The sequence below is a fragment of the Streptomyces sp. NPDC104313 genome (genome assembly GCF_055583985.1).
Genome location: NZ_JBVJMW010000006.1, coordinates 284,355 through 465,763 on the forward strand (window position 1 = coordinate 284,355; position 181,409 = coordinate 465,763).

Annotated in this window: 165 protein-coding genes, 2 tRNA genes, 5 pseudogenes and 1 riboswitch (1 of these 173 only partly in view); of the genes and pseudogenes, 99 read left to right on the forward strand and 73 right to left on the reverse strand. The window is 70.9% G+C overall.

Going from position 1 to position 181,409, the window contains the following annotated elements:
• Both ACZ60Q_RS16960 and ACZ60Q_RS16965 read right to left on the reverse strand, forming a co-directional pair.
• Positions 1-150, reverse strand: the 5' end (the start) of a protein-coding gene (locus ACZ60Q_RS16960) for a hypothetical protein (protein WP_469634532.1). It extends 384 nt beyond the left edge of the window; the window shows 150 of its 534 coding nt (coding positions 1-150); the start codon lies at positions 148-150; the stop codon falls past the left edge of the window.
• 34 nt (positions 151-184) lie between these two features.
• Positions 185-1,312 carry a magnesium and cobalt transport protein CorA gene (locus tag ACZ60Q_RS16965; RefSeq protein ID WP_469634535.1) on the reverse strand — a complete coding sequence of 376 codons (1,128 nt, stop codon included), beginning with the start codon at positions 1,310-1,312 and terminating at the stop codon, positions 185-187.
• A 445-nt stretch (positions 1,313-1,757) separates the two neighbouring features.
• Between ACZ60Q_RS16965 and ACZ60Q_RS16970 the strand changes: the two genes are divergently transcribed.
• The 4 genes from ACZ60Q_RS16970 (at position 1,758) to ACZ60Q_RS16985 (ending at position 5,051) form a co-directional block, all read left to right on the forward strand.
• On the forward strand, positions 1,758-2,342 hold the full coding sequence (locus tag ACZ60Q_RS16970; RefSeq protein ID WP_469634537.1) for a suppressor of fused domain protein: 585 nt from the start codon (positions 1,758-1,760) through the stop codon (positions 2,340-2,342).
• Positions 2,343-2,529: 187 nt separating this feature from the next.
• Entirely contained in the window at positions 2,530-3,207 is a 678-nt protein-coding gene (locus ACZ60Q_RS16975) for a DUF6758 family protein (protein ID WP_469634540.1), read from the forward strand.
• A gap of 195 nt (positions 3,208-3,402) precedes the next feature.
• Positions 3,403-4,269 carry a PHP domain-containing protein gene (locus ACZ60Q_RS16980; RefSeq protein ID WP_469634543.1) on the forward strand — a complete coding sequence of 289 codons (867 nt, stop codon included), beginning with the start codon at positions 3,403-3,405 and terminating at the stop codon, positions 4,267-4,269.
• Positions 4,270-4,445: 176 nt separating this feature from the next.
• Positions 4,446-5,051, forward strand: coding sequence for a MarC family protein (locus ACZ60Q_RS16985; RefSeq protein WP_073802481.1), 606 nt, complete (start codon positions 4,446-4,448; stop codon positions 5,049-5,051).
• A 132-nt stretch (positions 5,052-5,183) separates the two neighbouring features.
• Here ACZ60Q_RS16985 and ACZ60Q_RS16990 read toward each other — a convergent pair whose 3' ends face one another.
• Entirely contained in the window at positions 5,184-5,336 is a 153-nt protein-coding gene (locus tag ACZ60Q_RS16990; RefSeq protein ID WP_469634545.1) for a hypothetical protein, read from the reverse strand.
• A 207-nt stretch (positions 5,337-5,543) separates the two neighbouring features.
• Here ACZ60Q_RS16990 and ACZ60Q_RS16995 point away from each other — a divergent pair, with 207 nt between their 5' ends.
• Entirely contained in the window at positions 5,544-6,455 is a 912-nt protein-coding gene (locus tag ACZ60Q_RS16995; RefSeq protein WP_469634549.1) for an NYN domain-containing protein, read from the forward strand.
• Positions 6,456-6,522: 67 nt separating this feature from the next.
• On the opposite strand, the gene ACZ60Q_RS17000 is transcribed toward ACZ60Q_RS16995, so the two are convergent.
• Positions 6,523-7,380: an alpha/beta fold hydrolase gene (locus ACZ60Q_RS17000; RefSeq protein WP_469634551.1), complete on the reverse strand. Its 858-nt coding sequence runs from the start codon at positions 7,378-7,380 to the stop codon at positions 6,523-6,525.
• 301 nt (positions 7,381-7,681) lie between these two features.
• Here ACZ60Q_RS17000 and ACZ60Q_RS17005 point away from each other — a divergent pair, with 301 nt between their 5' ends.
• Both ACZ60Q_RS17005 and ACZ60Q_RS17010 read left to right on the forward strand, forming a co-directional pair.
• Positions 7,682-8,071 carry a DUF2752 domain-containing protein gene (locus ACZ60Q_RS17005; RefSeq protein ID WP_469634988.1) on the forward strand — a complete coding sequence of 130 codons (390 nt, stop codon included), beginning with the start codon at positions 7,682-7,684 and terminating at the stop codon, positions 8,069-8,071.
• A 235-nt stretch (positions 8,072-8,306) separates the two neighbouring features.
• On the forward strand, positions 8,307-8,570 hold the full coding sequence (locus ACZ60Q_RS17010; RefSeq protein WP_469634553.1) for a TM2 domain-containing protein: 264 nt from the start codon (positions 8,307-8,309) through the stop codon (positions 8,568-8,570).
• 151 nt (positions 8,571-8,721) lie between these two features.
• Here ACZ60Q_RS17010 and ACZ60Q_RS17015 read toward each other — a convergent pair whose 3' ends face one another.
• Positions 8,722-10,896: a DEAD/DEAH box helicase gene (locus ACZ60Q_RS17015; RefSeq protein ID WP_469634556.1), complete on the reverse strand. Its 2,175-nt coding sequence runs from the start codon at positions 10,894-10,896 to the stop codon at positions 8,722-8,724.
• Positions 10,897-11,370: 474 nt separating this feature from the next.
• Here ACZ60Q_RS17015 and ACZ60Q_RS17020 point away from each other — a divergent pair, with 474 nt between their 5' ends.
• Positions 11,371-12,117: a ferritin-like fold-containing protein gene (locus ACZ60Q_RS17020; RefSeq protein ID WP_469634559.1), complete on the forward strand. Its 747-nt coding sequence runs from the start codon at positions 11,371-11,373 to the stop codon at positions 12,115-12,117.
• A 7-nt stretch (positions 12,118-12,124) separates the two neighbouring features.
• On the opposite strand, the gene ACZ60Q_RS17025 is transcribed toward ACZ60Q_RS17020, so the two are convergent.
• The 4 genes from ACZ60Q_RS17025 to ACZ60Q_RS17040 form a co-directional block, all read right to left on the reverse strand.
• Positions 12,125-12,397, reverse strand: a complete 273-nt coding sequence (locus ACZ60Q_RS17025; protein WP_469634561.1) for a hypothetical protein — start codon at positions 12,395-12,397, stop codon at positions 12,125-12,127.
• 202 nt (positions 12,398-12,599) lie between these two features.
• A complete protein-coding gene (locus tag ACZ60Q_RS17030) occupies positions 12,600-12,827 on the reverse strand; it encodes a DUF3107 domain-containing protein (RefSeq protein WP_003966467.1) in 228 nt (75 codons plus the stop codon).
• 140 nt (positions 12,828-12,967) lie between these two features.
• Positions 12,968-13,609 carry a TetR/AcrR family transcriptional regulator gene (locus tag ACZ60Q_RS17035; RefSeq protein ID WP_469634564.1) on the reverse strand — a complete coding sequence of 214 codons (642 nt, stop codon included), beginning with the start codon at positions 13,607-13,609 and terminating at the stop codon, positions 12,968-12,970.
• A 167-nt stretch (positions 13,610-13,776) separates the two neighbouring features.
• Positions 13,777-13,992, reverse strand: a complete 216-nt coding sequence (locus ACZ60Q_RS17040; RefSeq protein WP_469634567.1) for a hypothetical protein — start codon at positions 13,990-13,992, stop codon at positions 13,777-13,779.
• Between the two features lie 110 nt (positions 13,993-14,102).
• Here ACZ60Q_RS17040 and ACZ60Q_RS17045 point away from each other — a divergent pair, with 110 nt between their 5' ends.
• The 6 genes from ACZ60Q_RS17045 (at position 14,103) to moeZ (ending at position 22,321) form a co-directional block, all read left to right on the forward strand.
• Complete coding sequence (locus ACZ60Q_RS17045; RefSeq protein ID WP_469634570.1) at positions 14,103-15,068, forward strand: alpha/beta fold hydrolase; 966 nt, start codon at positions 14,103-14,105, stop codon at positions 15,066-15,068.
• A gap of 8 nt (positions 15,069-15,076) precedes the next feature.
• Positions 15,077-16,525 carry a DUF3152 domain-containing protein gene (locus ACZ60Q_RS17050; protein ID WP_469634573.1) on the forward strand — a complete coding sequence of 483 codons (1,449 nt, stop codon included), beginning with the start codon at positions 15,077-15,079 and terminating at the stop codon, positions 16,523-16,525.
• 299 nt (positions 16,526-16,824) lie between these two features.
• Positions 16,825-18,912, forward strand: a complete 2,088-nt coding sequence (locus ACZ60Q_RS17055) for a DUF3492 domain-containing protein (protein WP_469634576.1) — start codon at positions 16,825-16,827, stop codon at positions 18,910-18,912.
• 353 nt (positions 18,913-19,265) lie between these two features.
• A complete protein-coding gene (locus tag ACZ60Q_RS17060) occupies positions 19,266-20,231 on the forward strand; it encodes an NAD-dependent epimerase/dehydratase family protein (RefSeq protein WP_469634579.1) in 966 nt (321 codons plus the stop codon).
• Positions 20,219-21,043, forward strand: coding sequence for a spherulation-specific family 4 protein (locus ACZ60Q_RS17065; RefSeq protein ID WP_469634582.1), 825 nt, complete (start codon positions 20,219-20,221; stop codon positions 21,041-21,043). The genes ACZ60Q_RS17060 and ACZ60Q_RS17065 overlap by 13 nt, the downstream gene beginning before the upstream one ends.
• 99 nt (positions 21,044-21,142) lie before the next feature.
• Positions 21,143-22,321 carry an adenylyltransferase/sulfurtransferase MoeZ gene (gene moeZ, locus ACZ60Q_RS17070; RefSeq protein ID WP_469634585.1) on the forward strand — a complete coding sequence of 393 codons (1,179 nt, stop codon included), beginning with the start codon at positions 21,143-21,145 and terminating at the stop codon, positions 22,319-22,321.
• A gap of 126 nt (positions 22,322-22,447) precedes the next feature.
• Here moeZ and ACZ60Q_RS17075 read toward each other — a convergent pair whose 3' ends face one another.
• The 3 genes from ACZ60Q_RS17075 to ACZ60Q_RS17085 form a co-directional block, all read right to left on the reverse strand.
• Entirely contained in the window at positions 22,448-23,743 is a 1,296-nt protein-coding gene (locus ACZ60Q_RS17075) for an alpha/beta hydrolase (protein WP_469634589.1), read from the reverse strand.
• Positions 23,744-23,852: 109 nt separating this feature from the next.
• Entirely contained in the window at positions 23,853-25,445 is a 1,593-nt protein-coding gene (locus tag ACZ60Q_RS17080) for an alpha/beta hydrolase (RefSeq protein WP_469634592.1), read from the reverse strand.
• Between the two features lie 93 nt (positions 25,446-25,538).
• On the reverse strand, positions 25,539-28,391 hold the full coding sequence (locus tag ACZ60Q_RS17085) for a lysylphosphatidylglycerol synthase domain-containing protein (RefSeq protein ID WP_469634595.1): 2,853 nt from the start codon (positions 28,389-28,391) through the stop codon (positions 25,539-25,541).
• A 206-nt stretch (positions 28,392-28,597) separates the two neighbouring features.
• Here ACZ60Q_RS17085 and ACZ60Q_RS17090 point away from each other — a divergent pair, with 206 nt between their 5' ends.
• From ACZ60Q_RS17090 to nudC, 5 genes are all read left to right on the forward strand, one after another.
• The gene (locus tag ACZ60Q_RS17090; RefSeq protein WP_469634598.1) at positions 28,598-29,134 is read left to right on the forward strand and encodes an MGMT family protein; all 537 of its coding nucleotides are present in this window, start codon (positions 28,598-28,600) and stop codon (positions 29,132-29,134) included.
• 209 nt (positions 29,135-29,343) lie between these two features.
• The gene (locus ACZ60Q_RS17095; protein ID WP_469634601.1) at positions 29,344-32,817 is read left to right on the forward strand and encodes an ATP-dependent helicase; all 3,474 of its coding nucleotides are present in this window, start codon (positions 29,344-29,346) and stop codon (positions 32,815-32,817) included.
• Between the two features lie 79 nt (positions 32,818-32,896).
• Positions 32,897-36,433, forward strand: a complete 3,537-nt coding sequence (locus ACZ60Q_RS17100; RefSeq protein ID WP_469634604.1) for a UvrD-helicase domain-containing protein — start codon at positions 32,897-32,899, stop codon at positions 36,431-36,433.
• A 10-nt stretch (positions 36,434-36,443) separates the two neighbouring features.
• Positions 36,444-37,838 carry a dipeptidase gene (locus tag ACZ60Q_RS17105; RefSeq protein ID WP_469634607.1) on the forward strand — a complete coding sequence of 465 codons (1,395 nt, stop codon included), beginning with the start codon at positions 36,444-36,446 and terminating at the stop codon, positions 37,836-37,838.
• Positions 37,839-37,958: 120 nt separating this feature from the next.
• Positions 37,959-38,915 carry an NAD(+) diphosphatase gene (nudC, locus tag ACZ60Q_RS17110; protein WP_469634610.1) on the forward strand — a complete coding sequence of 319 codons (957 nt, stop codon included), beginning with the start codon at positions 37,959-37,961 and terminating at the stop codon, positions 38,913-38,915.
• A gap of 78 nt (positions 38,916-38,993) precedes the next feature.
• Here nudC and ACZ60Q_RS17115 read toward each other — a convergent pair whose 3' ends face one another.
• Positions 38,994-39,248, reverse strand: coding sequence for a glutaredoxin domain-containing protein (locus ACZ60Q_RS17115; protein WP_006127421.1), 255 nt, complete (start codon positions 39,246-39,248; stop codon positions 38,994-38,996).
• 260 nt (positions 39,249-39,508) lie between these two features.
• On the opposite strand from ACZ60Q_RS17115, the gene ACZ60Q_RS17120 reads away from it, so the two are divergent.
• The 5 genes from ACZ60Q_RS17120 to ACZ60Q_RS17140 all read left to right on the forward strand — a co-directional run bounded on the left by ACZ60Q_RS17120 (position 39,509) and on the right by ACZ60Q_RS17140 (position 43,485).
• Positions 39,509-41,728, forward strand: a complete 2,220-nt coding sequence (locus ACZ60Q_RS17120; RefSeq protein ID WP_469634614.1) for an ATP-dependent DNA helicase UvrD2 — start codon at positions 39,509-39,511, stop codon at positions 41,726-41,728.
• A gap of 167 nt (positions 41,729-41,895) precedes the next feature.
• The gene (locus tag ACZ60Q_RS17125) at positions 41,896-42,225 is read left to right on the forward strand and encodes a hypothetical protein (RefSeq protein ID WP_469634617.1); all 330 of its coding nucleotides are present in this window, start codon (positions 41,896-41,898) and stop codon (positions 42,223-42,225) included.
• A 171-nt stretch (positions 42,226-42,396) separates the two neighbouring features.
• Positions 42,397-42,765, forward strand: a complete 369-nt coding sequence (locus tag ACZ60Q_RS17130; protein WP_469634620.1) for a WhiB family transcriptional regulator — start codon at positions 42,397-42,399, stop codon at positions 42,763-42,765.
• Entirely contained in the window at positions 42,762-43,121 is a 360-nt protein-coding gene (locus ACZ60Q_RS17135; protein WP_469634623.1) for a hypothetical protein, read from the forward strand. Before ACZ60Q_RS17130 ends, ACZ60Q_RS17135 begins: the two co-directional genes overlap by 4 nt.
• A 208-nt stretch (positions 43,122-43,329) precedes the next feature.
• On the forward strand, positions 43,330-43,485 hold the full coding sequence (locus ACZ60Q_RS17140; protein ID WP_469634626.1) for a hypothetical protein: 156 nt from the start codon (positions 43,330-43,332) through the stop codon (positions 43,483-43,485).
• 20 nt (positions 43,486-43,505) lie between these two features.
• On the opposite strand, the gene ACZ60Q_RS17145 is transcribed toward ACZ60Q_RS17140, so the two are convergent.
• Together ACZ60Q_RS17145 and ACZ60Q_RS17150 are read right to left on the reverse strand one after the other, a co-directional pair.
• Positions 43,506-44,954, reverse strand: coding sequence for an ABC1 kinase family protein (locus ACZ60Q_RS17145; protein WP_469634629.1), 1,449 nt, complete (start codon positions 44,952-44,954; stop codon positions 43,506-43,508).
• A gap of 64 nt (positions 44,955-45,018) precedes the next feature.
• On the reverse strand, positions 45,019-46,179 hold the full coding sequence (locus ACZ60Q_RS17150) for a ThiF family adenylyltransferase (RefSeq protein ID WP_469634632.1): 1,161 nt from the start codon (positions 46,177-46,179) through the stop codon (positions 45,019-45,021).
• A gap of 262 nt (positions 46,180-46,441) precedes the next feature.
• Here ACZ60Q_RS17150 and ACZ60Q_RS17155 point away from each other — a divergent pair, with 262 nt between their 5' ends.
• From ACZ60Q_RS17155 to ACZ60Q_RS17170, 4 genes are all read left to right on the forward strand, one after another.
• Positions 46,442-47,065 carry a M48 metallopeptidase family protein gene (locus ACZ60Q_RS17155; RefSeq protein WP_469634635.1) on the forward strand — a complete coding sequence of 208 codons (624 nt, stop codon included), beginning with the start codon at positions 46,442-46,444 and terminating at the stop codon, positions 47,063-47,065.
• A 120-nt stretch (positions 47,066-47,185) separates the two neighbouring features.
• On the forward strand, positions 47,186-48,793 hold the full coding sequence (locus tag ACZ60Q_RS17160) for a TerD family protein (protein WP_469634638.1): 1,608 nt from the start codon (positions 47,186-47,188) through the stop codon (positions 48,791-48,793).
• A gap of 11 nt (positions 48,794-48,804) precedes the next feature.
• Entirely contained in the window at positions 48,805-49,485 is a 681-nt protein-coding gene (locus tag ACZ60Q_RS17165) for an AIM24 family protein (protein WP_469634641.1), read from the forward strand.
• Positions 49,486-49,504: 19 nt separating this feature from the next.
• Positions 49,505-50,260 carry an AIM24 family protein gene (locus tag ACZ60Q_RS17170; protein ID WP_469634643.1) on the forward strand — a complete coding sequence of 252 codons (756 nt, stop codon included), beginning with the start codon at positions 49,505-49,507 and terminating at the stop codon, positions 50,258-50,260.
• A gap of 76 nt (positions 50,261-50,336) precedes the next feature.
• Here the strand turns inward: ACZ60Q_RS17170 and ACZ60Q_RS17175 are convergent, their stop codons facing one another.
• Complete coding sequence (locus ACZ60Q_RS17175; protein WP_469634646.1) at positions 50,337-50,876, reverse strand: NUDIX hydrolase; 540 nt, start codon at positions 50,874-50,876, stop codon at positions 50,337-50,339.
• Positions 50,873-52,348 carry a zinc-dependent metalloprotease gene (locus tag ACZ60Q_RS17180; RefSeq protein WP_469634648.1) on the reverse strand — a complete coding sequence of 492 codons (1,476 nt, stop codon included), beginning with the start codon at positions 52,346-52,348 and terminating at the stop codon, positions 50,873-50,875. The genes ACZ60Q_RS17175 and ACZ60Q_RS17180 overlap by 4 nt, the downstream gene beginning before the upstream one ends.
• A 190-nt stretch (positions 52,349-52,538) precedes the next feature.
• Between ACZ60Q_RS17180 and ACZ60Q_RS17185 the strand changes: the two genes are divergently transcribed.
• From ACZ60Q_RS17185 to ACZ60Q_RS17200, 4 genes are all read left to right on the forward strand, one after another.
• Positions 52,539-53,690 (forward strand): SDR family oxidoreductase, encoded by a 1,152-nt coding sequence (locus tag ACZ60Q_RS17185; protein WP_469634651.1) that lies wholly within the window; start codon positions 52,539-52,541, stop codon positions 53,688-53,690.
• A 268-nt stretch (positions 53,691-53,958) separates the two neighbouring features.
• A complete protein-coding gene (locus ACZ60Q_RS17190) occupies positions 53,959-54,420 on the forward strand; it encodes a molybdenum cofactor biosynthesis protein MoaE (protein ID WP_469634654.1) in 462 nt (153 codons plus the stop codon).
• Between the two features lie 126 nt (positions 54,421-54,546).
• A complete protein-coding gene (locus ACZ60Q_RS17195; RefSeq protein ID WP_015611229.1) occupies positions 54,547-54,717 on the forward strand; it encodes a hypothetical protein in 171 nt (56 codons plus the stop codon).
• 102 nt (positions 54,718-54,819) lie between these two features.
• Positions 54,820-55,935, forward strand: coding sequence for a YlbL family protein (locus ACZ60Q_RS17200; protein ID WP_469634657.1), 1,116 nt, complete (start codon positions 54,820-54,822; stop codon positions 55,933-55,935).
• A 48-nt stretch (positions 55,936-55,983) separates the two neighbouring features.
• Here ACZ60Q_RS17200 and ACZ60Q_RS17205 read toward each other — a convergent pair whose 3' ends face one another.
• Positions 55,984-56,544 carry a PPA1309 family protein gene (locus ACZ60Q_RS17205; RefSeq protein ID WP_469634660.1) on the reverse strand — a complete coding sequence of 187 codons (561 nt, stop codon included), beginning with the start codon at positions 56,542-56,544 and terminating at the stop codon, positions 55,984-55,986.
• Positions 56,545-56,679: 135 nt separating this feature from the next.
• On the opposite strand from ACZ60Q_RS17205, the gene ACZ60Q_RS17210 reads away from it, so the two are divergent.
• From ACZ60Q_RS17210 to ACZ60Q_RS17225, 4 genes are all read left to right on the forward strand, one after another.
• Complete coding sequence (locus tag ACZ60Q_RS17210) at positions 56,680-59,715, forward strand: UPF0182 family membrane protein (protein ID WP_469634991.1); 3,036 nt, start codon at positions 56,680-56,682, stop codon at positions 59,713-59,715.
• 42 nt (positions 59,716-59,757) lie between these two features.
• A tRNA-Met gene (locus ACZ60Q_RS17215) sits at positions 59,758-59,831 on the forward strand.
• Between the two features lie 226 nt (positions 59,832-60,057).
• Entirely contained in the window at positions 60,058-62,130 is a 2,073-nt protein-coding gene (locus tag ACZ60Q_RS17220) for a tetratricopeptide repeat protein (RefSeq protein WP_469634663.1), read from the forward strand.
• A 74-nt stretch (positions 62,131-62,204) separates the two neighbouring features.
• Positions 62,205-62,278: transfer RNA gene (locus tag ACZ60Q_RS17225), tRNA-Met, on the forward strand.
• A 115-nt stretch (positions 62,279-62,393) separates the two neighbouring features.
• Here the strand turns inward: ACZ60Q_RS17225 and ACZ60Q_RS17230 are convergent.
• On the reverse strand, positions 62,394-62,813 hold the full coding sequence (locus ACZ60Q_RS17230) for a Fur family transcriptional regulator (protein WP_469634666.1): 420 nt from the start codon (positions 62,811-62,813) through the stop codon (positions 62,394-62,396).
• A 171-nt stretch (positions 62,814-62,984) separates the two neighbouring features.
• Between ACZ60Q_RS17230 and ACZ60Q_RS17235 the strand changes: the two genes are divergently transcribed.
• A complete protein-coding gene (locus ACZ60Q_RS17235; RefSeq protein ID WP_469634993.1) occupies positions 62,985-64,454 on the forward strand; it encodes a catalase in 1,470 nt (489 codons plus the stop codon).
• A 77-nt stretch (positions 64,455-64,531) separates the two neighbouring features.
• On the opposite strand, the gene ACZ60Q_RS17240 is transcribed toward ACZ60Q_RS17235, so the two are convergent.
• From ACZ60Q_RS17240 to ACZ60Q_RS17250, 3 genes are all read right to left on the reverse strand, one after another.
• Positions 64,532-64,930, reverse strand: coding sequence for a CBS domain-containing protein (locus ACZ60Q_RS17240; protein WP_469634669.1), 399 nt, complete (start codon positions 64,928-64,930; stop codon positions 64,532-64,534).
• A gap of 1,933 nt (positions 64,931-66,863) precedes the next feature.
• The gene (locus tag ACZ60Q_RS17245) at positions 66,864-67,358 is read right to left on the reverse strand and encodes a GNAT family N-acetyltransferase (RefSeq protein WP_469634673.1); all 495 of its coding nucleotides are present in this window, start codon (positions 67,356-67,358) and stop codon (positions 66,864-66,866) included.
• 20 nt (positions 67,359-67,378) lie between these two features.
• Entirely contained in the window at positions 67,379-68,155 is a 777-nt protein-coding gene (locus ACZ60Q_RS17250; protein WP_097867531.1) for a GntR family transcriptional regulator, read from the reverse strand.
• Positions 68,156-68,337: 182 nt separating this feature from the next.
• Between ACZ60Q_RS17250 and ACZ60Q_RS17255 the strand changes: the two genes are divergently transcribed.
• The 6 genes from ACZ60Q_RS17255 (at position 68,338) to ACZ60Q_RS17280 (ending at position 74,201) form a co-directional block, all read left to right on the forward strand.
• Complete coding sequence (locus ACZ60Q_RS17255; RefSeq protein ID WP_469634676.1) at positions 68,338-68,697, forward strand: hypothetical protein; 360 nt, start codon at positions 68,338-68,340, stop codon at positions 68,695-68,697.
• The gene (locus tag ACZ60Q_RS17260) at positions 68,694-69,485 is read left to right on the forward strand and encodes a hypothetical protein (protein WP_469634679.1); all 792 of its coding nucleotides are present in this window, start codon (positions 68,694-68,696) and stop codon (positions 69,483-69,485) included. The genes ACZ60Q_RS17255 and ACZ60Q_RS17260 overlap by 4 nt, the downstream gene beginning before the upstream one ends.
• Before the next feature lie 2 nt (positions 69,486-69,487).
• Positions 69,488-70,180 carry an HNH endonuclease gene (locus tag ACZ60Q_RS17265; protein ID WP_469634682.1) on the forward strand — a complete coding sequence of 231 codons (693 nt, stop codon included), beginning with the start codon at positions 69,488-69,490 and terminating at the stop codon, positions 70,178-70,180.
• Positions 70,177-71,853 (forward strand): ATP-binding protein, encoded by a 1,677-nt coding sequence (locus ACZ60Q_RS17270; protein ID WP_469634685.1) that lies wholly within the window; start codon positions 70,177-70,179, stop codon positions 71,851-71,853. The genes ACZ60Q_RS17265 and ACZ60Q_RS17270 overlap by 4 nt, the downstream gene beginning before the upstream one ends.
• A 251-nt stretch (positions 71,854-72,104) precedes the next feature.
• The gene (locus ACZ60Q_RS17275) at positions 72,105-72,326 is read left to right on the forward strand and encodes a helix-turn-helix transcriptional regulator (RefSeq protein WP_469634688.1); all 222 of its coding nucleotides are present in this window, start codon (positions 72,105-72,107) and stop codon (positions 72,324-72,326) included.
• Positions 72,327-72,965: 639 nt separating this feature from the next.
• Complete coding sequence (locus ACZ60Q_RS17280; protein WP_469634691.1) at positions 72,966-74,201, forward strand: tyrosine-type recombinase/integrase; 1,236 nt, start codon at positions 72,966-72,968, stop codon at positions 74,199-74,201.
• Between the two features lie 37 nt (positions 74,202-74,238).
• Here the strand turns inward: ACZ60Q_RS17280 and hisN are convergent, their stop codons facing one another.
• Positions 74,239-75,066: a histidinol-phosphatase gene (gene hisN, locus ACZ60Q_RS17285; RefSeq protein WP_469634694.1), complete on the reverse strand. Its 828-nt coding sequence runs from the start codon at positions 75,064-75,066 to the stop codon at positions 74,239-74,241.
• Positions 75,067-75,191: 125 nt separating this feature from the next.
• On the opposite strand from hisN, the gene ACZ60Q_RS17290 reads away from it, so the two are divergent.
• Complete coding sequence (locus ACZ60Q_RS17290) at positions 75,192-75,815, forward strand: TetR family transcriptional regulator (protein WP_469634697.1); 624 nt, start codon at positions 75,192-75,194, stop codon at positions 75,813-75,815.
• Here the strand turns inward: ACZ60Q_RS17290 and ACZ60Q_RS17295 are convergent.
• The 4 genes from ACZ60Q_RS17295 to ACZ60Q_RS17310 all read right to left on the reverse strand — a co-directional run bounded on the left by ACZ60Q_RS17295 (position 75,772) and on the right by ACZ60Q_RS17310 (position 79,397).
• Positions 75,772-76,095, reverse strand: a complete 324-nt coding sequence (locus tag ACZ60Q_RS17295; RefSeq protein WP_469634700.1) for a DMT family transporter — start codon at positions 76,093-76,095, stop codon at positions 75,772-75,774. The genes ACZ60Q_RS17290 and ACZ60Q_RS17295 overlap by 44 nt on opposite strands.
• 121 nt (positions 76,096-76,216) lie before the next feature.
• Entirely contained in the window at positions 76,217-77,233 is a 1,017-nt protein-coding gene (rsgA, locus tag ACZ60Q_RS17300; RefSeq protein ID WP_469634703.1) for a ribosome small subunit-dependent GTPase A, read from the reverse strand.
• Between the two features lie 3 nt (positions 77,234-77,236).
• Positions 77,237-78,589 carry a 3-phosphoshikimate 1-carboxyvinyltransferase gene (aroA, locus tag ACZ60Q_RS17305; protein ID WP_469634706.1) on the reverse strand — a complete coding sequence of 451 codons (1,353 nt, stop codon included), beginning with the start codon at positions 78,587-78,589 and terminating at the stop codon, positions 77,237-77,239.
• Between the two features lie 94 nt (positions 78,590-78,683).
• The gene (locus tag ACZ60Q_RS17310; protein ID WP_469634709.1) at positions 78,684-79,397 is read right to left on the reverse strand and encodes a M50 family metallopeptidase; all 714 of its coding nucleotides are present in this window, start codon (positions 79,395-79,397) and stop codon (positions 78,684-78,686) included.
• Positions 79,398-79,769: 372 nt separating this feature from the next.
• On the opposite strand from ACZ60Q_RS17310, the gene ACZ60Q_RS17315 reads away from it, so the two are divergent.
• The 5 genes from ACZ60Q_RS17315 (at position 79,770) to ACZ60Q_RS17335 (ending at position 84,733) form a co-directional block, all read left to right on the forward strand.
• Positions 79,770-80,744 carry a hypothetical protein gene (locus tag ACZ60Q_RS17315; RefSeq protein WP_469634712.1) on the forward strand — a complete coding sequence of 325 codons (975 nt, stop codon included), beginning with the start codon at positions 79,770-79,772 and terminating at the stop codon, positions 80,742-80,744.
• Between the two features lie 203 nt (positions 80,745-80,947).
• On the forward strand, positions 80,948-82,027 hold the full coding sequence (locus ACZ60Q_RS17320) for an HPr family phosphocarrier protein (RefSeq protein ID WP_469634714.1): 1,080 nt from the start codon (positions 80,948-80,950) through the stop codon (positions 82,025-82,027).
• Between the two features lie 23 nt (positions 82,028-82,050).
• Positions 82,051-82,779: a hypothetical protein gene (locus tag ACZ60Q_RS17325; RefSeq protein WP_469634717.1), complete on the forward strand. Its 729-nt coding sequence runs from the start codon at positions 82,051-82,053 to the stop codon at positions 82,777-82,779.
• Between the two features lie 10 nt (positions 82,780-82,789).
• Positions 82,790-83,554, forward strand: coding sequence for a hypothetical protein (locus ACZ60Q_RS17330; protein ID WP_469634720.1), 765 nt, complete (start codon positions 82,790-82,792; stop codon positions 83,552-83,554).
• Positions 83,555-83,644: 90 nt separating this feature from the next.
• A complete protein-coding gene (locus tag ACZ60Q_RS17335; RefSeq protein ID WP_469634723.1) occupies positions 83,645-84,733 on the forward strand; it encodes a M14 family metallopeptidase in 1,089 nt (362 codons plus the stop codon).
• 99 nt (positions 84,734-84,832) lie between these two features.
• Here the strand turns inward: ACZ60Q_RS17335 and ACZ60Q_RS17340 are convergent, their stop codons facing one another.
• Both ACZ60Q_RS17340 and ACZ60Q_RS17345 read right to left on the reverse strand, forming a co-directional pair.
• Positions 84,833-86,077, reverse strand: a complete 1,245-nt coding sequence (locus tag ACZ60Q_RS17340; RefSeq protein WP_469634725.1) for an ATP-grasp domain-containing protein — start codon at positions 86,075-86,077, stop codon at positions 84,833-84,835.
• Positions 86,078-86,158: 81 nt separating this feature from the next.
• Entirely contained in the window at positions 86,159-87,472 is a 1,314-nt protein-coding gene (locus tag ACZ60Q_RS17345) for an MFS transporter (RefSeq protein WP_469634728.1), read from the reverse strand.
• A gap of 566 nt (positions 87,473-88,038) precedes the next feature.
• Between ACZ60Q_RS17345 and ACZ60Q_RS17350 the strand changes: the two genes are divergently transcribed.
• The 12 genes from ACZ60Q_RS17350 to def all read left to right on the forward strand — a co-directional run bounded on the left by ACZ60Q_RS17350 (position 88,039) and on the right by def (position 99,840).
• Entirely contained in the window at positions 88,039-89,349 is a 1,311-nt protein-coding gene (locus tag ACZ60Q_RS17350) for a hydroxyacid-oxoacid transhydrogenase (RefSeq protein WP_469634731.1), read from the forward strand.
• Between the two features lie 36 nt (positions 89,350-89,385).
• Positions 89,386-90,855 (forward strand): aldehyde dehydrogenase family protein, encoded by a 1,470-nt coding sequence (locus tag ACZ60Q_RS17355; RefSeq protein WP_469634734.1) that lies wholly within the window; start codon positions 89,386-89,388, stop codon positions 90,853-90,855.
• Between the two features lie 158 nt (positions 90,856-91,013).
• Complete coding sequence (locus ACZ60Q_RS17360; RefSeq protein WP_469634737.1) at positions 91,014-91,466, forward strand: LuxR C-terminal-related transcriptional regulator; 453 nt, start codon at positions 91,014-91,016, stop codon at positions 91,464-91,466.
• 62 nt (positions 91,467-91,528) lie between these two features.
• The gene (locus tag ACZ60Q_RS17365; protein WP_469634740.1) at positions 91,529-92,503 is read left to right on the forward strand and encodes a helix-turn-helix domain-containing protein; all 975 of its coding nucleotides are present in this window, start codon (positions 91,529-91,531) and stop codon (positions 92,501-92,503) included.
• A gap of 34 nt (positions 92,504-92,537) precedes the next feature.
• A complete protein-coding gene (locus tag ACZ60Q_RS17370) occupies positions 92,538-93,584 on the forward strand; it encodes an aspartate-semialdehyde dehydrogenase (protein ID WP_469634743.1) in 1,047 nt (348 codons plus the stop codon).
• Positions 93,584-94,789, forward strand: a complete 1,206-nt coding sequence (locus tag ACZ60Q_RS17375; protein WP_469634746.1) for an amino acid kinase family protein — start codon at positions 93,584-93,586, stop codon at positions 94,787-94,789. The genes ACZ60Q_RS17370 and ACZ60Q_RS17375 overlap by 1 nt, the downstream gene beginning before the upstream one ends.
• Before the next feature lie 153 nt (positions 94,790-94,942).
• Positions 94,943-95,758 (forward strand): SOS response-associated peptidase, encoded by an 816-nt coding sequence (locus ACZ60Q_RS17380; protein WP_469634749.1) that lies wholly within the window; start codon positions 94,943-94,945, stop codon positions 95,756-95,758.
• Between the two features lie 87 nt (positions 95,759-95,845).
• On the forward strand, positions 95,846-96,487 hold the full coding sequence (locus ACZ60Q_RS17385) for an alpha/beta hydrolase family protein (RefSeq protein ID WP_469634752.1): 642 nt from the start codon (positions 95,846-95,848) through the stop codon (positions 96,485-96,487).
• Positions 96,488-96,814: 327 nt separating this feature from the next.
• The gene (locus ACZ60Q_RS17390) at positions 96,815-97,471 is read left to right on the forward strand and encodes a sigma-70 family RNA polymerase sigma factor (RefSeq protein WP_469634995.1); all 657 of its coding nucleotides are present in this window, start codon (positions 96,815-96,817) and stop codon (positions 97,469-97,471) included.
• Complete coding sequence (gene rsrA / locus ACZ60Q_RS17395; protein ID WP_469634755.1) at positions 97,468-97,788, forward strand: mycothiol system anti-sigma-R factor; 321 nt, start codon at positions 97,468-97,470, stop codon at positions 97,786-97,788. The genes ACZ60Q_RS17390 and rsrA overlap by 4 nt, the downstream gene beginning before the upstream one ends.
• 297 nt (positions 97,789-98,085) lie before the next feature.
• The gene (locus ACZ60Q_RS17400) at positions 98,086-99,081 is read left to right on the forward strand and encodes a tetratricopeptide repeat protein (RefSeq protein ID WP_356723431.1); all 996 of its coding nucleotides are present in this window, start codon (positions 98,086-98,088) and stop codon (positions 99,079-99,081) included.
• A 120-nt stretch (positions 99,082-99,201) separates the two neighbouring features.
• Positions 99,202-99,840: a peptide deformylase gene (gene def, locus ACZ60Q_RS17405; RefSeq protein ID WP_469634758.1), complete on the forward strand. Its 639-nt coding sequence runs from the start codon at positions 99,202-99,204 to the stop codon at positions 99,838-99,840.
• On the opposite strand, the gene ACZ60Q_RS17410 is transcribed toward def, so the two are convergent.
• On the reverse strand, positions 99,816-100,841 hold the full coding sequence (locus ACZ60Q_RS17410) for a GlxA family transcriptional regulator (RefSeq protein WP_469634761.1): 1,026 nt from the start codon (positions 100,839-100,841) through the stop codon (positions 99,816-99,818). The genes def and ACZ60Q_RS17410 overlap by 25 nt on opposite strands.
• Positions 100,842-100,922: 81 nt before the next feature.
• Here ACZ60Q_RS17410 and ACZ60Q_RS17415 point away from each other — a divergent pair, with 81 nt between their 5' ends.
• A complete protein-coding gene (locus ACZ60Q_RS17415; protein ID WP_469634764.1) occupies positions 100,923-101,132 on the forward strand; it encodes a hypothetical protein in 210 nt (69 codons plus the stop codon).
• An 84-nt stretch (positions 101,133-101,216) separates the two neighbouring features.
• On the opposite strand, the gene ACZ60Q_RS17420 is transcribed toward ACZ60Q_RS17415, so the two are convergent.
• Genes ACZ60Q_RS17420 through ACZ60Q_RS17440 form a run of 5 tightly spaced genes read right to left on the reverse strand, consistent with a single transcriptional unit; the run spans position 101,217 to position 102,857 of the window.
• Positions 101,217-101,606: a hypothetical protein gene (locus ACZ60Q_RS17420; protein ID WP_469634767.1), complete on the reverse strand. Its 390-nt coding sequence runs from the start codon at positions 101,604-101,606 to the stop codon at positions 101,217-101,219.
• Positions 101,603-102,019, reverse strand: coding sequence for a hypothetical protein (locus tag ACZ60Q_RS17425; protein WP_469634770.1), 417 nt, complete (start codon positions 102,017-102,019; stop codon positions 101,603-101,605). Before ACZ60Q_RS17425 ends, ACZ60Q_RS17420 begins: the two co-directional genes overlap by 4 nt.
• Before the next feature lie 42 nt (positions 102,020-102,061).
• The gene (locus ACZ60Q_RS17430) at positions 102,062-102,427 is read right to left on the reverse strand and encodes a hypothetical protein (RefSeq protein ID WP_469634772.1); all 366 of its coding nucleotides are present in this window, start codon (positions 102,425-102,427) and stop codon (positions 102,062-102,064) included.
• Complete coding sequence (locus ACZ60Q_RS17435) at positions 102,427-102,633, reverse strand: hypothetical protein (RefSeq protein WP_469634775.1); 207 nt, start codon at positions 102,631-102,633, stop codon at positions 102,427-102,429. The genes ACZ60Q_RS17430 and ACZ60Q_RS17435 overlap by 1 nt, the downstream gene beginning before the upstream one ends.
• Positions 102,630-102,857, reverse strand: coding sequence for a hypothetical protein (locus tag ACZ60Q_RS17440; protein WP_469634778.1), 228 nt, complete (start codon positions 102,855-102,857; stop codon positions 102,630-102,632). Before ACZ60Q_RS17440 ends, ACZ60Q_RS17435 begins: the two co-directional genes overlap by 4 nt.
• A gap of 397 nt (positions 102,858-103,254) precedes the next feature.
• On the opposite strand from ACZ60Q_RS17440, the gene ACZ60Q_RS17445 reads away from it, so the two are divergent.
• A complete protein-coding gene (locus tag ACZ60Q_RS17445) occupies positions 103,255-104,619 on the forward strand; it encodes a hypothetical protein (protein WP_469634781.1) in 1,365 nt (454 codons plus the stop codon).
• 105 nt (positions 104,620-104,724) lie between these two features.
• On the opposite strand, the gene ACZ60Q_RS17450 is transcribed toward ACZ60Q_RS17445, so the two are convergent.
• The 6 genes and pseudogenes from ACZ60Q_RS17450 to ACZ60Q_RS17475 all read right to left on the reverse strand — a co-directional run bounded on the left by ACZ60Q_RS17450 (position 104,725) and on the right by ACZ60Q_RS17475 (position 112,502).
• Entirely contained in the window at positions 104,725-105,741 is a 1,017-nt protein-coding gene (locus ACZ60Q_RS17450) for a ribonucleotide-diphosphate reductase subunit beta (RefSeq protein WP_469634784.1), read from the reverse strand.
• Positions 105,741-108,173 carry a ribonucleoside-diphosphate reductase subunit alpha gene (locus ACZ60Q_RS17455; protein ID WP_469634787.1) on the reverse strand — a complete coding sequence of 811 codons (2,433 nt, stop codon included), beginning with the start codon at positions 108,171-108,173 and terminating at the stop codon, positions 105,741-105,743. Before ACZ60Q_RS17455 ends, ACZ60Q_RS17450 begins: the two co-directional genes overlap by 1 nt.
• 136 nt (positions 108,174-108,309) lie before the next feature.
• A riboswitch (cobalamin riboswitch) is annotated at positions 108,310-108,433 on the reverse strand.
• Between the two features lie 64 nt (positions 108,434-108,497).
• Positions 108,498-108,629, reverse strand: a pseudogene (locus ACZ60Q_RS17460) (GNAT family N-acetyltransferase); the annotation flags it as partial.
• Positions 108,630-108,863: 234 nt separating this feature from the next.
• Complete coding sequence (locus tag ACZ60Q_RS17465; RefSeq protein ID WP_469634791.1) at positions 108,864-109,067, reverse strand: YbdD/YjiX family protein; 204 nt, start codon at positions 109,065-109,067, stop codon at positions 108,864-108,866.
• Positions 109,064-111,289, reverse strand: coding sequence for a carbon starvation CstA family protein (locus ACZ60Q_RS17470; protein WP_469634794.1), 2,226 nt, complete (start codon positions 111,287-111,289; stop codon positions 109,064-109,066). The genes ACZ60Q_RS17465 and ACZ60Q_RS17470 overlap by 4 nt, the downstream gene beginning before the upstream one ends.
• Positions 111,290-111,509: 220 nt before the next feature.
• On the reverse strand, positions 111,510-112,502 hold the full coding sequence (locus ACZ60Q_RS17475; RefSeq protein ID WP_469634796.1) for a helix-turn-helix transcriptional regulator: 993 nt from the start codon (positions 112,500-112,502) through the stop codon (positions 111,510-111,512).
• 531 nt (positions 112,503-113,033) lie between these two features.
• Here ACZ60Q_RS17475 and ACZ60Q_RS17480 point away from each other — a divergent pair.
• The 11 genes from ACZ60Q_RS17480 (at position 113,034) to ACZ60Q_RS17530 (ending at position 124,814) form a co-directional block, all read left to right on the forward strand.
• Positions 113,034-113,429, forward strand: coding sequence for a hypothetical protein (locus ACZ60Q_RS17480; protein ID WP_469634799.1), 396 nt, complete (start codon positions 113,034-113,036; stop codon positions 113,427-113,429).
• Positions 113,426-114,427, forward strand: a complete 1,002-nt coding sequence (locus ACZ60Q_RS17485) for a glycosyltransferase family 2 protein (RefSeq protein WP_469634997.1) — start codon at positions 113,426-113,428, stop codon at positions 114,425-114,427. Before ACZ60Q_RS17480 ends, ACZ60Q_RS17485 begins: the two co-directional genes overlap by 4 nt.
• Positions 114,428-114,792: 365 nt before the next feature.
• On the forward strand, positions 114,793-115,701 hold the full coding sequence (locus tag ACZ60Q_RS17490) for a lysylphosphatidylglycerol synthase domain-containing protein (RefSeq protein WP_469634802.1): 909 nt from the start codon (positions 114,793-114,795) through the stop codon (positions 115,699-115,701).
• On the forward strand, positions 115,698-117,146 hold the full coding sequence (locus tag ACZ60Q_RS17495; protein WP_469634805.1) for an aspartate aminotransferase family protein: 1,449 nt from the start codon (positions 115,698-115,700) through the stop codon (positions 117,144-117,146). Before ACZ60Q_RS17490 ends, ACZ60Q_RS17495 begins: the two co-directional genes overlap by 4 nt.
• Entirely contained in the window at positions 117,134-118,180 is a 1,047-nt protein-coding gene (locus ACZ60Q_RS17500; protein ID WP_469634808.1) for an NAD-dependent epimerase/dehydratase family protein, read from the forward strand. Before ACZ60Q_RS17495 ends, ACZ60Q_RS17500 begins: the two co-directional genes overlap by 13 nt.
• 17 nt (positions 118,181-118,197) lie before the next feature.
• A complete protein-coding gene (locus ACZ60Q_RS17505) occupies positions 118,198-119,301 on the forward strand; it encodes a UbiA prenyltransferase family protein (RefSeq protein WP_469634811.1) in 1,104 nt (367 codons plus the stop codon).
• 25 nt (positions 119,302-119,326) lie between these two features.
• On the forward strand, positions 119,327-120,358 hold the full coding sequence (locus ACZ60Q_RS17510) for a glycosyltransferase family 2 protein (protein WP_469634814.1): 1,032 nt from the start codon (positions 119,327-119,329) through the stop codon (positions 120,356-120,358).
• Positions 120,355-121,548, forward strand: a complete 1,194-nt coding sequence (locus ACZ60Q_RS17515; RefSeq protein WP_469634817.1) for an endonuclease/exonuclease/phosphatase family protein — start codon at positions 120,355-120,357, stop codon at positions 121,546-121,548. The genes ACZ60Q_RS17510 and ACZ60Q_RS17515 overlap by 4 nt, the downstream gene beginning before the upstream one ends.
• Positions 121,545-122,702, forward strand: coding sequence for a glycosyltransferase family 4 protein (locus ACZ60Q_RS17520; RefSeq protein ID WP_469634820.1), 1,158 nt, complete (start codon positions 121,545-121,547; stop codon positions 122,700-122,702). The genes ACZ60Q_RS17515 and ACZ60Q_RS17520 overlap by 4 nt, the downstream gene beginning before the upstream one ends.
• Entirely contained in the window at positions 122,699-123,847 is a 1,149-nt protein-coding gene (locus tag ACZ60Q_RS17525; protein WP_469634823.1) for an endonuclease/exonuclease/phosphatase family protein, read from the forward strand. The genes ACZ60Q_RS17520 and ACZ60Q_RS17525 overlap by 4 nt, the downstream gene beginning before the upstream one ends.
• Complete coding sequence (locus ACZ60Q_RS17530; protein ID WP_469634826.1) at positions 123,804-124,814, forward strand: aldo/keto reductase; 1,011 nt, start codon at positions 123,804-123,806, stop codon at positions 124,812-124,814. Before ACZ60Q_RS17525 ends, ACZ60Q_RS17530 begins: the two co-directional genes overlap by 44 nt.
• A 90-nt stretch (positions 124,815-124,904) precedes the next feature.
• Here ACZ60Q_RS17530 and ACZ60Q_RS17535 read toward each other — a convergent pair whose 3' ends face one another.
• On the reverse strand, positions 124,905-125,669 hold the full coding sequence (locus ACZ60Q_RS17535) for a GntR family transcriptional regulator (protein WP_469635000.1): 765 nt from the start codon (positions 125,667-125,669) through the stop codon (positions 124,905-124,907).
• Between the two features lie 279 nt (positions 125,670-125,948).
• Here ACZ60Q_RS17535 and ACZ60Q_RS17540 point away from each other — a divergent pair, with 279 nt between their 5' ends.
• The 4 genes from ACZ60Q_RS17540 to ACZ60Q_RS17555 all read left to right on the forward strand — a co-directional run bounded on the left by ACZ60Q_RS17540 (position 125,949) and on the right by ACZ60Q_RS17555 (position 130,766).
• Positions 125,949-127,247 (forward strand): sugar ABC transporter substrate-binding protein, encoded by a 1,299-nt coding sequence (locus ACZ60Q_RS17540; protein WP_469634829.1) that lies wholly within the window; start codon positions 125,949-125,951, stop codon positions 127,245-127,247.
• Positions 127,248-127,362: 115 nt separating this feature from the next.
• Entirely contained in the window at positions 127,363-128,370 is a 1,008-nt protein-coding gene (locus tag ACZ60Q_RS17545; protein WP_469634832.1) for a carbohydrate ABC transporter permease, read from the forward strand.
• Positions 128,367-129,227: a carbohydrate ABC transporter permease gene (locus ACZ60Q_RS17550; protein WP_469634835.1), complete on the forward strand. Its 861-nt coding sequence runs from the start codon at positions 128,367-128,369 to the stop codon at positions 129,225-129,227. The genes ACZ60Q_RS17545 and ACZ60Q_RS17550 overlap by 4 nt, the downstream gene beginning before the upstream one ends.
• 9 nt (positions 129,228-129,236) lie before the next feature.
• Entirely contained in the window at positions 129,237-130,766 is a 1,530-nt protein-coding gene (locus tag ACZ60Q_RS17555) for a glycoside hydrolase family 3 protein (RefSeq protein ID WP_469634838.1), read from the forward strand.
• Between the two features lie 218 nt (positions 130,767-130,984).
• Here the strand turns inward: ACZ60Q_RS17555 and nagB are convergent, their stop codons facing one another.
• Positions 130,985-131,767 (reverse strand): glucosamine-6-phosphate deaminase, encoded by a 783-nt coding sequence (nagB, locus tag ACZ60Q_RS17560; protein WP_469634841.1) that lies wholly within the window; start codon positions 131,765-131,767, stop codon positions 130,985-130,987.
• 244 nt (positions 131,768-132,011) lie between these two features.
• Between nagB and ACZ60Q_RS17565 the strand changes: the two genes are divergently transcribed.
• Both ACZ60Q_RS17565 and ACZ60Q_RS17570 read left to right on the forward strand, forming a co-directional pair.
• Complete coding sequence (locus ACZ60Q_RS17565; RefSeq protein ID WP_469634843.1) at positions 132,012-133,094, forward strand: SIS domain-containing protein; 1,083 nt, start codon at positions 132,012-132,014, stop codon at positions 133,092-133,094.
• Positions 133,095-133,518: 424 nt separating this feature from the next.
• A complete protein-coding gene (locus ACZ60Q_RS17570) occupies positions 133,519-134,985 on the forward strand; it encodes a sensor histidine kinase (RefSeq protein ID WP_469635003.1) in 1,467 nt (488 codons plus the stop codon).
• Positions 134,986-135,175: 190 nt separating this feature from the next.
• Here ACZ60Q_RS17570 and ACZ60Q_RS17575 read toward each other — a convergent pair whose 3' ends face one another.
• Positions 135,176-135,433, reverse strand: a complete 258-nt coding sequence (locus ACZ60Q_RS17575; RefSeq protein WP_003953983.1) for a WhiB family transcriptional regulator — start codon at positions 135,431-135,433, stop codon at positions 135,176-135,178.
• Between the two features lie 320 nt (positions 135,434-135,753).
• Positions 135,754-136,722: a diacylglycerol/lipid kinase family protein gene (locus ACZ60Q_RS17580; RefSeq protein WP_469634846.1), complete on the reverse strand. Its 969-nt coding sequence runs from the start codon at positions 136,720-136,722 to the stop codon at positions 135,754-135,756.
• 165 nt (positions 136,723-136,887) lie between these two features.
• Between ACZ60Q_RS17580 and ACZ60Q_RS17585 the strand changes: the two genes are divergently transcribed.
• On the forward strand, positions 136,888-137,337 hold the full coding sequence (locus ACZ60Q_RS17585; RefSeq protein WP_469634849.1) for a hypothetical protein: 450 nt from the start codon (positions 136,888-136,890) through the stop codon (positions 137,335-137,337).
• Between the two features lie 33 nt (positions 137,338-137,370).
• Here ACZ60Q_RS17585 and ACZ60Q_RS17590 read toward each other — a convergent pair whose 3' ends face one another.
• The 3 genes from ACZ60Q_RS17590 to ACZ60Q_RS17600 all read right to left on the reverse strand — a co-directional run bounded on the left by ACZ60Q_RS17590 (position 137,371) and on the right by ACZ60Q_RS17600 (position 139,230).
• Positions 137,371-138,300, reverse strand: coding sequence for an RNA polymerase sigma factor SigF (locus tag ACZ60Q_RS17590; RefSeq protein ID WP_469634851.1), 930 nt, complete (start codon positions 138,298-138,300; stop codon positions 137,371-137,373).
• Between the two features lie 23 nt (positions 138,301-138,323).
• Complete coding sequence (locus tag ACZ60Q_RS17595; protein ID WP_003966375.1) at positions 138,324-138,737, reverse strand: ATP-binding protein; 414 nt, start codon at positions 138,735-138,737, stop codon at positions 138,324-138,326.
• A gap of 232 nt (positions 138,738-138,969) precedes the next feature.
• Positions 138,970-139,230 carry a UBP-type zinc finger domain-containing protein gene (locus ACZ60Q_RS17600; RefSeq protein ID WP_469634855.1) on the reverse strand — a complete coding sequence of 87 codons (261 nt, stop codon included), beginning with the start codon at positions 139,228-139,230 and terminating at the stop codon, positions 138,970-138,972.
• Between the two features lie 35 nt (positions 139,231-139,265).
• On the opposite strand from ACZ60Q_RS17600, the gene ACZ60Q_RS17605 reads away from it, so the two are divergent.
• Positions 139,266-140,867 (forward strand): Na+/H+ antiporter, encoded by a 1,602-nt coding sequence (locus ACZ60Q_RS17605; RefSeq protein ID WP_469634858.1) that lies wholly within the window; start codon positions 139,266-139,268, stop codon positions 140,865-140,867.
• On the opposite strand, the gene ACZ60Q_RS17610 is transcribed toward ACZ60Q_RS17605, so the two are convergent.
• From ACZ60Q_RS17610 to ACZ60Q_RS17620, 3 genes and pseudogenes are all read right to left on the reverse strand, one after another.
• Positions 140,843-141,772, reverse strand: a complete 930-nt coding sequence (locus ACZ60Q_RS17610; RefSeq protein WP_469634860.1) for a 1-aminocyclopropane-1-carboxylate deaminase/D-cysteine desulfhydrase — start codon at positions 141,770-141,772, stop codon at positions 140,843-140,845. The two genes, ACZ60Q_RS17605 and ACZ60Q_RS17610, sit on opposite strands and share 25 nt — an antisense overlap.
• Before the next feature lie 34 nt (positions 141,773-141,806).
• Positions 141,807-142,133 (reverse strand): annotated as a pseudogene (locus tag ACZ60Q_RS17615) (XRE family transcriptional regulator); the annotation flags it as partial.
• Positions 142,130-142,432 (reverse strand): annotated as a pseudogene (locus tag ACZ60Q_RS17620) (RrF2 family transcriptional regulator); the annotation flags it as partial. The pseudogenes ACZ60Q_RS17615 and ACZ60Q_RS17620, both read right to left, overlap by 4 nt.
• 176 nt (positions 142,433-142,608) lie before the next feature.
• Between ACZ60Q_RS17620 and ACZ60Q_RS17625 the strand changes: the two are divergent.
• The 4 genes from ACZ60Q_RS17625 to ACZ60Q_RS17640 all read left to right on the forward strand — a co-directional run bounded on the left by ACZ60Q_RS17625 (position 142,609) and on the right by ACZ60Q_RS17640 (position 146,558).
• Positions 142,609-144,015, forward strand: coding sequence for a family 2B encapsulin nanocompartment shell protein (locus ACZ60Q_RS17625; RefSeq protein ID WP_469634863.1), 1,407 nt, complete (start codon positions 142,609-142,611; stop codon positions 144,013-144,015).
• An 88-nt stretch (positions 144,016-144,103) separates the two neighbouring features.
• On the forward strand, positions 144,104-145,147 hold the full coding sequence (locus ACZ60Q_RS17630) for a family 2 encapsulin nanocompartment cargo protein polyprenyl transferase (protein ID WP_469634866.1): 1,044 nt from the start codon (positions 144,104-144,106) through the stop codon (positions 145,145-145,147).
• Positions 145,148-145,236: 89 nt separating this feature from the next.
• On the forward strand, positions 145,237-145,833 hold the full coding sequence (locus ACZ60Q_RS17635) for a GNAT family N-acetyltransferase (protein ID WP_469634869.1): 597 nt from the start codon (positions 145,237-145,239) through the stop codon (positions 145,831-145,833).
• A 56-nt stretch (positions 145,834-145,889) separates the two neighbouring features.
• The gene (locus tag ACZ60Q_RS17640) at positions 145,890-146,558 is read left to right on the forward strand and encodes a DUF6304 family protein (RefSeq protein ID WP_469634871.1); all 669 of its coding nucleotides are present in this window, start codon (positions 145,890-145,892) and stop codon (positions 146,556-146,558) included.
• 307 nt (positions 146,559-146,865) lie between these two features.
• Here the strand turns inward: ACZ60Q_RS17640 and ACZ60Q_RS17645 are convergent, their stop codons facing one another.
• Positions 146,866-147,984, reverse strand: coding sequence for a fatty acid desaturase family protein (locus ACZ60Q_RS17645; protein WP_469634873.1), 1,119 nt, complete (start codon positions 147,982-147,984; stop codon positions 146,866-146,868).
• Between the two features lie 7 nt (positions 147,985-147,991).
• The gene (locus ACZ60Q_RS17650; RefSeq protein ID WP_469634876.1) at positions 147,992-149,047 is read right to left on the reverse strand and encodes a ferredoxin reductase; all 1,056 of its coding nucleotides are present in this window, start codon (positions 149,045-149,047) and stop codon (positions 147,992-147,994) included.
• An 87-nt stretch (positions 149,048-149,134) separates the two neighbouring features.
• On the opposite strand from ACZ60Q_RS17650, the gene ACZ60Q_RS17655 reads away from it, so the two are divergent.
• Positions 149,135-150,274 (forward strand): PucR-like N-terminal domain-containing protein, encoded by a 1,140-nt coding sequence (locus ACZ60Q_RS17655; protein WP_469634879.1) that lies wholly within the window; start codon positions 149,135-149,137, stop codon positions 150,272-150,274.
• 203 nt (positions 150,275-150,477) lie between these two features.
• Positions 150,478-150,816, forward strand: a complete 339-nt coding sequence (locus ACZ60Q_RS17660; protein ID WP_469634882.1) for a thioredoxin family protein — start codon at positions 150,478-150,480, stop codon at positions 150,814-150,816.
• Between the two features lie 228 nt (positions 150,817-151,044).
• Here the strand turns inward: ACZ60Q_RS17660 and snpA are convergent, their stop codons facing one another.
• The gene (gene snpA / locus ACZ60Q_RS17665) at positions 151,045-151,707 is read right to left on the reverse strand and encodes a snapalysin (protein ID WP_469634885.1); all 663 of its coding nucleotides are present in this window, start codon (positions 151,705-151,707) and stop codon (positions 151,045-151,047) included.
• A gap of 257 nt (positions 151,708-151,964) precedes the next feature.
• Here snpA and ACZ60Q_RS17670 point away from each other — a divergent pair, with 257 nt between their 5' ends.
• From ACZ60Q_RS17670 to ACZ60Q_RS17685, 4 genes are all read left to right on the forward strand, one after another.
• Complete coding sequence (locus ACZ60Q_RS17670) at positions 151,965-152,918, forward strand: LysR family transcriptional regulator (protein WP_469634888.1); 954 nt, start codon at positions 151,965-151,967, stop codon at positions 152,916-152,918.
• Between the two features lie 228 nt (positions 152,919-153,146).
• On the forward strand, positions 153,147-154,778 hold the full coding sequence (locus ACZ60Q_RS17675; RefSeq protein WP_469634891.1) for a choice-of-anchor A family protein: 1,632 nt from the start codon (positions 153,147-153,149) through the stop codon (positions 154,776-154,778).
• Positions 154,779-154,811: 33 nt separating this feature from the next.
• Positions 154,812-155,162: a DUF952 domain-containing protein gene (locus tag ACZ60Q_RS17680; RefSeq protein WP_469634893.1), complete on the forward strand. Its 351-nt coding sequence runs from the start codon at positions 154,812-154,814 to the stop codon at positions 155,160-155,162.
• Positions 155,159-156,040: an SDR family oxidoreductase gene (locus ACZ60Q_RS17685; RefSeq protein WP_469634896.1), complete on the forward strand. Its 882-nt coding sequence runs from the start codon at positions 155,159-155,161 to the stop codon at positions 156,038-156,040. The genes ACZ60Q_RS17680 and ACZ60Q_RS17685 overlap by 4 nt, the downstream gene beginning before the upstream one ends.
• Positions 156,041-156,091: 51 nt before the next feature.
• Here ACZ60Q_RS17685 and ACZ60Q_RS17690 read toward each other — a convergent pair whose 3' ends face one another.
• The 7 genes from ACZ60Q_RS17690 to ACZ60Q_RS17720 all read right to left on the reverse strand — a co-directional run bounded on the left by ACZ60Q_RS17690 (position 156,092) and on the right by ACZ60Q_RS17720 (position 163,928).
• Positions 156,092-157,276 (reverse strand): DUF1266 domain-containing protein, encoded by a 1,185-nt coding sequence (locus tag ACZ60Q_RS17690; RefSeq protein ID WP_469634899.1) that lies wholly within the window; start codon positions 157,274-157,276, stop codon positions 156,092-156,094.
• Complete coding sequence (locus tag ACZ60Q_RS17695; RefSeq protein WP_469635004.1) at positions 157,273-158,394, reverse strand: DUF1266 domain-containing protein; 1,122 nt, start codon at positions 158,392-158,394, stop codon at positions 157,273-157,275. The genes ACZ60Q_RS17690 and ACZ60Q_RS17695 overlap by 4 nt, the downstream gene beginning before the upstream one ends.
• A 213-nt stretch (positions 158,395-158,607) precedes the next feature.
• Positions 158,608-159,282, reverse strand: coding sequence for a response regulator (locus ACZ60Q_RS17700; protein ID WP_469634902.1), 675 nt, complete (start codon positions 159,280-159,282; stop codon positions 158,608-158,610).
• A complete protein-coding gene (locus ACZ60Q_RS17705; protein WP_469634905.1) occupies positions 159,279-160,667 on the reverse strand; it encodes a sensor histidine kinase in 1,389 nt (462 codons plus the stop codon). The genes ACZ60Q_RS17700 and ACZ60Q_RS17705 overlap by 4 nt, the downstream gene beginning before the upstream one ends.
• Positions 160,660-161,832 (reverse strand): acyltransferase family protein, encoded by a 1,173-nt coding sequence (locus tag ACZ60Q_RS17710; protein ID WP_469635007.1) that lies wholly within the window; start codon positions 161,830-161,832, stop codon positions 160,660-160,662. Before ACZ60Q_RS17710 ends, ACZ60Q_RS17705 begins: the two co-directional genes overlap by 8 nt.
• A 4-nt stretch (positions 161,833-161,836) precedes the next feature.
• Positions 161,837-162,805: an alpha/beta hydrolase gene (locus ACZ60Q_RS17715; RefSeq protein WP_469634907.1), complete on the reverse strand. Its 969-nt coding sequence runs from the start codon at positions 162,803-162,805 to the stop codon at positions 161,837-161,839.
• 250 nt (positions 162,806-163,055) lie between these two features.
• On the reverse strand, positions 163,056-163,928 hold the full coding sequence (locus ACZ60Q_RS17720) for an alpha/beta fold hydrolase (protein WP_469634910.1): 873 nt from the start codon (positions 163,926-163,928) through the stop codon (positions 163,056-163,058).
• Positions 163,929-164,571: 643 nt separating this feature from the next.
• Between ACZ60Q_RS17720 and ACZ60Q_RS17725 the strand changes: the two genes are divergently transcribed.
• On the forward strand, positions 164,572-165,978 hold the full coding sequence (locus tag ACZ60Q_RS17725; protein WP_469634913.1) for a DUF6056 family protein: 1,407 nt from the start codon (positions 164,572-164,574) through the stop codon (positions 165,976-165,978).
• A gap of 150 nt (positions 165,979-166,128) precedes the next feature.
• A complete protein-coding gene (locus ACZ60Q_RS17730; RefSeq protein WP_469634914.1) occupies positions 166,129-167,472 on the forward strand; it encodes a ricin-type beta-trefoil lectin domain protein in 1,344 nt (447 codons plus the stop codon).
• A gap of 979 nt (positions 167,473-168,451) precedes the next feature.
• On the opposite strand, the gene ACZ60Q_RS17735 is transcribed toward ACZ60Q_RS17730, so the two are convergent.
• The 4 genes from ACZ60Q_RS17735 to ACZ60Q_RS17750 form a co-directional block, all read right to left on the reverse strand.
• Positions 168,452-169,261: an aminoglycoside phosphotransferase gene (locus ACZ60Q_RS17735; protein WP_469634917.1), complete on the reverse strand. Its 810-nt coding sequence runs from the start codon at positions 169,259-169,261 to the stop codon at positions 168,452-168,454.
• Between the two features lie 77 nt (positions 169,262-169,338).
• Entirely contained in the window at positions 169,339-169,476 is a 138-nt protein-coding gene (locus tag ACZ60Q_RS17740; RefSeq protein WP_266640844.1) for a hypothetical protein, read from the reverse strand.
• A gap of 3 nt (positions 169,477-169,479) precedes the next feature.
• Complete coding sequence (locus tag ACZ60Q_RS17745) at positions 169,480-170,592, reverse strand: radical SAM protein (protein WP_469634920.1); 1,113 nt, start codon at positions 170,590-170,592, stop codon at positions 169,480-169,482.
• A complete protein-coding gene (locus ACZ60Q_RS17750) occupies positions 170,580-171,023 on the reverse strand; it encodes an ATP-binding protein (RefSeq protein WP_469634923.1) in 444 nt (147 codons plus the stop codon). The genes ACZ60Q_RS17745 and ACZ60Q_RS17750 overlap by 13 nt, the downstream gene beginning before the upstream one ends.
• Positions 171,024-171,180: 157 nt before the next feature.
• On the opposite strand from ACZ60Q_RS17750, the gene ACZ60Q_RS17755 reads away from it, so the two are divergent.
• Positions 171,181-172,491, forward strand: coding sequence for a helix-turn-helix domain-containing protein (locus tag ACZ60Q_RS17755; RefSeq protein WP_469634926.1), 1,311 nt, complete (start codon positions 171,181-171,183; stop codon positions 172,489-172,491).
• Between the two features lie 4 nt (positions 172,492-172,495).
• On the opposite strand, the gene ACZ60Q_RS17760 is transcribed toward ACZ60Q_RS17755, so the two are convergent.
• A complete protein-coding gene (locus tag ACZ60Q_RS17760; protein ID WP_469634929.1) occupies positions 172,496-173,035 on the reverse strand; it encodes an NUDIX hydrolase in 540 nt (179 codons plus the stop codon).
• Between the two features lie 488 nt (positions 173,036-173,523).
• Between ACZ60Q_RS17760 and ACZ60Q_RS17765 the strand changes: the two genes are divergently transcribed.
• Positions 173,524-174,477, forward strand: coding sequence for a site-specific integrase (locus ACZ60Q_RS17765; RefSeq protein ID WP_469634933.1), 954 nt, complete (start codon positions 173,524-173,526; stop codon positions 174,475-174,477).
• Positions 174,478-174,484: 7 nt separating this feature from the next.
• On the opposite strand, the gene sodN is transcribed toward ACZ60Q_RS17765, so the two are convergent.
• Complete coding sequence (gene sodN, locus ACZ60Q_RS17770; RefSeq protein WP_469634936.1) at positions 174,485-174,880, reverse strand: superoxide dismutase, Ni; 396 nt, start codon at positions 174,878-174,880, stop codon at positions 174,485-174,487.
• 179 nt (positions 174,881-175,059) lie between these two features.
• On the opposite strand from sodN, the gene sodX reads away from it, so the two are divergent.
• A complete protein-coding gene (gene sodX / locus ACZ60Q_RS17775) occupies positions 175,060-175,488 on the forward strand; it encodes a nickel-type superoxide dismutase maturation protease (RefSeq protein ID WP_469634939.1) in 429 nt (142 codons plus the stop codon).
• On the opposite strand, the gene ACZ60Q_RS17780 is transcribed toward sodX, so the two are convergent.
• Entirely contained in the window at positions 175,401-176,021 is a 621-nt protein-coding gene (locus tag ACZ60Q_RS17780; protein WP_469634942.1) for a CGNR zinc finger domain-containing protein, read from the reverse strand. The genes sodX and ACZ60Q_RS17780 overlap by 88 nt on opposite strands.
• Before the next feature lie 75 nt (positions 176,022-176,096).
• On the opposite strand from ACZ60Q_RS17780, the pseudogene ACZ60Q_RS17785 reads away from it, so the two are divergent.
• Positions 176,097-176,483: pseudogene (locus tag ACZ60Q_RS17785) on the forward strand (class I SAM-dependent methyltransferase); the annotation flags it as partial.
• 162 nt (positions 176,484-176,645) lie between these two features.
• Here ACZ60Q_RS17785 and ACZ60Q_RS17790 read toward each other — a convergent pair.
• The 5 genes from ACZ60Q_RS17790 to ACZ60Q_RS17810 are packed head-to-tail and all read right to left on the reverse strand — an operon-like array spanning position 176,646 to position 180,416.
• Positions 176,646-177,188 (reverse strand): NUDIX hydrolase, encoded by a 543-nt coding sequence (locus ACZ60Q_RS17790; protein WP_469634945.1) that lies wholly within the window; start codon positions 177,186-177,188, stop codon positions 176,646-176,648.
• A 4-nt stretch (positions 177,189-177,192) separates the two neighbouring features.
• The gene (locus ACZ60Q_RS17795) at positions 177,193-178,314 is read right to left on the reverse strand and encodes an adenosylhomocysteinase (protein WP_469634948.1); all 1,122 of its coding nucleotides are present in this window, start codon (positions 178,312-178,314) and stop codon (positions 177,193-177,195) included.
• A gap of 25 nt (positions 178,315-178,339) precedes the next feature.
• The gene (locus tag ACZ60Q_RS17800) at positions 178,340-178,912 is read right to left on the reverse strand and encodes a DUF7848 domain-containing protein (RefSeq protein ID WP_469634951.1); all 573 of its coding nucleotides are present in this window, start codon (positions 178,910-178,912) and stop codon (positions 178,340-178,342) included.
• Entirely contained in the window at positions 178,822-179,667 is an 846-nt protein-coding gene (locus ACZ60Q_RS17805; protein WP_469634954.1) for a helix-turn-helix domain-containing protein, read from the reverse strand. Before ACZ60Q_RS17805 ends, ACZ60Q_RS17800 begins: the two co-directional genes overlap by 91 nt.
• Positions 179,664-180,416: a DUF6879 family protein gene (locus tag ACZ60Q_RS17810; protein ID WP_469634957.1), complete on the reverse strand. Its 753-nt coding sequence runs from the start codon at positions 180,414-180,416 to the stop codon at positions 179,664-179,666. The genes ACZ60Q_RS17805 and ACZ60Q_RS17810 overlap by 4 nt, the downstream gene beginning before the upstream one ends.
• A 423-nt stretch (positions 180,417-180,839) precedes the next feature.
• Between ACZ60Q_RS17810 and ACZ60Q_RS17815 the strand changes: the two are divergent.
• Positions 180,840-181,250: pseudogene (locus ACZ60Q_RS17815) on the forward strand (SAM-dependent methyltransferase); the annotation flags it as partial.
• Between the last annotated feature and the right edge of the window lie 159 nt (positions 181,251-181,409).

Here is a 181,409-nt window from a genome sequence, read left to right on the forward strand (position 1 = left end):
CAGGTGCGCCGCGCCGTCGTGCCAGACGTGCCAGACGGCACGGGCCGGCCCGTCGCCACGCACCCAGACGAGACCGGACTTCTTCGTGGCCTCCTCGACGAGGGCCCTCTCCAGCAGGGCGGCGGCATCGGGCGCGGCGGCGTCAGTCATGGGCGCGAGCTTACTCAGCGACCGAGGCGGGGACTCAGAGCCAGCCGTTGCGCTTGAGGATGCGGTGGATGGAGAAACAGACCACCCCGATGACGCCGAGCACCAGCGGATAGCCGTACTTCCACTGCAGCTCGGGCATGTGCTCGAAGTTCATGCCGTAGACGCCGCAGATCATCGTCGGCACGGCGATGATCGCCGCCCAGGAGGTGATCTTGCGCATGTCCTCGTTCTGCGTGACGGTCGCCTGCGCCAGATTCGCCTGGAGGATCGAGTTCAGCAGTTCGTCGAAGCCGAGGACCTCCTCCTGGACCCGGGCGAGGTGGTCGGCGACATCGCGGAAGTACTTCTGGATGTCGGGGTCGATCAGCCGCATCGGGCGCTCGCTCAGCAGCTGCATGGGCCGCAACAGCGGCGAGACGGCCCGCTTGAACTCCAGCACCTCGCGCTTGAGCTGGTAGATGCGGCCCGCGTCCGAACCGCGCGGGGTGCCCTTGGCCGGGGTGGAGAAGACATCGATCTCCACCTCGTCGATATCGTCCTGCACCGCCTCGGCCACCGCGATGTACCCGTCGACCACATGGTCGGCGATGGCGTGCAGGACGGCGGAGGGTCCTTTGGCGAGCAGTTCCGGATCGTCCTGGAGACGGTGGCGCAGCGCGCGCAGGGAGCCCTGGCCGCCGTGCCGGACGGTGACGACGAAGTCCGGGCCGGTGAAGCACATCACCTCGCCGGTCTCCACGACCTCGCTGGTCGCGGTCAGCTCGGCGTGCTCCACGTAGTGGATCGTCTTGAAGACGGTGAACAGCGTGTCGTCGTAGCGCTCCAGCTTGGGCCGCTGATGGGCGTGGACGGCGTCCTCGACGGCCAGCGGGTGCAGCCCGAACTCCCGGGCGATGCCCGCGAATTCGGCCTCGGTCGGCTCGTGCAGGCCGATCCAGGCGAAGCCGCCCTCCTCCCGCACCTGGAGCATCGCCTCGTGCGGCGTCGGGGGCGCCGGCGTCGCCAGCCGGCGGCCGTCGCGGTAGACGGCGCAGTCGACGACGGCGCTGGAGACGGAGGGGTCGCGGGTGGTGTCGTACGCGCTGTAGGGGGCGCTGTTCTTCACGAGGGACGGGCGCAGGGACGGGCGCACGGCGGCGCGCAGGTCACGGATCATCGACATGGCTGGCTCCTTCACGGAGGGCCGTCGGCGAGGGCGTGGCACAGCCCGGAACGAGGACGTGGGCTCACGTCCGCAAAGCGGGCGGCACCGCGCGGGCGCCATGACGGCGTTCGCTACAGACAGGCAAAAACGAAGGGCTCTTCCGTCGCGCGAACCGCTGTCGAGGAGTCATCCGGATACGACGGCGATGTCGGCACCGGGCGACCGACGAGGCGTCGGATCAACGGGAAACGCGAGGCGCGGAAGAGCGATTGGTACTGCACGGTCGACTTGGATCCATAGCAGTCCCCACCTCCTCCGGCCGGTCCCCCGTGGGGGACGACGTGTCGTCGGGACGAAGAAGAGCAACGCTTCTGCGTGCTGTCCCGACCGGCGGCCAGGCTATCAGCCGCCCAGGGCCCAATTCCGTACTTTGCCCATTCCCTACGCGATCTATGCTCGCGACATGGCAGAAATTCTCGCTCTGGTCGAGGCCCGGCTCCGTTCCGCACTCGGGGAACCGGACGCCCGCGCCGACGTGACGTTCCTGGGCACCGACCGCGTCGAGGTGCTGCGCTTCCTCGACGGCGACGTGGTGCGCTACGCCACGCTCGGCATGTCCGGTCAACCGATGGCCGACCCCACCTCCCCGCTCGCCGACCCGGTGAAGGGCCCCCGCGCCGAGCTGATCCTGTCGGTACGGGGCGGACTCGCCGACACCGACCAAGTGCTGCGCCCGCTCGCCGTGCTGGCCGCGTCCCCGCAGGTCGAGGGGGTGGTCGTGGCCGCCGGAGCCTCGCTGGACCTGGGCGAACCGCTGTGGACGGGGGCGCCGTTCACCTCGGTCCTGGTCGCGGAGTCCGGCGGTCTGGTGGAGGACCTGGAGCTGGACGAGCCGATGGACCCGGTGCGCTTCCTGCCGCTGCTGCCGATGACGCACAACGAGGCCGCCTGGAAGCGGGTGCGCGGCGCGCAGGAACTCCAGGAGCGGTGGCTGACGCACGGTACGGACCTGCGCGACCCGCTGCGCACGTCCGTGGTCCTGGACTGAGGGCTGTCCCGTGGTCCTGGATGTGCGAACGTCGGCCCGGCCTGGGAACGTATGCCTTTGACCGCTGCCGCGATGCTCCGGGGCGCGCAGAGGTCACGCCGTCGTGAACAGCGGCCCGGTCGGAGCCACGCTGCGGACGGGTGATCGTCCTTGACGCGAGGGACGGCGGAGAGGACGGTTGGTTCTTATGAGGGGCGAACCCAGTTGCCCGAAGTGCGGTGGCCGGGTCAGGGCGCCCGGTCTCTTCGCCGATGCCTGGCAGTGCTCCGTGCACGGCCAGGTCCATCCGATGCAGCCGGTCATCCCGCCGAGCGTCGAAGGCCTCGGCGTCGTGGTGCACCGCGCCCAGGTCCCCGTCTGGATGCCCTGGCCGCTCCCCGTGGGCTGGCTGTTCACCGGGGTCGCCAGCGCGGGCGACGACCGCAGCGGCGGACGCGCGAGCGCCGTGGCCTGCTCCGGGCCCGGCCCGCTGGGCGGGATGGGCGAGCTACTGCTGGTCGCCGAGGAGCTCGGTGTCGGGCTCGGCGCCCGGTATGCCGGAATCGATGGCCCGGACCCCGGCCTCCATCTGGACGTCGACTCCGCCCCCGACGCCAAGGTCCACGCCGCCGGCCGCCCCACCCCCCTCTGGCACGTGAGGAACGCCCCGGGGGACCGCGCGGTCTTCGCGGGCGAGGCGCGGGGGCTGTGGCTCTGGGCGATCCTGTGGCCCGAGCAGTCGGGGCTGCTGATGTACGACGAGCTGGTCCTCACCGACCTGCGGGACGCCGGGGGAGAGGTGGACTTGGTCCCCTGCGGCGCGCTCACGCCCCGTCTGCTCACCGCTCCCGAGGCGCCGCCCCGGCAGGCGACGGGCGAGCGGTAGCGCGTACGCGTCCGGTCCCGCGGCCGGCGGTGGACGCGGGTCGGGGAGCGGGACCGGGTGAACGCCGGTGCGCGGGTCCGTTCGCGCCTCCCCGTGAGACCCCCGGCGCGGGCCCGGGCGCGGCCGGACGCCCGGCGCGCGGCGGTTACCCTTGAGCGGTCCCCCGTCCGCCCATGAGCCCCGGAGTCAAGCGTCGTGCGCATCGACCTGCACACCCACTCCACCGCCTCGGACGGCACGGACACCCCCGCCGAGCTGGTCGCGAACGCCGCCGCCGCAGGCCTGGACGTCGTCGCGCTCACCGACCACGACACCGTGGGCGGCCACCAGCAGGCCATCGACGCGCTGCCCGACGGGCTCACCCTCGTCACCGGCGCCGAACTCTCCTGCCGGGTCGACGGCGTGGGCATGCACCTGCTGGCCTACCTCTTCGACCCCGCCGACGCCGAGCTGGAGCGCGCCCGGGAACTCGTCCGCGACGACCGGGTGCCGCGCGCCCAGGAGATGGTTCGCAAGCTGCGCGCCCTCGACGTCCCGATCTCCTGGGAGCAGGTCGCCCGCATCGCCGGGGACGGCTCGGTCGGCCGCCCGCACGTCGCCGCCGCCCTCGTCGAACTCGGCGTCGTACCGACCGTCTCCGACGCCTTCACCCTCGACTGGCTGGGCAACGGCGGCCGGGCGTACGCCGAGAAGCACGAGTTCGACCCCTTCGAGGCGATCCGCCTGGTGAAGGCGGCGGGCGGGGTCACCGTCTTCGCCCACCCGGCCGCCGTGAAACGCGGCGCGGTGGTCCCCGAGTCCACGATCGCCGCGCTCGCCGACGTCGGCCTCGACGGCGTCGAGGTCGACCACATGGACCACGACGCGCCCACCCGGGCCCGGCTCCGCGGCCTTGCCCGCGAACTGGGTCTGCTCACGACCGGCTCCAGCGACTACCACGGCAGCCGGAAGGCCGTCGAGCTCGGCCACTGCACCACCGACCCCGAGATCTACGGGGAGATCACCCGGCGCGCCACGGGAGCCTTCCCGGTGCCGGGCGCCGGCGGAGCCGGTCACCGCTGAGGGACCTCCGGCGGATCACGGCCGGACACCCTCTGACTCCCCACCCTCCTTCACCGCACCACCTCTCCACTCCCCGCGCGCCCCTGTGCGTACCGCCGCGTGCCCGACACGGCGACGGCCGCCGCCCGGCCCCCGCGCCCCTCCGTACCGCCCGCTCTTCTCTCGCAAGGCTCACTGTGTTCGACGTCGCTGTCTTCGGATCCCTTTTTCTCACCCTATTTGTGATCATGGACCCGCCAGGGATCACGCCGATCTTCCTCGCCCTCACCGCGGGCCGCCCCGCCAAGGTGCAGCGCAAGATGGCGCTCCAGGCGGTCATGGTCGCGTTCGGCGTGATCGCCGTCTTCGGTCTGCTCGGTCAGCAGATCCTCGACTATCTGCATGTCTCCGTTCCCGCGCTGATGATCGCGGGCGGACTCCTGCTGCTGCTCATCGCACTCGACCTGCTGACCGGCAAGACGGACGAGCCCACGCAGACCAAGGACGTCAACGTGGCGCTCGTACCGCTGGGCATGCCGCTGCTGGCCGGGCCCGGCGCGATCGTCTCGGTCATCCTGGCGGTGCAGCACGCCGACGGCGTGGGCGGCCAGCTCTCGGTGTGGTCCGCGATCGTCGCCATGCACGTGGTGCTCTGGCTGGCCATGCGCTACTCGCTGGTCATCATCCGTGTGATCAAGGACGGCGGCGTGGTGCTGGTGACCCGGCTCGCGGGCATGATGCTCTCCGCCATCGCCGTCCAGCAGATCATCAACGGCGTCACCCAGGTCATCCAGAACTCCTGACCGCTCCTGGTCACGGCTGGCCCCGCGCACCACAGCGCCCCCGCACGGACGTTCCGTACGGGGGCGCTTCGTCTTCAGCGGCGCAATGCGGTGAGGCGCGGGGCCTCGTCAGGCGTCATGAGCCCAGATGCGTTACGAAGCCGAGCTGTCGGCCGGCCGGATGTAGATGCGCCGGCCCATCGCTGCGGCCTGCTGCACGATCCGGTTGACGGAGGCGGCGTCCACGACGGTGCTGTCCACGGCGGTACCGTCGATGTCGTCGAGTCGCATGATCTCGAAGCGCACAGGGCTTCCCTTCGTCCGATCCTCCTGGTGGAGAACTACTGGTGCCGGTGGGGCATCCCACCGGCAAGGCGGGGAACGCGAGGCTTCCCTCGCGTTCCCCGTGGGTAACAACGACGTGCCCCCTGCAAACATTCCCTACGCTAAGGAAATTTTTTGGATGTCTAAGTACCCGTCGGTAGTCACGCCACCACAGACCATGAGGTTCGCATGAACGAGGCGGACCCGCGGTCCCTCGGCGGAGCCGGTCTCGGCGCCAGCCTGGACCGCACCAACGAGCTGCTCCAGCGGATGCTCATCGAGGTCTCCAAGACCCCGTCGACGCACGCGATCTTCGTGGACGCCGGCTATGTGTACGCGGCGGCCGGGCTGCTCGTCACCGGCACCGAGGACCGGCGCTCCTTCGACCTCGACGCCGAAGGGCTGATCGAGGCCTTCATCGACAAGGCTCGCACGATCTTCGCGGACAGCAGACTGCTGCGCGTCTACTGGTACGACGGGGCCCGCCGCCGCATCCACACCACCGAGCAGCAGGCCATCGCCGAACTCCCCGACGTCAAGGTGCGCCTCGGCAACCTCAACGCCAACAACCAGCAGAAGGGTGTCGACTCGCTCATCCGCACCGACCTCGAATCCCTCGCCCGGCACCGCGCCATCAGCGACGCCGCGCTCGTCGGCGGCGACGAGGACCTGGTCTCGGCGGTCGAGGCGGCCCAGGGCTACGGGGCGCGTGTGCACCTCTGGGGCATCGAGGCCGCCGAAGGGCGCAACCAGGCCGAACCGCTGCTGTGGGAGGTCGACAGCCAGCGCACCTTCGAGCTCGACTTCTGCCGCCCCTACGTCACCCGGCGGCCCGTCACCACGTACGAGGACGACAGCCCGGCCCCCTCCCGGGAGGACGTCCGCTTCGTCGGCGCACAGATCGCGGCCGCCTGGCTCGCCGCCCGGGGCCGGGAGTCCCTCGCCGACCTGCTGCCCGGCCACCCCTATCTGCCGGGCTCCGTCGACCAGGACCTGCTGGTGGAGGCGGAACGCCTGCTCCAGCACTCGCTGCGCGGCCACGCGCACCTGCGACGGGCGCTCCGCGACGGCTTCTGGCAACACCTGCAGTCGCAGTACTGACGGAAGCGGGGCCGGTGGCGGCGCGTCGGACGGCCGGTGGGACGCGCCGGGGTGCGCCGACGGCGCGTCAGGCTGCCGGCAGACCGTCCCAGAACGCGGCCAGCGCCTTCGCCGTCTCCTGCGGGCGGGCGGTGTTGGGGGAGTGCTCGGCACCGGCGATCGTGGTGCGGCGGGCGTCGAGGCGCCGCGCCATGGAGTCGAACAGCTCCACCGGCCAGACGTCGTCGCGCTCGCCGGACAGGACGTGGACGGGCAGCCCGACGGCGGCCAGCTCGTCCACCCGGTCCGGTTCGGCGGCCAGTTGGGCCCCGGTGGCGATCAACTGGGCCGGGTGGTGGGCGAGCCAGCGGTGGCGCATGGCCGCACCGTCGCCGGTGTCCGCGTCCTGCGGGGGATCCAGTGCCCGCATCGCCTGCCACACCTCGTCCATGGACAGCACGGACAGCGCGTCGCTCAGCATCTTCACCTTGTCCCGCTGGGCCGCGACGACCTCCGCCGGCCCCGAGGACATCAGCGTCAGCGAGCGGAACGGAGTGGCGTCCAGCAGGACGGCGGCGCGGGCGATCTGACCGCCGAGCGAGTGCCCGAGCAGATGCAGCTCTCCCTCCCCACCGCTGAGGGACGCCGCCTGGGCCAGCACGTCACGGGCCAACTCGCCCTGAACGTAGCTCTCCTGACGGTCCGTCCCCTTGGATTCGTACTGCCCCCGGCCGTCCACGGCGACCACCCGGTAGCCCGCCGCGCACAGTGGTTCCAGCAGGGCGATGAAGTCCTCCTTGCTGCCGGTGTATCCGGGCAGCAGCAGGGCGGTGGCCCGTGCCGGGGTACGTGGTACGGCGTCCAGGACGGCGAAGTCTCCGCGCTCGGTCCGCAGGACACGGGCGCGGGCGCAGGGCGGCGGGGCGAAGGTGGGCGGGCGGCTCATACGGCGAGGCTATCCCCGCCGCACCTCTCCCCGCCTCATCGGGCGGCCCGTTCGGCGACACCGGGCGAGCAAGTCCGGCGACACCGGGCGGTGCCATCGTGCGCCCCGGACCCGACCCGCCGCGTCGGAGGTACGGCCGCCTCCCCCCAGGGTCTGCCCCGGAGCGTTTCCCCCTGCCCGCCCCGTCCTGCAGGATGAGGGTCAGACCTGTCCCATCCCTCCCCGTCCACCGGAAGCAGGAGCCGTGACCGTGCAGCCCTCCTCGTCCCCGGAGCGCCGGCCCGGACGTGGCCGGCCGGGCATCCTGCGCGCGGGCCTGCTCCAGCCGGCGGCGGGCCCCCTGGCGGTGCTGGCCGCCGGGGTGGCGGGCGCCGTATATCTGTACGGCACCGATCCGCACGAAAGCGGACAGCTGCTGCCCCGCTGCCCGTTCCGGATGGTCACCGGGCTGCTCTGCCCCGCCTGCGGCGGCACCCGCATGGTGTACGACCTGATGCACGGTGATGTCGCCGCCGCCTGGGCCGACAACCGGGCACTTCTCCTTGTCGCGCCCTTCGCACTCGCCCTGCTGGCCCGGTGGACCGTCGAGGGCCTGCGCGGGCGCCGCTGGCGCCCCCGGACGAGTGGTCGGGTCCAGGTCCTGTTGGTGTCGGTGGCGGTGGCCTGGGCGGTGCTCCGCAACGTGGTGTGACCAGGCGCGGGACCGAATGCTCGCAGCCGCCGCGGTCGCTGGAGGCGTGCACTTCGGCGGAATTGATCACGGAGCGGGCACGATCATGCGGTGCCCCTCCCGCCGGAGCCCCATCTTTCTTTACCCTGTCATTACACAGGGGGATTCCGCATGCCGTCTTCGGGCGAGGCTTCCTCCTGGTTCGCGCCGGAATTCTCTATTCCGGTTGTTCTTCCGCTCACCCAGGAGATACCCCATGACCGTCCCCACCCCGGATGCCCCTTACGGCGTCGACCCGCAGGGTCGCCCCTACTCCGACAAGTCGAAGGTCATCGCCGGCGTCCTCCAGATACTTCTGGGAGGTCTCGGTATCGGACGCTTCTACGTCGGGTCCATCGGTGTGGGGATCGCCCAGCTCCTCACCTGCGGTGGTCTCGGAGTCTGGGCGCTGATCGACGGCATCCTCTACCTCACCAGCAGTGACCGCACCGACAAGCAGGGCCGGGTCCTGCGCAGCTGATCGGCACCGGCGTCCGCGCCCACTGCCGTACGACGACGTCGGCCGTCAGGACCACGAACTGGTCCTGACGGCCGACGTCGTCGTACGGCCCCGCACCGGCGAACTGTGTCCACGAGTGCGAGGCCGTCCATGGTGCGGTGGCGCCGGAGCGTCAGCTCTCGGTCGTCGTCGACGCCTTGCCCGCCGGGCGGGTGGCGCGACGGCGGCGCGGCTTCGTCTCGGCGGCGGCCTCGCTCACCACTGCCTCGGCCTCGGAGACCACTGCGGCCTCCTGGGTCGCGGTCGAGGTGACGCTGCGGGTGGCACGACGCCGGCGCGGCTTGGCATCCTCCTCGGTGGCGACGGCCTTCGCGGCGGCCTTCGCGGTGACCTTCTCCGAGGCCACCGCGGTCTCCGCCGTCTCCGCCTTCGCCCGGGACTTCGTCGTCCTGGTCGCCCGGGCCTTCGGCTCGGCCGACGTGGACGTGGCCTTCGGCTCCGACTTGGCCTTCGTCGTGGCGCGGGCCGGACGACGACGCGTCTTCACCTCGGGCTCCGGCTCGGCGGCCGGGGCGATCTGGAAGTCGACCTCGTCGGCCGGCTTCACGATCCGGGTGCGGCGGCGCGGCTTGACGGCCTTCGGCTCGACGACCGGCTCCGCGACGCCCGCGGCGACGGCCACGGTCTGGAACTCGGCCGGGGCCGGTGCGGCCGGAGCCGCGGCGACGGGCGAAGCCGTCTCCTCGGCCACCGGCTTCACGGCGGCGCGGCTGCGACGACGGCGCGGCTTGGTCTCCGCGACGGCCTCCGCGGCCGGCTCGGCCACAGGTGCGGCCTCGATCACGGGTGCGGCCTCGGCGACCGGAGCGGGAACCACCGGAGCCTCGGCGACCGCCACGGCCGCCTCGGTGACGGCCTCGGGGGCGCTGACGCGGGCACGGCGGCGACGGCGCGGCGTACGCGCCGCGTCGTCGGACGCCTCGTCAACGGCCGGTGCGACCGGGGCGGTCTCCTTGGCGGGTGCGGGCACCGTCGCGGCGCCCTCCTCCGCTGCGGAGCCGCCACGGGTGCGGCGACGCTGACGCGGTGTACGGGTGCGGGGCTCGCGCTCCTCACGGGCGGGTGCCGGTGCGGCGGCCTTGCGGCCTCGGCCGCCGGTCTCGCCGAGATCCTCGACCTCCTCCGCGCGCAGACCGGCACGGGTCCGCTCGGCGCGCGGCAGCACGCCCTTGGTACCCGCCGGGATACTGAGCTCCTCGAAGAGGTGCGGCGAGGTGGAGTACGTCTCGGGCGGGTCCGGGAACTTCAGGTCCAGGGCCTTGTTGATCAGCTGCCAGCGCGGGATGTCGTCCCAGTCGACCAGCGTGATCGCGATGCCCTTGGCGCCCGCGCGGCCGGTGCGGCCGATGCGGTGGAGGTAGGTCTTCTCGTCCTCCGGCGACTGGTAGTTGATGACGTGGGTCACACCCTCGACATCGATACCGCGCGCGGCGACGTCGGTGCAGACCAGCACGTCGACCTTGCCGTTGCGGAAGGCGCGCAGCGCCTGCTCGCGGGCGCCCTGGCCCAGGTCGCCGTGGACCGCGCCGGAGGCGAAGCCGCGCTTCTCCAGCTGCTCGGCGATGTCGGCGGCCGTGCGCTTCGTACGGCAGAAGATCATCGCGAGCCCGCGGCCGTCGGCCTGGAGGATGCGGGAGAGCATCTCCGGCTTGTCCATGTTGTGGGCGCGGTAGACGTGCTGGACCGTGTTCTTGACGGTTGTGCCCTCGTCGTCGGGCGACGTGGCGTTGATGTGCGTCGGCTGCGACATGTAGCGGCGCGCGAGGCTGATGACGGCGCCGGGCATGGTGGCCGAGAACAGCATCGTCTGACGCTTGGGCGGCAGCATCGTGATGATGCGCTCGACGTCGGGCAGGAAGCCCAGGTCCAGCATCTCGTCGGCCTCGTCGAGGACGAGCCCGCGGATGTGGGAGAGATCGAGCTTGCGCTGGCCCGCCAGGTCCAGGAGACGGCCCGGGGTGCCGACGATCACGTCGACGCCCTTCTTGAGGGCCTCGACCTGGGGCTCGTACGCCCGGCCGCCGTAGATCGCGAGAACGCGGACGTTACGCACCTTGCCGGCCGTGAGCAGGTCGTTGGTGACCTGCTGGCACAGCTCGCGGGTGGGAACGACGACGAGCGCCTGCGGCGCGTCGGTCAGCTGTTCGGGCTTGGCGCGGCCCGCCTCGACGTCGGCGGGGACGGTCACGCGCTCCAGGAGCGGGAGACCGAAGCCGAGCGTCTTGCCGGTGCCGGTCTTGGCCTGGCCGATGACGTCGGAGCCGGAGAGGGCTACGGGGAGCGTCATCTCCTGGATGGGGAAGGGGGACGTGATGCCGACAGCCTCGAGGGCTTCGGCCGTCTCGGAAAGAATACCGAGGTCGCGGAACGTAGTCAGGGTGCTGCCTCTTCTGTGAGACGCGGTCCGAGGCGAACGCTGGGGGTCGTACCGAGCCGGGGTTGGTCATCCGGCCGTGGATGGGCCGGGTGGCGCGGGACCACTGCCGTCGCTCGAGCGCTCGTGCCGCTGAGGGGGCCCCTCATCTGCAGTCGTACGTGTCGTACGCACCGCGTGGAGGGCTGTCGGGTCGGAGCCGATCGGGCCACCGACCGGGCATCCTCATTCAAGGGCGCGCCTCTGGCACAGCACAGTGCTCAGTAAGCGCAATACCACTGTACCCCGGATTCGCGCATGTGTGTTGGACGAATTCATCGGAACGGTATGAGGCCCCCGGCTGACCAGGCCCTTCAGCCCTGCGCGGAGAGGGCTATCGTTCCGTTCATGGAGACGCCTGACCACGCCACTGAGACCCCCGCCGAAGCTTCCGCGGCCACCGGGATCGCCGCCCAGGACTGGGCCACCGCGGCCGCCGACCCGCAGTACCGCGCCGCGGTCGTGGACCTGCTCGGCGCCCTCGCCTACGGAGAGCTGGCGGCCTTCGAGCGGTTGGCGGAGGACGCGAAGCTCGCGCCGACCCTCGGCGACAAGGCGGAGCTGGCGAAGATGGCCGCCGCCGAGTTCCACCACTTCGAGCAGCTCAACCAGCGGCTCACCGCCGTCGACGAGGACCCCACCGCCGCGATGGAGCCGTTCGCCAAGGCGCTCGACGACTTCCACCGCCAGACGGCGCCGTCCGACTGGCTGGAGGGCCTGGTCAAGGCATACGTCGGCGACTCGATCGCGAGCGACTTCTACCGCGAGGTCGCGGCCCGGCTGGACACCGACACCCGGTCCCTCGTCATGTCCGTGCTCGATGACACGGGCCACGGGAACTTCGCCGTGGCGAAGGTGCGCGCCGCGATCGAGGCCGACCCGCGGCTCGGCGGACGGCTCGCACTGTGGGCGCGCCGGCTGATGGGCGAGGCGCTGTCGCAGGCCCAGCGGGTGGTCGCCGACCGTGACGCCCTCTCGACGATGCTGGTGGGCGGCGTCGCCGACGGCTTCGACCTGGCCGAGGTGGGCCGGATGTTCTCCCGGATCACCGAGGCCCACACCAAGCGGATGGCCGCGCTGGGACTGGCCGCGTAGCACCCCGCTACTGGGCCGCCGCCGACCGGGCGAGGCGGCGGCCGCGTGGTCGGATCAGCAGCGACAGGGTCACCGCCCCGACGGACACGGCTCCGATCAGCGTCGTCAGTACATGGCCGGTACCCAGCGCGGCATACGTCAGATACGCGCCGAACAGGGCCCCCAGCGCGCCGGTGAGATAAACGGCACGGCCGGACGGCAGTCGGTCGGCCAGTGATCGGAGCGCCGCCCAGGACAGGGCGAGTCCGAGGACGGCGGCGCCGAAGGATTCCCAGATCACAGAGGATCACCTCGCGGGGGTGTGCGGGGCGGGCAAATCGGTCGTAGGCGCTACTACCCCCAGCCGACGGGGAACAATCCTCCAGCGGCCCGCTCCGACCCGTACGGGGATCCGGGGCGGCAGAGAGACCCGCACAGAACGCGGGAGCGGCCCGGCGGGATCATCCCGCCGGGCCGCTCCCGCGTTCTACGCGTCCGGTGGACTACAGCGTCCCGAACCCCACCCGCCGGGTGGTCGGCTCACCGATCTCCACATACGCGATCCGGTCGGCCGGCACCAGGACCTTGCGGCCCTTGTCGTCCGTGAGGCTGAGCAGCTCCGCCTTGCCGCCCAGTGCCGCGGCGACCGCGCTCTCGACGTCCTCGGCGGAAAGCCCGCTCTCCAGAACGATCTCGCGGGGCGTGTGCTGCACCCCGATCTTGACCTCCACGGCTATGTCCCTCCGACGGTCAGTCCCTGCGCGGCGAACCGCGCCGTACGCTGCCACATTAGCCCGGCGGGGGCGGAGCCCAGGGCCCGACCGGCAACGCCCGCAGCGAACACGGCGCCGGGCATCCCCCGTCGGAGGGTTCAGTGCTGCTCGACGCCGTGCAGCGGGAAGCCCGCGATGCCCCGCCAGGCCAGCGACGTGAGGAGCTGCACGGCTGTGTCGCGGGGGATGGTGGACCGGCTGGAGAGCCAGTAGCGCGCCACCACCTGGGAGACGCCGCCGAGGCCCACGGCCAGCAGCATGGACTCGTCCTTGGACAGACCGGTGTCCCCGGCGATCACGTCGGAGATGGCCTCGGCGCACTGGAGGGACACCCGGTCGACCCGCTCGCGCACGGCGGGCTCGTTGGTCAGGTCGGACTCGAAGACCAGCCGGAACGCGCCGCCCTCGTCCTCCACGTACGCGAAGTAGGCGTCCATCGTCGCCTCGACGCGCAGCTTGTTGTCCGTCGTCGAGGCCAGCGCCGTGCGCACGGCCTGGAGCAGCGACTCGCAGTGCTGGTCGAGGAGGGCCAGGTAGAGCTCGAGCTTTCCGGGGAAGTGCTGGTAGAGCACCGGCTTGCTGACTCCGGCCCGCTCGGCGATGTCGTCCATCGCGGCGGAGTGGTAGCCCTGCGCGACGAAGACCTCCTGTGCGGCGCCCAGCAGCTGATTGCGTCGGGCGCGGCGGGGCAGGCGGGTGCCCCGCGGGCGCGCCGCCTCTGTCTGCTCGATGGCTGTCACGCCGCCTCCCAAATATGTGTTCCAGCACAGCCGGTCCGTGCACGCTGCGCCCTACAGCCATCGTACTTTTGGGTAACCCGGGCGTGCGCGGCGCGGACGCAGAATTTCATGGACCGGACGGCTGTGGAAGCCACAGTTCTCCCTGCTCGCGAGCAAACCGGGGCGTACTACCGGTAATCGTCCTCATCCAAGGGAATCACCCTGCGCTGTTCCGCCACATCGGCCTCATTGGCGGTGTCCGGATCGGTACTCTCCGCCCGTTCGTCGCCTTCCGGCCGGATGTCCGCCCGCTGCTCGGCGGCGTCAGCTTCCGGGGCCTCGGGCCCCGCCTCTTCCGGTTCGGTGTTCTCGAAGGTGTCCGGGTCGCTCGGATCGACCGTCATGTGCGGCTCCCTTCCCTCCCTGAAACGTAGGGGGTGTCCGACCATTCCGCGATGCGACCTGTGATGGCGAACACATGAATGAGTGCGTGATCGTCTCGTAACATTGCCGCATGTCTTCGACCGAGCTGCCTGGTGTCCAGGCCGCCGCCGCCGCGGTGGCTCCCACGGTCAGTACCGTCCGGGTCGCCGACGGCGAACGGCTGCGTTCCGTGTCGCTGCCGGGGATCGGTCTGAACGTCCGCTGCCGCCCGGGCGACCGGACCGGACTGCCCCCCGCGCTGTACGTGCACGGGCTCGGGGGCTCGTCGCGGAACTGGTCCGCGCTGATGCCGCTGCTGTCCGACCTGGTCGACGGCGAGGCGGTCGACCTGCCCGGATTCGGGGACTCGCCGCCGCCGGACGACGGCAACTACTCGGTGACCGGACACGCCCGTGCGGTGATCCGGCTGCTGGACGCGGAGGAGCGGGGGCCTGTGCACCTGTTCGGCAACTCGCTGGGCGGCGCCGTCGCCACCCGGGTCGCGGCCGTCCGCCCCGACCTGGTGCGCACCCTGACCCTGATCTCGCCCGCCCTGCCGGAGTGGCGGGTGCAGCGACCCGCCGTTCCGACCGCTCTCCTGGCGGTGCCGGGAGTCGCGTCCCTGTTCGCCCGGCTCACGAGGGGCTGGACGGCGGAGCAGCGGACGCGCGGAGTCATGGCACTCTGTTACGGCGATCCGGCACGGGTCTCCGACGAAGCCTTCCGCGACGCGGTGGCGGAGATGGAGCGACGGCTGGAGCTGCCGTACTTCTGGGACGCGATGACGCGTTCGGCCCGGGGCATCGTCGACGCGTACACCCTGGGCGGCCAGCACGGACTGTGGCGCCAGGCCGAGCGGGTGCTCGCACCGACCCAGCTCGTGTACGGCGGACGGGACCAGCTCGTCTCGTACCGGATGGCCCGCAGGGCGTCCGCGGCCTTCCGCGACGCCCGGCTGCTGACGCTGCCCGACGCGGGGCACGTGGCGATGATGGAGTACCCGGAGACGATCGCCCAGGCGTTCCGGGAACTGCTGGACGATTGCGGCGGGAGCTGATCCGGGGCGTGGGACGACACAGTCGAAAGGGCTCCGGGGCGATCCGCCCGGACGCGGCGGCGACGGAGCCGGGAGGCGAGCGCGCCGCGGCGAGGCCCGCGCCCGGCGGCGGCCGGCGGGGGCGGGCCGCTCCCGCGCCGACCGGCGACGGACATGGCCCGTTCTCCGCCGACGCCCCGCACGTGCGCGGCGGCCACCCCGAACAGCGTGAGCAGGGCGGCGGCTGGGGCACCGGACCGGTACCCCGCTACGGCCAGGCGCCCGACGCCCCCGCGGCCCGCGGCACCCCCCAGCCGCATCCGCCCCGTCAGTACCCGGGCCGGCACTCCGGTCCGGACAACCGTCCCGCCGACGCCCGGCCGTATCCCGCCGGGCCCCAGGACGCCGACGCCCGCCAGCAGGCCGTGGCCCGCCAGGTGTCCGCCCAGCGCGCGGCCCAGCGCGCCGCGGACGGCCGGGCGGCGCAGCAGCCGGCGCCCCCCGGCGCACCGGTTCCGGGCCCGCGCCGGGAGTTCGTGGACGCCTTCGACGCCGACGCCCCGCCGGGCGCACCCGCCGCGCCGCCGGCCGGAACCGGGGACGGCCTGTACGACACGGACACCGAGGCCGGGGAGCCGGACGGACTCGCCGCGACCCGGGGCGGCAAGGGCAGGACGTTCACCGGCATCGTCGCCGCCGCGGTGACCACCGTGCTCGCGGTCGTGGTGGCCGGGCAGGTCGCCGAGGACTCCGGCGGCCGTACGGCCTCCGCGCGCGCCGACGATGTGGAGCGGCAGGTCCCGGGCGAGGAGGCCTCGCGCTCCGATGCCCGCCCGACCCCGAAGCAGTCCTCGGCGAAGCCCGAGGTCAAGCCCCTTTCGTACGCGGACAAGATGGCGCAGCCGTTTCCGCTCACCGCGGACCTGAAGGGGAGCGGCACGTTCGAGGCGGTGCCCGGTCTCGCGAAGGCCCCCGGCAAGGGGCAGAAGCACCGCTACCGGATCGATGTGGAGAAGGGTCTCGGCCTCGACGCCGGCCTTTTCGCCGAAGCCGTGCAGAAGACGCTCAACGACCACCGGAGTTGGGCGCACAACGGTGCGATGACTTTCGAGCGTGTCTCGTCGGGGACCCCGGACTTCGTGATCACACTCGCCAGTCCCGGGACCACCGGCGACTGGTGTGCCAAATCCGGCCTGGACACCACGATCGACAATGTCTCCTGCGATTCCGCCGCGACCGATCGCGTCATGATCAACGCCTATCGCTGGGCGCAGGGCGCCGCCACCTTCGGCCCGGAGAAAATGCTGCCCTACCGTCAGATGCTCATCAACCACGAGGTCGGCCACCGGCTGGGTTACAACCACGTGAGCTGCCGCACTCCCGGCGCCCTGGCCCCGGTCATGCAGCAGCAGACCAAGACCCTTGAGCTGGAAGGCATCCCGTGCAAGCCCAACCCCTGGGTGCACCCCGAGGGTTGACCCGCACGTCTGCCCGCACCGGGGAACCTGCGCCCGGGGCGAATGGCTGGAGCGCGCCGGGTTCGCGTCGGCCCGCCGGCCGGCCCGCTCGGGACTGCCCCGAGCTTGACCCTCCGTAACAACCGACCGCCTTATCGCGACGGAACGCGACCGGGGCGGGAAAGTTACGACGGTTCACCCCTTTCGGTGGCGTGACGGACAACCGTCCGTCGCACCACCGGCGTATCCGCTTACGGTCGTCCCGCTGTGAGTCGCCATTTCAACGGCGGCCGCCCACAAGGGAGATCGGGGGTGTATTCGTGCGGATCGGACTGCTCACCGACGGTGGTTATCCGTATGCGACCGGTGAGTCCAGACTCTGGTGCGACCGACTGGTGCGCGGGCTGCCGCAGCACGAGTTCGACTTGTTCGCACTGAGCCGCTCCGCCCACCAGGAGGACCAGGGCTGGGTCCGGCTGCCGCCCCAGGTCAGCCGGGTGCGCACCGCGCCGCTGTGGACCCCCGAGGACGGCACGCCGCGCGGCGGCGGCGAACGCGGCCTGCTGGCCCGGCTGGTGACCGGGGGTGAACAGTCCTACGGGCGGCGCGACCGCAGGCGCTTCGCCGACCGCCTCGCCGCTCTCGCCACCGCGATCTGCACCCCCGACGAGGCCGGTACGGAAGCGGGCGAGGGCCCCGGCACGGAACTGTTCGCCGAAGGGCTCTACGGCCTCGCCGAGCTGGCCCGCGAACGCGGCGGACTCCATCTCGCCCTGCGCTCCGAGGACACCGTCCGGATCCTGGAGGCGGCCTCCCGCGCCCGCGGCACCGGCCGTACCGTGCAGAGCGCCACCGTCCCCGACCACCTCGCCTTCGCCGCCGAGCTGGAACGCGCGCTGCGCCCGCTCTCGCTGGACTGGTACGACCAGGAGAGCCTCGGCGCGGTCGACCTCTGCCATGCGGCCTCCGGTGGCGCGGCCGCCCTCCCGGGGCTCCTGGCCAAACGCTTCTTCGGGGTGCCGCTGCTGGTCACCGAGCACGGCGTCCCGCTGCGCGCGCACTACCTGGCCGCCTCCGTCACCCCGCACGGCCCCGCCCTGCGCGCCCTCCTCGCCGGTTTCCACGGCCGCCTCACCACCGAGGTCTACCGACAGGCCGCGATCGTCACCCCCGGCAACACCCACGTCCGCCGCCGGCAACAGCGCTGCGGAGCGGACCCCGCCAAGCAGCGCACGGTCTACCCGGGCATGGCGGCCGAGCGCTTCGGCCAGGTCGGCGAGGACGCCGAACGCTTCACCACGGGCGCCGAGGACGCGGGCGGCCCCGGCACACTGGTCCGGGTCGGCCGGATCGAGCCCGCCAAGGAATTGATCGCCCTCCTCCACCACCACCGCGACCTGTGCGAACGGGCCGTGGACCCCCTGGAGATCGCCGCCGGACTGGAAGCGCGCGGCCTCACCGACCGCACCGCCGCCCGCTACCGCCACCGGGACGTCTTCGCCCTCGCCGAGGAGCTGTACGCCCGCATGCCGCCCCGTACGCGGGAGCCCGCCGCCGGCCGGCCCCCCGGCCCCGGTCCGGACACCGAGGCGCGGGCCGCGTGGACACTCCTCGCCCTGCTTCCCGGAGCCGCCTGCCTGGCGACCGCCGGGGCGCTCCGGGTCACCGAGGGCGTCCTCGGCGACGGGACGCGGGCCCTCGTCACCGTCGTCGGCGCCGTCCTGGCCTGCCTGGCGCTCCGGGCGTGCCTGGGCCGCGGCCCCCTGCGCGCCCCCGAGGGCGCGGGTCGCGCCGGGATGTACGGCTGCTGGCTGCTGAGCTACGCGGTGTACGGCGAGGAACTGCTCGCCCAGGTCATGACCGGGGGCCCGGACGGTCCGTGGGACGGCACCCCGGCCCCGCTGCTCGGCCTCGCCGCCGCCGTCGCCCCGGCCGCCTGGTGCGCCCACCTCTTCACTGTCCACGCCCACCGCAAACTGACCGGCAGCCGCGCCCTGGAGGAATTCGGCGCCGGCGTACGCCCTCTGCTCCTGGCGGCCGTCGCCCTCTTCCTCGGTGCGCTGCTGCCCCTGCTGTATCTGGCCGGCCTCGGCGGAGGCGGCACGCCCGTCGCGGCAGCCGCCCTCGGGGTCCTGTTCTTCGTGGCCCGGCTGCTCGCCGCGCACGGGCTGCCCGAGCCGGGCGCCGTCGCGCTCGCCGCCGCCTGCGCTGTCGAGGCCGGGGCCCCGGCCCTCGTCCTCTCCGCCCGGCTCCCCGGACTCGAACCTCTCGCCCAGCCCGTGGCCGCGCTTGTCTCGGTGGGTGGGACCGGAGCCGTGTCCGCCCTCGCCTGCGGCGGAGCCGCCGCGGGCCTGCTGCTGCACGCGGCCTTCGCGCTCTCCCGGGCCTCCGCCCACACCCGGAGCTGAGCCGGCCCACCGGCGTACCACCGCACCACCCGCCTACGTCCACCGAACGACCCGCCCACGCAGCACCGAACGACCCGCCCACGCACCACCCCGCCGACATGCCACCGCACCAGCCGCCTACGCGCCACCGCACCAGCCACTCCGTCTGTTCCACCGCTTCACCGACCCGCTCCCGCGGAGCCGACGCCGTGGGCTCGTCCAGCACCGCACGTCCAGCGCGGCACGACCAACGCCGCACGACCAACGTCGCTCGTCCAGTACCGCACGACCGACTCGATGACCTAGGAGAAACCCGCCATGACCCCCCAATCCCCCGCACCGGCAGTGAGCCGTCGGCACCGAGGCGGTGCGCGATGAGGGTGCTGCTGCTCGGAGCCAACGGATTCCTCGGCCGCTTCGTCGCCGACCGTCTCCTCGCCGACCCGGCCGTCCACCTCACGGCCCTCGGCCGCGGCGACGACGCCGACGTCCGGTTCGACCTCGCGGGCGGCAGTCCCGGGGCGCTCACCCGCTTCCTCGACGCCGTCCACCCCGGAGTCGTCGTCAACTGCGCGGGCGCCACGCGCGGCGGGGCCCGCGACCTCACCCGGCACAACACCGTCGCCGTCGCCACCGTCTGCGAGGCCCTGCGCCGCAGTGGCTGCGGGGCGCGGCTCGTCCAGGTCGGCTGCGCCTCGGAGTACGGGCCCTCGCAGCCCGGGTCCTCCACCGCCGAGGACGCGGTCCCGCGCCCCGGCGGCCCGTACGGCGTCAGCAAGCTCGCCGCCACCGAACTGGTCCTCGGCTCCGGCCTCGACGCCGTCGTCCTGCGGGTCTTCTCGCCCGTCGGCCCCGGCACCCCCGCCGGCTCCCCGCTCGGCCGGCTCGCCGAGGCGATGCGCCGGGCCATGCAGTCCGGCGACGGCGAGCTGAAGCTCAGCGGCCTCGGCGTACAGCGGGACTTCGTCGACGTACGGGATGTGGCGCGGGCCGTGCACGCCGCCTCTCTCTCCGCCGCCCAGGGCGTCGTCAACATCGGCACCGGGCGGGCTGTCCGCCTGCGTGACGCCGCCGCCGTCCTGGCGAGGGTCGCCGGGTACGCGGGCGCGCTCCACGAGCTGGACACGCCCCCCGCGCGTCTGCCCATCGGAGCTCCGCGCACCTCCACCGAGTCCGTCATGGAGCATCTCGCCGCCACCCCGTCCCCGTACCCCGACGGCTGCGGAGCCTGGCAGCAGGCCGACGTCCGCACCGCGCGGGACCGGCTCGGCTGGCGGCCCCGGATCAATCTGGAGGAGTCCCTCGCGGACATCTGGATGGAGGCGGCGTGCCGTATCTGACCGCTCCCGCCGCCGCCCCCCGCACCGCGGGCGGCGAACAGTTCGGCTTCGGCGTCCCCGGCTACGCCCACCCGCTGCTCGCCCCCGCCGAGTGGGCCGAACTGGCCCGTCCCGGTACCCCGCTGCACTGGGCGGTCCTCAACATCGCGGACGGCCCCGGCTCCCGGCCCGACACACACTGCCTGGAGGCGGCGGGCAGGCTGCGCAACGCCCGCGAACGCGCCCTGCACGGCGAGGCCCCGGACGACACCGTCCGGGCCTCCGGCGGCAGACTGCTCGGTCACCTCGACCTCGCATGGGGCGAACGGCCGTTCGGGGAGCTGATCGCGGACGCCCGGTCCTTCATCGACTGGTACCGGATCGGCGGCTTCTTCCTCGCGCGCTGCCCCGCCGAGCGCGGCGGTCTGCCCGCGGTCCGCCGGCTCAGCGGTACGCTCCACGCCCTGCTGGCGGAGAGTGACAGCGCCGACGGCGGGGGCCGTCTGGTGCTGGGGCACGGCACGCACCCGTATCCCGGGTATGCGGAGGCGGCCGACCAACTGGTCACCTTCCAGGGCCCCTGGACCGACTACCGCTGGTCCCAGGTGGCCGAGTGGACGGCCGACTACCCACCGGAGCGGTTCGCCCACTTCGTCCACGGGGTCCCGCGCACCCACCTGGAGGAGGCCATGCGCATCGCCCGCTGGCAGGGCGCCGGGACGATCTTCTTCACCGACCGGGACGGCCGAAGCGGGCAAAGCGACCCATTCGCGGCACTGCCCAGGTACTGGGACGAAATCGTCTCGCGGATCGGACCCGGTATCTCGGAATGAGAAGGGGCGTGGCAGTGTTACGGGGAGAACAGCCGTACGTAGTCGACCGTAAGAAGTCGGTCTACGTAGAATCCGACCACCTGCATTGTTGAGGTTCCTGTGTCGCTGCCACCCCTGGTCGAGCCAGCTGCTGAGCTCACCGTCGACGAGGTCCGCAGGTACTCCCGCCACCTGATCATCCCGGATGTCGGGATGGACGGACAGAAGCGCCTGAAGAACGCGAAGGTGCTGTGTGTAGGCGCCGGCGGCCTCGGCTCGCCGGCCCTGATGTATCTGGCCGCGGCCGGTGTCGGCACGCTCGGCATCGTGGAGTTCGACGAGGTGGACGAGTCGAACCTGCAGCGCCAGATCATCCACAGCCAGGCCGACATCGGCCGCTCCAAGGCGCAGTCCGCCAAGGACTCGGTGCTGGGCATCAACCCGTACGTCAACGTGGTCCTTCACGAAGAGCGGCTCGAAGCCGAGAACGTGATGGAGATCTTCGCGCAGTACGACCTGATCGTGGACGGCACGGACAACTTCGCCACCCGCTATCTCGTCAACGACGCCGCGGTGCTGCTGAACAAGCCGTACGTCTGGGGCTCGATCTACCGCTTCGACGGCCAGGCCTCCGTGTTCTGGTCCGAGCACGGGCCCTGCTACCGCTGCCTCTACCCGGAGCCCCCGCCGCCGGGCATGGTCCCCTCCTGCGCCGAGGGCGGCGTGCTGGGCGTGCTCTGCGCGTCCGTCGGCTCCATCCAGGTCACCGAGGCCATCAAGCTGCTCGCCGGGGTCGGCGACCCGCTGGTCGGCCGCCTGATGATCTACGACGCCCTGGAGATGCAGTACCGCCAGGTCAAGATCCGCAAGGACCCCGACTGCGCGGTCTGCGGCGAGAACCCCACCGTCACCGAACTCATCGACTACGAGGCCTTCTGCGGCGTCGTGTCCGAGGAGGCGCAGGAGGCGGCGCTCGGCGCGACGATCACTCCCAAGCAGCTCAAGGAGTGGATCGACGGCGACGAGAAGATCGAGATCATCGACGTCCGCGAGCCGAACGAGTACGAGATCGTCTCGATCCCCGGCGCGAAGCTGATCCCGAAGAACGAGTTCCTCATGGGTACCGCCCTCCAGGACCTCCCGCAGGACAAGCGCATCGTCCTGCACTGCAAGACGGGCGTCCGCAGCGCCGAGGTCCTCGCGGTCCTCAAGTCCGCGGGCTTCGCCGACGCGGTGCACGTCGGCGGCGGTGTGATCGGCTGGGTCAACCAGATCGAGCCCGAGAAGCCGGTGTACTAGGGCATTCCGTTACGGATACGGCGCGGATGCCGTACGGAAATCCGTAGGGCATCCGTACGACGGAAGGGGCCCGTTCGCGCGTACGCGGACGGGCCCCTTCCGTATGTCCGGTCTCCCGGGCCCCTCCTACGAACAGGTCCTGCCGTCCTCCGGGACCTTTCCGTCCAGGAAGTAGTCGTCGATCGTCGACGTCACACAGTCGTTGCCGCCGTAGGCCCCGTGCCCCTCGCCCTTGTTGGTCAGCAGGATGCCGACGCCCTTGCCCAGCTCGTCCGCCATCCGCCGCGCCCCCTCGTACGGGGTCGCCGGGTCGCCGGTCGTCCCGACGACCAGGATCGGGCCAGCGCCCGGCGCGCTGGTCTCCGGCGTCTCGTGCTCCCCCTCGACCGGCCACTGGGCGCACCAGCCCGCGGTGTCCCAGGCCAGGAACGGGCCGAAGACCGGTGACAGCTTCCGGAACTCCGGCAGCAGCGCACGGGCCTCGTCCACCGTGGGACGGGAGGCCGAGTCGGCGCAGGAGATCGCCCGCTGGGAGTGGCTCTGGGTGTCGTAACGGCCCTGTTCGTCGCGGCCGTTGTACGAGTCGGCGAGCCGGAGCAGCCCCTTGCCGGTCCCGGCGTTCTCCGCCTCGTCGAGCGCGGCCGTCAGGGCGGGCCAGTCCGACTCCGAGTACAGCGGGGTGACGATGCCGGTGATGGCGAGCGATTCGCTCAGATCGCGGTCCGAGTCGGTCGGCAGCGGGCTTCGGTCTATGCGGGCCAGCAGCCGGGCGATGCGCTCGGAGCCCGCCTTCGGGTCCTGGCCGCGGTCCTTGAGGTAGTTCTCCAGGGCACGCTGGAAGCCTGTGGTCTGGTTGCGGGCGTGCCCGGACCCGTCGGCCGTCGGGTCGACGACCGCGTCCAGCACGGTGCGTCCCACCTTGTGCGGGAAGATGTGCGCGTACGTTCCGCCCAGCTCCGTACCGTAGGAGAAGCCGAAGTAGGACAGCTTCTCGTCGCCCAGTACCTCGCGGATCAGGTCCAGGTCGCGGGCGGCTTCGGTCGTCCCGACGTGCGGCAGGATCGCGCCCGAGCGACGCTCGCAGCCGGCGCCGAAGCCCGCGGCGTCCTCGATGAACGCGGTCTCCTCCGCCGCCGTGTCCGGAGTCGGATCGACGCTCCGGTGGGCCTGCTCCTGCTCCTTGTCGGTGCGGCAGCGTATCCCGGAGCTGGCCGCGACCCCGCGCGGATCGAAACTCACGAGGTCGTAGCGGGAGTTGAGTTTCGCGTACGCGTCGGCCGAGCGCGGCAGTGTTCCGACACCGGATCCGCCGGGGCCGCCGAAGTTGAACAGCAGCGAACCGAGCCGCCGACGAGCAGTCCCGCCGCGAGGAGAGCTGCTCCCGTCGAGACGGTGACCCGATGGACACGACGGTGCGCACACATGATCCGGCTTCCCTCCCCGAGGCCCGAAGCCGGTGGCGACGCGTCGGGCGGCTGTGGTGTGCGGTCATGCTAACCGCCTTGCGGGGCAAGGGAGTCGGGGGCCGGGGTCACCCGCAGACAGTGCCGGACTTCGGCACCGTACCGTTCAACAGATAGCCGTCGACCGTCCGTTGCACACACGCGTCCTTGCTGTTGTACGCCCCGTGCCCCTCGCCCTTGTAGGTGAGCTCGACGCCGACGCCCTCGCCCAGCTTCTCCACCATCGCCTTCGCGCCCGCGTACGGAGTCGCCGGGTCGCCGGTGTTGCCGATGACCAGGATCGGGGCGGCCCCCGGGGCGCTGACGTCCGGGGTCTTCCAGGCGCCCGCCACCGGCCAGCCGGTGCAGCTCATCAGGCCCCAGCCCAGATAGTCCCCGAACAGCGGGGACGCCTTGCGGAACGCCGGCAGCGCCGCCTTCGTCCCCTCCAGGGAGAACCGCTGGCTGCTGTCGGCGCAGTTGATGGAGATGTTGGCGGCGTTGGAGTTGTCGTACCGCCCGTCCTCCGAGCGGCCGTTGAGTGAATCGGCCAGCGCGAGGAGCAGCCCGCCGTTCCCGCCGCCCGCCTCGTCCAGGCCCTGTTCCAGCAGCGGCCAGGTCTCCTTGGAGTAGAGCGCGGAAGCGATGCCGGTGGTGGCCAGCGTCTGGGTCAGCGCCCGGTCCCCGAGCCCGTCGATGGGCTCCTGTTCCAGGTCGGCCAGCAGATCGGCGACGGACTGCTCGACCTCCTGCGGGGTGGAGCCGGGCAGCGCGCAGTCCTCGCGTTCCGCGCAGTCCTTCGTGAAGTTGTCCAGGGCGAGCTGGAAGCCCTCGGCCTGGCCGAGGGAGGACTGCTCGGCGTCCTTCGTGGGGTCGACCACGGCGTCGAAGACCGCCCGGCCGACCTTGTCCGGGAAGAGATGGGCGTAGACGCCGCCCAGTTCCGTGCCGTACGAGATGCCGAAGTAGCGCAGTTCGTCGTCGCCCAGGACCTCGCGCATCAGGTCCAGGTCGCGGGCGGCGTTCGTCGTGCCCACGAAGGGGAGTTCGGGGCCGGAGTTCTCCTCGCAGTCCGCGATGAAGTTCTTCTGCCCCTGGACGAACTGCTTCTCCTCGGCCGCGTCGTCCGGGGTGGAGTCCTCCTGGTAGAGGGCGTCGAGCTGGACGTCGTCCGCGCACTCGACGCCCTCGCTGCGGCCGACCCCGCGCGGGTCGAAGCTCACCAGGTCGTAGCGGGTGCGGAGCTTGTCGTACTCGGTGCCGAACGCGGGCAGCGTCGCGACGCCGGACGCGCCGGGCCCGCCGAAGTTAAACACCAGCGAGCCGATCCGCCGCTTCTGGTCCTTCGCCCTGCCCCGCACCAGCGCCAGTTCGATCGTACGGCCGTCCGGCTTCGCGTAGTCGAGAGGGACGTTCATGAAGGAGCACTCCCACACCACGCCGCCGGGCAGAGGCGACGGCGACTCGCCCCCGCCCTGGGCCGTGTTCGGGGGTGGACACGGGGACCACGCGAGCTTCTGCGACGCCAGGTCACCGGCGGTGGAGGTCGGCGAGGCGGTCGAGGCCCCGGTGGGCGTCGAGGCCCCCTCCCCGTCACCGCCGTCCGAACAGGCGGCCAGCGGCAGCAGCACGGTGGCGGTCACCGCGAGGGTGGCGGCACGCAGAGCGGGGGAAGTCCTCATGACCCCATCGTGCGGCGGGGCGCCGGGGAGCGCGGCCGGGCGCGGTCCATGCGGGTGGCGGAGGCCCGCTGCCGCCGCCGGGTCCCCGCTCGGCTACAGCTCGCCCTTGCGGGTGAGCTGGTTGAAGGCGATCCACCCGGGCAGCACCGGCAGCCACAGGGTCATCACGCGGTACAGCAGCACCGCGGGCGCCGCGACCTCCTTCGGCAGCCCGACCGCGATCAGGCCCAGCGTCAGGGCCCCCTCGACCGCGCCCATGCCGCCCGGCGTCGGGGCGGCCGAGCCGATCGCGTTCCCGGCGAGGAAGACCACCGCGATGCTCGCGTAGCTCAGCTGAGGAACGTCCGGGCCGCTGAACGCCCGGATCGAGGCGTCCAGACAGAGCACGAACAGGCCGGTCAGCAGCAGCATGCCGCCGATGCCGGTCAGCAGCTTCTGTGGTCGCTGCACCACGTCCAGCATGCGCGGCACGACCCCGGCGAACAGCGAGCGCACCCGGGTCACCACGAACTTCCGCAGGAACGGGACCGCCGTCACCACCAGCACCAGCACCGCGACCGTCAGCAGACCAGCGATCACCGTCCGGGACGGGGTCAGTGAGTCCGGGGTCTTCTCCGTACCGGTCAGATAGCCGAACAGCGCCAGCAACAGGATGTGGGCCCCGAGTCCGAACAACTGTGCGGCCCCGACGCTTGCCACCGCGAGACCGGGGCGTACCCCGGCCCGCTGGAGGAAGCGGGTGTTCAGTGCCACGCCCCCGACCGCGGCGGGCGCCACGATCTTCACGAACGAGCCGGCCACCTGCGCCTGGACGGTCTTGCGGAACGACACCCGCTCCGGCACGAAACCCAGCAGGCTCATCGCCGCCGCCACGTAACTCAGCGCCGAGAAGCCGAGGGCGGCCGCCACCCAGCCCCACTCCGCCTGCTCCACGACCGCCCCGAAGTCGGCCTGGGTGACCTGCGAGATCAGGAAGTACGCGGCGATGGCTCCGGCGATGAAGCTGAACAGGGTGCGCGGTTTGATGCGCTCCAGGCGGACCGGTTCGACCGGGGCCTGCGGGCGGATCAGCAGCACCTGACGGCGGATCTGGGCGAGCAGATCCTCCTCGCGGGCCTCCTCCAGCGCGTCGTCGATGGCGCGCTTCTCGGCCTGCTTCTCGGTGCGCAGCGACTTGCGCTCCGCCTTGTGATCCACCTTGGGACCCGTCCTGGGGCCCGTCTTCTGCTCCGCCTTCAGCTCCGCGCCGTGATCCGGGAGAGTCCCCCCGGCGGACTCCGCCGCATCCCGCGCCTTCGCCTGCTTGGCCGCCCGCGAGGCCTCCACCACCGCCTCCCGCTCGCGCTGCGAACGCTCGCGGGCGATCCGGCGCAGCGTCGCCCGCGTGGAGCGGCTCAGCGCGATCGGCTGGAGCAGCGGCAGACAGTCCGCCACCGCGTCCGGGCCGAGTACGGCCAACGCCCCGGCGACCGACCGCTCGGCCCCCACCCGCAGCCCCAGCGTGGTCAGCAACTGGGCCACGTCCATCCGCAGCACCAGATCACCGGCGGCGATCTCGCCGCCGCGCAGATCCGTCACGAACGCCCTGCCGGAACGGTCGACCAGGAGCGCGTCACCGGTCAGCCTGCGGTGCGCGATCCGCCGTGACTGGAGGGCCCTCACCTGATGCCAGGCGCCACGCACCAGGTCGTCGGTGATCTCCGCGTCCTCCATCGAGTCCAGCGTCCGGCCGCCGATGTGCTCGTAGACGAGCATCACCGCGTCGGGGCCCAGCTCCGAGGTGGCGATCAGCTTGGGCGCGTTCGCCCCGGCGGCGATGGCCGCGTACGCGAGCAGCGCCTCCTGCTCCAGCGCCTGGCGCAACGACTGGATCGAGCGCCGCTGGGTGATCCCGCGCAGCGTGAGCCGCCGCCAGGCCCGGTAGAAGAACCCCTGGGCCTGCTGTTCCCGGTCGACGACGGTGACGTCCAGGGGAGGCCCGTCCTCCAGGGTGACCAGATAGCGCCGCCCCCGGTCGTTCTGGTCGGCGTGGTCCGGGGCGTCCTCGGTGCGCATCGCCGCGACCGGGCGGAAGCCCACGTGCCGCAGTCCCGCCATCAGGTGCTGCCCGGTGGGGCGGACGTTCGGGGAGCCGACCGCGTACAGCGTCCCGTACGCCACGCTCCAGCCGATCAGCACGGTGAGGATGATCGAGAACGGGGTGGTGTACCCGCCGACCAGCATCGCGAACGCGTCGAGCAGCAGCACCACCCACAGCACCACGCGCCAGCGCGGCCGCCGTGCCATTCCGACCGCCGTCATGTACGCGATGACCGGTGCGAGATAGCCGTGCACCGGGTCGGTCAGCCCGCCGGTCGTCTGCGGCTGGGTCAGCGCGTCCTGGATGGTGCCGGGCGCGGACCGCGAGACCCAGAGGTCGGTGGCGAGCGTCACCCCGTGGGCGAGCACGGCGGCGAGCACACCGTCCGCGATGCGCAGTCCGTCGCGCTTGATGAGGCGTTCGATGGCGAAGGCGACCGGCACCAGCAGCACGGCGATGCTGGACACCAGACCGGCGATCTTGATCAACAGGTCGGGCGCCTGCTCGGTGCCCTTGGAGATGTCGTCCTCCAAGCCGGTGGTGGTGCCCTGGGCGAACGCGGCGATCGAGAACAGGACCGCGATCGCGAGCACCCCGATGAGCAGCCGCATCAGGTCGGAGGGGCGGTGCACCCGGGCGGGGAGCAGCGGCTCGTCGCCGGAGACGCGGTCGGTCAGAGCGGCCTCGGCCGAGGCCCGCGTCGAGCCGGCCAGATGTCCGGTGGTGGACGTCGTGGGGCCGTCGGCGCGGGGTGCTCCGGAGGAGGAGGCGCCGGGTGCTCCGGAGGACTCGGAATCACCCTGCGGGCGCTCCCCGGCATCGGAGGCGTCCGCCGCCTTCGGTGGCTGCACGCCCTGCTCCTTCATCGCCTCTGGTCCGTCGTCGTGTTCTGGTATCACCGGTCACCGCCCGGATGATGGTGGCACGGCCCGTGGACGGAGGAGGGCATCAGGGTGCATCGCACGGGCGCGGGAAGCGCAACATACGCTCCTTTCCACCCGTGTGCACGCTGTGTGCCCGTACGGACACGGTTTCGGGCGGGCTGTCGGTGGCGTACGGCAAGATGGGACGGATGAGCCAGGACCAGACGGACGGGGGCGGCTCCGGCACCGCCCCGGCCGGCGCCGAACTGCCGGAGTACGCGGAGCGCGTCCTCGACGTGACCGATCTGATCCCGCCCGGCCGGGTGATGACGTACGGCGACATCGCGGAGTGGCTGGGCGAGGGGGGACCCCGCCAGGTCGGCAGGGTCATGGCGTTGTACGGATCGGCCGTGCCGTGGTGGCGCGTCGTGAGGTCCGACGGGACGCTGCTCCCCGCCCACGAGCTCCGGGCGCTGGACCACTACCGCGCCGAGGGCACCCCCCTGCGTGAGGCGTCGCGCCAGGCGGAGGGGCATATCCCGCGCATCGACATGCGGCGCGCCCGCTGGGACGGCGGCACGCCCCCGGACGGCGGCGGCGGTGACGGCGGCGGTGACAGCGGGCGGGCGGATGCCGCGTCCGATGAGGGGCGAGGTCCGGGCTGGGCGGGCGGTGACGCGGGTGGTCCGGGCCGTCCGGGTGGTCCGGGCCGTCTGGGTGGTCCGGGCGAGAATGCTCACATCTGACAGCTTCCGCCATCGGCCTCCGGCGGATACGTTCCGACGTGACAGAGCACGTGACGAGCGACGCAGCACGGCCGCTGCCTTCCGTCCCGTCGCTGGCGTAGCGTCGTCAACGCGCGGCACGCTCCGCCCCTTCCCTCTTCCTCGGCTGCACCGACCCCGTCCCTCATCACCCGTACACCCGTGTACACCCACCAGGACCGGCGATCCACGTGAGTTCCTCCTCCACCCGGCACAGTCCGCACCGTGAGTCACGGCCGCGGACCACGGGTGCGTACCGCCTGGTCCGCACTCCGCCGGGTTCCGTGGATCCCCCCCTCCTGGACGCAGGCCAGCGTGCGGTGGTTGACCACCCGGGCGGCCCGCTGCTGGTCCTGGCCGGGCCCGGCACCGGGAAGACCACCACCCTCGTCGAATCCGTCGCCGCGCGGGTGAACCGGGGCGCCGACCCCGCCCGCATCCTCGTCCTCACCTTCAGCCGTAAGGCAGCCGTCGAACTGCGCGACCGGATGGCCGCCCGTCTCGGGGCGGCCCGGGGCCCGCAGGCCACCACGTTCCACTCGTACTGCTACGCCCTGGTCCGGGCCCACCAGGACGCCGACCTGTTCGCCGATCCGCTGCGCCTGCTGTCCGGGCCGGAACAGGACGTCACCGTCCGCGAGCTGCTCGCGGGCCAGCTCGACCTGGAGAAGGAGGGTCTGGCCCACGTCCGCTGGCCGGACGAGCTGCGGTCCTGCCTGACCACCCGCGGCTTCGCCGACGAGGTGCGCGCCGTGCTGGCCCGCAGCCGTGAGCTGGGTCTCGGCCCGGACGCGCTGGCCGCCTTCGCCCGCCGCACCGGCCGCCCGGACTGGACGGCGGCGGCCCAGTTCCTGGCCGAGTACCTCGACATCCTCGACGCCCAGGGCGTCCTGGACTACGCCGAGCTGGTGCACCGCGCGGTCCTGCTCGCCGAGCGTCCCGAGGTGGCGGAGCGGCTGGCCGGGAGCTACGACGCGGTGTACGTCGACGAGTACCAGGACACGGATCCGGCCCAGGTGCGCCTGCTGCACGCGCTGGCGGGCAACCGGGGACGCGCGCCGGGGTACGCCGATGAGCGCGATGCTGATGCGCGCGGTGGGCGGACGCTGATCGCCTTCGGCGACCCCGACCAGTCGATCTACACGTTCCGGGGCGCCGATGTGAACGGCATCCTCGATTTCCCGGACACCTTCCGCCGGGCGGACGGGGGCCCCGCGCCCGTCGGCGTCCTCACCACCTCCCGCCGTTCCGGGGCGGGACTGCTCGCGGCGACCCGGCTGCTCACCCGGCGGATGCCCCTGACCCGGCTGCCCGCCGACATGGTCCGTGCCCACCGCGACCCGGCCGCCGTCCGGGACGGCGGCCGGGTCGAGACGTACACCTACCCGACCGCGTCCACGGAGTTGGAGAACATCGCGGATCTGCTGCGCCGCGCCCATCTGGAGGACGGGGTGCCGTGGCAGGAGATGGCCGTGCTGGTGCGGGCCGGAGGCCGCTCGCTGCCCGCCGTCCGCCGTGCCCTCACCTCCGCAGGCGTCCCTCTGGAGGTCGATGGCGACGATCTGCCGCTGCGCCACGAACCGGCCGTCGCCCCGCTGCTGACGGCGCTGCGGACGGTGGCGACGGCCGCGCTGCACCACAGCCCCGCGGAAGCACAGGCGGCAGCGATCGCGGGAGCGGCAGCGATCGCGGAAACGGAGACGGAGGAAGAGACGGAGGAAGAGACGGAGGAAGAGACGGAGGAAGAGACGGAGGAAGAGACGGAGGACCTGTCGGCGGAAGGGCCCGCCCCCTGGCTCGACACCGAGACCGCCCTCACCCTCCTCACCTCCCCGCTCGGCTCCATGGACGCCGCCGACCTGCGCCGCCTCGGCCGGGCCCTGCGCGACGAGGAGCGCGCCGCCGGAATCCGGGTCCCCGCCCGCTCCGACGCACTGCTGGCCCGCGCGCTCGCCGAGCCCGAACGGCTCGTCACCCACGACCCGGCGTACGCCCACGGAGCGCAGCGCCTCGGCGCCCTCCTGCGCAAGGCCCGCGAACTCCTCGAAGGCGGCTCCACCGCCGAGGAGGCCCTGTGGACCCTGTGGAACGGCACCCCCTGGCCCGGCAGGCTGGAGCGGGCCGCGCTGCGCGGCGGGGCGGGTGGGCGCAACGCCGACCGCGATCTCGACGCGGTGTGCGCCCTGTTCGACACGGCCGCCCGCGCCGAGGAGCGCACCGGCGGGCGCGGGGCCCTCAACTTCCTCGAAGAGGTCGACGCCCAGGACATCGCCGCGGACACCCTCTCGCGGCGGACCGCCCGCCCCGACGCCGTACGCCTGATGACCGCCCACCGTTCCAAGGGTCTTGAGTGGCGGTTCGTCGTCGTCGCCGGGGTCCAGGAGGGGCTCTGGCCCGACCTGCGCCGCCGGGGCTCCCTCCTGGAGGCCGACCGGATCGGCCGCGACGGACTCGCCGAACCCCTCACGCCCGGGGCCCTCCTCGCAGAGGAGCGCCGGCTCTTCTACGTCGCCGCCACCCGCGCCCGCGACCGCCTCGTCGTCACCGCCGTGAAGGCCCCCGCCGACGACGGCGACCAGCCCTCCCGCTTCCTGACCGAGCTGGGCGTCGAACCCCGCGACGTCACCGGCCGCCCGCGCCGGCCCCTCGCCGTGGCCGCGCTCGTCGCCGAGCTGCGCGCCACCACGGTCGACCCGGCCGCCTCCGACGCACTCCGCGAGGCCGCCGCCCACCGTCTGGCCCGGCTCGCCGCGCTCACCGACGACGAAGGGCAGCCGCTGGTGCCCGCGGCCCACCCGTACCGCTGGTGGGGTCTGGAGGAGCCGACCCGCTCCGCCGTCCCGCTGCGCGACCGCGACCAGCCCGTCACCCTCTCCGGCAGCGCGCTGGACCAGCTCGCCAACACCTGTGCGCTCCAGTGGTTCCTGGGCCGCGAGGTGAAGGCCGACGCCCCGGCCACCGCCGCCCAGGGGTTCGGCAACGTCGTCCACGTACTCGCCGACGAGGTCGCCTCCAGCCGGACCCCCGCCGACCTGGACGTCCTCATGGAACGCCTGGACTCCGTGTGGAACGGCCTCGCCTTCGACGCCCCCTGGAAGTCCGAGCAGGAGAAGGACCACGCCCGCGCCGCCCTGGAACGCTTCCTGCACTGGCACGTCCTGGACCGGGGCGGCCGGTCGCCCACCGCGAGCGAGCACGACTTCGACGTGACGCTGGAGGCGGGAGAGTACGCCGTCCGCATCCGGGGCTCGATGGACCGGGTCGAACAGGACGCCGAGGGCCGGGCGTACGTCGTCGACTTCAAGACCGGCAAGGGCGCGCCCACCAAGGACGAGGTCGCCGCCCACCCCCAGCTCGCCGTCTACCAGCTCGCCGTCCGCGAGGGTGCGGTCGACGACCTCTTCGACGGCCGACGGCCCGAACCGGGCGGCGCCGAGCTGGTCCAGCTCCGCCAGCCCGCACCCAGGAAGGAGGGTGGCGACGCCCTCCCCAAGGTCCAGGCCCAGGAACCACTGGCTGGGGAGTGGGTCTCCGGCCTGCTCGCCACCGCCGCCGGAAAGGTCCTGGACGAACGCTTCACACCCACCACCGGCACCCACTGCGCCCACTGCGCCTTCCGCGCCTCGTGCGGCGCGCAGCCGGAAGGCCGTCAGGTGGTCGATTAGAAGCCGTCAGACGGTCGGTCGGCCAACCGGGCATCCGGTTCGTGCCGGGTTGTCGGTGGATCCGGTTACCGTTGCTCGGGTGTCCCCACGCATCACCGATCCCGAGCAGCTCAAGGAGCTCCTCGGGATCCCGTTCACCCCGGAGCAGACGGCCTGCATCACCGCGCCGCCCGCCCCGCAGGTGATCGTGGCCGGAGCAGGGTCGGGCAAGACCACGGTGATGGCCGCCCGCGTGGTCTGGCTGGTGGGCACCGGACAGGTCGCGCCGGAGCAGGTCCTCGGCCTCACCTTCACCAACAAGGCGGCGGGCGAGCTGGCCGAGCGCGTCCGCAGGGCGCTGATCGCCGCCGGGGTCACCGACCCCGACACCATCGACCCGGACAACCCCCCGGGCGAGCCCACCATCTCCACGTACCACGCCTTCGCGGGCCGGCTCCTCACCGAGCACGGCCTGCGCATCGGCCTGGAGCCGACCACCCGCCTCCTCGCCGACGCCACCCGCTACCAGCTCGCCGCGAAGGTGCTGCGCGAGGCCCCGGGCCCGTATCCGGCGCTCACCCGGTCCTTTCCCACCCTGGTCAGCGATCTCCTGGCGCTCGACGGGGAGCTGTCCGAACACCTCGTTGGGCCCGGCGCGCTCGCCACGTACGACACCGAGCTGCTGAGCGCCCTGGAACACGCCAAGCTCAGCAACGCCGATCTGCGCAAGATCCCCGAGACCGCCGAGGCCCGCCGCTCCCTCCTCGGCCTCACCGAGCGCTACCGGGCCGCCAAGCGCAGCCGGGACCTCCTGGACTTCGGCGACCAGATCGCCCTCTCCGCCGAGCTGGCCCTGACCCGGCCCGAGGTCGGGAAGATCCTGCGCGAGGAGTTCCGGGTGGTCCTCCTCGACGAGTACCAGGACACGTCGGTGGCCCAGCGCCTGCTGCTGTCCGCGCTGTTCGGAGCCGGTACGGAGACCGGGGAGGGCAGCCCCACGCCCACCGGCCACGCGGTGACCGCCGTGGGCGACCCCTGCCAGGCCATCTACGGCTGGCGCGGCGCGTCCGTCGCCAACCTCGACGACTTCCCCGAACACTTCCCGGGCGCCGATGGCACCCCCGCCACCCGCTACAGCCTCAGCGAGAACCGGCGCAGCGGCGGCCGTCTCCTCCAACTCGCCAACGGCCTCGCCGAACCCCTGCGGGCGATGCACGAGGGCGTCGAGGCGCTGCGCCCCGCCCCCGGAGCCGAACGGGACGGCATGGTCCGCTGCGCCCTGCTGACCACGCAGACCGAGGAGATCGACTGGCTCGCCGACTCCCTCGCCCACCTCGTGCGCACCGGCACCCCGCCGGGCGAGATCGCCGTCCTGTGCCGCACCGCCGGAGACTTCCCCGAGATCCAGGCGGCCCTGGTCGCCCGGGACATCCCGGTCGAGGTCGTCGGCCTCGCCGGGCTGCTCCACCTGCCCGAGGTGGCGGACCTGGTCGCCGTCTGCGAGGTCCTCCAGGACCCGGGGGCCAACGCCTCCCTGGTCCGCCTCCTCACCGGACCGCGCTGGCGCATCGGCCCCCGTGACCTCGCGCTCCTGGGCCGCCGCGCCCGCCTCCTCGTGCACCGGGCCGGCCACGCGGACGACGCCGACGCGGACCAGCGGCTCGCGGACGCGGTCGAGGGCACGGACCCGGCCGAGGTGATATCGCTCGCGGACGCACTGGACACCTTCCTGGTCGTGGGGGACACGGCCGACGACGGGCTGCCGTTCTCCGCCGAGGCCCGCGTCCGCTTCGCCCGCCTCGCCCGGGAGCTGCGCGACCTGCGCCGCTCGCTCGCGGACCCCCTGATGGACGTTCTGCACCGCGTCCTGGCCACCACCGGCCTGGAGGTCGAGCTGTCCGCGTCCCCGCAGGCGCTGGCCGCCCGCCGCCGGGAGACCCTCGCCAACTTCCTGGACACCGCGGCCCGGTTCGCCTCCCTGGACGGCGAGGCGACCCTGCTCGCCTTCCTCGGCTTCCTGCGAACCGCCGCGCAGTACGAGAAGGGCCTCGACAACGCGCTGCCCGGCGGCGAGAACACCGTCAAGGTCCTCACCGCCCACAAGTCCAAGGGCCTGGAGTGGGACGTCGTCGCCGTGCCCGGACTGGTCACGGGCCAGTTCCCCGGCGACCGGGCCCGGGACGCGTGGACCGCCCAGGCCAAGGTGCTCCCGCACGCCCTGCGCGGCGACGCGGCGACGCTCCCGGCCCTGGACACGTACGACGCCAAGGGGATCAAGGCGTTCAAGGCGGAGCTGAAGGAGCACCAGCACACGGAGGAACTGCGCCTCGGCTACGTCACCTTCACCCGCCCCCGTTCCCTGCTCCTCGGCTCCGGCCACTGGTGGGGACCGTCCCAGAAGAGGACACGCGGCCCGTCCGCCTTCCTCGACGCGCTGTACGAACACTGCGCGGCGGGCCACGGGGAGATCGAGGCCTGGGCGGACGAGCCCGCGGAGGACGAGGAGAACCCGGCCCTCGCGGAACGCGACGCCGACCTGGTCTGGCCGCTCCCGCTCGACGCCGACGCCCTCGCCCGCCGCCGCGCCGCCCGGGACACCGTGCTGGCCCACCTGGAGCGGCTGGCCGTCCACGGGGACGAGCAGCCACCGGCGTACGGGCCCGAGCCCGATGACGTACCGGTCGATGACGTACCGGTCGATGACGTACCGGTCGAGGAGGCACTGTTCGAGGAGGGACCGGCGGAGGGGGAGCCGGTCGACGAGGACTGGGACTGGGACGCGCTCCCCACCGAACGCCCCCCGGGAGCACCGGACGCCGCGCAGGACGCGGCACCGGACATCGCACCGCCCCCGCACATCCCGGCCGCCCGCCACCCCGAGGAGGCCGGTACGACGGAAGGGCCCGCCCCGGAGGAGGCCGGTCCCAGGCAGAGCCTCACCCCCGAGGAGGTCCGCACCCTCGCCTCCTGGGACCGGGACCTGGACTCCCTCGCCGGGGAGCTGCGCCGCGCCCGCGCCACCGTGCGCGAGGTCCTCGTGCCCGCCGCGCTCTCCGCCACCCAGCTGCTGCGCCTGGCCGAGGACCCCGACGCCTTCGCCCGGGAGCTGGCCCGGCCCATGCCCCGCCCGCCCCAGCCCGCCGCCCGCCGGGGCACCCGGTTCCACGCCTGGGTGGAGTCGCGGTACGAAGAACTGCCGCTGCCCATGCTCGGCCCCGACGAACTGCCCGGGGGAGACGAGAGCGACGCGGAGATCGCCGACGAGCGGGACCTCGCCGAACTGAAGGAGGCGTTCGAGCGCACCGCGTACGCCCGGCGCACGCCGTATCGGGTGGAGACCCCGTTCCAGATCACCCTCGCGGGCCGCGTGATCCGGGGCCGTATCGACGCCGTCTACCGCACGGGCGACCGGTACGAGATCGTCGACTGGAAGACCACCCGCCACCGCACCGCCGACCCGCTCCAGCTCGCCGTCTACCGGCTGGCCTGGGCCGAGCTGCACGATCTGCCGCTCGAAGAGGTCACCGCCACCTTCCTCTACGTACGCAGCGGGGAGACCGTCCATCCGCGGTGGCTGCCCGGCCGGGCCGAGCTGGAGCGGATCCTGCTGGACGAGCCGGCCCCGCGGGACGGATAGGCTCAAGAGCATGAGCGAGACCCCGGACAGCGCCGTCCGTACGTACACCGAACAGCACCGCGCAGCCTTTCTCGACGACCTCGCGGAGTGGCTGCGCATCCCGTCCGTATCCGCGCAGCCGGAGCACGACAGGGACGTGCGGCGCAGTGCGGAGTGGCTGAGCGCCAAGCTCGGGGAGACCGGCTTCCCGGTCACCGAGATCTGGGAGACCCCCGGAGCCCCGGCGGTCTTCGCCGAGTGGCCCAGCGAGGACCCGGACGCCCCGACGGTCCTGGTCTACGGCCACCACGACGTGCAGCCCGCCGCCCTCGACGACGGCTGGGCGAGTGACCCGTTCGAGCCGGTGATCCGGGACGGCCGGATGTACGGACGCGGCGCGGCCGACGACAAGGGCCAGGTGTTCTTCCACACCCTCGGGGTCCGCGCCCACCTCGCCGCGACCGGCCGCACCACCCCCGCCGTCCACCTCAAACTGCTGATCGAGGGCGAGGAGGAGTCGGGCTCCCCCAACTTCCGCGCCCTGGCCGAGCAGCGGGCGGACCGGCTCGCCGCCGACGCGGTGATCGTCTCGGACACCGGCATGTGGGACGAGGACACCCCGACCGTCTGCACCGGCATGCGCGGCCTCGCGGAGTGCGAGATCGAGCTGTACGGTCCCGCCCAGGACATCCACTCCGGATCGTTCGGCGGAGCCGTCCCCAACCCGGCCACCGAGATCGCCCGCCTCGTCGCCGCCCTCCACGACGAGGACGGCCGGGTCGCGATCCCCGGCTTCTACGACGGGGTCACCGACCTCACCGACACCGAGCGGGCCCTCTTCGCCGAACTGCCCTTCGACGAGGCCACCTGGCTGCGCACCGCGAAGTCGGGCGCCGCGGTCGGCGAGGCCGGGTACTCCACGCTGGAGCGCGTCTGGGCCCGCCCCACCGCCGAGGTCAACGGCATCGGCGGCGGCTACCAGGGCCCCGGCAGCAAGACGATCATCCCCTCCTCGGCCCTGGTGAAGATCAGCTTCCGGCTGGTCGACGGCCAGGAGCCCGACCGCGTGCAGCGGGCCGTCCGGGCCTGGGCCGAATCCCGTATCCCGGCGGGCGTCCGCCACCGGATCGCCTTCCAGCCCGCCACCCGCCCCTGCCTGACCCCGCTGGACCACCCCGCCCTCCAGGCGGTGGCCCGCGCGATGGGCCGGGCCTTCGGGAAGAAGATCCTCTTCACCCGCGAAGGAGGCTCCGGTCCCGCTGCCGACCTCAGGGACGTGCTCGGCGCCCCCGTCCTCTTCCTCGGTATCTCCGTACCCTCCGACGGCTGGCACGCCCCCGACGAGAAGGTCGAGCTGGACCTTCTGCTCAAGGGAGTGGAGACGACCGCCCACCTGTGGGGCGAACTGGCCACGGCACTTCGCTGATCCCCGGCACTCCGCTGATCCCCGGCACTCCGCTGAACGCCGGGCACTCCGCTGAATCCTCTGCGCACCCTCCACGTACCTGTGCACACCCGATCCACCCAGGGGGAGTAGGAAGCACCTGTGAGCACCTTCGACAACGCCACCGCAGACCGCCCGATCGGCCTCACCGCGCCGAGCGGCATCGACCGCGCGGCACACCACCGCCTCGACGAGGCGTGGCTGGCCGTCGCGTGGAGCCACCCGACGACCCGCGTCTTCGTCGTCTCCGGCGGGCAGGTGCTGATCGACGACACCCCCGACGGGGACACCGAGATCGTCATGACCCAGGCCTTCGAGGCCCCGGTCACCGAGACCCACCGGTATTTCCTCGGCACCGACGAGCACGGCGTGAGCTACTTCGCACTCCAGAAGGACTCGTTGCCCGGCCGCATGGATCAGTCGGCCCGGCCCGCGGGGCTCCGCGAGGCGGGTCTCCTCCTCGGCCCCCGCGACGCGGGCCTGATGGTGCACGCGGTCGCTCTGGAGAACTGGCAGCGGCTGCACCGCTTCTGCTCCCGCTGCGGCGAGCGCACCGTCATCGCGGCGGCCGGCCACATCCGCCGCTGCCAGGCCTGCGGCGCCGAGCACTACCCGCGCACCGACCCGGCGGTCATCATGCTGGTCACCGACGACCAGGACCGGGCCCTGCTGGGCCGCCAGGTGCACTGGCCGGAGGGCCGCTTCTCCACGCTCGCCGGGTTCGTCGAGCCGGGGGAGTCGATCGAGCAGTCCGTGGCCCGCGAGGTCTACGAGGAGGCCGGGATCACCGTCGGTGAGGTCGAGTACATCGCCAGCCAGCCGTGGCCGTTCCCTTCCAGCCTGATGCTCGGCTTCATGGCGCGGGCGACGTCCTTCGACATCACCGTCGACGGCGAGGAGATCGAGGAGGCCCGCTGGTTCTCCCGCGAGGACCTCACCGCCGCCTTCGAGTCCGGCGAGGTCATGCCCCCGTTCGGCATCTCGATCGCTGCCCGCCTGATCGAGCTCTGGTACGGCAAGCCGCTCCCGAGACCCGGCAGCGCGAAGCGGAACGGCTGAGCAACGCCGGACACACCACTGCCCCCGGTGGTGCCGGGGGCAGTGGTACGCGCGACGGGCAGTCGTCCATCGGCCGGGTCAGGCGGCGAGCGCCTGCTTCACCTGGGCGAGAGACGGGTTCGTCATGACCGACTCGGTGCCCGAGGGGGCCACGATCAGCAGCGTGGGGACCGTCTGGTTTCCGCCATTCGCCTTTTCGACGAACGCGGCCGACTCCGGGTCGTGCTCGATGTTGACCTCGTTGTACGCGATGCCCTCGCGGTCCATCTGGCTCTTCAGCCGACGGCAGTAGCCGCACCAGGTGGTGCTGTACATCGTCACAGTGCCCGCCATGTCGCTGGCGCTCCTTCGTCTCGTCCGTACGCTGCGCGGCCGGCAGCGTCACTCGCGGGTCCGGCGGCGCTCCGCAGCGCTCCCGCACGATAGGGAACGTACGGGAGGCGGCCACCATTCCCACCCCGCCGGGACCGGCCCGGTACGGGCCCCGGGACCGGCCCCGGACCTGCCCCGCACGGCCCGCCCCGGTACGACGAATACCTCACCCCTGTGGACAACCGCCGCATCCGCCCCCGGGGACCTGGCAGCATGGCGGGGTGACAGCAGCAACGCACTCCACCCTCTTCCCACAGGTTCCCGAGACCCCGGACGCCGTGCTCGACGGGCTCGACCCCGAGCAGCGCGAGGTGGCTCTGGCCCTGCACGGACCGGTGTGCGTGCTGGCCGGAGCCGGTACGGGCAAGACCCGCGCGATCACCCACCGCATCGCGTACGGGGTGCGGGCGGGCATCCTCCAGCCGGCCACCGTGCTCGCCGTCACCTTCACCAACCGGGCCGCCGGAGAGATGCGCGGCCGTCTGAGACAGCTCGGCGCGACCGGCGTCCAAGCACGGACCTTCCACTCCGCCGCCCTCCGGCAGCTCCAGTACTTCTGGCCGAAAGCAGTCGGTGGCGAGCTGCCCCGGCTGCTGGAGCGGAAGGTGCAGCTGGTCGCCGAGGCGGCCGCCCGCTGCGAGCTCCGGCTCGACCGCAATGAGCTGCGGGACGTCACCAGCGAGATCGAGTGGGCCAAGGTCACCCAGACCGTCCCCGCCGACTATCCGGCGGCGGTCGCCAAGACCCGGCGCGACGCCCCCCGCGATCCGGCGGTCCTCTCCCAGATCTACTCCACGTACGAACAGCTCAAGCGCGACCGCTCGGTGATCGACTTCGAGGACGTGCTGCTGCTCACCGTCGGCATCCTCCAGGACCGGAGCGACATCGCCGAGCACGTGCGCGGCCAGTACCAGCACTTCGTCGTCGACGAGTACCAGGACGTGAGCCCGCTCCAGCAGCGGCTGCTCGACCTCTGGGTCGGCGACCGGGAGGATCTCTGCGTCGTCGGCGACGCCAGCCAGACGATCTACTCCTTCACCGGGGCCACCCCCGACCACCTGCTGAACTTCCGCAACCGCCACCCGGGGGCGACCGTGGTCAAGCTGGTGCGGGACTACCGCTCCACCCCCCAGGTCGTCCACCTCGCCAACAGCCTGCTGAGCCACGCCCACGGCAGGGCCGCCGACCACCGGCTGGAGCTGGTCTCGCAGCGCGACAAGGGGCCCGAGCCGGTCTACACGGAGTATTCCGACGAGCCCACCGAGGCAGAGTCCACCGCCCGGCGCATCCGCGACCTCATCGCCGCGGGCGTGCCGGCCGGCGAGGTCGCCGTGCTCTACCGCGTCAACTCCCAGTCCGAGGTCTACGAGCAGGCCCTCGCCGACGCCGGGGTGCCCTACCAGCTGCGCGGCGCCGAGCGGTTCTTCGAGCGGGCCGAGGTCCGTGAGGCGGGCACCGCCCTGCGCGGCGCGGCCCGTGCCGGGCGCAACGACTCCCTGCTCGACGAGGCGGAGGGGCTGCCGTCCCAGGTGCGGGCGGTGCTCTCCACCAAGGGCTGGACCAGTCGGCCGCCCGCCGGGTCGGGGGCCGTGCGCGACCGCTGGGAGTCGCTGGCCGCGCTGGTGCGCCTCGCGGAGGACTTCGAGACGGCGAAGCCGGGGGCGACCCTGACCGACCTGGTCCGTGAGCTGGACGAGCGGGCGGCCGCCCAGCACGCCCCGACGGTCCAGGGGGTGACGCTGGCCTCGCTGCACTCGGCGAAGGGCCTGGAATGGGATGCCGTGTTCCTGGTCGGCCTGACCGAGGGCATGATGCCGATCGCCTACGCCAAGACCGACGAGCAGGTCGAGGAGGAGCGGCGCCTGATGTACGTCGGGATCACCCGCGCCCGCGTCCACCTCTCGCTCTCCTGGGCGCTGTCCCGGTCTCCGGGCGGCCGGGGCGGCAGGAAGCCCACTCGCTTCCTGAACGGGCTGCGGCCGGGCTCGGCGGCCACGGGCGCGCGGGGCGGAGCCGGCGGCGGCGGAGGCATCGACCGGGGCACCGGCCGGGCCGCGGCCGCCGAGCGGACCCCGGCCGTCGAGCGCAAGCCCAGGAGCCCGGTGCGGTGCCGGGTCTGCGGACGCACGCTCACCGACGCGGGCGAGATGAAGCTGATGCGCTGCGAGGAGTGCCCCTCGGACATGGACGAGGCGCTGTACGGGCGGCTGTACGACTGGCGCGCCGCCCAGGCGGCCCTGCTGGGCCAGCCGGACTTCTGCGTGTTCACCGAGAAGACCCTCATGGCGATCGCCGAGGCCGTGCCGTCCACCGAGGGCGAGCTGGTCGTCATCGCCGGCGTCGGCAACCGGAAGTTGAGCCGCTTCGGCACCGACGTTCTGACCATCTGTGCAGGTGAGAAGGTTGATAGCGAGCCTGGTGAGGGCGTCGACGAGACCTGAGGGAAACTCGTCCAGAAAATAGTTTGCGCCCGCCCCAGTCGTCACCATAGGTTCTTAACCACGGCAACAGCGGCTTCTCCGAAGCCCTGATTCCGTGCTGTACTTATCCGAATACGCAGGACCGGTCCCGGCCGGTCCCCCCGAGACGCCGAGAGGAGGCGATTGAAGTGATCAGCATCATCGAAACCCAGAAAATGACCGATCTCTCGGTCGTCTCCACCTGCTCGCTCGGCCTCACCCGCTCCTCGGCTGCCTCGCTTCGTGCCACCGGTCTGTCCGGCATCTCCGCCGTCCGTCCGCTGTCCCCGGCGAGCCTCCCCGTGACGCGGGAGCGTAATGAGCGACCGACCGAGGCACCGGCGGCAGCAGTAGTGAAGGCAGCACAGGCTCAGGCCTATGCCTTTGCGGCAGTCGGCGCCGGAGCCAAGAAGCAGACGCAGCAGCACCACAAGATGTGGGCCTTCCGTGGGCCTGAACCCTGGAGTGATCCAGCCTGATCCAGCATCAGGCCGGCGCCTTCAGGGCCGCGGAACCCCACTCGGGATCCGCGGCCCTTTTGTTTTGTCCGAACGGACGGGACGAAGGAGCCTCGGGACAAGCAGCACCTGGTACCAGCAGCCGCCAACCGGCCAACAGGCCGGCACGACCAGACGAGGACACCACCCATCGTGCACATCGAAACGCACGCCCCGTCAGTACCGCTTTCCACCCCGATCTCGCCGCCCGGCTCCACGGAGGACTCCGCCTTGACCCCGCTCACCACGCTCACCGCGCTCGACGACGCCATCGAGAACCTCGGCGTGCCTGTCCCCTGCCGTTCCTACGACCCGGAGGTCTTCTTCGCCGAGTCGCCCGCCGACGTCGAGTACGCCAAGTCCCTCTGCCGCACCTGCCCGCTCGTCCAGGCCTGCCTCGCCGGGGCGAAGGACCGCCGCGAGCCGTGGGGTGTCTGGGGCGGCGAGCTCTTCGTCCAGGGCGTCGTCGTGGCCCGCAAGCGTCCGCGTGGCCGTCCGCGCAAGAACCCGGTCGCAGCGTGACCGCGACCTGTGGGGTCCCCGCCCCCACACGCAGGCTCCGCCTCGGAACGATCGACCGTCCCCAGACCCATGACCCCCGGAATCAGGCACCGATGATCACCCCCACGAAGGAGCCCGTCGGCTCCGCCACCCCCGACGTCACCATCATCGGTGCGAACGACTCGCGTCAGAACAGGACCCGCGAAATGCAACTCATCCCAGAAGCCCTGGCTCGTGCGCATATGCACGACCGCCTGCGGGAGGCCCAGGAGGACCGCCGGTCGGCCCGCCTGATCTCCGCCCGCCGGATGCAGCGCCGGGCGGAGCGCGCCTCGCTGCGCGCCCGCCGCGCGCTGGCCATAGCGGTCATGCACTGACCGCGCACCCATCACCTCACCGCGGGGCTGTCCGTTTCCGGACGGCCCCGCGGTGCTTCGTACCATCGCCCATCCGGTCACGGGGATATCGCCGGGAGGTGGACGAGGAGACCCATCCCCCGAACAACCCGCCGAGCACAGCATGGTGTGCGCCCACTGCGGCACCGCCGCCGAAGGTGACAAGGCCCCTTCGACCTGGCTCTGTTCCATGGAGGACGGACGCCGTCTCCTCTTCTGCGAGGGCCGCGCCCGTCTCCACGTCCGCGCGATCGTGGAGGACGGACGCCGTCTCCTCTTCTGCGAGGGCTGCGCCCGTCTCCACGTCCGCGCGATCGAGAGCCGCCTCGACTCCCTCCGGCGGTGAGCGCGGCCCCTCGGCCTCCCCTACGCCTGGACGGGCTCGCCCTCCTCCTCGGTGTACTCCGTGTCCACCGACCTCGGGTTGTCCGCCTCCGTGTCGTTTGCCTCCGTGTCGTCCGCGAGGAATCCCGGCAGCCACGCCTCGAGCTCGTCGCGCAGCCGGACCGTCGCGCCGAGCTGGCACAGCACCCCGATCGTGCTGAGTGTGACCCGGTGTATCAGGACGTAGGACGGGGGGAGGTTCAGCTGCCTGCCGAGCTGGTGGGCGGGAGAGCGCGGATCGGCTATCCGGGCCGCCTGTTCACGGATCCAGCCCCGGCTGAAGGTGAACTCCTCCACCTGCGTGGGCTCGATGATCGGAAGCAGGTAGTCGAGCACCGCGTCCGGGTCCAGATCGATCGACTCCTTCACGAAGCCCTCTTCGCGCAGCAGCCCGTACACCCCCGCCGCGTCGCCCTCCAGCGTCAGCCGCAGGGAGTCGCCGATGTTCCGTGGCAGCCCGCCCGGCAGCCGGTCGACCGTGCCGAAGTCCAGCACTCCCAGCCGCCACGCCCCGACCGAACCGCCGTCCTCCTCCGTAGGCTCCGAGTCCGCCGCCGGGGGCATCAGCCGGAAGTTACCCGGATGCGGGTCGGCGTGCAGCAGGCCGGTGCGCGCCGGACCGGAGAAGAGGAAGCGGGCCAGCAACTGTCCTGCGCGGTCCCGTTGTTCCGCCGTACCCCCCGCGATGACCTCGGACAACGGGATCCCGTCGATCCACTCCGTTACCAGCACTTGGTCGGACTGGTGCACCACCTGAGGGACCACCACATCCGGGTCGCCCTCGAACTCCGCCGCGTGCTCCTGTTGTGCTCGCGCCTCCAGCTCGTAGTCCAGTTCCTCCGAGACCCGGTCCCGCAGCTCCTTGATCAGCGGCTTGATGTCCATCCCCGGGACCAGCGGGCCGAGCAACCGGGCGAAGCGGCTGAGCTGGGCGAGGTCGGAGAGCAACGCCTCGCCCGCGCCGGGATACTGCACCTTCACGGCGACCTCGCGGCCGTCGTGCCACACCGCCCGGTGCACCTGCCCGATCGAGGCGGCAGCCGCCGGCGTGTCCTCGAACTCCAGGAAATACTCCCGCCAGTCCTCCCCGATCCGTGTCGCGAGAACCCCGTGGACCGTGCGCGCGGGCAGCGGCGGCGCGGCCTCCTGGAGCTTGGTCAGCGCGGCCCGATACGGGCCGGCGACCTCCTCGGGCAGAGCCGACTCGAAGACGGAGAGGGCCTGGCCCAGTTTCATGGCCCCGCCCTTCAGCTCGCCCAGGGTCTTGAACAGCTGGTCCGCCGTGCGCTGCTGCACCTCACGGGCGACCAGTTCGGCCGACTTGCCGCCGATCCGCTTGCCCAGACCCCATGTGGCACGGCCGGCGAAGCCGAGCGGAAGCGCGGCCAGCTTGGCCGTACGCGTAACCGCCTTCCGGGGAAGATCAGACATGTGCCCCTCCAGTTCCCAGACTGCCGTGCCGCTCGTGCCTCCGGTGTCTCTCCGGCGACGGCGGTCACCCCGTCATTGTGTCCTGCGCCGGAAGAGCACCGGAGGGCCGTTCCCTCATAGTGCTCCCGGCCGCCCCGCAGGAGCAGTCCGCATGCGGGCCGATCGGCTCGGAACGCCAGTCCAGCAAGGGCAGAGCGGCCTCCCAGCGAGCTCCGGTACAGGCAGGGAGGTCCCCGTCCAGAAACGCCAGGGCATGTGCCGCGGCAAGACCGGCGACCGCCGTCGCGAGCCCCAGATCGCAGGCGGGCACCGTTCCCCGCCGCCCGGAACGCCACTGCGCCAGCATCCGGGGCCACTGCGGATCCCGGTCCGCACGGTGCAGCTCCAGGCAGCCCGCGCAGCCGGTGCCCCCGGGCAGGACGAGAGGCCCGACCACTCCTGTGGCCTCGATCACTCCCGCATAGAGATGCGGAGTGCCCGACGCGACCCAGGGACCTGCCGTGTCCGCGAGGGGCGCGTACACCGCGAGGCCGTCCCGGGGAGCGACGACGATCAGGGACAGACCGGGCTGCCCGGCGCTCCCCGGCAGGTCGGCCGCCGCTCCGTCCGTTCTCGCCCGACGGGGAGCGGGCCCGGGTGCGGACCGGCGGACGAGCCGGCGGGCCGCCACGTCGCGCCGTTCTCCCACGGATGCCGGGGGGAGCCCCGCGGGCGCCACGTCCCAGGGCTCGGCCCGACCCCCGTCGAGCACTTCCACGTGCCCCACCCCCGCACCTGACAGCACCGAGGCGATGGACGCCCCGACCCGGCCCGCTCCCCGAACCTGGACCCGCATCGCCCGTCGGGCCGCCATCCGGCGCGTGCCGCCCCCCGGCTCGGGACGGACGACCGACAGGGAGGCCACATCGGGACGCTGGCGGTCCATCACCTCGGCTCGGCGGCACAGGACATCGGCCCCCGGACCGGCCGACCTCGGGTCGTCCAGGAGCCCGGCCTCCGCCAACCGTGTCAGCAGGGTGTCCACATGCCGTTCCGACAGGTCCAGGGCGCGGGCCTCCTCGTGCAGGAGCGGCAGCCCGCGGGTGCCGTCGAGCAGTTCCAGAAAGCTTCCCGTGGCGAGGTCCACCGGCCCGAGCGTCACGGCATGTGCGGGTGTCACGCCGAATTGCACGGTGTTCCGTCCGCGCCAGGCGCGGCGCAGTGCGGGCTTCAGCATCGGATGCATGATTTCTCCCCCCGAGCGGTGTCACGGCACAGGCGTGCTCGCAGACCGGTTGATCCGCGGTCCTTTCCGCAGGACCTCCGCCAGAATGCGGGACCGGCGCCGAACCGTGCCCGGAGTTGTCCACAGGCGCAGGTCATTAGTCGTTCAAGCCTTTGATCATTCAAGCCTTCGGTGGTTCACATGGTGCGTGCCGTGGCGCGGATCGACGCGGAACCGTACCCGGGGCGGGACTTCCCCCACGGACAGCGGGTAACGTCGTGGCGTGCCCGCCGACCCGCCGTCCGGCTTCGCCGGGGAGACCCCCGCGCCCAGCGCCGGAAGCCATCAGCGCAGCGCGGCAGCCCATCCGGCCCGCGCTTCGGCGACGAGCGCGGTCGAGGTCCGCAGGAGCACCCGGCGCAGGAGAACGGTCTCCGCGTACCGCGAGGGCGACCGCACCGTCGTGCTCATCCCCGCCAGGATGTCGGAGGCGGAGGAGCGGCGCTGGGTGGGCGTGATGCTGGACAGGCTCGCCGCCCAGGAGAACAAGCGCGTCCTGGGCGACACCGAACTCGCGGAGCGTGCCGAGCTGCTGTCCGCCCAGTACTTCGACGGTCGCGCCAGGCCTGTCACCGTGCGCTGGGTGACCAACCAGAACACCCGCTGGGGCTCGTGTACCCCCGCCGAGGGCAGCATCAGGCTCTCGCACCGGCTGCAGGGCATGCCGGAGTACGTGGTCGACTACGTACTCCTTCACGAGCTGGCGCATCTGCTCGTTCCCGGACACGGGCCGAGGTTCTGGCGGCTGCTGGAGGCGTATCCGCGTACCGAGCGCGCCCGTGGGTATCTGGAGGGCGTCGTGGCGGCCGACCGCCTGCCCCACCTGCCCGCCGCCCGCGAGGAGTGATCGGGGTCGGCCGCGTTCGCCGATTCTGTACCGGGTGTGTACCGGCTTGGTCGGATGTTGTCGTTTGCGGTTAGCCTGACGCGACGCATTTACCTTCGGGATGGGGGACGGTCGTTACGCATGGCCAGGGAATTCCAACGCGGCCACAAGGCCAAGATCAGTGATCTCACACCAGGGACCGATCTGTACGTAGGCGTGCAGATCGCGGCCCCGGGGCTGACCTTCGATATCAGCTGCTTCGGCCTCGACGCCCATGAGCAGCTCTCCGACGAGCGGTACTTCATCTTCTTCAATCAGCCGAAATCGCCGGAGGAGTCCCTCCAGCTCCTCGGCGCGCAGTCCGGCGACACCGAGTCCTTCCGTGTCACGCTCGACCGCATTCCGGCAGCCATCCAGAAACTCTCCTTCACCGCGACGCTCGACGGTTGCGGGCAGATGTCCCAGATCGGCCCCGGCTACATCCGGATCGTCGCGGGCGGCGAGGAAGTGGTGAGGTACTCCTTCACCGGGTCGGAGTTCACCACCGAGCGGGCCGTGATGCTCGGCGACTTCTATCTGAAGGACGTCTGGCGTTTCGCCGCCGTCGGCCAGGGCTTCGACGGCGGTCTCGACGCGCTGTTGAAGAACTTCGGCGGCGAGGTCGCCGAGGAGGAGCCGCCGCCCGCCGCCGCTCCCGCCGCCGCTCCGGGCTTCGCCCCGCCCGCCGCGCCCCCGGCCTTCGGCGCGCCGCCCGCCCCGCAGCCCGTGCCGACCTTCGGCGCCCCGTCCGCGCCCACGCCGCCGCCCGCCCCGCAGCAGCCGATGCACGCGGCGCCGACGATCGTTGCCCCGCCGGCTCCCCAGATACCGCAGGCGCCCGTGGCTCCGCAGGCACCCCAGGCCCCGTCCCCGTACGGCCAGCCGCAGCAGCCCCAGTTCGGCCAGGTCCCGGGCCAGGGTGCCCCGCCCGCCGCTCCTTTCGGCCAGCAGGCCCCCGCTCCCTACGGCCAGCCCGCGCCTGCCCCGTACGGTCAGCAGCCCCCCGTCGGCATGCCGCAGGGAGTGCCCCAGGGAGCGCCGGCCACGGGTGCGGGTCTCCAGGCGGCTCTGCAGCCGTACAAGGAGACCGCTACGGGGCAGCGCTGGACCTCGCAGAACCAGCAGCTCATACGGGTCGACCTGACCATGGGCGGATCCGGGGTCCTGGCCCGCCAGGGCAGCATGGTGATGTATCAGGGCAAGGTGGACTTCGGCTACAAGAGTGCCGGGTTCGTCGGCCGCGCCGTGGGCAATGCCACCGGCCAGGAGATGCAGCTGATGCGCTGTACCGGCCGCGGCCAGGTCTTCCTCGCCGAGGAGGGTTCGCACCTGCACCCGATCGAGCTGCAGGGCGATGCCATCTGCGTCTCCGCCGAGAGCGTCCTCGCCTTCGACGAGTCCCTCCAGTACGAGGTCCGCAGGGTCGAAGGGCACGGCCTTCCCGGCGGCGCACTGTTCACCCTGCAGTTCCAGGGCACCGGCACCGTGATCGTGAAGACCCACGGCACCCCGGTCGTTCTGCCGGTCACGCCCACCACGTTCGCCGACTGCAACGCGGTGGTCGCCTGGTCGGCCGCCTCCCAGGTGATCGTCTCCAGCCAGGTCCGGCTGCGCCGCAACGCGTATCCCGGACACAGCGGCGAGACCGTGAACCTCCAGTTCCGGGGAGCCCCCGGCAACTTCATCGTCGTCCAGCCCTACGAGGTCTGAGGGAGCCCGTCATGAACCAGCAACTCGCGGGCTTCGCCCCGACCCCTGTCACGGCCCGTATGGAGAACCACGGCAAGACCATGCTCAAGGTCGCCATGGCCTCCGGGCAGGACCTCTTCGCGCGCACCGGCTCGATGGTGGCGTACGAGGGCTTCATCCAGTACGAGCCCAACCCGCCCGCCGTCCGGCAGATCGCCTCCCAGTGGATCACCGGCGAGGGCGCCCCCGTCATGAAGTGCTCCGGCGACGGACTGCTCTACCTCGCCGACTACGGCGCCGACGTGGTCGTCATCAACCTCGACAACGACTCCATCTCCGTCAACGGCACCAACCTCCTCGCCTTCGACGCCCACCTCACGTGGGGCGTCGAGAAGGTCAAGGGGCTCGCCAAGTTCGCCGGACAGGGCCTGTGGAACGTCGTCGTCCGGGGCACCGGATGGGTCGCCATCACCTCGCGCGGCACCCCGATCGTCGTCGACTGCGGACGCGGCGAGGACGAGACGTACGTCGACCCGGACGCGCTCGTCGCCTGGTCCCCGAACCTCAAGGTGAAGGGCAAGCGCAGCTTCAAGGCCGGCTCGTTGATCGGGCGCGGCAGCGGCGAGGCGTACCAGATGGGCTTCTCCGGCCAGGGCATCGTCGTCGTCCAGCCGAGCGAGGACAGCACGGACCGTCTGCGGATCCAGAACTGACGGGGAGGGAGAACACATCATGCAGAGTCCGCTTTTCAGCCACACCGAGCAGCAGACCCAGGACCGCTACGCGATCCAGAACCCGCAGCTCCTGCGGGTCTCGCTGACCGGCCATGACGACGTCCTCGCCCGTAAGGGCGCGATGGTCGCCTACCAGGGACTGATGGACTTCGACGGGGAATACCGGTCCCGGGACCAGCGCCACGCCCGCGCGAACACCGGAGAGGGCCTCGACCTGATGCGTGTGTCCGGCCAGGGCACCGTCTACCTCGCCAACCTCGCGCAGTACATCCACGTCGTGGACGTCGACCGCGAGGGGATGACCGTGGACAGCTCCTACGTCCTCGCGCTCGACTCCTCGCTGCACACCGAGGTCATCGCGGTGGACAGCCAGTACGGGATCTCCGGCAGCGGCAAGTACCAGCTCAACATCTCCGGCTCGGGCAAGGTCGCCCTCATGACCTCGGGCCGGCCCCTGATGATGCAGGTCACGCCCGAGAAGTACGTCAACGTCGACGCCGACGCGATCGTCGCCTGGTCCAGCTCCCTGCGCGTGCAGATGCAGGCCCAGACACACTCCTCGGGTGTCCTCAGGCGTCGCGGCAACACCGGGGAGGGCTGGGAGCTGAGCTTCCTCGGCCAGGGCTTCGCCCTGGTCCAGCCGAGCGAGGTCATGCCTCCGCAGAACGCCCAGGTCGGCCAGGGCACCCGCGCCCAGTTCGGCGTGGGCCAGCAGGGCTCCCAAGGCCAGAACCAGAACAACGCCTGGAACTGATCAGCGCCCGCAGGGAACAGCGGTAAGGGGCGGCCTCCCGGAGGCCGCCCCTTACGCACATCCGTGCAGCCTGCCGCTACAGCCGGGACCGCGTCGCCTCCAGCAGGCGCCCGACGGAGGCGTCGGCCACTCCCGGCACGTCCGCGTAGCCGAACCAGCGCAACTCCAGGGACTCCTCGCTGATCCGCTCCGCCGCTCCGGCCGGGGCCAGCGCGGCGTACTGCACATCGAGATGCCAGTTGCAGGCAGACGGAATCGGGTGCCGGTCCAGCCGGACCGGTCCGCCGGGCAGCAGGGTGAGCCCCGTGATGCCGGACTCCTCCGTCGCCTCACGGAGCGCCGCCGCCTCCAGGGTGACGTCCCGCTCCTCGCAGTGGCCGCCCATCTGGAGCCACATCCGGAGCTTCCTGTGCAGGGTCAGCAGAACCCTCTCCCGCTCCGGATCGATCACCAGGGCGCTGGCCGTGATATGCCCGGCCCCGCACCCCTTCCACATGCCGTCGTCGTGCTGTGCCAGGTGATCCAGGTAGACCTGACGCAGCCCCGCCTGGTCACCGGCCTCGTCCCCGGGGGCGTAACCCTTCAATACGAGAACGGTGTCGTCGCGCAGGGTCACTGGTCGCGGCCGTCCTTGCCCTCGTCCTTGCTGTGGCCCTCACCCTCGCCGTCGCCCTTGTCCTCGACCGGCTTCGGCTTCGGCGCGTCCTCCGCCGCGGGCTTCCGCGAGCCCTTCGCCGCCTCGCCGAGCATCTTGTCCAGCTCGGAGAAATCGGCCTGCTCGTGGTGCACGAAGCCGTCCGGGTCGTCCAGGTCGTGGGCCGTCGGCAGCATGTCCGGGTGGGCCCAGAGCGCGTCCCGGCCCTCCAGACCCCGGGCGTCCGTGAGCGAGGCCCACAGGCGCGAGGCGTCCCGGAGCCGGCGCGGGCGCAGCTGGAGGCCGATGAGCGTGGCGAACGTCTGCTCGGCCGGTCCACCGGAGGCGCGGCGCCTGCGCATCGTCTCGCGCAGCGCGTCGGACGAGGTCAGCCGGGACTTCGCGGCCTCGTGGACCACCGCGTCCACCCAGCCCTCCACCAGCGCGAGAGCCGTCTCCAGACGGGCCAGGGACGCCTTCTGCCCGGGGGTGTCCTCCGGCTGGAACATGCCCTGCTGAAGGGCGTCCTGCAACTGCTCCGGCTGTGAGGGGTCGAACTGGCCGACGACGTCCTCCAGCTTGCTGGTGTCGACCTTGATGCCGCGGGCGTACGCCTCGACGGCGCCGAACAGATGCGAGCGCAGCCACGGCACATGGGCGAAGAGCCGCTGGTGAGCGGCCTCGCGCAGGGCCAGATACAGCCGGACCTCGTCCTGCGGGACGCTGAGGTCCTTGCCGAACTTCTCCACGTTCAGCGGGAGCAGCGCGGCCTTGCCCGCCGGTCCCAGCGGCAGCCCGATGTCGGTGGAACCGACCACCTCACCGGCCAGCACACCCACGGCCTGACCGATCTGCTGGCCGAACATGGCGCCGCCCATCGACCGCATCATGCCGATCAGCGGGCCTGCCATCGCCTGCATCTCCTCGGGCAGCACATCGCCCATCGCCAGGCCCACCCGCTCGGCCACCGGGTCGACCAGCTGCTGCCAGGCCGGCAGCGAGGCCTCGACCCACTCCGCGCGGCTCCACGCCACGGTGGAGACCGCACCGGACGGCATCGACGTCACACCGTCCAGCCAGAGGTCCGCCAGGCGCAGCGCCTCGTCGACCGCCGTGCGTTCGGACGGGCCGACACTAGCGTCCTTGGAGCCGTCCGGGGCGCCCTGTGAGACCGTCTGGCGGGCGATCTGCTTGGCCATGTCCCAGTTCACGGGACCGCCCTCGTAGCTCAGCATCTGACCGAGCTGCTGGAAGGCGGCGCCGAGATCGTTCGGATTCATCGAGCCGAACATTGCGGCGAACGGGTTGTCCCCGCCCGCTCCCGGCCCGAATCCGAACGGGCCCCCGGGCCCGCCCGCGCTCTGCCCACCTTCGGTGGGCTCCTTCTTCTTGCCCTCGTCGCCGTTCTCCGGCTCCTCCGGCGGAAGGCCGAATCCGAATGGGGTGTCACTCACGGGTTTCCTCGGCTCGTAGGGCCGCCGGCTCGAACCGACGGCGACTGCCCGACATCACCATCCAGCGTAGACACCACGCCCGCTTCGGGCCTCAGTGCTTCGCCGACTCCCGGCCTGCGGCAGGATGGACGCCACCTGGTACGTACGCGTCATTCGGGTACGTACTGAAGACAACCGCTGGAGACGCCCGGTGAGTTCCCCAGATCCGCAGGTTCGCGCAGCGCGAAACCTGACCGACCCCTCGCCCGAGAGCACACCCGAAACGAAACGCCCCAGGACCCCCAGAAACCGGGGCCCCGTCGTCGCGGTCACCGGCGCCGCCACCGGTATCGGCGAACTGCTGACCGCCCACCTCGCCGCATCCGACGCTATCAAGCAGGTCATCGCGATCGACGAGCGCCGGGGAGAGGTCTCCGAGGCGACCTGGCACATCCTGGACGTACGGGATCCGGCGATCGCGGAGAAGCTGCGCGGCGCGGACGTCGTCGTCCACCTGGCCCTCGATCTCGACCTGGAGACCGACCCCGCCGCCCGCACCGCGTACAACGTACGCGGCACCCAGACCGTGCTCACCGCCGCGGCCGCCGTCGGGGTCCACCGGGTCGTGCTGTGCACCTCGGCGATGGTCTACGGGGCGCTCGCCGACAACGATGTGCCGCTGTCCGAGGACGCCGAGCTGCGTGCCACCGCCGAAGCCACCGGTGTCGGCGACCTCCTGGAGATCGAGCGGCTCGGCCGCCGGGCCCCGCGCGCCCACCCCGGGCTCAACGTCACCGTCGTGCGCCCCACCGTCCTGGTCGGCGGCACGGACACCGCCCTGACCCGCTACTTCGAGTCCCCGCGCCTCCTGGTCGTCGCCGGATCGCGCCCCACCTGGCAGTTCTGCCACGTCGAGGACCTGGTGACGGCGCTGGAGTACGCCGCCCTGGAGAAGATCGACGGCGAGTTCGCGGTCGGCTGCGACGGCTGGCTGGAGCAGGAGGAGGTCGAGGAGCTCAGCGGCGTGCGCCGGATGGAGCTGCCCTCCGCCGTCGCGCTCGGGGCCGCCGCCCGGCTGCACCGGATCGGCCTCACTCCGTCCCCGGCCGGTGACCTGGCGTACACGATGCACCCCTGGGTGGTCAGCGTCAGCAGGCTGCACGACGTGGGCTGGCGGCCGAGGTGGACGAACGAGGAGGTGCTCGGAGCTCTCCTCGAAGAGGTCGAGGGCCGCCACACGCTCGCCGGACGCCGCCTCGGCCGCAAGGACGCCACCGCCGCCGGAGCCGCCGGAGCGACGGTCGCCCTGCTCGGCGCGGCCGCCGTGGTGCGCCGAGCCCGCAAGGCCCGCCGCCGCATCTGACCGCTCAGGGCCTTTCGTCCGGACCGGGCCGGGCTCGCGGGCCCCGGCACGCGCGTCTGCGGCGTTGCCGTCGGTCGCCCATGCTCCGTGGTGACTCCCTCCGTCGCCTCGCAGCCGCACGCACCGGACACCGCTCCCTGATCCGGCCTGATCCAAACGAAAGGCCCCAACCGCGCCCGAGGCCCTGTAAGAGGCTCCGAACCGGTCGGCCGGCCGCCGGAGGAACAGGCAATTCCGGGATGTCGGAGCCGTACGGCACGATGGGAGCATGGCACCCACCCACGACCATCCCGGCGAGCACGCGGCGGCCGACCCCATCCGGCTGCTGGAGATCCGGGACTCCCCGCTCTCCGTCGACGAGGTCTTCCGCGCGGTCGGCGACGACGCGGCGGGCGGTATCGCGCTCTTCGTCGGCACCGTGCGTAACCACGACGCGGGACAGGCCGTCGGCGCACTCGGCTATTCCTGTCACCCCTCGGCCGAGGACGAGCTGCGCCGAGTGGCGGAGAAGATCGTCGCCGACCACCCGGTCCGCGCACTGGCGGCCGTCCACCGAGTGGGTGAACTGGAGGTGGGCGACCTGGCCGTGGCCGTGGCCGTCGCCTGCCCGCACCGCGCCGAGGCCTTCGAGGCCTGCCGCAAGCTCATCGACGACCTCAAGCACGAGGTCCCGATCTGGAAGCACCAGCGTTTCTCGGACGGCACGGAGGAGTGGGTCGGAGCCTGCTGAGCGCAAACCGGACCGGGGCGCATCAGCCCCGATTTGCGTAACCGCACCCCCGCCACGAGCGTTGGTGTTCCGGATCGTTAATCTGCTGATCGGGCATCCGGTCGCTCATGGGGTAGGGAGGTCGTGATGGCGGCACTCGCTTGGCTGTTGATTCCACTTTTCGCTGCTGTCGGTGGTGCGATATGGGCGAGTTGGGCTGCCCGCAATCGCACGACCGGTGATGTCACCGAACTCGCCGGCTACGCCAGGTTCCGTGACGCGATGGAGAAATCGCACTCCGGTTCCGAGGCTCTCTGAAGACCGACGCACGCCGCGTGACCACCTTCCGCCGCGTTCCGGTCTCCTCGTACGGACCGGCCCCGGCGGTGCACTGACAGGCCCTTCCCGTACTGTCGTTCCATGCCACGCAGCACCGCGACGATGCTCGCCTCCGCCCTCGTCCTCATCGCGCTGCTCTGCGCGGGCGTGCTGATCAAAGTGCCGTATTCGGAGATGTCCCCCGGACCGACGGTGAACACGCTGGGCGACGCGCGTGGCGAGCCCGTCCTGCGGATCTCCGGTCGCAAGACGTACCCGGCGTCCGGGCATCTCAATATGACGACGGTCCGCGTCACCGGGGCGGACTACCGGATGAACATCTTCGAGGCCGTCTACGGCTGGCTGGCCCACGACAGTGTCGTCGTACCGCACGACACTCTCTACCCGGACGGCAAGACCGAGGAACAGTCCACCCAGGAGAACGCCGAGGAGTTCAGCCAGTCCCAGGAGAGCGCCAAGGTGGCCGCCCTGAAGGAGCTGGACATCCCGGTCGCCACACAGGTCGTGGTCTCCACGGTGGTCAAGGGCAGCCCCTCCGAGGGCAAGCTGCACGCGGGCGACGTGATCAAGGCCGTCGACGGTACCGTGGTCAAGGAGCCCGGCGACGTGGCGAAGCTCGTCACCGAGCACCGCCCCGGCGAGGACGTCACCTTCACCATCGTCCCGGCGAAGACCGCCGCCGCGGCCGAGAAGGCCGGGCGTGCCCCCGAGGGCAGCGAGAAGATCACCATCAAGACCGCGAAGGCTCCCGCCGCCGGGGGCGACGGCGAGGAGGCCGGGAAGGACCGGGCGATCGTCGGGATCAGGGCCGGGACGGATCACACGTTCCCGTTCGAGATCGACATCAAGCTCGCGGACGTCGGCGGGCCGAGCGCCGGGCTGATGTTCTCCCTCGGCATCATCGACAAGATCACTCCGGGCGACCTGACCGGCGGCAAGTTCGTCGCGGGCACCGGCACCATCGACGACGCGGGCACGGTCGGCCCGATCGGCGGCATCAACATGAAGCTGGTCGGCGCCCGGAACGCCGGCGCCCGCTACTTCCTCACGCCCGACGACAACTGTGCGTCGGCCGCCGCCGACACACCCGACGGGCTCACTCTGGTGCGGGTCAAGACCATCGAGGACGCGACGAAGTCGATGGAGCAGATCCGCACGGGGAAGACCGCGGGCCTGCCGAGCTGCTCGACCGGCTGACGGCTGCGCCGCCCGGGACCCACGCGCGGGGCCCGGGCGGCGTCCGGATCAGGACTCGAACGTCGCCGCGAGCGCCTCGGCGAGACCGGGCACCAGACCGGCGCCGGTCAGCACCTCGGTGGGGGAGTCCTTCTCCCGCAGCCGTACGGCGGACTCGCGGGCCCCGTCCCGCAGGACGGCCACGGTCATCCGTACCTCCTGCCGACCGGGGTGCTTGGCGACCCACTGGGTCAGCTGCTGGTCGTTCAGACCGTCCGGCACGGAGGCCTCGGCTGACGGCGGCAGCATGAGGCGCTCCACCGTCATGGCGCAGCCGACCACGGCGTCGGGCCAGGCGATCGTGCCGAGGAAGTCGTCGAGCGCGGTGCCCGGGGGAAGTTCGTCCTGCTCGATCGGGGTGAGTGCGGCGACGGAGGAGCTGGGGTCCTCAAGGCCCAGCTGAGCGGCGAGAGAGGGCTCCTGGACCCGCAGCTGTGCGGTGTCGACCAGGGCGAACAGCCGGGCCGGCTGGTCCCAGCCGAGGTTGGAGGCATAGGCGTCGATTTCGAGGACGGCGACGGTGAGCGGACTCGCGGCCATCGGGGGTCCTGCGGGGGAAACGTTGGGCATGGGCAATATCCTGCCTCCTTCCGCCCCGGGAACGGGAACTAGGTAAAGCCCCAGTAAGTTGCATAGGTGGGCTCTAGGACCGCTGGGCCTGTCCACACGACCGCGAACTACGAGGTGCGCACGTTGGCTTTCCAGATGCCGGACCGCGGCGGAGGCCCGACCGGGCCACGGATCAGAGTCGGCCGCCCGTCCCGGCGCGCCCGTACCCTGCTCATGACTTTGGGTGTCCTGGCGGTTCTCGCCATGGCCTTCGTCATGTTCGCCGGGTTCTGGACGGACTGGCTCTGGTACAGGTCGGTCGCGTATTCATCCGTCTTCACCACCACCCTGTGGACCAAGATCGGGCTGTTCCTCGTCTTCGGACTGCTGATGGCGATCGCCATCGGTGTGAACATCTGGCTCGCGCACCGGCTCAGGCCGCCGCTGAGCGCGATGTCGCTGGAACAGCAGAGCCTGGACCGCTACCGGATGAGCATCGCCCCCTACAAGAAGTGGGTGCTGCTCGCCGTCACGGCGCTCGTCGCGCTGATCGGCGGAGCTTCCGCCTCCGGCCAGTGGCGCACGTGGCTGCTGTACGTCAACGGTGTGCCGTTCGGGCAGAAGGACCCCCAGTTCCAGCTGGACGTCGCCTTCTTCGCCTTCGACCTGCCGTGGTACCGCTTCCTGCTGGGCTTCGGCTTCGCGGCGACCGTGCTCTCGCTGATCGCCGCCGCGCTGACCCACTATCTGTACGGCGGGCTCCGCATCACCAGCCCCGGCGCCCGTGCCACCGGGGCGGCCACCGGCCACCTCTCCGTGCTGCTCGGCATCTTCGTCTCCCTGAAGGCCGTGGCGTACTGGCTCGACCGGTACGGGCTGGCGGTGAAGTCGAGTGACTTCAAGGCCGCGGACAACTGGACGGGCCTGCGGTACGTCGACGCCAACGCCTACCTCCCGGCGAAGACCATCCTGTTCTGCATCGCGGCCATCTGCGCCGTGCTGTTCTTCGCGACGCTGTGGCGCCGCACCTGGCAGCTCCCGGTCATCGGCTTCGGCCTGATGGTGCTCTCGGCGATCCTGATCGGCGGGCTCTACCCGGCGATCGTGCAGAAGTTCCAGGTCCAGCCGAACGAGCAGGCCAAGGAAGCGGAGTTCATCAAGAAGAACATCAATGCCACACGTGACGCGTATGACATCGATGACGCCCGGGTGGACGACTACGAGGGCCAGGCGACGACGGAGGACGACAGCAAGCTGCGGGCGGCGGCCAACACGGCCGCCAGCTACCGCGTGATGGACCCCAACGTCGTCTCCCCGGCCTTCCAGCAGCTCCAGCAGCGGAGGAACTACTACCAGTTCCCCAAGACGCTGGACGTCGACCGCTACAAGGACAAGGACGGCAAGGAGCAGGACACCGTCATCGGTCTGCGTGAGCTGAACATCCAGGGCCTGCCCAAGCGGAACTGGATCAACGACCACTTCACGTACACCCACGGCTACGGTGCCATCGCGGCCCGGGGCACGACCACCGGGACGAACCCGACGGGATCCCCGGACTTCACCGAGTCGGGGCTGCCCTCCACCGGCGAGTTCGACAAGTACGAGCAGCGGATCTACTACGGCGAGAAGACCGAGCAGTACTCCATCGTCGGCGGGCCCCAGAAGGAGCTCGACTACGAGGAGGACGGCGAGAAGACCACCAGCTACAAGGGCGACAGCGGGGTCAGTCTCTCCAACACCTTCAACCGTGCCGCGTACGCGGTCTCCTTCAGCGAGCCGCAGATCATGTACTCGGGAGCCATCGGTGAGGGCTCGCGGATCCTGTACAACCGCACGCCCAAGGAGCGCGTCGAGGCGGTCGCCCCGTGGCTGACCATCGACGGCGACGCCTACCCGGCGGTCGTCGACGGCCGGATCCAGTGGATCGTCGACGCGTACACCACGAGCAACGGCTACCCGTACGCGTCCCGGACCACGCTCGGCGACACCACGGCCGACTCGCTGACCACCAACCAGCGCGCGGTCGTCGCCCAGCAGAACCAGGTCAACTACATCCGCAACTCGGTGAAGGCCACCGTCGACGCCTATGACGGCAAGGTCAAACTCTACGAGTGGGACACCAAGGACCCGGTCCTCAAGACCTGGCGCAAGGCGTTCCCGGGGACGGTCGAGTCCCGCGGAGAGATCCCGCGGGAGCTCATGGACCACCTGCGGTATCCGCAGGATCTCTTCAAGGTCCAGCGCGAGCTGCTCACCCGCTATCACGTCGAGGACCCCGCGCAGTTCTACAGCGGCAGTGACGCGTGGCAGGTGCCGGACGACCCGACCAACAAGGAGCCGGGCTCCGTTCCGCCGTACTACCTGAGCATGAAGATGCCGGGCCAAGAGGCGCAGCAGTTCGCGCTGACCACCACGTTCACTCCCCGAGGGCGACCCAACCTGGGTGCCTTCATGGCGGTGAACGCGGACGCGGCCAGCAAGGACTACGGCGAGATGCGGCTGCTACGGGTCACCTCCACGGTGAAGGGCCCGGGCCAGGTACAGAGTGAGCTCAACGGCAACGACGACGTCGCCGAGTTCGTGAGGAACCTCAAGGGCACCGACTCGGACATCGAGTACGGCAACCTGCTGACGGTTCCGCTGGAGGGCGGGTTCCTCTACATCGAGCCGGTCTACACGCGCGGTGGCAACCAGAACTACCCGCTGCTGCGCAAGGTGGCCGCCTCGTACGGATCGAAGATCGTCTTCGAGAACAGTCTCGGAGAGGCGCTCAACGCCGTCTTCGGGGTCGAGGACGACGGGGTCACGACCCCGCCCGATCCCAGTGAGCCGCCGGGCGAGACCGATGAGCCCCCGGCCACCGGCAGCGCGGCGCTCAAGAAGGCCATCGCGGACGCCCAGAAGGCGTACTCCGACGGCGAGAAGGCACTGCAGGAGCAGGACTGGCCGGCCTACGGCAAGGCCCAGGAGGCTCTTCAGGACGCTCTGGAGCGGGCCGCCGCCGCGCAGCCCAAGGCGGGCAGCGAGGGGGACAAGGCCGACGGCGCTGAGAAGCCGGCGGGCGACGCCAAGCCGGAGAGCTCGGCCGAGCCCGCGAGTGCCGAGAAGCCGGCGGACGCGGAAACGGCGGGTCCGGCGAGGAAGCCGGATGCGGCCGAAGCGGCCGAGAAGGGCTCCGACCAGGGCAGCTGAGAAAGGTCCACCCCGCGTCGTGGTACGGTTTGAACACAACGACGCGGGGTGGAGCAGCTCGGTAGCTCGCTGGGCTCATAACCCAGAGGTCGCAGGTTCAAATCCTGTCCCCGCTACTGAAAAGACGAAGGCCCGGATCCCAAGGGATCCGGGCCTTCGTCGTGCCTGTTGTGCGTGTGGGCCGTGTCGGTCCCAAGCTGTGGGCGTGAAGTGCGGTTCGCTGGGCAGCAGTTGCTTCCGGACGTGTTTGACTTGTCTCCCTGTGGGCATGTCGACAAAACGCTGTAGTGACCTCGCTGGCCGCGATATACGAGGTGTACGCGGGTTACAGGTGGTGCGACGATGGTATTTATGGGGGACAGGGCAACTCTGTTGGAGACAGGGCGGTTTGTGCAGCAGCGCGGCCAAGATGGGGAAAACGCGGTAGACGCGGCTTTCTCCGCTGCCATCGCCGGAGCGGGCGCACCGGTCCAGCGGACCGGCGCCATCGGCGCGAGCGCCACCGCGAGTACGTCCGACGAGGACACCACGGACGCGGTCGACGCCGCGGACAGCGCCGAGAGCGAGGCGCGCCACCGACGCGCCGCCGACGCGGGGGACACCGCCTCCATGAGCGTCCTGGGAGCGCTGCTGCTGCGCCGGGGCGAGCTGGACGGCGCCGAGCGGTATCTGCGCGCCGCCACCGCCGACGGGGACCGGGCCGCCGCGAACAACCTGGGCGTCCTGCTGCACCAGCGCGGCTACCCGGACGAGGCCGCCGGCTGGTGGCGCATCGCCGCCGTGGCAGGTTCCGCCGCCGCCGCGCACGCGCTCGGCCGGCACTTCCGCGAGCGCGGCGACGAGCCAGGCGCGGAGTACTGGCTGTGTCAGTCCGCCGAGCAGGGTCACGCGCTGGGTGCGTACGCGCTGGCCGACCTGCTGGAGCACCGCGGCGACGTCGGCGCCGAGCGCTGGCTGCGCGCCGCCGCCGAACAGGGGCACCGTGAGGCCGCCTATCGGCTGGCCCGCACCCTGGAGCGGAAGGCCGTCGTGGACCCGCACGATGCCTTCGGCCTGGGCCGGGGCACCGCTTCCGGCCGAACCGGAACGGGCCTCGGCCTTCCCGGCGGGCCGCCCGCACCCGCCCATGGCGTACGGGCGACGGGTTCCGCGGGCGCCTGGAGCGTGGCCGACGGTGACAGCCCCGTGGCGGGACCCGCAGCCGGCCGGGTCGGCGAGGCCGAGCAGTGGTACCGCCAGGCCGCCGCCCGGGGCCACCGGCGCGCCGCCCTGCACCTGGGCGCGATCCTGGAGCAGCGCGGCGAGCTCAAGGAGGCCGGACGCTGGTACCTCACCTCCGCCAAGGACGGTGAGCCGCGCGCCGCCTGCGCGCTGGGCTTCCTGCTGCGCGACGCGGGCGACGAGGAGAGCGCCGCCGTGTGGTGGCTGCGCGCCGCCCAGGACGGCGACGGCAACGCCGCCAACGCGCTCGGTGCGCTGCACGCCGCACGCGGTGAGCAGCAGACCGCCGAGCGCTGGTACCGGGCCGCCATGGACGCGGGCGATGTCAACGGGGCGTACAACCTCGGGCTGCTCTGTGCCGCCCAGGACCGCACCCCGCAGGCCGAGCAGTGGTACCGCCGCGCCGCGTACGCCGGGCACCGCGAGGCCGCCAACGCGCTCGCGGTGCTGCTCCTCCAGGCCGGCGACCACACCGGGGCCGAGCCCTGGTTCTCCAAGGCGGCCGAGGCGGGCAGCGTCGACGCGGCCTTCAACCTCGGCATCCTGCACGCCGGACGCGACGAGGACCGTACGGCGCTCGGCTGGTACGAGCGCGCGGCGGCGGCCGGGCACACCGACGCCGCGCTCCAGGTGGGCATGGCACTGCTGCGCGACGGCGAGGGCCGGGAGGCCGAGCGGCACCTGCGCTGCGCCGCGGGCGGCGGCAGCGCCGAGGCCGCGTTCCGGCTGGCCGGGGTGCTGGACGCACGCCAGCCGCCGCCGGGACCGCCCGCGCTGGGCGAGCCGATGCCGGAGAAGACCGAGTGCGAGGAGTGGTACGAGCGGGCGGCCCAGCAGGGCCACCGCCGCGCCCAGGTCCGGGTCGGCATGCTCGCCGCCGCCCGCGGGGACGTGGGGAGCGCCGCCCACTGGTACCGGGAGGCCGCCGAGGCGGGCAGTCGCAACGGGGCCTTCAACCTCGGGCTGCTGTTGGCCCGCGAGGGCAGCGAGCGCGAGGCGGCCCTGTGGTGGAGCCGTGCGGCCGCCGCCGGGCACGGCCGGGCCGCGCTGCGCCTGGCGCTCCTCGCCGCCCGGCGGGGCGAGCTCGCCGAGGGGAAGCGCTGGTGCGCGCGGGCGGTGGAGCTGGGCCCGGCCGAGGTGGCCGAGCGGGCCGCGCGGCTGCGCGAGGCGCTGCACCAGGAGCTGACCGCGTAACCCTGTCGAACCCACAGGCCCACGCGAAGGAATTTGCGCCTCCCGACCCGCTGACGTAATGTTGCATTCACCGACGCGGGGTGGAGCAGCTCGGTAGCTCGCTGGGCTCATAACCCAGAGGTCGCAGGTTCAAATCCTGTCCCCGCTACTGAAAAGACGAAGGCCCGGATCCCATGGGATCCGGGCCTTCGTCATGTCCGCGGACGCGATGGCCAAGGGCCCGCCCGGCGGCGGGCCCGATGCGGTGGGTCAGGAGTGGTGGGTCAGGTGGCGGTGGCGCAGTTCGGGCAGATGCCGCGATACGTCACCTCGACGCCGGAGACCATGAAGCCGTAGCGCTCGTCCGCCGGCAGGTCCGCCAGCGGGTTGCCCGCGGGGTGCACGTCCCTGATGGCGCCGCACCGGGCGCACACCAGGTGGTGGTGCGGCTGGTGCGCGTTCGGGTCGTAGCGCTTGGCCCGGCGGTCGGTGGAGACCTCCAGCACCTCACCGAGGGACACCATCTCGCCCAGGGTGTTGTAGACGGTGGCGCGCGAGATCTCGGGCAGCCGGGAAACGGCCCTCGCGTGGACCTCGTCCGCCGTCAGGTGTACGTGGTCCCCATCGAGGACCTCGGCCACGACACGCCGCTGCGCCGTCATGCGCCAGCCGCGTCCACGAAGTCGTTCCAGCAGGTCGCTCATGGGGCCCAGCCTAACAGTGGAGGGATCGAGTCCCGATCGGGTGTGACTTTGGATGCTCACTTGACTTAGACATTGTCCATTGTAGGATCGACTTCGGCATACGCCAAGGGACAGGCTGTGGGGGACATCGAACCGGCGATCGAGGCCGGCCGATCACCGAAAGCGCAGGACATGACGCAGGAGGCGCACGTGACGCAGGGACCGCTCACTACGGAGGCCGGCGCGCCGGTTGCCGACAACCAGAACAGCGAGACCGCCGGCGTCGGCGGGCCGGTTCTCGTCCAGGACCAGGCGCTGCTGGAGAAGCTCGCCCACTTCAACCGCGAGCGCATCCCGGAGCGGATCGTGCACGCCCGCGGCGCCGGCGCGTACGGCACCTTCACGCTGACCCGTGACGTCTCGCGGTGGACCCGGGCGAGGTTCCTCTCCGAGGTCGGCAAGCAGACCGAGACCTTCCTGCGCTTCTCCACCGTCGCGGGCAGCCTCGGCTCCGCCGACGCCGTGCGTGACCCCCGCGGCTTCGCGCTGAAGTTCTACACCGAAGAGGGCAACTACGACCTCGTCGGTAACAACACCCCGGTGTTCTTCATCAAGGACGCCATCAAGTTCCCCGACTTCATCCACACCCAGAAGCGCGACCCGTACACCGGATCGCAGGAGGCGGACAACGTCTGGGACTTCTGGGGTCTGTCGCCCGAGTCGACGCACCAGGTGACCTGGCTCTTCGGGGACCGCGGCATCCCGGCCACGCTGCGCCACATGAACGGGTACGGCTCGCACACCTTCCAGTGGAACAACGAGGCCGGTGAGGTCTTCTGGGTCAAGTACCACTTCAAGACCGACCAGGGCATCAAGAACCTCACCCAGGACGAGGCCGACAAGCTCGCCGGTGAGGACCCCGACAGCCATCAGCGCGATCTGCGCGAGTCGATCGAGCGCGGTGACTTCCCGTCCTGGACGGTGCAGGTCCAGATCATGCCCGCGGCGGACGCGGCCGGCTACCGCTTCAACCCGTTCGACCTCACCAAGGTGTGGCCGCACGCGGACTACCCGCCGATCGAGATCGGCAGGCTGGAGCTCAACCGCAACCCGGAGAACGTCTTCGCCGAGGTCGAGCAGTCGATCTTCAGCCCCGCGCACTTCGTGCCGGGCATCGGCCCGTCCCCGGACAAGATGCTCCAGGGCCGTCTCTTCGCGTACGGCGACGCCCACCGCTACCGCGTCGGCATCAACGCCGACCACCTGCCGGTGAACCGCCCCCACGCCACCGAGGCGCGGACCAACAGTCGGGACGGCTTCCTCTACGACGGCCGTCACCAGGGTGCCAAGAACTACGAGCCGAACAGCTTCGGCGGCCCGTTCCAGACGGACCGCCCGCTGTGGCAGCCCCTGCCGGTCACCGGTGCCACCGGCAACGCGGAGGCTCCCGGCCACGCCGAGGACAGCGACTTCGTGCAGGCGGGAGAGCTCTACCGGCTCTTCTCCGAGGACGAGAAGGTCCGGCTGATCGAGAACCTCGCCGGGTTCATCGCCAAGGTCTCGCGCGACGGCATCGCCGAGCGCGCGATCAACAACTTCCGCCAGGCGGACGGCGACTTCGGCAAGCGGCTGGAAGCCGCGGTCCAGGCCCTTCGCGGCTGACCGGACGCCTGCCGTCGACGGTGGGCCGGATCCCCTCGCGGGATCCGGCCCACCGGCCGTTTCCCGCGCCCAGAAGGTCAGCCGGCGGCCGCGACCGTACGTCGGACGGGCGCCCAGCAGCGGATGATGTCGCGCACCGACACGATGCCCACCGGGCCGTCGCCGTCCAGCACGATCAGATGCCGGAACCCGCCGTGCGTCATGGCCTCCGCGGCCTCCTGGAGGGTCCAGGTCGGGGCGGCGAACACCACGTCGGTGGTGGTGTGGGCGGATGCGGTCTCCCGGTCGGGATCCAGTCCCGAGCCGATCGCGTCGAGGATGTCGCGCTCGGTGATGATGCCGAGCCCGCAGGTGTCCGGATCGTGGACGACAGCCGCCCCGATGCGGCGGGCCGACATCAGCCGGGCCGCCTGGCGGAGCGTGTGGGTGGGGCCGATGGTGAGGACCACCGTGCTCATGGCGTCACGGACGAGCATGAAACGAGCCACCTCCTCGGTGAGCCGACCCTGTGAGTCGATTCACAAGTTCACAAGTGGGGGGACTCCCAGAATTGCACCCTTGGGGCGGGTCGACAAGGGGTGGCGAAGCGCGCCGGAGGGTGTGCGAAAAGCACACAAAGCGCCCCCGGCGCGTCTCGCGGACCGTACGGTTTCGGACAGGCCCGGACAGGGGCGGTCAGTAGCGCTGGAACTGATGAGCGGTTGCGGCCACCTGCGGCGGAGCCCTTGTACTACCTCCTGACCTGCAAATGAGGGGTGGCGGTTGGTGGGTGTTGGTGAACGCTGGCCACCCTCCGACGGCCCACGGACGGCCCGGCCGTGGGGCGGGGCTTGTCGCTTGTCGCTTGTCTTGTCGCTTGTCGTGGTGCAGGTCAGGCGGGGTCTGGCGACCGCAGGGCGGAGAAGGCTGGTTGCGGGCGACAAGACAAGCGACAAGCTGAGGGGCCGTTCCGATAGCGGCCCCTGCGGCGTTGGGGAGAGGGATAGAGCGAGCGGCAAGCCGCACGACCTTTGGCAGCTCGCTCCGCGAGCGCGCGTCCCCCGCTTGCCGACTGTGCCGCCGTGGCGCGGTGCGGGTCGTTTGATCGTCGGAGCGAAGAGACCACCCGGCGCGGGGGCGTGGTCTCTTCCTGCGATACGTGCGGCCAGTTTCTACCTGAAATGCCTTCCAAGGAGCTACCCGGCGGCGGTGCCGGGAGCTCCCGAACACCCTCCCTGCGTGGCTCCTTGGAAGGCATTTCAGGTTGGTGTGCGCGCTGGGGAGGCGATTGGGAGGCAGCGGGGAGGTGGGGAGTTCTCCCCAACCGCCTCCCCGGCGCGCTTCCCCGGGGCTGACCTGCGTAGATCGGCGTTTGGGGAGGCTGGGGAGGCGGGGGAGGTGCCCCTCCGGACCCCTGGAGAAGCGGGTTTTACGGGGGTGGGTGTGCCTCCCTCCCCATCTCGCGCGGCAACCGGCAGAGTGGTTCCGGTTGCCTCTCCCTTTAACCCATCCTAGAGATTTGGTGTAAGACAGCGTCCGCAGCGTCCGCAAGGAGTCCGGGAGGGTGTCTGACCTGCGGGGACAGTGCGGACGCTAAACAAACTGTTTAGCGTCCGCTAGCGTCCGCAGCGTCCGCAAGCCCCCGACCGCTTAAGAGCATCACCGCAGGTCAAGACAGCTCTTAAGGAGGAGACGTGCGGACGCTGCGGACGCTGACCTCTCCTCCGCCGCACGGTTCTCGCTGGCCGTGAGCATTCCGCTTCCCGCCTCACAAGCAAGAGGAGCACCCCCGGCAGATCGCGGGCGGGTGCTCCTCTTGCTTGTCGACTGACCCCACTTGTAGCACTACAAAACTCTCCCTCTTTTTTCTTAAGTAGGGAAGGTCTGCGTCACTGCGTCACCCCGGCTGGGTGAAAGGGGCTTTGACCTGCGGGGGAGCGGGGTGACGCAGAGGCTGAATCCTGCGTCATCGTGCGTCACCTGCGTCACCTGCGTCACCCCATGACGCGGCCCTGCGTCACCGATGACGCACCCCCGGCCGCCTGCGTCACCCTAGAAGTGCAGGTCAGGGGGTTCGGGTGACGCAGGTGACGCGGTGACGCAGAACTCCGGTCCTCGGACAGGTCCCGGACCGCCGGGCCGCGCCGCGTTACGGTGCCGAGTCGGCCGGCGCGGTGCGCGCGCTCGCGGAGCGAGCTGCCAAAGGGTTACGCGGCTTGCCGCTCGCTCTATCCCTTCCCGCCCAGAGAGCGCCACGAGAAGACGAAGTCCCTGCTAGACCTAGCAGCAGCCCCCGCTAGGTCTAGCAGGGTCGCTAGCACGCAGAAACGCTTCTGAGCTGGGTCCTAGCGTCTAGCAGCAGGGGCTTTTGCGCGGCCCCTCTGCGGTCACGCGCCCCTCCAAGGCTCGCTGCGGCTGCTGCTAGGCGGCCTAGGACTCCAACGCCCGGGGTGCCATGAAGGTGAGCGCTGGGTGCGCGTCTCCCGTATCCAGCTTGTGCTCCCGCTGCCCAGTCTCAGACCACCCTAGGCGTCTGTAGAGGCGGATAGCGGCTTCGTCTTTGGCCAGCACTTCCAGTTCGAGGGAAAGATTCTGGGCCTGCGCGTACTCCTCCGCAGCCCGAATCAGGCGTTCGCCCGCTCGGCGCTGCCGTGCCTCAGGGAGCACGAAGAGCCGTTCAAGCACTCCGGTCCGGCCCCCGTGTGTGCCGCTGACCGCCACATGCCCCACGACCCGCCCGGACAGCTCCGCCACCCAAGCGGCCAACAGCTCAGGCGGTGACAGCCACCTCTCCGGATCGTCTACGCCTTCCACGGGGTAGCCGTCCACTTCATGCACTGCAACTAGGGCAGACGCCGCCTGAGACAGGTCGCCGCTCGTCCGCAGGCGAATGCGCAACTCGTCGTCTGACGTGGTGCCGTTCATGGAAGTGCCTCCGGTTCTGGTTACTGGACGGGAAGGTCGTACTTGAGCCCGGTCACATCCGCCCTGTGGACGTAGCGGGAGACCTCGAACGCCTCCCCCGCTTGGTCGAAGCTGGTGTGTAGCACCTCCAGAACAGGTACGCCAGGGGACAGGTGCAGCACAGCAGCCTCGTGCGGGCTGGGCATCCGGGCAGTGATCTCGTCCCTGATGGTCGTCATGACGTGCCCGAGGTCTTCCAGTCGGCCGTAGATGCCGTTCGGGCCCGATTTCGGCTGCGTCAGAAGCGTTCCCTCTGCCTCGCTCCACTTGAGGTACGTGGAGACGATCTGAACCGGCTCCTCGTCGGCGTAGTAGTGGTTCTCCCGGTGGACAACGCTGGCGGTGTCGGCCGGAACGCCGAGTCGCTCAGCCACATCGACGGGAGGTTCCTCGTTCGCGATCGACACCACGTCGATCCGCGCAGTCTTGCCCTGCTTCTTGGCCTCCAGACGAAACGGCGTCAGCCCGCTCTCCCTGTTCTTGAGGGAGTAACGATCACTGCCGAACCGGAAGAGCCGCTGCGGTTCGCGAACAAAGACGCCGCGGCCGTGCTCCGCCTTGACCAGACCTTGCTCAGACAGGAGGCGGACTGCTTCCCGGGCGGTGTTCCGCGCTGTGCCGTACTGCTCGGCCAACGTCCGTTCCGACGGCAACTTGGCGCCGGCGCGGAGCTCTCCGGACTCGATGGCGGATCTCAGAGCTTGCGCAATGAGCCTGCTGGCGGGGGGCTGGGTCTCGCGGCTACGAGGGGGAGTCATGACCCCAGGATACAACTGGCTCAAGCCAGTAGCTTGACGATCGCTCCGCCGTCATGCTCAACTGGCTCAAGCCAGTAAGTGGCTCAAGCCAGCAGGGAGCGGCTTCCTACCGCCAAGCAAGCAGCCGCTCCCTCAACCCACTAAGGGGTAAGTCCATGATGCCTGGAATCCTTGCGGAGCGTATGACCGCTGACCGCCTGGCGAGCAACATCGATGTGTTCGGGGGACCGGAGCCGATGGACCCGACCGTGCGGGTCGCGGTGCGGGTGCCGGTGCACCTGTCGTTCACGGACCTGCTGGGTCTGCTGACCTTCGAGGGCGCGCTGACCTGGGACGAACTGAACGACGAGTCGGTCATCCGGGAGGCGCTTCAGTACGCGGTGCTCCAGACGGACCTGGACACGATGGAGTCCTACGGCCGCCGGGCCCTGGCCGCCTACCGGGGCACGCCGGAGGCGGAGGACGCGGGCGACGCCAACCTGGTCTCCTTCGCCCGCAGTGTCGCCATCGCGGTCACCCGCACGTTCGGGGTGTCGGCATGACGGCCACCCTGGACGCCCTGTACGCGCACGTCACGCCCCCGGCGGGCCCGGTGTTCTGCCTGGCGGAGATGGACCGCAGGCGGGAGGGGCACGACCTCCCCACCGTCCCCGTGGGCGGGATCGAGCTGGACGTGAACGAGGCGGCTGCCGCCCTGTTCGAGGTCATGGCCGACGGGTTCGCCTGCCCGGTCCCCTCCACGGACGCCCTGTACGCCACGCTGCGGACCGCTGTCGCGGCGCTCGGCCCGGTCGGGATCGCGGAAGCCTCCGAAGTCTTCGCGGGTCTGCCCGAGGACGAGTTCCCCGAGGTCGCCACGTGCCGCCGCTTCGCCTACCGCCTCGCCCTGTCCTTCTGGTACACGGGGGCCCGCTCCCGCACCATGAGCATCGGGGAAGCGGGCGTCGCCCTGTACCTGTCGCCGCTGCACCGCTACCGCCAGGCCGAGTTCTACAAGCTCCCGTACCGGGCCCTGCTGGTCTCCCGATCCCTCCACGAGGGCATGACCGCCGTGCCGACGGAGACCCTGATCCGGCTCGGAGTGCTCATGTCCGCCGAGTTGAGCGGCCCGGCCGCCGACCGGCAACGCGACGCGGAGTGGCTCTACAAGCAGGCACTGCCGGACTACCACCGCCGCCGCTTCTGCTTCGACATCCTGCGGGCCTACGATCCGAAGACGCAGCCCCTGCCGCTGATCGTCCGCCCCGACACCGGCGGGCACACCATCGGGCTGACCCCGCCGGCGGGCCCGGACGGGATGCGCCTGCGCTCGATGCGGGCGGAGTGGTAGACGTGCGCAACGGACACCCGCTCAACGCCTCGCGCCGCCGTACGCGCAAGCGCCAGCTCGCCCTCCGCGACGGACAGCGGTGTGCCTACTGCGCGCTGCCGTTCGTCTCGCTGAGGGAGGCGACCCTCGATCACGTCGTACCGGTATCGCTGCTGCGGACGTGGTCGGCCGGTGCGCTCGTGCTCGCCTGCCGACCGTGCAACCAAGCCAAGGCGGACCGGCTCCCGCTGTCGATGGCGCTGCTGATCGTCTGGACGTACGGGCCCGACCTGCGTGACGAGGCACGTCACACTCCGCGTCACGGCGGCCTGGCAGGTGCGGAGGGAACCCCGACGGGAACCATTTCACGGGGTGTCGCCCGGTGTGACCTGCCCGGGAGCGAAATCGATCGGGCACCCGACCCGACACCTGTTCACCCGGCTGAGGTGGTGTTCACGGTCGAACGGCCGATGTTCACCGACACCGACGAGTCGAGTCGACCGGCCCCGATCCGGCTCGGTCCGGGGGAGGTGAACTGGCTGCTCCTGGCCCGACTCGTTCACCCCTGTACGGCCGGTGAACGGTCGACCCCTGATCAGACGAAACACCGTAAACAGGATCGTCGTGCGGTGCGGGTCGGCCGACTCGAACATGCCCGGCGGACCGCCCGACTGAACACCTGTGAACGGACGGCCGATCGAGGGGTGAGCGCATGAACACCGACATCCAGCACGTGAACGGTCACCCCCGACCGATCGGCCCCACCAACCCGACCGATCGACCGCCCGTGAACACCGATCGGCCCGGCATGAACACCGGTCGGCCGACCGTGAACACCCGGCGGTCGGGCGGGAAGTCGGGTGACGATGGAGGCAAGAAGCCGTCGGCCGCGACCCGCCTTGTCGCCCTGGCGCGGGAGCGGTACACGTTCGTCATGTCGACCGACGCCCGCCCCTACGCGGTCGCCATCAACGGCCCGAACCTCGCACTCCCTCTCCGGGGCAAGACCGGCGTACGGCAGCGGCTGGCCCGCCTGTACGCGGACACGTTCGACGGGGATGTTGCCTCGCAGTCGGCGCTTGCGGACGCGATGACGGTCCTGGAAGGGATCGCGGAGGACAACGACCCCGTACCCGTGCACCTGCGGGTCGGCTCCACCCCGGACGGGCGGATCGTGGTCGACCTGGGTACCGCTGACGGCCGCGCGGTCGTCGTGTCCGCCGGCCGCTGGGAAGTGGTGGACCGGGCCCCGGTTCTCTTCCGCCGCTCCGGAGCCATGGCACCGATGCCCGTGCCCGTCCGCACCCCGGACGGCCTGGCCCGGTTCCATTCCATGCTGAACATGGACGAGAGCGCGTTCCGTCAGATGACGGCGTGGATGGCGGCGGCCTGGCTGCCCGACATCCCCCACCCGATCCTCACCTGCAAGGGCGAGCAGGGCACGGGGAAGTCCATGACGGCTCAGATGGCCATCAACCTCATCGACCCGTCCCCGGCCGCCAGGCGCAGCCAGCCGCGCGACGAGAAGGCATGGTCCCGGCAGGCGTTCACCTCGTGGGCGCTGTGCCTGGACAACATCAGCACGATCCCCCGGTGGCTGTCGGACACCCTGTGCAAGGCCGTCACCGGTGACGGTGTTGTCGACCGTGCGTTGTTCACCGATGACGACGTGGTGGTTCTTTCCTTCCGCCGCGTGCTGGCCATGACGACCATCGACGCCGGAGCGTTGGCGGGGGACCTGGCCGAACGGGTCCTGATGGTGGAGCTGCAACTGATCGACGGCAACCGGCGCCGCTCGGAGGAGGAACTGGACGCGGCGTTCGCGGAGGCCCGCCCCGCGGTTCTCGGTGGGCTGCTGGATCTGCTGGCCGGAGTGCTGGAAGTGCTGCCGTCGGTGCGGCTGGACTCCATGCCGCGTATGGCGGACTTCGCCCGCGTCCTGGCCGCCGTCGACCAGGTCACCGGCTGGCAGACCCTCCCCGACTACCTGGCCGCATCCTCGAACGTCGCCAGCGACGCGTTGGAAGGCGACCTGTTCGGGTCCGCCGTGGCCGCGCTGGTGACACAGGCCGGGGCCTGGACCGGGACCGCCGCTCAGCTCCTCGAACAAGTCCAACCGCCATACGGGGCCCGGCCGTTTGACTGGCCGAAGGACGCGACGCGGGCCTCTGGAAGGGTCAAGCGGCTGGCCCCGCTCCTGCGGTCCGTCGGGATCACCGTGGACGACACGCAGCGTAGTCGGGACCGGACCCGTCACAAGCTCATCGTCCTCACCCGGACCGACCCGGACGACACACCAGCGTCCGCACCCTCCGAGCCTGACCAAGGCTCTCTCTGGCCGGAGAAGCCACCGCCGGAGCCCGAGGAATGCCCGCCTGACCTGTACTGACGCGACCGGAAACCCTTCCGGGCCGGGCCCCGCCACGGAGGCCCGGACGCGCCAACGCTGCGGACGCTAGAACCGTCCAGCGTCCGCAGCGTCCGCACTAGCGTCCGCACCCCTCACCCCAACTGACCTGCACAAACAGACGGGTGCGGACGCTGGATCGCTGCGGACGCTGTTTTGCACCATCTCTCTAGGACGGCACCCCGGTACACCCTCCGCACACCGCACCCCGGACACGAGGAGTCACCACCACCATGCCCACCGACCCCCGCGCCACCCTCCGCGCCGGACTTCCCGACCGCTACCTCACCCCCGAAGACCTGGCCGCACTGCTGTCCGTCCCGATCGAGACTGTCTACCACTGGCGCAAGCGCCGCAGCGGACCGCCCGGCTTCCGCATCGGCCGGCACATCCGCTACGACCCCGCAGCCGTCCGCGACTGGATCGCCGAACAAGCCGCCCGCGACGCAGCCTGACACCTGCGTGACCCCTGACACCGTCAGGAATGCGTGACACCCAAACCCCTAGGCGGGAGCAGGTGTCACGCACCCTGACACCACTGCCTGACACCCCCTGACACCACTGCCTGACACATAGAGGTAGAGCCCCCTCCCTCTACCCCAGGCCCCGTGAACGCCGTGGACCGGCCGCCGTTGGACCCCTTCACCGGGGCCCGGCGGTAGCGGGGCCCCTTTACCCCGGTAGAGGGCCAGGTAAGGGCCTCCCACCTGCCAGGTAAGGGTGGTAAAGGGGGTCCGCAGCCCCCCGCCCGAAACTCCGCCGAGCCGGGGGAGGCACACCCCCACCGGGAGGGGAGGCACCCCCGGAACCCACCGGAAACCACCCTCAGCAGCCACCACGGGCCCCCTGCCTCAGCCTCCCCGCCGCACCGCACCGCACACGCCAGGGAGGCGCACCCCACCGGGTCAGGGAGGCAGGGAGAACTCCCTACCCGCCTCCCTGACCCAACCTCCCCAGCCTGACCTGCAACAACAGCCACTCAGGGAGGCAGGGAGGCACCCCACGAACACCCCGGAAACCCCCGGAAAACACGGTTCTCGACACCCCCTGTCTCCCTCCCTGAACCACCACCACACCGAGAGGAGTCAGCCCCCATGGCTGGCCACATCCAAGACCGCTGGTACAAGACCGAACCCGGCCCCACCGGCAAGCCCGTCAGGATCAAGACCGACCGCCACGGCTCGGGCCTCCGCTACCGCGCCCGCTACATCAGCCCCGACGGAACGGAGAAGTCGAAGTCCTTCCCGGACGGCCAGAAGCGCCGCGCTGAGACCTGGCTCTCTCAGGTCGAGGCGGACATGACGCGCGGCCAGTACATCGACCCGCGCGCCGGTCGCCTCACGGTTCGGCAGCATGCTGAGCGCTGGTTGGCGTCCCTGACACAGGACCCCGGGACGTTCGTCAGCACCGAGCTGCGCATCCGCTTGCACGTCGTGCCGCATCTGGGTAGCCGGTCCCTGGACTCGCTCAGGCCCATCCACATCCGGGAATGGCTGAGGAAGCTTGAAGACGGGGGAGTGGCCCTGTCCTACCAGCGGGTCATCTTCGCCAACCTCAACGCGATGCTGGGGGCGGCCGTGGACGACCGGCTGATCCCTGAGAACCCGTGTCGCTCGTCCTCGGTCAAGACTCCCAAGCCCGAACCGCGCCGGATCACCCCGTGGTCCCGGCAGCGCGTATTGGCGGTGCGCTCAGAGCTGCCCGCCAGGTACCGGGCCGTAGTGGACTTGGCCGGCGGGTGCGGCATGAGGCAAGGCGAAGTGCTCGGTCTCTCCGTGGACGACGTGGACGTACCCGAAGGCGTGGTTCACATCGTCCGGCAGGTCAAGCTCATCAACGGACGGCAGGTGTTCGCGCTCCCCAAGGGAGGCAAGACACGCACGGTCCCGTTGCCTGAAGTTGTCGCTCGTGCTCTTGAGTCGCACCTCGCGGAGTTCGCGCCCAAGCCCGTGACATTGCCGTGGCGGTCAGTCGACGGCCCGCCCACCACGGCCAACCTGTACTTCCGCAACGCTGAAGGGCGCGCCGTGATCCGCACCACCTTCAACACCAAGGCGTGGCAGCCCGCCCTCGACGCTTCCGACGTACCGCGCGGCCGAGAGAACGGGATGCACGCCCTGCGGCACTTCTACGCGTCCGTCCTGCTGGACGCGGGGGAGAGCATCAAGGCCCTGTCCGAGTACCTAGGGCACCACGACCCGGGGTTCACCCTGCGGACGTACACCCACCTCATGCCGAGCAGCGAGAAGCGCACGCGAGAGGCGGTGAACCTGGCCTTCGGGGACGGCCCGAAGCCCGATCACGGCCCCACGACGGCCCAGAGCGACTGAGGAAGGGGGGAAAGTGCAGGTCAGGGAGGAAGCCCCGTCAGTAGCGCTGGTTCAGATAGCCCAGCAGCTCGTCGTGGAGCGGTCCGTTGGAGGCCGCCGCGTTTCCGCCGCCCGGACCGTCCACCCCGTCCAGCGAGGTGAACCGGCCGCCCGCCTCCTGCACGATGATCGCGGTCGCCGCCATGTCCCACAGCGACAGCTCCGGCTCCGCGCAGATGTCCACAGAACCCTCGGCGACCATCATGTACGGCCAGAAATCCCCGTACCCCCGTGTTCGCCAGCAGGCCCGGGTGAGGTCCAGGAGTCCGTCGAGGCGGCCCTGCTCCTCCCAGCCGGACAGCGAGGAGAACGCGAACGAGGCGTCGGGGATCCGCCCCACCTTCGACACGTGCATCCGGGTCGCGGAGGTGAGGCTGCGGCCGGTGAACGCGCCCGCGCCCTTCGCCGCCCACCAACGCCTGTTCAGCGCGGGCGCGGAGACCACGCCCATCACCGGCTGGAAGCCTCCCGCACTCCCGGCGACGCCCTCGCGGGAGGTCCCGGCCTCCATCAGCGAGATCAACGTGGCCCACACCGGAACGCCGCGCACATAGTTCTTGGTGCCGTCGATCGGGTCGATCACCCAGCGGCGCGGTCCGCTGCCCTCGAGCCCGTACTCCTCGCCCAGGATCGCGTCTCTCGGGCGGGCCCGATGCAGGTGGCCCCGGATCAGCTCCTCGGCGGCCTTGTCGGCCTCGCTCACCGGCGTCATGTCCGGCTTGGTCTCCACCTTCAGGTCGAGAGCCTTGAACCGGTCCATCGTCACCGCGTCGGCGGCGTCCGCCAGTACGTGGGCCAGGCGCAGATCATCGTGGTAGTCGGGCATGCCATCACAGTATCCAGCGCCGCCGGGCGCGGGCTACAGCGCCCCCGCGGCCTGCCGGGACCCTTGACACTCCCCGAAAGCGGGTCAACTCTGAACCGCAGGATCCCGGGGTGGGGGAGGCGACGATGCCGACAGCGCGGCAGGCACTGCTGGACGCCGCCCTCAGGGCACTGGACGACGGGCCCTGGCGGACGGTGCACATGATCGACGTCGCGGCCCTGGCCTGCGTCTCGCGGCAGACCCTCTACAACGAGTTCGGCACCAAGGGCGGACTGGCCGGGGCCCTGCTGCGACAGGCCGCCGACGGCTATCTCGCCGGGGTGGACCGCGCCCTGACCGCCCCCGCGCCCGACCGTCCGGCCGCCGTCGCGCTCTGGACCGTGCGGGCCGCCCGCCGGGACGCGCTGGTCAAGGCGCTGCTCACGGGGCACTGGACGGAGGGGCTGCCCCGCCCGGACCGCGGACCGGGCTCCCGGGGGCGTACGGGCGGGAGGCCGCCACCGAACCCCGAGGAGCTGCTCGCCCTGGTACGTGACCGGATGGCGACCGCGTCGCCGGGGGTTGACGCCGGGCGCTGCGAGATCGCGTTACGCCTAGCGCTGTCCTGTGCGGTCGTTCCGGTGCCGGGCGACGACGCCGCGGACAGCCGCGCGCTCGGCCTCGTCCGGGAGGCGGTGCGGCCGACGGTTCAGGAGGTGGCGGGTCTCAGTGGGTCGAGCCGGACAGCTGGAGGCCGATCACCCCGATGACCACCAGCGAGATCGACACCAGCTTCAGCGTGGAGACCATGTCACCGAGGAAGATCATGCCGTAGATCGCCGTCCCGGCCGCGCCGATCCCGGTCCACACCGCGTACGCCGGACCGACGTCGAGCTTCTTCAGCGCCAGGGTCAGCAGACCGAAGCTGCCCAGCGCGAACGCGGCGAACGCGATGGTCGGCCAGAGCCGGGTGAATCCGTGGGAGAGCTTCAGACACACGGCGAAGCCGGTCTCCAGCAGTCCTGCGACCACGACCAGCAGCCAGGGCATCGTCAGTTGCCTCCCACATAGGTGACGGCTTCGTCCCGCTCGGTGCGATTATGCCTTTACCAGTCGTTGAAGGCCGCAAACATGCCCGGGTCGCCGCTGCCGATTCCGGCCGGGTGCGCGCTCAGTCGCCCTCGCGCCGTTCCCGGGTCGCGAGGAGCCGGCGCAGGGAGTCCAGGCGTGCCGGGTCGGCGTGCCCCTCCGCCACCCAGGCGTCCAGCGCGCACTCGGGCTGGTTCTCGTCGTGGGTGCAGCCGCGCGGGCAGTTCTCGGTGCCCGGCTGAAGGTCCGGGAAGGCGTTGATGACCCGCGACGGGTCGACGTGGTGCAGCCCGAAGGACCGCACGCCCGGGGTGTCGACCACCCAGCCCCGGTCGCCGGGCAGCGGCAGCGCGAGGGCCGAGGTGGTGGTGTGCCGCCCCCGGCCGGTGACCGCGTTGACGATGCCTGTGGTCCGCCGCCTGTCCTTCGGCACCAGTGCGTTGACCAGCGTCGTCTTGCCGACCCCGGAGTGCCCGACGAAGGCGGTGACGCGGTCGTTGAGGAACTCGCGTACCTGGTCCGCGGCGTCGCCGCTCTCCAGCTCCTCACGGCTGGTCACGATGTACGGGACGCCGAGCGGGGTGTACGCCTCCAGCAGCTTGTCCGCGGACGCGAGGTCGGACTTGGTCAGCACCAGGAGCGGGGTGAGCCCGCCGTCGTACGCCGCCACCAGACAGCGGTCGATCATGCGCGGGCGGGGTTCCGGGTCGGCCAGCGCGGTGACGATCGCCAACTGGTCGGCGTTGGCGACGACCACGCGCTCGTACGGATCGTCGTCGTCGGCCGTGCGGCGCAGCACCGTGCGGCGCGGGGCGATGCGCACGATCCGGGCCAGGGTGTCCTTCTCGCCGGAGAGGTCGCCGACGATGGAGACGGTGTCGCCCACCACGGCGGCCTTGCGGCCCAGCTCGCGGGCCTTCATCGCCACCACGGTCCGGCCCTCGACGAGGCAGGTGAGCCGGCCCCGGTCCACGGTGAGGACCATGCCGTCCTCGGCGTCCTCGTGCTTGGGCCGGATGTGCGTACGCGGCCGGTTGCCCTTGCGGTTGGGGCGGACGCGGATGTCGTCCTCGTCGGGGTTCTTCCCGTAGCGGCGCATGTCCTAGGCCCCGAGCATTCCGGTCCACATGTCCGGGAAGTCCGGCAGGGTCTTGGCGGTCGTGCCCACGTTCTCGATCTCCACGCCCTTCACCGCCAGGCCGATGATCGCCCCGGCGGTGGCCATGCGGTGGTCGTCGTACGTGTGGAAGACGCCGCCGTGCAGCGGGCGCGGGCGGATGTGCAGCCCGTCGGCCGTCTCGGTGACGTCGCCGCCGAGCGCGTTGATCTCCTTGGTCAGCGCGGCCAGCCGGTCCGTCTCGTGCAGCCGCAGATGGGCGACGCCGCTCAGTGTGGAGGGGGAGTCGGCCAGCGCCGCGACCGCCGCGATGCCCGGGGTCAGCTCGCCGACCTCGCCGAGATTCACGTCGATGCCGTGGATACGGCCCGTGCCGGTGAAGGTCAGCCCGCGCTCGGTCAGCTCGCAACCGCCGCCCATCGCGGTGAAGATCTCGCGCAGCGCGTCACCCGGCTGGGTGGTGCGCTCGGGCCAGTCGGGGATCGTGACCCGGCCGCCGGTCACCAGGGCGGCGGCCAGGAACGGCTGGGCGTTGGACAGGTCCGGCTCGATCGTCAGGTCCCGGCCGAGCAGTGCGGAGGGGGAGACCCGCCAGACGTTTCGCTCGCCGCCCGTCTCCGGTTCGTCCACCTGGGCGCCGACGGCCCGCAGCATGTCGACGGTCATCCGGATGTGCGGCATCGAGGGCAGCGTGGATCCGGTGTGCCGGACCTCCACGCCCTGGTTGAAGCGTGGTCCCGACAGCAGCAGCGCCGAGACGAACTGCGAGGAGGACGAGGCGTCGATCGCCACCGGGCCGCCCTCCAGCGCCCCGCCGCCGTGCACGGTCAGCGGCAGCGCCCCGCGCCCGTCGTCGTCGATCCGTGCGCCGAGCGCCCGTAGCGCGTCGATCACGCCGGTCAGCGGGCGCTCGTAGGAGCGGGGGTCGCCGTCGAAGCGGATCGGGCCGTCGGCGAGTGTGGCGACGGGCGGCAGGAAGCGCATGACCGTACCGGCGTTGCCGACATCGACCGCGGCCGGGCCGTGGAACCCCGCCGGGATGACCCGCCAGGCCTCGCCCGAGCTGTCCGGGGAGGCCGCGGCGGACGGGCTGGTGGCGGACGAGGAGGAGACGGTCTCCTCGATCCCGACGCCCATGGCGCGCAGCGCGTCGGCCATGAGCAGGGTGTCGCGGGAGCGCAGCGGGCGGCGCAGCCAGCCCGGCTCGGCGGCCAGCGAGGCCAGCACGAGCGCGCGGTTGGTGACCGATTTGGATCCGGGCACGGTGACGGTCGCGTCGACGGCTCCGCTCGCATGGGGGGCGGGCCAGAGGGCGGGGTGCACGGAACTCTCGGTCATGGCCATCACTTTAGTGGCTCCGCGCCGACCTGGATCCTGATCAAAAGGTTGGAAAATAGCCCATAACGAAAGAGTGGTGCGGGCCGACCCGCCCTCACCACCCCAGCAGCCACCGCCCGCCGCCGATCAGCGAGCACAGCGACACCGCGTGGAAGAGGAACAGCCACAGCACCGCCGGGGCGTGGGTCAGCCGGGCCAACTGGTCCGCGTCGGAGTCCGGGGCGCCTCCATGGCGCCGCTTGGACTGGAGCTCGAACGGCGGGCGCACCCCGCCCAGCAGCAGGAACCACACCACCGCGTACGCGAACGCCGACTGGACGTCCGAGGAGGCCAGCCAGGACACCAGCAGGAAGGCGGTGCCGGTGAGGATGACGCTGAGGGCCCCGTACACATTGCGGATCATCACCAGCATCACCGCGAGCAGCGCCGTCGCCACCCACAACAGGAGGGTGATCCTCCCGTTGGTCAGCAGCCAGGCGCCGCCCAGGCCCAGCAGCGAGGGGGCCGTGTAGCCCGCCGCCGCAGTGAGGATCATGCCGATGCCCGTCGGCCTGCCGCGGCTCACGGTCAGTCCGCTGGTGTCCGAGTGCAGCCGGATACCGGAGAGCCGGCGCCCGGTGAGCAGGGCCACCAGGCCGTGGCCGCCCTCGTGCGCGATGGTGATGGTGTTGCGCGCGAGCCGCCATATCGGGTTGGGCACGACGGCGATGAGGGCCAGGGTGGCCGTCACCACCACCAGCCACTGCTCGGGAGCGGACTGGGTTCCGGTGACGCGATCCCACAGATCGCCCAATTCGGTGCTGTTCATCGGACGGGCGACTCCTCGCGGTCGGGGCGGGCGGTCGTCGCAGTCTGGCACCTACGCGCGGACGGTGTCGTGGACGTCCTGGCAGGGCTCCTCCCGAAAACCCCGGCCAGAGGCTGTCCCGTAGCGGTGCCGGACCTCTCGCGCGTCCCTGCGCGATGTGGCCTCCTCCTGGCCGCGGACCACGGGGCGGGACCATCTTCCTATAGCCCGTCGGCCTTGCCCCACGGCATATTGGTGACCACGGCGAGGGAATAGCCGAAAGTCACGACGGGAGTGATCGTGTCCACACGGATAACCATTGATCCCAGCCGCTTCAGCCAATTCGGTGAAGCCACTGGTAGTTCCTTCTGCCTGGTCACAAATTCCGATCTGGTGAGTCGTCTCGAGGTCGCCGAAACAGCGTCCTACCGGGAATTCCTCATCATCACGATGGATGCCGGAGATCACTTCGATGACATCCTCGACAAGCAGATTCCGGAGCCGGCACACGTGCTGGTGATCTCGCCGGGAAGATTCTTCGAATCACCGGATCCCGACCTGGTCGGGCAGCGGAAGATCATGGGAATGGCGTGCAACTCGACGCCCACCACCTCTGAGGAGATCCGCCACTTCCTCGGCGTGATGGAACGGACCTCGGCGGCCGACCAGGCCGCGTTCTGCGACACCTTCTTCGAACTCGCCGAGGACGCGGACCACCTGGCGTACGTCGACACCGCGCACGGGACCCGTGCCACTCTCGACCACCTGCGCGACGGCCTGGTGTGGAACCAGCAGGCCGGACCGCTGGACTGGGGCGACCAGCAGATCGTCCCCTCCGGCGAGATCAGCGTGCTGCCGGTGGAGATCAGGGAGTTCGACGAGGCCCTGAAACTGCCGCTGGAGGGTGAGATCACCCTGCGCGGCTACCCGATCCTGCACAGTGGCACCCCGTCCTTCTCCCGGGCGGACCAGGCCCGCATCCACGCCCAGCTCTGGACGATGCACGACAGTGCGATCAAGGCCACCGTCGAGGACGGCAGGATCAGGAGCCTGAAGGCTCTGGACGCCGGCGCGGCGCCGGCCGTGGCCATGCTGGAGCAGATGTTCGCCGTGGACTCCCGCTACCGCATCGTGTGGGAGATCGGACACGCCCTCAACACCTCCCACGACATCCTGCCCGGCAACCACGCCATGAACGAGGTGTACGGCGGTGACGAAGGCTGCCTGCACGTCGGCCTCGGGCTCACGCCCTACACCCAGTACCACCTGGACATCATCCTGCCCGACACCCGCGTGCTGACCAGCAATGGAGTCGCGGTGATCGGTCACCCGGACCACCCCACGGTGGAGAGAGTCGTCTCCGCATAGCGGATTCGGCTCCCGCCCGTCGGGGTGAACGCAAGAGAATAAAACAAACAGGAGGTGACAGCCATGAAGAAGATCAAGGTGCAGAAGAACCGCAACTACCTGGGCACGCTCCTGGGCTGATCGCCGACCCCGGGCGGGGCATGTCACATGCCCCGCCCGGGGGTTCCCCATTGTATTTTCCAGGGAGGGCTCCCGTGCCACCGATGGACATCACGACAAGGGACTTCAAGCAGTTCGGTGAGCCGGTCGAGACGTTCTGTCTGATCACAGGGGAACAGTACGGCGAGATACTCTCCCCGATTCCCGGCGAGGGATATTCCCGTGTACTGCACCTGACTCTTTTGCCCGGCATACGGCTGGGCGAGCTGATCGCACGGGACGTTCCCGCGGACGCCCACGTGCTGGCGGTCTGCCCCGGACGTTTCCTCGACTCGCCGACCGAGCGGGAACTGGGCGGGCGCAAGCTGACCGTACTGCCGGCCGGATCCACGCCGCTGACCGGCGAACACGTCCAGTACCTCCTGCGCACCGCCGCACGCACCGACGTCGCGCTCCACGCCCGCGTGGCCGAGGAGTTCTTCGACCTGGTGGGCGGCAGCGACCGGCTGACGATCGTCGACGACGACTCGGGCACCGAGGCGGAATTCGACCACACGGTCGGCGACTGCGTCTGGAACCAGCAGGCAGGCGTTCTGGAGCCGGGCGATCAGCAGATCTTCCCGTCGGGCAAGCTCAGTGTCACCGCCGCGGAGATCACCACCTTCGCACCGGAGGCGCGGCTGCTCGGCCTCGACGGGGACCTGACGCTGCGCGGATGGCCGATCGTGCACCGCCACGAGGACCCGGCCGACGGCGCCGACCAGCAAAGGCTGTTCGCGGCGCTCGCACCGCTCGTCTCCCACCCCGTGACGCTGCGCATCGCCGCCGGAGCGATCGAGGCGATCTCCCCGCGGACGCCCGCCGCGACGCCGGCCGCCACGGAACTGGAGAAGCTCCTCACCGAGGACCCGCGCTACCGCGTCATCTGGGAACTCGGCTTCGGCATCAACACCACCACGGAGATCATTCCGGCGAACTGCGGCCCCAACGAGGTGTACGGCTCGACCAACGGCGTGGTGAACATCGGGCTGGGGATCACGCCGGCCACGCGCTTCGCCCTGGCCTTCCTGTGCCCCCGCAGCTCACTCGTGACATCGGACGGGACTCCCGTCCTCGGCGCCCGAAAGGCGACCCCCCGCGGCAGGATGCGGCGCGTCTCCAGCGCTGGTTGCGGCTGTCACTGACCCCAAGAAGGGAAGCACACGCCATGACGACCAACCCCGAACTGCGCACGAAGGTCGACGCGATACTCGACACCTTCATCAAGGACTTCTACGAGACGGTTCCCTACGCCCAGCACCAGAGGAACGCGGCCGAACTGAACCTCGACTACTACAAGCGCCACAACATCGAGACGATCCTGCGGCTCCGCCGCAAGCGGACCGTGGACGCGCTGGCCATCAAGTACTTCACCAAGGTGGACCCGGTGCAGGCCAAGGCATGGGCGCACTACACCGACGACGAGATGCTGCACGACCGGCTCTTCGCCGCCGACCTCGCCAAGGTCGGGGTCACCAAGGACCAGATCTACTCCACGGAGCCACTCCTCTCCACCAAACTGCTCACCGGATACCTGCAGTACGGAATGGAGTTCGAGGACAGCCCGCTGGCGCTGATCACCAGCGTCTACTTCGTCGAGTACGTCACCACGCGCACCCAGCCCGAGTGGCTGGACAACCTGGGCGACGTCCTCGGCGAGGAGCAGGTCAAGGGCGCCCGCGCCCACGTCAACACCGACCTCGACGACGACCACGACGACTTCGTGTGGCGGGTGCTGTCCACGCTGATCGCATCGGAGGCCGACGAGCGGAAGGTCCTCGAACACCTCGACCACGTCTACTGGCTGTGGAAGCTGTACTTCGTGGAACTGCACCAGCTCACCGTGCTCGGCAGGAGCGATACACAGATTCCGCTGCCCACGGCGACCGAGGCCTGAGCGGGCGGAGGTGAGCGAAGACCACGCGGGGCGGCCCACCGGGCGGCGGGGAGTGGAGCTACTGGCCCTGCCGCCCGGCCGGGATCTGGCGACCGAGACCGAGAAGCGCATCGTGGACGGCCTGGTCCTCGCCATGCCGGGCCTGCGGGCCCGACAGCTGTTCACGCTCCGCCGCGAGATGCTGACCGAGGCCGATCACATCGTCGTCGGAGTGGACCGGGAGCAGGACCGGGTGGTCACGCTGCTCACCTCCCGCTGGGTGGAGATCCCGTCGGGACGGCCGTGTCTGCACACCATGATCCAGTTCGTGGGCGACGCCTACCGCAACGGCACGGTGTTCAAGGAGAGCTGGGCGTTGCACTTCGACCAGCTGCTCGCCGAGGGCCACCCGTTCCCCGAGGTCATCGCGCTCAAGACGTACAACCCCGTGGTGCACTGCGCGATGTCGGCGTTCAGCGGTCATCCGGACACCGCCCTGTACCCGGACCTCTCGGGCAAGGACGACAGCCGGTCCGCCCTGGCGGCCGAGGTGGCTGCCGCCCTCGCTCCCCGGGCGGTGTTCGACCCGACGCGCGGGGTCATCCCGGGTATCGGCCGTCCCCTCGACCTCTACCGGGAACGGCCGCTGAGCCATGTCCCCGAGGCAAACCGGTACTTCGCCGAACACACCGAACCAGGTGACCGGGTCCTCTGCCTGCTGCACGTGCCCACCCCGGCGGCGGCAGGCTCGATCCTCACGGCCCTGGGCGTGCGCTCGCCATCCGCGCGGAGCTGACTCGACGGCCCCCGGGCCCGGCAGGCCCTGCCGGGGCCCGGGGGCCGTCGCCCGCGACCGACCTCAGTGACCCCCAGAACGCGAGGCAGCATGGCAGACACCTTTCCCCTCGACTACCCCCGGGCCCGCGCCGGCTTCCTGGGCGCCGCCGAGGAGGCCGGCGCGCGCCTGAGAACCTTCACCCTGCCCGGACACCGCGGGCCCGACGGGGGCGAACTCCGCGTCGACACCGCCTACCTGGGGCCGCCCGACCCGGCCAAGCTCCTGGTGACCGTATCCGGGACCCACGGGATCGAGGGCTTCGCCGGTTCGGCCTGTCAGACCGGGATCCTGTTGCGGGAAGGCGTCGCGAAGGCGGCCGTCGGGCCCTCGACCGGTGTCCTGCTCGTCCACGCGCTCAACCCCTACGGCTTCGCCTACCTGCGGCGGGTCAACGAGGACAACGTCGACCTCAACCGGAACTTCGTCGACCACGACGCCCCGCCCCACAACGACGCCTACGACGCCGTGCACGGCACCCTGCTGGGGGCCGCCGACGACGCCGAACTGTTGGCGAACCTCACGGCACTGCGGGGCCGGCTCGGCCCGGAGCGGCTGCAGGAGGCCGTCACCCGGGGCCAGTACCGCCACCCCGATGGCCTGTTCTACGGGGGAGACGCACCGGTCTGGTCCCGGCAGGTGTTCCGGACCGTGGTGGCCGAGCAGATCACCGGGGCCGCCGACATCGGCTACATCGACCTGCACACCGGACTCGGCGAGCGCGGCGTGGGCGAACCCATCTTCCGCGGCGGTCCGGACGCCGACGCCTACCAGCGGGCCCGCCGTTGGTACGGCGACGCGCTCACCGCGTCGGAGCACGGCACGTCCTCCTCCACGCCGATCGTGGGCAACACGGCGACGGCGGTGGCGGACGGCCTGGGCGCGGACGGCCGGCTCACCGCGATCACCCTGGAGTTCGGCACCCAGCCCGGCCCGGCGGTGCTCCTGGCGCTGTGCGCCGACACCGCACTGCACCGGGCCTGTCCGCCGGCCGAAGCCGTCCGCTCGGACCGCAAGCGGCTGATCCGCGAGGCCTTCTGTCCCACGGACGACGCCCGCTGGTGCGAGCAGGTGCTCGAACGGGCGCGCGAGGTCTTCGCCCAGGCCCTCGTCGGCCTCGCGGACACCGGGCGCGGGTAGCCCGGGAGGCGCGCCCCCTCGGGGAGGCGCGCGGCACCGCGCAGGGCGCCGTGGAACCGGTGTCGGGGCACCACCGGTTCCACGGCGCCGTGGCCGGCGTCAGGAGGCCGGCGGATCGATCACCACCTTCGCCTCGATCTCCCGCACCTGCTGGGTGTCCTGATCGAGCACCTCCTGGTCGGGGGCGGAGAGCAGCACCCAGCCCAGAGTGGTGAAGAGGTCCTCGGTCTTCGGCACGCGGGAACCGTTCGGGTAGCGACAGCCCAGCTTCTGGAAGGAGGTCAGCTCGCGCATCGCGTCGAGCACCTCCGCATTGCGCATGGTGCCGCTGTTCGCCGCGGAGAGCCATGCCACCCGGGTGGGCCGCACGATCTCGAACCCGGGGACGAAGACGGAGTCCAGATGGTGCCGCACGGCGCGGTCGATCTGGGAGTCTCCGGTCGCGAGCCGTGCGGCCTGCTGCGCGCAGCCCCCGTCGAGGCGCGCCGCGATCTCGATCAGCCGGGGACCGCGGTCCGTCAGCATGATCTCGGTGTGTGTGCATCCCGTACGGATACCGACCGCGCGGGCGACCCGCCGCGTATAGGACTCCAGAACGCCGACCAGCGGATCACCGGGCAGGAGGTAGTCCTCCGCGTCGTAGACCCCGATGCGATCTCCCCGCGACGACTTGCTGTACCGGACCACGGCCGCCAGGCCGAGCCTCCCGTCGACGGAGTACGTGTCCACGACGAACTCGGTCCCCGCCGCGAACTCCTGGAGCAGAATGCTGTCGTTGGTCAGGTCGAACATGTTGGTGGAGCCCAGCAGCCGCCGGAAGGGTGGCCGCCAGTCCTCGCCGGCCTCCACCTTGTGCACACCGTCGGTCCCCCCGCTGCACCGGGGCTTGAGCACCAGGGCCCGACCCTCCAGACCGGCCTCCCGCAACCAGTCGGCCGCCTCCTGCTCGGTCTCCGCGGCGAACGTACGAAGGTGGGGAATGCCCGCCTCCGCCACGGCCTGGACCATGGGCCACTTGTCCCGGCGTGCCGCGGACAGTTCGGGGTCGTTTCCCGTCCCCGGTGCCAGCTCCTCGATCAGCGCGTCCACGAGCCTGACCCCGTGCTCATTCCCCGGGATGATGGCGATCGGGTCATAGCCGCGCACGATTCTCGTGAGCTTCGCGAAGTCGCCGTCGTGGAAATGCGTCGCAGCGAAAGTCTCGGGTTTCCAGCCGTGCAGATACGATTTCAGTGGCGCCGGCGTGCTCAGTACCGCCACCGATTCGACGCCCCGCTCCCGAAAGGCGTTCGCGTATTCGGCAGCCTCGGAATAGGGATCGACCAGGATTACATGGCGTGGCATCTTGCTTCCCCTTCTACGATGGGTCCCACTGCTTTCCCGCCGGCCCGTCGCGCGTATCCACGCGGCTCCACGGGCCGCACCTCAGGGCCCCGCCCGGACCCCGGCGTCGGCGGTTCCGGCGTCACCGAGACCGTCCTTCTCGACCTCGTCCGCCACGGTGGACGGCCGTACACCGCCCCACGCGGCGGCCCCAGCCAGGAGTCCCACCACTCCGCAGAGGATCCACAGGCCCTCCTCGAAGCGATTCCAGATCATCACGCCGACGAACGGCCCGATCGCGCTGCCTAGTCCGTACAGCGCGTTCGAAGCTCCCAGATAGCGTCCCCGCAGCCCTTCGGGGCCCGCCTGCGCCGGATAGGCGAAGAACAGGGACGGATAGCCGATGATCTCCCCGAGCGACCAGACGAGGGTGGCGATCACCAGCGCGGCCAGACCCCAGGGCAGGGCGTACATGCTCATGCCGATGCCGGTCAGCAGCACACCCAGGATCACGGCCGTCCGCATCGCCCAGCGCTGCACCACCTTGGCGACGAGGAGTTCGCAGGTGATGACCAGAAGGCCGTTCAGCGCGATCAGCGCCGCGTAGACCTCGACCCCCATACCGAGATGCTTCACGGTCAGCGGCAGGGCCGCGATGTGCTGGATGTAGATGACGGAACTGACGAACATGGCCAGCAGGAACATCAGGTACCGGCGGTCGGCCAGAACCGCCAGATACGAGGACCTCGGGGCGTCCTTCTCGCTGTCCCCCGCTCCGTCCTTCGCCGGGCCCTTCGCCGCGCCGCGCGGCAGCGTGGTCGCGGCGACCGCGGAGAAGACCACCACCGCCAGGGCTTCCCCCCAGAACAGGAAGTCCCAGGAGATCTTGACGAGTGCCGCGCCCAACAGGGGCGCGATCGTGCTGCCGAGGTTGATCGCCAGCCGCCCCATGGCGAAGATCATCATGTGGCGTTCGGGCGGGGTGAGGTCGCTGATCATGCTGGTGGAGGCCGGCTGGTAGGCCAGACTCGCCGCGCCGCTGATGGCGATGACGGCGAGGATGGCCGCGTAGCTGTCCAGATAGAGAACGCAGGGCAGCAGTACCGCCGAGCCCAGCAGGGTGGACACGATCGTCAGCCGCGGTCCGAGCCGGTCGGACATCCAGCCCCCGACCAGGGTCCCGACCACGGCCCCCGCGCCGTACACGCCGAGGGCCGCACCGGCCTGGGTGTCGGAGAACCCGCGATGGGTCAGGTACAGCACCATGAACACCTGGACGAAGCCGCCGAGCCGGTTGATCATCGTGCCGGCCAGCAGGGACTTCACCGCCGCCGGCGACTCGCGCCAGACCTGCCGCACTCCCGCGTGCTGTTTCCCGGCCCCGCTCGACGGTTTCGTCGCGTTGTCCTGTGCCATGCGACTCACTCTGCGGAAGGAGTCGCGAGGGCAACAGTGACGGTACTGACAAGGAACACCGAATTACCGCCACCGGCCCAGCGTGCCGGGCGGGCCCCGCCGCACCCGGCCCGTTTCCCGGAGGCGGACGGGCGCCCGGAAGGCTGGAACTGGTTCCTGCCGCGGAGGCGTTGCCGCGGATCTTCGGGCCCCGGACGCGACCGGGTGGCCGCCGCGGCGAACACCCGCGAGGCCCATGGGTCACCAGGTCGGACGCTGTTTCCGAGGCGCGGGACCCCGAGCCCTCCGCATCATGTGCGGCCACCGGATTCCGGTCCTCCGCCGCGCGACCGGGAAGGAGGACACCGGGTTCGCCGCGCCGGGACTGACTGATTCGGCCATAGGACTCCGGTCCTATGGCTGCACGGAAAGCGACTGGCTAATATGAGGCCTCGTCCGGCCGCGTAGAAGTGAACGGCGGTGCCCGTTCATGAAGTCGGCCGAGGTTTGCCCGGGGGGGCTCCGCTGTTCGTTCACTGTATTTCATTCGCACTTCTCGATTCATTCCATGAAAACAGAGGCGGGCAATGATGCTGTCTGGTTGGGGCGGTGGAGCAGTACCCGAACGGGAACGAATAATCGACTGGAAGGCCCCACCGCTGAAATTCGGTGTCGGCGCCACCCGGGAGATCGGCTTCGCATTGCGCAGCGCCGAGATCGCATCGGTGCTGTTGGTGACCGATCCCGTTCTCGCCGGTCTCGGACTGCCCGCGCGAGTCGCCGAGCTGATCGAGCAGGAGGGGATCGAGGTCACGGTCTTCGACCGGGCCCGCGTGGAACCCACCGACGAAAGCTGCGCCGAGGCGGCCCGCGAGCTGGGATCCCTCCAGGTGGACGGCTATGTGGGTCTGGGCGGCGGCAGCTCGATCGACACCGCCAAGATGCTGAACCTCCTGCTCAGCCATCCCGGCCGCCCGGTACGCGACTACCTGAACGCCCCGATCGGGGCCGGAGTCCGGGTTCCCGGCCCCCTCAAACCACTGGTGGCCGTGCCCACCACGGCCGGCAGCGGCAGCGAGTGCACCGCCATGGTCGCCCTCGGGGTCACGGGCCTGAACGTGAAGACCGGCATCAGCGATCCGCGGCTGCTGCCCTCGCTGGCGCTGGTCGACCCGGCGAACACCCTGTCCCTGCCGCCGGCGGTCACCGCGGCCTCGGGGTACGACGTCCTGACGCACGCCTGTGAGTCGTACACGGCCCGAGCCTTCGACCGGCGGCCCGCGTACGCGACGCCTCAGGACCGTCCGTTGTACATCGGGGCCAACCCGATCAGTGACGTCTGGGCGGAGCAGGCGTTGCGGTTGGTGGGCCGCTACCTCAGGCGGGCTGTGCTCAACCCGGACGATCTCCAGGCGCGTACGGGAATGAGCAGGGCGGCGAGCTTCGCCGGGATGGGGTTCGGCAATGCCGGTACCCATATTCCCCATGCCTGCGCCTATCCGGTGGCGGGGCTGGTCCGTGACTACCGGCCGCAGGGTTACGAGGTCGGGCACGCGATGGTGCCGCACGGGGCCGCGGTCGTCTCCACCGCGGCGGCCGCCTTCGCGTTCACGTACCCGACATCGCCGGCAAGGCACCTGAGGGCGGCCGAGCTGCTGGGGGCGAATCTCAACGGGGTGACCGAGGCCAACGGCTCGGACGTCCTTCCGGCCACGTTGCGGAGCATCGTGGCCGACACCGGGGGGCCCACCGGGCTGAAGGACTTCGGATACACCACGAAGGACCTGCCCGAACTCGTCGAAGGAGCGCTCAAACAACAGCGTCTGCTGGTGTGTTGTCCGCGCGACGTCACCGCGGACGACCTCCGCAGGGTGATCGTCGACTCGATGACCGGCTGACACCGGAGCAGTGCTCCTCACCACGCAAGGAGTCGGATGAGGCACGCGAGCGAAGCAGAGTTGCCAAAGTGCCCGGCTGTCATCGCGGGGAAGAAGGTGCCGACGGCGCGCTGGATCGACGTCCTCGACCCGGCGACCGCCCGGCCCTTCGCGCGGGTGGCCCGCTGCGGCTCGGCCGAGGTCCGGTCGGCGGTGGAGGCCGCCAGGAATGTCTACGAGAGGACCTGGCGGTTCACCTCGCCGGTGGAGCGCTCCGGTATCTGTCACCGCATCGCCGGGGGCCTGCGCGCCCGGCGCCAGGAGCTGGCCCGCCTGGAGACGCTCGACACGGGCAAGCCGCTCAGCCAGTCGCTGGCCGACGCCGATGTCGCCGCCCGGTACTTCGAGTTCTACGCCAACGCCCTGGAGGCACTGGGCGGGGAGACGATCCAGCAGCAGCCCGACCGGCTCGCCTTCACCCTGCGCGAACCCTACGGAGTGTGTGGGCACATCATTCCCTGGAACTACCCGCTCCAGATCGCCGCGAGGACTCTGGCGCCCGCGCTCGCGGCCGGCAACTGCTGTGTCCTCAAGCCGGCCGAGGACGCGCCCCTGACGTCGCTCCGGCTGGCCGAGATCGTCGAGGAGGCAGGTCTCCCCGCGGGGGCCCTGAACGTCGTCCCGGGATACGGGGACGAGGCGGGAGCCGCACTGGCCGCCCATCCCGACCTGGACCGCCTCGCCTTCACCGGCTCGCGGGAGGCCGGCGAGGCCGTGATGACGGCGGCGGCACGGAACATCGTGCCGGTCACGCTGGAACTCGGCGGGAAGTCGCCGCATCTCGTACTCCCCGACTACGACGCCGCGCTGGCGGTGCCGCAGATCGTGGAGTCGATCACCGAGCACGCCGGACAGAACTGCTCGGCCGGGAGCCGGCTGCTCGTCCACCGCTCCGTCCACGACGAACTGGTCTCCGCGCTCGCCGAGAGGTTTCGTTCCCTGCGCCTCGGCGCGGGGGTCGATGACCCCGACATGGGCCCGCTCATCTCGGCAAAGCAGCGGAGCAGAGTCCTCGGGTACCTGGCAGAGGTGCGCGGCGGCGGCATCGAGGTCCGCGCGGGCGGCGGCGTACCCGAGGGGGCGGCGTACGCCGAGGGCTTCTATGTGGAGCCCACCCTCCTCGACGGCGTGACCCCGAAGCACCGGATTTTCAACGAGGAGATATTCGGTCCGGTCCTGAGCGTGTCCGTGTTCGACTCGATGGACGAGGCGGTCGCACTCGCGGAACACACCACGTACGGTCTGGCCGCCGGTATCTGGACTCGTGATGTGACGGTCGCCCACTGGCTCGCCCAGCGGTTGCGGGTGGGGCAGGTGTTCGTCAACAACTACAGCGCGGCCGGAGGGGTCGAGCTGCCGTTCGGCGGCTATCGGCGTTCGGGGGTGGGAGTGGAGAAGGGCCTGGAGGCACTGCGTGAATACACCCGGTGCAAGACCGTGGCGATTCACGCACGGCTGTCTTCCTGACCCCTCGCACCCGGGCGCCCGAACCGCCCCCCGGTTCTTGAGGAGAAGAGCGATTCGTTCCATCCACTTCGGTGCAGGGAGTTCATCTGATGTCCCAAGTTGCGAGAGGTCCGGCCGTGGCGGTGAGAGACCATCGGCCGTGCCCGTTCTGTGGAGCCGTGGCGCGGCCCGCCGCGGCCCTCGCCGAGATCGTCACCAAGGCGCAGAAGGCGCTCGATGACATGCGGGGCGCGCTCGAAGCGCAGGTGCGGTTGCACGAGGACCTTCGGGCCGCCCCCGCTCGTCCGGGCTCCTCCGACGGGCTCCTGGAGGCCAGGGAGGCGCTCGCACTGCTGACGACCCGCGAGCGCGAGATTCTCGTGCTCATCGCGCAGGGGAATTCGAATCGGCAGGTGGCGAGGGAACTCGGCATATCCGAGAAGACGGTGAAGAACCACTTGTCCGCCGTCTTCGCGAAGATCGGGGCATCCGACCGAACTCAGGCCGTGGTCATGGGAATTCGTTGCGGATTCATACACATTGGCGCGTCTTTCGACGACAACTTCGTTGCTGTCGGTACGGGCGAACGACTGCCGGCTGCTTCAGGGCCATGCCATGAGTATGAGGGCTGATTCGGACAAGAAACAGCAGATGGGCTGTCAGATGCCCATGGTTTACTGCCACATTGGGCCTCATGCTGAAGAACGTAGCCGCAGTGCTGCTCGACAACGTGCATCCGTTCGAGCTGGGTGTCGTGTGCGAAGTATTCGGGATCGACCGCCAGGAGGAAGGGCTGCCCGGCTACGATTTCGCACTCGTCGCCGCGGAGTCCTCGTCCGTGCGGGCGGTACCCGGGTTCACCATCAGTACCCCCCACGGGCTCGACCGGCTGGACGCCGCCGACCTCATCGCCATCCCTGTCGGGGACGACTTCCACACCCGGGACTTTCCGCCCGCCCTTCTGGAGGCCCTGCGCCAGGCGGTGGCCCGCGGAGCACGGGTGGTCAGCGTCTGCGTCGGCGCCTTCGTCCTGGGCGCCGCCGGGTTGCTCGACGGACGGCGCTGCACCACACACTGGAGGTACGCCGACGCACTCGCCGAGCGCTACCCCAAGGCGGAGGTCGAACCAGGGGTGCTCTACGTCGACGAAGACCCGATCCTGACCTCGGCCGGCACCTCCGCCGGCATCGACGCCTGTCTCCACCTGGTGCGCAAGCTCCAGGGCAGCGACGTGGCCAACGCCATCGCCCGGCGGATGGTGGTGCCCCCGCACCGGGAGGGCGGCCAGGCCCAGTACATCGAACGGCCCGTAGCGCACTTCGGGGAAGGCGGTGTGAGCCTGGCGCTGGCCTGGGCCGAGCAGCACCTGGCCCAGGAGATCAGCGTCGACCAGCTGTCGGCGCTGGCCTGTATGTCGCCGCGCACCTTCGCCCGCCGCTTCCGGATGGAGACGGGGACCACCCCCTACCGCTGGTTGCTGGCCCAGCGGCTGCTGGGCGCCCAGCAGCTACTGGAGAACACCGACGCGACCATGGAGGCCGTGGCGGTCCGTACGGGATTCCCCAACGCCGCCGCGCTGCGGCACCAGTTCGTCCGCTCGCTGGGCACCACCCCCAACGCGTACCGGCGCGCCTTTCGGGGCCGCTCACCCGACACGACCACGTACTGAGCCCCGGCCCGGGGCCGAAACGGGAGGACGACGCATGCTGCGCATCGCGATAGTGGGAGCCACCGGAGCCGTGGGCCGGGAGTGCCTGACCCTGCTCGACGGCGGGATCCTGCCCGTGGAACAGGTGGTGCCGGTCGGATCGGAGCGCAGCGTGGGCCGGGACCTGGCCGCCGAGCTGGGGGTTTCCCTGCCGATGGCCGACCTCGTCACCCTCGACGACCTGGACCCCCGGGGCCTGGACGTCGCCGTGTTCTCCGCGGGCGCTGAGGTCAGTGGCCGGGAGGCCGAGCGGCTCGCCTCGGCCGGGGTGCTGGTCGTCGACAACAGTTCGTTCTTCCGGATGCGCTCGGACGTCCCTCTGGTGGTTCCGCAGGTCAACCCCGGTGCGCTCGCCGACCGGCCGGAGTGCGGGCTCGTGGCCAACCCCAACTGCTCGACCATCCAGCTGGTTCGCGCCCTCCACCCGTTGCATGAACTGGCGGGTCTGGAAAGCGTCGTGGTGGCGACCTACCAGGCGGCGTCCGGTGGCGGTCTGCGAGGCCTGCGCGAGCTGGCGGAGGGGTCCCGGGCCATCCTGGACGATCCCCGGGCCCAGGGCGCTCCGGGCGGGCGCTTCGGGCAGCCGCTCTCCTTCGACCTCGTCCCCGAGATAGGCCTGCTGGATGCTTCCGGACTCACCCACGAGGAACGCAAACTGGTCCGCGAGCCACGCAAGATCCTGGGCCTGCCGGAGCTCCGGGTGAGCGCCACGGCGGTGCGGGTACCGGTCTTCGACTGCCACTCCGAGGCCGTGCACATCCGGCTGCGCGAGCCGGTCACGACCGAGTCCGTCGTGGCCGCCCTGGCCGCGACGCCCGGACTGCGTGTCCACGGCCGGTCGGACAGTCCCTCGTACCCGACGCCCCGCACGGTCTTCGCCCGGTCCGAGGACCGGGCCCTGGTCCACGTCGGCCGCATCCGCGTCGAGCCGGAGGACAGCCACGCGGCGGCCCTGTGGGTGGTCGCGGACAACCTGTGGGTGGGGGCCGCCCTGAACGCGTTGAACATCGTGGCACTCGCGGCGAAGAACGGGTGGCTGTGATGACCGGTCCTCGCACACCCGGCAGCCGTCCGCTGGTGCTGAAGTTCGGCGGCTCGGCCTTCGCGGACCTCGACGGATACCACCGGGTGGCCCGCTACCTGGTGGGCCGCAGCGGCGAGGAGCGCCGCCCGCTGGTCGTCGTGGTGAGCGCGATGTCCGGTACGACGGGCAGGCTCCAGCAGACCCTGGACGCTCTCTCCGCCGACCCGCCGGCGTCTGCCGCCGCGATGCTCCTGACCACCGGTGAGACGGTCAGCGTCGCCCTGCTCACGGCCGCCCTGCACGCCGAGGGCCTGCCCGCGTGCCCCGTCCCGGCGGCGGGCACCGGGCTCCTCGCCGAGGGGCACGGCGACCGGGCGGAGCTGACCTCGGCCAGTCCCGCCGCGCTGTCCGCCGCGTTGGCCGACTGCCGGGTGGCGGTGGTCCCCGGCGGCCAGGCGGTCGATCCGGCCGGGCGGACCGTCATGCTGGGCCGCAACAGCTCGGACCTCTCGGCGGCGGCGCTGGCGGCGGCCCTGGGCTCCGGTACCTGTGAGCTCTTCTCCGACGTGCCCGGGGTGTGCACCGCCGATCCCTACCTGGTGCCGGAGGCCCGCACCCTCTCCCGGATCAGCTACGAGGGGGTCCGCCGGATGTCCCGCCATGGCGCCAAGGTGGTCCACGAGCGTGCCGTGGACCGGGCGGAGCGCGCGGGGGTGCGTCTGCTCTGCCGGCCCTTTCCCTGGAGTGAGGACCCCGGGGACGGGACCGTCGTGGGGGAGGGCCCGGAGGCCGCCGCGGTCGTCGTGCACCAGGGCGGCGACGTGTGGGTTTTCCGGTCGGCCGGGGAACGTCGGACGGCGGAGGGACTGCTGCGGGCCGAGGGACTGGAGACCACCGGATTCGAGACCGCGGGCGAGAGGTGCCTGACGGTTCCGGCCGGAGCCCGGGGCGCGGCCCGGCACCTGCGGACCGCGCGCCGCCTCGACAACCGGTGTCTGGTCACCACGCTGAGGGCGGACGGAGCTGTCGAACACACCGTGGTGCCGCGCTCCGACGCCGCGGCCGAGGCTCGCAGGCGTCATGTGCTGCTGTACCCGGACCTCGTGGGCGCCGTGCGGCCGGCCTCCGCCCCGCCCCCCAAGGCCCGTTCCCCGCACAGCGACGTCCTGGTCCGAACGGCCCCGGCCGCTGCCTCCGCTCCCGGGAGGAAGGGGGCGGACTGACCGGATCGGGAGACGGGGATCTCCTTTCCCGCACCCGGCCGGTGCTGTCACTCTTGGACGTGTCCCGACGGCCGGGACACCGGAGCACCGGGTGTTTTCCGCGGTTCTTGTTCCCGCGGTTCGTGTTCCCGCGGTTCGGATGGGTGGATCGAGATGTGTGGACGGTACGCGGCGAGCCGGCGAGGCGAGGACCTGGCCGGGCTCTTCGGCGTCGAGAGGTGGGAACCCACCGAGGCCCTGGAGCAGGACTGGAACGTGGCGCCGACCAAAGAGGTCTACGCCGTTCTGGAGCGGCCTGTTAAGGACGCCGACGACCAGCGTCCGGTTCGTCAGCTGCGTGCCCTGAAATGGGGACTCGTGCCGTCCTGGGCGAAGACTCCCGAAGGCGCCGCCCGGCTGATCAACGCCCGTGCGGAGACCGTGCACGAGAAGCCCTCCTTCCGCCGCGCCTTCGCCCAGCGTCGCTGCATCCTGCCCGCCGACGGCTACTACGAGTGGGTCACCGGCTCGGAGGAACGGCAGCTGGAGGAGAAGAAGGGCAGGAAGCGGGCCCGCAAGCAGCCGTACTTCGTGACCCCCGCCGACGGGTCGGTCTTCGCGATGGCCGGACTGTACGAGTTCTGGCGCGACGCGACACTGCCCGGCGACCACGAGAACGCCTGGTGGGTGACCTGCTCGGTGATCACCACCGAGGCGGAGACCACACCGTTGGCCGTCGCCCCCGCCGAGGGGCCCGGCGCGCTCGCCGACATCCACCCCCGGATGCCGCTGATGCTCACCCCCGACCGCTGGGACACCTGGCTGGACCCAACACACACGGGCCTCGACGAACTGCGCGCGCTGCTGGAGCCGCCGCCCGGTGGGCTGATGCGTGCCTATCCGGTCGCCACCACCGTCAGCAACGTCCGCAACAACGGACCCGAACTGCTCCAGGAGCTGGCCGCGCCGGAGGAGTCCACGCTGTTCTGAACGGCGCGCGGGAGCTGTTCCGAACGGCGCGGGAGCTGTCCTGGGCGGCGCGCGAGATCTGGGCGCGGCGCGGGAGAGGATGGCGCGGTGAGTCGTCAACCACGTACGCAGAACGTCACCACCGACGCCGGTGAGGCCCGGATCACCTGGGTCCCCGCGCCCGCGCCCCGCCTCGTGCTGGCCGTGGGCCACGGGGCGGGCGGCGGCATCGAGGCCCGCGATCTGAGGGCCCTGGCCGCCGCCCTGCCGGGGCGCGGCGTCACCGTCGCCCTGGTGGAGCAGCCCTGGCGGGTGGCCGGCAGGAAGGTCGCGCCCGCCCCGAAGACCCTGGACACCGGTTGGCGCGGTCTGTGGCCCGCCCTGGCCGCTCCCGGGCTTCCCGTCGTCTCCGGGGGCCGCAGCGCCGGGGCCAGGGTCGCCTGCCGTACGGCGACGGAGCTGGGCGCGGTCGCCGTCCTCGCGCTCAGCTTTCCGCTGCACCCTCCGGGCCGGCCCGAGAAGTCCCGCGCCGACGAACTGCTGGGGGCGGGTGTGCCCACGCTGGTGGTGCAGGGCGGCAACGATCCGTTCGGCCGGCCCGAGGAGTTTCCGCCCGGTCCGTACGAGCTGGCCGAAGTGGACCACGGCGACCACGGGTTCGCGGTGCCGAAGAGGTCCGGGGCGACCGAGGAGCAGACGATGGGCGTCCTCACCGACGCGGTGGCCGGGTGGATCGCGTCACTCGGATGACCGGATCCGCCTGGGGGTGACCCGGGCCTCACGCACATGGCACAGGCCCCGGGAATGCTCCGCGCGGGGGCGCTGTTGTTCGGGACGTCGGTGCAAGGACGTCGATACGGATACGTCGTACGTGGAGAGGGAGTCCGTCGCATGGGATCGACCATCTGCCCCAGCCGCTCGAACGCCGCTGATCTGGAGTGGACGGTGCTGCGCGCGGCGAGGACCGGCCACGAGCGCCCGCCGGGCGGCGCTGATCGAGCGCCCGTCTCCGAGCAAGGTCGACTATTCTCCGATGCGAGCGGGTCCGGTTTCGGCTCCGCCACATCGTTGGAGGAGGTGGGTCCGGTCACTGGGACCGACACAGGGCCCGACGACGGCCGTGCACCGGAGACGCCCGCCGAGCGCAACGCGCGCTTCGAGCGGGACGCCCTCGGCTTTCTCGACCAGATGTACTCGGCCGCGCTGCGCATGACGCGTAACCCGGCCGATGCCGAGGACCTGGTCCAGGAGACGTACGCGAAGGCGTACGGCTCCTTCCACCAGTTCCGTGAGGGCACCAACCTCAAGGCGTGGATGTACCGCATCCTCACCAACACCTTCATCAACTCGTACCGCAAGAAGCAGCGGGAGCCCCAGCGCAGCGCAGCCGAGGAGATCGAGGACTGGCAGCTGGCACGGGCCGAGTCGCACATGTCGACCGGTCTGCGCTCGGCGGAGTCCCAGGCGCTCGACCATCTCCCGGACTCCGACGTGAAGTCGGCGCTCCAGGCGATTCCCGAGGAGTTCCGCATCGCCGTGTATCTCGCCGATGTCGAGGGCTTTGCCTACAAGGAGATCGCGGACATCATGGGGACTCCCATCGGTACGGTGATGTCCCGGCTGCACCGCGGCCGCCGCCAGCTGCGCGGCATGCTGGAGGACTACGCCCGTGAGCGCGGGCTCGTCGCGGCCGGCACCGGTGAGTCGGACGATCGGAAGGGCTCGGCCTCATGAGCTGCGGAGAGCCGCACGAGACGGATTGCTCGGAGGTCCTCGACCATCTCTACGAGTTTCTCGACCGGGAGATGCCCGAGGGCGACTGCACCAAGTTCGAGGTGCACTTCGAGGAGTGCTCCCCGTGCCTGGAGAAGTACGGTCTCGAAGAGGCCGTGAAGAAGCTGGTCAAGCGCTGCTGCGGACAGGACGACGTCCCTACCGACCTGCGTTCCAAGGTGATGGGCCGGATCGACCTGATCCGGGCCGGCGAGGCCGTGCCCGAGCAGGATCTGACCGCGCAGGACACCGACCGGTCGGCGTCCGCCGCCGAGTAGTCACCCGCAGATACTCCGGCGGATCCCCGAGGTCCGGTGGGACGGCCGCTGTGCCCCGATCGCCCGGGCACAGCGGCCCACGCATGTCCGGGGCCGCGCTGGAGCGGCTCGGGCCCGGCACCGGGCAGGGCCACCGGCAACCGGTGGTGGAGCCGCTGGGGCGCGTCCCCGCGCGGGCGGCCCGACCACGGCCGGAGCCGGATAACCCATGGGTAATGAGCGGGCGTCCGGCCGGGCATGGTTGGATGCGAAAGCAGAGTGGATGACGAGGGTGTCCAGTCGGGACAGGCGGGAATCGTGAGGATCTTCGGGAAGGTACGGCATCGGCCGTCCGCCTCTTGGCGGCAGGCCACGGACCGCGCGTTCACGCTGATCGGCGACGGCCGGTACGAGGACGCGGGGGCGCTGCTGACGCGCGCGGCGGATCTGGAGCCCTGGCTCTCGGAGTCCTGGTTCAATCTGGCGCTGCTGCACAAGTTCCGGCACGACTGGGAGCAGGCGAGGGCGGCGGGCCTGCGGGCCGTCGCACTGCTCGACCGGGAGTCGGGCGCCCCGGACTGGTGGAACGTCGGGATCGCGGCCACCGCACTCCAGGACTGGCCGCTGGCGCGGCGGGCCTGGCAGGCGTACGGCCTGAAGGTCCCCGGCGGTGGCCAGCACAGCGGGGCCACCACCGAGCCGACCGGTATGGAGTTGGGCAGCGCCGCCGTGCGGCTCTCGCCGGAGGGCGAGGCCGAGGTGGTCTGGGGCCGTCGGCTCGACCCGGCCCGGATCGAGGTGCTCTCGATCCCGCTGCCGTCCTCCGGGCGGCGCTGGGGCGAGGTCGTGCTGCACGACGGGGTACCCAACGGTGAGCGGGTCACCGCGGCCGGGCCCTCGTATCCGGTGTTCGACGAGATCGAGCTGTGGGCCCCCTCGCCCGTGCCGACCTGGGTGGTGCTGCTGGAGGCGGCGACCGAGGACGACCGGGACGCGCTGGAGAGGCTGGCCTCGGACGCCGGGTTCGCCGCCGAGGACTGGTCCTCCTCCGTACGGCTGCTGTGCCGGGCGTGCTCGGAGAGCCGGATGGAGAGCGACGAGGGCGACGGGGAGCACCTGGACCCGCACGATCACAGCGAGCCGGGCCACCCGGGGCCGCTGGGCCACCGCACCGCGGGCGCCGGGGACCTGTGGGTCCCGGAGCGCGAGTGCGGTCTCGCGGCCCCCGCCGGACTGGTGCGCGGGCTGCTGGACGGCTGGGTCGCCGACAGCCCGGACAGCCGCGAGTGGCGGGATCTCGAAGAAGTCTGCTGACCTCTGCCCGTAGGCTGTACGCGCACCGATCGCGGTGCTGTTCCTCCCGTGGCTCCCGGCATCTGACGGGATCCGGCGGGGTCACCGGGTTTGAGTTTTGCAGGAAGGCGTACGGCGGACATGTCGCAGCAGGAGACGGACGGGCGGATCGGCGTGGACGACGAGGGGTTCCTCGTCGACACGGAGGACTGCGAGGAGCGCGAGGCGGCCTACCGCGAGCGTGGCACCTCCCGTCCGATCACGGTCGTGGGCAACCCGGTGCTGCACAAGGAGTGCAAGGACGTCACCGCGTTCGACGACGAACTGGCGCGGCTGATCGACGACATGTTCGCCAGCCAGAGGACGGCCGAGGGCGTCGGCCTGGCCGCCAACCAGATCGGCGTGGACCTGAAGGTCTTCGTCTACGACTGCCCCGACGACGACGGGGTGCGCCACACCGGCGTCATCTGCAACCCGGTCCTGGAGGAGCTGGCTCCCGAGGCGCGGGTGCTGGACGACTCCAACGAGGGCTGCCTCTCCGTCCCGACCGCGTACGCCTCGCTCGCCCGCCCCGACTACGCGGTGGTGCGCGGGCAGGACGCGCAGGGCAATCCGGTCAAGGTGCGGGGCAGCGGCTACTTCGCGCGGTGCCTCCAGCACGAGACGGACCACCTGTACGGCTACCTGTACATTGACCGGCTCTCCAAGCGGGAGCGCAAGGACGCGCTGCGGCAGATGGACGAGGGCACGCCGCGCTACGAGGTCGTCCCCAACGACTGAACCCGCCGCGACGGGGGCTCGGCGGCGGTCGGCTCGGCGGCGGCCGGCTCCGGGCCCCGGAAGGTGCGGCGGTAGGCGTTCGGCGTGGTGCCCAGTGACCGCACGAACTGGTGTCGCAGGGTCGCCGCCGTACCGAAGCCCGTTCGCCCCGCGATCGTGTCGATCGTCAGGTCGGAGGTCTCCAGCAGATGCTGGGCCAGCAGCACCCGCTGCCGCAGCAGCCACCGGTAGGGCGTGGTCCCGGTCTCCTGCTGGAACCGCCGGGCGAAGGTGCGCGGCGACATGTGCGCCAGCGCCGCCAGCTGTTCCACGCTCATCTCCTGGTCGAGGTGCTGCTCCATCCACGCCAGGGTGGAGCCGACCGTGTCGCAGGAGTTCCGGGGCAGCGGGCGGCTGATGTACTGCGCCTGCCCGCCGTCCCGGTGCGGCGGCACGACCATGCGGCGGGCCAGCGTGTTGGCCGCCTGCTGGCCGTACTCCTGCCGGATCAGGTGCAGACACGCGTCGATCCCGGCGGCGGTGCCCGCCGAAGTGATCACCGGGCCCTCGTCCACGTACAGCACGTCCGGCTCCACGATCGCCTTCGGGAAGCGCCGGGACAGCTCCGCCGCGTGCCGCCAGTGCGTGGTGCAGCGGCGCCCGTCCAGCAGGCCCGCCGCCCCGAGGACGTACGCCCCGGAACAGACGCTCAGCACCCGCGCCCCGCGCTCCACGGCCCGGCGCAGCGCGTCGAGGACCTCCTCGGGATACTCCCGCCACATGAAGTGGCTGCCCGCCGGCACGGCGATGAGGTCGGCCTCCTCCAGCCGCTCCAGGCCGTGTGGCGTGGTGATGGTGAAGCCCGCGTGGGTGTTCAGGACGGGGCCCTCGGCGGAGACCACGGCGAAATCGTGCACCGGCAGCCCCTCTTCGCTGCGGTCCAGGCCGAACACCTCGCAGAGCACGCCGAGTTCGAAGGGGTGGACCTCGGCCAGCAGCAGGACGGCGACGTTTTTCAGCATGGAGCCAGTGTGGCAGGAATTTGATGCTGAGTGGCAGTGCTGCCACTGACCGAATCCTGCCGGGCGGACGAAGGTGGAGCCATGAACCTCTTCCTGGACTACCTCGTCGTGACCGCCCTCTTCACCTTCGTCACTCTCCCGGCCGCTGTCGGATTCGTCCGCGAGCGCCGTATCGACCGCCAGCTCCGCGACGCGGAACGGAGGGAGGCGGCGCGTACGGAAACGCATAGCGCCGCACGCCCCTATAAGGTCACGCGGCGCTCTTACCCGAAGGGTTGGGCGAAGGCCTAGGAGAGCGCCTTGCCGGTCCGGCTACGGCCCGGACCGGCAGCCCCGGTGGGGGCTCTTGCCCGGCGCCGCTTCTCTTGGGCGGGGTCAGCTTCCGTCCTCGTCCCGGTACTCGGGGAACAGGTGGGGGTGCTGGCGGGCGAGGACCAGCGTGATCGCTTCGCCGGTGGGGTCCGTGATGTCCCAGCTGTGTGCGGAAGAGTGTGAGGCGAAGAGTTCGCAGGCTTCGTTACGGGTGCCGTGCGCGGGGCACCAGGGGAGCGAGGTGAGCCCGGCGAGCCCGGAGCCCTTCCACCGGACCCGGACGGCGCTTCCGGGCCGTCCGCCTTCGTCCCGGAGCATCGCGGCGTGCTGGTCGTCATGCTCCTCGCCGAGTTCGCAGAGGACGTGCCCGGCTTCGGGGCGGTGTCCGGCCGGCGACAGGGCGATGAGATGGTCCGGAGGCGGGAGAAGGGCGACGGCGGTGCACTGGTTCACGGTTGGGGCCGCTCCCGTGGATCGCCGGAGACGTCGTCGCTGCTGAGCGGTCCGGCGATGAGGTCCCCAAGGGGGTCGGTGACGTCCCAGGAGTGCCCTGTGGTGTGGTCGTTGAAGAACGAGCACCGTAAGAGGGCGTCGGTGTCGAGGTTGCGGAGGGCGGCGGGGCACCAGGGCTCGGCCTGGATGTGGTGGGTGCGGTCGGTGTCGGTGCCGGTCCAGAAGAACCAGAGGGCGGGCCGGTCGGGTTCGTCGGCGGCGCCGAGGAGTGCGGCGTGATCGGTGAGGGTGTCATGTTCACCGAGCTCGCACAGGACGTAGTGGTCGAGGGTGAAGTCGTCGGGCGGGGTGCCGGGTCCGCCAGCCATGGTGACGAGGGCGACGGTCACCTCGCCGAGAGGAATCCGGGTCACGGCAGTGCATTGCAGCACGTGAGGTCTCTTCTGTGTGGGGGGCTACGGGCGGTCGGCCGGGAAGGTGCGCCATCCGGCGAGGGTGAGGCTGAGCCCGACGGCGGGATCGAGGACGTTGAACTGGAAGGGGAAGCCCGCTTCCAGGGTTCGTATCGCGTCGTCCTGGTGGTGCTGGTCGGTGGCCCAGAACCGCAGCCCTTCGGGAGCGTCGGAGCCGTGGAAGAGGACGGGCCGTACGTCGCCGGGTGACTCGTCCCGTACGGCGCTCCCGTGCCCGTTGGCGAGGCGGAGGGCCTGCCGGCGGAGCCAGAGGAGGGCCAGCCGCCGGTTGTGTACGGTGACTCCGCCGAGCGAGGCGAACCGCTGCCCGGTGGTCAGGGTGACCTCGGCGGCGTAACTCGCGCGCATCACGCGGCACGCTCGTGGGCGCCCCACCGGATCAGGGCCTTCAGCTGTTCGGCCGCCGCCTCGATCTCCGCCACGACGACGGTGCGGGCCGGGTGCCGGGTGAGTGCCCACAGGAGCCGGGGGAGGCGGAGCCGTGGACGGACTTCGGCGGCCCCCAGGGCGAGGACGAGCCGAACCCACAACCGGGCGAGGGGGCGCGGGGTCACAGCACCTCACCCCGACTGCGGGCGTTGGCCCGTGCGGTACGGGCGCGGAGCTGCTCTATGGGGAGGGCGGGGCGTACGTGCCGGGGTTCGACCTCCCACTCGATACCGCCGCCGACGGGGCGGAGGGACCAGTAGAGGCCGGCGGTCCCTCGGAACTCGCCGACGCGGTTGTTGCGGCTGGTGTCCACCAGGAGCGCACCCGCGGTGGGTAGCAGCGACTCCATTTCCACTCGCACTTGTTCCCTTCTCTACGTGGGTATGTCGATCGCCGGTACAAGATCGGGCACGGGGCCGCCGGCGACCGTACTCGTAGCACGGCCCTTCGCGGCCCGGTGCCCGGTCAGCCTTGGGGTGCTGTCACGTCCGGTGGAACGTGGTCAGGCGTTCTTGTACTCGGTGCCGTCCGCCGTGGCGAACTGATTCGTTCCGAGGGTCACGGCGACGACCTGACGGACGCTCGGATCTGAGCGCTGTCTTGGCTTGGCCAGGCGACCTGTCACCGGAACTCCCTTGCGGGGTGGTCGCCTTGCGTGATGAACAGTCAACCCGCAGTAGGGGTGTGGCGGTACGGTGGCAGGGAGGCCATGCGGTATCACGGGTATCACGGGGGCGGGAATGACCATGAGCGCACCGAACCAGCGGTTGCGGGATCTCATCTCCGAGTCGGGTCTCACCTATGAAGCACTCGCCAAGGCCGTCCGGCGGGTCGCTGCCGAGTGCGGCGTCGAGTTGGCCACGAACAAGGGCATGATCCGGCACTGGCTCAACGGTGTCGTACCGCAGGAGACGACCGCTCGGTTCTTGGCCGCTGCCCTGTCCCGGCACCTCGGCCGTCTGCTCACGTCGGCCGACCTAGGTCTGCCGAGCCCGGATGTGGCAGAGGATGACACCATGGGCCTGTCCCTCGGGGCGGACCCGATCGATGCCCTGGTGCCGATGTGGAAGGCCGAATTGGACCGGCGAACCTTCCTGACCAGCTCCGCCTACTCCGTGGCCGCTTCCGCACTGCCTCTCGACTACGTGCAGGAGGTGGCCGACAGGTCGGCTGCCGCTCGCACCGGACACATCGTCGGAATGGCCGAGGTGCGTGCGGTGAGGGACATGGTGAGGATGTTTTCCGAGATGGACGAACGCCACGGCGGTCGGCACGGGCGCTCCGCCCTTGTCCAGTACCTCCGCGACGACGTCGCACCGCTGTGCCGTGCCCGCTTCCACAACGAGGAGATGCGTCGGTACATGCTCTCCGCCGCCAGCCGGGGTGTGCACCTCCTGGGCTGGAAGTCCTACGACGCGGGACAACAGGGACTCGCCCAGCGCTACTACCTTCAGTCCTACGCACTGGCTGTTGAGTCCGGCATCACCGGGCAAGACGGGTTCATCATGCGAACCATGGCCATGCAGGGTTTGAAGCTTCACCGCCCCGAGCACTGTCAGGGCCTCGCGGAAACCGGACTGAACCGAGCCAAGGGCAAGGTCGACAACGCGACCATGGCTCTGTTCCGTGTCGTCCACGCCCACACCCTCGCCAAGAGCGGGCAACGGCGAGCCGCTGTCGTCGAGGCCGACCGCGCTCGCGAACTCCTCGCCGCTGACAAGGGCGACGAGACTCCCTTCTGGGCTCTGGCCTGGGGACCACCCGCCGCCTCCGTCTACTCCCGGACGGCCAAGGTGCACGAGACGCTGGGGGATTTCAGCGCCGCTGCGGGCCAGTACGCCCGGGCGGCGACCGCCCGCCCCGCCACGACCTATGCGCGGATCGTCTCGCTCGACCTCGTGGCCGGCGCGGAGATGCAGCTCAAGCGCGGCCGAATCGAGGAGGCGTGTGAGACTTGGAACCGGGCCATCGACCATATGGATGGCGTGCAGTCGATGCGTACACGCAAAGCTGTCAAGAACATGCGCAAGGACCTCGCGCGGTTCCGTGCTCGCGGGGTGCGCTGTGCGGCGGAACTCGATGAGCGCGCGCTCGACTTCCTCGGGCGATGAGTAAAAGCTCGACGGGCGCTGCAGGCACGCCGAGCGAGATAGGAAAGCTCTTGTGGTGAGGATGTCACTCACCGGACATCCTCACCACAAGAGCTGAGCCGAGGCCTAGAAGTCGTCGTCGAACCCGACCGAGCCCTCCACCGCCACCTGGTAGGCGGACGGGCGGCGCTCGAAGAAGTTCGTCAGCTCCTGGACGCCCTGGAGCTCCATGAAGGAGAACGGGTTCTCCGACCCGTACACCGTCGGGAAGCCGAGGCGGGCGAGCCGCTGGTCGGCGACGCACTCCAGGTACTGGCGCATCGAATCGGTGTTCATGCCCGGCAGGCCCTCGCCGCACAGGTCGCGGCCGAACTGCAGCTCCGCCTCGACCGCTTCCCTCAGCATGTCGGTGACCTGCTGCTCCAGCGCGTCGTCGAAGAGCTCCGGCTCCTCCTTGCGGACGGTGTCCACGACCTCGAACGCGAAGTTCATGTGCATCGTCTCGTCACGGAACACCCAGTTGGTGCCCGTGGCGAGACCGTGCAGCAGACCGCGCGAGCGGAACCAGTACACGTAGGCGAACGCGCCGTAGAAGAACAGCCCCTCGATGCAGGCCGCGAAGCAGATCAGGTTCAGCAGGAAGCGGCGGCGGTCGGCCTTCGTCTCCAGCCGGTCGATCTTCTCGACCGAGTCCATCCACCTGAAGCAGAACTGCGCCTTCTCACGGATCGAGGGGATCTCCTCGACCGCGTCGAACGCGGCGGCCCGGTCGTCCGGGTCGGGCAGATAGGTGTCCAGCAGCGTCAGATAGAACTGGACGTGCACGGCCTCCTCGAAGAGCTGCCGCGACAGATACAGCCGCGCCTCGGGGGAGTTGATGTGCTTGTACAGCGTCAGCACGAGGTTGTTGGAGACGATCGAGTCACCGGTCGCGAAGAACGCCACCAGCCGGCCGATCATGTGCTGCTCGCCCGGCGACAGCTTGGCGAGGTCGGAGACGTCCGAGTGGAGGTCGACCTCCTCCACCGTCCAGGTGTTCTTGATCGCGTCCCGGTAGCGCTCGTAGAAGTCCGGGTAGCGCATGGGACGCAGGGTCAGTTCGAAGCCCGGGTCGAGTAGATTCTTGTTGTCGTTCGTGCTCATTACTGGCAGGCCTCGCAGGACTCGGGGTTTTCCAGGGAGCAGGCGATGGCGTCCGCGTCGGGAGCCGACGCCTGCTGTACGGGAATGGGGGCGGCGGCCGACGCCTGGCCGGACGCGGCACGGGCGATCCGGGTCGCTGGGCGCGAGCGCAGGTAGTACGTCGTCTTCAGCCCCTGCTTCCAGGCGTACGCGTACATCGAGGAGAGCTTGCCGATCGTCGGCGTCTCCAGGAACAGGTTGAGCGACTGGCTCTGGTCGAGGAACGGCGTACGGGCCGCCGCCATGTCGATCAGGCCGCGCTGCGGGATCTCCCACGCGGTGCGGTACAGCGCCCGCACGTCCTCGGGGATCCAGGCGAAGCCCTGCACGGAGCCGCTCGCCTCCCGCAGCGCCTCACGGGTGCGGGCGTCCCACACGCCGAGCTTCTTCAGCTCGTCCACCAGATAGGCGTTCACCTGGAGGAACTCACCGCTGAGCGTCTCGCGCTTGAACAGGTTGGAGACCTGCGGCTCGATGCACTCGTACACCCCGGCGATCGAGGCGATCGTGGCGGTCGGCGCGATGGCCAGCAGCAGCGAGTTGCGCATCCCGGTCTTCGCGACCCGGGCGCGCAGGGCGTCCCAGCGCTCCGGCCAGTTCAGCTCGGTGTCGTAGTGGTCGGGGTGCAGCACCCCGCGCGCGGCCCGGGTCTCGGACCAGGCCGGCAGCGGACCCGACCGCTCCGCGAGGTCGCAGGACGCCTCGTACGCGGCGAGCATGATCCGCTCGGAGATCTTCGTGGAGAGCGCGCGGGCCTCGGGGGAGTCGAAGGGCAGGCGCAGCTGGAAGAAGACGTCCTGGAGGCCCATGGCGCCCAGGCCCACCGGCCGCCAGCGGGAGTTGGAGCGCCCGGCCTGCTCGGTCGGGTAGAAGTTGATGTCGACGACCCGGTCCAGGAAGGTCACGGCGGTCCGCACCGTGGCGTCCAGCCGCTCCCAGTCGATCGCACCGTCCGCGACGAACGCGCCCAGGTTGACCGAGCCCAGGTTGCAGACGGCCGTCTCGCCGTCGTCGGTGACTTCGAGGATCTCGGTGCACAGGTTCGAGGAGTGCACGACCCGGCCCGGCTCGGCGGTCTGGTTCGCGGTCCGGTTGGAGGCGTCCTTGAACGTCATCCAGCCCTGGCCGGTCTGCGCGAGGGTCCGCATCATCCGGCCGTACAGCTCACGCGCCGGAATCGTCCTGCGGGCCAGGCCCTTGGCCTCGGCCGCCCGGTAGACGGCGTCGAACGCGTCGCCCCACAGGTCGACCAGTTCGGGCACATCGGCGGGGGAGAACAGCGACCACTCGGTGTCCGCGTCGACCCGGCGCATGAACTCGTCCGGGATCCAGTGCGCCAGATTGAGGTTGTGCGTACGCCGCTGGTCCTCACCGGTGTTGTCGCGGAGCTCCAGGAACTCCTCGATGTCCGCGTGCCAGGTCTCCAGGTAGACCGCCGCCGCGCCCTTGCGCCGGCCACCCTGGTTCACCGCCGCGACGGAGGCGTCCAGCGTCTTGAGGAACGGCACGATGCCGTTGGAGTGCCCGTTGGTGCCCCGGATCAGCGAACCCCGGGCACGGATGCGGGAGTACGACAGACCGATGCCGCCCGCGTGCTTGGAGAGCCGCGCCACCTGGTGGTAGCGGTCGTAGATCGAGTCCAGCTCGTCCTTCGGCGAGTCCAGCAGATAGCAGGAGGACATCTGCGGGTGCCGGGTGCCGGAGTTGAAGAGCGTGGGGGAGGAGGGGAGGTAGTCCAGCCGGCTCATCAGCCCGTAGAGCGCGACGACCTCCGCAAGCGCCCGCGCCGACTCGTCCTCGGCGAGGCCCGCGGCCACGCGCAGCATGAAGTGCTGCGGGGTCTCGATGACCTGCCGGGTGATCGGGTGCCGCAGCAGGTAGCGGCTGTGCAGCGTCCGCAGACCGAAGTAGCCGAAGCGGTCGTCGGCGCCGTCCGCCATGGCCCGGTCGACGAGCTGGTCGAGCGCGGCCGAGTGGAGCGTGACGAACGCGGCGGTGCGCTCCGCGATCAGGCCCTCGCGGTGGCCCACGGCGACCGAGGCGGAGAAGGACGTCGCGCCCTGGCCCGTGGCCTCGTCCGCGATCGTGCGGGTCAGCAGCCGGGCGGCCAGCCGGGAGTACGCCGGGTCCTCGGAGATGAGCCCCGCGGCGGCCTCGGTGGCCAGCGAGCGCAGCTCCGCCTCGTCGGAGCGGGCGTTGCGTCCGCGCAGCGCGGCGGCGGCGACCCGTCCGGGGTCGGTGTCGGGAAGATCGACGGTGAGGTCGGTCAGGGTCCGCAGCAAAGCGGTCCCGGGTCCGTCGTTCGGGGCCTTCCCGGCCGTGGTCGACACCGGGGACACCGGGGGCACTGTGGATTCGGTGGCTGAAACCGGATCGGCGGGCGCGATGGTCACTGGGCTTTCCCTCGCTCGGCAGGGGCCGGCGGAAGGCGGGGAAGCCGGGCAGCGCGAAACCCGGGGCAGGGCAGCACAGCTGACGGCGTCCACCGGCCTATCCGCGAGGCCCGGACGTCTGGCGTCCGGTTCGGTCGAGCCGGACGCGCTGTCGACAGGTCTTCGGACTTGCGGGTGTGCAAAAGCACACCGATCACACCGTTGCGGGACAGTTCCGGATTCGCACCGGATTCCCCTGCGGCGACAGCGAGGTCGAGCATACATGTGGGGGCCGCCGGATGATGAGGCCCCCACATGTTGTGTCGCGACGATTTCCTGTGCGCCTCAGGAGGGCGCCCCCAGCGCCAGCCGGAAGGCCATGAGCCGCAGCCCCGGCACCGGTTCCCCGTCCCTCTCAGGGGACCGTACGAAGCCGAGCCGACGGTAGATCCTATGGGCTCCGAGCATGACCGGCCGCTGTCCGGGGGCCTCGCCGGGGCCGGGGCTGCCGCCGGGGCCGGGGCAGGCGTCACGGTCGGAAGGAGGGGCCGGAACCGGGGCGATCGGGCGCGGCGTCATGGGCACATCCCTTCGTACGGTGAGGGCTCCGGGCATCGGGAGAACGAGCGGTTCCCGGGCGCGTCCGAGGACGCGAAAAGGGGCCGCCGCGCCCCTGAGAGGGGTGCGGCGGCCCGATCCGGCCGACGGCGCTCAGCAGCAGCGGAAGCCCTCGCGGGGATCCGCCTCGCGGGCGTCCGTGCGGCTGCGTTCGAAGGCGCGACGGGTCATCACCGGTGAGTCCGGATCGTGGGCCCTCGCGTGCGCCACATAGCGGTCGTACGTGGACTCGCCGGTCAGCTCACGGACATACCAGCGGATCCGTCCGGCCACCCGTCGTACGTCCGCGACCGTCATGTCCGGCTCCCCGTCTCCGACGCGTCCTTGCGGATGCCGCCCTCCGGGCCGACTCCGGCGGCGGCCAGTTCGGCCTTCTCCTCCTTGGTCGCGAAGAGCGAGGCCGGGGCGACGAGCTTGGATTCGACGTACGGCGTCTCGTGGAGCTTGACGCTCTCCGGGTCGCGGATCGCCTTGTAGCAGACCCGCCCGGCGTCCACGAGCACCACGATGATGAGGAGCGCGAAGAGCGCGCTCAGCACCCCGTCGACGGTGGAGTTGGTGACGACGGTCCGCATGTCGTCCATGTTCTTCGCGGGGGCCAGTACCTCGCCCGCGTCGATGCCCGCCTGGTACTTGTCGCGCTGGGCGAAGAAGCCGATCTTGACGTCGTCGGAGAAGATCTTCTGCCAGCTCGCGGTGAGGGTGACCGCCACGTCCCAGGCGAGCGGGACCGCGGTGACCCACGCCCACTTCAGGCGGCCGGACTTGACGAGCAGGGTGGTACAGACGGCCAGAGCGACGGCCGCCAGCAACTGGTTGGCGATGCCGAAGAGCGGGAACAGCTGGTTGATGCCGCCCAGCGGGTCGTGCACACCGACCCAGAGGAAGTAGCCCCAGCCGCCGACCACGACGGCGCTGGCGAACCAGACGCCCGGCTTCCAGCTGACCTCACGGAACGGCTTGTAGACGTTGCCCAGCATGTCCTGGAGCATGAAGCGCCCGACCCGGGTGCCGGCGTCCACGGTGGTGAGGATGAAGAGCGCCTCGAACATGATGGCGAAGTGGTACCAGAACGCCTTCATCGCGGTTCCGCCCACCACCGCGGAGAAGATCTCCGCCATGCCGAGCGCGAACGTGGGCGCGCCACCCGTCCGGGAGAGCAGGCTCGTCTCCTCGACGTCCTTGGCGGCCTGGGCCAGGGCGTCCGGGGTGATGGAGAAGCCGAAGCCGGCCACGGCCTGGGAGGCCGACTGGACGCTGTCGCCGATCACGCCGACGGGTGCGTTGATGGCGAAGTAGAGGCCGGGGTCGATGATGGACGCGGCGATCATCGCCATGATCGCCACGAACGACTCGACCAGCATGGCGCCGTAGCCGATCATCCGGATCTGCGTCTCCTTCTGGACCATCTTCGGCGTGGTGCCGGAGGAGACCAGGGAGTGGAAGCCGGAGAGTGCGCCGCAGGCGATGGTGATGAAGACGAACGGGAACATCGAGCCGGCGAAGACCGGGCCCGAGCCACTGGTGGCGAATTCGGTGACCGCGGGCATCTTCAGGGTCGGCAGGGTGACGACCACGCCCAGGGCCAGCAGCCCGATCGTGCCGACCTTCATGAAGGTGGAGAGGTAGTCGCGCGGGGCCAGCAGCAGCCACACGGGGAGCACGGAGGCGAGGAACCCGTACACGATCATCCAGATGACCAGCGTGCCCGGCTCCAGCGTGAAGAAGTCCGCCCACGACGACTCGGCGACCCAGCCGCCCGAGACGATCGCCAGGAGCAGCAGCGCGACGCCGATGAGGGAGACCTCGCTGACCTTGCCGGGCCGCAGGGTGCGCAGATAGACGCCCATGAAGAGGGCGATCGGGATCGTCATGCCGATGGAGAAGACGCCCCACGGCGAGTGCGCGAGCGCGTTCACGATGACCAGCGCGAGGACCGCGAGCAGGATGATCATGATGATGAAGACCGCGAACAGGGCGGCGATCCCGCCGACCGGCCCTATCTCGTCGCGCGCCATCTGGCCGAGCGAACGGCCGTTGCGGCGGGTGGAGAAGAAGAGCGTCACCATGTCCTGGACGGCGCCGGCGAAGATGACGCCGACGACGAGCCAGATCGTGCCGGGCAGATAGCCCATCTGCGCGGCGAGCACCGGGCCGACCAGGGGCCCCGCCCCGGCGATGGCGGCGAAGTGGTGGCCGAACAGGACCCGGCGGTCGGTGGGATGGAAGTCGACACCGTTGTCCAGCCGTTCGGCGGGGGTCGCACGGTTCTTGTCGGCCCTCAGGACCCGGCCCGCGATGAACCGGGAGTAGAAGCGGTACGCGATGGCGTACGAGCCGAGGGCCGCTGCCAGCATCCAGGCGGCGGACACCTCCTCACCCCGCGAGAGCGCGAGGACGGCCCAGCCGATGGCGCCGACCAGGGCGACCAGGCTCCAGACCACGATGGACCTGGGGGAGATGCCCCGTTTCCCCGGTGCCTGCGGTGCCGATGATGCTGGTGTGGGCGTTTCCGCCATGTGGTGCTCCGTCCCCTCGCTGATCACCGGTGCAATGGGCAGGAAATCTAAGGGACGCGTCCGCCCAGCGTCACCCCCTGTCCGCATTGCGGTCCGGCAACGGTGATGTATCGCAACGGGACACGGGCACGGCGCCGATTCGGTTCACCCCGGTCGTGACCGGTGCGGGAGGGCCCGGAGCCCGGACGGATCAGCCGGTACGGGACGGTCCCGCACCCGGTCAGATCCAGCCACGGCGCGCCGCCTCCGCGCCCGCCTGGAACCTGCTGCGGGCCTGCATCCGGGCCGTCAGTTCCGCGTTCATCCGGCGCACGGTGCGCAGGGACACCCCCAGCCGGCGGGCGGCCGTCGCATCCGTGTGCCCCTTCGCCAGCAGGGACAGCAACTCGTCCTCCTGCGGGGTCAGCCCGTTGCCGTCGCGGCGGGGAGCGGAGCCGAGCGGGGTGGCGGTGGCCCACAACTGCTCGAACAGGAGCCGGGCCACCGCGACGGCCCCCTTGCTCCGCAACTCCAGCGCGCCCGCCCGGCCGTCGTCGGGGTCCAGCGGCACCAGGGCCACCTCCGCGTCCACCACGACCATGACCAGCGGCAGGGTGGGCAGCGTACGGCTCTCCGCACCGAGCACGCTCAACCGGTTCACATAGCGCAGGGTCGACGGATCGTTGCGGAAGCTGTCCTGGTAGATGCCGCGGAGCCGCACGCCGCGCTCCAGCGCCCGCCGGTCCAGCGGCCCGCTGGCCTCCAGCGTGTCCGGGGACTGCGCGCCGCCGGGCAACAGGGAGAGGCACTCCGTCCTGGCGAGCTCGGCCAGTTCGGTCAGCCGCTCGCGCACCGCGTCGAGCCCCTCCAGCCGCTTGATGACGTCGAAGCCCCCGCCCGCCCGCCGCCCCCGGTCCGTCGTGAGGGCGGACATCGCGTCCCGTGCGACCTCAAGTCCCCTCTGCTGCCTCGCCAGTTCGGCCTCGCGACGGGAGAGGAGGAACGGCAGGCTGGCGGCCGGGTCCAGCGCGCGGAAGACCGGGGGGCCCTGCTCCGTACCGCGCGGGCCGTCATCCAGCAGACACAGCTCGGCCAGCTGGTCCAGAGCGCGGCGCACATCGTCCTCGCTCCGGCCGAGCCGCGCCACGATCTCGTCCAGCCGCAGCGCCGGCTCCTCCAGAACGAGCCGGTACACCAGCTCCGTCCGCGCGTCCATCCCCAGTACCTCTAACATCTCTGGCTCCCCCGCAGATGTCACGCCGTCCCCGCACGCCAGTACGGGACGCCACTTCAGCACCGGGCGCGAGTGTAGGGCCGACGAGTTGTGAAGGTATAGACCAAGTCCACGGGGTGGATGGGCCCCGAGGGGGCGCGCATGGCCTGAATGCCCGAGGCCGGCGGGGGCCGGGGCGGACACCGGACGGCGGCACGAATGGCCGCAAGGTGTCTGGCAGTTACCTGCCATCACCGGATCGTCGCAGGCTGCGGGCGCGTACGGCCGCCCGCGGAGCTGGCACCCTGCTGCCCCGCAACTCCCGGCCACCCGGAGACCGTGGCCTCCGGGCAGGCGATGGCGACAGGATCAGGCCGTCACACGGCATTCACACACCGCTACTTTCCGAGGAGTCCCGTATGCGGGCGTTCCCTTCCCCTGCCCTTCGCCTCCCGCCGGCCGTCGCCCTCGCCACGGGGACGGCGACCGCGTTCGCCGCCTCGGGCCGGGACGGCTTCTCCTGGGGGTGACCCGGGGCGACGGGACGCCTCCGTGTTCCTGGTGACCGCGCTCCTCGTGTGCACCCGACCCCCGCGCCCGGACCGGTGGACGGCCCGGGACCTGGCCCGGTCGCTGCGCTCCCGCCACATCCGCCCGGGCCCCCGGAGCGCCGGTCCGCACCCTCCGGGCCCGGTCCATGTGTATGTCACCGAGAGCCCGGACGGCTCGGTCCGCGCCGCGCTCTACATGGAGAGCCCCGACCCCGTGCACGCCGAACTGGCCGCGCTGGACTACCTCCTGGCCACGCTGAACGCCGCCCGGCCCGCCTCGCTCGACTGGCGGCCCGCGGCTCTGGGGGGTGTCTCGGGCCGCCCGGAGACGCATCGACTCCCCGAACCGAAAGGACCGGACCCGCCATGCCACGGGAGCGACCCACCGTGTCAGTGATCATCCCCAACCACAACTACGAGAAGACCCTGCGGGCCTGCCTGGAATCCGTCTACGCCCAGACCCAGCGCCCTTGGGACGTGGTCGTCGTGGACGACGCCAGCACCGACCGCTCGCGCGACATCGCCCGCGAGTTCCCCTGCGTACTCGTCGCCCGCCCGGACAACGCGGGGGTCTCCGCCGCCCGCAACCTCGGCGTCGCCGCGTCCGCCGGGCAGGTGCTGTTCTTCCTCGACTCCGACATCGCGCTGGCCCCCGACGCGATCGAGAACGCCGTCGACCTGCTCATGGACGACCCGGAGACCGGCTGCGTCCACGGCGTCCTGGACCCCGAACCGCTCTTCGACGACGGCCCGGTGGAGGTCTACCACTGCCTGCACGCGCACTTCTGGCGATACCGCAGCGCCGGAGTCGTCGGCACCGCCTTCTTCGCGCTGGCCGCGATCGAGCGCCGCGTCTTCGAGGCGACCGGGCCCTTCGACGAGAACCTCCGCGACTCCGAGGACGTCGAGTACAGCGACCGCCTCGCCGCCACCCATCGCATCCGCCTCAGCGAGCGGGTGACCGGCCGCCACGACGACGTGGACCGGCTGCTGCCGATGCTCGCCGAGCAGTACCGCCGCTCCCAACTGCTCGTCCCCGTCGCCGCCGTCGAGCGCCGACGCGGCGGCGGACTGCGCGCCAACCGCACCGGCGGCGTCCTGGCCGCCGGTCTGGTCCCGCTCACCCTCCCGCTCGCGCTGCTCACCCCCTGGCTGCTCGCCGTGCCCCTGGCCTGCGTCGTGGCCTTCGCGGTCGCGGACGTCGGGCTGTCGCGCTTCGTGGCCCGCCGCAAGGGGTGGCTCTTCCTGCTCCGCTTCACCGCGCTGCACTTCGCTGTGCACCTGGCCCTCGTCCTCGGCGCGGCGACGGGCGGCGTGCGCTGGCTGGTGGACCCCCGCTTCGGCCCCTCCGCCCGGGGCCGCCGCGACCGGCCTGCTCCGGTGGCCGCCCCGTGAGCCCCGGAGTGGACCAGGAGCGCGAGGCCGCCGGGGCCGGAGAGACCGACGCACATCGTGGCCCGGACATGCGGCCCGAGGCCGGGCCCGAGGCCGGGGCCGAGTACGGGGCCGGGACGCCCGAGGCCGGGCGAGGAACGCGGGCCGGGTCATCCGGGGCCGGGTCGTCCGAGACCCGGCGAGGAACGGAGACCGGGGCGCCCCCAACCGGGCCCGGGGCGCCCCCAACCGGGCCCGGGGCGCCCCCAACCGGGCCCGGGGCGCCCCCAATCGGAACCGGGACGCCTCCAACCGGGCCCGGGACGCCCGAAGCCGCCGCCCGCCCCTCCCGGCGGGCCCGGCTGCTGCGCACGGCCGCAGCCCTCGTGCTCATCGCGGCGACCTCCTTCGCCGTGGGCGGTTCGCTGCGCGGTGCCGGTACGGAGATGGCCGAGGCCGCCGCGCGGCCCGGGGGAGTGCTCCTGCTCATCGCCGCCCTCCTGGCCAACGCGGCCGGACTCCTCCTGTCGATGCTGTCCTGGCGGGTCCTCGTCGTGGACGGCGGCTCCAGGGCCCGTACCAGCGACACCGCCCGGATCTTCTTCATCGGCGTCATCAGCAAATTCGTCCCCGGCCGCATCTGGGGCGTCCTCGCCCACATCCAGCTCGGCAAGGCCCTCGGCATCGCCCCCGAGCGGATGATCGCCGCCTTCGGACTCGGCCTCGTCATCGGGATGACCACCGGGGCCGCCGCCGGACTCCTCGTCGCACCGGCCGTGTTCGGCACGGGCGCCTGGGTCTTCGCGCCGCTCGTCCTGCTCGCCGGCGCCGCCGTGGCCCGGCCCGGCTGGGTGGGCCGACTCGTCGCGTGGACGATGCGGCTGGCCCGCCGCCCCGCCGGGGCCGCCGACAGCTCACCCCGGGCCCTGCGGCTCTCCATCGGCTGGGCCTGCGCCTCCTGGGCCGTCTCCGGACTCCACCTGTGGGCGATCGTCGTGCTCCTCGGCGCCCCGCCGCTGCTCTCCCTGCCGGTCTGTGTCGGTGGCTTCGCGCTGGCCACCGTCGCCGGAAGCCTCGCCTTCGTCCTGCCCGACGGCTGGGGGGCCCGCGAGCTCGTCCTCCTCGCGCCCCTCGGCGCGGTCATGCCGCTGTCCGCCGCCACCGCGGCCGTCATCGCCAGCCGGCTGGTCTGTGTGCTCAGCGAGGTGGCCGCCACCGGCGCCGCACTCGCCTGGGCCCGCGCCGCCGGACCCCTGCCCACCCCCCGACCCGCGCTCCAGGAAGGAGCCGCATGACCTCCGACGTACCTCCCCTGCTCACCGTGGACGACTGCGAACAGCTGTCGACGAGCCAGGTGCACGAGCTGTACCGGTCCCACGTCAACAAGAGCCAGGTCTCCCTGATGACCTCCTTCGGCTTCGGCCGGGAACTCGTCGACCACGCCGAGGGATCCTGGATCCACACCCGCGACGGACGCCGTGTCCTCGACTTCACCGGCGGCGTCGGCGTCCTCAACCACGGCCACAACCACCCGCGGATCCTCGCCGCCCGCCGCCGCTTCCAGGAACGGCGCCGGATGGAGGTCCACAAGACCTATTTCTCGCCCTATGTCGCCGCCCTCGGGCACAACCTCGCCCAACTCCTCCCCGGCGACCTGAACCTGTCGTTCTTCCCCAACTCGGGGGCCGAGGCGGTCGAGGGCGCGGTGAAACTCGCGTACAAGTACCACGGCGGTCGCCGACAGCAGATCCTGCACGCCGACATCAGCTTCCACGGCAAGCTGCTGGGCTCCGGCAGCCTCACCGGGAGCGCCCAGAACGGCTTCGCCTTCCCCGGCATACCCGGCGTCTCCGCCTTCCGCTACGGAGACCTCGAATCCGTACGGGCCGCGGTCGCCGGAGCCCGGGACGCCAAGGGCCGCTGCGACGTCTACGCGATCCTCATCGAGCCCTTCTCCGCCTCCACCATGACCGAGTGCTCCGAGGAATTCCTGCGCGGTCTACGGGAGTTGTGCACCGACGAGAAGATCGTGCTGATCTTCGACGAGATCTACACCGGCTGGGGCAAGACCGGCAGTCTCTTCCACTTCATGCGCTACCCCGGACTCGTCCCGGACGTGGTGACCACCTCCAAGTCCTTCGGCGGCGGCAAGTCCTCCGTCTCCGCCTTCGTCGCCCGCGAACCCGTCTTCCGCAAGGCCTACGACAGCCTCGGCGACGCCATGCTCCAGTCCACCAGCACCACCTACTACGGCTTCGGCGAGGAGACCGCCACCGCGCTGGAGGCCGTCAACATCGCGGTCGAGGACGACTATCCGGCCCGCGCCCGCGCCATCGAACGCGTCCTCGCCCCGGGCCTGGAGCGGCTGCGCAAGCAGTACCCCGACATCATCGCGGACGTACGGGGTGCCGGAGCGCTGTACGGGATCTTCCTCGACGGCGGCCCCCGGATCCTGGACCTCGCCGCGAAGATCGCCCCCGGCGGACTGGCCCGCGACCCGCTGCTGCGCACCAAGGTCATCACCTGCGCGGTCGTCAACGCGATGTACCACGACCACGACGTGTACATGTACTACACGCTCAACGGCCGCAGCCCCCTGGTGGCAGCCCCCTCCCTGGTCGCCGGGCCCGACGAGGTGGAGATCTTCCTCGACGCCTTCGACAGGACCCTGGCCAAGGGCATGAACCGGCTCCTCACCGCCTTCCTCAAGGACAAGGCGGTGTCGCGATGGGCGGCCTGACCATCGCCGTGACCGGCGCCGCCGGGATGCTCGGCTCGCACCTCGTGGCCCGGCTGGCCGCCGACGGCCACGACGTCGTCGGCGTCGACCTGCGCGATGACCCCCGCCCGCCCGCCGGCGCCCGCCACATCGTCGCCGACATCCGCGACGGGGCGGCGCTCGCCCGCGCCTTCGACGGGGCCCACGCGCTGGTGCACTGCGCCGCCGCCCTGCCCAGCTACCCCGTCGACCAGATCCGCTCCATCACCGTCGACGGCACCCGCACCGTCCTGACCGCCGCCCACCGGGCCCGCGTCGACCGGGTCGTGCACATCTCCTCCACCGCCGTCTACGGACTGCCGGGGCGGGTCCCCACCCCGGAGGAGCACCCCCGTGAGCCCGTCGACCCGTACAGCAGGGCGAAGGCCCAGGCCGAGGAGGTCTGCGAGGAGTTCCGGGCGCGTGGGATGTGCCTGCCGGTGCTGCGCCCCAAGACCTTCCTCGGGCCCGGCCGGATGGGCCTCTTCTCGATGCTCTTCGAATGGGCCGAGGAACGGCGCAACTTCCCCGTCCTCGGACGGGGCGACGTCCGCATCCAGATGTTCGGCATGGCCGACCTGGTCGACGCCGTGGTGCTCGCCCTGAACGCGCCGCCCGAGATCGCCAACGACGTCTACAACCTGGGCGCCGCCGAATTCGCCACCCTGCGCGAGGACTTCCAGGCCGTGCTGGACGCGGCCGGACACGGCAAACGCGTGGTCCCGCTGCCGGCCGCACCGGCACTCGCGGTCCTGCGCCTGCTGGAGCGCACCAAGCTCTCCCCGGTCTACGGGCGGCTGCTCTTCAAGCTCCTCGACGACAGTTACGTGGACATCGGCCGGGCCACCGAACGGCTCGGCTTCCGTCCCTCGCTCTCCAACCAGGACGCCATCCTCGGCACCTACGCGTGGTGGCGCACCCAGCGGCAGGGCAGCGCACCCGCCCCCGGAGCCGGCCGGACCAGCCGGGACCCGTGGCGCCAAGGAGCGCTCGGCCTGGCCAAGGTCTTCTTCTGATCCCCTGGAGCCCTGCCGTGGACATCACCCGGTCCTCACCCGCGCCCGTGCGCGTGGTGGCAGTCCCGCCCGAACCGGAACCCGCCGACCTCACCGCCCTGCCCGAACCCACCACCGTAGAACCTCTTCCAACCACGACCGCGACCAGGATCACGACCACGAGCGGGATCACGGCCACGACCACGAGCGGGGCCGCGACAGCGAGCGCGACCGCGACCGGCGTACGGGCCCGTCGTCGCCGCGGCCGGCCCCGCGACCTCCTCGCACTCCTGCGCCCCGGCCAGTGGGTGAAGAACCTGGCCGTCGTCCCGCTCGCCCTGCTCGACACCCACCTCTGGGGGACCGCCGCCTTCCTGCGCACCGGCTGGGCCGTCCTCGGCTTCACCCTCGCCTCCGCGCTCGTCTACGTCGTCAACGACCTCGCCGACCGGGAGCGGGACCGGCTGCACCCGGTCAAACGCCACCGGCCGATCGCCTCCGGCCAGGTGTCCACCGCCGCCGCCGGAGCGCTGACCGGCGTCCTCGCCCTGTCGCTGACCGGCTGGGCGGTGGCCGGGCCCGCCTGGCAGTGGTGGCCCACCGCCCTCTACCTGGCGCTGAGCCTCGCCTACTCCCAGGGCCTCAAACACGTACCGCTGGTGGACGCGTTCATCGTGGCGACCGGCTTCGTGCTGCGGCTCGTCCAGGGGGCGCTGCTCGTCGGCGCCCAGCTGTCCGAGTGGCTCGCGCTGTGCGTCTTCTCGCTCTGCCTGATGCTGGCACTCGGCAAACGGCGGCACGAGATGACGGCGGTGGGCCGCGCGCACCGTCCCGCCCTGCGCGGTTACACGCTCGCCTTCCTCGACCACCTGGTCGTCCTGGTCGCCGTGCTGACCGCCGTCAGCTACGTGCTCTATCTGCGCGACGACGCGACCCTCGCCGCCGGGGCCTCCCTCGTCATCCTGCTCTCCGCCCCCTGCGCCGTCTTCGGCCTCGCCCGCTACCTCCAGCTCCTCCTCGTCGAGGAGGGCGGCGGCAACCCCGTCCACGTCCTCTTCCGGGACCGCGCCACGCTCGTCAACGCGGCGCTGTGGGCCGTGCTCGTCGCCCTCGCGCTCCTCCTCCCGCCATCGCCCGCATGACCCTCCGACCGCCCGAAGGCGCCCCATGAACCGGAAGCAACCCCTCGTCTCCGTCGTCATCCCCAACTACAACTACGGCCGCGCCCTGGAGCTCTGCCTGCGCGCCGCGCTCGCCCAGACCTACCAGCCGCTGGAGGTGCTGCTGATCGACGACTGCTCCACCGACGACTCGGTCGTCGTCGCCGAGGCCTGCGGCGTGCGGGTGATCAGCACCGGCGTCAACAGCGGGGTGGCCACCACCCGCAACACCGGGGCGGCCCACGCCCGGGGCGAGATCATCGTGTTCGTCGACTCCGATGTCGCGATGGAACGGGACGCCGTCGCCAACGCCGTCGCCCTGCTCGATTCCGACCCCCGCATCGGCGCTGTCTGCGGCACGTACGACGCCGAACCCCTCATCCGGGACAGCCTCATCGAGGAGTACCGCTGCCTCCACCAGTTCTACTGGCTCGCCGAGACCGAGGGCCGCATCGGCACCCTGCACACCGCGATCTGTGCCATGCCCGCCCGGGTCTTCGCCGAGATCGGCCCCTTCAACCCCCGGCTGCGGCACACCGAGGACGGCGACTACGCCGCCCGGATCTGCCGGAGTTACGAGGTCCACAGCTCCACCACCGTGCGGGGCCGGCACGACCACGACGACACCTGGCGGGTCGTGCTGCGCAAGGTCTTCCACCGCACCCGGCTGCACATCCCGCTGTACGTGCGCCGCGGCGACCTCCCCGGCGGCATCGCGACCGGGCCGCGCGCCGGAGCCAGCGTCGCGGCCCTGCTCGCCCTGGTGACCCTGCCGCTCGGCCTGATCGCCGCGCCCTGGCTGCTCGCCCCCGCCGCGCTGCTGGCCCTCGCCCTCCTCGCGGACACCGCCCTCTACCGTTTCGTGCTGCGCCGCCGGGGGCCCCTGTTCACCGCCTACTTCGCCTTCACGCACTTGGTGGTCAACGCGGTCATCGCGACGGGAGCGGGCGTCGGCGTCCTCCAGTGGCTGGCCTCCCGCCGCTTCCGCCGGCTCTACGAACCGGCGGAGCGTCCCGCCCCGGTGCGGGCCGCCACATGAGCGGGACCCCGACGGCGGGCGGCTCGGCTGACCGCCCCGCCGACCCGAACGCCCCCGAAGCCCTGCCGGACACAGTCCCGGACGCGCCCGGGGAGACGGCCGCCCCGCCCCGGCGGTGGCCCGGCCGGCTGCTGCTCGCCGTCGCCGTCCTGTGGGCCCTGTTCGTCGCCGCCCGCGCCCTTCTCAGCGGCCGGTGGTGGGCCTGGAACGGCCTCGGCCTCGCTCCGCCCGTCCTCCATCTGCTGTTCCCCCTGGTCCTGTTGATCCCGGCCGCCCTGATCCGGCACGGCAGACGGGCGGCGGTGGGCGTCGTCCTGCTCTCGCTGCTGCTCGGCTCCTGGCAGACCGGGCTGCACCCCGGGGCGCTCCTGCGCGGGCAGCCCGCCGTGCCCGCCGGAGCGCTGAAGGTGGTCAGTTGGAACACCTTCTTCTGGGACCAGGACAGCGACACCGACGCCTTCTACGCCTACCTCAGGTCCCGCTCCGCCGACGTCTACCTCCTCCAGGAATACCAGAACGCCCGGGGTGACGAACCCGCGCCGATCGACGACCTCGCCCGGCTCCGCGAGGAGTTCCCCGGCTTCCACATCGCCACCGAGGGGGAGTTCCTCACCCTGTCCCGCTTCCCGATCACCTCGGTGCGGGCGCTGCGCCCCGACGGGCTCGCCCCGCCCGACACCTCCTGGGCCGACTACTGGAACGTCCGCGTCCTGCGCACCGACATCGACGTCGAGGGCGAGACCCTGTCCCTCTACAACACCCACCTGCCCGACCTGCTGAACGTCGACCGCAACCCGCTGACCGCCGCCTATCACCGCTCCGTACGGCAGCTCTCCGAGCGCCGCGACCGGCACTTCGAGGCGCTGCGCGAGGACCTCGACGCCAACGGTCACCCGGTGGTGCTCGCCGGGGACCTCAACGTGCTGCCGGGCACCGGGGACCTGCGGTGGTTCGACGGGCTGCGGGACGCCGCCGGCGCGGGCGACTCGGTGTACCCGGCGACCTTCCCGGTGAGCGGCCCGGCGCTCTGGCGTCTCGACTGGGCGTTCGTCTCGCCCCGGATCGACCTGCACCAGCAGTCCGTCCAGGACCCGCCCGCCGCGCTCTCCACCCACCGGCTGATCGATCTGCGTCTCTCCCTGCCCGCCCCCGGGGCGTCCGCCCCGGCCACCGAGAAGGACCGGTCATGATCCGGCGCTCCGCGCGCTCGCCCCGTTTCGACGTGACGATCGTGCTCACCTACTACCTCCCGTACACCAGCGGCCTCACCGAAGTGGCCCGCACGGTCGCCGAGGGGCTGGCCGCGCGGGGCCGCCGGGTCGCCGTCGTCGCCTGCCGGCACGATCCGGACCGCCCCGCACACGAGACCGTCAACGGCGTCGAGGTGTTCCGCGCCCCGGTCGCCGCCCGGCTCGGCCGCGGGGTGATCAGCCCCGGGTTCGCCCCGCTCGCCGGGCGGATCGCCCGTGCCTCCCGGGTCGTCAACATCCACCTGCCGATGCTGGAGGCGGGGCTCGTCGCCCGTCTCGCCGGGGACACCCCGGTGGTCGCCACCCACCACGACGACGTCTGGCTGGCCGGGGGCGCTCTCGCCCCGCTCCAGGTGAGGGTGGTCGACGCCTCGGTGGCCGGGGCGCTGCGCCGCTCGGCCGCCGTGGTCGTCAACAACGTGGACCACGCGGAGCATTCGCGCCACTGGACCCTGATGCGCGAACGCCGGCTGCTGGCCATCGCGCCGCCCTGCCGCGAACGCGCGCCCGCCCCGGCCACCTTCCGCGAGACGGCCGGACCGCACTTCGGCTTCCTCGGCCGGATCGCCCCGGAGAAGGGGCTGCACCATCTGGTCGACGCCTTCCGGACGATTCCGGACCCCGAGGCCCGGTTGCTGATCGCGGGGGACTACTCCAAGGTCGCGGGCGGCAGCGTCGTCGGGGCACTGCGCACCCGCGCCGGGGACGACACCCGCATCCGGTTCACCGGCTTCCTCCGTGACGACCAGGTGGCGGGCTTCTACGCCTCGTTGGACGCCTTCGCCCTGCCCTCCGTCGCCGAGGAGTCCTTCGGTATCTCCCAGGCCGAGGCGATGATGCTCGGCGTCCCCTCGGTCGCGAGCGACGCGCCGGGCATGCGCGTGCCGGTGTCCGAGACCGCCTTCGGCCGCCTCTTTCCGCCCGGCGACGCCCGCGCCCTGGCCGGGGCCCTCCTGGAGGTGGCCGCCTTCGCCCCGGAGCGCCGCGCCGAGGGAGGCCGTGACGCCCGTGCCCGGTACGGGACGGACAGCTGCCTGGACGCCTACGACGCGCTGTTCCAGGAGGCCGGGGCCGTACAGGGAGCCCCCGCGTGAGAACGGCCGGCGCCCTGGCGGCGGGCGACGGGGCGAACCTCGCCTGGCCGGGCGGCGGATGGGTGCTGTGGGCGGCCGGGGTCTGGGCGGTGTTCCTGTCCGCACACCTCGTCCTCAACGGCCGCTGGTGGTTCTGGCTGCTGCCCTCGCTGCTGCCGCCGCCCGTGTTCGTCGCCCTGCCCGCCCTGCTCCTGCTGCTCTCCTGGGCCACGGGGGACCTCACGGCCGCGGCCGTGGCGGGCGCGGCCCTGCTGTCCGGGTCCCGGCAGTCCGGCCTCGTGCCCGGCGCGTTCGTCCGGGGAGCGCGTCGCCCGCCGCCGGACGGGGCGGTGCGCATCGTGTCCTGGAACACCCAGCACTGGTGCCAGTCCACCGACCCCGATCCCTTCTACGCCTTTCTGCGCGGGCTCGACGCCGACGTCTACCTCCTCCAGGAGTACCACCACGACGAGTTCGACGGCACGTACCGGCTGATCGACGACGAGCGTCGGCTGCGCGAGACCTTCCCCGGCCACCGGGCCGTCATCGCCCGGGGACTGATCACCCTGTCCCGGCTGCCGGTCGCCGCGACCGTCGAGACGGCCGCGTGCCGGACTCTGCGGGTGGACCTGGAGATGCCGGACGACGGTCGGATTCTCGCCACCTTCAATGTCCACATCCCGGTACAGCTGCGGCTGATCAGCCCGTTGCGCGCAGACTTCTACCGCGCGGTCCGTTCCCGGTCCGCCGACCGGAAGCGGGAGTACCGGGGACTCCTCGCGGATGTCGCCGGCTGCCATCGTCCGGCCCTGATCGCCGGGGACTTCAACACCACCGCCGCGATCGGGGACGCCCGCCGCATCGCCCGCCTGGGCGCCGACGCCGTCGCCCTGGCCGGAAGGTTCTGCCCCGTCTCCTGGCAGGCCCGCCCGGGCCTGCGCTGGTGGCGGCTGGACTGGGTGCTCAGCACACCGGGCGTCCGGGTCCACAGCTACCGCTTCCACGATCCGCGCGGCCTGTCCGACCACAGCGTCCAGGAGGTGGCCGTGTCGCTCGCCGAACCGGACCGCGGGACAACGACGGCCGACCTCCGTATCCGACACGACGACGAAGGAACTCATCATGCGTTACCGCTACTTGGGAAAGACCGGCCTGAGGGTCAGTGAACTCGCTCTCGGCGCGATGACGTTCGGCCGTGAGGCCGACGAGACCACCAGCCACGCCCTGCTGGACCGCTTCACCGAGGCGGGCGGCACCTTTGTGGACACCGCCGACATCTACTCCGCCGGAGCCTCCGAGGAGATCCTCGGCCGCTGGCTGAAGCGGCAGCGCCGCGATGACGTGGTGATCGCCACCAAGGTGCGGTACGGCATGGGGGAGGGCCCCAACGACCGTGGCCTGGGCCGCAATCACCTGATCTCCGGGGTCGAGGCGAGCCTGCGACGGCTGGGCACCGACCACATCGATCTCTACCAGGTGCACGCCTGGGACCCGGGCACCCCGCTGGAGGAGACCCTCGCCACCCTGGACGCCCTCGTCACCTCCGGGAAGGTGCGCTACCTCGGGGCCAGCAACTTCTCCGGCTGGCAGCTCCAGAAGGCCGTCGACCTGAGCCGGGGACACGGCTGGGAGCCCTTCACCGCCCTCCAGCCGCTCTACAACCTGCTGGACCGCTCCGCCGAGTGGGAGCTGATGGAGGTCAGCCGCAACGAGGGCCTGGGCGTCATCCCGTGGAGCCCGCTGCGCGGCGGCTGGCTGAGCGGCGCGATCCGGCGCGGTACGGAGAGACCGCCCACGGGCACCCGCGTGGAGACCGCCGAGCGGCTCGGCTGGGGAGAGTCGTGGAGCGCGTACGAGGGGGACGAGCGCACCTGGCGGGTGCTGGACGCCCTGCACGAGGTCGCCGGACGCACGGGCCTCGCGGTGCCGGTGCTGGCCCTCGCCTGGCTGCTGGGCCGGCCCGGGGTCACCGCCCCCATCGTGGGCGCCCGCACCCTGGAGCAGCTGGAGACCAACCTGGGCGCGGCGGACCTGGACCTCGACCCGGTCGACGCGGCCCTGCTGACCGCCGCGAGCGACCAGGTGATCCCGTACCCGTACAGCGTCATCGAGACCGATCCCGAGCTGCGCTGACGCACCCCGCGTGACCGAAAGCGGGCGGTGGCCCGGGGATCTCGTCCCCGGGCCACCGCCCTGTGCGTACCGCGCCGCCCGTGGTGGCGCTCAGTCCGTCGGCCGCTTCAGGCGGGCCACGAACTTGTAGCGGTCGCCCCGGTACACCGAGCGCACCCACTCCACCGGTTCGCCCTGGCCGTCCACCGAATGGCGGGACAGCATGAGCATCGGCAGCCCCACGTCGGTGCCCAGCAGCCCTGCCTCGCGCGGGGTGGCGAGCGAGGTCTCGATGGTCTCCTCCGCCTCGGCGAGGCGGACGTCGTACACCTCGGCGAGCGCGGTGTAGAGCGAGGTGTACTTCACCAGCGAACGGCGCAGCGCGGGGAAGCGTTTGGCCGAAAGATGTGTGGTCTCGATCGCCATCGGCTCCCCGCTGGCGAGCCGCAGCCGCTCGATGCGCAGCACCCGGCCGCCCGTCGAGATGTCCAGCAGACCGGCGAGCGTGTCGTCCGCCGTCACATAACCGATGTCCAGCAGTTGGGACGCCGGCTCCAGTCCCTGGGCACGCATGTCCTCGGTGTACGAGGTGAGCTGGAGGGCCTGGGAGACCTTCGGCTTGGCTACGAAGGTGCCCTTGCCCTGGATACGTTCCAGCCGGCCCTCGACGACCAGTTCCTGGAGCGCCTGGCGCACGGTGGTGCGCGAGGTGTCGAACTCGGCCGCCAGGGTGCGTTCGGGCGGCACGGGGGTGCCGGGCGGCAGAGTGTCCGTCATGTCGAGGAGATGCCGCTTGAGCCGGTAGTACTTCGGTACGCGCGCTGTGCGCGTACCGGCACCGGTCTCGCTCCCCGTACTGCCCCCGTCGGCGCCCATGGCCCGCCTTCCCGACTGCTGCGTTGCTGCCGTCACCGGCTCCTCCGTCTGTCGCGGCTCACATGGTGGCACGGTCCGGTCACGGGTCGTCGCCCTCCCTTAGGTGTCGGTCCTATAACGGACGCGAGTGCACTTCTTATACACCCTTGACACCCCTAAAGGTCTAGGCCAAGCTCCCGGTACTGGTCTAAACCATTAAAGACCAGGTCCAGCCCCAGCAGAACTCGTCGAATGTCTTCGCGGTGGGTGGGGTTGCAGCATCCCTGAGGAGGGTTTGACGTGAAGCGCAAGCTCATCGTGGCTATCGGTGTCGCGGGCATGTTGGTTTCGATCGCGGCGTGTGGTTCGGGCGACAGCGAGTCGTCCAAGAACCCGAAGGACCGCAAGGAGAACCTGACCGTCTGGCTCATGGGCGAGGCCCAGTCCACCTGGCCGGAGCTGGTCAAGGACGTCAACGCCGAGTTCAACAAGAAGTACCCGGGCGTAAAGGTCAAGGTTCAATACCAGCAGTGGGCCGACAAGGTCAAGAAGCTGGACACCTCCCTCGGTGGCGACAAATTCCCGGATGTCGTGGAACTCGGTAATACCGAGACCATGCAGTACATCCTCAATGGTGCGCTCGGAGAAATCGACCCCAAGAAGTACGAGAACTCGGACACCTGGATCAAGGGTCTGAAGGACACGTGCTCCTTCGAGGGCAAGACGTACTGCGTTCCTTACTACGCCAGCGCCCGTCTGGCCGTGTACAACAAGGACATGCTGAAGGCCGGCACCGGCAGCGACGCCCTCCCGCAGACCGAGGCCGAGTTCCTCGCCGCGATGGACAAGACCTCCGCCGAGCTGGGCAAGAAGGACAAGCGCGCCTCCTCCCTCTACTTCCCGGGCCGCTACTGGTACGCCGCGATGTCCTACGTCGCCGCCTACGGTGGCCAGATAGCGTCGTACGACGAGGGCAGCAAGCAGTGGAAGGCCGCGCTCTCCACGCCGGAGGCCCAGAAGGGCATCCAGCACTACGTCGACCTGGTCAAGAAGTACAACAAGGCCGACGTGACGAAGGACGAGCAGGACCACGCCAACGTCATGGCCAACGAGAAGGCCGCGGTCATCTACGGCCAGGCCTGGGAGGCCGGCAGCGTCACCACGGGCGAGAACGGCAACCCGAAGCTCGACGGCAAGATCGCCACGGCCGGTATGCCCGGCCCCGAGGGCAAGGCCCTCCCGTCCTTCATCGGCGGCTCGGACCTCGCGACCATCTCCAAGTCCAAGGTCCAGGACCTCGGCGAGGAGTGGATCTCCCTCTTCACCAACGCGAAGTCCATGGAGGTCCTCGCGTCGAAGAACATCCTTCCCAACAACGAGAAGCAGCTTGAGCCGCTGAAGGCCAAGCCGGAGACGGCCGCCATCGCCAACGCGGTGCCGGACGCCTGGTTCACGCCGATCGCGCCGGGCTGGGCCTCCGTGGAGAAGGAGGAGATCCTCCAGAACATGCTCCTGGAGATCGTCAAGGGCGCCTCCGTCGCCGACGCCTCGAAGACGGCCGACGAGAAGATCAACGCGCTGATCAACAAGGAATCCTGACCTTCCGATCGCCAGGCGGGGGCCCGGCACCAGTGCCGGGCCCCCGCTCCTTTCCCGTAAGCGAACGCCGTGAATTCCGGGGCCCGCCCCGGACCCGCGATGGAAGGTCAGCCACGTGTCTGCCGCTGATACCAAGGCCGCCGGGCCGCCGGCCCCCGTACCACCCGACCCGCAGTCGATCGGCAAGTCGTCCTCCGACGACGATGCGCCCCGGGTGCAGAAGAGGAAACGGAAGAAGGGAGAACTCCTCCCCTATCTCCTGATCCTCCCGGCGATCGTGGCGATCGCCGCCGTCTACCTCTACCCGCTCAGCAAGACGGTCATCATGTCCTTCCAGGACATGGGCCGCCGTGAGCTGTGGTCCGGAGAGCCGGCTCCCTGGGTCGGCTTCGAGCAGTTCACCAACATCCTCGGCGACTCCGAGTTCTGGTGGGTCACCTTCCGCACCGTCGTCTTCATGGTCATCTGCGTGACGCTGACCATGGGGCTCGGACTGCTGGTCGCCCTCCTCATGCGCAAACTCTCCACCTGGGTCCGGCTGGTGCTCACCGCCTGCCTCATCGCCGCCTGGTCGATGCCGCTGATGGTCGCCGCCTCGATCTTCCGGTTCATGGCCGACTCCGACTACGGCCTGATCAACACCCTGATCGCCAAGGTCGTCGGCGAGGACTGGCTCGGACACAACTGGTACCTCGACCCGGTCCAGGGCTTCGGCATCATCACCCTGCTGGTCGTCTGGGGCGCCATCCCGTTCGTCGTCGTCACCCTGTACGCCGCCCTCACCCAGGTCCCCCAGGAACTGGAGGAGGCCGCCGCCCTCGACGGCGCCAGCGCCTACGGCATCTACAAGTTCGTCACCTGGCCGGTCATCAAGCCGGTCTTCACCATGGTCGCCACTCTCTCGGTGATCTGGGACTTCAACGTCTTCGGCCAGATCTGGCTGTTGCGCGGCAACAAGCCCGAGCCGGAGTACGAGACCCTCGGCCTCTACTCCTACTCCAAGGCGTTCGAGTCCACCTCCTTCAGCCAGGGCACCGCGATCGCCCTGATCACGGTGCTGCTGCTGTCCGGCGTGGCCGTGTACTACCTGCGCCAGCTCATGAAGACGGGAGAGGTCGAATGAGCAGCTCGACCCAGACACAGGTACTGCGGCCCGACCGCAAGAAGAGCCGGCTGCACTTCGACCTCATCGGCCTCGGCATCGCCCTGGTCATGGTCTTCCCGGTCTACTGGCTGATCATCAGCGCCCTGCGGCCCAACCGGGAGATCCGCAGCTACGACCAGACCCTGTGGCCCACGTCGATCACCTTCGACAACTTCGTCCGGGCCACCGAGCAGCCGAACTTCGGCACCGCCATCCAGTCCAGCCTGATCGTCGCCGTCACCGCGGTGGTCGGCGGCATGATCATCGCGACCCTGGCGGCCCTGGCGATCGGCCGGTTCCGGTTCTTCGGCCGCAAGGCCCTGGTCCTGATCATGATCCTGGTCCAGATGCTGCCGCCGACGGCGATGCTCATCCCGATCTACGCCCAGCTCAACGCGATGGGCGGGATCGACGAGTACTGGGGCCTGATCGTCGTCTACCTGGTCTCCACGCTGCCCTTCGCCACCATCATGATCCGCGGCTTCGTCGTGAACATCCCGGTGGAGCTGGAGGAGTCGGCGATGGTGGACGGGTGTACCCGCTTCCAGGCCTTCCGCCGGGTGATCTTCCCGCTGCTCGCCCCCGGGCTCGCCGCCGCGTCGATCTTCGCCCTGGTGAACGCGTGGAACGAGTACCTCTTCGCGTACATCCTGATCAACGACAACTCCAAGTACACGCTGAACGTATGGCTGATGACGTTCACGACCGAGCGCGGAACGGACTACGGCGCCCTCATGGCGGCGTCGACCATGATCGCCATCCCCGTCGTCGTGTTCTTCATGATCATCCAGAAGAAGATGGCCGCAGGCCTCACTTCCGGCGCTGTGAAGGGATAGTGCGGGCCCATGACCACCCTCGTTTCCACCACGGACACCGTGACGCGCGACGCGCTCGCCGTGCTCCAACCCGGGTTCACCGGCACCACCGCGCCGGACTGGCTGCTGCGCCGCGTCGGTGAGGGCCTGGCCTCCGTCGGGCTGTTCGGCCGCAACATCACCTCGCCCGAACAGCTCTCCGCCCTCACCGAGCGGCTGCGCTCCGAGCGGGACGACGTCCTCGTCGCCATCGACGAGGAGGGCGGCGACGTGACCCGCCTGGAGGTCACGCACGGCTCCTCCTTCCCCGGCAACTTCGCGCTCGGCTCGGTGGACGACGTCCACCTCACCCGGGCCGTCGCCCAGGAGCTCGGCCGTCGGCTCGCCGAGTGCGGCGTCAACCTCAACTGGGCGCCGTCCGCCGACGTCAACTCCAACCCGGGCAACCCGGTCATCGGCGTGCGCTCCTTCGGCGCCGACACCCGCCTGGCCGCCCGGCACACCGCCGCGTACATCGAGGGGCTCCAGGCCGCCGGCGTCGCCGCCTGCACCAAGCACTTCCCCGGGCACGGCGACACCGCGGTCGACTCGCACCTGGCGCTGCCCCGCATCGACGTGGACCTCGACACCCTGCACGCCCGTGAACTGGTGCCCTTCCGGGCGGCCATCGCCGCGGGTTCCAAATCGGTGATGAGCGCGCATATCCTGCTCCCCGCACTCGACCCGGACCGCCCGGCGACCCTGAGCCCGCAGATCCTCACCGGTCTGCTGCGCCAGGAGCTGGGGTACGACGGCCTGATCGTCACCGACGCGGTGGAGATGGACGCCATCGCCGGTACGTACGGCATCGAGCGCGGGTCCGTCCTCGCCCTCGTGGCGGGCGCCGACGCCATCTGTGTGGGCGGCGGCCTGGCCGACGAGGAGACGGTGCTGCGGCTGCGTGACGCCCTCGTCGCGGCCGTACGCGGCGGGGAACTGTCCGAGGAGCGGCTCGCCGACGCGGCCGCCCGTGTACGAGCCCTGGCGTCCTGGACGCAGAGGGCCCGGGGGGATGTCCCGGAGCCGGGCGCGGCAGTGCAGGAGGGGACCGCGCCCGGCACCGGAGTCAGCTCCGACATCGGTCTGATCGCGGCCCGCCGCGCGGTCCGGGTGACCGGTTCCGGCGACCGGCTGACCGAGCCGGCGTACGTCGCCTCGTTCAGCGCGGTGGCGAACATCGCGGTCGGCGACGAGACCCCGTGGGGCATCGCCGCCGAGCTGGACAGGATCCTGCCCGGCACCGGCACGGACACCTACACCGATCAGAGCGCCGCTCCGGCGGACGAGATCCTGGCGGCGGCGGGGGAGCGGCGCATCGTCGCCGTGGTACGCGACGAGCACCGGCACGCCTGGATGGGCGCCGCGCTCGACGTGCTGCTGGCGGCCCGCCCGGACACGGTGGTGGTCGAGATGGGCCTGCCCCAGTCCGACCCGCGCGGCTCGCTGCACATCGCCACCCACGGCGCGGCCCGGGTCTGCGGCCTGGCAGCGGCGGAAGCGATCACCGGCGCGAAGCCCTGACACCGGACCGGGGCCCGCAGACCAGGGCCCCGGTCACACCAACCCGGTCCGGGCCCGCAGGCCAAGCCTCGGTCCGGCCACATCAAGCCCGTCCGGCGATTGAGGACACAACCTCACGCCGGACGAGCGGCACCAAGCACGGCACAGCGCAGCACAGCACGGCGAAGGGCCGGGACACCGACAGGCGTCCCGGCCCTTCGCCGTGCTGGGGGCGAGGCCTACAGCCCCTGCCACCCCGGCTTCGCCGCATACGTGGCGCGGAAGTAGTCCGCCAGCTTCAGCTTCGACGCAGCCGCCTCGTCCACGACCACCGTCGCGTGCGGATGCAGCTGGAGCGCCGAGGCCGGCACGATCGAGGCGATGGGCCCCTCCACCGTCTGGGCGACGGCCTCCGCCTTGCCCTCACCGGTGGCCAGCAGGATCGGGTGGCGGGAATCCAGGATCGTCCCGATGCCCTGCGTGATCACGTGGTGCGGCACCTGCTCGATGTCGTCGAAGAAGCGCGCGTTGTCCACCCGGGTCTGCTGCGTCAGCGTCTTGATCCGGGTGCGCGAGGCGAGCGAGGAGCACGGCTCGTTGAAGCCGATGTGACCGTCCGTGCCGATGCCCAGGAGCTGGAGGTCGACGCCGCCGGCCTCGGCCAGCGCCCGGTCGTAGGCCTCGCAGGCCGCCTGGACGTCCTCGGCCGACCCGTCGGGGCCCATGAAGGAGGACTCGGAGAGCCCGAGGGGCTCGATGACCTCGCGCAGCACCACGGAGCGGTACGACTCCGGATGGCCCGCGGGCAGCCCGACGTACTCGTCGAGCTGGCAGATCCGGGCGCGCGACGCGTCGACGGCGCCCGAGGCGACCTTCGCCGCGAGCGCGCGGTAGATGGGCAGCGGGGTCGAGCCGGTGGCGACGCCGAGCAGGGCGTCGGGCTTGCGGGCGATCAGCGCGGCGATGGCCTCCGCGATCAGTTCGCCGCCTGCCGCGGCGTCCGGAACGATGACAACTTCCACGCTGTGCCTGCCGATCTGACTAGGGGAGCCGGTGGTATAGACCAATCAAGTTCCCAATTTAGCAGAATCGGGCAGCTGTACGGCTAACAGTCCGCCCATCGGCACGCACGCCCCGGCCCGCTGGCGGCACACGGCATTGCCTGGTCGACTGGGGGTGCCTGACAGGCACCCATCCGGAACGGCGCGGATCGCGCACCCCCGCGCACGCGCCGTCCCGTACGCCGACAGCGCAGGAGGCCCCCACATGTCCGCCACCCCTCCGGCCGGCCCGGGCGGCCAGGGCGAGGAGCCCGGCCGCATCATGTCCGGCGAGATGGCCGAGCAGCCCGCGACGCTGCGCCGCATCCTCGAACAGGGCGCGCCCCGCATCCGCGAGGTCGCCGCCGAGATCGCCGCCCGGAAGCCCCGGTTCGTGCTGCTCACCGCCCGGGGGACGTCGGACAACGCGGCGCTGTACGCCAAGTACCTGCTGGAGATCCGCCTCGGACTGCCCTGCGGGCTCGCCTCGATGTCCACCACGACGGCCTACGGTGCCCGGCCGGACCTGCGGGATGTCCTGGTGATCACCGTCAGTCAGTCGGGCGGCTCGCCGGACCTGGTGGCCTCCACGAGGGCCGCCCGGGAGGCCGGGGCCGTCACTCTCGCCGTCACCAACAACCCGGACTCCGCGCTGGCGGCGGTCTCCGAGTATCACATCGACATCCTGGCGGGCCCGGAGAGGGCGCTTCCGGCCACCAAGACGTACACCGCCTCCCTGCTCTCCCTCTACCTCTTCGTGGAGGGGCTGGGCGGCAACGACGGCACGGTGCCCGCCGCGGGCCTGCCCGACCTCGCGGGTGCGATCCTGGGCCGCCGGGCCGAGGTCAAGGCACTGGCCTCGCGCTACCGCTTCGCCGAGCGCATGGTGATCACCTCGCGCGGCTACGGCTACCCGACGGCCAAGGAAGCGGCCCTGAAGCTGATGGAGACCAGCTACATCCCCGCTCTCTCCTACTCCGGCGCGGATCTGCTGCACGGGCCGCTGGCGATGGTCGACAACATCTCCCCGGTGATCGCCGTGGTCACCGACGGCCGGGGCGGTGAGGCCCTCCAGCCGGTGCTGGACCGGCTGCGCGGACGCGGCGCGGATCTCTTCGTGGTCGGCCCGAAGGCTCAGGTGGAGGCGGCCTCGGCCGGCTTCTCGCTGCCCACGGCGGGCGTCCCGGAGGAGTTGCAGCCGATCCTGGAGATCCTGCCGCTGCAACTGCTGGCGTACGAGGTGACGATCGCCCGGGGACAGGACCCCGACGCGCCCCGCGCCCTGGCCAAGGTGACCGAGACGCGCTGAGGCCCGCGAGGGGGTGTGCGTGCGTACGTAGCCGATGGGGCGCCCGCCGTAAGCGGACGGCCCCGGAAACACCCGCGGGCCGCGGCACCAGAGCGGGACCCTCAGCCCGCCCGGCACCGCAGCCCGGAGCTATCTGGCCGACGGTGTGCGGTGCCGTCGGCCCCTGGAGGCACCGGCGCAGTCAGGGCAGAGAGTGCCGGAGCCTCGATCCGCTCTCCTGTGCGGGGAGAGCGGAGGTCGTGATGAACTCATTGTGGACTAGACCAATTGGCTGTGTCCATCCATGTGCACGACATTCTCGAACCGGGTACCGGCACCGTTCACCGGTACGCGGCACACGTGTGCCCTCCCGTCGGCACGGCCCGGCGGGCCGAGCGGTTCGAACGCCTCCGGTAACCCCAGGTACGCTCCACACGTGCCCTCCATGAACGACCTCGTCCGCCAGCACACCGCTCTGAGCGACACCGACCTCGAGTGGCTCCATCTGCTGGTCTCGGAGTGGCAGCTGCTCTCCGACCTGTCCTTCGCCGACCTCGTGCTGTGGGTCCCCACCCGGGACGGCACGCGGTACGTCTCCGTCGCCCAGATGCGCCCCAACACCGGGCCCACCTCCTACCAGGACGACATGGTCGGCCACCTGGTGCCGCGTGGCCGCCGCCCGCTGCTGGACGCGGCCCTGGACGAGGGCCGGATCGTGCGCGAGGGCGACCCGGAGTGGCGCGAGGAGGTGCCCGTACGGGTCGAGTCCATCCCGGTACGCCGCGAGGGCCGGGTGCTCGGCGTCATCGCCCGCAACACCAACCTGCTCACCGTGCGCACCCCCTCCCGGCTTGAGCTCACCTACCTCCAGTCCGCCTCCGACCTGGCCCAGATGATCGCCGCCGGGGCGTTCCCCTTCCCCGGCCAACAGGTCGACATGGACGCCTCCCCGCGGGTGGGCGACGGCCTGATCCGGCTCGATGCCGACGGAATCGTCCAGTACGCCAGCCCCAACGGCCTCTCGGCCTATCACCGCCTCGGCCTCGCCTCCGACCTGGTCGGCCATCACCTCGGCACGACCACCGCCGAACTGGCTCCGTCCCGGGGGCCGGTGGACGAGGCCCTGGTCAAGGTGGCCAGCGGTTACGCGCCCCGCGAGTTCGAGGTCGAGTGCGCGGCCGGCGTGATCCAGTTGCGGGCGATCCCGCTCAAGCCCAAGGGCGTCCGCATCGGCTCCCTGGTCCTGCTCCGGGACGTCACCGAACTGCGCCGCCGCGAACGCGAGTTGATCACCAAGGACGCGACCATCCGGGAGATCCACCACCGGGTGAAGAACAACCTCCAGACGGTGGCGGCCCTGTTGCGCCTCCAGGCCCGCAGGATGGACTCCGAGCAGGGTCGCGAGGCGCTCAACGAGGCGGTCCGGCGCGTCGGTTCGATCGCCATCGTGCATGAGACGCTGTCCCAGAATCTGGACGAGCGGGTCGAGTTCGACGAGATCGCCGACCGGGTCATCGCGATGGTGTCGGAGATCTCCCCGGGCAAGGTGACCTGCCGGCGCACCGGACGCTTCGGCATCCTCGACGCCGAGGTCGCCACCCCGCTCTCCATGGTGCTGACCGAGGTGCTCCAGAACGCCCTGGAGCACGCCTTCGCCGTGGCCGACCACGGGACGGTGGAGGTCTCCGCCGTGCGCGGCGGATCACCCACCGACGGGCGGCTGCTGATCACCGTCACCGACGACGGGCGCGGCCTGCCCGAGGGATTCGACCCGAAGCGGGCCGGCAACCTCGGGCTCCAGATCGTACGGACGCTGGTGGAGGGGGAGTTGGGCGGCACGTTCGGCATGGTCCCGGCACCCGAACGCGGCACCCAGGTGGTGCTGGACCTCCCCGTCCGCGGCGACAAGTAGGAATCCGCCGCGGCCGGCGGCGGAACGGGAGCACACAGCAGAGCGGGCCCGGACCGTGGTGACGGTCCGGGCCCGCTCCGTGATGCTCACGTTGCGATGCGCTTCGGGGTACTGCGCGCTGCGACTCGAAGGCGGGGCTGTGCGTACGCTCTGTACGCGCCGCCGGGCTGAGGCTTGGTGCGGTTCTCGCTCAGGCGCTTGCGTTACGCGCCCGGTTGCGAGCGGCGCGGCGCTTCATCGCGCGGCGCTCGTCCTCGCTGAGGCCACCCCAGACGCCTGAGTCCTGGCCGGACTCGAGCGCCCACTGCAGGCACTGCTCCATGACGGGGCAGCGGCGGCAGACAGCCTTGGCTTCCTCGATCTGCAGCAGCGCAGGACCGGTGTTGCCGATGGGGAAGAAAAGCTCAGGGTCTTCCTCACGACAAACGGCGTTGTGACGCCAGTCCATGGCTGCTACCTCTCCTTGGTATTACACGCTTGTTGCTTGTGAATGTGAACGCTTTCACGAATCCCCCCACAGATGACGGGCCGACTCCCAGATGGACTGGGTGTGGTCTGTGATGGTGAGGAGGGGTTCTGGCTCTCAGCGGATGCCGGTGTTGCGGGCCGTCCCGATCGCCATGTAGAGATTCGCAAACCTCGGCGGCGGATACAACCCCTTCTGGAAAGTTTTTTTTGATTCCTCGGTGTCGACTAGGTCACAGCCGCACTTCTTAGGGGTGGGGGCCAGTCCAAACGTTCGAGTTAAAGGACTTTAGGCCCTTCCACTCACACAATCACACGCAGTGCACGGCGTACGCCTGTGAACGTCACGCTCGTACGCAGTCCCAGGTGGTCGCCGTCCATCTGGAAGGGCAGTGGAACCTTTGAATGCAAGGTGAAGTCCGTGAGGTCATGCCGTGAAACAGCGTGCCTGCCGCGCGGCCCCTTCTCGGGGCTCGAAGTGAGCAGCTGGGTGCCGTAACGGGCCACCGCCGGGGTGGACAGACGCTTCAGTCCGAGGATGTCCAGCGCGGTGTCGAAGGAGGCCTTGGGCGAGGCGTACATCGGGCGATTGCCCAGGTAGGTCCAGGGGGCGGTGTTGCAGATTATGGAGAGCGCGAGGTCGGTCACCGGGTCCTGGCCGGGCACGTCGAGCGTGATCTGTCCGTGTCTGCGGTGGGCCTCGTTCAGGAACTGCCGCACCACCTGGCGCACATACAGGGCGTGAGTCGAACGCTTCCCGTGCTCGCGTTTCTGTTCGACACGGCCGATGACCCCGGCGTCGAATCCGAGACCGGCACAGAAAGTGAACCAGCGCTCGGGGACGGACTCGTCCTCGGTCCCGGGGGTGCCGGCCGCCAGGCCGAGGCCGACCGTGCGTTCGGTCCGGTTCTCCAGGGCGTCCAGAATCGCACCGGTCGCCTCCACCGCGTCGTTCGGCAGCCCCAGGGCGCGCGCGAAGACATTGGTGGACCCGCCGGGGACCACGGCGAGCTTCGGAAGGCTGTCCACATCCGGGCCCCGGTGCAGCAGCCCGTTCACGACCTCGTTCACCGTGCCGTCGCCGCCGAGGGCGACCACCAGGTCGATATCGTCACTGTCCGCGGCCCGCCGTCCCAGATCCCGTGCGTGCCCCCGGTACTCGGTGGTCACCGCCTCCAGCTTCATCTCGCTGGCCAGCGCGTGGATGAGCACGTCACGGGTGCGGGCACTGGTGGTGGTAGCAGCTGGGTTGACCACGAGGAGTGCGCGCATGACCGCCAGCCTACCTACCGGGCGGTTCGGTGTTGTAGCCCCGGTTCGCTGCGCTCCAGGGAGGTGACGGAACGTGACCGGTCGCCCCGGCGTGCGCCCGAACGGGGGAAGGGCCCTCGCACCCCGGCTTCACTTCCTGACCCCGGGGATGCCAACCTGAAAGGCGTGAGTACTCAAGCGACATCCTCCACGCCGTCGCCCTCCGCGGCGGAGCGCCCGACCAGGATCACCGTCCTCGCCGGGGTCAACGCCCTCGAAGGCGTGGCGCTCGCCGTCGGCGGGGTCTGCCTGCTGGTCATGGGGCTGCTGGGAAGGCTGGAGAGCACGCAGCAGGCGGAGACGGTCGGGATCACGCTGGTCGCGCTCGGCGCGATCCCGCTGATCGCCGCCCGCGGACTGCTGCTGCTGCGCAGCTGGAGCCGGGGACCCGCGCTGATCACGCAGATCATGGCGCTGCCGGTGGCCTGGACGCTGCTGCGCTCGCAGGGCGCGCTGATCCCCACCGGGATCGTGCTGGCGGCGGTCGCCGTCACCGGTCTCGTGCTGGTCCTCAACCCGGCGACCACCCGGGTCCTGGGCATCCGCCGGGATCCCGGGGTCACCCGCGGGGCCTGAGCCGGCGGACCCGACCCGCCCGACGCCCGCGGGCTACTCCTCGACGAGCAGCCGTTCGCGCAACTGCGCCAAGGTGCGGGCCAGCAGCCGCGAGACGTGCATCTGCGAGATGCCGACCTCCTGCGCGATCTGCGACTGGGTCATGTTCCCGAAGAAGCGCAGCAGCAGGATGCGCTTCTCGCGCGGCGGCAGGTCCTCCAGGAGCGGCTTGAGCGACTCCCGGTACTCCACGCCCTCCAGCGCCTCGTCCTCCGAGCCCAGCGTGTCAGCGACCGCCGGCGACTCGTCGTCCGTGTCCGGCACGTCCAGCGACAGCGTGCTGTACGCGTTGGCCGACTCCAGGCCCTCCAGCACCTCCTCCTCGGAGATCCCCAGCCGCTCTGCCAGCTCGTGCACCGTCGGCGAACGGCCGTGCTGCTGCGAGAGCTCCGCGGTGGCCGTGGTCAGTGACAGCCGCAGCTCCTGGAGGCGGCGCGGCACCCGCACCGCCCAGCCCTTGTCCCGGAAGTGGCGCTTGATCTCGCCGACCACCGTGGGAGTGGCGTACGTCGAGAACTCCACGCCCCGGTCCGGGTCGAACCGGTCCACGGACTTGATCAGCCCGATCGTGGCCACCTGGGTCAGGTCGTCCAGCGGCTCCCCGCGGTTGCGGAAGCGGCGGGCCAGGTGCTCCACCAGCGGCAGGTGCATCCGCACCAGTCTGTTGCGCAGCTCGGCCTTCTCCGCCGAACCGTCGGGCAGCTCCCGCAGTTCGAAGAAGAGGGCCCGGGCCCCGCTGCGGTCGAGTGGATCGTGGTGCCCGTGCTCGCTCATCTGGCCCGCCCGCTCTGCCTGCGACTGCTGCTCCACCGCGACGTCGATGCTCTCGGGCCCGTCCGCTCCGTCCACCGGATGCGGCCGGGCCTGTTGCTCCGGGATGCCTGCTGGGCGCACCACCTCGGATCGGATCGTCTCGTCCCGCACAGGACCGTCCCCGTTCCCGTCGCTCACGCCGGCCCGGGGCCCGCGCCGCGCTGTTTGTAGAGGCTGATGCTGACCGTACGGTCGTCGGCGACCGTGGAGTCGACCTTGCCGGCCAGTGCGGAGAGCACCGTCCAGGCGAAGGTGTCGCGCTCGGGCGCCCGGCCGTCCGTGGTGGGCGCCGACACCGTCACTTCGAGGGAGTCGTCGACGAGACGGAAGACGCAGCTGAGGACGGAGCCCGGCACGGCCTGCTGGAGCAGGATCGCGCAGGCCTCGTCGACCGCGATACGAAGATCCTCGATCTCGTCGAGAGTGAAGTCCAAACGCGCTGCGAGACCGGCCGTGGCCGTTCGCAGCACCGACAGGTAGGCACCCGCAGCGGGCAGTCGGACTTCCACGAAGTCCTGATTCCCGGGCTCGCCTGCGATCTGGGACACCCTCACCTCCAAGGTGGCACAAACTCTTTCGAGGTTCCGGGAAGGGTGGCCCGGAGCCATGCGGTCCGTCGACGGTTCTTCGGCTCGGCGACGTTATCGGATCCATGATGCCGTGTCGTACGGACCCCACACCCCGGACGTGACTCATGGTAAGCCCATGCGTACGCACAGTGGCTAGGGGGCTGCGGCGTCCAATTGCGAAGAACCAGCGCCGCATTGACGTACCCAGGCGTCAGACGATCGAACCGTCCTCGAAGCACCAGCGCCAGCTCTCGCCCGCCTCGAAGCTCCGCATCACGGGGTGACCGGTCGCCCGGAAGTGTCCGGTGGCGTGCCGCAGCGGCGACGAATCGCAGCAGCCGACGTGCCCACACGTCAGGCAGAGCCGCAGCTGCACGGGGTGGCTGCCCGCCTCCAGGCACTCGGGGCACGTCTCACCGAGCGGTACGGGCTCGGGGCGTGGCAGATCCGCTACATGCGCACACTCGCTCATGATGGGCAGGTTACGACGGATCCGAGGACGGTGGGATGGACGCGCTGCCGCTGGTCGCCCTGGTCGCGGTCAGCGCGGCGGTCGCCGGGGCGGCCCGCCGCACGCCGGTGCCCGCCCCGCTCGTCCTGGTCGCCGCGGGGCTCCTGGCCGGTTATCTGCCGGGTGTTCCGACGTATCACCTGGACGCGCACGTGGTGCTTCCGCTGCTGCTTCCGCCGCTGCTCCACACGGCGGCCGTCGACAGCTCCTACCTGGATCTGCGGGCCAATGTCCGGCCGGTCGCCCTGCTCTCCGTGGGGTACACCCTCTTCGCGACCGTCGCCGTGGGCTGGCTGGTCCACCTGATCATCCCGGACCTGCCGCTGACCGCCGCGCTGGTCCTGGGGGCGGTCATCGCCCCGCCGGACGCCGTGACGGCCGCCGCCATCGCCCGCCGGGTCGGGCTGCCCTCCAGGGTGACCACGATCCTCCAGGGCGAGTCCCTGGTGAACGACGCCACGGCGATCACCGCCTTCAAGGTGGCGCTGGCCGCCGCGGTGGGGGAGGGGATGAGCTGGGGCGAGGGGATCGGCGAGTTCCTGCTCGCCGCGGTCGGCGGGGTCGGCGTCGGGCTCCTGCTGATGGTGCCGCTCCACTGGCTGCGCACGCACCTGAGGGAAGCGCTCCTCCAGAACACGCTCTCCCTCCTGATCCCTTTCGTGGCGTACGCGGCGGCCGAACGGGTGCATGCCTCCGGTGTGCTCGCCGTGGTCGTCGTCGCCCTCTACCTGGGCCACCGCTCCTGGCAGGTCGACTTCGCCACGCGTCTCCAGGAGGCGGCCGTCTGGAAGATGGTGGCGTTCGTCCTGGAGTCCGCGGTGTTCGCCCTGATCGGGCTCCAGCTGCCGTTCGTCCTGAAGGGGCTCGGCTCGTTCGGCGTGTGGGAGGTGCTCGGCTACGCGGCCATCGTGTTCCTGATCGTCGTCGTGGTCCGCTTCGTCTGGGTCTACCCGGCCACCTATCTGCCCCGGTGGCTCTCGCGCCGCGTCCGGGAACGTGAGCCGGGCACCGACTGGACCGCGCCGCTGATCGTCGGCTGGGCGGGGATGCGCGGGGTCGTCTCGCTCGCCGTCGCGTTCTCCGTTCCGCTGGTCACGCACGACGGCGAACCCTTCCCGGCCCGCAACCTGGTGCTGTTCCTGACCTTCACCACCGTCATCGGGACCCTGGTGATCCAGGGCCTGACGCTGCCCGTACTCGTCCGCGTACTGAAGCTGCCGGCCCCCGACCCGCAGACGGTCACGCTCATCGAGGCGCAGGCCCAGAGCGAGGCGTCCGAGGCCGCCGAGACCCGCCTGGACCAGCTGCTCGCCGACCCGCACAGCAGCCTGCCGCCACCGTTGGCGGACCGGCTGCGCAGTGTGCTGGAGCACCGCCGCAACGCCGTGTGGGAACGTCTGGGCGCCGCCGACCCGGTGACCGGGGAGTCGGCGGACGACACCTACCGGCGACTGTCGAGGGAGATGATCGAGGCCGAGCGCGAGGTCTTCGTGCGGCTCCGGGACGAGCGGCGGATCGACGACGAGATGATGCGCACGCTGCTGCGCCGGCTGGACCTGGAGGAGGCGGCGGCCTACCGGGAGGCGGACGACTCCTGAAGGGGCCGCGCGTCGGGGGTGCCGGTGATCACCGCGCTCACCCGCGTGCCCGGCGCGAACGCCCCCTCCTCGGTCAGCGTGGTCAGCGCGAACAGCAGTTTGGCGACGTACACGCGTTCCACGGGCAGCCCGTGCCGGTCCTCGAAGTCCGCGGCGAAGGCCTCCAGCTCCGCGGTGGAGCGGGCGTAGCCGCCGAAGGTGAAGCGCTCCTCCAGCGACCAGTTCCCGGACGGGCCCCCGAACGCCTCGCGCTGGAGCCGTTCCACGGCGGGTCCGAGGAAGCCGCCGCGCAGCACCGGGACGCCCAGGGCCCGCTGCCCGGGGCCGAGGCCGGCGGCGAGCCCGGCCAGGGTGCCGCCGGTCCCGCAGGCCACGGCCGCCACCTCGCACTCCCCGGCGAGCTCGCGCCCCAGCGCCGTACAGCCCTGTGCGGCCAGCGCGTTGCTGCCGCCCTCCGGGATGACCTCCACGTCCCCGAACAGCCTCAGCAGCCCCTCCAGGACCTCGCAGGAGGCCTTCGCCCGGTAGGTCGTACGGTCCACGAAGTGCAGGCGCATGCCGTCGGCCGCGCACCGGGCGAGCGAGGGGTTGAGCGGCCGGTGCGCCAACTCGTCGCCGCGGACCACGCCGATGGTGGGAAACCCCAGCAGCCGCCCGGCCGCCGCGGTGGCCCGGAGGTGGTTGGAGTACGCGCCGCCGAACGTGAGCACGGTGCGCCCGGCGGCGGCCTCCAGATTGAGGGCGAGTTTGCGCCATTTGTTGCCCGGCAGGTCGGGGTGGATCAGATCGTCCCGCTTGAGGAGCAGCCTCACCCCGTGGCGCGCGAAGCGTTCGTCGCGGACCTCCCGCAGCGGGGAGGGCACCCGGGGCCGCAGGAGGGCGTCGGGGCGGGGCGGGCTGTTCACCCGCCCATTGTCGCTGTGCCCTCTCGTCGCGCCGTCATGGCGTCCGCGGCACGCCCCGGTCCCACAGCTCCTCGGCGTGCTCCGCGAACCGGTCGAACATCCCGCTGTCCCCTTGGCGGCGTAGGTGCAGGAGCGGTGAGTCGTGGCCGACGAGACGGGCCAGGTGAGGCGTCACGAGCGCGTTGTGATCGAACCGGAACACGGAGAGGGGCACGTGGTTCACGGCGTCCTCCGGGCTGCTGAAGCGCGTCTCAAGGCCCTCCAGGGGGCCGAGGCGCCCCAGGTGCTCCAGGCTGATCCGGATGCGTGTGCCGACACTCAGGGCAACGTCTTCGATGACCTCACGCTGTCGGGTCACCTCTGCGGGCAGGGAGTGTCGCCCTCGCACTCGACGACCTCCTCGGACCCCTCCAGCTCCCGCGCCGGCCAACCGATCGACGCGGAGTGGCCGGCCGAGGTCAGGGTGAGCCCGCCGCCCCGGCCGCGACGGGCGTCGAGGACGCCGAGGTGCTGGAGCCTGGCGACGGCCTTCGCGGTGTGCGTGTACGGGACCCGCATGGTGGCCGCCACCTCGCGGGTGGTCGGCGGCTCCCGGCCCTCGGTGACCGCCAGTCGCATGAGGACGCGGAGTGCCACGTCGGTGAATCTCGTCAACCGCATGAGTACACCGTAGGTAAATGGCATAGGAGATGCATATTCAACGGCCCGCCGGGCGACGAGGGGCAACGTGCCCCGAACGAAGGCGGATTAGTCGCACTCTTTTGTGTAATGGCGACCCGGTCCCCCTGCTGAAAGGCTTCTGCACGCAGGTCGGCCCAAGATCGAGAGGACGTCAGATGTCCGTTGGTGAAGAGGTTCGCGACACGCAGGCGCCGCCGCAGCAGAGTCTGGGGACGGCGGCTGCGCGGAACCTCGCGACGACCACCAAATCCGCGCCGCAGATGCAGGAGATCACCTCGCGGTGGCTGCTGAAGACGCTGCCATGGGTGCAGGTACAGGGCGGTACGTACCGGGTGAACCGTCGGCTCAGCTATGCGGTCGGCGACGGCCGGGTGACCTTCGTCCAGACCGGGGACCGGGTGGCGGTGATCCCCGCGGAGCTGGCGGAACTGCCCGCCCTGCGGGAGTTCGGCGACGAGGAGGTGCTCGCCGAACTCGCCCGCAGGTGCGAGCGGCGGGACGTGGCCGCCGGGGAGGTGCTCGCCGCCTCGGGCGAGGCGGCGGACCGGGTCTTCCTGCTGGCCCACGGCAAGGTGGCGAAGGTCGGATCGGGCCCCTACGGGGACGAGACGGAGCTGGGGGTCCTCGCCGACGGCGCGTACTTCGGCGACCGGAGCCTCATCGACGGCGACGCCGTCTGGGAGTACACCGCCCGCGCGCTCACCCCCTGCACGCTCCTCACCCTGAGCCGTGCCGACGTGTACAACCTCGCGGAGCGCGCCGCGACACTCCGGCGCCACCTCGCCGGTCAGCTCTCCATCCCGCGGCAGCGGACCAACGACTACGGCGAGGCGGCGATCGACCTCTCCGCCGGCCATGTGGGGGAGGCGGTCATCCCGCACACCTTCGTCGACTACGACGCGGCGCCGCGCGAGTACGAACTGAGCGTCGCCCAGACGGTGCTGAAGGTGCACAGCAGGGTCGCCGACCTCTACAACCAGCCGATGAACCAGACCGAGCAGCAGTTGCGGCTCACGGTCGAGGCGCTGCGTGAGCGCCAGGAGCACGAGCTGATCAACAACAGGGAGTTCGGGATGCTCAACAACTGCGACTACGGGCAGCGGATCCAGCCGCACGACGGGGCGCCCGGCCCGGACGACATGGACGAACTGCTCTCGCGACGCCGCGGATCCAAGCTCTTCCTCGCCCACCCGAAGGCCATCGCCGCCTTCGGACGCGAGTGCAGCCGGCGCGGACTCGTCCCGGAGAGCGTCGACATCGGCGGCCACCACGTTTCCGCCTGGCGCGGGGTGCCGATCTTCCCGTCCGACAAGATCCCCGTCACCGACGCCCGCACCACGTCCATCATCTGCATGAGGACCGGCGAGGCCGAGCAGGGTGTCATCGGCCTCCAGCAGAGCGGTATCCCCGACGAGATCGAGCCGAGTCTCTCGGTCCGGTTCATGGGCATCGACGAGCAGGCGATCATCTCCTACCTCGTGACGGCGTACTACTCCGCCGCCGTCCTGGTGCCGGACGCCCTCGGAGTGCTGGAGAACGTCGAGGTCGGCCGCCGGCACTGACCTCGGTCCACCCCCGGGGACCCGGACGGCAGCCGCCGGGGCCCCGGGCCACGCACCCATCGCCTCGCCCCAGGGAGTGACCGTGACCATGACCAGTACGGACCCAGCGACGGAAGGGCACGAGGCCGCGGCGCTCCTGGAGCGCACCCGCGCGGTCGTCGACCCGCATCTGCGATCGGCCGTGGAGTCGCTTCCGGGCGGCATGCGCCGCGTCGCGAAGTACCACTTCGGCTGGGAGAACGCCGACGGAACGCCCGCCGCGGGCCAGGCGGGCAAGGCCATCAGGCCGGCCCTCGTGCTGGCCGCCGCCCGCGCACTGGGCGGCGATCCGGAACGCGCCGTCCGGGCCGCGGTCGCCGTCGAACTCGCCCACAACTTCACCCTGCTCCACGACGACGTCATCGACGAGGACACCACCCGGAGACACCGGCCCACCGCCTGGGCGGTCTTCGGTATCCCGGACGCCATCATCACCGGCGACGCCATGCTCGCCCTGGCCCAGCGGCTGCTGGCCGAGGATCCGCACCCGGCCGCCCCCCGCGCCGTCGCCCGCCTCTCCTCCTGCATCATCGAGCTGTGCGCGGGCCAGCAGGCCGACTGCGCCTTCGAGGAGCGCGGACCCGACGAGGTCACGCTCGACGCATGCGTCGCCATGGCCACCGCCAAGACCGGCGCGCTGCTCGGCTGTGCCTGTGCGCTCGGAGCCCTCTACGCCGGGGCGGAGGACCGGGCGGTCCGCGCGATGGACGGGTTCGGGCGGGAGGCGGGTCTCTCGTTCCAGCTCATCGACGACCTGATCGGCATCTGGGGCGACCCGGACCGCACCGGCAAGCCCGTCGGGGCCGACCTGGCCGCCCACAAGAAGTCCCTGCCCGTGGTCGCCGCTCTCACCTCGGGCACCCCGGCCGCCGCCGAGCTCGCCGCGCTCTACCGGGGGCCCATGAACACCTCCGGCGAGGTGAACCGGGCGGCCGACGCCGTGGACCGGGCCGGCGGCCGGGACTGGGCCCAGGTCTGCGCGGCCGACCGGATGGCCCGAGCGGTCCACCACCTCTCCCGGGCGGTCCCCGACCCGGGCGCGGCCGGCGACCTGCTGGCACTGGCCGAATTCGTCACCCGCAGGACCAGCTGACCCTCCTCGTGTGAACGGCACCGCCTCTTCAACTCTAGTATTCAGAAGGTTGGTTGAGTGCAAGCGGCACGGAGGGGCGGCAGCCGGTCATGGGTAGACGGATTCAGCAGGCGACGCAGCGCGACCGGGAGCTGGTCGTCTCGGTCATGGAAGAGGCGTTCCATCACGACCCGGTCAGCAGCTGGGTGTTCCCCGACGAGGCGCACCGGCGTGCGGTGCACGGCAGGTTCCTCGGCGTCTTCGTCGACATCGCCCTCGCCGATGGCCGTATCGACATCGCCGAGGACGGGGCCGCGGTGGCCCTCTGGCTGCCGGTGCCCGCCGGGGCCCCCGAGGGGGAGGACCCCACGCCCGCCCTGATGCGACGGACCGCCGACCCCGACAACGAGCGCGGCGAACTGGTGGGCAGACTCACCGCGGCCGTGCACCCGCACGACCGCGCGCACGCGTATCTGCTGATGATCGGTGTCACCCCCGGCCGCCAGGGGGAGGGCATCGGGGCGGAGCTGATCGCAGTGGCGCTGGAGCGCTGCGACCGGGAGGGGCTGCCGGCCTACCTGGAGGCGAGCAGCGCCCGGAGCCGGGCGCTGTACGAGCGGCTCGGCTTCCGCTTCCTCGGCCGCGCCGTCGAGCTGCCGGACGGCCCGCTGATGTACCCCATGTGGCGGGAACCCCAGGCGGGTTGAGCTTCGGTGGAGGGGGGTACGGAGGTCGCGCGGGGCAGCGGCTACAGTCCCTGCTCATGACAGATGAGTCGTGGGCCGGCTGGTACCGGGACAACAAGGGTTCCGAAGCCGTCGTTCTCACCACGGACGGGCGGCATCTCCGGATCCGGATCAGAGGGGTCGACTTCGAGGGCGAGAGCTTCGACGGCCTGGGGCCGGTCGCCGGCCTGCCGCCGGAGAGCGGGATGTTCGCTCTCGCGGACGGCGCGCTCACCGACTGCGTCCTGGAGTGGGATCTGCCGCTGCCCGTCCTCGTCGCGGGCACGCTCCGCCACGCCACGCTCAGCTGCCTGCTCTCCCTGCGCCGGGTCGACCCGGATCTCCACCTCGCGCTGCACCTGGACGGCGCGGTCTACGAATCGGCCCGCGCCGAGCGCGACTTCAACGCCGCACTGACCGCCGTCCAGCGGATCCTCCCGGACGGCGTCCGGATCCAGACCTGTATCGCCTGTGCCTTCTCCGACTACTTCCCGGCCCCCGGCCGGGGCTTCTCCGGCCCTCTCGCCTGCTTCCGGGGAGCCAAGGACGCCTATCGGGACTCGGCGGGCGAGGGCGACGTGCTGGATCTGTGGGACCAGCGGTCCGGGTTCGTCCAGGAGGTCTGGAGCTGCCGCGAGTTCGAGGTGCGCCCCGCCGACGGCGCGGGTACCGGCCATCGGGGAGCCTTCCCGCTGGAACTCGCCTGACCCGACCCGGATCGCCCTCCGGCATCGGGCCGTCTTCCAGCGCCGGCATCGCCCTCCACCGCCCGAGCCGCCCTCCACCGCCGGAATCGCCCGCCTCCGCCCCGTAACCGCATCCTGTTACGGGGCGGAGGAGCGTCATCCCGTCGCCCCCGCTCGTAGCGCTGGTCGAGTTGGCGGCGTCATCGGCCGGGCCTGGAAGGCCCCGTGTCGTACGGTCTGACGTCGTGGTCGCCCACCGTCCGCGACGGATCTCACCGAACTCGGTGATGCCGCCGGTACGGCCGAGGAACCTGATCGGTACCGGAGATCAGACGGCGACAAGGTCCTGCTCGTGGCCCGGCGTCTCGACCTTGGGCTTCTTGTTCGGTAGCGCGAGCCGGAAGACCTTGTGCCACGCGGAGAACACCTGCTTGGGCAGCGGGCCGGTGACGTACTCCAGCTCGTACTTTTCGAACAGCGCGCGCACCTTCACCGCGACCTCGGCGTATCGGTTGCTCGGCAGGTCCGGGAACAGGTGGTGCTCGATCTGGTGCGACAGGTTGCCGGTCATGAAGTGCATCGCCTTGCTGCCGCTGATGTTCGCCGAGCCCATCATCTGGCGCAGGTACCACTGGCCGCGCGTCTCGCCCCTGATCGACCGGCGCTCGAAGACCTGTACGCCCTCGGGGAAGTGCCCGCACATGATCACCGAGTGGGTCCAGATGTTGCGGACCAGGTTCGCGGTGAACGTGGCGGCCAGCGTGGTGAGGAATGACGGGCCCGACAGCAGCGGGTGGATCACGTAGTCCTTGAGCACCTGCTTGCGGATCTTGCGGCCCACGGCCCTGGCCCGCGCGCGGAACTCCGGGTTCTTACGGCGGCGCTTGTGGAGGTTCTTGCCGAGCTCCAGGTCGTACGCCGCGATGCCGTACTCGAAGAAGCAGGCGTTGAGGAAGTTCCACAGCGGCTGGCCGAGGTGGAAGGGGTGCCACCTCTGGTCCTCGTCGACGCGCATGATGCCGTAGCCGAGGTCGTTGTCCTTGCCGATCACGTTGGTGTACGTGTGGTGCAGCTCGTTGTGCGAGTGCTTCCACTGCTCGGACGGCGAGACGTGATCCCACTCCCAGGTGGTGGAGTGGATCTTCGGGTCCCGCATCCAGTCCCACTGGCCGTGCAGGACGTTGTGGCCGATCTCCATGTTCTCCATGATCTTCGCCACGGACAGTCCGGCGGTGCCGAGCAGCCACGCGGGCGGGAAGAACGAGAACAGCAGCACGCCCCTGCTGACCAGCTCGAGCTTGCGCTGCGCCGAGATGACCTTACGGATGTAGGCGGCGTCCTTCTCGCCGCGGTCGGCGATCACCTCGTCGCGGATCGCGTCCAGCTCGCGGCCCAGCTCCTCGATCTGCTCCGCGGTCAGGTGGGCGGTGGGGTCGATGGCGGTCAAGGTGCTCCTACCGTTCGATGTCGCAGGGGCCCGCCGCGGCGGACACGCAGGTCTGGATGAGGACGCCCGGCTCGGCCTCGGTGATCTCGCCGGTGCGCAGGTCGCGGACGGCGCCCGCCTTGAGCGGCGTGACGCAGCCGAAGCAGATGCCCATGCGACACCCGGAGGGCATGAGCACGCCGGCCTCCTCGCCGATGTCCAGCAACGGTGTGGCGCCGCCCGCTTCGACGGTCCTGCCGGTGGTGCTGAACGTGACCTCACCGCCGTCGCCGGCGACGACGATGCCGGGACGGAAGCGCTCGGTGTGCAGGCGCTCTTGGACGCCGTGCTCGATCCAGTGCTCTTCGGCGGCGTCGAGCAGGCCCGCGGGCCCGCAGGCCCAGGTCTCGCGCTCGGCCCAGTCGGGCACGAGTTCGTCGAGACGGGCGATGTCGAGCATGCCGGATGTGTCGGTGTGCACCTCGGTGAGGCGCAGTTTCTCGTCCGCGACCAGGTCGTGCAGTTCGTCGCGGAAGATCACGTCCTGCGGCTGTGGCGCGCAGTGGACCATGACGACGTCGTCGAACTCGATGTCGCGCAGCATGCCCATCACGGGCGTGATGCCGCTTCCGGCTGTCAGGTAGAGCACCTTGGCGGGCTTGGCCCGCGGCAGCACGAAGTCGCCGGTCGGATGGTCGAGCTGGATCAGCGTGCCCGGTTTCGCCCTGCGGACCAGGTGGTTGCTGACCTTGCCGTCCGGGATCGCCTTCACGGTGATCGTGACCCGGCCGTCCCGGCGGTCCGTCGGCGAGGTGATGGAGTAGGCGCGCCACAGGCGCACCCCGTCGACGTCGACCCCGATCCGCACGTACTGACCGGCCCGGTGGCCGCGCCAGCCCCGTCCCGGCCTGATCACGATCGTCGCGGCGTCCCTCGTCTCGGGGTGCACGGCCTCGATGCGCCCACGCAGGTCAGCACTCGCACGGAGCGGGCTGACCAGGTCGAGGTAGTCCGACGGCAGCAGCGGCGTCGTGACCGTCTCGAGCAGTTTCCACGCCCTACTGCGAAGGGCTGTACTCGTCATGGCTCCAGCTTGCTGTGCCTCAAGGCGTAAAGTCCTGACCGAAAGACGTAAACCTGGTCGGCTGAATTGTTCGCAAGGAACAAAAACGTGAGCTATGCCATGCGGAGGGCCAGCGAGCTGGCCCTGGATGAGACGACGGTCACCGCACTTCGGGCCGCGCTGAGGATGACCGCCGACGAGGTCGTCCAGGCGATCATCGACGAGGTCCCTCCCTACGCCAACGCCCTTTCGGGTCGCATGGGCGGCACCATCCGCCGAGCCGTCCGTACCGCCCTGGGGCACTACCTGGACATCGCGAGCGGGAACGCCACAGACGGCGACGCCGGTGACGCGGCCTACGAGTTGGGCCGCGGCGAGGTGCGCGACGGCCGTTCGATGGACGCCCTGCTCGGTGCCTACCGCGTCGGCGCCCGTGTGGCCTGGCGATGCCTCGCGGCGGGTGCCGTGCCCGCGGGTCTGCCCGCCGCCGAGGTCGCCAAGTTCGCGGAGCTGACCTTCGCCTACATCGACCAGCTCTCCGCCGCGAGCGCCGCGGGCCACGCCGACGAGCTGGCCGCCCGGGGCAGGGCCCAGGAGCGCCACCTGGAGCACCTGGCCCGCGATCTCCTCGCCGGCGCGAGCCCGGACGTGCTCCTGGCCTCCGGTCAACGGGCCGGGTGGCAGCCTCCCGTTTCGCTGACCGCGGTCCTGCTGCCCGCCGCCCAGGCCCGACCCGCCTACCGCGTCCTCGAACCGAGCACCCTCGTCCTCGACGATCTGCCGGATGCCACCGGTGTGCTGCTCGTCCCCGATGCCGACCGATCACGTCTCCTGCGGCAGCTGACCGACCGCACCGCCGTGGTCGGCCCGGCCCGGCCCTGGGCCCGTGCGTCCGCCTCGTACGCACGAGCCGTACGCGCACGGTCCCTTTCCTCCGATATCCGCGACACCGAGGACCACCTGCCCGAGCTGGTGCTGAGCGCCGACGTGGACGCGTACGCAGACCTGCGTGCCCGGGCCCTGGCACCGTTGCGGACCTTGCCTGCTCCGGCCGCGCGGCGGCTGGAGGAGACCTTGCGGGCGTGGCTGCTGCATCAGGGCAGACGGGACGAGGTGGCGGCGGCATTGTTCGTCCATCCCCAGACAGTCCGGTACCGGATGGCGCAGCTGCGGGAGCTCTTCCCGGATCTCGCATCGCCACACCGGGTCCTCGAACTGACACTGGCGGTCGGACTTCGGGTCGGCTGACGCGAGTCCCGACCGTCCACGGCTGACGCGAGTCCCGACCGTCCACGACCGCGTCCCGGGCCCATCGCGCCGGGGCCCGGTGTCTCTCCGGCGGCCCCGTGCCTCCCTCCCGGCAGGTCGGCCGGACGACCGACCGGGCCGACCCGGCACTCCGCGCGAGGGATGATGGGACGGCATGACGGAACCTGAGGAGAGGAGCTTCCATGGCACAGCGGATTCATCGACCCCGTGAGGACGCGGAATTCGATTTCATCCTCGGGATGAGCGGAGTTCCGGTCCTCGCGTACTTCACCGGGGCCTGGCCCAAGGCGATCGAGCCCTGCCGGGTGATGGACCTCGTCGTGGGTGGCATCGCCGACGACCGCACGGGCCGCCTGACGGTCGTCCGCACCGACATCACGCGTTGTCCGGCGGCAACCGAGCGCTACGGGATCACCGGAGCCCCGTCCTGCGTCCTGCTGAAGGACGGAAAGGCTGTGGCGCACGGCACGGGGCCCATGACCACCGCTGAGGTACGGAAGCTCTTGGACGACTACCTCTGAGCGACCGCTGCCGCACGTATCCGCGACGCCCTTCACCTCTCGCCCGTAGGGCTGCGCCGCCTGAGACACCCCGACCAGGTCGCACAACCCCGTCCGGCGCGGGTGCGGACACCGCGCAGAGGACCGCTCCGCGAGCGGGAACGGTCCTCTGCCGTAGGGGGGATGCCGGCCGGTCCCGGGACACGGGGCCGGCCGGCACCCTCCGGACTGCCGGTGCGTTTGCCGGTGTCAGGAGGCGGAGCGGGCGAGCGCGGCCAGGCCGTTCTGCCACAGCTGGTTCACCCGGGCCCGCTCGTTGGCGTCCGGGTTGGCGTTGGTGCAGGACGGGCCGGGGCCGCCGCCGGACATCAACTGGCTGCACGGCCCGGAGTAGTTGTCCGGGAGTCCGAGCACGTGCCCGGTCTCGTGCGTGGTGACACGGGTCGAGTTGTACTGCTGGTTCTGCCGGTAGTCCAGGAAGATGTAGCCGCGGCCGTGCCCGTCGGTGCTCGCGTACGAACCCCGGGAGTCATTGCCCTCGTAGTACCGGAAGTCGGCGGCGGAGCCCTCCTGGAGGCGGACGTTGGAGACCGAGCTGTTCCAGATCTGGGTGCTGCGGGCTATCTGGCTGCGGAAGCTCGGGGCGCTGGACGCGTTGTAGGTGACGGTGACCGCCAGCGCTCCCGGGTTGGCGGCCCGCTTCTCCGCGACCGACTTCATGACCGCGTCGTGGAAGGCCCGGTTGGCCGCGGCGTTCTCGCCGGACCCGGTGTAGGCGGCGATGGTGGCGGCGGAGGAGGCGGTGGGCGCGACGGGGGCCGGAGCGGCGGCGGCGGTGGGCGCGGCGCCCAGGGCCGCTACGAGGCCGAGCCCGGCGGCGGCGGAGGCGAGGGAGGTCCTGAGGTGTCGCATGGGGGGTCTCCTACTGTCCGATGAACCCACGACGTGGGGGTGCCCGGGGAACGGGCCCGGCGTGGGGGCGGTACGAGAGAGTGTGGAGGAGCGAACAGCTGTCGCGGATGATGCCAAACGGCGATAGGGCGGCCCTATCCCCGGCCACCGGGCCGGCTCCAGTGCGTGCCCCGCTGCCCAACACCCGCTGAAATGAAGTTGTTTGGTGGGGTTGCGACGTCTGGTGCACCGCGTGCGACGGCCATAGTCTCCGCTGCATGGAGCTGGAGGTGAGGCACCTCAGGGCGCTGTGCGCCATCGCCGACGCGGGCAGCCTGCATCAGGCGGCCCGGCGCCTCGGCGTGAGCCAGCCCTCCCTGACCACCCAGCTGCGGCGGATCGAGAACGTACTCGGCGCCGAACTGTTCCGCCGCGAACGGACCGGCTGCCGGCCGACCTCGCTGGGGCGGGCCGTCCTGAGCCGGGCCCGGCCCCTCGTGGACGGCATGAACGACCTGGTTGCCCAGGCGCTGGCGGAGGCCGAGGCCGCCCGGCCGCGCGGATCCCGGCTGCGCCTCGGATCCACCGCGAGCCGGGTCATCGGCGGCTGGCTGGGCCGACTGCGGGTCGCCCTGCCCGGCACCGACATCTCGCTGCGCGTCGACGTCTCCGCCCACGCGCTGCTGCGCTCGGTCGAGGCGGGCCGTCTGGACGTCGCCTTCGTGCACGAGGTGGAGGGCTCCCCGCTCGCCGTGCCGCAGGGCCTGGAGCAGCGCGTGCTCGTGGACCGGGAGCCGCAGTTCATCTCGCTCTCCCGGGACCACCCCGCCGCCCGGCGCCGCGTGGTGGAGCTCGGGGACCTGGCGGGCGACCCGTGGATGGTCGATCCGACGGTGGACGGCGAGTGGGACGGGGTGCGCCGGGTGCTCGGCGCCGCCGGGCTGAACCCGCCGGTCCTGCACGGCGACTACCTCACCGCCGCCTCCCTCGTCGTGCTCGGCGAGGCCGTCGCGCCCTGCCAGCCGACGTCGGGCCCGCGCGATGACATGGTCATCCGCCCGCTGCTGGGGGACCCGCTCGCGGTACGGCTGCTCCTGGTCTCCCGGCCAGGGACGGACATCGCGGTGGTGTACGCGCAGTTGGAGGACGCCTACCGGGACGCGGCGCGGCGGGCGAGTGGCTACCACGAGTGGCTGCTGCGCCACCGCTCCCCGCTGGCCCGCACGCCCTGATCCTCCGCCGTTCGCCCGCGCCGTTGAGGCACCGCCGGCCGCGCCCCGGCCGCCGCGTCCCGGTCCTGACCCGGCCGCGCCCCTGGCCGGAGGAGAAGCCGCCGGCTCTCCGACGTACCACTTCCGTGTGCGTGTCGCGGCGAAGAAACCTCCTATAGGCCTACACAAAGAGGCAAGAGCGGCGTGTCATACAAAATGACTAAGTGTTAACCATGCATATTGCGCGGCATGGAACAGAAGGCGCGCAGGCGCGGCAACGCAATCCGGGCAGCAGTGACAGTGGCCACGGCCGCGGCGATGGTGGGCGTGCTGGCTCCGGCCGCGGGTGCCGATCCGCTGCCGGGCGGACTGGGACCCTGCCTCGGCAGCTCCTGCCCGCCCAGCTGGAACGACCCCAACAACGGCCCGGTCACCAACTTCGACAGCAATATCAACGTCTACGTCGGCGGTGACTTCCTGGTCCGGGAGGCGGCGTCCGAGGCGGAGGGGAAGGTCGTCACCCTCGGCCGGTTCGACATGGACAAGCGGGACGGGGTCTCACGGATCTACAACGTCGGTATCGCGGGCGTCGGTTCGCGGGTACCGCCGCCGGACGGCTCCGACTATCTGACGGCCGGCGGCGACGTGACCATCGCCGCCGGCGAGCGCCTGCTCGCCGAGGAGGGCACGCACTCCGGCCGCGTCGTGTACGCGGGTGACCTCACGGGCACGGTGAACCCCACCACCGCCCCGCGCTTCGACGAGGACGCGGCCGCCCCGTACACCGAGCTGCGCCCACAGCTCACCGAGGCCAGTCACTGCTACGCCTACGACGGCGCCGGGCACCGGGAGGCGACGGGGACGTGGGTGAAGACCGGCGACGTCATGACGTTCACCGGTGACGGCACGTCCGCGATCCAGATCTTCGACGTGGACGCGGACCTGAAGTCGCAGGCCGGCGGCAACACGGGGTTCGTGTTCAACGGCATCCCCGAGGGCGCGACCGTCCTCGTCAACGTCTACGGAGGCACCCGCGGCGTCGCCACGTTCATGGGCGCGTTCCCCAACGAGGGCCTCCGCGAGAACCTGCTGTGGAACTTCCCGGACGCCACCGACCTGTCCTTGACCGGTCCGGCCCAGTTCGAGGGCAGCGTGCTGGTGGGGCAGCCGACGAGCAGCACCGTGCTCAGCATGAGCGGCACCAACGGCCGTTTCTACACGGCGGGTTCGCTCACCCACACCTCGGCGGGCGCTTCGGGCGGCCAGGAGATCCACGCGTACCCCTTCGACGGCGACCTGCCGACCTGCACGCCCGAGCCGACGCCCACGCCCACTCCGACTCCGACTCCTACGCCCACTCCGACGGAGCCGACGCCGACTCCCACGCCGACGCCGACCCCGACGGAGCCGACCCCGACCCCCACGCCGACGCCGACCCCGACGGAGCCGACCCCGACCCCCACTCCCACGCCGACCCCGACGGAGCCGACCCCCACGCCGACCCCCACCGAGCCCACACCGACCCCGACCCCCACGCCGACCGAGCCGACCCCGACCCCGACGGAGCCGACCCCCACCCCGACCCCCACCGAGCCCACGCCCACCCCGACCGAGCCCACCCCCACCCCCACCGAGCCCACGCCCACCCCGACCGAGCCCACCCCCACCCCCACCGAGCCCACGCCCACCCCGACCGAGCCCACCCCGACCCCCACCGGCCACACGCCGCGCCCCACGCACTCGCCGAGCCACCCGGGTGAGCTGCCCGACACCGGTTCCCGGGGCGGCGAATGGATCATCGGGTCCATCGCGGCAGCGCTGGTCGCCGCAGGCGGCACCGTTCTCGTGGCCACGCGCAGGGCTCGTCGCCGCACCTTCTAGCAGGCGCGAAGCAGCGCCCGCTAGCGTGGTTCGATGACCGAACCGCTTTTGCACCTCGCCGAAGCACCTCTCTGGGAGGCGGCCCGCGGGACAGGGACGTACGAGATGTCCACCCGCGGCCGCACCCTCCAGGAGGAGGGTTTCATCCATCTGTCGCTGCCCCGCCAACTCCCCGGTGTGGCCAGGATGCTGTACGGGGACGACGCCCGGGACCTCGTGGTCCTGGTCGTCGACCCCGCCCGCCTCGCCGACCCCGTCCGGTACGAGGCGGTGAAGCCCGGCGGCGAGGAGTTCCCGCACCTGTACGGACCGCTCCCGGTGGGCGCGGTCGTGGCGGTGCGGCCCTGGGACGGAGGACGACGAGAGGAAGACGAACCCCAGTGATCGGCCCCCTCATCGCGGTGACCGGAGCGACCGGAGCGGTCGGCGGCCGGGTCGCCCGCCGGCTGGCCCGGACCGGCGTACCCGTACGGCTCCTCGGCCGCGACCCCGCCCGGCTGCCCGACCTGCCCGGTGCCGCCCACGCGCCCGCCGCCCGTTATGGCGACGCGGAGGCCATGCGCCGGGCCCTCGACGGGGCCCACACCCTGTTCCTGGTCTCCGCCCACGAAAGCCCCTACCGGGTCCGCGAGCACACCACGGCGATCGACGCCGCCGTCGCGGTGGGCGTGGAGCGGATCGTGTACGTGTCCTTCCAAGGGGCCGCGCCCGACGCCACGTTCACCTTCGCCCGCGACCACTGGGACACCGAGGCCCACATCCGTACGGCCGGGATCCGCCATACCTTCCTGCGGGACAACTGGTATCTGGCGGGGCTGCCCGCGATGACCGGGACCGACGGGGTGCTGCGCGGGCCGGGCGGCGACGGACGGGTGGCGGCCGTCGCCCACGAGGACATCGCCGACGCGGCGGCGGCCGTGCTGCTCGACGAGGGCACGGACCACGACGGCCGGGTCCACGACCTCACCGGACCCGAGGCGTTCACCCTCGCCGAGGCGGCCGACGAACTGAGCCGGGCCACCGGGCGCCCCGTCGTCTACGTCCCCGAGACACGCGAGGAGGCCTACGCCTCCCGGGCCGGCTACGGCGCGGAGGACTGGGAGGTGGCCGGCTGGGTCACCTCGTACGAGGCCATCGCCAACGGGGAGTTGGCCGCCGTCTCCGACGCGGTGCCCACGCTCACCGGGCATCCGGCGAAGAGCTTCGCGCAGTTCCTGGTGGAGAACCCGGACAGCTACCGTCACCTGCTGCCGGGCGGCTGACCGGCGGACCGCCCGGCGCGGACCGCCCGGCCCCGGCAGGTCACGCCGCGCTCAGCGCCACGGGATGTGACGCCACGGACTGCCCTCGCTCTCCGCCAGCAGACGGTGGGCGAGGACGTTCTTCTCGTAGAACGGCCCGTACTCCTCCTCGTCGAACCGCAGCACCCGCCCCAGCGAGTAGCCCGCCGAGAACTCCTCCCAGGAGCGGTGGGCCGACTTGCTCAGCGCCCCGGCGTAGACGATCGCCTGCTCCGCGTCGGCGGGGGCGCAGTAGCGCGCGGACAGCCCCCAGCGCGCCAGGTTCACCGCCCGCCCGTAGTCGTACGCGACCGTCGTGCGGACCCGGCCGTCCGGCGGCAGCAGCCCGTCCGCGCGGAACCGGGCCTCGTAGCGTGTGATCCGGCGCACCAGCTCCTCGATGCCCTTCACCGTGCCGGAGTCCGCCCCCAGGTCCTGGGCGTGGCCCGCCGCGGTCTCCCGCCACAGGTCGGCCTGGGGCAGCTCGCCCAGCGCGGAGGCCAGCTGGTCGCGGGTGCGCAGCACGAAGTCCGGTTCCGGCGGGCTGTTGCGTGCCTCCAGCAGGGTGTCCAGCTGCTCGCGCCACTCCGCGTGGCCGGTGATGCCCCAGGACGTGCGGAGCAGCTCGCGCTCGGTGGTGTACTCGCGGTAGACCGTGCCGACCTCGTTCCACGGCACCGCGTTCCCGATCGCCAGATGTGCCCCGCAGGCCAGCCCGTACGCCAGCGGCCCGTGCAGCGCGCCGTGGCGCAGCGCGAGCAGCCGGTTCTCCGGGAGACGGTCGTTCTCCGCGTACGCGCGCTGCCACAGCGCCAGGTCCGTCGGGCCCGTCGGCAGCAGCAGTTGGCCGGGCGTCCCGACGTTCACCCCGAGGAACACGTGCGGGTCGGACCAGCCGAACTCGGCGGCCCACCGCAGCGAGACCCCGTGGAAGACCCAGTCCGGATGCCAGGCGGGCAGCATGCCCCGGGTGAGCACCGGCCGGCAGACGAAGCCGGCCGGGTCGTGGTGGGCGCGCCAGGTGATGGTGTCCGGCCTCGCGTCCGCCTCGGCGCGCGGGGCCGGGATGTACAGCTCGGCCCCGGCGAGCGCCGCCAGCTGGGCCCGGGCGTCGCCGCGCAGCGCCGCCTCGTGGAGGAGCTGCTCGGTCTCGGACGGCGGGATCCAGGGGGCGGGCGGCCAGGGGGCCGGGGGCGCGGTGGGGAGATTCGGGTTCATGACCAGGGGATGTTCCGGTAGGGGCCGGCGGGGTCCTCGGCCAGTACGCGGTGTTCGGCGAGCGACTGCCGGTATGTGTGCTCCGCCGCCTCCGGGCCGTCGTCCTCGGCCCGGTGGACCACCCGGGCCATGAGGTAGCCGAGGGAGAAGTCCGCCCACGAGGAGTAGGCCCCCCGGGCGAGTTCCCCGAGCCGAAGGACGTCCTGCTCGGCCTCGTGCGGATCGTTGTACCGGGCGCCGAGCGCGAGCCGTACGAGGTTGACCGCCCGGCCGAGGTCGAAAGCGGCCAGCGTGTCGACGCGACCGTCCGGGGCGAGCACGCCGTCGGCCCGGAACTTCTCCTCGTACAGGGTGACGTGACGCAGGGCCCGGTCCGCCACCGCCCGGTCCTCCGCGTCGCGCGCGGCGAAGGCGCGGGCCGCCGCGGCGGACCACTCCTCGGGCGTCGGCGTGCGCCCCAGGCGGTGCGCCAGGGTGTGCCGGGTGCGCAGGACGGCTTCCTGGACGCGCCCGACCAGCTGGTTCCTCATCAGGGAAGCGAGGCGGTCGCGGTATTCGGCACGGTGCGCGATGCCCCACGGGCTGTGCAGCCGGGCCCGGTCGGTCGCGTAGTCCTCGTAGGCGGCGCCGAGCCGGTTCCAGATCAGGCCGCCTGTGACCGAGAGGTGGGCGCCGAGTGCCAGCCCGTGGGCGAGCGGCCCGTGCAGCGGCCCGCCGGTGTCGGTGAGCAGGACGCCCCGCCGGACCCCTTCGGACTGCTCGTCGGCCCTCACCCAGGCCTTCAGGCGCCTCGGCCGGGCGTCGACCATCGCCGCGAACGGGGTGCCGTGGTTCACCGCGAGCCGGCGCACGTCGTACGGCCAGATCCGGGCCAGCCCACCGATGCTCACCTCGCGAAAGACCCATTCCGGGTGCCAGGGCGGCAGCATCCCCTGGGTCAGGACGGGGACGCAGGTCCGCCCGGAGGCCTCGTCGCGGATCGCCGGCAGGGGAGCCGTCCAGCCGGGGATGTCCGCGTGGAGCCGGGCGACGAGCACGTACAGCCGGGTCCGCGCGAGCAGTTCCACGACCGCGTCGGCGCTGCCGTCCGCGACGGCCGCGGAGAGGGCGCGCTCGATCTCGGTGGGCGGCGCGGGCGGCGGGTATGCCGGTGGGGGCGGCGCTGTCCCCGCGTACGGGGCCGGATCCGGCCCGTACCGGCCGTGCCCTTCGCGCGCGGCGGTCACCGCTCGGCCGCTCTCTGTTTCTGCCCCGTTCCCCGTTGTCACGGTGAGATCCTACGGAACGTGGTCCGGCGGCCCGTCCGGGGAGCCCCGGACCCCGGGCGGGCGTCAGAGCCCGGCCGGGCGGACCAGCCCCGACTCGTACGCGAACACCGCCGCCTGGGTCCGGTCGCGGACGCCCAACTTGACCAGGATCCGGCCCACATGGGTCTTCACCGTCTGCTCCGCCACGATGATCTGCCGAGCGATCTCCGCGTTCGACAGGCCGCCCGCGATCAGCGTCAGCACCTCTGTCTCACGCTCCGTCAGATCCCCGACCCGCGCTTTGAGCGGCGGGCGCGGGGCCCCGGCCGTCCGGGAGAACTCCACGATCAGCCGCTTGGTGATGTTCGGGGAGAGCAGAGCGTCGCCCGCCGCCACCACCCTTACCGCGTGCGCGAGTTCGGCGGCGGAGGCGTCCTTCAGCAGGAAGCCCGCGGCGCCCGCGCGCAGCGCCTCGTAGACGTACTCGTCGAGATCGAAGGTGGTCAGCACGAGCACCTTCACCGTCGAGCCCTCGGGGGAGGTGATCCGCCGGGTCGCCTCGATGCCGCCCAGCTCCGGCATCCGGATGTCCATCAGGACGACGTCCGGGGCGAGTTCGGCGACCTTGGCGATCGCGTCGAGCCCGTTGACGGCCTGCCCGACGACCTCGATGCCCGGCTCGGCGTTCAGCAGGACCGTGAAGCCCTGCCGGACCATCATCTGGTCGTCGGCGATCAGGGCGCGGATGGGCGGTGTCATGGGGCGTCCTCGGCAGCGGTAGGGGCGGTGACGGTGGCGGGCAGGATCGCGGTGACCTCCCAGCCGCCGTCGGGCGTGGGACCGGTGGCGAGTTCGCCGCCGAGCATCGCGGAGCGTTCACGCATCCCGAGCAGACCGTGGCGTACCCCTGGGGAGGGGGCGGACGGCCGGTCCGGCGGGGAATTGACGACCCGTACGGTCACCCCGGAGGGCCCGTGGCCTATCGCCACCGCAGCGCTCGCACCGGGCGCGTGGCGCATCACGTTGCTCAGCGCCTCCTGCACGATGCGGTACGCCGACAGCTCGACGCCCGGCGACAGCGGGCGGGGTTCGCCGGTGGTGGAGACGGTGACGGCGAGACCGGCGGAGCGTACGGTGGCGACCAGCTCGTCGAGCCGGTCGAGACCGGGCTGCGGGGCGTGCCGCGCACTCTGCGTGGGCGCGTCCTCCGAGCGCAGGACGCCCAGCACTCTGCGGAGTTCGGCGAGGGCTTCGAGGGCGTTCTCGCGGATGCCGGTCAGATTCTCCCGCAGTTCCTCGGTGGGGTGCTCGACCAGATGCGGGGCGACCTGCGCCTGGATGGAGATCACCGACATGTGGTGGGCGACCACGTCGTGCAGCTCGCGGGCGATTCGGCCGCGCTCCTCCAGCAGGGTGCGCCGGGCCCGCTCCTCGGCGGTCAGCTCGGCCTGGACGACGAGGTCGCTACGGGCCAGGCGCAGGCTGCGCAGCGCGGCGCCGAGGACCAGGGCGGTGGCGAACACGAGGGCGGCCGTGGCCGGGCTCACGTGCGGCAGCGGCGGCGTGCGCAGGGCGACGTACAGCGCGGGCACCATCGAGAGTGCCAGCGCGGCCGTCGCACGGCGGGGCGGGACCCGCAGCGCCAGCAGGAACAGGGCGCCGCCCTGCAAGGTGATCCCTGCGAAGGGGATGGGGAACGCGGCCACGGGGCCCGGGTAGGTGGGGTGGCCCGAGGGAACGGAGGTCACGGTGGCCAGCGCCGCCACGAACGCCAGCGCGGTCGCCGCCCACCAGGCGCCCACCGGACGGCTCATCCCGGCCACCAGCGTCGCGGACTGGGCGACGGCCACCAGCACCGCCAAACCGCCGACCGCGGCCCCGTGCGGCTTGAGTTCGTCCGTACGGACCACCGCGAGGCCGACCGCCGTCAGCACCAACAGCACCAGGAGGACCGGCCGCCACACCGGCGCGCCGGGCTCGCCCATCCGCGGCATCCGGTCGGCGGGCGCCGCCCACAGTTCCCCGTACAGGGCACGCGGCGCACGGCGTACCGCCGCCCGCAGACGTACCGCCCTCGATGACGTCACCACCGCCCTCACTGTCCCCACCGCTCCCTCGGCTCCACTGCTGCTCAGACTAGGCATGACGTGCGTGTTCCTTCCGCTCGGGGGAGGACTCCCGTACGACGGGGGAGCCCCCGCCGGGGTGCCGCCCGCCCTGCTCGTAACCCCGGAACGCGGCCCAGCACACCAGCAGGGCCGACACGAACACCGGCAGCCAGAGCAGCCGGGCGAGCACCCAGCCGACGCCGTCGGGCACGGTGTGCAGCCCCGGCAGCGGGCCGTCCGCGAGCAGCGACGCACTCGCCGTGACGATGATCATCGCGGTCTGGTGCCACAGGAAGACGGTCATCGCCGACAGGTTCACCACCGCCACCACCGCCCAGACCGCGGGCCTCCGCAACGCCCGGCGCAGTGGTCCGAGCAGCAGCAGCGCCGCCCCGCACTGCGCCAGGCCGAACGCCACGGCGGCCAGGCTCGGCGGATCCAGATTGGACATCCGGCCGCCCGGAACGCCGACCATCGCGGCCGGGTACCCGGCCCACAGCACGAGCGCGACGGCCGCCGAGGCCCCGCCGAGCAACAGCGCCCAGGGGCCCGTCCGGCCGTGCATCCCGCCCCGGGCCACCAGCGCTCCCAGGCAGTAGGGCACCAGCCAGCCCGCGACCACGTTGATCCACCCCAGCTCCTGCGGACCGCCGAGACCCAGGCGTACGAGGTCGACGTGCAGCACCACCACGAGCGGCCACAGCGGGTGCAGCCGCGCCACCAGCGGAGTCAGCGCGGTCAGCGCGGCGAAGACCAGCAGGAACCACAGGGGGGACCAGACGAGCTTGACCAGCGCGCGGACCGTCTGCTCGCCCACCCCGGCCGCCAGCATCGCGACCGCGGCGACCGTCCAGACCACGAACACCGCCGCCACCGGCCGGAACAGGCGCCCCAGCCGGCCGCCCACCCACTGCCCGTACGGCACGCCGCGCTTCCGGGCCGAGGCCCAACTCGTCGCCGCCACCTGTCCGCCCACCAGGAAGAACACCGCGAGGGTCTGGAACACCCAGGAGAACAACTCAAGTCGGGGCAGATACGTCAGCGGGCTGGCCATGCGCACCGTGCCGCTGTCCGTGACCAGCGCGGTCACCAGCCAGTGCCCGCCCACCACACCGAGGATCGCCAGGGCCCGCAGGGCGTCGACGGCCCGGTCCCGGCCGGGCGGGGTGGCGGCCTCGATCCGCGCGGTGAGTGCGCGCAGGTCGTTACGCAAGGGGGGCCTCCAGAGGGGCGCGGCCGGAGGCTATCCGGGCCAGGTTCGTCAGAGAACGGGAGCCGGGCAGCAGATAGTCGCTGTGGCCGGCGTCGCCCGCGTCGAACACCTCGGCCCCGAACCGGTCTGCCACCGGATCGGTCCCGAAGCCGACCGTCGCGACGAACGGCACCCGCACCCGGACGTGGGGCACCTGGGCGATCCAGTCCCCGCCGCCCCGGCCCGCCCACACCTGTGCCCCGGTGCGCAGCGAGGCGGAGTCCCGGGCTCCGACCCCGGGGCTGCCGTAGAGGACGAGGGCGTCGGCCGCCGTCCCCGGCGCGGACCGGGCGCAGATCACCGAACCGTAGGAGTGGCAGAGCAGGCTGATCCGGGCGGCGGGCCGTACCGCGCGCAGCCCGTCCACCAGCGTGCGCAGCCCCGGCGCCGCTTCGTCGGCCCGCCCGGTGGTCAGCGCGGCCGGGCTCACGGTGGCGGGCGTGCGGTAGCCGAGCCAGGCGACCACGGCGGCGCCCTCGCCCAACTCCTCCCGCAGAGCCCTCGCATCGCGCCGCAGCCGCCAGTACGCTTCCAGCCCGACGCCCGCCCCGGGCACCAGCACCGCGATCCGCCGGGCTGTGGTCAGCTCCCCGAAGACCTCCGCGGTCCGGCCGCCGTCCCGCCCGTCGAAGGCGAGGAACTGCCGCCCCGGCGCGGCCATCACCCGCAGCGAGGCCGCCCGCTTGAGGTCCCCGTGCTTCACCGCCGCCCGTTCGGCGGCCCGGATGTCCTGCCGGCTCACCGCGTACCGCCGGGCGAGCGCCGCCGCACCCGCGTCCCGCAGCGGCCCGAGAGCGGTCGGCGCGGGGGCCGGCACAGCCGCGGGCCGGGCCGCTCCGGACACCGGCACAGCCACCGCGAAGGTGACGAGGGCGGCGAGCAGGGTGCGGAGCCGGCGGGGTCCGCGCGGGCGGTCGGGCATGGGGTGAGGTCCTTCCGTACCAGGGGTGTCGCGTGCTTCCGGTACAGAAGTTATGGACAGGGGGCGGTAGTCGGCGTCCCGCTGGAGGGGGCACCTGCGGGGTGGCTCTCAGGTATGACGCGGGGGACGCGGGGCGGTGTCGGCTCCGGCCCGCGTCCCCCGCGGGGCGGAGCCGGCTCCGGCCGGTGTGGCACGGCGTCGACCGGCGTGGCGCGGCGTCGGCCTCGGCGTCGACCGGTGGTGCGGGGCCTCAGCCGCGGCCGGTGTGTTCCAGGATCACGGCGGCGAGCGGGGCGTGCACCTCACGGGGAAGGGCGTGGCCCATGCCCGGGATCTCGACGAGTCGCGCGCCGCGGATCACCTGGGCGAGGTGTTCGGAGTGCGGGGGCGGGAAGACGGGTTCGGCAAGGGCCGAGACGACCAGTGCGGGTACGCGGGTCCTGGCGAGCTGCTCGGTGCGGTCCATTCCGGAGTGGTCGGAGCGGGCGTGCGCGGAACCGGCGCGGTGGTGCCCGGTGTGCTCGATGATCCGGCGTTCCAGGGCGCGGGTGCGGTCGGCGTCGAAGGGGATCTGACCGCCGCCCAGCGCCCGCCAGTGCTCCACGCGCCGCTCCAACTCGGCCTCGGGACCCCGGTCCTCGACCGGCCGGGACCACAGCTCCAACAGGGCGGGGGAGACGCCGGGAAGCCGCTCGGGCGGGACGCGGGTGCCGTCCGGGGCGGTGTAGGGGGCGGAGCTGAGCGCTCTCGTCCCGAACATCGTGGCGCTCAGCAGTCGCTCGGGGTGGTCGGCGATCAGCAACTGGGTGAGCATGCCGCCCAGCGACATCCCCACGATGTGCGCGCGCTCCACCCCGAAGGCATCCAGCACGGCCACGGCGTCCTCTGCCAGCGTGGTGAGCGGGTAGGGCCGCTCCTCGAAGGCCCAGGTGGACCGGCCGGTGTCCCGATGGTCGTAACGGATCACGCGATGCCGTTCGGCCAGCAGCTCCACCAGCTCGTCGGGCCAGCCGAGCCCGGACGCCAGCGCGCCCATGACCAGCAGCAGGGTGGGGGCGTCGGGAGCACCGTGCTCCTCGGCCCAGAGGCGTACGCCGGGGGCGACCTCGACGAAGCGTTCCATGGTGAACCTCTCGGTGTTCCGGTGAGTACATTATTGAGACGAGACGTATCGTCTTGTTCCGAGCGTAGCGCATCGCCGGCATTGCGCGGATACGCGGATACGCGCCCTCACCCTCGCCGGACATACGAGCGGGCCGTGCGGAAGCCCACCGCTCCGAAGCCGGCAGGAAGATCATGTACGCCAGCTCCCGGCTGAGGATCACCGCGTGGATGACGTTCACGCCCGGCCGAACCGGCTCGTCCTCGGCCCGGGTGACCGTGCGGCGGGCCCGCTGATCCGCGGTGGCGACCGTACGCATCAGGGCTCCGGTCCGGTCGGCCGGAACAGGTGTCGGGAGGATCCTGAAGCCTGCTGGTGTACGCGCACCAACTGGTCGCACCCTCCGCCGCAGTGGCATCGAATGGGTGAAGCCGCCGGGCATTTCGGCGAACCGGCCCGCAGACCGCGGCACCAGCCCTGTGTGAGGGGCACGCTGGAAACCCGCGTCGGGGAAAGCCATTCCGGAACATGACCTCCGCCGGGCCGCGTGTGCCGTCGGCCGGGCGCACGGTGCCACTCCGACGTGGAAGGGAGACCAGTCGTGGAACCCCCGCTGAAAGGGTCCGTTCAGGAGCCGTATGCCGGAAGGGCTCGGAACGGGAGCGTGACGCGCCGGTGGACGCCCCTGTGGGCGGGAGGGCTCTCGTTGCTGCCGGTCGCGCTCCTCGCCGCAGCCGCCTGGTCCGGCCGCTGGGTCCGTCCCAGCGGCGACGACTGGTGCTTCCTGCCGGTGGTCCGTGAGGGGGGTCTGCACGCGATCGTGCACAAGTTCTACTTCGTGGACAACGGGCGCGTCGTGAACGCCGTGCTGGTGTGGGCCTACGCGCGGTTCGGTGTCCCGGGTCACCAGTGGTTCGGGCTGGTCAGCGGTGTGCTGATCCTCTTGCTCCTCTGGGCGTTCATCGCCGCTTTCCTGCCCAGGGCGGGAATGACGGTCCCCCGGGGAGTTCCGTTCCTGGTGGCGTCCATGGTGATGGCGGTCTTCCTGTTCGGGTCGCTCAACACCTACAAGACGTTCTACTGGCCGGCCGCCTCCGTCTCCCACACCCTGCCGCCCGTGTTCGCCTGCGCCGCGGCCGTCCCCGTACTGCGGGCCAGGTCACGGCGGGGCCGGGGTCTCGCTCTGCTCACGGTCTTCGTCGCGGGGCTGGCCCTCGGAATGCTCTCGGAGGAGACCTCCGTCGTCACTGTGGCCGTCCTGGCCGGACTGCTGGTGATCAGTGGCCACGTCATCCCCGCCGCGCGACGCCGGTTCGTCCGGTGGTGGTGCGCGGCCGGGATCACGGGGATCCTGATCGCGGCAGTCGTCCTCTTCACGTCTCCGGGCGCGCGCCACCGCCGTGAAGCCCACGGAGCGTCCGCAATGCTCGAACCGGACTCGCTCCGTGCCTCCCTGCGCGGCTTCGGCACCATCGCCGTCACCTCACTCACGATGTGGCAGTACCTGGGTGCTGTCGCGGTCGGCCTTCTCCTGGGTCTGGTGGCCCGCTACCCCGGCGGCCGGCTCGTCCCCACGAGGAACGAGGCGCTGTGTGCCGGGGCCGGGGCCTGCGCGCTGCTCGTCTCCGGCTACCTGTGCACCGTCATCACCTACCCGGCGTTCGGGTGGAGTGTCTCGACATCGACACGTCTGTGGAACGACTACCTGCTGCTCTACATTCTGCTTCTCGTCTACGTGGGCACGCTCGTCGCCCGCGGATGGCGACGCCTCGGGCAGCGCAACCTCCTGCCCCTGGCCGCAGGAGCGGCGGTGTACGTCGCCGTCTGCCTGTCCCTCGCGGCGTCGCTCGGGAGCCTCGAATCCGACATGGTCGTACGGGCGCAGAGATGGGACAGCCAGGACAGCTGGCTGCGCGGCCGGGTCGCGGCCGGTGCGAAAGTTCTCCCCTACCAGCGGCTTCCCATCAGCAAGATGACCGAACCGTTCAGCCGTCACATGGTCTGGCCCGCATCGTGCGTCGCCGACTACTACGGCCTCGAACGCATCACCCGGGCCGCCGAGAAGCCCTGAAAACCTGCCCGGGGTGGCCTGGCCCGCCGAGGAATCTCCGGTAGGGCAGCAGCTTCAACGGCAGCTTCAACGGCAGCGGCAATGGCGACGGCAACCAAGGAAGGCAGGGTCTCTGTGTCCCGGACGCGATCGGCGTTCTCACATCCGCGCATGCTCCTGATGGCAGGCCTGTGCCTCTTCCTCGCCCTGGGTCCGGCTTCCTCGACGCCGGGAACGGACCCGTCGGCCGGGCAAGCGGGCAGCGGAGTGCGGGGCCACGGGATTTCGGCAACCGGAGTACCGACCGACACATGCCGACGAGAAATGATCGGGGTGGCCCACGAGGACGATGACCTTCTTTTCATCAACCCGCATGTCCAGCAACTCATCACCCGGAAGTGTCCTCTCGATATCGTATATCTGACGGACGGTGACGCGGGCCGGTCATTCAAGAAGAACTACTACGCGAAGAGTCGAGAGGCCGGAATTATCGCCGCGTACGCAAGAATGGCGAACGTGGGGAAAGATTTCACGAAGGAGACCACTGCGGTCAACGGTCACACCATCACGTCCTACACCCTGCGAAGCCGAGCCGACATCCGGATGACGTTCCTTCGGCTGCCCGACGGAATGCCGACCGGCACGGGCAGCAAGACCTACGGGTATGAAAGCCTCCGGAAGCTCTTCCGTGGGGAGATCGCCTCCATCGCCGCGGTCGACACCTCGCAGCGGTACACAGAAGCCTCGTTGATCAAGACGCTTTCCCTCCTCGCGGAACGCTGGAGGATCGAGCGCATCCGTACGCTTGATTTCGACAACTCGTTCTTCGGGCACACCTACACGAAACACGCTGACCACAGCGACCATGGGGTGGCGGCACGGTATTTCCGTCAGGCGGGTTTCGCCACGCAGATTCCGGACGACGTCACGGCCTACCTCGGATACAAAATCTCTGGTCTGCCGAGAAACATCACCTCTCAGCAATCGACCCACAAAGGAATGATTTTCACGTCCTATCTCAAGGATGTGCGCTGCTTCCCGCTCACCTGCTACGCAGGCCACTCCGTATCCCCCATGTACCGGGGCTGGTTGCACCGGCAGTATGCGCGACCGCGAGAGCGCGCGCAGCCGAACGGCATCATGTCGCAGATCGGCAACGCCGATCGGCAGGGCCGGGTGGAACTCTGCCTCGATACCGCACGGCCACCGGCGGGAAGTACGGAAAGCTCTGTGCTCACCTCCCACTGTGACGGCGGACCGGGACAGTCCTGGCAGCTCCGGGCGACCGGCGAGATCACCTCCCGGACGTACGGGGGCTGCCTCACCGCCGTACCTTCTCCACGAATCTCGGCGTGTCACGGCGGAACTCCCGGTCAGCAATGGCGACATGACCGCCAAGGGCGCCTGATGTCCGGCGCGCACTGCCTCACTCAGGACGACCTGGCCAGAAGAGATCCACGCCTTCACATGGGGTCGTGCGCACCCCTCACGCCGGAGAACACCTGGATCCGGTAGCCCGGACGGCCGGCGGAATCAGGGTCCGCACGGCTGTTCGCTTGCCGGCCAGGGCGGCGGCCATGGCTGGGCTTCGGCTCGGGGCTCGTACCGCGTGATCGATGAACTCGCCAAGGACAAACCTGCACGGGAGGCTGCGGCGGGACCGCGAGGCGCTGCTTGTCCGCCAGAGGGCGGTGGCGGGAGTCGGCCGGTTCGCCCGAGGAAAGGCGAGTTCTCGGCGGCTCGATGCGGGGTGGCGACCGCATACCGGTCGATGCGGGTGGCGAATCGGCGCGTTCGGCAGAAGACCGCACCCGGTCCGTCATGGACGCCGTGCTCGGCGGCCTGCGGACCGGGTGCGGGCCGGTAGGCGATATGGCCAGCGAAACCGCAGGTCAGGCCGCCCAACCGGAGATCAAGCCTTCTTGGTCTCCCAGTAATGGGCCGGGTCGGCGACCTGCGGGGATCGTCCCTGTGGGTCGCTGACCTGGCCTTTTGGTGTTGGTTAGCGATGGGTCGTGACGGTCCTGATCGGGTGTCCTGCGGACTGTTGGAGCTACTTCGCGACAGCGATGCGCCCGAACTGCTGGCTCAGGCCGCTGTGGCACAGGTTGAGCATGCGGATGCCGGCGGTGGTGCCATCACGACAGTCGAACCGCTCCTGGGCTCTGGCGCGGTCGCCCGTACGGCCGATCTTGGTTGCCGCAGAGGAGGACGACGCGTTGGTGACCCTGTCGTGGACGATGACCGCAGCGGCCAGCAGGGTCCGATTCGAGCGCTGGCTTGAGGACCTTCGACTGGTCGTCGGTCTGCTGGGGCATGGGGCCCCTTCGTCGGACTGGTTGTTGAGCGAGGGCTCCGCGGGCGCAGTGGGACCGCCTTAACGGTTCCGCGGAAGAGAGCAGCTCGGAGAGGTAGGCCGACCCGTCTGTGCTCAGAAGCACGTGATCAACGTGGGGAGCCGCGCCACAGCCGGTCTATCCGCAAGCTGCGTCCGTCAGGAGCGATCGATTCGGTGCTGTTGCCAGTGCTGTGCGGCGTCAAGCAAGTTCATTGTCCAGTCGTCTGGGGCGGCGCCGGCGATCTCTTTCCAGAGGTTCGCGCTGGCGTGGGCGAAGGCGTCCACTGCTCGGGGTGGTGCCAACGCCCAGGTGGAAAGAAACGCGACCGACTCCTCTGCGGCAGATGGCGTGTGGCCAGCCGCGATGAGCCAGATGATCCAGTGGGCGGGATCGAGCCAGGCGGCTCCGCGGGTGGCCCAGCCCCAGTCGATGAGGTGGGCGCGGTCGTCGGCGATGAGGACGTTGTGGTTGTTCCAGTCGGTATGCAGCAGGGTGTTCCCCGCGAAAGCGTCCGCGTCGGCGGGGTGGGCCACGTAGGCCACCAGACGCTGTTCGGCATGACGGAGTTCGATGTCCGGGCAGGGGAGGGAGGCGAGCTCTCGGAGTGCGTCGGTGACCTTGGCCAGGTCGGAGGAGCCTGGGGAGTAGTCGGCATGGTGGCCGTCGATGGCCTCAAAGCCGAGGAGGTCCCAGCCGCCGGCGGTGACGTGGAAGAGCAGGCGCGGGGCGAGCGGGGTCACGTACGGGTTGATGTCCGCCTCGCGTTGCTGCGTCCAGACCCAGCGGTGGTCGGAGCGCAGGCCCTTGAGGAAGACGACTCCGCCGGCGGTGTGTGCGAGCGCGGAGAGGGAGCTGTTAAGACCGGTGCTGACGTCCTCGATCCTGAGAATCGAGCCGATCTCGGCTTCGATGGCGGTACGAGCGCCAGAGGGGAGACCGGCGAAGGTGATGGAGGGTGCGGGCATGGCCGTCAGGTTTCCAGATCTAAGCGCCAACAGGGGCCTCCGGCGCGAGTTGCCACCGAAAGCCCCTGAAGGGATGGTCAGTTGTACGGGTTGTCGTCCCCGCAGCCGGGCGTGGTGGCCGCAGCGAAGGCGTCCACGTCGTCGATGAGGATGATCTCCGCATCAGGCTCGGACGGCGGGCGGATGGGGGCGATCTCGACTGCTACGGCGGTCATGGTTCAGCTCCTTGTAGTCGCGTGTTGGCAGTACCTGTCCAGTGGTGCCTTCGCCTCCTGGTAGACCTTGGCCAGCGGCCGGCAGACCCGGCAGGTGCCGGAGAGCTGGCAGCCGGTGCAGCCACCGGTGCGAAGCATCAGGGAGTCGGCGATGCCGCTGAGGCGGCTCAGGCCTTCGACTCCCGTGGTCATGAGGGGGATCGCTTCGTCACGGCCGACCTTGCAGATGGTCGCCATGCCGTGCGGGTCGACGTGGAAGAAGGTGTGGCCGGCGTTGCAGCCGTTGAAGGGTTCGCGATCTGCGAGGTGGTCCGGGGCCTGGGTGGCGAGGGTTTCCGCGCCGCCGTAGATGGTCGGCGACATGTGGGTGTACTCGCGGTACGGCAAGTCGTAACGACCGGCGAAAGCGCGCATCTGGTCGGCCTCATGGGCGTTGTGCCGCGTGATGATCAAGGCGAGATCGAGGGGTAGCCCAGCTTCGTGGGCTGCATCCAGTCCTTTGACGAACATGCGGTACGCGCCCCGGCGCCGGGTCAGCCCGTCGTAGGACTCTGCGGTGGCCCCGTACAGGCTGAGTGTGATCCGGTTCGGCCTCAAGCGGGTCAGCAGGGCGAGGTTCTTCGGTGCGGCAAGACGCGAGCCATTGGTGAGGATCTCGACCATCATGCCCAGCTCGTACGCCAGCCGGTACGTCTTGGGGAACAGCTTGTCGATCATCGGCTCACCGCCTGTGAGCTGGAGCCAGAGCACCCCGGAGTCCCGGATGGCGTGCAGCAGGCGCTCACGCTCAGGCCACTCCAGGCCGGCGAATTGCTTCAGGCCGAGGTAGCAGTGTTCGCAGTCGTAGTTGCAGCCTAGGTTCAGCTCGTACGAGGCGCGCCCGTATGCATACGGAGAGCGGGAGCGAACCAGCACAGTTTCATTGAGGCGTCGGTCGCGGAGATCGATCTTCCAAGCCTGACGGGTCACGTCGGCCAGCCATGCGGGCACTGCTGAGGTACCCGATGCGGTGTGCAGTTCGTCGTACCGGTGAGCGGGAAGTCGTGCTGCCTTCGGGTTGCCCGGCCGTACGAGGAGGTGGTGGTCGAGGTACGGGGCAGCGATCAGCTCGTGCATACGGACTCCTCGCTCGGGCTGCTGAGGATCAGGCGGGCCCAGACGGTCTTGCCGATCGGGTGGCGGTCGTGGTGGCCGGTTTCTTCAGAGAGCGCTGCGACGAGAAGCAGGCCCCTGCCGCCTTCGTCGTCCTCGCCGGCCTGGGTGGGGCGGGGAGGGGTGCGGCCTGCATCGGAGACTTCGACCAGGCAGTGTGGGCCGTCAACGGCCAGCCGAACTTCGAAGAGGTGCCCTCGTCTGCCGCCGTGCTCGACGGCATTGGCGGAGAGCTCTCCGCAGACGAGGACCACCCGGTCAATGCACTCCTGGCTGTATCCCCAGCTCGCGAGCGTCTTGGAGACGAGGGCGCGGGCCAGAGGCACGCACTTGCGTACCGGGCTGAACTGCATCTGCCACCGCAACGGGGTGGTCTGTCGGTCGTACGTCGTCATCGCGTGCATCGCGTCCCTCGTCGCGGGCGGGCTGTGGGACACAAGTTCACTGCCACGACGATCACAGAGTCAGGTCACCGTGGTTACCCAACGTGGGTAATCTCTTTGGCAGTCGGTCCCATGGCAGCCCGTCCGGACGGGCGAGTGAGGGGGATGAGTGGCACGCTCGCAGGTTCACCGGGCTCTGCCGGCCGAACTGCTGGCCAGTGCGGAATGGCAGGAAGCTTGTCGCAGCAGGGACTTCGCCCGCATCTTCCGGCTGGTCAAGGTCAAGGCCGGGATCTACCCGTCGCGGGTCGCCGCACTGTGCGGCATGACGCCGAGCAGAGTCGGCGAGATCATGGCGGGGCGACGCGGCTTGGCACATATCGACGTGATCGAACGCGTCGCCGACGGCCTTTGCATCCCCGGTGCAATGCTCGGCCTGGCCCACCGCCCTTGGGAGATCCCTGCTTCCTCCACCACCGAGGAGAAGCCGCCCGAGCTACTTCCTGCCGTACCGCGCGAGCCTCAGCGCACCGAAGCGGCAGAGGAATTGGATGAGCTTCTTGCCTTGGTCGACGGCCGTGCCACCCGTTCCACCCTCACGGCCCTGCGCTCGTCGGTCCAGGACTACTGGCGGCGAGACAACGCACACGGCGGTGCGACCCTGCGGCCGGCCGTCGTGGGGCATCTGCGCTATGTCGGCCGTCTACTCGATACCGCCGAGGGTGGCTTACGGCACGACCTCCAAGGGGTTGCGGCCGAGCTGGCACGGCTTTCCGGCTGGGCCTACTTTGACGCCCGTCAGTACAGCACCGCCCGCACCTACTTCACCCAGGCGCTCAAGCTTTCCCACACGCAAGGCGACAGCCTCTTCATGGCCAATGTGCTGTCCTGCATGAGTCTTCTGGCCACCTACGACGGCAATCCGAGCGATGCCGTGGCCCTTGCGTGCCGTGCCCAGGACGCGGCCCGCGCTGCCGGCGAGCAGCCGCTCGTCATGTCGATCCTGCATTTGCGTGAAGCGTTCGCCCATGCCGCCCTTCGAGATGCTCAGGCTTGCCACCAGGCCGTGGATCGCTCCCGTGACCAGTACGAACGCTCACGCGGACACGAAGTCGAGGCGCCTGACTGGGGCCAGTACTTCGACGAGACGAAACTCCTCGTGGACACAGGCATCGCCTACGCGCGCCTTGGCGAACCAGCCCGCGCCGAACCCCTCATCGCTGAGGGCTTGCGTCGAGAAAACACCGACCAACAGCGAGGCCGGGCCTTCCACGCCTACTGGCTGGCCAGTGCCCAGCTCCAGCTGGGCAAACTCGACGAGGCATGCACCAGCGCCGGCCTCGCCCTTGACCTCGCCGCAGCCATTGACTCGCCACGAGTGAGCGGCCACATCCAAGAGCTTCACCGCCGAATGCTGCCCTACGCACGCGAAGCCCCCGTCCTCGCCTTCGAGCAACGCATGCGCGAGGCCCTCGGCTGACCCCTTACGAGCCGCCGGTCGCCTCGTCCAGCAGCAGATACAGCAGACCGACCAGGCTGCCACTGCTGACGATCTCTCGGCGGTCGATCATGCCCCGGATCTCCGAGATCGGAATCCACTCGATTCGGTCGGACTCGTTCAACTCGATCGGTGGGCCCGCATACGAGGCGGTCTCGGCACGAAAGACGAAGTGCTCGGAATCCGTGATGCCGTTCGCCGGTTGCGCGTATACGAGCGGCTTGACGCCCTTCACACGCCAGCCGGTCTCCTCCTCGACCTCGCGGGCACCTGCCTGCTCAGGAGTTTCGTCGGCCTCGATGAGGCCCATCGGAAGCTCCCAGCCCCAGGTGTCGGTGATGAACCGGTGCCGCCACATCATCAGCACGCGCTTCTGGTCGTCGACCACGGCCGCTACGGCCAGGTGCCGCATCCGGACCACATGGTGTTCCCACCGCCGGCCGTCAGGCTGCTGGACGTCCACAAGCCAGAGATTCACCCATGGGTTGTTATAGATCTGCCGCTCACCATGGACGGTCCACTGCATGAGCCCAACTCCCTTGTTTCAGTGAAGTATCCAGCATGTCACTTTGACGATAATCCGTCCGCCAGGTTGGCGCATCAACGCCCACGCCGACGAGAGGGAGGAGTTTTGAAGTCGACAGGCATGACCGCCGAGGCGCTGGGCCCTGCAGCCATTGTGCTGCTTGTCCTCGCGGCTGCGAGTCGTCGGCTGGACGCGCTATCGAGCCGCCAGATCAGTACCTGGGCAGGGCGTTCGGCGGTGTCGAGTTCACGTCCTTCAGCGGCTGTGGTGAGAACAGAGGCTGGCGAGTAGCTGCGAGCCTCTGCGCGGCGCAAGGCGGTGGTCAGAGCAGGCCACGCGGGGTCGGCCAGGATTCGGTCGACTTGGGCGGGGAGAGTCGCCCGCAGGACACTTTCGCAGCGCGTGACGGTTTCGGCGGGCGGGGTACGACGAATCAGTTCGGACAGGATGGGTGCAGCCTGTGCCTCGTAGGCGCTGCGGAGGCGGGCGTGGGCCTGCTGGGCGGTGGCTGCCTGCTGGTGGTGATCGCGCTGCTCGTGCCAGTGGGCGGCGGCGAGGGCCAAGTGGACGGTGGTGGCGAGTACGGCGATGACGAAGTCGCCCGCACTGTTGGTGCCATAGAGAAGTTCCTGCCCTGCCTTGCCTTGCGCAGAGCGTGGCCCGCCCGGTGGTCGGCGCGGATCATAGACCGGTTGGCGCGATTGAATGCGCCCCGCCGCGGCCCGTATCTCAGCTCGCAGAGGATGGGGTACGTGCAGGGCGGCGGTGTGGGCTTGTTCGCGCAGCAGGTCGAGGCCATGGCGCGCGTGATGCCGCCGTATATCCGCGCGGCCGTCGTCGTGCTCGCCGGGTCAGGCTTGCGCATAGGTGAGTTGCTCGGCCTCAAGGTGGCGGACATCGACTTCAAGGTCGGCAGCATCCGCGTGGAGCGGCAGCGGCTGCAGTCGGGGAAGATCGGTCCGCCGAAGACCGCCAAGTCCCGGGGACGGTTCCGGTCGGCGAAGTCGTCACCGACGCGCTCCTCGGACACCTCGCCGCGCGCCCCTCCACGGAGTGACTGTTCACGATGGAGGAGGGTGGAGCCGCTCAACTACCGACGGTGGAAGACCGAGTGGAACTGCTCCCGCAAGGCGCTCCAGGTGGCGGAGAACAAGGCGGCCGAGTGTGAGGGCCGCAAACCCGTCGAGCTGCCGCACATGGTGACCCACGACCTGCGGCACTTCTCGGCCTCCGCGCTCATCGCAGGCGGGGCGAGCGTCAAGCAGGTCCAGATGGTCCTCGGTCACGCGTCCGCCGTCATCACGCTGCGCATCTACGCGCATCTGTGGCCGGGCGAAGAAGACCGCACCCGGTCCGTCATGGACGCCGTGCTCGGCGGCCTGCGGACCGGGTGCGGACCGGTAGGAAGTCTGACTAGCGAAACCGCAGGTCAGACGGCCTAGCCAGAGATCAAGCCTTCTTGGTCTCCCAGAAGATCCGGTCGACCTCGGCGATCAGGTCCAGAGCCTTCTGACCCGTCTTCGGGTCGTTCGAGCCCTTGGTCGCGGAGAGCGCCTTCAGGGTGTCGTTGATCAGCTGGTGCAGCTCCGGGAACTTCTCGAAGTGCGGGGGCTTGAAGTAGTCACTCCAGAGCACCGAGACGTGGTGCTTCGCGAGCTCGGCGCGCTGCTCCTTGATCAGGACGGCGCGGGTGCGGAAGTCCGCGTCCTCGTTGGCCTGGTACTTCTCCTGGACGGCCTTGACCGACTCGGCCTCGATGCGGGCCTGGGCCGGGTCGTACACGCCGCAGGGCAGGTCGCAGTGGGCGCTGACCTTCACCTTGGGGGCAAACAGGCGGGAAAGCATGGAGCTGTCCTCCTCGTGATCGTCTTCTCAGGTGGGACATTACTCCGTGGAGCGCCGCTTTCCGTGGCTGCCCCAGGGGCTTAGGTCAAAAGTCCGGTGTGAGAATCGGGCTGACGGCCGAAGGTACGGAGCGGTGCGCGGGGCGATCTGCTGACGGAGTGCTGAAGGAGGTGCCGGAGATGCCGGAGCGGCGACAGGTGTCCGGAGGCGGGCGGGTGACGCGGCGTCCGTTGCGGGTGGTGGAGGTGACGGGCCCCTCGATGGTGCCCACGCTCTACCACGGCGACCTGCTGCTCGTGCAGTACGGGGCGCCCGTGAGCCCCGGTGACGTGGTGATCCTGCGGCACCCCTTCCAGCAGGACCTGCTGGTGGTCAAACGGGCCACCGAGCGGCGGCCCGGCGGCTGGTGGGTGCGGGGCGACAACACCTTCGCGGGCGGTGACAGCACCGACTACGGGACCGTGCCGGAGGAGCTGGTGCTGGCCCGGGTGCGGGCCCGCTACCGGCCCCTGGCGAAGGGTCAGCGGTCGGTGACGGCGGTGCTGGGCTGGGCGGTTTCCGCGCTGCGGCCGGTGAGCTCGGCCTCCTCGCGCTTGCGGGCCCGGTAGGCGGCCACGTTCGCCCGGGTCGCGCAGCGGTCCGAGCAGTAGCGCCTGGAGCGGTTGGTGGAGGTGTCCAGGTACGCGTTGCGGCACGGCGCCGCCTCGCACAGGCCGAGGCGGTCCACGCCGTGCTCGGTGAGGTGGAAGGCCAGGCCCATCGCCGCGATGGCCGCGTAGCCGGCGGTCGCGTTCGACGGGTGGTCGGCCAGGTGCATGTGCCAGTCCGGCCTGCCGTCCTCGTCGCGTACGTCGTGCCCCGAGATCTGCGGGCTCACCGGGAACTCCAGCAGCAGCGAGTTCAGCAGGTCGACCGCGAGCGTCTCGTCGCCGCCGTCCGCCGCGTCGAAGACCGCGCGCAGCCGCGCCCGTACGGAACGGAACCGGGTCACGTCCGAGTCCGCCGTCCGCCGTGCCGCCTGCTGGTTCGCTCCGAACAGCTCCCGGACCGCGTCGACGGAGGTGAGGGCGTCCTTGTTGCGGCCCGGCTCCTCGGTGTTGACCAGGCGCACGGCGTAGTCCGAGTAATAGGCCAGTTCCACTTGTAGTCCTTACGGTGTCGGTCTAGAGTCGGGCATCGGCCAGTGTAATGGTCGGTAGAGGGAAATGAGCATTACATGGAGGTTGGCGTGACGGAGACGGCTACGGGCATCGACTGGCAGTCCTGGCAGGAGAGCTGGGACCGGCAGCAGGAGTGGTACATGCCCGACCGTGAGGAGCGGTTCCGGGTGATGCTGGACATGGTCGAGGCGGTCGTCGGACCGGAACCGCGGGTGCTCGACCTCGCGTGCGGTACGGGAAGTATTACGGACCGGCTTCTCGAGCGGTTCCCGAACGCCACGAGCACCGGAGTCGATCTCGACCCCGCGCTCCTGGCCATCGCCCGCGGCACCTTCGACGGCGACGACCGGGTCGCCTTCGTCACCGCCGATCTCAAGGACCCCGACTGGACGGCCCGGCTGCCCCACACCTCGTACGACGCGGTCCTCACCAGGAAATCCCTCTGAACACACACCCTACTGCGCCGTTGTTGATCTAGTACGACGAACGTCCGAAACCGTGTAAGCCCCGCCCACCTGCCGGACGAGACGGCAGACGAACGGGGCATTTTTGCTGTTCAGGGGGCCACCGGGCCGGGCACGGGCGCGGACGTTCGCGAGGCGGGGCTATCGGAGCGCGGCGGCCACCCGAGCACGCAGCGTCTCGTCAGCGATGGTGTCCACGCCGCGCCACGCGTAGCCGCTCACCTCCTCCTCTTGAAGGGTCACGGCCTGGTCGCCGGAGGCGCGGAAGACGTACCGGAAGTCCGCGTGCCAGTGGGCATCCTCGGCCTTGCTGTCGTTCGCGGGAATCAGGTGCACGTCGATGTGTACTGGCGTGGGCTGGACGGGGGCGAGGCTGAGCGTCACTCCCGTCTCCTCTACCAGTTCGCGGAGTGCCGCACCCAACAGGTTCGTGTCTTCGGGCTCAAGGTGCCCGCCCGGGGTCAGCCACTTGTCGAGCGCGTTGTGGTGGATGAACAGCGCTTCGTTCCGATCGTTGACGAGCACGGCACCAGCGGTGACGTGCCCTCGGAACTCCTTGCGGCTGGTCACGTCCGCGCCCTGGTCCAGGAGCTCGGCCAGAGGGGCAAGCGCATGCTTGTCCTCGGGGTACGCGTCGGCGTACTCGGCGAGGGTCGTACGGATGTGGTCTGCCGTGATGGGCATTCGATCACCTGTTGTAGTAGTGGAGCCAGGTAGCCGCGATGGCTTTCCGGTCTGCTGTGGGCACCTCGTACATGCCTGCATTCAGACCGCCGCGAGCCAGCATGGCCGCGCCTGCGAGGATCTCGGCCTGAACGAGGAAGATGAACGGTCCAACGCTCGCGCCGTGGATGAAGTTGACCGCTTCACCGCCATTCAGCAGATAGAAGTAGTGCCCGGTGGTGCTGTAGCGGCTGATGTGCTCGCCGGCGCTATCGCGGATGTAGCCCGAGGGCAGCCCGCTCAACTCCAGCTCGTCTTCCGAGCTGGTCACGGTCGCCACGTAGGCGCCGTTCTTGAGCTGCGGGAAGTCCTCGCCCCGGAGGGACAGTGCCCCCGTCGCGCAGAGGACGAGTCCGGCCGTGGGTATGGCCTGGTCCCGGTCCCGAGCCACTTCGAAGCCCTGCGACATGGCCTGTGCGCGCCGTACCGGGTCGATGTCGTAGACGATGACCCGCACACCTTTGACGTGCAGCAGACGGGCGATGCTGGATCCAAGCTTGCCGAACCCGAGGACCAGGGCCGGGCGCCCGTGGAGGATGTCCCCGCGCTGCCGTAGCAGTGCCTCGGCGGAGAACACGACGGACTGCCCGACCAAGAAGTCTTCTGGATCTTTGAGTGGGCTCCTGGCCACCGAGACGACGGGGCAGGTCAGCTTGTCCCGCTCGGCGTAGCGCTTGTGGCCGTTCTCGGTGTCCTCCACCACACCGAGGATGGTTCCCGAGAACCGTTCACACAGCGCGTCCAGCGAGGGAGCGAAGTACCCGCCCACATCGAGCAACACCACGTGCTCGCCGGCTGCCCTGGTCTCCAGGTACGTCACGGCGGTGTCGGGATCGCTGAACATGTCGCGGGACAGCTCGTCACACGCCACGGTCCGTTCGATCTCTCGGCGAGCAATGGCGTGGACGGACTTCGGCTTGGGCAGAACAGCGCGCAGGTGCGACACCTTGCCCACGGCCCCGACGAACGCGGGACGCTCGGGCAGCAGGTGAGTGATCAGCAGCGAGGACGGACGTTCGTGCGGCGTGAACGCTTCGGCGACCTTGCCAAAGTACGCGTCGAGCCGTGCGCGATCGGCGATTTCCATGGACACCCCTTTTTGTTGTCGTCGGCTATCGGACGCGCTCCACCACGGCGACTCCCGAGAACTCGCGGACGAACGTCATGTGTCCGGTGTGGCCCGTGTGCTTGATACACATGTCACTGCACACGTCCGGATTCCCGGTCGGCGCGGAGGTCCAGTCGCAGTCAGCGGCCAGACAGCGCGCGGTCGCTGTCGTCTCGGCGGAAGGATGGCGACGCATCCGAAGGCGGGAGAACCGGAGCACCGCACGCCCACTCATCGCGCGTCCTCGCATCGCCGACAGGTGCACCGGGGCTCGGTAGTGCTGGCAGGCAGCGGACTTTGCGGATCGCTCGGCACGGTGATCTCGGGCCCGTATGTCCTTCCGCTGTCTCGGGAGACCCGCAACGTCATTGCGCTGCGCCTGGCGATGTTCGTACTTTCTCGGCTCACCGTCCCGCCCTTCGTATCCGGCTCTGTGTGCCAGAACGCTAGGCAAGGCGGGGAAAGCCCGAGGGGCCGTATTCGCGGTTATTCTCGCGGGCTCAGGAACTGCTTTGACCGCATGAGCGCCCGATGCGCTTCGGCCCCGTAGAGAGCATTCCTCTCCAGTGCTTCCCATGCACGAACGTGCAGTGCAACGTCCTCCGGATCGTCCAGCCACATTTCGGCGTGCCAGGTCTCGGTGATCACGAGTCTGTCGTCATGTACGGAGAACCCGACTCCGGCGGGTACGTTCATGTCCGCTTCGAACGGCACGATCCCGACCCTGACGTTCCCCGGACCGAGCCGCCCCACGATCCGGTCAAGCTGGGCCGCGAGCACGCCGGGCGGACAGGGGCGTGCACGTAGCGCCCCCTCCCACACGAGGAAATGAAACATCCGGCTCGAATCCGTGAGGATGTCCTGCCGACCCATGCGTGCCTGCACTGCGGCTTCTATGTCCCTGGGGGCGGTATGGATCGTGGAGTACCGGGTCAGGACGGAACGTGCATAGTCCGCGGTCTGCAAGAGGCCGGGTATCAGTGAAGGGTCGAAGCTGCGACGGGAGTGCGTCTTCTGGGCTTGCGCCCAATGCGCCTCCTGCACGGCGCGGTATCCGCCCGCCAGTTGGCGGCGCCAGGATCGGTACCGCGTCTCCAGCCCACGCAGCCGCCCGAGTAGCTCGCCGGTTACCCCCGGGTTCCCGGTCCCCTCGGCCCATGCCGTGAGATCGGCGACGGTCGGCGTCTGCTTGCCGTTCTCCAGCTTGCTGACCTTGGACTGCCCCCACTCAAGCCTGTCAGCCAATTCATGGCCCGTAAGTCCGCCCTCGGTGCGCAGCTCCCGCAGGCGCGCACCGAGGGAAACCCGGGCTTGCTGAAAGTCCGTACTCACTCAGCGGACGGTACCTGAGCCGTGAACTCCCAGTACGGGACTGCATGGTGCCAAGCTGCATCCCGTACCTGACAAGCCCGCAGCACCTCCGCCGGATCGGTGATCAGCTCCATGCCGATGGTGCGCTCACCCTCGAAGTGGAAGCGCGCCACGGTGCGGGAGTCGAAGAGCCAGAAGTCCGAGAGGTTCACGCCGTGGCGCTTGGCGTCGTCACGCCACAGGTGGCGGATGTCCTCGCCGGCTGCGACGTTCGTCCGCGCACAGGCGAGCAGATACCGCTGGCCAGCGGTCGGAGGGTTGTCCACGATCCGTACCCGCTCGAAGCGCTTGCCGCCGTCCACCATGCGCCGCACGTTGACGAACCACGGGTGCCCGACCTCCCCGGCGGTGTCACCGGTCCGCAGGAACTCTTGGTACGAGGGCATCGCCTGATCGGACGCGTACCCGCTCCGGGTCTCCAGCCGCCATGCGGTGTGCTCGAACCCATCGTTGATGAACTCACTGATCTTCTGTTGTGGGACGAACTCCGGCACGCGCGTGACCTCCCTCGGCGAGAAGTTCGCCAGTAGCGCCCGGGGGACGACCACGAAGGCTTCCCCCTCCTTGACGTACTTGAGTTGCGCCACGTCCGTGGGGTCGGTCACCGCGTCCCCTTGGACAAGCACCTCCCCAGTGTCCAGGTCCTCGTACAGCGTCGGGCAGTCACCCACACCGGACGTACTCCCGAGAACCCGCAGCCGCCTGGCCATGGCTGTTCCCCTCGTCGTCGGACACAACAGCGCAAGCATGATGATCCAGAGGGACCCCTGTCTGTGGTGATTCTCGATTATTCGCATCCTGCGGAACACACAGAAAGCCCCCGCACGCGCCGCCCTATGAAGGGAGACGAGCGCGGGGGCTCGGTGGTGTGGTTGCGGTCTGCGACGGTCCCATGCGTGCGGGTCATCCATTGCAACGGCGCTGAGCACCTGGTCCAACTGCTTCTCGGGGCTGTTCGTAGAGTCCTTCAGTCGAGAGAGGCGACGTACCCCCATCAGGCACTTTTCCGCACCCGTCGTACTCACTCGTGATCATGCGGTTCATCTTGCTTGATCTCTCCTCCCGCACACATGTGCGTTTTGCGGGATCTCTTGACCGCCACCGCCACCGCCACCGCCACCGCCACCGCCACCGCCACCGCCACCGCCACCGCCCTGCACTGGTTTCACAGCGAGCCGCTCGCCACGCTCTACGGGCAGATCGGCGGCCTCGTCCGGGACGGCGGGGTGTTCATGAACGCGGACCGCATGATCGACACGGGCACGCCCCGCGTCAACGCCGCCGAACGCGCCCACCGGCACGCCGCGATGGACCGCGCCAAGGCCGCCGGGGCACTGGACTGGGCCGAGTGGTGGGCCGTCGCAGCCAAGGACCCGGTCCTGGCCGCGCCCACCGCCGAGCGGTTCGCGCTCTACGGCGAGCACGCCGACGGCGACATACCCTCCGCCGACTGGCACGCCCGCACCCTGCTGGCCTCCGGCTTCGGTGAGGCCCGCGCGGTCTGGGCGTCGCCCTCGGACACGCTGGTCCTCGCCGTGAGGTAGTCACGGCGGGGCGGCAGCCGCACAGCGGGAAGGGGGGGGGCGGGCCCCCCCCCCCCCCCCCCCCCCCCGGGGGGGGCGGCCCCCCCCCCCCCCCCCGAGAAACGAAAGAAGAAGTGAGGGGGTGGGGGGGGGTGTGGTGGACCGCGCGGCGGGGGGCGG

Excerpts from the sequence above, each read along its gene's own strand:
- ACZ60Q_RS17340 (WP_469634725.1), bottom strand. The coding sequence starts at position 86,077 with ATGCCACGCCATGTAATCCTGGTCGATCCCTATTCCGAGGCTGCCGAA.
- ACZ60Q_RS17275 (WP_469634688.1), top strand. The coding sequence starts at position 72,105 with ATGCCCACCGACCCCCGCGCCACCCTCCGCGCCGGACTTCCCGACCGC.
- ACZ60Q_RS17325 (WP_469634717.1), top strand. The coding sequence starts at position 82,051 with ATGACGACCAACCCCGAACTGCGCACGAAGGTCGACGCGATACTCGAC.
- ACZ60Q_RS17465 (WP_469634791.1), bottom strand. The coding sequence starts at position 109,067 with ATGACGGTCGCGGACGTACGACGGGTGGCCGGACGGATCCGCTGGTAT.
- ACZ60Q_RS17700 (WP_469634902.1), bottom strand. The coding sequence starts at position 159,282 with ATGACACCGCCCATCCGCGCCCTGATCGCCGACGACCAGATGATGGTC.
- ACZ60Q_RS17205 (WP_469634660.1), bottom strand. The coding sequence starts at position 56,544 with ATGCCCAACGTTTCCCCCGCAGGACCCCCGATGGCCGCGAGTCCGCTC.
- ACZ60Q_RS17370 (WP_469634743.1), top strand. The coding sequence starts at position 92,538 with ATGCTGCGCATCGCGATAGTGGGAGCCACCGGAGCCGTGGGCCGGGAG.
- ACZ60Q_RS17750 (WP_469634923.1), bottom strand. The coding sequence starts at position 171,023 with ATGACGACGTACGACCGACAGACCACCCCGTTGCGGTGGCAGATGCAG.
- sodN (WP_469634936.1), bottom strand. The coding sequence starts at position 174,880 with ATGCTTTCCCGCCTGTTTGCCCCCAAGGTGAAGGTCAGCGCCCACTGC.
- ACZ60Q_RS16995 (WP_469634549.1), top strand. The coding sequence starts at position 5,544 with ATGAACGAGGCGGACCCGCGGTCCCTCGGCGGAGCCGGTCTCGGCGCC.
- ACZ60Q_RS17255 (WP_469634676.1), top strand. The coding sequence starts at position 68,338 with ATGACCGCTGACCGCCTGGCGAGCAACATCGATGTGTTCGGGGGACCG.
- ACZ60Q_RS17515 (WP_469634817.1), top strand. The coding sequence starts at position 120,355 with ATGAGCGGGACCCCGACGGCGGGCGGCTCGGCTGACCGCCCCGCCGAC.
- ACZ60Q_RS16975 (WP_469634540.1), top strand. The coding sequence starts at position 2,530 with ATGAGGGGCGAACCCAGTTGCCCGAAGTGCGGTGGCCGGGTCAGGGCG.
- ACZ60Q_RS17650 (WP_469634876.1), bottom strand. The coding sequence starts at position 149,047 with ATGACGAGTACAGCCCTTCGCAGTAGGGCGTGGAAACTGCTCGAGACG.
- ACZ60Q_RS17495 (WP_469634805.1), top strand. The coding sequence starts at position 115,698 with ATGACCTCCGACGTACCTCCCCTGCTCACCGTGGACGACTGCGAACAG.
- ACZ60Q_RS17410 (WP_469634761.1), bottom strand. The coding sequence starts at position 100,841 with ATGCTGAAAAACGTCGCCGTCCTGCTGCTGGCCGAGGTCCACCCCTTC.
- ACZ60Q_RS17345 (WP_469634728.1), bottom strand. The coding sequence starts at position 87,472 with ATGGCACAGGACAACGCGACGAAACCGTCGAGCGGGGCCGGGAAACAG.
- ACZ60Q_RS17740 (WP_266640844.1), bottom strand. The coding sequence starts at position 169,476 with ATGACCGCCGTAGCAGTCGAGATCGCCCCCATCCGCCCGCCGTCCGAG.
- ACZ60Q_RS17375 (WP_469634746.1), top strand. The coding sequence starts at position 93,584 with ATGACCGGTCCTCGCACACCCGGCAGCCGTCCGCTGGTGCTGAAGTTC.
- ACZ60Q_RS17320 (WP_469634714.1), top strand. The coding sequence starts at position 80,948 with ATGGACATCACGACAAGGGACTTCAAGCAGTTCGGTGAGCCGGTCGAG.
- ACZ60Q_RS17670 (WP_469634888.1), top strand. The coding sequence starts at position 151,965 with ATGGAGCTGGAGGTGAGGCACCTCAGGGCGCTGTGCGCCATCGCCGAC.
- ACZ60Q_RS16970 (WP_469634537.1), top strand. The coding sequence starts at position 1,758 with ATGGCAGAAATTCTCGCTCTGGTCGAGGCCCGGCTCCGTTCCGCACTC.
- ACZ60Q_RS17630 (WP_469634866.1), top strand. The coding sequence starts at position 144,104 with ATGACCAGTACGGACCCAGCGACGGAAGGGCACGAGGCCGCGGCGCTC.
- ACZ60Q_RS17195 (WP_015611229.1), top strand. The coding sequence starts at position 54,547 with ATGGCGGCACTCGCTTGGCTGTTGATTCCACTTTTCGCTGCTGTCGGT.
- hisN (WP_469634694.1), bottom strand. The coding sequence starts at position 75,066 with ATGCCCGACTACCACGATGATCTGCGCCTGGCCCACGTACTGGCGGAC.
- ACZ60Q_RS17810 (WP_469634957.1), bottom strand. The coding sequence starts at position 180,416 with ATGGCCAGGCGGCTGCGGGTTCTCGGGAGTACGTCCGGTGTGGGTGAC.
- ACZ60Q_RS17675 (WP_469634891.1), top strand. The coding sequence starts at position 153,147 with ATGGAACAGAAGGCGCGCAGGCGCGGCAACGCAATCCGGGCAGCAGTG.
- ACZ60Q_RS17295 (WP_469634700.1), bottom strand. The coding sequence starts at position 76,095 with ATGCCCTGGCTGCTGGTCGTGGTCGCAGGACTGCTGGAGACCGGCTTC.
- ACZ60Q_RS17530 (WP_469634826.1), top strand. The coding sequence starts at position 123,804 with ATGCGTTACCGCTACTTGGGAAAGACCGGCCTGAGGGTCAGTGAACTC.
- ACZ60Q_RS17015 (WP_469634556.1), bottom strand. The coding sequence starts at position 10,896 with ATGACGCTCCCCGTAGCCCTCTCCGGCTCCGACGTCATCGGCCAGGCC.
- ACZ60Q_RS17565 (WP_469634843.1), top strand. The coding sequence starts at position 132,012 with ATGTCCGCCACCCCTCCGGCCGGCCCGGGCGGCCAGGGCGAGGAGCCC.
- ACZ60Q_RS17500 (WP_469634808.1), top strand. The coding sequence starts at position 117,134 with ATGGGCGGCCTGACCATCGCCGTGACCGGCGCCGCCGGGATGCTCGGC.
- ACZ60Q_RS16965 (WP_469634535.1), bottom strand. The coding sequence starts at position 1,312 with ATGTCGATGATCCGTGACCTGCGCGCCGCCGTGCGCCCGTCCCTGCGC.
- ACZ60Q_RS17210 (WP_469634991.1), top strand. The coding sequence starts at position 56,680 with ATGCCGGACCGCGGCGGAGGCCCGACCGGGCCACGGATCAGAGTCGGC.
- ACZ60Q_RS17690 (WP_469634899.1), bottom strand. The coding sequence starts at position 157,276 with ATGAACCCGAATCTCCCCACCGCGCCCCCGGCCCCCTGGCCGCCCGCC.
- ACZ60Q_RS17220 (WP_469634663.1), top strand. The coding sequence starts at position 60,058 with ATGGTATTTATGGGGGACAGGGCAACTCTGTTGGAGACAGGGCGGTTT.
- ACZ60Q_RS17170 (WP_469634643.1), top strand. The coding sequence starts at position 49,505 with ATGCAGAGTCCGCTTTTCAGCCACACCGAGCAGCAGACCCAGGACCGC.
- ACZ60Q_RS17350 (WP_469634731.1), top strand. The coding sequence starts at position 88,039 with ATGATGCTGTCTGGTTGGGGCGGTGGAGCAGTACCCGAACGGGAACGA.
- aroA (WP_469634706.1), bottom strand. The coding sequence starts at position 78,589 with ATGACCGAGAGTTCCGTGCACCCCGCCCTCTGGCCCGCCCCCCATGCG.
- ACZ60Q_RS17575 (WP_003953983.1), bottom strand. The coding sequence starts at position 135,433 with ATGGACTGGCGTCACAACGCCGTTTGTCGTGAGGAAGACCCTGAGCTT.
- ACZ60Q_RS17510 (WP_469634814.1), top strand. The coding sequence starts at position 119,327 with ATGAACCGGAAGCAACCCCTCGTCTCCGTCGTCATCCCCAACTACAAC.
- ACZ60Q_RS17745 (WP_469634920.1), bottom strand. The coding sequence starts at position 170,592 with ATGCACGAGCTGATCGCTGCCCCGTACCTCGACCACCACCTCCTCGTA.
- ACZ60Q_RS17280 (WP_469634691.1), top strand. The coding sequence starts at position 72,966 with ATGGCTGGCCACATCCAAGACCGCTGGTACAAGACCGAACCCGGCCCC.
- ACZ60Q_RS17150 (WP_469634632.1), bottom strand. The coding sequence starts at position 46,179 with ATGCATCCGATGCTGAAGCCCGCACTGCGCCGCGCCTGGCGCGGACGG.
- ACZ60Q_RS17245 (WP_469634673.1), bottom strand. The coding sequence starts at position 67,358 with ATGAACGGCACCACGTCAGACGACGAGTTGCGCATTCGCCTGCGGACG.
- ACZ60Q_RS17535 (WP_469635000.1), bottom strand. The coding sequence starts at position 125,669 with ATGGGCGCCGACGGGGGCAGTACGGGGAGCGAGACCGGTGCCGGTACG.
- ACZ60Q_RS17790 (WP_469634945.1), bottom strand. The coding sequence starts at position 177,188 with ATGCCCATCACGGCAGACCACATCCGTACGACCCTCGCCGAGTACGCC.
- ACZ60Q_RS17000 (WP_469634551.1), bottom strand. The coding sequence starts at position 7,380 with ATGAGCCGCCCGCCCACCTTCGCCCCGCCGCCCTGCGCCCGCGCCCGT.
- sodX (WP_469634939.1), top strand. The coding sequence starts at position 175,060 with ATGCCGGAGCGGCGACAGGTGTCCGGAGGCGGGCGGGTGACGCGGCGT.
- ACZ60Q_RS17355 (WP_469634734.1), top strand. The coding sequence starts at position 89,386 with ATGAGGCACGCGAGCGAAGCAGAGTTGCCAAAGTGCCCGGCTGTCATC.
- ACZ60Q_RS17140 (WP_469634626.1), top strand. The coding sequence starts at position 43,330 with ATGGAGGACGGACGCCGTCTCCTCTTCTGCGAGGGCCGCGCCCGTCTC.
- ACZ60Q_RS17470 (WP_469634794.1), bottom strand. The coding sequence starts at position 111,289 with ATGGCGGAAACGCCCACACCAGCATCATCGGCACCGCAGGCACCGGGG.
- ACZ60Q_RS17165 (WP_469634641.1), top strand. The coding sequence starts at position 48,805 with ATGAACCAGCAACTCGCGGGCTTCGCCCCGACCCCTGTCACGGCCCGT.
- ACZ60Q_RS17625 (WP_469634863.1), top strand. The coding sequence starts at position 142,609 with ATGTCCGTTGGTGAAGAGGTTCGCGACACGCAGGCGCCGCCGCAGCAG.
- ACZ60Q_RS17600 (WP_469634855.1), bottom strand. The coding sequence starts at position 139,230 with ATGAGCGAGTGTGCGCATGTAGCGGATCTGCCACGCCCCGAGCCCGTA.
- ACZ60Q_RS17040 (WP_469634567.1), bottom strand. The coding sequence starts at position 13,992 with ATGACGGTCGATCCGAGCGACCCGGACACCTTCGAGAACACCGAACCG.
- ACZ60Q_RS17060 (WP_469634579.1), top strand. The coding sequence starts at position 19,266 with ATGAGGGTGCTGCTGCTCGGAGCCAACGGATTCCTCGGCCGCTTCGTC.
- ACZ60Q_RS17800 (WP_469634951.1), bottom strand. The coding sequence starts at position 178,912 with ATGGGAAGCACTGGAGAGGAATGCTCTCTACGGGGCCGAAGCGCATCG.
- ACZ60Q_RS17335 (WP_469634723.1), top strand. The coding sequence starts at position 83,645 with ATGGCAGACACCTTTCCCCTCGACTACCCCCGGGCCCGCGCCGGCTTC.
- ACZ60Q_RS17635 (WP_469634869.1), top strand. The coding sequence starts at position 145,237 with ATGGGTAGACGGATTCAGCAGGCGACGCAGCGCGACCGGGAGCTGGTC.
- ACZ60Q_RS17445 (WP_469634781.1), top strand. The coding sequence starts at position 103,255 with ATGAGCGCACCGAACCAGCGGTTGCGGGATCTCATCTCCGAGTCGGGT.
- ACZ60Q_RS17090 (WP_469634598.1), top strand. The coding sequence starts at position 28,598 with ATGAGCCAGGACCAGACGGACGGGGGCGGCTCCGGCACCGCCCCGGCC.
- ACZ60Q_RS17200 (WP_469634657.1), top strand. The coding sequence starts at position 54,820 with ATGCCACGCAGCACCGCGACGATGCTCGCCTCCGCCCTCGTCCTCATC.
- ACZ60Q_RS17310 (WP_469634709.1), bottom strand. The coding sequence starts at position 79,397 with ATGAACAGCACCGAATTGGGCGATCTGTGGGATCGCGTCACCGGAACC.
- ACZ60Q_RS17240 (WP_469634669.1), bottom strand. The coding sequence starts at position 64,930 with ATGCTCGTCCGTGACGCCATGAGCACGGTGGTCCTCACCATCGGCCCC.
- ACZ60Q_RS17705 (WP_469634905.1), bottom strand. The coding sequence starts at position 160,667 with ATGCCTAGTCTGAGCAGCAGTGGAGCCGAGGGAGCGGTGGGGACAGTG.
- ACZ60Q_RS17640 (WP_469634871.1), top strand. The coding sequence starts at position 145,890 with ATGACAGATGAGTCGTGGGCCGGCTGGTACCGGGACAACAAGGGTTCC.
- ACZ60Q_RS17580 (WP_469634846.1), bottom strand. The coding sequence starts at position 136,722 with ATGCGCGCACTCCTCGTGGTCAACCCAGCTGCTACCACCACCAGTGCC.
- ACZ60Q_RS17085 (WP_469634595.1), bottom strand. The coding sequence starts at position 28,391 with ATGAAGGAGCAGGGCGTGCAGCCACCGAAGGCGGCGGACGCCTCCGAT.
- ACZ60Q_RS17430 (WP_469634772.1), bottom strand. The coding sequence starts at position 102,427 with ATGCGCGCGAGTTACGCCGCCGAGGTCACCCTGACCACCGGGCAGCGG.
- ACZ60Q_RS17795 (WP_469634948.1), bottom strand. The coding sequence starts at position 178,314 with ATGGAAATCGCCGATCGCGCACGGCTCGACGCGTACTTTGGCAAGGTC.
- ACZ60Q_RS17450 (WP_469634784.1), bottom strand. The coding sequence starts at position 105,741 with ATGAGCACGAACGACAACAAGAATCTACTCGACCCGGGCTTCGAACTG.
- ACZ60Q_RS17730 (WP_469634914.1), top strand. The coding sequence starts at position 166,129 with ATGCTCCTGATGGCAGGCCTGTGCCTCTTCCTCGCCCTGGGTCCGGCT.
- ACZ60Q_RS17190 (WP_469634654.1), top strand. The coding sequence starts at position 53,959 with ATGGCACCCACCCACGACCATCCCGGCGAGCACGCGGCGGCCGACCCC.
- ACZ60Q_RS17605 (WP_469634858.1), top strand. The coding sequence starts at position 139,266 with ATGGACGCGCTGCCGCTGGTCGCCCTGGTCGCGGTCAGCGCGGCGGTC.
- ACZ60Q_RS17235 (WP_469634993.1), top strand. The coding sequence starts at position 62,985 with ATGACGCAGGAGGCGCACGTGACGCAGGGACCGCTCACTACGGAGGCC.
- ACZ60Q_RS17270 (WP_469634685.1), top strand. The coding sequence starts at position 70,177 with ATGAACACCGACATCCAGCACGTGAACGGTCACCCCCGACCGATCGGC.
- ACZ60Q_RS17250 (WP_097867531.1), bottom strand. The coding sequence starts at position 68,155 with ATGACTCCCCCTCGTAGCCGCGAGACCCAGCCCCCCGCCAGCAGGCTC.
- ACZ60Q_RS17715 (WP_469634907.1), bottom strand. The coding sequence starts at position 162,805 with ATGCCCGACCGCCCGCGCGGACCCCGCCGGCTCCGCACCCTGCTCGCC.
- ACZ60Q_RS17415 (WP_469634764.1), top strand. The coding sequence starts at position 100,923 with ATGAACCTCTTCCTGGACTACCTCGTCGTGACCGCCCTCTTCACCTTC.
- ACZ60Q_RS17160 (WP_469634638.1), top strand. The coding sequence starts at position 47,186 with ATGGCCAGGGAATTCCAACGCGGCCACAAGGCCAAGATCAGTGATCTC.
- ACZ60Q_RS17520 (WP_469634820.1), top strand. The coding sequence starts at position 121,545 with ATGATCCGGCGCTCCGCGCGCTCGCCCCGTTTCGACGTGACGATCGTG.
- ACZ60Q_RS17570 (WP_469635003.1), top strand. The coding sequence starts at position 133,519 with ATGAACGACCTCGTCCGCCAGCACACCGCTCTGAGCGACACCGACCTC.
- ACZ60Q_RS17260 (WP_469634679.1), top strand. The coding sequence starts at position 68,694 with ATGACGGCCACCCTGGACGCCCTGTACGCGCACGTCACGCCCCCGGCG.
- ACZ60Q_RS17760 (WP_469634929.1), bottom strand. The coding sequence starts at position 173,035 with ATGCAGTGGACCGTCCATGGTGAGCGGCAGATCTATAACAACCCATGG.
- ACZ60Q_RS17475 (WP_469634796.1), bottom strand. The coding sequence starts at position 112,502 with ATGTTAGAGGTACTGGGGATGGACGCGCGGACGGAGCTGGTGTACCGG.
- ACZ60Q_RS17145 (WP_469634629.1), bottom strand. The coding sequence starts at position 44,954 with ATGTCTGATCTTCCCCGGAAGGCGGTTACGCGTACGGCCAAGCTGGCC.
- snpA (WP_469634885.1), bottom strand. The coding sequence starts at position 151,707 with ATGCGACACCTCAGGACCTCCCTCGCCTCCGCCGCCGCCGGGCTCGGC.
- ACZ60Q_RS17440 (WP_469634778.1), bottom strand. The coding sequence starts at position 102,857 with ATGGAGTCGCTGCTACCCACCGCGGGTGCGCTCCTGGTGGACACCAGC.
- ACZ60Q_RS17550 (WP_469634835.1), top strand. The coding sequence starts at position 128,367 with ATGAGCAGCTCGACCCAGACACAGGTACTGCGGCCCGACCGCAAGAAG.
- ACZ60Q_RS17720 (WP_469634910.1), bottom strand. The coding sequence starts at position 163,928 with ATGGAACGCTTCGTCGAGGTCGCCCCCGGCGTACGCCTCTGGGCCGAG.
- ACZ60Q_RS17105 (WP_469634607.1), top strand. The coding sequence starts at position 36,444 with ATGAGCGAGACCCCGGACAGCGCCGTCCGTACGTACACCGAACAGCAC.
- ACZ60Q_RS17080 (WP_469634592.1), bottom strand. The coding sequence starts at position 25,445 with ATGAGGACTTCCCCCGCTCTGCGTGCCGCCACCCTCGCGGTGACCGCC.
- ACZ60Q_RS17735 (WP_469634917.1), bottom strand. The coding sequence starts at position 169,261 with ATGCCCGCACCCTCCATCACCTTCGCCGGTCTCCCCTCTGGCGCTCGT.
- ACZ60Q_RS17380 (WP_469634749.1), top strand. The coding sequence starts at position 94,943 with ATGTGTGGACGGTACGCGGCGAGCCGGCGAGGCGAGGACCTGGCCGGG.
- ACZ60Q_RS17555 (WP_469634838.1), top strand. The coding sequence starts at position 129,237 with ATGACCACCCTCGTTTCCACCACGGACACCGTGACGCGCGACGCGCTC.
- ACZ60Q_RS17290 (WP_469634697.1), top strand. The coding sequence starts at position 75,192 with ATGCCGACAGCGCGGCAGGCACTGCTGGACGCCGCCCTCAGGGCACTG.
- def (WP_469634758.1), top strand. The coding sequence starts at position 99,202 with ATGTCGCAGCAGGAGACGGACGGGCGGATCGGCGTGGACGACGAGGGG.
- ACZ60Q_RS17020 (WP_469634559.1), top strand. The coding sequence starts at position 11,371 with ATGGAGACGCCTGACCACGCCACTGAGACCCCCGCCGAAGCTTCCGCG.
- ACZ60Q_RS17660 (WP_469634882.1), top strand. The coding sequence starts at position 150,478 with ATGGCACAGCGGATTCATCGACCCCGTGAGGACGCGGAATTCGATTTC.
- ACZ60Q_RS17115 (WP_006127421.1), bottom strand. The coding sequence starts at position 39,248 with ATGGCGGGCACTGTGACGATGTACAGCACCACCTGGTGCGGCTACTGC.
- ACZ60Q_RS17045 (WP_469634570.1), top strand. The coding sequence starts at position 14,103 with ATGTCTTCGACCGAGCTGCCTGGTGTCCAGGCCGCCGCCGCCGCGGTG.
- rsrA (WP_469634755.1), top strand. The coding sequence starts at position 97,468 with ATGAGCTGCGGAGAGCCGCACGAGACGGATTGCTCGGAGGTCCTCGAC.
- rsgA (WP_469634703.1), bottom strand. The coding sequence starts at position 77,233 with ATGCGCCGCTACGGGAAGAACCCCGACGAGGACGACATCCGCGTCCGC.
- ACZ60Q_RS17365 (WP_469634740.1), top strand. The coding sequence starts at position 91,529 with ATGCTGAAGAACGTAGCCGCAGTGCTGCTCGACAACGTGCATCCGTTC.
- ACZ60Q_RS17230 (WP_469634666.1), bottom strand. The coding sequence starts at position 62,813 with ATGAGCGACCTGCTGGAACGACTTCGTGGACGCGGCTGGCGCATGACG.
- ACZ60Q_RS17010 (WP_469634553.1), top strand. The coding sequence starts at position 8,307 with ATGACCGTCCCCACCCCGGATGCCCCTTACGGCGTCGACCCGCAGGGT.
- ACZ60Q_RS17680 (WP_469634893.1), top strand. The coding sequence starts at position 154,812 with ATGACCGAACCGCTTTTGCACCTCGCCGAAGCACCTCTCTGGGAGGCG.